Below are 208,995 nucleotides of genomic sequence, written 5' to 3'. Positions count from 1 at the left end.
GAAACGAACCGAAAGTTCGATGTTCACAAACACCGACAGCTGTCACATACCCAATTTGCTGAAGCGAGGCCATCTGGTCACGACTCAGTACCCGAATTTCTTGACGACCATAGAGCGTTGGAACCACCTGATCCCATCCCGAACTCAGCAGTGAAACGATGCATCGCCGATGGTAGTGTGGGGTTTCCCCATGTGAGAGTAGGTCATCGTCAAGATTAAATTCCGAAACCCCAATTGCGAAAGCAGTTGGGGTTTTGTTTTGCCCGCAGGAAAGTTCTTACAGCACTCATAGACGCCGTCCGGCTGTCATCATCTGCCGACAATGCTAAGGTTCTGACCTGGCTGTTTTTATTCTCCCAAGGAAGTCTTATGCCGGACGCCCAGTCCCTCAACGCTGCATTCATGGTGGTTCAGAGCAATAGCCTGGACGAACTGCGCAGCCTGGTGGTCAGCATAATGCGGCGCTATCCGTTGGCTCCCTTGGAGAACGAAATTGCCCTGGTGCAGAGCAATGGCATCGCGCAGTGGCTTAAATTGGCCTTGGCTGAAGATCCTGAGGAAAACGACCTCGGTGGTTGTGGTATCGCAGCGGCGATAGATGTTCAACTGCCCGGCAGTTTCATGTGGCAGCTCTACCGTATGGTTTTGGGCCGAGATGAAATTCCAGCCAAATCCCTGCTCGATAAAGCTCCGCTGACCTGGCGCCTCATGCGTCTGCTGCCTCAGGTCATCGACCGTCCGCATTTCGAACCATTGCAACGCTTCCTCACTCACGACACCGACTTGCGCAAGCGCTATCAGCTATCCGAGCGCCTGGCGGATCTATTCGACCAATATCAGGTGTATCGAGCCGACTGGCTTGAGGATTGGGCGGAAGGTCGGCATCAACTGCGCAATGTCAGAGGCGAAGTAAAGCCACTACCGCCCACCAGTTGCTGGCAGGCTGAACTCTGGCGCGCGCTCCTGGAGGATGTAGGTGCAAAAGGTATGGCGCAAAGCCGCGCCGGTGTACATCAGCGATTTATCGAGCGCATCGGTAGCATCGAGCACGCACCTACCGGGCTGCCTTCGCGAGTGATCGTCTTCGGGATTTCTTCGCTTCCGGCTCAAGTACTTGAAGCTTTGGCTGGCCTAGCCCGGTTCAGCCAGGTTTTGCTGTGTGTGCACAACCCATGTCGGCATCACTGGGCCGACATCGTTGCGGACAAGGATTTGCTGCGTCACCAATACAAGCGGCAATCGCGCAAGAGCGGCATGCCTGTCGTACTTGATCCCGAGACAATGCATCAACACGCCCACCCTCTATTGGCAGCATGGGGTAAGCAAGGCCGTGACTACATCAACCTGCTCGATAGCTATGACGACCCAAACAGCTATCGAGCGGCATTTCGCGATGGGCGTATCGACCTGTTCAGCGAAAATCAGCCACATAACCTGCTCAATCAACTCCAGGACGACATCCTCGAATTGCGCCCACTCGAGGAGACCCGCGAGCATTGGCCGGCCGTTGATCTGGCACACGACAATTCGATCCGTTTTCACATCGCTCACAGCGCTCAACGTGAGGTGGAGATTCTCCATGATCAGCTGTTGGCACGTTTCAGTGCCAATCCGGATCTACGCCCTCGCGACGTGATCGTGATGGTGCCGGACATCGACAGCTATGCGCCGCATATCCGCGCGGTGTTTGGTCAGCTTGATCGATATGATCCACGCTTTATTCCTTTCACATTGGCAGATCAGGGCCAACGTGGTCGTGATCCATTGCTGATTGCGGTTGAACACCTGCTCAAATTGCCGGACAGTCGTTTCCCTGTCAGTGAAATTCTCGACTTGCTCGACGTTCCCGCATTACGCGCTCGTTTCGGCATGGAGGAGCGTGACTTGCCGACGTTGCACCGCTGGATTGAAGGCGCTGGTGTGCGTTGGGGAATGAACGCCGAGCAGCGTGCCGGGCTAGGTCTGCCGGATGAACTGGAGCAGAACAGCTGGCATTTCGGCCTGCGACGAATGCTTCTTGGCTACGCTGTCGGCAGCTCGACTGACTGTGCGGGTATCGAGCCCTATGATGAAATCGGGGGACTGGATGCCGCATTGATCGGGCCGTTGGTGGCCCTGCTCGATGCTCTGGAACTCGCACATCAGGAACTCACCCGGCCGGCACAGCCCAAGGAGTGGGGGCATCGGCTGCAAGCGTTGATGCAGCTGTTCTTTAAAGCCAGTAACGAACACGACGATTACTTGCTGACCCAATTGGAAGAGCTTCGTGAAACCTGGCTGGAGACCTGCGAGGCTGTTGGCCTTGAGGATGAGTTGCCCCTGACTGTCGTTCGCGAGGCCTGGCTCGCGGGGCTGGATCAGGGCCGTTTGTCTCAACGCTTTCTTGCCGGCGCGGTGAACTTCTGCACGCTGATGCCTATGCGTGCCATTCCTTTCAAACTCGTTTGTTTGCTGGGGATGAACGACGGCGATTACCCCCGTGCACAACCGCCTCTCGATTTCGACCTGATGGGTAGCGACTATCGTCCGGGCGACCGTTCCCGGCGAGAGGATGATCGCTATCTGTTGCTCGAGGCGCTGCTTTCTGCACGTAATCAGCTCTATATCAGTTGGGTCGGTCGCAGCATTCGTGACAACAGCGAGAGACCTGCTTCGGTGCTGATCGGCCAGTTACGCGATCAACTCGCCAGTGGTTGGCGATTGATCGATGACAGTCAGGACTTGTTGAGCGCCATGACCGAAGAGCATCCACTGCAACCCTTCAGTGCCCGCTATTTCCATGAGGGAGATCAACTGTTCAGCTATGCCAGCGAGTGGCAGGTTCTGCATCAACCTCATGAGCTACGAAACGAGGCTGAGTTACTCGCCCCCTATGTACAAGAGGAACCGTTGAGCCTGGCTCTGTTGCAGGACTTTTTACGTAATCCGGTTCGGCATTTTTTCACCCAGAGACTCAAGGTCTACTTCGAAGCCGCCGATGCACCGCTAGCCGATGAAGAGCCTTTTGTACTCGACGCCCTGCAGCGATATACGCTCAGCGACAGCCTGCTGGAAGCAGCGCTCAGGCAGCCGGACAATGTCGAGCAAGCGCTCGAGGCGCAGGCGCGACGTCTGCAAAATAGCGGCCTGTTGCCAATGGCCGGATTCGGCGAGTGCCTGCAAAGGGAATTGATTGAGCCACTGCCGGACTTGCTACAACGCTATCAGCAACTATTGACGCTTTGGCCGACTCCGCTCGCCAGTGCCATCCCGATCAGTCTCGAGTTGCAGGGGTTGCGTCTTGAAGGATGGCTCTCGGGTTTGCATCAACGCGCCGACGGAGGCGTGTTGTCGGTCACGACCATTCCCAACAGCATCGGCTCGATCAAAAGCCGCAAATGGCATCGACTGATCAAACCCTGGGTCAATCATCTCGTGGCCTGCGCCAGCGGGCTCTCATTGACCACCGCATTGGTGGCCAGTGACGACACATTGCTGCTCGAGCCGATGGAACAAGACAGAGCCGTTCGGTTTCTTGGCGACCTTCTTCTCGCCTGGCTGGCTGGCATGCGTCAGCCTCTGCCGATCGCAGTGAAGACCGCTTTTGCCTGGTTATCTCAGACCGATCCGCTCAAAGCTGAAGCGGCTGCTCGCAAAGCCTACGAAGGTGACGGACAGACCAGTGAAGGCGAACGCCGCGAAAGTCCGGCGCTGTCCCGCCAATTTGCCGACTTCGCTGCATTACTCGCGGACGAAACATTTTCCGGCTGGTGCGATGCTCTTTATCGACCTCTGTTGGAAGCGCCCTGGCGCTCATTGTCCAATGAAGGGGGGCGCGCATGAGTACGAAGACACCCCTTGCGCTGGCATTCCCTCTGCGTGGCAGCCAGTTGATCGAAGCCAGCGCCGGCACCGGCAAAACCTTCACCATTTCTGCGCTCTACCTACGCCTGATTCTTGGCCATGGCGGCGAATCGAACGGGTTCGCCCGCGAACTGTTGCCGCCGCAAATTCTTGTGGTGACGTTCACCGACGCGGCAACCAAGGAGCTGCGTGAGCGGATTCGCACGCGTCTCGCCGAGGCCGCGCGATTCTTCCGCGATGAGACGCCAGCGCCTGACGGATTGATTGCCGAACTACGAGATCAATTCGATCCGCAGCAGTGGCCAGGTTGCGCCAATCGCCTGGACATCGCCGCACAGTGGATGGACGAGGCCGCGGTCTCCACCATCCACAGTTGGTGTCAGCGCATGTTGCGCGAACATGCTTTCGATAGCGGAAGTCTGTTTACCCAATCCCTCGAAACGGATCACAGCGATTTGCTCGGTGAAGTGCTGCGCGATTACTGGCGGCTGTTCTGTTACCCGATGCAGGGCGATGCGTTGAATTGGGTTCGCAGCAACTGGGGTGGACCTGCGGCGTTGCTGCCTCGGGTGCGAGGCTTGTTCGCCAGCGAGCGCGAGAGCGACGAAAGCAAGGCCCCGGCGGAGTTGATCGATGATTGTCTGCAAGAGCGGCGCGCTGCGTTGATCGAATTGAAAATGCCGTGGCGGCAGTGGGCTGATGAGTTGCTTGCGATTTGTCATCAAGGTGTTGCGAGTAAAAGCGTCGATGGTCGCAAGATGCAGGCACGCTACTTTGAGCCGTGGTTCGAAAAGCTCAAGAACTGGGCTGAAGACGAGTCCCTCGAACAACTGGACATCGGCACCGGATTCACTCGGCTGACGCCCGACGGAATGGCTGAAGCCTGGAAAGGCCAAGCCCCAACTCATCCGGGGCTGGACGCCATGCCGGGGCTCAAGTCGAGTCTCGATGCATTGCCAACCCCCGATGCTGCCGTACTGCAACACGCCGCCAAGTGGGTAGGTGCACGCTTCGAAGAAGAGAAACGCCGGCGTGCCGAGATGGGCTTCGACGACATGCTCTTGCGTCTGGATGCTGCGCTGCAGTCAGAGGGCGGCGAACGCCTTGCCACATTGATCCGCGAGCAATTCCCGGTTGCACTGATCGACGAGTTCCAGGACACCGACCCGGTGCAGTACCGGATCTTCGAAAGCATTTATCGCATCGAGGACAACAATCCGGACACCGGACTGTTTCTGATTGGCGACCCCAAACAGGCGATTTACGCGTTCCGTGGTGCAGACATCTATACCTACTTGCGTGCTCGCCAAGCCACCACCGGCCGACTGCATACCTTGGGCACCAACTTCCGTTCCAGCCATGGCATGGTGAAAGCGGTCAATCACGTGTTCGAGCGCGCCGAATCCCGTGAGCAGGGCCGCGGCGCGTTTTTGTTCCGGGAGAAGAACGGTGAAAACCCGGTACCGTTCCAGCCTGTCGAATCCCAAGGCCGTAAAGAAGAACTGCAGATTGCCGGGCAGGACGTCGCGGCGCTGAATGTCTGGCACTTGTCCACCGATCAGCCGCTGTCAGGCGCGGTCTATCGCCAGCAATTGGCGGCTGCATGTGCCAGCGAAATCACCGCGCTGCTCAATGGCGGCCAAAACGGTAGCGCTGGGTTTATTCAGCACGGCAAGGACTTCAAAGGCCTGCGACCTTCCGATATCGCAATCCTCGTTCGTGACGGAAAAGAAGCTCAGGCGGTGCGCGGTGAGCTCGCCAATCGCGGGGTCCGCAGCGTTTATCTGTCCGACAAGGATTCGGTTTTCGCAGCTCAGGAGGCACACGACTTGCTGTCCTGGCTCAAGGCTTGTGCCGAGCCGGATGTCGAGCGCTCCCTGAAAGCCGCGCTGGCCTGCATCACCCTGAATTTGCCACTGGCTGAGCTGGAGCGTCTGAACCAGGACGAACTGGTTTGGGAAACCCGCGTCATGCAGTTCCGTGGCTATCGTGAACTATGGCGCAAACAAGGTGTGCTGCCGATGCTGCGGCGCCTGCTGCATGACTTCCGCTTGCCGCAGACCTTGATCGCCCGCAGCGACGGCGAGCGGGTACTGACCAACCTTCTGCATCTGTCAGAGCTGATGCAACAAGCCGCTGCCGAACTGGACGGCGAGCAAGCGCTGATCCGTCATCTGGCGGAACTGCTGGCGTTGTCAGGTCAGGCCGGTGAAGAGCAGATTCTGCGTCTGGAAAGCGACGAGCAACTGGTCAAGGTCGTGACCATTCACAAATCCAAAGGCCTCGAATATCCACTGGTGTTCCTGCCCTTCATCTGTTCAGCAAAACCGGTGGATGGCAGCCGATTGCCGCTGCATTACCACGACGCTTCGGGCAAGGCCCAAGTGAGTCTGAAGCCCACCGCCGAACTGATTGCGCAAGCCGATGAAGAGCGTCTGGCCGAAGACTTGCGCCTGCTCTATGTCGCCCTGACCCGCGCCCAGCATGCTTGCTGGCTGGGGGTGACGGATCTCAAACGCGGCAATAACAACAGCTCGGTGCTGCACCTTTCTGCCCTTGGCTACTTGCTCGGCGGTGGCGCCTCTCTGGGTGAGTCCATCGCCCTTGATCGTTGGCTGCAAGACCTGCGACAAGATTGCCCTGCCATCAGTGTCGGTGAAATGCCGCAGCCCACCGACGAGCACTATCAGCCACCGCGTAATGACGCCATCCTCAGTGCCACTCTGCTGCCCAAGCGCAAGGCCAGCGAAAACTGGTGGATCGCGTCTTACAGTGCGCTGCGTATCAGCGACGTATTGAGTGTTGGCAGTGATGAAGCACCGGACAGTCCTCAAGCACAAAAGCTTTTCGATGACGAGCGACTCGATCCCGACGCGCCGCGAGAAATCATCACCGGTGGCGCCGACATCCATCGTTTTCCGCGTGGCCCCAATCCCGGAACGTTTCTCCATGGATTGCTTGAATGGGCGGGCGACGACGGTTTCGCTGTTACCCGTGAGGCATTGGAAGACGCGATTGCCCGGCGCTGTAATCTGCGCGGTTGGGAAGGCTGGATCATCACTCTAAGTGACTGGTTGCAGCATTTGCTCCAATTACCGCTGCCGATCGGTGACAGCCAGCCGCCGGTCATTCTGGAGCAACTGAAACAGTACCGGGTGGAGATGGAGTTCTGGTTCGCCAGCCACAAAGTCGACGTACTCAAACTCGATGAACTGGTGCGGCAATACACGCACAACGGCGTTGCTCGGGTAGCCGCAGAGCCGGTGCAGCTCAATGGCATGTTCAAAGGCTTCATCGACCTGACCTTCGAGCACGACGGCCGCTATTACGTGGCAGATTACAAATCCAACTGGCTGGGCATCGATGACCTGGCCTACACCGAGCAGGCCATGGAACAGTCGATCCTCGATAATCGCTACGACCTGCAATATGTGTTGTACCTGTTGGCGTTGCATCGCCAGCTCAAGGCACGATTGCCCGACTACGATTACGATCGGCATGTCGGTGGCGCGCTGTACCTGTTTCTGCGCGGCACCCGCGCAGCCAGTCGCGGTGCTTACTTTGTGCGACCTCCGCGCGAGTTGATCGAGCGTCTGGACCGGATGTTCCAGGGCAAACCTGAACCCAAGGCCGAGCCCTTGTGGGAACAGGGAGTCTTGTTATGAGCCGCACCCTGGACGATCTGCTGCCGACACCGCTGGCTGCCGACAGCCTGTCGACACTCGCGCCCCTGACCCGCGCCGATGATCTGCTGGTGCTGCTCACCCGTTGGGTCGAGCGTGGCTGGCTGCGTGCCCTGGACAAAGCATTCGTAGCATTCCTCCATGAGCTTGAGCCTGGTACTGATCCATTGGTGCTGCTCGCCGCCGCGCTCACCAGCCATCAACTCGGTCATGGGCATGTCTGCCTGGACCTGTTCGAAACCCTCAAGGCTCCGGATTTTGCCCTGTCGCTGCCGCCCGAAGGCGATGTGCTGGGCGGGGTGTTGCTGTTGCCCTCGCAATTGCTTGAGGCCCTCGACGGTGCGCATTGGTGCAAGGTTCTGGCGGCGAGCGCGTTGGTTGCATTGTCGGCTGACGGCAGTGATTCGGCGCAGCGACGGCCATTGGTGTTGTCCGGGAAGCGTCTGTACCTGAGACGCTACTGGGCCTATGAGCGCCGCATCGATCTCGCCTTGCGCCAGCGTCTCGCACAGCGCGAGGCGACCCCGGATGATCTGCCGCAGCGGTTGAATGAGTTGTTTGGCTCGGCGAAATCCGGCGATGTGATCGACTGGCAAAAACTCGCCTGTGCCATCGCCACGCGTGGCGCCTTCAGCATCGTCACGGGTGGCCCGGGCACCGGCAAAACCACGACGGTGGTGCGTTTGCTCGCGCTGCTTCAGGCGCCGGCGGTGGAGGCTGGCCATCCACTGCGCATTCGCCTGGCGGCGCCGACCGGCAAAGCCGCGGCGCGGTTGACCGAGTCCATCAGCCAGCAAGTGCAATCGCTGACAGTCACCGAAGACGTACGGGCGAAAATTCCCTGCGACGTGACCACCGTGCATCGTTTGCTCGGCAGTCGCCCTGGCACTCGACACTTTCGGCACCATGCCGGCAATCGCTTGCCTCTGGATGTGCTGGTGGTCGATGAAGCATCGATGATCGATCTGGAAATGATGGCGAATCTGCTCGACGCCTTGCCGCCCCACGCGCGTTTGGTATTGCTCGGTGACAAGGATCAACTGGCCTCCGTGGAGGCCGGTGCGGTACTGGGTGATCTGTGTCGCGACGCCGAGAGTGGATGGTACAACCCGAAGACCCGCCAGTGGCTGGAGTCGGTCAGCGGTGAAACCTTGCAGGGCAGCGGTTTGTGTGAAGACATCGACGACACTCATCCACTGGCGCAACAAGTGGTGATGTTGCGTCACTCACGGCGTTTCGGCGAGGGTAGCGGGATCGGCCAACTCGCGCGCCGGGTCAATCAGCAATTGCCGGATGAGGCGCGCCAGTTGCTGTCAGCGGGGCACTATGACGATGTGTATTCGTTGCCGCTCAAGGGCGAGCACGACCACAAGCTGGAGCGACTGTTGCTTGAGGGACATGGCGATGGCCCACAAGGTTATCGGCATTATCTGAGTGTGCTGCGCGATCAGCGCCCACCGCCCGGCCGGCCGCTCGAACATCCGGACTGGATCACGTGGGCCCGGGAAGTCCTGCAAGCGTTCGACACATTTCAGCTGTTGTGTGCGGTGCGCAAGGGGCCGTGGGGTGTGGAAGGTTTGAACCTGCGTATTACCGCCGCTTTGCTCAAGGCCCGACTGATCGACAATGACCAGCAATGGTACGAGGGCCGGCCGGTGCTGATGACGCGCAATGACTACGGCCTGGGTTTGATGAATGGCGATATCGGTATTGCCTTGAAGCTGCCTGAGCGCGAAGGACCCGATGCCGGCAAACCGGTGCTGCGTGTAGCTTTCCCGCGCAATGATGGCCGGGGCGGGGTGCGTTTCGTGTTGCCGAGTCGGCTCAACGATGTCGAAACCGTGTACGCCATGACGGTGCACAAATCCCAGGGCTCGGAATTTGCGCACACCGCGTTGATCCTTCCGGATGCCCTGAATCCAGTGCTGACCAAGGAGCTGATTTACACCGGCATCACCCGGGCCAAGCACTGGTTCACCCTGATCGAGCCGCGAGCTGGAGTGTTCGAAGAGGCCGTGCAACGCAAGGTTAAGCGCCTGAGCGGGTTGATGCTGGAACTGGAAGAGGGTGCTGAGCCCCGAGGGTGAAAAAATAAGCGATTGATGGCGATTATTGACTAGCCAGTCAGGAGTCACTGTCTCGCTGGTGATTCAGCGCTGTGCTATCGTTGCGGCATCATTTCGCTACGATCCAAGAGAATCCCTGCATGAAGGTGGCTGTCTGGGCGACAGAGCGCGTGTTTCGCTGCAAGCGCGCAGTGCTTGTCGGTCTGCTCTGTGCGCTGGCGGGCATGGCCGTCGCGCAGCCGCAACCGCCGCCGGGCATGGCTGAGCAACGCGCTCAAGCTGTCACCAAAGTTGTTCTGGGCATTCTCAGCTACGCGCGCTGGCCGGTGGAACCTGCGCAATTGCGCCTGTGTATCGTCGGTCCTACCGAGTACACCGACGATCTGGTCAAAGGCACGACCCAGGCCACCGGCCGACCCGTCACCGTGCGCCGCCTGCTGGCAGACAACCCGGTCATCGTCAGTGAGTGCGATGCGGTGTACATCGGCAAACTCACAGCGGATGAACGCAGCCGCCTGTTTACCTCGCTGATCGGCCATCCGGTGCTGAGCATTAGCGAGGGCGGTGATCAGTGCACGGTGGGCAGTCTGTTTTGCCTGCGGGTTGGCGACGATCAGGTGTCTTTTGAAGTCAATCTCGACTCCGTCGCCCGCAGTGGCGTACGCATTCACCCAAGCGTCCTGCAATTGTCGCGTCGCAAACCGGCGGCGCCATGAAACTGTTCGGTTCGAAAGTTCGCCCCACGCTGGGGTCGGTGATTGGTCGCGGCAACTTGATTGTGGCGCTGGTGGCCGTGACGATGGCCAGCGTCTCGCTGACCCTGCTGGGTGTTCTGGCGCTGCGGGTTTACGCCGATCACAACCTGCACCTGATTGCCCGCTCGATCAGTTACACCGTCGAAGCGGCCGTGGTGTTCAACGACAAGGCTGCCGCCACTGAGTCGCTGGCGCTGATTGCTTCTACTGAAGAAGTGGCGGACGTCCAGGTGCTGGACGCTCAAGGCCAGTTGCTCGCACGCTGGCAACGACCGGAAAACGGCTTTTTCTCCGGGTTGGAAATGCAGATCACCCGTGCCGTTCTGGAAAAGCCGATCGACCTGCCGATCCTGCATCAGGACCGTGAAATCGGGCGCGTTCTGCTGATGGGCCATGGTGGCAGCCTGATGAGCTTTCTGCTCAGTGGTCTGGCGGGGATTATCCTCTGTACCGCGATCAGCGCCTGGGTCGCGCTCTCTCTGGCTCGGCGCCAGTTGCGCGGCATCATTGGCCCGCTGCACAAACTCGCTGCCGTCGCCCATGCCGCGCGCAGCGAGCGAGCGCTGGATCGTCGCGTACCGCCGGCGCAGATCGCCGAACTCGACAATCTCGGCAACGACTTCAACGCCCTGCTCGACGAACTGGAGTCGTGGCAAACCCATCTGCAGAACGAAAACGAAACGCTCGCCCACCAGGCCAGTCACGACAGCCTGACCGGGCTGCCGAATCGCGCCTTTTTCGAGGGCCGATTGATCCGCGCCCTGCGCAACGCCAGCAAACTTCACGAGCGCGTGGCGGTGCTGTTTCTCGACAGTGATCGTTTCAAAGGCATCAACGATAACTTCGGCCACGCCGCCGGGGACGCGGTGCTGGTGGCAGTCGCTAACCGAGTGCGAGCCCAGTTGCGTGAGGAGGATCTGGTCGCGCGGCTCGGCGGTGACGAGTTCGCCGTGTTGCTGACCCCCTTGCACAAGATCGAAGACGCCGAGCGCATCGCCGACAAGATTCTCGCCAGCATGGACGTGCCCATCGCGCTGCCGGGGGACACCAGTGTCGTGACGTCGCTCAGTATCGGCATCGCCGTTTACCCCGATCATGGCGCCACGCCAGGTGCGTTGCTCGATGCCGCCGATGCGGCGATGTATCAAGCCAAGCGTTTGTCACGCGGCGCCCAATTCACGGCCGGGTCGGAGCACCCGGTCGATCCCGTTCAAACCAGGAGCTGATTCCCGTGTTCACACTGCCCATTCGAATTTTTTCCATCCTGCTGTTGATGGTCACACTGACCCTGACCGGTTGCCAGACTGCCCCGCAAAAAGGCCTGACTCCCGCGCAAATTGCCGTGCTCAAACAGCAAGGTTTTGAGTTGACCGACGAAGGCTGGGAGTTCGGCCTGTCGGGCAAAGTGCTGTTCGGCAGCGATGTCGAAAGCCTGAACAATCAAAGCACCGAGATCGTCGAGCGCATCGGCAAGGCGCTGCTCAATGTCGGCATCGAGCGAGTGCGGGTCGATGGCCACACTGATGCATCGGGCAAGGAAAGCTACAACCAGCAACTGTCCCTGCGCCGGGCCAAAAGCGTGGCCAAGGTGCTTGGCACGGTCGGCATGAAGCCAGAAAACATTCAGCTGCAAGGCCTCGGCAGCAAAGAGCCGGTGGCCTCCAACGACACGGCGGCTGGCCGCACGGAAAACCGCCGCGTCGCGATTGTGGTCAGCGCCGACTAGTCAGCAAACCGCATTTCTCGGGTCTGCCCCATCAGCAGGCCCTGATTGCGCTCGGTCACCTCCCGGATGTAATCCCACAACAGGGTGATGTGTGCGAGTCATGATTACGGCACGACATCTTTGTCTTTCAACGCAATTTCTACCACCTGCTCTGGCGATAGTCTCTGCGAGTAATTCATATCGCCAAAGTATTCGTCTGGCCAAAAAATCAAATCGGATACGCGTTCATTGGGTATGTTGATTGCCAGCATGTTCAACCAAAAATCGATGTCATGTTCGGCCCCATCGCACTCCATCACCCTTCGGGCCATTTCTATAAGCTCACACTTCGTAACCTCTGCCACGCGTCGTTCATACGGTGTTGCTAAGATCTTGCGAACCCATGTGTCATGGTCTTGGCCTCCATAAATGCCCTGAAAGTCGATGTGCTCAAGCTCGGTCATGGCCTCTCGATTGAACGCGGCCAACTGCTCCCGAGTTTGTTCGGGATGTCCGCAATCAATTTGTTCAGAAAGGTTCGTCAGCCGAGCGACCAAAGATTCATCCAGCATCGGCGGCATTAAATCAGGGCGAAGCTCCATACGTTCTCTCACAATCCATTCGTTAGTCTTTGAGTCCCGGCAAGCTCTGAGCGGTGCAGGTCAGCTCAAATTGCAGGTGAGCTGGAAGATACAACCCGGGTCGAAATTCGCCTGCCTGCTAAAACCTCAATGGCTGCGAGCTGTGCGAGGCTAAGGTTATAACCCTCATCTCCGCGTTGAGGTGAAGACCAGTTCATGATTTCAGCTAACAGAACATCACACCCATTCGGAAGGTCGATCTCAAAAGCTAAAAATTCGGTTTCTTTGTCAAAAGCTTCAACGGTGTATTTCACCGTTCGACCTCGCGAGTCTTATTTGCGTCTTTAGTTTGCTGTCCAGTCTCGGGATCAAACTCCCCGAGGTGCTTGCCGCGCTTGTTGTACATCTCAACAGCTCCATGTTGGCTATCCCACTCAAGAATACTGCCATCCCTGGTTTTCCACCGTTTACGCAGACCCCCGCCAAACGTTGCCATGTGCTCATGCACTTCTCTGGATGAGGGCTTCGATGCGCTCCAGGGTGTTACAAGTCGCGTACCAACCACTGTTACAAAAGGGCTGGAAAAGCTTGCTGGCCTCGTGACGATGCCGAAGCCTGATTCCTTGAAAGCCTGTCAGTCAGCAAACTGCATCTCCCGCGTCTGCCCCATCAGCAGACCCTGATTGCGCTCGGTCACCTCACGGATGTAATCCCACAACAGGGTGATCCGCTTCAACTTGCGCAGGTCCTCCCGGCAGTACATCCAGAACTGTCGGGTGATGTCGATTTCCTCGGGCAACACCGGCAGCAGGCGTGGATCCTGCGCGGCGAGGAAACACGGCAAAATCGCCAGTGAACGCCCCTGCTGCGCCGCGACGAACTGCGCGATCACACTGGTGCTGCGCAAATGCGCGTTGGCGCCGGGCAGCACATTCGCCAAGTAGAGCAGCTCCGAGCTGAACGCCAGGTCATCCACATAACTGATGAATTGATGCTTGCTCAAGTCGGCCGGGCGGCGGATTGGTGGGTGTTGGTCGAGGTAATCCTGGGTGGCGTAGAGCTGCAAGCGGTAATCGCAGAGTTTGCAGCAGACGTAGGGGCCATGTTCCGGCCGTTCCAGCGCAATGACGATGTCGGCCTCGCGTTTGGACAGGCTGATGAAGTGCGGCAGCGGCAGGATATCCACCGAGATTGCCGGGTAGGCGTCGACGAAATGGCTCAATTGCGGCGTGATGAAAAAACTGCCGAAGCCTTCGGTGCAACCCATGCGCACATGCCCGGATAACGCCACGCCGGAGCCGGAAACCTGTTCGCAGGCCATGTGCAACGTGCTTTCAATCGACTCGGCATAGCCGAGCAAACGCTGGCCTTCGGTGGTCAGCACGAAGCCGCTGGTCCGCGACTTCTCGAACAGCAAGGTGCCTAACGCCGCTTCCAGTGAACTGATCCGCCGCGACACCGTGGTGTAGTCGACGGCCAGTCGTTTGGCGGCTGTGCTGGCCTTGCGGGTGCGGGCGACTTCGAGGAAAAACTTGAGGTCGTCCCAGTTCAGCGAACCTAGAGAGGTGATGTTTTTTTGCATGATGGACGGGCTTATATGTGCGTTCTTATTAGAAGTTTGCACATCTATACTCCAAAAACAGTCCGACAACCAATTCGTGACACACGCCTCATTTCAAGGCGAACCTTTCGCCTTGGCTCCTACGATAAAAACAAGTTTCGGAGACCAGCATGAACGCATCGCTTACGCCCAACGAAACCACGGTCCAGAAGGTCAAGCTGCTGATCAATGGCGAGTGGGTCGAGTCGCAAACCACTGAATGGCACGACATCGTCAACCCGGCCACCCAGCAAGTGCTGGCGAAAGTCCCGTTTGCCACCGCTGCTGAAGTCGATGCTGCGGTAAGCGCTGCGCAGCACGCGTTTCAGACCTGGAAGCTGACCCCGATCGGCGCCCGCATGCGCATCATGCTCAAGCTGCAAGCGCTGATCCGCGAACACTCCAAGCGCATCGCCGTGGTGCTCAGCGCCGAGCAGGGCAAAACCATTGCCGACGCCGAGGGCGACATTTTCCGTGGCCTGGAAGTGGTCGAGCACGCCTGCTCCATTGGCACTCTGCAAATGGGCGAGTTCGCCGAAAACGTTGCCGGTGGCGTCGATACCTACACCCTGCGCCAGCCAATCGGCGTTTGCGCCGGCATCACGCCGTTCAACTTCCCGGCGATGATTCCGCTGTGGATGTTCCCGATGGCCATCGCCTGCGGCAACACCTTCGTATTGAAGCCTTCCGAACAGGATCCGCTGTCGACCATGCTGCTGGTGGAACTGGCGATCGAGGCTGGCGTCCCGGCGGGTGTGCTTAACGTGGTTCACGGTGGCAAAGACGTGGTTGATGGCCTGTGCACGCACAAGGACATCAAAGCCGTTTCGTTCGTCGGTTCGACCGCTGTTGGGACCCACGTCTACGACCTGGCCGGCAAGCACGGCAAGCGTGTGCAATCGATGATGGGCGCGAAGAACCACGCCGTGGTACTGCCAGACGCCAATCGCGAGCAAGCACTCAACGCCCTGGTCGGTGCTGGTTTCGGCGCGGCCGGGCAACGTTGCATGGCCACTTCGGTGGTGGTGCTGGTCGGGGCGGCGAAACAATGGCTGCCGGACCTGAAAGCGCTGGCACAGAAACTCAAGGTCAACGCCGGCAGCGAGCCGGGCACCGATGTCGGTCCTGTGATCTCGAAAAAGGCCAAGGCGCGGATTCTCGATCTGATCGAAAGCGGCATCAAGGAAGGCGCGAAGCTTGAACTGGACGGTCGCGACATCAAGGTGCCGGGCTACGAGCAGGGCAACTTCGTCGGCCCGACCCTGTTCTCGGGCGTGACCACCGACATGCAGATCTACACCCAGGAAATCTTCGGCCCGGTGCTGGTGGTGCTGGAAGTCGACACCCTCGATCAGGCCATCGCGCTGGTCAACGCCAACCCGTTCGGCAACGGCACAGGCCTGTTCACCCAGAGCGGTGCGGCAGCGCGTAAATTCCAGACTGAAATCGACGTTGGCCAGGTCGGGATCAACATTCCGATTCCAGTGCCGGTACCGTTCTTCAGCTTCACCGGTTCCCGTGGCTCGAAACTCGGCGACCTCGGTCCGTATGGCAAGCAAGTGGTGCAGTTCTATACGCAGACCAAAACGGTCACGGCGCGCTGGTTCGATGACGACAGCGTCAACGACGGCGTAAACACCACCATCAACCTGCGCTGAGGAACTGCCATGAAAATCGCATTTATCGGTCTGGGCAACATGGGCGCGCCGATGGCGCGCAACCTGATCAAGGCCGGCCATTCGCTCAATCTGGTTGATCTGAACAAAACCGTGCTGGCGGAATTGGAACAACTGGGCGGCACCATTCGTTCGTCGGCTCGCGAAGCTGCCGAGGACGCCGAACTGGTGATCACCATGCTCCCGGCCGCCGTGCATGTGCGCAGTGTCTGGCTCGGTGAAGACGGCGTACTCGCCGGCATCGGCAAAGGTGTGCCGGCAGTCGATTGCAGCACCATCGATCCGCAGACCGCACGCGATGTGGCTGCTGCGGCGGCGAAACAAGGCGTGGCCATGGCCGATGCGCCGGTCTCCGGCGGCACGGGCGGCGCCACCGCCGGGACACTGACCTTCATGGTCGGCGCCACCCCGGAACTGTTTGCCACCCTGCAACCGGTGCTGGCGCAAATGGGCCGCAATATCGTCCATTGCGGCGAAGTCGGCACCGGGCAAATTGCCAAGATCTGCAACAACCTGCTGCTGGCGATTTCGATGGTCGGTGTCAGTGAAGCGATGGCGCTGGGGGATGCGCTGGGGATCGACACCTCGGTGTTGGCCGGGATCATCAACAGCTCGACCGGGCGTTGCTGGAGTTCGGAAATGTACAACCCGTGGCCGGGCATCGTCGAAACGGCGCCGGCCTCGCGCGGTTATACCGGCGGCTTCGGTGCCGAGTTGATGCTCAAGGATCTGGGGCTGGCGACGGAAGCTGCACGTCAGGCGCACCAACCGGTGGTGCTCGGCGCGGTGGCGCAGCAGTTGTATCAGGCGATGAGTCAGCGTGGCGATGGCGGCAAGGATTTTTCGGCGATCATCAACAGCTATCGCAAGCCGCAGTAACTAGGGTCAGCAATACTTTTGTGGCAGCTGGGATTTTGTGGTGAGGGGATTTATCCCCGATCGGCTGCGCAGCAGTCGTAAACCCTGAGCCCGCGTTTTGACTGACACGATGAAGGGGGCCGCTTCGCGTCCCATCGGGGATAAATCCCCTCGCCACAGGTTCTCTATTCCCACAGATATCTGTGGGGTGTGCTGAACAAAATTGCAGTAGGTATTGCCGGGAAATCACGTCGGGTGATCTCCCGGCTTTTTTGCATTCAGGCAAACACGAAATACTTACGCACGGTCTCGACCACTTCCCACGTGCCTTTCATCCCCGGTTCAATCACGAAAATATCGCCGGCACGCAGGTGGATCGGCGCCATGCCATCCGGGGTGATCACGCAGTAGCCTTCCTGGAAATGGCAGTACTCCCACTTCACATATTCGACGCGCCATTTGCCCGGGGTGCAGATCCAGGTGCCCATGATCTTGCTGCCGTCTTCACTGGTGTAGGCGTTGAGGTTGACGGTGTGCGGGTCGCCCTCAAGTTTTTCCCATTTACAGGCATCGAGTACCGGTAGCGGGTGGGTGTCGCGCAGAACGGTGATAGGGGCGGTCGCGGTCATGGGGGCTCCGGGCAGTGGACTTGAGGAATGAAGTCGCACCGTATAGCGCCCGGGCTCGGGTCAGTTGTCTGTGCTCGACATCGAAGTGCCCAGAAACGCGCAAACCGCTTACAGATTTTCCAGCGGGCAAGTGACCCGGGCGTGCTCCAGGCTTGCTTCGAAGCCTTCCAGTTGCGCGTATTGGCGGATGAGCTCGGCCATACTGTTGTTGATTTCGCGCTTCTTCGCTTCGATGGCCTGTTGCGCCAGCGCCCAGGGCATAGCCTCGCCGTGATGGTTGGCGAAGATCGCCTGCAGCTCCTTGAGCCGAAACCCCATCTCTTTGGCGCATTTGATGAAAATCAGCAGTTCGACGCTTTGTTGATCGTAGAGGCGGTAGTTGCCTTGACGCCGGGGTTTGGGCAGCAAGCCGATCGACTCATAGTGACGGATGCTTTTGATGGTGGTGCCGGAGCGTTGCGCGGCTTGGCCGATGTACATAAAAGTCCTTTTTCAATGTGAAACAGCGCGGGGCATTATCGGCAGACTTACCGGCCGGCGATAGCCTGCGCCTGTTGCAACCAGGCTTGGCGTTGCTGATCGGTGGAGCCAAGCACCGGGCCGAACGTCAGCGTACGCACGGGTTTGATTCCGCAGAATGCGAGTGTTGTCTGGCGCACCTCATTCAGTCCGGGCATGCGGTAGACCCAGCGGTAATACCAGGGCGGCGTGTCCATGGTCACCAGCAAATCTGCGGTGCGGCCCTTCAGCAGTTTGTCCGGGAACGCTTTGCCTTTGCGGTATTTGAAAGCGAATCCCGGCAGCAGCACCCGATCAAAAAAACCTTTGAGCAGCGCCGGAATGCCGCCCCACCAGATCGGGTACACCAGCGTCAGATGTTCGGCCCAAAGGATGTCGGACTGTGCCGCACTCAAGTCGTTTTCCAGCGTCTGGATCTGTTGATAACCCTCGCGCAGCACCGGGTCGAAATCCATTTCGCCAAGCCGTAACTGACGTACTTCATGTCCGGCTTCTAGCGCTGATTGTGCATAGCGATCAGCGAGTGCGGCGCACAGGCTTGTCGCCGAAGGGTGGCCGAGAATCAGCAGAATGCGTTTGCCCATCGTCACTGTCCTTGCTGGAAAAAGCCAAGGATGAAGTCTGCCCCTTAGGGGAGAGTCAAGGCATGCAACAGTGCTTTGGCGTACCCCGGCAATGCGCTGAAATCTCTGGCACACAGCATCAACGTGCGACGGGCCCAAGGCTCATCAAGGGCTACGCTTTTGAAGGCGCGTGACGGCCCGCGTTCAACGGCGGCCAACGGCACAATGGCGAGCCCGGCGCTACGGCCGACCATGCGCATCACGCTGTCGAAGCCATCCGCTCGGATGCGAATCTGCATGCGTGATCCGCTATTCAGCGCCTGCTCTTCGAGATAGATCGCCAGTGCGCTGTCGGCGCTCAGTCCTACAAAGTCGTGGCGCAAGGCGTCGCTGAAACTGACTTCGGCGGCGTCGGACAATGGGTGGTCGAGCGGCAGAATCAGCACCAGTGGATCGTCGCGGAACGCTTGAGTCTGTAGGTCGCTGGTGTCGACCGCGTCAGACACAATCCCCAGATCCGCCGCACCCTGGCGCAAGGCGTGGGTGATACGTGCGCTGGGCAGCTCTTGCAGGTCTATGTCGAGATTGGGGTGGCTGCGCAAAAAGTCCGCGAGCACTTCCGGCAGGTATTCGGTGATCGCGGTGGTGTTGCACAGCAGGCGCACCTGACCTTTGACGCCTTGGGCGTAGTCCGCCAGATCCTGCTGCATGCGTTCGGTCTGCTGCAGGAGGATGCGCGCGTGGTGCGCCAGGGCCTTGCCGGCCGGTGTCGGGATGACGCCACGGCGGCCGCGCTGGAGAAAGTCGGTGCCCAGTGAGGCTTCCATCGCGCGGATTCTTGCGCTGGCGGCGGCGAGGGAGAGATGGCTGCGGGCAGCGCCGGCAGTGATGTTGCCGGTGTCGAGAATGTGCAGGTAGAGGCGCAGGTCGGTGAGGTCGAAGTGCATGGGCAGCCTCTGGTTTTGTGGTTTATGGATAGGCCCTATCGCTGGCAAGCCAGCTCCCACAGGGTTTTGTGTGGACTCAGGTTTTGCATCCAACCCATAAACCTGTGGGAGCTGGCTTGCCAGCGATGGGGCCAGTTGCCTCAATGAATTTCTTAGCCTCTTGCATTGGCAGAGGCTGCCTCAGTATATGGCAGATTTTCAACCCGACGCCTCAGGCGCACAGTAGCGCCATGAACGCACTCGCAGATTTCTACCAAAACCTCGGTCTGGGCCTGTCACTACTGGTCATCGCCACCTTCGTCATGGCCGGTCTGGTCAAAGGCGTCATCGGCCTCGGCCTGCCCACGGTCGCCATGGGGCTGCTGGGTCTGGCTATGGCACCGTCGCAGGCAGCGGCGCTGCTGATCATTCCGGCCACGCTGACCAATATCTGGCAACTGGCCTTCGGCGGTCATTTGAAAGGGCTGATCAAACGTCTCTGGCCGATGTTGCTGATGATCTTCCTCGGCACCGGCGTCGGTACGTTGTGGATCGGCATGGCGGGTGGACACTGGGTGGTGCGCGGACTGGGCGCGGCGCTGTTGCTCTACGCGTTGAGCGGATTATTCCTGCCGACGCTGCACGTTGAACCTCGCCATGAATCCTGGCTCGGTCCGGTCTGTGGCGTGATCACCGGCGTCATCACTTCAGCCACCGGCGTTTTCGTGATTCCCGCCGTGCCATACCTGCAAGCGCTGGGCTTGAACCGTGATGAACTGGTGCAGGCGCTCGGCCTGTCCTTCACCGTTTCGACGCTCGCGTTGGCCGGCGGTTTGCTCTGGCGCGGCGCGCTCGGTGGCGGCGAATTGAGCGCCTCGTTGCTGGCGCTGATTCCGGCAGTGCTCGGCATGTTGCTCGGCCAATGGCTGCGTCAGAGGATCAGCGCGGCGCTGTTCAAGCGCGTGTTCTTCATCGGCATGGGCGCGCTCGGCGCCCACCTGCTGATCAGCGGTTAGCCGACGACGCGCTGAGCATGTCGATCCGGCGGATATCAAAATCGCGCTCCAGATACTCCATGCGCTGTTCGAAGAATTGCTTCATGTGCGGCAGATTCGAGTGCACATCCAGATGCGCCTGGCTTTCCCAGATCTCGTAGAAGATGAACAGCGACGGATCTTGCTGGTCGCGCAGCATGTGGTATTCGATGCAACCGGGCTCGGCGCGGCTAGGTTCGACGTAGGCGCGGAACAGCGCCTCGAAAGCCTCGGCTTTTTCCGGGCGAGTCTTGGCGTGCAGGATGAAACCGTGGCGTTCACTCATCGATAAAACTCCTCAAGTTCAGATGGCGACCAATCCTACGGCAACAATCAGGACTCGATTCGTGCGTTTTGCTCAAATGTATTTTGCGCAACCGCCGCTTATTCCGCGCGAGACACAACGTTAATCTGCCGCCATTCAACTTTCCCATCTCTATCCAGCCCAGTGGCTGCGCCGAGGCTTTGCCATGAAAAAAGTTTTGTTGCTCAACGGCGGTAAAAAATTCGCCCACTCCGACGGTCGCTATAACACCACCCTGCACGAAGCCGCACTGAGCGTGCTGGATCGTGGCGGTGTCGACGTGAAAACCACGTTCATCGACGAGGGTTACGACGTTGCTGAAGAAGTGGCGAAATTTCTCTGGGCCGACGTGATCATTTATCAAATGCCGGGCTGGTGGATGGGTGCGCCGTGGACGGTGAAAAAGTACCTCGACGAAGTCTTCACCGAAGGCCACGGCAGCCTCTACGCCAGCGATGGCCGCACCCGTTCCGACGCGTCGCAGAAGTACGGCAGCGGCGGGCTGATTCAGGGCAAGCAATACATGCTGTCGCTGACGTGGAACGCGCCGCAGCAGGCGTTTGATGACCCGACTGATTTCTTCGAAGCCAAAGGCGTGGACGCGGTGTATTTTCCGTTTCACAAGGCCAACGAATTTTTGGGCATGACGGCTTTGCCGACGTTCCTGTGCGTTGATGTGATGAAGCGTCCGAACATTGAGAACGATGTGGCGCGGTATGAGCAGCATCTGAAAGAGGTGTTCGCTCTCAAGGCTTGAGGTGCTTTCCTCTGGCAAATGGATTTATCTGTGGTGAGGGGATTTATCCCCGATGGGTCGCACAGCGGCCCCGCTCTTGATCCTGAAAAAGAAGGGGCCTGCTGCGCAGTCCATCGGGGATAAATCCCCTCGCCACAAAGGTGTTCTCTCTCCACAATGGATTTGTGCCGACGATCAATTAAGGGACACCCGTGAAAGCCAGATCCGATGAGTTGCAGATTTTCGTCTGCGTGATCGAATGCGGTTCGATTTCCGCCGCTGCCGAACAGGTCGGGCAGACGCCGTCAGCGGTCAGCCGCACCCTGTCGCGGCTGGAAGCCAAGCTCGACACCACGCTGATCAACCGCACCACGCGGCGCATGGATCTGACCGAAGAGGGCAAGTATTTCTTCGAGCAGGCCAAGCTGATCCTCGATCAGATGGACCAACTCGAAGAGCGTCTGTCCTCCCGTCAACAAACCCCGTCCGGACGCTTGCGGATCAACGCCGCCTCGCCGTTCATGCTCCACGCCGTCGTCCCCTACATCGACGAGTTCCGCCGTCTCTACCCGGACATCCAGCTCGAACTCAACAGCAATGACCTGATCATTGACCTGCTGGAACAAAGCACCGACGTCGCCATCCGCATCGGCACCCTCGCCGATTCCACGCTGCATGCGCGTTCACTCGGTTGCAGTCCGCTGCTGATCGTCGCCAGCCCCGCGTATCTGGAAAAGCACGGCGCGCCGCTGCAAGTGGCGGATCTCAGCGAGCACACCTTGCTCGGCTTCACCCAGAACGAAGGCCTCAACCAGTGGCCGCTGCGTTACGTGCACGGTGATCGCTGGCCGATCACTCCGGCCATCAGCGCTTCCAGTGGCGAGACCGTGCGCCATCTGGCGTTGGAGGGGCAGGGCATCGCCTGCCTGTCGCACTTCATGACCATCGATGACATCCGCGCCGGACGTTTGAAGGTGCTACTGGGCGAATTCAACAGCGGTTATCGCCAGCCGATCAACGCGGTGTACTACCGTAACTCGCAACTGGCGCTGCGCATTCAGTGCTTCCTCGACTTCATCCAAAGCAAACTCGCCGCTTACGCCAGCGCTGATTTCAAGGGTTGATTCGTGACCTCTGCGCAACAGTGATTTGGGTGAGGGCGGGTTTTTCCGCAAGGGTCACAGGCCGATACTCGCCCCATCACTTATTCACGCAGGGAGTTTCTCCATGAACGTATTCGTCACCGGCGCTGCCGGTTTTATCGGCGGTTCGATCGCCACCGGTCTGGTCCGGGCCGGGCATAAAGTCACCGGTCTGGTGCGCAGCGCAGAACAAGCCGATGAGCTGAAAGCACTGGGCATCACCCCGGTGATCGGCACCCTCGACGACAAAGCATTGCTCGCCGAACACGCCCGTGCCGCCGACGCCGTGATCAATGCAGCCAGCAGCGACCATCGCGGCGCGGTCGAGGCCTTGCTCGACGCCTTGCGCGGTTCCGACAAAGTATTCCTGCACACCAGCGGTTCGAGCATCGTCGGCGATGCGTCGGGCGGCAAATCCAGCGACGTCATCTACCACGAAGACAACCTGCCGGAACCGACCGTCGACAAAGCCGCCCGTGTGGCCATCGACAACCTGATCCTCGCCGCCGCAAAGGATGGCGTGAACTCCGCTGTCATCTGTAACACCCTGATTTACGGCCACAGCCTGGGCGTCAATCGCGACAGCGTGCAGTTGCCACGTCTGCTCAAACAGGCACGCAAAAGCGGCGTGGTCCGCCACGTCGGCACTGGCCAGAACATCTGGTCCAACGTGCACATCGAAGACGTCGTCGCCCTGTACCTGCTGGCGCTGAGCAAAAACGTACCGGGTACTTTCTACTTCGTTGAAAGTGGTGAAGCGTCGTTTATCGACATGACCACCGCCATGGCCGAAGCGCTGAACCTGGGCCAGCGACAAGACTGGCCACTGAAAGACGCCGAAGCCGAATGGGGCTTTGAGATGGCCAACTACGGCCTCGGCTCCAACAGCCGCGTGCGCGGTAAACACGCCCGCGAACTGCTGGGCTGGGCACCGAAGCGTACGTCGGTGGTTGAATGGATTCGTAACGAAATGGTGTGAGTCGTACACCACGCGTGTAAACGCCACCTAACCTGTGGGAGCTGGCTTGCCAGCGATAGCGTTTGACCAGTCAGCACCTATGTTGAATGTGCCGCCGCCATCGCTGGCAAGCCAGCTCCCACAGGTTTGCGCATTCTGTCTGAACGAATGCGATCAAAACTGTGGGAGCGAGCCTGCTCGCGAAAGCGGTGCTTCAGTCGATAGAGATGTTGAATGCGAGACCGTCTTCGCGAGCAGGCTCGCTCCCACATAGGTTTCTCATTTGCCAGGAAACTTATGAAAATCCCGCCCCGCGATTTTCATTAATCGCGACACGACATATCCATCCGCGACACGCCTTACCTCTCCACGAAAATTACTTTCATGCGGTTTGAAATCTCGATCTCGAAATGATTTATGAGTTTCACAACCCATTCGAACGTGACCCTTTCGAGGAGTACCGCATGACGCCTTCCTTCGGCTATTGGCTGCTGGTGTATGCCGCCGTCGCCATCATCGCGCTGATCGTATTGATCGCCCGTTATCGGCTCAATCCGTTCATTGTCATCACGCTGATTTCCATTGGTCTGGCACTCGTGGCGGGGATGCCGCCGTCGGGCGTGGTGGGTGCGTATGAGGCTGGGGTGGGCAAGACGCTGGGGCATATTGCGCTGGTGGTGGCGCTGGGGACGATGCTTGGCAAGATGATGGCCGAGTCCGGCGGCGCCGAGCAGATGGCGCGTACATTGATCGATAAATTCGGCGAGAAAAACGCGCACTGGGCGATGGTCTGCATCGCGTTTCTGGTGGGACTGCCGCTGTTTTTCGAGGTCGGTTTCGTGTTGCTGGTGCCGATTGCTTTCACCGTGGCGCGGCGCGTCGGCGTGTCGATTCTGATGGTCGGTTTGCCGATGGTTGCCGGCCTGTCGGTGGTGCATGCGCTGGTGCCGCCACACCCGGCGGCGATGCTCGCGGTACAGGCGTATCAGGCGTCGGTCGGGCAGACGTTGCTGTATGCAATTGCCATCGGTATTCCGACGGCGATCATTGCCGGCCCGCTCTACGCCAAATTCATCGTGCCGCGCATTCAGTTGCCGGCGGATAACCCGCTGGAAAAACAATTCCTCGACCGCGAACCGCGCGACAAGCTGCCGGGTTTCGGCATCACCATGGCGACCATTCTGCTGCCGGTGGTGCTGATGCTGATCGGCGGTTGGGCCAACCTGATTTCCACGCCGGGCAGTGGCTTCAATCAGTTCCTGTTGTTTATCGGCAACTCGGTGATCGCGCTGTTGCTGGCGACGTTGTTGAGTTTCTGGACGCTGGGCATCGCTCAGGGTTTCAACCGCGAATCGATCCTCAAGTTCACCAACGAATGCCTGGCGCCGACCGCCAGTATTACTCTGCTGGTGGGTGCGGGCGGTGGCTTGAACCGGATTTTGGTGGATGCTGGCGTGACCGATCAGATCGTCGGCCTCGCCCACGAATTTCACTTGTCGCCGCTGATCATGGGCTGGTTGTTCGCCGCGTTGATGCGCGTCGCCACTGGTTCCGCGACCGTGGCCATGACCACTGCGTCCGGCGTGGTCGCGCCGGTGGCCATTGGTCTGGGTTATCCACACCCTGAGCTGTTGGTGCTGGCGACCGGCGCTGGCTCGGTTATCTTTTCCCACGTCAACGACGGCGGCTTCTGGTTGATCAAGGAATACTTCAACATGACGGTCGCGCAGACGTTCAAGACCTGGACCGTGCTGGAGACGTTGATCTCGCTGGTCGCTTTCGGTCTGACCGTCGGCCTTTCCTATCTGCTTTAACCGGAGCCTGCCGCCCATGGACATCCTCTACCAGATCCGCGCCCGCCAGGATTCCTTCAGCGCCGGCGAGGGCCGCATCGCCCGGCTGATGCTCGACGACGTCGGTTTTGCCGCCTCCGCCAGCCTCGAAGATCTGGCGCAACGCGCCGAGGTCAGCACCGCCACGCTGTCGCGGTTTGCCCGCAGCGTCGGTTGCCGTGACCTGCGCGACCTGCGCCTGCAACTGGCTCAGGCCAGCGGCGTCGGCAGCCGTTTCCTCGACCCGGCGGGCACGCCTGAACAGTCGGCGTTCTACGGGCAGATTGTTGGCGATATCGAAACCACGCTGCGTCAGCATCTCGCAGGTTTTGACGAATCACGCTTCGCCGACGCGGTGAAATTGCTCGGCCAGGCGCGGATGATTCACGCCTTCGGCATGGGCGGTTGCTCGACCTTGTGCAGCGACGAATTGCAGGTGCGTCTGGTGCGCCTCGGTTATCCGATTGCGGTGTGTCATGACGCGGTGATGATGCGCGTCACCGCTGCCAGCCTGAACGCCGAACAAGTGGTCATCGTCTGCTCGCTGACCGGCATCACCCCGGAACTGCTGGAGACCGTCGAACTGGCGCGCAACTACGGTGCGCGCATTCTCGCCATCACCCGCGCCGACTCGCCGCTGGCCGAACTGGCCGACATCGTCCTGCCGCTGCAAGGCGCGGAAACCTCGTTCATCTACAAACCGACAGCGGCGCGCTACGGCATGCTGCTCGCCATCGATGTGCTCGCCACCGAGCTGGCGCTGGCCAATCCTGAAGACAATCAAGAACGTCTGCGGCGGATCAAACTCGCCCTCGACGAATACCGTGGCGGTGACGATCACTTGCCGCTGGGAGACTGACATGCTGTACGACACGCTGATCCGCAACGCCACCGTCATCGATGGCAGCAACACGCCCGGTTACTGCGCCGACGTGGCGATTCGTGCTGGCCGCATCGAGCGCATTGGTGACTTGCACGACGCCAGCGCTGCCGAAGAAATCGACGCCGGCGGCCGCGTGCTGGCGCCGGGTTTTATCGATGTGCACACCCATGACGACACCGTGGTGATCCGCCAACCCGAGATGCTGCCCAAACTCAGCCAAGGCGTGACCACAGTGATCGTCGGCAACTGCGGGATCAGCGCCTCGCCCGTGACGCTGAAAGGCAATCCGCCGGATCCGATGAACCTGCTCGGCACCGCGGCAGCCTTCGTTTATCCACGCTTCAGCGATTACCGCGCGGCGGTAGAAGCGGCGAATACCACGTTGAACGTGGCTGCACTGATCGGTCATACGGCGCTGCGCAGCAATCACCTCGATGACTTGTTCCGTACCGCCACGCCTGAGGAAATCGCTGCGATGCGCGAGCAATTGCGCGAGAGCCTTGAGGCTGGGGCCTTGGGTTTATCCACAGGTCTGGCGTACGCCAGCGCCTTCAACGCCTCCACCGATGAAGTCATGCAGTTGACTGAAGAACTGACGGCATTCGGCGCGGTGTACACCACGCACCTGCGCAGTGAATTTGAACCGGTGCTGGAAGCGATGGACGAGGCGTTCAGCATCGGTCGTCATTCGCGCTCACCGGTGATCATTTCCCACCTCAAATGCGCCGGAGTCGGTAACTGGGGGCGCAGTCCGCAGTTGCTCGCATCGCTGGAAGAAGCCGCGAAAACCCACCCGGTCGGCTGCGATTGCTATCCCTACGCGGCAAGTTCTTCGACGCTCGATCTGAAGCAAGTCACCGACGCCCACCGCATCACCATCACCTGGTCGACGCCGCATCCGGAAGTCAGCGGCCGCGATTTGATCGACATCGCTGCCGAGTGGAACGTGCCGCTGATAGACGCGGCAAAACGCCTACAACCGGCGGGTGCGGTGTACTACGGAATGGACGAGGCCGATGTGCGAAGAATCCTCGCCCATCCGTTGTCGATGGTGGGTTCTGACGGACTGCCGGAAGACCCGTTCCCGCATCCGCGCCTGTGGGGCGCTTTCCCACGGGTGCTCGGGCATTTCAGTCGTGATGTCGGGCTGTTTCCGCTGCACACCGCTGTGCATAAGATGACCGGGTTATCGGCGGCACGATTCGGCTTGAAGGAAAGAGGCGAGATTCGCGAAGGTTATTGGGCGGACCTGGTGTTGTTCGATCCACTGACCGTGCGCGATGTGGCGGATTTCAATGACCCGCAACGAGCGGCGCAGGGCATTGATGGCGTGTGGATCAACGGCGTGTTGAGTTACCAGGAGGGGCAGTCTTCAGAACGCCACGCAGGACGGTTCCTCGCCCGTGAAGATGACCTGCGCAAAGGTTTTGTATAACCGCAGTTGCAGGTTTGCGACGTGGTCTGGATTTTTGTGCAGTGATGGCACATTGGAATTAAAGATTCCCTCGACCAAGCCGAATCGCTGACATTCAGTGGATTTGGCGTCTGTCGCCCCAGGGAGTTTCATGTACCGCGTTTGTTTGTTCGCAGCCGTCACATTACTGGCCGGTTGTGTCAGTCCACAAGCACGCCAGGCGGCGGAAGCCGAGACCTTGTTCAAGGATATCCTCGCGCGTCCATTGGTCAGTGATTCGGTTATGCGCGAAGGCGATATCCTGACGTTCCAGATCAGTCAGTCCGGCAATGCGCAAGCGGCGGCAGGCGTGGTTTTTCAGATGGAAGCCTCCTGCGCGGCCGACCGTGCCAACTTGCTGTATCTGGGCGGCGGCGGTCGGATGTATCCGGGGCTCAATGGTCACCAGTACTCGATCGGTCGAGCGATGCCGGCCAACGTGCTCGGGATGTTGAAAAACAACCCTGACTTCATCAAGGCGTGTGCCAGCACGCCGGCGTCGGATTGGCGAGTGGTCAAAGGCAGCGGCGAGGAGCAATGGGTATTGTTTGATCGCAACAGTCTCAAGAAGGACGGTTCCGAACTGAGATTCTGGGCGGCTTACGATAACCCCTTGATTGGATTCGATGCGCCCTACGACGCTCCCTATGCGCAGAAGCGCGAGCGTTACGCAGTCGATTGTGGCAAGCAGACCTACCGTGTGGTGGCGGGCTACGATCTGGATGCCGACAACACGGTCACGGATGGACAGGACGCGATCGCACTGACCTCCAATGCAATCAGCGGCAGCAACGACGACTACGAGCTGCTGTTCAAACTGGTCTGTGAAAAACCCGAATCGGCAGCGCAACTGCCCAGGTTCGTTGCCCGCGCAAAGAAAAGCGCTCCAGTGACTCTGCCAACGCTTACCCCGGCAGTGACATCAGCCATTAAACAACTGAACATGCCGGACGCCGTTAAACCGCTCAACTATGTGGAAATCACGGGCCAGTCGAATTACCAGGGCAAGACTATAGAAATGCGCGAAGTGCGCCGCTTTGAAATCGACAGCGCCTCGCAGCAACTGAGTCTGCATTTGTCGGGCGCCAATTATGAGAGCGATGCCGTGACCTTTCGCGGGCTGCTGGATCTAGCGAAATTGAGCCGTTTCAGCGTCTCGAAGGGGCCCTCGATGAAAGACACGTCCAGTGTCATCAACCTAGGCTTCAGCGGCGACTGGCAGCATATGCCGGTCAACGGACACTTGGCCTACAAAGCAACGTTCAGCAGCACTAACTCGCTGCTGGGCAAAGTCGACGAGCGCCAGGAAAACACCAACTGCACCGTTGTTCGCGAACTGTCGGCGAGCCAACTCAATTCAACCTTGAGCGGCCTGGCCAAAGAGTTGAGGTGCAGTAAAGAAGGCGATGAGTACAATCGGGTCAACACCTACTACTACTTGTCGGATTATGCTTACTTCTTCTTTGCACGCACCGACAAGAACCGTTTTTTCTACAGCGATCTGGTACTCAAGACGCTGCGTTGATCCGGCCATTTGGCCCGTCCAGACGGGCCTTTTCCATAGGCGAGAGCACTCCCATGAGCTTCGGCAAAACCACCCCGATCCTGCGGATTTTCGATGAAGCCAAAGCCGTAGAATTCTACGTCGACTTCCTCGGCTTCAAGATCGACTGGCAGCACCGTTTCGAGGCGAACTTCCCGTTGTATCTGCAGGTGTCGCGTGGCGAGTGTGTGCTGCACCTGTCCGAGCATCACGGCGATGCAACCCCCGGTTCGGCGCTACGCATTGAGACCGATGAGCTGGAGGCGTTCCAGCAGCAATTGGTGGCCAAGGACTACAAGTTCTCGCACCCACAGATTCAGGCGATGCCGTGGGGGAGTCAGGACATGACGATTGCTGATCCGTTTGGCAATCGGTTGGTGTTCACCAACGCGATCAGTGTTTGAAACAGTTTCAAGCCGCATGGAAAAGCCCGCTGCCAAACCACCAAGGTCTGCCAGCGGGCTTTTTCGTCACTCGGTCGGCACTAACTTGTCCAGTACACGATTAACTGCCAACTCCGCCAGCATCACCACTTGAGCGATGCCTTGCAGGGTTTTGCGGTGCGTGCCTTCGACCATCGCAGCGTGGTTATGCAGCATGACGGTGGCCGAGCCGAGGGTTTCACTGGCATCGACCAGCAGCGACTCGGTATCGGCTTCGGGGTCGGTCATGTACAGCTTGTTGGGTTTGTAGGGCGCGGCCATTATCTCGGCGGTTGGTGGTCCGAGGTAATGGTCGAGGGCGCGCTCGGCGGCTTCGTGGAATTTCTTTGAGTCGGGGGATTCGTACGGGGAGGCCGGGTCGGTGACCGGTGGGTTTGGCGTTACTTTGAACATTGAGTCTTTCTCCAGAAGAGCCGCAGCCATCTCGCTACTAAACGAGAGGGGTGGCAGCTGTGCGCAAGTTAGTAGACCGGCAGAAGACTCAAGATCCGGCGCATCCGAAGATGCCATGCGCACAGCTACCATCAAGTGCAAGCGAAAGCCCGACTGGATGATTCTTGTGCAACCGTAAGTCAACTAATCCGGGCTACTAAACCCGATCACTGGGAATCAGTGACCCGATTGAAGTTACGCAGCAAGCCCTGGACGCACAAGCCGGCGGATTCTGGCTTAGCCGTAGGCAGCGGCGCAAGGATTTGTAGGCTCTTGCGCGTAACACTGAGTGTCTTTAAACACCTATGGTGTAAGAGGTTTATTGCGCTACAGAGTTTGAGGATTTGCCTGTCGGATCTCGGTGCGGCGACTGACGCCATCGCTGGCAAGCCAGCTCCCACATTGACTGAGTCGTACGCAAAATTTGGCTTCACCGAAAAACCTGTGGGAGCTGGCTTGCCAGCGATGAGGCCAGAACAGTCACCCGCGATGTGTCTGCCGAAACTCCCCGGGCGGCATCCCCCGCCAGCTCCCACATTGACTGAGTCGTAAGCAAGATTTGGCTTCACCGAAAAACCTGTGGGAGCTGGCTTGCCAGCGATGGTGCCAATCCAGTCACCCGCGATGCGTCTGCCGAAACTCCCCGGGCGGCATCCCGCGCCGACTCTTGAACGTGCGATGAAACGACCGCGGTTCGGTAAAACCCAGATACTGCGCAATGTCCTGAATCGGCAACGTGCTGTTCAACAGGTAATGCTCAGCCAACTCCTGGCGCAGATCATCGAGAATCTGCTGATACGACGTCCCCGCCTGATGCAACTGGCGCTGCAATGTGCGCACCGATACCGCAAGCTGCTCGGCCACTTGCTCCTTGCGCGGCAAGCCTTCCTTGAGCAACTGCCGCAGGATGCCTTTTACCTGCTGCGCCAGCGACGCATCCTCCAGCGTCGCCATCAAACCCATCGCATGCTCTTCCAGCGTACGCAGCAATTGCGCATCGGCCTGGCGCAACGGCAGTTGCAAATACGCTAACGGCACGATCAGCGCCGAATAGGGCTGATCGAACAACACCGGGCAATCGAAGAACTGCTCATATTGCGCCAGCGTCACCTCGTCCGGGCGCGCATGCTCCAGCCACACAGCGGCCGGCGACATCTGCGTATCGGCAATCCAGCGCGCATATTGCAGCCAGGAGCCGAGTACGTTTTCCACCAGATGCCGACGAATTCGTGGGCGCTGATAACGGCAGGTCCAGACCAGATGCACATGGCCGTCCTGCATCTCGGCGCGACTCACGCCCATGTCGCCCACCAGTTTTTCGAACGGCATGATCCGGCTCATCGCATCGCCAAGAGTCGCGCAGTTCATGGTGATGTAGCCGAGCACGCTCCACGAATTGGGCAAGACGAAATTCGCCGCGTTGAGGCCGAACAACGGATCGCCCGAGTGCTCGCAGAAATAATCCAGCAACTTTTCATGGGCCTCACCCGGCAGACGCAGGGTGTTGTCGCTCAACTGCTGCGCCTGCAAGCCGGCCGCCGCCAACGCCGGCTCGATGGCCATGCCCAATTGCTCGGCATGGCGCAAATATTTGAGCAGCGGCGGAACAGACGTGAAGCCGAGCGATTGCATGATCGAATTCCCTTGATCAAAGCCTGCATGAGCGGATGAATGCCCTGAAAGGTAATTTGAAACCACGGCTAAAGTAAATGGCTGACGCTTGCGCGACGTTTGACTCAATTGGCTACACGAACTGGCCGGATGCGACCGTGACACTTTTTGGCCGCCGACTAGTATGGGGGCCTGAAATATCCATCATAAGAACCGGAAAAGGACACACGCATGCGACGCTGGAACGGCTGGGGCGATGCAACCACGGTGGTCGAACTGCCGGCCCAGGGCGCGAGCTTTCTTGCGCAACGCTTGGGCGACGGTCGAGCGCTGCCCGATGCAACGCTGGAAGCGGCGTTGGCTCGTGTCCCGGCCTCGCGGTTGCAGGCGCACACCTTGTACAGCGTCGATGCCCATGACCGGTTGCTCCACGCCCGGGGCCAGAGCCTGCCGGACTGGCTGGCGTTGCGTGAAGGTGCGCTGGGCAAGTATCCCGATGCCGTGGCGTTCCCGGAGACCGCCGAGCAGATTCGCCAATTGCTCGCGCTCGCCCATGAGCGGGACCTGTGCCTGATTCCTTATGGCGGCGGCACCTCGGTGGCCGGGCACATCAATCCGCCGGACTCCACGCGTCCCGTGGTGACTGTATCGCTGGCGCGAATGAATCGCCTGATCGACCTCGACGAACAAAGCCTGTTGGCAACCTTCGGCCCCGGAGCCAGTGGCCCGCAGGTGGAAAGTCAGTTGCGCGCCCGAGGCTACACGCTGGGGCACTTCCCGCAGTCGTGGGAGTTATCGACGCTGGGCGGTTGGGTCGCCAGCCGTTCCAGCGGCCAGCAATCGTTGCGCTATGGGCGCATCGAACAATTGTTCGCCGGCGGGACGCTGGAAACCTTCGCCGGTCCGCTGGAAATTCCAACCTTCCCGGCCTCGGCGGCAGGCCCAGATCTGCGCGAAGTGGTGCTCGGTTGTGAGGGCCGTTTCGGGATCATCTCCGAAGTCAAAGTGCGGGTCAGCGCACTGCCCGCTGACGAACGTTTCTACGGCGTATTCCTGCCGAGCTGGACCAAAGCGCTGCAAGCGATTCGCCAACTCGCTCAGGCGCGCGTACCGCTGTCGATGCTGCGCCTGTCCAACGCCGTGGAGACCGAAACGCAATTGGCGCTGGCCGGTCACCCGCAACAAATCGCCTGGCTGGAGAAATACCTGAGCCTGCGCGGGGCGGGCGAGGGCAAGTGTCTGCTGACCTTCGGCGTGACCGGCAATCGTCGGCAAAACGCGCTGTCGCTGAGCCAGGCCCGCCAGCATCTGAAAGCCTTCGGCGGTGTGTTCACCGGCACCTTGCTCGGCAAGAAGTGGGCACAGAACCGCTTCCGTTTCCCCTACCTGCGCGAGAACCTGTGGAACGCCGGTTACGTGGTCGACACGCTGGAAACCGCCACCGACTGGAGCAACGTCGACAACCTGCTCAACCTCATCGAAAACAGCCTGCGCGATGCCTTGGCCGCTGAGGGTGAGCGGGTGCATGTGTTCACGCACCTGTCCCACGTTTACGGCGAAGGATCGAGCATCTACACCACCTACGTGTTTCGCCCGGCGGCGGATTACCCGGCGACCCTGGCGCGCTGGAAAGCGCTCAAGCACGCGGCCAGCCAGACCATCGTCGACAACCACGGCACCATCAGCCACCAGCACGGCGTCGGCAAGGATCACGCCCCGTACCTGTTGCGCGAAAAAGGCGAACTGGCGATGGACACCTTGCGGGCGCTGAGCCGCCATTTCGATCCGGCCGGGCGCCTCAACCCCGGCACGCTGTTGCCGGAATGACGGTCATGCGCCCGAACTGGAACGCTGCGTGGCGCCAGCAGATTCTGCCGACACTGGCGGATGAAAGCTGGGATCTGATCGTGATTGGCGGCGGCATCAGCGGCGCCGGGATTCTGCGTGAAGCTGCACGCCGTGGCTGGCGGTGTTTGTTGCTGGAACAACGCGATTTTGCCTGGGGCACGTCCAGCCGCTCGTCAAAAATGGTCCATGGTGGTTTGCGATATATCGCCAAGGGCCAGTGGCGCCTGACCCGTGATTCGGTGCGCGAACGTCAGCGCTTGCTTGATGAAGCACCGGGGCTGGTCGAGCCGATGAGTTTCCTGATGCTGCACTATCGCGGCGGCTTTCCCGGGCCGCGTGTTTTCGGTGGTTTGTTATCGGTGTATGACGCGTTGGCCGGGCGGCGCAGCCATCAGTTTCATGACGTGCAGCAACTGCGCTATCTGGCACCGGGCGTGAAGGAAAACGACCTGCTCGGCGGCACCAGTTTTGTCGACGCGCTGACCGATGATGCGCGGCTGGTAATGCGTGTTTTGAGCGAGGCGCGGGCCGACGGCGCGGTGGTGCTCAACGGCGTGCGTGTCGAGCATCTGCTGCGTGAGAACGGGCGAGTGTGCGGCGTTCAGGTCGAGGACTGCGAGGCGGGCGCGACCCTGCAATTGCGCTGTGGCGTACTCGCTGTGGCGACAGGGGCGTGGGCTGAGCGCTTGCGACCGACCGAGGCACCACGCCAATTACGGCCGTTGCGTGGCAGCCATTTGCTGCTGCCGGGCTGGCGCTTGCCGGTGGCGCAGGCCTTCACCTTTCTGCATGAGCGCGACCGTCGCCCGGTGTTCGTTTTTCCGTGGGAAGGCGCGACGGTGGTCGGCACCACGGACCTCGATCACCGCGAGGATCTGGATCAGAGCGCGAGCATTAGCGGCGAAGAGCTCGACTATCTGCTGGCGGCCTGCACGCAACAATTTCCCGCTGCGCACGTTAGCGCTGCGGATGTGCTGTCGACGTGGTCGGGCGTGCGTCCGGTGGTGGGCAGCGCGGCAGGTGAGCATCAAGGCAAACCCTCTAGCGAAACTCGTGAACACGTACTGTGGCAGGAGCCCGGTTGCGTCACGCTGGCCGGCGGCAAGCTGACGACTTTTCGCCCGCAAGCCATCGAAGTGCTCAAGGCTTGCGCGAGCATGCTTGATCGTCCTTTCGTTGATGATGCTGCGCCAGTGTTTGCGGCTGTGCCGGCGCTGTCGATCCCGGTACTGAGCAGCCATCAATGGCGACGTCTCGCCGGACGACAGAGTCGTGACCTGCCAAGGCTGGCGCAACTGCTCGCAGACGTCGGCCACGATACGGTCGGCGCCACGGACACTCTGTGGGCCGAACTGGCTTTCGCCTGTGAGTCGGAAATGGTTCTTCACCTCGACGATCTATTGCTGCGCCGCACGCGTCTCGGTTTGCTGCTACCCCTCGGTGGCGAAGGTTATTTCGCGCCGATTCGCCGACTCTGCCAGCCGCGACTGGGCTGGAGCGACGAGCGCTGGCAAGAGGAAGTACAGCGTTATCAGGCGTTGTGGCAACGCCATCACGGTCTGCCGGATGCCACGCCTTGATGCCCCTTGAAGAGAGCTCCATGGATAACCACTCGAACAAGCGTTACCTGCTGGCCATCGACAACGGCACCCAGAGCGTGCGCGCGCTGCTCTTTGATTTACAGGGCAATCTGCTCGGCAAAGGCAAGGTCGAATTGCAGGCGTATTACTCGACGCAACCAGGTTGGGCCGAGCAGGATCCGGAATATTACTGGGCGAAACTCGGCGAGGCCTGTCAGCAGGTGTGGGCGCAAACCGGGATTGATCGGGCGCAGATTGCCGGTGTTTCCCTGACCACCCAGCGCGGCACGGTGATCAATGTCGATGCCGAGGGCAAACCGCTGCGCCCGGCCATTCTGTGGCTCGATCAACGCCAGAGTGAAGTCGAAGGCGGGATCAAGGGGCCGTGGGGCTGGCTGTTCAAACTGGTCGGCGCGCAAGCCACCGTGGATTATTTTCGGGCCCAGGCTGAGGCTAACTGGATCGCCAGACACCAGCCGGATATCTGGGCGGCGACCGACAAATTTTTGCTGCTCTCTGGGTTTCTCACTCATCGCTTGTGCGGGCAGTTTGTCGACTCGGTGGGCTGTTGCGTCGGCTACCTGCCGTTCGACTTCAAACGCCTGAAATGGGCCGCGCCGAGCGACTGGAAATGGCAGGCGTTGGCGGTGCGTCCCGAGCAATTGCCGAGCCTGCACAAACCCGGTGAAACCCTCGGCTACATCACCGCCCAAGCCAGCCGCCATACCGGGATCCCCGAAGGCCTGCCGCTGATTGCCGCCGGTGCCGACAAGGCCTGCGAAGTGGTCGGTTCCGGCGTGGTCGATGCGGGCACGGTGTGCCTGTCCTACGGCACCACGGCGACGATCACCAGCACCCGCTCGCGCTATCTGGAAATCGTCCCGTTAATCCCGCCGTATCCGTCGGCGGTGCCGGATCAGTTCAACTGCGAGGTGATGATTTATCGCGGTTACTGGATGGTCAGCTGGTTCAAGAACGAGTTCGGTTTGCGCGAAATGCAGCAGGCGAAAGCGCAGGGCATTGAGCCCGAAGAGCTCTTCGATGCGCTGGTCAACGAGGTGCCGCCGGGGTCGATGGGGCTGATGCTGCAACCCTACTGGTCGCCGGGCATTCGTGAGCCGGGCGTGGAGGCCAAAGGCGCGATGATCGGCTTCGGCGATGTGCACACCCGCGCGCATATCTACCGGGCGATTCTGGAAGGGCTGGCGTATGCCTTGCGCCAGGGCATGGAGAAGATCGAGCGGCGTTCGAAGGTCTCGATCAAGCGTCTGCGGGTGGCGGGCGGCGGCTCGCAGAGTGATGCGGCGATGCAGCTCACGGCGAATATTTTCGGGTTGCCCGCCGAGCGTCCGCATGTGTATGAAGCGTCGGGTCTGGGCGCGGCGATTTGTTGTGCGGTGGGGTTGGGGTTGCACGCGGATTTCCCCACGGCCATCGCCGCGATGACCCGGGTGGGCGCGGTATTCACGCCGCAACCCGAGGCGCAAAAAATCTACGAACAACTCTACAAGGATGTCTATCTGCGCATGTACCGCCAGCTCAAACCGCTGTACCAGAGCATCCGCAAAATCACCGGTTACCCCGCCTAGCCGACCACCACTCCTACAGGGGGCGGCGGTGTTTTGGAGATTGTGCAATTGGCGCCATTGGAGAGTTTTTCTGGTGAGATCGGACAGTGTCAGCGCCTGGGGCGGTTGTTAGGCTCATGCCTCACAGCACATCCAATAAGAACCAGAAGCATGAAGCTGACATTCCTCCTGTTGCTGCTTTTTGCAACGGCCCCGAGCGCTTGGGGCTGGTCGAACCATACGGTGGGCAGCTATCTGGCGTTGCAGGATCTGCCAGCGTTGCGCGATGCGCCACCGGTGGAAGTCGAACCGCTGGAGCAGTTTCTCACCGAGCAATATCCGGCCGTCGTCGCACTGCTGGAACAGCAGGAAAACTTCGCCCGCGAACACTTCGCGCAATACCCGCCACGCCCCGACCAGCTGAAATTGCCCGCAGTCCCCAGTGACAATCTGCGCCACGATTTCCTCACCACGTTGCGCATCAATCCGCTCATTCATCTGGCGATGGTCATCCAGCCATTGCCGGGTAAAGACCTGCCCGAGCGTGAGCACCTCAGCGCCGATCAGGTCATGGTCGAACAGACCCTCTCACCGTGGAATCGCCAACGCTTCATCGTTGTCGCCGACGGCGAAAAAGTCGCGGCGCTTGCGGTGCTCGCCAGCGCTGCCGACGAGCCGGATTACGGCCACGACATCAACCTGTTCAGCGACAACCCGGGCGCAGTCGCTGCGGTCTATGGTTTCGGCCCGCAGCCGTTCGGCGATGCGCGTTTCCAGTACAGCTCGCAGGCACCGTTCCACATGGGCTTCTTCCATGAAAGCGCGGTGGTGTATGCCGCTGCCGGATTTCTTCAGCGCAGTTGGCCGGACTGGCGCGCCTATCAATACTTGGGCCTGGCGCGACTGGCGTTTGCCAGCGACCATCCCTATTGGGGTTATCGCTTTCTCGGCTGGGGCATGCACCACGTGCAGGATCTGACCCAGCCCTATCACGCCAAGCCGCTGCCCGGCGTCGACCTCGCCAGTCTTTTACTGCTGGAAGGCAAGGCGCTGGCCGGTTTCGCCGATGACAAACAGGCGTCCATCGAACGCGTTGCCACCCGGCATATGGAAATCGAAAAGTATCAGTCGAGTTGGCTACGGCGTTTGCTGCGTGCCGGACAAGCGCATCCGATGCTCGACGCTTACACCGATTTTGCCCAGGACAAACAGTACCCGCCGTACTCCGTGGACTACTTGCGCGAGGTGGTCAGTGCCGAGTCCGTCGACGACTCCGCCGCGTTCGATGAAGCCATCGGTCAGTGGCTTGAGACTGCACCAGCCACCAGTGATTTCAGCAGCGGCAATCAGCTGCGGCGCGAAGATTTCAATCATCCGGCACTGAATCAACAGCTGTTCAAACTGCTCGGCCATTTCGGCTCGCACAGCCGGATTTATGTCAGCGCGGGATTGGTTCCATAGCCATCGCCTCAGCGTTGCGCGAACACAAAAACAATAAGAACAGGGAAGGAGAAAACTCATGATCAACACTCGATTGCGCCTGGCGGGCGCGGCGCTCCCCGGTGTCGGCCTGGCCGGTTTGCTGCAACTCTGCGCGGTCGATGGTGCGCAGGCTGCGGAGTTCAGCGTGCTGGACAAACAGGTCACCGGCTCGTTCGACACGACCTTGTCCTACGGCCGTTTGTGGCGCGTGCAGGGCCGCGACAAGACCAACGATGACGTCAACACCAACGACGGCAATCGCAACTTCGACACCGGACTGGTTTCCGAGGTGTACAAGATTACTTCGGAGCTTGAGGCCAACTATCAGAACTACGGCCTGTTCGTGCGCGGCACAGCGTTCTACGACACGCAACTGATGGACAAGCGCAACGACTACTACCGCAACAACAATCCGTCACAACCGAGCCAGAGCTATCCGCAGGACGACCGTTTCACCAGCCAGACCCGCGACATCGCCGGCAGCCGCATCGAGATGCTCGACGCCTATGTCCACGGCAGTTGGGACGTTGCGCAGATGCCGGTGACCGCGCGCGTCGGTCGGCAGGTGTTCAACTGGGGCGAGGGGATTTTCTATCGCGGCGGGATCAATACGACCAACCCGGTGGACGCGGCCAAGTACCGCTTGCCCGGCGCCGAAGTGAAGGAAGTGCTGGTGCCGGTGGAGGCGCTGAGCTTCAACGTCGGCCTCACCGATAGCCTGACCATGGAGAGTTTCTACCAGACCAACTGGAAGGAAACCCGCATCGATCCGGTCGGCACGTTCTACTCGCAAACCGACCTGTTCGCCGACGGTGGCAACACCGGGTACAACAACTTCAGCGGCACCGCGCTCGACACGCCAGTGCCGGGGTTTGGCAACGTCATCGGTCTTTACAGTGCCTTGGGCAACAACCCGTTGCTGAGCCAGGCCCTGCAAACCACCGGGCTGTACGCCAACGGCGTGACGCCGGCCTACGGCAATACGCTCAAGGTCGCGTCTATCGGCAAGGACTACAACGCGCGCAACGACGGCCAGTTCGGTTTCGCCTTTCGCTACATTGCCGAACAGCTCAACAGCACCGAGTTCGGCTTGTATATGGTCAATTACCACGCCAAGGAGCCGACCATCGCTGCTGATCTGGGGGGTTACAAGGGCATCGACATGAATGCCCTGACCAATCTGTTGGCGGGTGTCGCGGGCAGTCAGGCCGGCGCACTGGCCAACGGTCTGGCCACGGCGGATGTGATGGGCAATATCCAGGCGCATCGGCTCTATGCCGAAGACATCCGCATGTACGGTTTCAGCTTCAACACCACGCTGGGCGAAGCCTCGGTGTTTGGTGAAATTGCATATCGGCCAAACCTGCCGATCGGTGTTGCGGCGACCAACGATCTGATTGGCGATCTGGCCAATGGTGCAGCGGCGGCAGTGACCGGCAAAGCGATCAACGTCGGCGGGCAGATGGTCACTCTCGACAGCCAGATCAACAACGCCGAGCGCGTGGAAGCGTTCAACACTTCGCTGGGCACCATCTACAACTTCGGCCCGACGGCGTCGTTCGACTCGCTGTTCGGCATCTTCGAACTGGCCTCCGAGCACTTGCGTGGCAGCAGTCTGCAATACACCGCTTATGACGGCAGTCGTCGTTACTACGCCGGTACCGGTAACTATTCCTATGTGTCCGGTGGTGATCGTGACGATCAGGTCAATCGTGATTCCTACAGCTACACGGCCATGCTCAACGGTACGTGGAACGACGTGTACGCCGGGGTCAACGTCTCGCCCTACATCGTTTACAAGGACGATTTCGAGGGCAACAGCTATCAGGCCGGTAACACCATCGAAGGTCGCAAGGCCTACACGTTGGGGATCAAGGCCAACTACCAGAACAAGCTTGAGGCCGAGTTGCAGTACACCGAGTTCTACGGCGGCGGGCAGAACAACGGCATTCGCGACCGCGACAACATCGGGTTCAACCTCAAGTATTTCCTGTGAGTTTCACACTCAACGCTTGGGACAACTCATCCCCCTGTGGGAGCGGGCTTGCCCGCGATGACGGCAGCACATTCGACATCAATGGTGGCTGAACCACCGCTATCGCTGGCAAGCCAGCTCCCACAGGTTTTTGTATTTTGGAGAAGAACATGTTCCACACTTCGCGATTGGCCAAGACCACGTTGGCGCTCGTCATGAGTCTGGCGGCCAGTAGTGTTTTCGCCGCCATCACCCCGCAACAAGCCGAACAACTGAAAACCACCCTTACCCCGATGGGCGCCGAGCGGGCCGGCAACGCCGCTGGCACTATTCCCGCCTGGGCCGGCGGCATCACCCAGGCCCCGGCCGGCTACAAACCGGGTCAGCACCACCCTGATCCCTACGCGGCGGACAAACCGCTGTTCACCATCACCAAAGCCAACCTCGACCAATACAAGGCCCACCTCAGCCCAGGTCAGATCGCGTTGTTCAACAGCTACCCCGACACCTTCCAGATGCCGATCTACCCTTCGCGGCGTTCCGGTTCGGCACCCCAGTGGCTGTACGACAACACGCTGAAAAATGCCACCTCGGCCAAGTTGCTCGAAGGCGGCAGCGGTTTTTCCGATGCCTATGGCGGCGTGCCGTTCCCGGTACCCAAGGACGGCATCGAAGTGCTGTGGAATCACATCACCCGTTATCGCGGCATCTACGTCGTGCGTCGCGCTTCCGAAGCGCCCGTACAACGCAACGGCAGCTTTGCGTTGGTCACTTCGCAGCAGGAAGCCCTGTTCAATTTCTACCGTCCGGGCGGCCAGTTCGCCGACCTGAAAAACATCCTGTTCTACTACGTCGCTTTCGTGAAAAGTCCGGCACGGCTGGCCGGCGGTGCCGCGCTGGTGCACGAGATGCTCGACCAGCTCAAGGACCCGCGCCAGGCCTGGGTCTACGACGCCGGCCAACGTCGCGTGCGCCGCGCGCCGAACCTTGCGTATGACACGCCGATCGCCTCGTCCGATGGCTTGCGCACGGCGGACGACACCGACCTGTTCAACGGCTCGCCGGATCGCTACGACTGGAAGCTCAAGGGCAAACAGGAAATCTACATCCCCTACAACAACTACAAAGTCGGCAGCCCCGACGTGAAGTACGCACAACTGCTCACCCCGGGCCACCTCAACCCGCAATACACCCGCTATGAGCTACACCGGGTGTGGGTGGTCGAAGGCAACCTCAAACCCGGCGCACGACACATCTATTCCAAGCGCGTGCTGTTTCTCGATGAGGACAGCTGGGGCGCCGCACTGGTCGACCAATACGACGGGCGCGGGGAGTTGTGGCGCGTGTCGATGGCCTACCTGAAAAACTTCTACGACCTGCCAACGACGTGGAGTGCGCTGGATGTTTTCCACGATTTGCAGGCCCGCCGTTACTACGTGCAGAACCTGGATAACGAAGAAGCGGAGACGGTGGATTTCGCGCAACCCGTGCCGGAGGACGCGTATTTCATGCCGTCGGCGTTGCGCCAGCGTGGGACGCGGTGAGGAAGGACTGCCGTTCGGAAGATCGCCGGATTTTTGCACGGCAGGATGTGCTAGCCTGCAATCAATGATTTCATTGATTGCAGGAGGGCGTCATGGCCAGCATCACGATTCGAAACCTTGATGAGAAGCTGAAAGAACAACTGCGTATTACCGCAGCGCACAACGGACATTCCATGGAGGAGGAGGCTCGCCTCATTTTGGGTAGAGCCTTGGCAACTGTTGATCGCGCCGGTGGACTTGGCAGCCGGATACGCAACCGGTTCAATGCTGTCGGCGGAGTTGACCTCGACTTGCCAGAGCGTTCAGAGAAAGCCACTGCGGTGGATTTCTCTGAATGATAGTGCTCGATACCAACGTTCTTTCAGAGTTTATGCGTGTCAAGCCAGACGACCGGGTGCTTGTCTGGGTGGATGCGCAGCCAGCGATGGATCTGGCAGTCAGCGCGGTGACAGTGGCAGAAATACTCCACGGCATCGCGCGCCTGCCATCTGGCAAGCGCAAACAAAAACTTGAGGCTCATGCCATGGCGATGTTCGAAGAGGATTTTGCCGGACGCATTTTGCCGTTCGATGCGCACGCCGCTGTCGAATACGCAACGCTAGTCGCGGAGTGCGAGTCAAAGGGTCGCGCGGCTTCGATGGCTGATGCGCAAATTGCTGCTATCTGCCGAACGCATGGTGTTCCCATAGCCACCCGTAACGTGAAGGATTTTGAGTTCAGTGGTGTCGAGGTGATAAATCCTTGGCAGAGCTGAGTCACTTCATAGCTAACAAAATCATAAGAAAAAGGTGGTCGCATGAAGCGTAAAAAGGTTGGAACGAGCAGGTTGGACTCCTTCATGGTTGATGATTTTCCCGTTCTTGCCGGTCTAGCGGACCCGATAAAAAACGACGGTGAGTTGCAAGTGCGAATGGCCCTGATTGATGAGCTTTACTCGCATGCTGACAGTGAAGATCACGCAGCGGCGCGGTTTGCGGAATTGGTTGCTGATCGGGTGTATGAGTACGAGGCTGAAACGGTTTTGATTCCTTACTCATCCCAATCAGAAGCGCTGGCGTTTCTGATTTTGGAAAGAGGAGTCAAACAGAAGGATTTGTCTGAGATCGCAACTCAGAGTGCTGTTTCAGAGATATTGAATAACAAGCGAAAAATGACCGTTGCCCAGATAAAGGGTTTTGCCGAATTCTTTAAAGTACCGGTTGAATTCTTTATGCATGGCGTGGTTTGACGGGGCATGTAGTCAGCCATAACGCAATCGCGGGCAAGCCCGCTCCCACAGGTATGGAGTCGGACACAAACTCTGTGAACGACTGAAAAACCTGTGGGAGCGGGCTTGCCCGCGATTGGATCTACGCTATGACGCTGAGTGAAGGTCAGACGCGGAAATGGCTGACCATCTGCTGCAACTGACCACCCAAGCGCGCCAGTTCAACGCTGGACGCTGCGGTCTCATCACTCGCCGCAGCGGTCTGTTCCGACACATCGCGCACGTTGATGATGCTGCGGCTGATCTCTTCGGCCACGGCGCTTTGCTGTTCGGCAGCGGCAGCGATCTGCTGGTTCATCGACTGGATGTTCGACACCGTGCGGGTGATGTTTTCCAGGGAGGCACCGGCCTTGCGTGTAAGGGCGACGCTGCTGTCGGTCAGGGCGCGGCTGTTGCTCATCACCGCCGAGACTTGCTGGGTGCCGTTTTGCAGACCGGCGACCAAACCTTCGATTTCTTCGGTGGATTTCTGCGTGCGTTGGGCCAGGCCGCGGACTTCGTCGGCGACCACGGCGAAACCACGACCGGCTTCACCAGCACGGGCTGCTTCGATCGCGGCGTTGAGTGCCAGCAGGTTGGTCTGTTCGGCGACGGCTTTGATCACGTCCATGACGCTGCCGATCTTGTCGCTTTCCTGTTGCAGTACGCTCATGGCTTCGGTGGAACGCACCACTTCGCTGGCCAGACGTTCGATCTGGGCGATGGCTTCGTTGACCACTTTGTCGCCTTCACGGGCTTCGCCATCGGCTGCGGCTGCTGCTTGCGAAGCTTCTTCGGCGTTGCGCGCGACTTCCTGCACGGTGGCGGTCATCTCGTGCATGGCGGTGGCGACCTGATCGGTCTCGACTTTCTGGCTGTTCACACCGGCGCTGGTCTGTTCGGTCACGGCCGAGAGTTCTTCGGCGGCGCTGGCGATCTGGGTGACGCCGTCGCGGATGCCGCTGATCAAGTCGCGCAGGGTTACGCCCATGCGCGCAATGCCTTGTTGCAGTACGCCAAGTTCGTCGCGGCGGGTGACGATCACGTTTTGCGAAAGGTCGCCGCTGGCGATGCGCTCGACCACGGCCAAGGTTTCTTGCAGCGGACGGGTGATCTGGCGGGTGATGATAACGGCGGCAATCACGCCAACCAGCAATGCCAGCAGGGTGCTGATCAACTGGAAGGTGCGCGCCTGAGCGCTTTCGATGTCGCGACGGTCGAGCTGGATCTGGTAAAGCTGCTCGCTGGTGGTGACGATCGCAGCGCCCTGATCAGTCATTTCCTTACGGGCCTGCACGGCGTCGGTGTTGGCGTTTTTATACGCCATCAATGCGTTGCGATAGTTGACCAGCGCGGTTTCCAGCTGACGCAGTGCGTCTTGCTGAGTACTGGAGAAATGCGTGTTCAGCTGTTTCAGACTGCCGATGGCAACGTCGAGCTGGCCGACGGCCTTCTGCTCGGTTTCGGCGTTGGTGGTGGCGGTGTAGCCGCGCACTTCGTAGCGCGCGAGGATGAACGCTTCCTTGGCGGTGGTGATCGCCTGGAACTGTTCGAAACGCTGCTCGCTCATGTCCATCTGCTGCACGCGTTTGCTGATCGACTCGATCAGGTTGTACGCGGTTTCGGCGTTGACGCTCATGGTGTCGCGGGCGCTGTTGCCAGTGCGATAGGCATTGCGCATTTTGTTCAGCGACGTCTGGTATTCAGCGATGGTCGCTGCCTGCTCCTTGAGCAGTTTGACGTTTTCCGGGCTCTTGAAGCTGTTGATCAGCTTCTGTTGTTGCGCGGCGAAGCTCTCCAGAGTGGTCTGCACATTCTGCGCGGCAGTTTCATCGCCATTGGTCAGCATGTATTGCAGGCGCACTACGCGCAGTTTGGTCAGACCGGCGTTGAGCTGGGTGATGTCGCTCATCCAGTTGCTGCGGTCAATCAGGCCGCCAAGGCTGGTCCAGCCAGTCAGGGCCAGCACGCAGGTCAGGGCCAGGACAAGGCCGAAGCCCAGGCCCAATTTCATGTTCACGCTGATGTTGCCGAACCAGCTATTCATCACAATTCCTCCAGAAACGTTGGGTTTCTTGTCGTCAGTTAGGCTGGAAGATTGTTGTTTTTTTGAGCCAGCAAGGGTGTTAGCAGGACTGTATCGGCCGCAAATACGAGAGCTGAAAGGATTTTGTCCGACAGAATTTGTAACAAGCGATCCCAAGACTTTTTTCACATGGGTTTCACTGGCTGCCCACGCGAGCGTCTGTAGTTTCGCCGCATCGAATGACAAGTGACGGCGGCTTTTTGTGGAACTGAGACTGAGTCTGTTTGGCGTCAAGCGCTCGATTGATCTGAGCGGTCTGGCGCGTTTTCGCAACACCTGGGTGGTGCTGGCGGCATCGCTGCTGGTGATTCCGTTGACCCTGTGGTTGCTGGCACCAGCGGCGGTGCCGGATCTGGCCCACGGTAATGTGGCGGGCGCGCAGGCATTGGCGACAGGCTGGGCCAAGGGCGACATGATTGTGCTGGTGCGTCACGTCGAGCGCTGCGATCACTCCAAAGCCGCGTGCCTGAGCGGCAATGACGGCATCACCGACCGCTCGCGCAGTGTCGCCGTGGCTGTCGGGGCGCAGTTTGAACAACTGGGTCTGGATAATGCCGACTTCTACAACAGCCCGGTGATGCGTACCGTGCAGACCGCCGGTTACATGTTCAACCGGGCGGCCAGCGGCGAAGACTGGTTGATCAACTGCAAGGGCCGCATGCTGCAGGACGCGCTCGCGCATAAGGTGGCGGGTCGCAACCTGATTCTGGTGACGCACAGCGAATGCATGGCGCAAATCGAGAAAGACCTCAAAGTGCCTGCCTCAGACCTCGGTTACGGCTCCTCATTGTTTGTTTCCGCTGCCAGCCCGGCGGCTCCGAAGATGCTCGGCTTTATTGAAGCCTCCGACTGGCGCACGGTGACCACCCGATGAAATCGCGTTTTTATGCAGTTAACTTCGGCATCCCGCTGGCCTGCGCCGCGCTGGTGTTCCTGATGTTCGACATGACCACCATCGACATTCAGTTCAGCAACCTGCTATTCGATCCGCTGAGCCAATCCTTCCCGCTCGACAGAGTCCACTTCTTCGAGAAGCTCACGCACAAATGGGCGCGGATCATCCCGAACTGGACCGCCGAAATTGCCTTGATCGGCGCGATGCTGTCGCTGGTCTGGCCATTGGTCAATCCACAGAAACGGCCGCGACTCGGCGCGTTTCTGGAACGCAGCAGAGTCGCGCCGGTGCTGCGCTTTGCCGCTGCTCATCGGCGGGATTTTTTCTTCGTAGTGGTCGCGTTTGCGGTCTGCACCGGGGTGATTCATTTCCTCAAGTCGCACACCAGCGTTTATTGCCCGATCGAGACCACGCTGTACGGCGGAAAAATGGCCCACATCGAGTGGTACAGCAATTTCCAGCTGTTCCATGAGGCGGGGAGTGGACGTTGCTGGCCGGGCGGACATGCCTCCGGTGGCTTCACCATGCTGGCGCTGTATTTTGTGGCGCGGCGTTATCAATGGCGTTTTTCCAGTGCCATTTTGTGGGGTTCGCTGTTGCTCGGTTTCATTTACGGCACGACGCGCGTTCTGCAGGGCTGGCACTACATGTCCCACACGTTCTGGGCCGGGATCTTTGTGTGGCTTGCGTGTTTACTGACGGCGCTGGCGTTTTATGGGCGTGCGCGGCTGGAGCGGCCGGTGTTGCAGACCAGGGAGATTGCGCCCTCGGCAGGACTTGAAATGCAGCGATAAACCTGTTCAGAGCGTTTCAGTAGCTGACGAAGTAATACGCCTGTCGCCCGACCATCAAGGTCTTCAGCACTTTGAGCGGTGCGGCGGGGATGCTGTCACCGGCCATCAGCGCCACGTTCGATGTCGATGCACTGAGGTAGTCCCGTAGCTGCGCGTCGGTATCCAGCCCCTTGAGCACCTGCTGCGTATAGAAAACGCTCGCCCCGCCAACCCGCTCATTGGCTTGAAACAATGCCACTTGATGCCCTTCGGCTTGCAGCGTCTGAATGTGTTCGGTCAGCGGCAGGAACGAGAGCTTTTTATCCGCGTGCGGCAACGCCCATTGCGCGGCGCCCAGATAGCTTGCGATCACCAAGGTCAGTACGCCCGCTGCCAACGCCTGACGATGACGGGCGATTCTTCCAACAAACCGATTGGCGTTTTCATACCCCTTCAATCGCTCGAACAGTACCCACGCATACTCCGCAGCAATCACCGCCGCCGCCGGTGTCATCGACATCAGGTACACCGTGCGCTTGCTCGATGCCAGAGTCAGCATGATGAATTGCGCAACAATCCACAGGCTGAAAAACAGCAGGTAACGGTTGGCCTTCAGCGCTTTGCGGAAATGCCATAACCCCAGATACACCAGAATGTTCCACGGCAGGAACGCTTCGGGCAGTTTGGCCAAATAGTAATAGAACGGCTCGTAGTGACCGGCTTCGACGAACGATCCGCTGAAGCGCCCGACACTGTTGGTCAGCAACACTTCTCTGACGGCTTGCACTCCACCGTGCTGATACAGCACGGCCAGCCAGATCAGCAACGGAACCAGACCGACTACGGTGAGCAATCCCGGGCGCAGCCAGGCGCCGAGCTTCAGGCGTTTGTCGATCAGGTTATCCGCCAGCAGATAAGCGAAGATCACCACCCCCGGCATCGCCAGCCCCAGCACGCCTTTACTCAGTGTGGCGATGGCGATCCCGACGACAAACAGCAGTGAACTGCCGGCCGTCGATGCGCGTTGCGCCTGGAAAAACCCCAACAGCGCCGCCGTCACGCCGAGGGCGAGCAGCGCATCCTCGCCGACCCCACGCACGTTGCTCCAGTAACTGGCCATCGTCGCCAGCAGAATTCCTGCGGTCCAGGCGAGCGCTTTCGGGCGTTCGAAGCGCCGCAACATGCCGTACAACAGCATCACGCTGAGCAGCCCGGCCACCGCCGACGCCAGCCGCACCGCCCACGGCGAAACGCCGAACACGCGCAGGGCGCTGGCGTCGAGCCACAAACTCAGCGGTGGTTTTTCCAGAAAGGGTTCGCCGAACAGACGGGGCGTCACCCAGTCATCGTCCAGATGCATCTCCATGGCGATCCCCGCAACGCGGGCTTCGGTGGAGCCTTGCAATTGATGATTGCCCAACGCGAAGAAAAACAGCAGGGCAGCAAGCAGAAACAGTGAAGTGGCGGCACGCGACATAGGTTTCAGGCAACCGGAAAGGGCAGGAGACCTGAGCATAATTCGCCTTTGCTGAACAAATTGTGAATGTCAGCCCAGGCGGCGCGACCAACGCTGATCCGGCGCTTCGAACGCCTGATTGACCAACGCCGTCAGCACATGATCCTGCCAGCGCCCGGCAATGTTCAGATATGCCTTGGCGTAACCCTCTTGTTCGAAGCCCAGTCGCTCCAGCAACCGGGCACTGCGTTCGTTGCCGGGAATGTAATTGGCCATGATCCGGTGCAGGTTCTGAGTGTCGAACATGTAGTCGATGCCAGCCTCCAGGGCTTCCTGCATCAAACCCTGACCCTGATGCGCTTCGTCGATGTGATAACCCAGATAGCACGCCTGAAACGCGCCGCGAATGATCCCGCTGAAATTGCATGCGCCGATCATCTGCTGGCCATCGGGCGTCAACAGGGCGAAATGCATCGCCAACCCGGCTTCGAAAGCGCTGGCCTGGATATCGAGGCGGCGGTGAATCTGCTCGGTGGAAAAATAGTCAGTGGTGCGGATCGGTGACCACGGCGCGAGGTGTCGACGGTTGCGTTGGTAGAAATCGCTTTCCAGTTTCGCCTGATCCGGGTCAAGAATGGCGAGCGTCAGGCGTTGGCAGGGCAGGGTCAACAGCGGCATCGGGCGCTCCGGTCAGGGGAATCAAAGGACAGAATTGCCCGCGACGGCAGAAAATACAAACCGTCTTGGTCAGACCGCTAGCCAGCACTGGCCGAAATGGCGGGTTTTGTGCTGCTCAGCGTTCATCCACAGGCTCGGCATTCGCAACGTCATGCCGTACAGGACACGCTCGTCTACCGCTTCGACGCCAATCGGCAGGCAAAAAAAAGCCCGCGGGAGAGCCGCGGGCGAACCGTAGTTTCTTGAATGAGCGAGCGGACTGTACCGGTTTGGCAAAAGCCCGGCAGTGAAGAAAAATTCATCTCGATGGACTGCCCGGGCGACGGGGCGGTCAGTGCTGATTCGATCCGTTAATGGCGAACTTCAGGGCCGGACGCGTCAGGCGATGCCTGTTGCACAACCTGGTCCCGTGCGCGACAGACCACAATCTCGGCCAACGCGCTCAGTTGCCTGATCGCCACCGCGATATGGCGTTGGGATCCGTCGCATTCATCGACAAAGTTTGCGCTGATCTGCGTGAGGGAATCGAGAAGATCACTGGCGTGCGAGAGCAGAGTGATCGTGTCGACATCGTCGCGCACGCTGAACATCTGCTTGAGCGGGATGCTACGGCGAGGTTTTCGAGCAGTTGAGCCGGTGGTGCTGGCGTGCGTTTGCTGGCCGGGCGTTTGGGTGTCGGCGGATGCCGGACCTACAAGGGAAAGTCGGGTGATCTTTTTCATGACGTAGCTCCGTGGAGTGAACAATCTCTGCGGGGGCGGTCTGTCAAACCGTCCGCTGGAGGGCAGCGAGTCAGGGAGGGTAGCGCCGCGAAAAACTGTTCACCAGTTCATCAAAGTCGACGCGTATTGCGGGAAATTTCCTAGGACGTGAAATGTAGGAAGCGATGGCTTCTCTCAGCCATTTCAGGCGTCGCCGGGTTCGTCGCTTGCGGTGCCTGTGTTCAGTGAGTGCGATTGCCCGTTACGCGAACAAAACCAAAATCCGGTTTGATAATGTTTTGCAGGAGAACTAATGTGCGCGACGTTCTATCGGCGGGCCTCGCTCTTTTAGCGACAGTCATGGCCAAGTCCTCTCTGATATAGAACACGCGTCGCCACATCCGGAAGATTTCTCTACAAGGAGTAGAAAGCATGTTGAATCGACAGCGTTCACTACGACGCCAATGCGCGCGCCTCACTGTCGCCCTTCTGCTTTCATCCGGCATGGCCGTGTGCGCGGTGCCATCGGTACAAGCCCAGACACAGGCGCCAACCCCGGCCGGGCTGATGCACGAAGCGCAACGTCTGGACAAGGAAGGCTCTCTGGCGCAGGCCACGGAAATTGCCCGAGCGGCCATGGTGGCCGGTCGCAAAAGCGGTGGTTTCGATTTCACCGAACTGGACGCGGGCGAGCTGCTGGTAGATCTGCTATACAAACAGGCTCGATACGACGAGGCCCGCAGCGCCGCAGAAGAGCAGATTGCCTACTGGGAGCAGCAAACCACCAGTAACGGCAGGCCGGTCAAGCGCGACGCCCGGAGCATTGGCATGCTGGGCCGGGCGATCAAAGCGAGCATCATGGCGGGCGAAAAAGATCAGGTCGCACGCCTGCAAGAAAAACTGTTTGCCGTCACCAGCCCTGATCCCGCTCTCTGGCGCTTGTCTGCGCTGGAGCCGCGCTTGCGATACAGCCTCGCTGACTTCTCGATGCCCCTCACGGTGGGGCAGTGGAATCTGACCAAATTCGAGCCGGCGTCCAAACGTGATTTCAACAGCATCGTTGTTTATACACAGGCGTTGCCGAACGGCCCGTTGAATGCCGAGATTGCGCTCTCCTATGACGAAGCACAACGCAAGCAGGGCGAAGCCGAGCGACAAGAACAGCAAGAAGCGTATCGTCAGCGACACAAGCCCACCGCACTCGAAGCGGCAATGCCCGATCTGTCTTTCGACGGTCTGACTTCCTTTAAACGGGCAGATGAATCTCTGTGTAAAGACCAGGCTTGCATGAATGTTCATTGGCTGGCGTTCCGCGGCGACTGGCGCATCGACATCGACATCACCTTCGGACTGCACGACGAGGCCTTGGCCACCGCGCAAATGCAGCAACTTTTTGCTGCATTGCAATGGCCTAGCGCGCCGCCGCTGTTTCGCGAACGGCCGCTTGAACAGCAGATCAGGGATATCGAAATAGCCGCGTCGCTGCCTGACGGCGTGAACAAAGCGGCGGTACTTGCGGAGCAGGCGTTGCCCGATGCGTACTTCCCGGACGAGATCGCGCGTATGCAGACCTACATTGGCCTGTCTCAATATCGACGTGGCAACCTCGACGCCGCTCGCCGTGCGCTGGATTTGGCCGTGCCGGCCTGGGAGAGCGCCCTCGTCGATGAACTCCTCTACCGCAGTGCGCTGGATTACGCCGCCGACATCGCCTATCGGCAGGGCCGAAACGACGAAGCCGTGGTGCTGAACCGCCAGTTCATCGAATGGCAGGAAAGTGATGCGACGCTGGGCTGGTCAGTACCGAAGGACGAAAATGCCTTCGTCAACCGCCGCCAAGGCACGCATCTGCCCTTGCGCGTGGGTGACTACCGGTTGCGACTGGACACGCATGGTCGGTTCTATTACGACAATCTGCAGAACGGGGCACAACTCGGCGTCACGGTGGGACTGCCTCAGTCCTCCGATCAGGAACTGGAGTTGACGCTGCGTTCCTTCCTGTCGAATACCCTTGGCCTGCAGGCCGGCAATATTCACAAGAGCGGTTTTTCACCCAGGTCCGCGACACCGGGCGACGCCAAGCCCACCGGCCACAAGTGGGAGTTCGATGTGACGGCTTTGCCTGGTGAAACCGACGCCACCAAGGTCAATCCGTTCACCGGCATCCCGGACAAAATACCGACGAAGATGGCGTTCTGGATTGTCGATCGTAAAGAGCAGCGGTCGATTTTACGGGCTCCTGTGACGGACAGTGGCCGATCCAGGACTGAAGCGGATCAGGTTGCACAGGCGTTGTCCTGGTAGAAGAGGGGAGAGTGTCATCCCGGATTCAATCCGGGCTGATTACTCTTCTACTTTCTCTTCACGCAAAACCCACCCTGCCTCTCCCGCCACCAGTTTGTACTGGATCTGGCGCATTTTTCCCGTCCGACCCGCAGCCGCGTCGGCGCTGTCGTACACCGGGAAGCGCTGCACGAGCGTGTTCTCCACCACCGCAAACGCATCCTCGCCCTGATACCCCTCGGCCGCTTTTGGATTTTCACTGATTGGTGGCAGATAGATTTCGCTCAGGGATTTTTTCCGGTTGGCGGAGTAGGCGATCAGTTCACCCGGCATACCGCGACCGGGAGAGCGTGTAGAGATATAGACCTCGGGCGAGCCATCGTTATTGAGATCGGCGACTTCGGCGCGGACGATGCTGCCGTTGAGCGCGTGGGTGATCGCCGAGTTGTCGATTTCCAGGCCTTTGGGCTCGATGCGCACTGCCGGCTTGCCATCGACCTGATCCGCTTTCACATGAAAGTCGATGCCCTGCAACGTCAGGTTTTGCTCGAACGGTGTTTTATTATCCACAGCGTCGCCGTTGGCGAGGATCAGGGAAATTTCGTAGTTGGCCAATTCATTGCGCCGGGCTGCGTTACGCATGAGATAGACCTGCACCGTGTAATCGCCATCGGCGGGCAACGAACCGATGAAGTGATTGCCCATGATCGAACCGTTGAACAGCGCGTAATCGGCGCCTTTGGCGGTGATATTGAAATAAGCGGAGCTGTTTGAGGGTTTGAAGTCCACGGTCAGGATCTGCCCGGCCTTGGCGTTGAGTTTGTACTCCGCCGTTTTAGAGCCTTTGATCGATTGCTTGAACTGCACGCTGCCATAGCCGCTTTTGTAGACGACTTGCTGGATCCGCGGCGGGACGTCGGTGGTGGCGTGGGCAGACAGTGAAAGGAAAGTTGCCAGTGCTGCGCCGAGCCAGATGTTCATGGGCTTCCTTGGATAATTGGCGATGTGCCCCGAAGGATAGATCCGCAGCCGTGCGTGCGTCCAACTGTGCGGTTGATCAGGCTTGGGCGCCGGTCTCAAGAGCAGGATGCCAGCCGAGCGGATGTTGCAGGATATCCAGATGCGACAAAGCCCGCACTGGGCGGGCTTTGTCGTTGAGAGTTGGTGGGCCGGGGGCATTTGAACCGGGCGGTAAAAGCCTTGTTTTTATTGGGTTTGGTGGAGTGCGTGTTTTCGAGGGATACATGTAGGGATACACGGAGCCTCCCGTTGGTGCATCAGTACTGGAGGCTCGCGCTGATAAATCATTTGCTTAATGGTTCCTGCGGGCAGGATGTAGGCCAACAGGGATGCATGCTTGTGATCATTTACCCGATTTAAAATCAGGGTATGAGATCGTGCCCACCACCGCGCAAATCAGTCGATGATCACTTATGTTAAAAAACTCAGGTTCAGCACTGTCTTGTTCCGCTACAAAAAACACATAAGGACGGAGTTTCGAGTCTGTCTTCTTGGCATCAATGCCTTCCAGTCTGGCGACTTCGAGTTCATTGGATACCTTTGTTCTTTTGTGTTTTGACCACTTCGACCTATCAACACGCACTCTGTATTGCTTAACCCACCTCTTTTCGTCGCACCACTCTCCAGCTGATAGCGGAATAACCAAAAAGTCGCCATCCTCTTGAGGTTTGGCCCAGGCCAGTTCGGCATAAAAGATCCGTGCACGGGAGAATAGATCTACTCCCTTGCCACCAAGTTTTTTGAAGGCTTGCAGATAGGTCTTGTCTTCGACTCCCGGCACGTCCAGAGACATAGTCCGGTCAAATGGAAACCTAATGAAAGCTCTGCAAATAGGACGGATGCTGTTCGCTGCCCGCCGACCTTTGGGTCTCACTAACCCTTCGTCGTCAGAACGTTTGGTGTCTCTTACGGTTGAGGTTTGCTCGGAGGAAGGCTTGCGCTCAGGATCGACGGCCGGTCGTTCATCTATCAGTACGAGTCTAGACGGCGAAAGGTCCGGGCTAGTTTCGAGCTCATTGCGTACGCTTCCTTTCTTACCACGTGCGACGGTTTTCTCATCACCATCGATGTTGCAACCATCTTTGTGCGGGGTGTTCTGCTGTTTTTTGAAGTGAGGTCTTTGAAGATTTGCTTGATCGTAGGAGGCCGGAAATACTGGGATTCCACAACCTCCACATTCGTAGCCGTATTTATCCACCTGGGGAAGCATCCACAGGTCTTCTCCCTCCACCATCTCCCTCGTGTATCTATCGCGTGCTGATTCCATATGGCCTCCAGTTCCTTTGTCAGGGCGGAAAGCTATCACGCTTTGCATTCATCCCAGAAGTCGAGGGGGCCCCTGAGGAATTTGAGATGGCACGGGGTCGGAAACCCGCAGGACTGTGTTAGTGGGAGGATTTCAAAGTTACTGAAATTTCAGGCATTGAAATCGAAAGAATTCTGCTGAAAAAAGGCCATCGTTACCGCTGCGGTAACGATGGCCTTTTGTGTTGATGATTATGGACACCTTGGGCCGTCAACCAAGTCAACCTGTCAACCAATGTACAAAAATCAGCCACTGCCAAGATCACGCGGGTTTTATGCCCCGTGTCGTTCAGAAATGCTCAGGGTCCCCGGCGACCTTTCATCATCTGTGCAATTGCACTGGTGAACTGTGTGTTCACCCGGTTCACCCGGTTCACCTGTTCACTAAGCTGGGCACCTGTCCGCTAACAAAGTCCTGCGGGTTTCCGACCCCGTATCTTTTAGATCTGCCCAGGGGCCCCGGCGATGTTAGGAAGCCCAATAAAGAATGTTTGAATCACTCGCTGAGCGAGCCAATATTCTACTAACTCAATCCTTCAGGCCTCCGGGATTGAGTAGCGGGTGCACTCAACGCCTACCGCCCGGTGCTGGAGATTTGCCGCTGGGGGATCTTGTCTGTCTGGGGGGGCGGGGTAATTACCTAAAAATGACGTGTAACTGGTGTTGCGGGTGTTACGAATCTCGCCAACCAATTGAATTCAAACAATAAATATAGTGTTACACCAATCTGTTAGATGTTTTTTTCGTGATGTAACAAGGTGGCGTGGTGTAACGTAGCGTAGAGACTCTTCTGCGGTATGGTAATGTGGTCTACCAATAAATGAGCGCTCACCTCTAGGTTGAAATGTGGGTAGGCACACTAGAATCAGTCTTGGCGTACGGATCGCCTCAGCGACCCTTTGACCCCTCGCTGCGTCAGCCACCGCTTGCGGTTTCCATCAGGCTTCGCTTTGGCTGATTGGGATATGTCTGAGCGGCATCATCGGCGATCGAAATCTTTGCTATGAAAGCGGCCTTCCCCGCCAATTCATCCTGTCCCACTCCGAACCCTCAGTGTGTCAAACGTACGCATTTATGGTGGTCGAGACGGGGACATAAATTTAGCCACGCACCCCGCCGGAGGTATCGAACACGCCGCATAGCTCTCACTCCACAGTCAGATTCTGTTCAGAAGGAGCCCTGAGGTGTTGAGCGTCAATTGGCAACGGCGTTAGAGTTGCCTCGTTCACAGGTGTTCCTTCTCGGTCGACCAGGTGGCGATATAGGTGACCAACGACGAAATTAAGGATTAAACAAGCTGGACGGTTGATATGCTTTCTCTGTGACGTGCTACTGTACATTGCAGCACACCTCAATCCTTGCTGTTGTCTTTCGTGGGGGCCAAATGACGACCTCAGTGAACCATCCACTTCCTAGCTTTAAAAAGCCGCCGATTAATGAAGTGGTTTTTGGATGTCAGTTTGAACAACTGAAAGACATCAAGGTGACTCATTTCGGCGATTTGTGGAATCGACTAAAACAAGATTTTCCGAAAGTTGAACACGCTCTTCCCATTGCAAATGCTGAAGGTCTCGTTCCTGAGGATCAAGAGACTGGGCTGCCGTTTGTTCGTACATGGTTTATTAATAATTCTGACAGCCGTCTTATTCAGTTTCAGCCAGACAGGTTTTATTATAATTGGCGTAAAAAAGAAGGTGAGTCGGAATATCCGAGGTTTGAAGAAGTGTTTGGTTGTTTTGAACGATACTTCAAAATACTGGGTTGTTTTGTGGCTGAGAACAATTTAGGGGTGTTCGCGCCGAAAGTTTGGGAGCTGACCTATACAAATCATATATCTGTTGACCAGTCTCATTCCCTATCCGAAATATTTAAAGATCTCCATTGGACATTAGGGCGGGATCGTTTTTTGCCTACACCAAGCAATCCGGTCTGGGCAGCTACTTTTAATATGCCACATGAAGCTGGAAGTTTAGTGGTGAAATTTGGGAATGGAAGGGTCCAGGGCGAAGAAAGGAAAGTTCAAGTTCTTGAACTTGCTGCTCGCGGATTTGTTGAGGATAGCTCAGATAGAGCAAGGGAAGATTGGTTTAGCCTCGCTCGCGAGTGGATAGTACGAGGGTTTACTGATCTTACCAGCGATGAAGCGCACCGGTTTTGGGAGCGTGAAAAATGAAAGATGCTCTGACGGCATTTGCGATTTCCGACATTAGTGACCCACCATCCCTAAATTCGCGCACGGAAAGAGAGGGTTATAGCGCGCTAGTTGGATCTTTACTTGCTAACAAGGCTGCGCGGAAAGTTAGTGCTTCAACAATCCCTGCTTTGGACGCGTTCTCCTCTCTAGATCAACTCGCTACTGCTCAATCCCTGACTGCATTTGACGAGCTGGATCGAAGGAGGTCTGATACAAGAGAACTGGAAAATAGCCTGAGCGAGTTAAGGGCCCAGAACGGTATACACAATGCAGGCCGAATCGCTGATAGGATAATAAAATTACTTGAGCTCTACAAGGAAGACTATAACGATAAGTCATTGTCTTTCTCTTCACTCAACACGTTCATAAGGTTCCTCGTAATTAATCCACGCTCCAAATTTCCTTCGATTACAGCCACTCCTGCTGGCGAGCTGTATGTTCAATGGAAATATACTGAGAACCAGAGATTAGGTATTCATTTTTTGTCTGGCAATGAGGTTAAATGGATACTTTTCAAGAAAGATCCATTGAGTGATGAGCGAATAGAACATTTTAGCGATAAGGCTGGTGTTGATTCGTTTTATGAAGTTTCTATTGCGCTAGGCATTCGAGAGTGGATTGTTGAATGACTGGGAACTTTATTCCAGATGGTGACAGCGTTGTGCGTTTATGCGGCGGATCCCATCTCGACCCTGATACCGGGTCTCCGGGCCCCGGAGCGTTCATGCTTCGAGAAGGGGAAGATTATCTGTCCGTAAATTGGCTGGAATACTTCAAAGGGTATGACCATCAGGACGCACTTCTAGAGATTCGTCGTGTCCTTGCTACTAAAAGAACTATCGGTAAAACCGCTCGTCTAGCGCTGCTGAATGTTGGGGGCGTTAAACAAACGATAGTTATGGATCCGCCGCTAACATTCACTCATGAGCCAATCATTACTGCCCTAATAAATGATTCATCCCATTCTGCGATAAATAATATTCAAGGCTGTGAACAGTTGGTTGCAGAAGCTTTAAGTCAAGCGGTTCTTGGGCTTAGCGCAGCAAGGGCTGAAACATGAGAGTAAATAAATATTAGATGGTCTTGCGTCGGAGAAGATCGCGGATGTCTAAATATTGATTATTTTTTCGTTTGAGTAATTTCGGCGGCGTCAACTTATTGATTTATTTTTGTTTTTGTTTTTGTTTTTGTTTTTGTTTTTGTTTTTGTTTTTTGTGGTTGCTTTTTAAGCACTAATGCAGGGCGGTAGGGTAGCATTGCTTGGCTTTTTACAGGCTTTAAAGCCGGGCATCGCTTTGTCAAGGTGGTGAAATGGTGTAAAATGGATTTTAGTTGGCTTATATCTAGTTAAATGCTTATGCTTTGTAAGAGATTTATATATGTTAAAAGAACAATTGGAAGCGATACAGCAAAAAGCCAAAGAGCGCACGGTAAAAACTCAAACCGTCGAGTATGATTTGGAGACCTTGGTTAAGAAAATAAAAAGAGATGTTATCAAGCTGAATCCTGATTATCAGCGCAATCATAGATGGCCAGACTCGTTTTCATCCAGGCTCATAGAAAGTTTGATATTAAATATCCCTATCCCTATTGTTTATATATCAATGGATGTTGATGTCGATGACGAAACTGAAGATGAGTTGGCGAGATATTCAGTGATTGACGGTCAGCAGCGGCTGACTGCTATCTACAATTTTTTTACTGGATCGTATGCTCTTCAATCTTTGGAGGTGCTTTCTGAGCTGAATGGATCTTATTACAAAGATCTACCCCCGTTTTTGATAAGGAGGCTAGAGGAAAGAACAATACGCTGTTTGCGCATCGACTCCACTGTCGATACTCAGGTTAAATTTGATATTTTTGAAAGGCTGAATAGTGGGTCGGTAAAATTAGAGGCTCAAGAACTAAGAAATGCTACATGTAGAGGCCCGTTTAAAGATTTAATTAAGCTGCTCGCTAAAAATCCTGTATTTGCTGAAATTGCAAATCTGGATCCCGAGTCAACTCGCATTAAGAAAATGGAAGATGAGGAACTGGTTCTTAGGTTTTTTGCCATAAGTCACAACGATGGATATTTGGAGTATAAGGGGCAGTTCAAGAAATTCTTGACGCGTAAGATGGAAGAGTTTAACAAGCTTGATGCTCTTGTGCTTAAAGAAATGAACGAAAACTTTATTACTACAATGGGGCTGGTGAAGCATCATTTTGGGAGTAAACCATTTGCTAAGTACAAAAAAGCTGAGGGGGCGGGTTTTACATTAATGTCTTCATTCAACGCTGCCGTGTTTGACGCGATAGCGTGTGCGTTCTCGAAGCCGAATATCAAAAAAATACCAAGTTATGAAGATTTTATTAATCTTTTTGCGGATCCTGTTTTTTTTGAATCAGTAGAAGGTAGTGTTAATGATGTTTCTAAGCTGAATAATAGGATAAACAAGGCCCGGGAAATTATAAAATAATGTCTACTTTTTTACAGGAGTATATTTCTAGCTTGGAAGATCGGTGGAAAGAAGTTGATGTTATCATCGATAGGGCGAAAGCTGTAAAAGAAGTAGATTTTGCTTTTTATAATGCCATTTGTCGATCCGCCAGTATTCTCATAGTTGCTCATTTGGAAGGGTTTGTGAAGGATCTGACAAAATGCATTGTGAGTGATTTGAATCGAAGCGGTGCTTTCGTCGACTTTCCAATCGCGGTAAAGAGAACCTACTGTAGTAAGTATTTAGGCTCTGCTCCTGATAAAGAGTTGAAGGCTTATTATAAAAAATTGGATGCTTTGATAGTAAAGCTTGATGAATTCGATTGTAAAATAACTCCGGAACCCTTTTTGTTTCCAAGGAATAAAAATCCCTCGGCGAACATGTTGACAACTGTTTTTGAAAATTTCGGAGTTTCGAATGTTTTTGGATACTTGCATGATTCTAAGTTTGATGACGCGTTTGCAATGTCGGCATCGGAAATAAAAGAGAGAAACTTAGAATTAAAGGAGGCTGTCGTTAGGGCGTCGGAAAATTATCCATACGTTGTTAGCTTTGAAGAGTTGGGGTTTGACAAGCGCAACCCTAAAGGACGCACACTTTGGGAGGAGTTTATTGAGCAGATCAACCAAAGGCGGCATTCTGTAGCGCATGGAGCGGATTTTGATAATGCTGATGATGTATCAGATTTGGAAGCGCGCAAAGCCAAGGTTGAGCTCTTGCAGTATGGTCTTTCAATATTAATGGCAGGTTCAATTTGCAGGTCTGATTCCTCTAGGTTGTGTGCGGTAGAGCAGGAATAGTAGTTAATTATTTTAGTGTGTTTTTTCGGCGATTTTAATAAGTTTACTTTGTTTTTTGTTCGGGTGGATGATTTTATCAGTAAGAGAATTCATGTATTAAGTGGGTGAATAACCGATATGTCTATTTCGTAGTCGGGGAAGTTTGTAGGGCTAAAAAATTCTGCATTGATAGATAAGCAAAAAAAAGGGCCCGTATGAGCCCTTTTATCTGCTATTTGCCGCTTATCTTTATGCACTGTAAGCGTATTTTTCTACGAAGAGTTGAACGCTAGTCGTGAGTTTAAGACTATGTACGACGGTTTAGTTGACTATCAATGTGCGTCATTTCCGATTTTATTGCGTTGATGGTCAGCGTTTGTATGGGACTAACTTTGCCCGTCGCTGCGTTGATGGTCTTCAGCAGCGCATTGAGATGGGCCTTCCGAGTTTTGAGCGTGTCAGACCAACTGGCGATGTTCTGTATCGGCTTGTTCATTACTTTCATCCTTGCGTTGTTCTGGATTGGCCACATCTTCTGGTTGTTGAAGGCTTGGCAGACTGTCGAGCTGCACCAGGTCGAGTGCGTTGTATTTACGTGCGCGGTCGGAAAGTTCACGCCACGTCCAGTTGCCGAAGCGTTCACCTTCTTCGGGAACCGTCAGCTTCATCAGGTTCACCTGATCCAGGCCTAGTAAGTTGTAGTTAGCCCATAGCTTTCCGCCCACCTCAAATAACGCTTTTGCGGCCTCATTCCACTTCTCCTCTAGCACCGTGTAAGAGAGCCACAGGGCGGTTCGTTCGATCTCTTTATGCTTTTCCTGTGCTTCGGTGATGTACTTATCTACCGTCACCAGCTCCTGCTCCAACGCTGCGATGATCAAGTGTTGCCGACGGTTATGTTCGGCTGCAGTTGTCAGGTTCTTTGCGGCTTTTTGTGCGTCGGCGTTGGCGGTCTTCTCGCCTTCGGTGTCACCCCAGGCGACGGCCTGCGCATATGCCGTGGCAGCGTCTGTTTCGGCCTGACGTGCCTTGGCCATGTCTTCTGCCGCTTGTTGTTGGATCTGCTGAAGGCGGGTGCTGAGGCTATGACGCTTTTCGTTGAGCTCCTGCTCATCCGCTTTCCAGTTATTCATCGCTTCGATATGACCCGCCATCAGCGAATCGCAATTCGCGAGGTCTTCACGGCGAATAATCTTCCGATTTAATAAGTCGGCATTGTGCTTGCGCGATTGAATTTTACTTTTTACCTCGCTGTACTTCTCCCGCAATTCGCGTTTGCGGTCTGGTTCAATGGCCTCTTCACTTTCCAGCGCCGTCTCAAGTGGCAGCATTTCGGTTTGCAGTCGTTCTGCCTCGCTCAGCAATTCGTCGCGACGGTCTTTCAGGTCCTGAATCTCGTTCATGTGTTTAGTCTCTGTTCACTTCATTGGGGTTGGTTGAGTGGCTGGCGAGGCCGGGATTTAGCCGGCGCTACCTCGATCAACACAGATGCCCTCAGGCAGCCCGAGCCTCGCTCTCATCCATTCCCGGAATCGTCTTCACGATGTAGCAACGTTGCGTGCCGAGGCCGGGTAACCGGATGAGGCTCGACGCCTTACCGTCCTTCCCGGGTTCCAGAACACCTCGCTGCAGCAATTCCTTGTTCACCGCGTTGATGTTCATGCCTCGAAAGATCTCCGAGCGCCATAACTCGGGGAGCACGTAGTAGGTGTTGGTGGTATGCAGGGAATCGCCCATACCGTGCTCCAGCGTCTTACGAAAACCGAGACGGTCGATGGTGCGCGGACCGTGCTCATCGATTTTTGCCGCTGCTGATTCCCAGCGTGTGAAGCGACTTTCGCCAAAGCGCTCGATGACCTGGCGCAGCCGAGCCAAGATCGCATCGCCCTCGAAGTTACCGGCGCCGCCGCGCTCGTTCATCCATGCGTTGAGACACACGCGAGCGGCTGTGGTGGCGGTCCCGTCCGGCCAGCCGGTGATGCCCATCGCGGTGGCCAGCTCGCCTGCGGCTGCCGCTAGACCGAAACGAGCGGCAGCACGGTGCGCCTGCCCACTCGCGGATGCAGGAAGCGATTTAGCGATAAAGCCTTCAAGCGTGCGGCGCAGGATGACCGCCCAGCCGTGACGCTTACCGGGTTCACATAGCGCCGTCAGGAAGGCCGTGAGCGGCGTGCCGTAATACTTCGCTACGCGAGCCTTGAGCGCGTCGGACAGTGCGGCCGCATCTTCGAAACCGTTAAGCACATCGAACATGCCAAGGCCTTTACTGGCATCGGCTGGGACTGCGAGCATGCGCACTTCCATACCCGCTTTCAGTTCCTTGTTCGCTTCGGCCATGTGCTGTGCCAATGTTTTCTCCCCGGTGGAGAGAAACAGCAGGCGCCACTCCTGTACCTGTCGGCCAGCTTGGCCTCGATCGTTGGCGCGTGCCTTGCCGGTACCGTTGCCGAGCATGTACACCGTCTCGCCGATAATGCGCGGGTCGCACATGCCGATTTCATCCAAGACCAGAAGGCCGTCGGAATGCGCGGCGGCGATGGATTCGAGCGCGTTGTCGGTCGAGCGCCACGAACGCACCAGACGCGGTCCGCCGTAGATCGAGGCGGCAACTTGCAGGTGCGTGGTCTTGCCGCCGGAGCTGTCGCCGTACAGGTGAAAGCCGCCCGACTCATGGCCGAGCATGTGCAGCAGCGGCCCTGCGAAGGCCACGCCGACGACAAATGCCAAACGATGGTTACCGACACAAAGCGCGCCAATCTGCTCCTGCCACTGCTCAAGCGTGCCCGCTTCGCTGATCGGCGGAAGTTGCGAACCGGCCTCGTAAAAGTGCAGGTGTTCGCTGTGCGCGCCGACTTGCTGCTCGGGCAGTAGAAAGGCGCTGTCATGCCAACCCAAGCGCGTGACCAACCGTGCCCTTTGGGCGCTGTCGAAACCGCCGAGATAGCTCTGCAGGTCATTGCGTGCATTGCGTCCTGAACGACTGCCTGCAAGCCGCAGGCCCATGTCTACCAGAGGGCCGAGTACGTCTTTGCCGAAGTCACCCGTCATGGTGCGCGCCGGAATGTTCCAGCGTTTCTTGGCGCCGTCGGGATCGTCAAATTCAACCAACAACCCCCAGTTCTGCCCCTTGTCGTCGCGAGTACGGGCAAGGATCTCCAGTGGCGAGCACACCGGACGCGCTTCGCCGTCGTCACCGGCATAAAACACACCTTCGGACGTCAATCGAAAGCCACCGGGCATCAGATCGTTCTTCGATTTTGTTGGGCGCTTTGGTGCGGGTTTCGTCCTCGCTTCCGGCTTGGCTTCAGTCTGCTCCGTGGATGGTTTTTCCTCGACCATGCCAGACAGCTCGCCACTGTTCTGCAGCTCGGCGAAATGGGCGGCTGTCCAATTCTTGATGAGCGCATCGGCAGCGTCATCACCGTCATCCCATTGACCACCTTTGGAGAAGGTGGCGCGGCCACTCTTCAGCGTGGGCTTTCGTTTGAACGAGTCCAGAGCGATGAACCGAACCGAGGCGGCGCCGATTTCACGCACCTTCTCGGCGACGGCTTCCATGCAAGCTTTACCGCTGTCGTCGTTGTCAGGCCACAGCAGTACGTCTCGGCCTTTCAGCGGTGTCAGGTCGGCTTTGTGCCAAGAGTTGGAACCGTTCGGCCAGCAGGTGGCCACGTGGCTCGGCAGCAGTTCGGCGGCAGCGTCGGCAGCTTTCTCGCCTTCGCATAAAACTATCGGTGCATCACTGCGCTCAGCCAGTTCATCAAGGCGTAACAGCGGACGTGGATCGGGCAGGCCCTGCCAGCGCCATTGTGTGGTTTGGCCATCGGCGCGCTCGCACCATGTAAGTGGTGCAAAGACCTTCTTAGGCTTGCCGTCCTCATTGGGCGTGAGATCGAAGCGGTAGAGCGCCATGAGCGGCTGGCCTTGTGTGTCACGGTAGATCCACACCTTGGACGGTGCGCCGTGCTGCCGATGCTTGGCAGGGCACTTGTTCATGGCCTTCGCCGGGATCGGCTGAATGGCAATCCACTCAGGGGCTTTCGTCTTGGCAGGCGCGTTCTTCGCCTGGGCGGTGCCGGGCGCAACATTCAGTAGGTCTGCGAGTTTTTTGCAGGCCTCGACGTCGGTGCCGCCGTCCAGATAGCGCACCAGATCAATCAGGTCGCCGCCCTTGTCGCCGGTAGCAAAGTCGGCCCATGTGCCCTTGCTCAGATTGATCTTGAGCGAACCGGCGCGCTTATCGCTGCGTGTCGGATTCGGAGCGGTGTATTCCTTGCCGCCGTCGACGCGCTTGCCATTGGGCAGCCAGTGCGACAAGACACGATCAATGTCTTTCAGCGCGGCAACTTTCACGTCGGCAAAGCTTGGACGTTTTGTTGTGGTGCTCGGGCGTTGGCTCATGCGTCAGCCCTCGGCAAAAACAGCGCGTCGTTGATGTCATCGATCAGCGCTTTGGCCATCTCGCCAAGGTACATGGCAGGCCAACTGAAACGCTCACCGCTGTCGCTCATGGCAGCGTCGAAGTTAAGTTGGTTGGCGTGATGCTGCAGCAGGGAAACCATCTCCAGCGCGTCTTCGACCGGTACTCCGGCATTGACCCGGAACAACTTCAAATCGGAGGCGTTCACGCGAGTGAAGGTGGCATGCCCTAAGGTGGTGGGGGTGTTCATAGCGCACCGCCTTTCTGCGCAGCAGGCGTCGAGGTGGAGTCGCCGTGCAAGGTCAGCGTCTTAATCAAACCAAGGGTGCCGCGCACGTCCCAGAGGACGGCCGCGATGACGTGATTAGCTAGGCGCGAGGAGTCGCTTTCAAAGTGCTCTTCAAGCAGCGTCAGCACCGAGTCGGCGCGAGCAATGGCGCAGGTGATGGCGTCGATGGGCACACCGGCTTCTGCGGTCGGATTCACGCAGAGCAGGTCTTCGGGCAGGGCGAAACTCAAAGCATTGTTCATTGGGCACCGCCTGCGGTTTCGAGTGCGCGGGCTTTGGCCATGTGAGCGTTGTAACGGGAGAGGCGTGTAGCGAGGCTGGAGTTGGCGTGTAAAGCGGCGAGAGCCATTGCACGGTGTGCAGCGGCGCGAATTTTGGACGGATTGAGGGCGTATTGCATTTGTGAAGGCTCCTTGTACTGAGGAACCGCCACCGTCTGCCGCCAAGCAGATTAGGGTGACGGATTGCGCAGGATTGGCGGACCGGCGTACAAGGAGACCGGCGCACCCGAGGGTGCTCCTACGCAACCCGCCATAACACGGGAATGCGGGCACAAAAAAAGCGCCTGCAATCGTAATGGGGGCGCTGTTGCGCCTTGTACTGTTTGGGCCGCCAAGCCCAATCGCTGAATTTGCAGCGACGGCCAGAGAGTAACGTCCGTTTTTCGAAAGTGCAACTGCGCTGATGGCTTGCGGTTTTCTCAGGTGCGGCATAAATTGTTCGTGCATGTAGATTGACCTCAACGCCTTCGGATCGCCCCCGGAGGCGTTTTCGTTTCAGGCATGGGCTTCCCAGCGCAGGGATAGGAGGGGCAGGAAGCCGCCGCTGAGCATCGAGCGGGCGTCTTCATAGGCTTGGGTTTGCTGGCCTTCGTCGACGACCACCGCGCCGTTTTTTTCGCAGTAGAGGGAGAGGGCGCACCAGGTGCCGTCGGCCCAACTCATCACGCTAACTACGCGGCCTCGCTTTTCCTGTCGGCTGCGGTGGCGTTCGAGGCGCTGCATGAGACGAGTAGAAAATCCGATGCGGCGCAGTACGGAGAACGGATGCATCAAGGCGTTATCAGCGATCTTGCGATTCATGCTGCCTCCTGCGTATTAGCGAACAGTGGAGGAGGTGTTTCGCCTTTGAGCCAAGCGAGGATCTTGCTGTCTTCAGCACAGCGGCGACGGTGTACAACGGCCATTTGCTCGCGGCGTTGTGCAACACACTCCTCGACATAACCGTTCAGGTCGGAGGTCAAGCGCATATCTTGATGAGCGCGCTCGCTTGTCGTCTTCTCGACGGCAAGATCCTCATCCATGACCCGTTGCCATACCGCCGGATCGTTCGCGAATCCCGCTGATTGATCGACGAGCCAGTAGGTAACCCAGTCGGTCATGCCCCGCGATTTCAACGAGGCGAGGCGGCTTTCGCTCATAGCAAAATAGCCGGAGCCGTGAACGCTCGAAAACTCTCTGCGCACCGCATTTCTGCGGATCAGTTCGGGCAGCTCCCAAGGATTGGCTTTGATTGGAAGTACGAGACCGTCAGGGCTAAAAAAAAACGCTTCCTGCTCTTCACCGTTCCAGCTCACACCCGCGATGGTGCGATGGCGCCAGTTGATTTCACCAGGTTGATAGAGTCGGAATCCGACGCTGTACGAGTCAAAGAATGGTCCCTTGAAAGGGCAGTAATTGCGCTTCATGCGGCCACCTGATCACGGGCCTCAATGCGGCTTTTGACCCAGCTCTGGACTTCAGAAAGAACCCACGCGACAGGAGCTCCGCGAGCGTTGCTATTGCTCAGTTTTACCGGTCGTGGAAAACCACTTTCAGGGCACTGCATCAGCTTGTAGAGAGTCGAGCGCTTGAGTCCCGTAGCTATCTCAAGGCGCGGCATGCGAATGAGGGTAGTGGCGGGATCAAACGGAGTGGCTAGATCTGGTACGGCGGAAGGAGAGTCGAAAGGACTAGCAAGATTTGAAAAGGTTGGAGCGGGGAATTGGGTGAGGTTCTTTGTCATTGGTATTGCTCTCGATTGGTTTGGACGAGAGCAATGGTCTAGAGATTGGGCGGCGGTGAGCAGTTCACTTCCATTTGAAATTTCAGGTTTACACCACAAAGTTGCGCTTGAGAATTGCCTCGACACTTTTACGAGACAACGCCTTTTCGGTTTCAAGGGCGATCCACTCAGGGCGCTGCGCGAGTGGCTTTGCGACTTCCTGCTCGAGCCAGGAATGTACCTTCGAGGTGATATCCCTGTGTGACATGCCGCTCGCCAAGTAATGAAGGGCCTGCTTAGTGATGGCCGCATCGCGAGTGGTCATGTCTTGAGCTCGCCCTATCCCACTGACGACGCCACCTTTCTTGCGAATGGCGTTTTTGATAGCTCTATCTGCAATCGGGGTCAGCTCATCATCGATAAGGCAGGGGAGTGAAGTAATCGGCTCCAGATGAAGCACATATTGCTCGAGCGCCTCAATGCGTTCCCGCGGGTCAATCTGAGTCTCGACGAATTTACAGTAGAAGCTCCACGGCCAGTCGGTCGGATGCTTCGATACGTATGACCAGACCTTCTGATCGGCTTCACGCATCCAATCGCTCAAGATCCCGAGCGCCTTCACGGCGCAGGCCATTATGTAGGCCGCATGAGCCTCTCGATCCGAAGCAGCGTGACAACCGCTGTATTGTCGAACCCAGTGGGCGAGGCGCGCTCTGTGGTCGGTAGAGGCGTACTGAAAAATGGTTTCCTCATGCACGGTGGCCTTGATGCACATGCTGCTGAGATCGCTGCTGATGCCGCTGCTCTGGATGCGCTGACAGCACTGATCGATCAAGTAACACACATCAGTGAGCTGTTCGCGGCACAGTGCATAAAGCGACTGGTCCGATAGGAAGCCCCTCAAGCCAGACGTGAGTGCCGACTGCGCGATGCTTTGGTTGCTAGTCATTGGTCAGAGGCTCGCGCATCGTGTGCACCTCGATCCCACGCCCTATATTTAGCGAGCGTGACCAGCGAAAGTCCTTTGCGAGCGCGGGACAAGCCGCGGCCCGCAGCAGGGCGAGGGCTCGTTTTGGCGTTACACGTTTGAGCCGAGTTACACCGGGAGTAGGGGGGGCTGAGCATTCGTGTAACGGGCGTGAAAGCCAATGAATTCAGGCGTATGGTAGCGATTGTTACATGCGTAACACCTGTAACACCGATTTTTGGGAGGATATGGAAACGCACGTTCATACCACTTCTTCAAAATGCCCGTTAACGACATATCCGGCTGCTAACTGGTCCAGGTAATCCGCGTACCACTGCATCATCGTAGTACGTTGTTTAACGTAGACCGCTTTGTTGTAAACACCTGCAACTCCATCCTTCACATGGGAAAGTTGGGCCTCGATATGGTTCTCATCAAAACCGTGCTCGTTCAATATCGTGCTGGCGATGTGTCGGAATCCGTGGCCAGTTTGTCGACCTTCATAACCGAGGCGACGTAACGCCATTAGGAAGACAGTGTTGGAGCGTGCTTTGGTTGTGTCGCTGCGGCCTGGGAAAAGTAACTGGTAGCTGCCGGTCAAAACATACAGCTCTTTCAGCAGAGTTACTGCTTGGCGCGGAAGTGGCACTAGGTGCTCTCGGCGACGTTTCATTCGCTCCGCCGGGATTGTCCATAGCGCTTTTTTTAAGTCGAATTCTGACCATCGAGCCTCCCGAATTTCGGACGGACGACATGCCAGCATGGAAAGCAGATGCAGGCCGATACGAATATCCATAGCACTTGGATACGCTCGGATTGCTCGGAGCAGCGGAGGCAGTTCTTCTTGGGATACATGGGCGTAGTTTTCCGCCGGTTTCGTCTGAAGAAATTTGTGAAGGCCTTCCAACGGATTGTGGGTTGCCCGGCCGGTTACCCTAGCAAGATCGTATATCTCTCGACACATTCCCCGTACACGGCTGGTCTGCTCAATGATCCCTTTCCGTTCCATCGAGCGAAGAAAGTCCATCCACTCCATCGGAAGGATCTCGCGATAGGAGCGCGTTCCGAAAACTGGGAAGACGTGAAGCTCTAAAGCGCCGATGGTTCGAACGGCGGTGCCGTTGGTCCAGCCTTTTCGTTTGGACGCGTACCACTCCCGAGCAAGTTTCTCAAAGGTATTACTGGCGCTTTCCAACTCCGCAGCTTTCTTGGCTCGCATCGTTGCCAAGCGGTTGCTCCCTTCAGCTGTACTAGCCCGCAGTTCGGTCGCTTTCTGTCGTGCAGCAGATCCAGTAACTGCCGGGTAACTGCCTAGCCCTATCCAGGACCACTTACCGTCAGTCTTCTTGTATCGAAGCTGCCATGACTTTTTGCCATCGGGCCGCACTCGTAGATACACGTTGTTTCCATCGTGCTCGCGGTACTCCTTGGAATCGGGTTCCAGAGTCGCTACGACCGTGTCTGCTAGAGGACGACGTTTGATTTCATTGCGCTTCATTTCCTTGTACCCATCAGTTTCAATTTACATCCGTGGTACACGGGAGGATACAGCGCATGCTGGGATAGGGGTAGATAGGGACGGATAGCCAGAAACAAGAAAGCCCGCACAGGGCGGGCTTCTTGGGGTGTTTCGTAGACTGTCTGAGACAGGTCTAGATTGCTATTTGGTGGAGCCGGGGGGATTTGAACCCCCGTCCGCCAGTACTCCGCTGTCGGTACTACATGCGTAGCCGTGTCTATTAAGTTAACCCTCAGCGACCCGACGGGCAGGGTGCTTTGGGCGAGTTGTGTAAGTTTTAGCCGCTTCGTCCACAACGTACTGCACGGCGATTCTGTTCTATATGACAATCATTTTGGGTTTACAGACATCCCCTGATGATTGCTGGACCCGAAGGTACCAGGAGCATTGTCAGCTGCAATTAAGCAGCGAGAGCAACACCGTATTGGTCGTCATTGGCAACTATAAGTAGTTGCAACAGTGGGTTTACGACTTCTGTTACCAAGTCGGCATGCACCTAAAGTTTCGCAACCGGCGTCGAATCCTAAACGGCCCCGAACTCATTGCTCTGTACATCTTGATGAGCAACAAGCCTGCGCAGTGTACGCCAAACGACGTGGGAAGGCCAACCCGAAGGTTGGCCTTGTGGTGTTTCAGTTGCGCGTCGGATTGCGAATCTGCATTTTGGTGATCAGTGCTGAAGTGACCTCTACGCAATCCTTGTCATTACCGGCCGCTTGAGCCGCTTCGGCTTTTTCCTGAGCTTCCTTGACATTGTTCATGGACGTTTCAGGAATGGACGGCTGGCTGGTGACGAAGTCCTTGATGGTTTGAAGATTCCCGGCACAAAGGTCTTTGTCTGCCGCAAACACCGGCGACGTCAGCAGGGCACCAGCGATGAACAATCCAGCAATTGCAGAATGCTTCATGGGTATCTCCTTGAACGGTTGGTCTCGGTGCTGCCGGACGATCTGGCGGCGATGCCGAGGTCGTAACAGGCCGCGTTCGTATCGGGCCTGATCAATCGACCGCGACGACACACAGGAATTCGGTTTTTTTTACAGCGGGTATGAAACGCACGAATCATCACCCCAAACCGGTCAGGCCGACTCAAAGACTAGTCGGCTCCTGGATTATTTGTTGGTGTTGCCGGTGGTTTTCTGGATTTCCAGAATGATTTGCTGGGTTTCCGCCAGACATTCGTCGATCTTGCCTTGGGCTTTCAAGGCCCGGGCTTTGCTCACACTGGCCGAGACGCGCGAATTCAGATCCGGCGACGTCTGGTACTGCGCCTTGGCGTTGTCGATTGTCTGCAAATTCGCCTCGCACAAGCTCTCTGGCTTGTCAGCGGCGAAGGAAGAAGAGGCCATTATCGAGGCCGTAACGAAAAGACCTAACAGTACAGAACGCTTCATGAGTATCTCCTTGCACCGAGGAGTCCACACTTCGCCGACCGTGACAGCAGGCCACCGAAAAGAGGACAAGCCCCGAGTGTTCGGGGCCTGTTCTGTGGACTGCCGTCTCGCGCAGGGGTTCTGTTTTTCTTCAGCAGGCCTTTGCCTGAGTCACCCGATCTACCAGATAAACCAGACCGTGATAGTCGATCCCGCCATGCTGGGTCAGGCCGATTTCGCACGTGCGGCTGGTGGAAATCCCTTCGCTGCAATGCTGCACCGCGTCCTTCAGTGTGCGCAGCGAGTGGCTGTTCAGTTCCGGCGTGGTAAAGCCCTTGTCACCGGCAAATCCGCAGCAATGAATACCCTCCGGAATCACCACGTTTTTGCTGCACTTGCGCGCCAGATCGATCAGCGCCTGGCTTTCACCCAGGTGCTGAGTGCTGCAGGTCACATGCACCGCAATCGGCGCGTCCTGTGGGGTGAAATCCAGTCGATCAAGAAGGTGCGTACGAATGAAACGCACGGGGTCGTACAGGTCCAGGCGCACATCTCCCACGTCCTGCACCAGGCGCAAGGTGCATGGGCTGGTGTCGCAGTAGATCGGATCGAGCCCGCCGCGACTGGCGTGCAGAAGCGCGCTGATCAACTCCTGACGCTTGTGCTCGGCCTGTTCTGCATAGCCTTTGGAGGCGAAGGGCTGACCGCAGCAGAGGTTGTCCTGATTGTCCGGGAAGACCACTTGGTAACCGGCCTTTTCCAGCAGGCCACGGGTTTTGTCGTACAGCGACATCTGCTCCTTGTCACCCGCCGCCGGGCCCATGACCCGCGATACGCACGCCGCCAGATAGACCACGCGCGGGCGCTCATCGGACACACTCGGGCTGAAGCGAATGGCTTTTTCCGGTTGCGGCATTGCGTTGGTCCACAGCGGCACCTGGCCTTTGGACAATCGCGTCAGCGTCGCCGAGAGCCTGGCCAGACGCGGCGCGCCCAGCAGCATCCGTGCGCCATTGGCGACATGCAGGGTGAAGCGCGCGCCTTGCAGGGTCTTGGCGAAGTTTCCTTCAATCCAGTCAGCAGTTTTCTGATGCGTTGCGTGTCGGCCACGGAGCTTTTTCACCAGGTCGCCGGTATTGATGCCTACAGGGCAGCGTTGCGCGCACAACCCGGTCGCGGCGCAGGTGTCGATGCCTTGGTATTCGTAGGCTTTTTCCAGTTCGCTGGTGTCGACGCCGGCGCGTTTTTTCGCCTGAATATCACGCCAGATCACGATGCGCTGGCGCGGGCTGAGGGTCAGGCCTTTCGACGGGCAGACCGGTTCGCAGAAACCACACTCGATGCATTTGTCGACGATCTCGTCGGCTGCCGGCAGTGGTTTCAGATGCTTGAGGTGGATCTGCGGATCTTCGCTGAGCACCACGTCCGGGTTGAGGATGCCTTTCGGGTCGAGCAGGCGTTTGAGCTGCCACATCAATTGATAGGCGTCGCTGCCCCATTCCAGCTCTACGAAGGGCGCCATGTTGCGTCCGGTACCGTGTTCAGCCTTGAGTGAACCGCCGAATTCCACTGCCACCAACTGCGCCACATCGTCCATGAACGCTTGATAGCGTGCGACTTCTTCCGCGCTGTTGAAGCCTTGGGTGAAGACAAAGTGCAGATTGCCTTCCAGCGCGTGTCCGAAAAGGATCGCTTCGTCGTAGGAGTGTTTGTCGAACAACTCGATCAAGCGGTTAACGCCGATGGCCAGTTGCTCGACCGGAAAGGTCACGTCTTCGATGATCACCGTGGTGCCGGTTTTACGCACAGCGCCGACGGCGGGGAAGGTGTCCTTGCGGATCGCCCAAAGCTTGGCGTTCTCGGCAGGGTCTTCGGTGAAGTCGACCTGCTTTTCCACCGGGAAGCCACTGAGCGACGCCATGATCTGCGCCAGTTGTTCCTGCAGCAAAGTGGAAGACGCGGCGCGGGATTCGATGAGCAACGCGCAGGCATTATTCGACAACTGTTGTACGAAAGTGGGCATGCCCGGTTTGTCTTGCACCGAACGCAAGCTGCGGCGATCCAGCAGCTCTACGGCGGACACCGGTTGGCTTTTCAGCACGGTGACCGCGTTGCAGCAGGTCTCCACATCCGGGAACACGATCAGTGCCGACGCCTTGTTCGGGTGGTCGATTACCGTGTCGTAAGTTACCGCGCTGATGAAGCCGAGCGTGCCTTCAGAGCCGACCAGCAAGTGGCTCAAGATATCCACAGGCTCGTCGAAATCCACCAGCGCGTTGAGCGACAGACCGGTGGTATTTTTCAGACGATATTTGTGGCGGATTCGCGCAGCCAGTTCGGCGTTGGCGCGGGTCTCGCGGCCCAACGTCGCCAGGCGCTCCAGCAGCTCGCCGTGACTTTCACGAAACGCGACGACATTGGCGGCGTCTTCGGTGTCGAGGCGCGTACCGTCGGCCAGCACCAGGCGAATCCCGGCCAGCGTGTGATAGGTGTTTTGCGCCGTGCCGCAGCACATGCCGCTGGCGTTGTTGGCGACGATACCGCCGATCTTGCAGGCGTTGATCGACGCCGGGTCCGGACCGATCTTGCGGCCGAACGGGGCTAGCCATGCGTTGGCCTGCGCGCCGATGACGCCCGGCTGCAGGCGGATTTGCATGCCGTGATCACGAATCTCGCGGGCGTTCCAGTTATCCCCAAGCACAATCAGCACCGAATCGCTGATCGCCTGCCCGGAAAGGCTGGTCCCGGCGGCGCGGAAGGTCACCGCGACCTGATCGCGTTGGGCCAGTTGCAGCAATGCCACCACTTCGTCCTCGGACTCGACGCGGATCACCAGTTTCGGGATCAGCCGATAAAAACTGGCGTCAGTGCCGAACGCCAGCGTCGATAACGGATCGTCAAAGCGGCGGTCGGCCGGAATCAGTTGTTGCGCATCGCGCAGGAAATTCGCCGGTAACGTCATTGGTCCTCCAGAATCAGAACCACCAGGTCTTTCGGACCGTGGGCGCCGTAGGCCAGCACTTGTTCGATGTCAGCGGTTTTCGACGGGCCGGACACCAGCAGCGCGTTGGTCGGCATGCCTTGCGCCCACTCGAATTCCTGTTGCACCTGATAGAAGTTGTCGCGGATTTCGCTGGCCTTGAGCAGGGCGAAATGCACAGGCGGCACCAGACTCATCAGCCTTGGTTCTTCACGGGTTGGCCACAGAATCAGGCTGCCGGTGGCGGCGATAGCGCCGAGGGTGCCGGTGAGGCTGGCGGGAGTGTCGTTGAACAGCTCGGCTTTCCATTCTTCCATCGGCCGGTCGTAGGATTTCAGCGTCGGCAGATCAGGATTGTTCGCCCAGTGCTGTGTGATTTTTTCACCGTGCCGCGTAGTCGGTGCGATCAACAGGCTTGGCAGCTGGCGATCACGCAGCAATTGCGCGAGCAGTGCCGGCCATTCTTTATCAGAGGTCAGATGGATTTCGGTGTGTACCGCTTCCATCAGTTTGCGCAGTTGCGGGATGCGTTGTTCGGCGCTGTAGGTGTAAGGCTGCGTTACCAGATCGACATCAAAGTCGTCGGTGATCGGCGTGGCGCCGGTCAGACTTTTCCGCAGTTTGCCGAGGATATTTTGCTTGGCGCTCATTTGCGGTCTCCCTGTTTGGCCAGATGCTCGCGGGCCATGTCATGCAACGAGCGGGCGGCGGGTTTCGGCGCGCTGTGGTTCTGCGTCCACGGGCCAATGTTGCCTGGCGTCAGGGCGCGCAGGCGCGTGGCGAAGAAGCCGAACAATCGATACAAGGTCGGCGAGCTGTTGAGCCTGGCCCAGGCGTTCCAGATAAAACGCTCCTTGCGCGAATATTTGCTGCCCTGGCCGCGCATCACTTGATGTGGGCTGTCCGGTGCTTTGACGTTCTCTTCACGTAGGCGACGCAGGATCGCCGGGATAGGAATTTTTACCGGGCACACTTCACCGCAGGCACCGCACAGCGAAGACGCGCTCGGGTGATCCGGAACCTTGGCCAGACCGACCATGTGCGGCGTGATGATTTTGCCGATCGGACCCGGATAGACCTCGCCGTAGGTGTGGCCGCCGACGCGGGTGTAGACCGGGCAATGATTCATGCACGCGCCGCAGCGAATGCAGTTGAGGGTCTGGCGCAGTTCACTGTCGGCAAAGGCCTGGCTGCGACCGTTGTCGAGCAGCACCAGATGCACTTCCTGCGGGCCGTCGAGTTCGTGTTCCTTGCGCGGGCCTGAGATCATGTTGACGTAGGTGGTGATCGGAATGCCCAGCGCCGAGCGGGTCAGCAGCGATAGTAGTGGCACCACATCGCGCAGGTTCTCGACGACTTTTTCGATGCCGGTGACGGCGATATGCACGGGCGGCACGGTGGTGGTCATGCGCCCGTTGCCTTCGTTTTCCACCAGCAGCAGGGTGCCGGTTTCGGCTACGGCGAAGTTGACGCCGGAGACGCCGATGTCCGCTTCGAAGAATTTCTGCCGCAGGACTCTGCGACCGATTTGAATGAGTTGGTCAACGTCCTTGGTGTACTCCACGCCAAGTTTGTCGTGGAACAAGGACGCGACCTGACCGGCATTCTTGTGGATCGCCGGCATAATGATGTGTGAAGGCTTCTCGTGGTCGAGCTGGACGATGTATTCCCCCATATCGGACTCCAGGCATTCAACACCTTGAGCCTCGAGGAAATGGTTCATCTCCATCTCTTCGCTGACCATTGATTTGCCCTTGATCACTTGCCGCGCCTCGTGAGCGCGGATGATCGAGAGGACGATGCCATTGGCCTCGTCCACCGTCTCCGCCCAGTGCACTGTCACACCGTTGCGGGTCAGGTTCTGTTCCAGTTGCTCGAGCAGGTCGGGCAACTTGGAGAGCGCACGCGCCCTGATCGAGTTGCCCAGGGCACGCAAATGTTCTCTTTCGTGGGCATCGCTGAAAGCCGCTGCCCGTTTGGTCATCAGTGAATCCATGGCAGTGCGGAAGTTGTTCCGTAACTGCGCATCGCCCAAGGCGTTGTGGGCCCGGGTGCGGAAATCTTCTTCTACGGCGACCGTAGGAATAATCGTCGAGGTGCTCATTTCGCACCTCCGGTTCGCTGCCAGAGGAAGCTCGCTAGATGTTGCCCGCGCAGCGCTTCCTGCTGTTTTTCCAGCGAGCCGTTGATATTCATCAAACAGCCGCAGTCGGCACTCAATACCTTGTGTGCGCCGGAATCCTTCAGCGCTTTGGTCTTGTCAGCCACCATCGCGCCGGAAATGTCTGGCATACGGACGCTGAATGTCCCACCGAAGCCACAGCATTCGCTTTCGTGGTCGTGGTTGACCCGTTCCACGTTGCTCAACTGCGCCAACAACTCGCGACCGTGCAGGTGGGTGTTCATTTCTCGGCGCGCCGAACACGAAGTGTGTAGCGCGACTTTGACCGGCGCGCCGCTGTCCTGGAACTGCACCTTGCAGACGAACAGCAGAAACTCGGCCAACTCATAGGTGCGGGCCGCGAGGGCCTGAACCTGTTTCAACGTTTCCGGCTCGTCCTTGAACAAGTCGGCGTAATGTTCGCGCAACATGCCCGCGCAGGAGCCCGACGGCACCACTACCGGATAATCCCCGGCGAACAACGCCAGTTGCGAGCGCGCCACGGTCCGTGCCTGCTCGGTGTAACCGGAGGTGTAGGCCGGTTGTCCGCAGCAGCTTTGCCCTTGCGGGTATTCGACCTTGATGCCTTCGCGCTCCAGCAAGTGGATCGCATCCATTCCGGCTTCGGGGTAGAACAGGTCGACCACGCATGTGCCGAACAGGTAGACCCGCGACGGTTTCTCGCTGGGGTATTGCCGAGGTTCGGGCAGAGGCGGTGCAACGCGGGTCGCGTTCGGCACAGCGTTGTAATAAAGCTCGCTCATCAGGCGTGTCTCCGGGTGGTCCCGGTTATCCGTCCGCTGAGGCTGCTGAATATAAAGAGCGTTGCTTTCAGCAGCCTTACAGACCGGGTGTGAATTGCTGACGCCGGAATCACGAACCGGCGTCGGTTTTTTCCATGTCGCTTGTAGGCTTCTTATTGGTTTAGTGCACCAGCATGCCGGTGAACCAGTAGGCCTGAGCCAGGGTGATCAGACCGACAATCGTTGCAAAGAATAGGCTGTGCTTGAGGGTGAAGCGGAACAGATCCGATTCCTTGCCCACCAGACCGGTCGCGGCGCAGGCCACGGCGATCGATTGTGGCGAGATCATCTTGCCGGTTACGCCGCCGCTGGTGTTCGCCGCGACCAGCAGCGTGTCGTTGACGCCGATCTGGTGCGCGGTGGTCGCTTGCAAAGAACTGAACAGCGCGTTCGACGAAGTATCGGAACCGGTGAGGAACACGCCCAGCCAGCCGAGAAACGGCGAGAAGAACGGAAACGCTGCACCAGTACCCGCCAACACCAATGCCATGGTCGAAGACATGCCGGAGTAGTTGGTGACAAAAGCGAAGGCCAGCACCATGCCGATCGACAGGATTGGCCAGCGCAGTTCGTAGAAGGTCTCTTTCAAAGTGGTAAGACCAATTTTGAAATTGATCTTCAGCACCAGCATCGAAATAAGTGCCGAGAAGAAAATCGCTGTGCCGGTCGCGGAAATCGGGTCGAGTTTGAATACGGCCGGGATCGCAGTTGGCGCAGCCACGATCGGCGCAGTCTTGATCACCAGTTGATCAAGGTGCGGGATCGCGAAGTTGAACACCCACGCATACATCGAGCCGCCAGCGGCGAACATGGCTTTGAAAGGCTTCAGTGTCCAGATCGTCACCAGCACGGTGAGAATCAGGAACGGCGACCATGCTTTGAAAATTTCCCCGAGGCTGTAAGGCGAAGCCACGGTGGTGCGCTTCTGGCCGAAACCGCCGACGCTGGCGGTAATCGCAGCGCTGGATGTAGCGCCGGCGATTTGCGCGCCTGCGGTGCGTTTCGGCTGCCAGATCTTCAGGAACAATGTCAGCGAAATCAGGCTGGCCAGCGCCGAGGTGATGTCCGGCAGTTCCGGGCCGATGAAGTTCGACGTGAAGTACTGAGTCACGGCGAAGCTCAGGCCTGCGACCAGTGCAGCGGGCCAGGTTTCGCGCACGCCGCGCAGGCCATCCATCATGAATATCAGCCAGAACGGTACGAACAGCGACAGCAGCGGTAGCTGACGACCGGTCATGGCGCCAATCTTGAATGCATCGATGCCAGTCACTTGGCCGGCCACGATGATCGGAATACCCAGCGCACCGAACGCGACTGGTGCGGTGTTGGCGATCAGGCATAGACCAGCGGCGTACAGCGGGTTGAAACCCAGTCCGACGAGGAGCGCGGCGGTAATCGCGACCGGCGCACCGAAACCGGCGGCACCTTCCAGGAATGCACCGAAGCAGAAGCCGATCAGCAGCACTTGCAGGCGTTGGTCGTCAGTGATCGACAGTACCGAACTGCGAATGACCTCGAACTGACCACTCTTGACCGTCAGTTTGTAAAGAAAAACGGCCGCGACAATGATCCACGCAATCGGCCACAGGCCGTAGGCGAAGCCATACCCGGCTGCGGCGAACGCCATGTCGACCGGCATCTGGAACGCGAAGATCGCCACGGCAATCGACAAGGCAAGCGTGATGCTGCCGGCCACATGACCTTTGAGGCGGAACACCGCCAAAGCGAGGAAGAAGAAAACGATGGGGATGACGGCCGCGAGTGCGGAGACGCCGAGACTGCCGAGCGGGCTGTAGAGCTGTTGCCAGGTTTGCATATGGGGTGGCCCCTAATTGTTGTTGGTCAGGCACTGTCAGCGTTCTTGGATAATTGGTAATACCAATTTACAATCGCTGTTGGCTAGGGTAAAAGCCTTGATGTCGGTGTGTCAATTTGTCGCCCTGAAACTTTTGTCGAATGAGCGGTGCAGAACGCATCTGATCTGGTCGGGCGATTGTTTTCTGGCAGGTGTCGACAGCGCGCCGATAGGCCAGAATAGAGAGCCCGGCGAGCGGTCGGGATCGTGGAGAAATGAGTTATGGGGTTTGATCAGATACGTCAGCGCCGTTTGTCTGACGACATTGTCGAGCGGCTCGAGGGGATGATTCTCGAAGGCACGCTGAAGTCCGGTGAGCGGCTGCCAGCGGAGCGCACGCTGGCCGAGCAATTTGGCGTATCACGTCCGTCGCTGCGTGAGGCGATTCAAAAACTGGCGGCCAAGGGTTTGCTGGTCAGTCGCCAGGGCGGCGGCAATTATGTGGTGGAAAGCCTGGGTTCGACCTTTAGCGATCCTCTTCTGCAATTGCTCGAAAGCAATCCCGAGGCGCAGCGTGACTTGCTGGAATTTCGGCACACTCTGGAGGCATCGTGCGCCTATTACGCTGCATTGCGCGCTACCGATGTTGATCGCGAGCGTCTGACAGCCGCATTCGAAGAACTGCAGGATTGCTACACGCGTCACGACGATGTCAGTCGGGCGGAGGAGGGCGCGGCGGATGCGAAGTTTCATCTGGCGATTGCCGAAGCCAGTCATAACGCCGTGTTGCTGCACACCATTCGCGGGCTGTTCGATCTGCTCAAGCGCAACGTCGTGACCAACATCGGCGGGATGTACAAACAGCGCACGGAAACCCGCGACATGCTGATCACTCAGCATCGGGAATTGTATCTGGCGATTATCGAAGGTCGTGCAGAGCAGGCAAGGGAAGTCTCCAGTCGACACATTTTGTATGTGCAGGAAGTGCTGGAAGAGGTGCGCCAGGAGGTTCAGCGGATGGCTCGGGCGGAGCGGCGCAAGGGGATGTGAGGTGGCAAATTAATTGTGGCGAGGGAGCTGGCTGTCGCTGAGGCGCGCAGCGGCTCTCGCTTGTTAATGTTCGCGAGAACCGATTGCGCCTGCTGCGCAGGCGAGCGGGAGCAAGCTCCCTCGCCACAGGTGCGGCATCAGGGCAGGGAGTTAATCTTCCTTGCCCTTGTTGCGCACGGCACGCTGCAGCTCACGACCGGCATCGCGCTCACGCTCGGTGTCACGCTTGTCGTATTCCTTCTTGCCCTTGCCCAGAGCAATCTCGCACTTGACCATGTGCTTGCTCCAATACCAGGACAGGCATACGCAGGCGTAACCCTTTTGCTGCACGGCCGCCGCAAGCTTTTCCAGCTCGCGGCGGTTGAGCAGCAATTTGCGCGTGCGCACCGGGTCGGCGATGACGTGGGTGCTTGCGGTCATCAGAGGCGTGATGTGACTGCCGAGCAGCCACGCTTCGCCATCCTTGAGCAGCACGTAACTGTCGACCAGTTGCAGCTTGCTTGCCCGCAGACTTTTTACTTCCCAGCCGGCCAGGACCAGACCAGCCTCGAACTTGTGTTCGATGAAGTAATCGTGTCGCGCCTTTTTGTTCTGCGCGATGGTCCCTGTTGGGTGTTTCTTCTGTTTAGCCATAGGGGCGGCATTATATGGAGATAAACGGCTGTCGGCTACGGTGATGCTGCGTGCTTGAGCAGGTTGAGTGAATCCCGGACAATGCGGCCTCTTTTTCTAACGCTTGGGCGTGATAAACGATGTCGACAGACAAGGTTTCTGTCCACGGCAGTTGGGCTAGCCGCTGGGTATTCATACTCGCCGCGACCGGTTCGGCCGTGGGACTGGGTAGTATCTGGAAGTTCCCCTACATGGTCGGGGTCTACGGCGGCGGCGCCTTTGTGCTGATGTTTCTGGCGTGCATCGCACTGATCGGGATCCCGGTCATGCTCGCTGAAACCCTGATCGGCCGGCGCGCTCGGCAGAGTCCGGCGAACGCCTTGAAGGTGCTGGCACTGGAAGCCGGGCACTCGGCCAAGTGGTCTTGGGGCGCGTTTGCCGGGATGATCACGGCATTGTTGATCCTGTCTTTCTATAGCGTGGTCGGCGGCTGGTCGCTGGATTACATCGTCGATATGGGGCGCGGTGATTTTCAGGGTGCCAGCGCCGATCAAGTCGGTGCCTATTTCGGTAATGTCATCGCCGACCCATGGCGTCTGACACTTTGGCACACAGTTTTCATGCTTTTGTCGGCGCTGGTGATCGCCAAAGGTGTGGTCGCCGGGCTGGAGCGCAGTTTGCGCATCATGATGCCGCTACTGTTCGTGATGGTGCTGGTGCTGCTGGGTTACAGCATGACCACCGGGCATTTCATGGAGGGCGTGCATTTCATGTTCGATTTCCACCCGGAAAAGGTCCTCGACGGCTTGTTGCCGGCCATGGGGCACGCGTTTTTCTCGCTGAGCGTAGGCGTGGGCTCGATCATGATCTACGGTGCTTACATGCCGAAGAACACGTCGCTGTCCGGCACGGTGGTTGGCGTAGCGCTGCTTGATACCTTCGTGTCGCTGGTGGCCGGCCTGGCCTTGTTCCCGATTGTATTCGCTGGCGGGCTGAACCCTAGCGAGGGGCCTGGCTTGATGTTCGTCAGTCTGCCATTTGCTTTCGGTAACGTGGCTTTTGGCCAACTGATGGGCGTTGTGTTCTTTGTTCTGGTGGCGATTGCTGCCTGGAGTTCGGCGATTTCTCTGCTGGAGCCGATGGTTGCCTATCTGGTTGAACGCACGAAAGTCAGCCGTGCCTGGGTGACTTTCTGGTTGGCATTCATTTGCTGGTTCGTCGGTCTGGGCACGGTGTTTTCCTTCAATATCTGGAAGGAAGCCAAATTTTTCGTGAACGAAGGCGGGATGTTCCATCTCTACCAATGGGGGGCAGCGGGCGGTCTGGATTTCTTCGGCGTGATCGACTTCTTCACCTCGCGAATCATGTTGCCACTCGGCGGATTGTGCTTCGTGCTGTTCGCCGGTTGGGTGATGGGGCGTGAAGCGGTACGTGACGAGTTGTCTATCCGTCACCCGGCATTGTTTGCCCTGTCCTTGTTTTTGATGCGCTACGTGGCGCCCATCGGCATTGTTGTAGTGTTTGCCGCTCAGTTCTGGAAGTAACGCTCACATGACGACACATATTCAACGATCTGCCCTGCTGCCTTATCCGGCGCAGTTCCTTTATGACCTGGTCAACGACGTGGCGCGGTACCCGGAGTTCTTGCCGTGGTGCTCGTCTGCTGAAGTGCTGGAAAGTTCGCCCGAGCATATGCGTGCCAGTGTTGGCGTGGCCAAGGGCGGGCTCAGTCAGCATTTCGTGACACGCAATACGCTGGTGCCGGGGCAGTCGATCGAGATGAACCTTGAAGAAGGGCCTTTCAATCAGTTGCACGGTGTCTGGGTGTTCAAGGCGTTGAACGAGAAGGCGTGCAAGATCAGTCTGGATCTGTCCTTCGATTACGCGGGCCCGCTGGTGCGAGCTACGCTGGGACCGTTGTTCAATCAGGCAGCGAACACGCTGGTGGATGCATTCTGCCAGCGCGCCAAGCAGATGCATGGTTGAGTCGGTGATCGGGATAGAGGTCGTGTATGCGGCCGTGGATCGTCAGGTCTTGCGCGCGGTCAGTGTTCCCGAAGGGATTACCGTACGGGAGGCGTTGCTCAAGTCTGGGATTGGCGACGAGTTCCCGGAGCTTGATCTGACGGAGTGCCCGGTGGGTATCTTTGGCAAAGTGATTGCCGATCCTCAGGTTCGTCTGATTCAAGCGGGGGATCGCATCGAAATTTATCGCCCGCTGCTCGCCGATCCCAAGGAAGTGCGGCGCTTGCGTGCCGCCAAGGCTGCGGCGGCGAAAGCTCGAGAGCAGTAATCAAGCTGAATTGCAGGCAATAAAAAACCCGGAATCTCCGGGTTTTTTATTGCGTCGCAAATTATTGCGGCGAGGTATCCAGCGGCTCTGGTGTCGGAACCGGAACGGTTTCCACACCATCGACGTCCTTCTGGATCTGATCCAGCAAGGAACCTGGCTTGACCGGTTTTTCCGGTTTTGGCTTCTCGGCGTTTTCAGCAGGAGCGGTCACGGTAGTGCCACTGTCCTTGCCGAGAATGGCTTCGTCACGGCTTACGCCCGGCATGAAGTCACCGGACAGGCTGACAAGCTGGTCGTTTGAGTTGAAAATAACGCTGATGCGTTCCTGTTGGCGTTCACCGCCACCCGGTTGCAGGCTGTACAGATAATCCCAGCGATCGGCATGGAACGTGTCGGCAAGCAGAGGGTTGCCCATGATAAACCGTACTTGCGGCCGGGTCATTCCCGGGCGTAACTGGTCTATCATGTCCTGCGTGACGACATTGCCCTGCTGGATGTCGATTTTGTAAACCCCGGGGAATGAACAACCGGCGAGTGCGAGCAGTCCCACAAAGGTGAAACTGGTTAGCAAGAGCTTGGTGTTTTGCATCGGTGGGCGACTTCCACTATCTTGGCTGGGACAACGTAAACGCCGATCATACCCGCATTAAGAGAAGCTGCGAAGCAGCATCGCGAGAAAGCTGACCATGGTTGAAAATAGCGAACTACGCAAAGCCGGCCTCAAAGTGACCCTGCCACGGGTCAAGATCCTGCAAATGCTCGACTCTACCGAGCAGCGTCACATGAGTGCCGAGGACGTCTACAAGGCGTTGATGGAAGCGGGCGAGGACGTCGGTCTGGCCACGGTTTACCGTGTTCTGACCCAGTTCGAAGCAGCTGGCCTCGTGGTCCGTCACAATTTCGACGGCGGCCACGCGGTATTCGAATTGGCCGACGGTGGCCACCACGACCATATGGTCAACGTGGACTCAGGCGAAGTCATCGAATTCTTCGACGAGGAAATCGAAAAACTTCAGAAAGCGATCGTCGAGAAGCATGGCTTCGAGATGGTTGATCACAACCTGGTGCTGTACGTCCGCAAGAAAAAGTAAGCATGTCGCGCGAATTTCAGGTTCGCGAAACGAGCGAAGGCGACCCAAGGGTCGCCTTCGTGCTTTCTGCCGTTCTTAAACTTTCGCGGTAACCACCATTTTTTTCGCGTGGGCCAGGGACTCCTTGGTCAAATCGATGCCGCCGAGCATCCGCGCTACTTCTTCTATACGGTCGTTCTTGCTCAATTTGGAGACGGCTGTGTGCGTTGCCTCTTCTCCACGCACCTTATGCACAAACAGATGCTGGTGACCCTGTGCCGCTACTTGTGGCAGGTGCGTAACCGTCAGAACCTGTCCGCGCTCGCCGAGGCGACGCAACAGTTGACCGACAATCTCCGCTGTCGGGCCACCAATGCCCACATCGACTTCGTCGAACACCAGTGTCGGGACACGGGATGTCTGCGCAGTGATGACCTGGATCGCCAGGCTGATTCGTGACAGCTCACCGCCGGATGCGACTTTCGCCAGCGCCTTCAGCGGTTGGCCGGGGTTGGCACTGACCAGCAATTCGACCTGTTCAAGTCCGTTAGGCAGGAGTTCGTCGCTGCTGTTGGCTCGCAACTCGATGGTAAATCGACCGCCAGGCATGCCCAGTCGCTGAATCTCCTGCTCCACCGCACTGGCGAGGCTCCCGGCAGCCTGATGACGCAAGTCGCTCAGCTCCCGGGCCTTTTCCTGATAGTGGCGTGCATAAGAGGCCAGTTCTTCGCCCAGGCGCTCGATGGATTCGTCATTGGCGTTGAGGGTTTCGATCTCATCCAGCAACTTCTGCTGCATTTCGCCGACTTCGTTGGGTTGAATCCGGTGCTTGCGCGCCAAGGTATAGATAGCGTCGAGACGTTCTTCCAGATATTGCAGGCGGGCCGGGTCGGCATCGAAGTTGTCGAGGAAGCGATTGAGCTCACCGACAGCTTCTTCGACCTGAATCTGTGCGCTGGTCAGCAGGCTGCTGGCTTCGCCCAGGGCGCCAACGGAGTTGTTCACACTCGACAGGCGATTGAGGCTGGCGGTCAATGCGTTCAGCACATTGCCGGAATCACTTTCGCTGCACTGTTCGACCACCTGTCGGCAGATGCCAAGCAAGGTTTCGGCATTGGTCAGATTCTTGTGTTCCTGCTCCAGTTGTTCGAGCTCGTTATCCCCAAGACCCAGATTTTCAAGCTCTTCGAGCTGGTAGCTGAGCAGTTGATGGCGGGCGCGTTGTTCATCACCGGAGTTGGAGAGGCGCTCCAGTTCCTGGCGAGTCTGGCGCCAGCGCTGTGCGGCGAGCTGAACCTGACGGGCCAGATCGGTGGCGCCGGCATATTCGTCGAGCAGGCGACGATGGGTGTCGGTTTTCAGTAGGGATTGGTGTTCGTGCTGGCTATGGATATCTATCAGCAATTCGCCGAGGGCCTTGAGATCGCCAAGCGGGCAGGGCGTGCCATTGATGTAGCCACGCGAACGGCCCTCCGAGGTGATCACCCGGCGCAGGATGCAGGGGCCGTCGATGTCCAGATCGCGTTCGGCCAGCCAGGCGCTGGCTTCGGGAATGTCACTCAGGTCGAAGGTCGCCAGAATATCGGCCTTGTCGGCGCCCGGGCGGACTACGCCGCTGTCGGCGCGATCACCGAGGGTCAGGCCCAGTGCGTCGAGCATGATCGACTTGCCAGCGCCGGTTTCCCCTGTGATCACGCTCATCCCGCGATCAAGTTCGAGATCGAGATGTTCAACGATGGCGTAGTTGTGTACGGACAGGTGCACCAGCATAAAGGCCGCTCCCAGGCTTTAGGTCTGGTTATTTATACAGTGTTTTGTTTCGGGCTGACAATGCCCTCGCTTAGCTCGATTTGCTTGAACAGAAAATCTTCTTAGTGCATCGAGGCATGAGAAAGCGGCACTTTTTTGTAGGGTTAATGCTTGAAAGCCCTTGAAGCCTGATTTTGCGGCCCCATATATCGGGGCAGAAGCGCGAGTCGAACTCGCGGACGATATTGAAAGGAGAATTCTATGGCTGACGAACAGACAGTAGATAAGCAAAACCCAGAAGCCAATCAGGCGCCCGAGGGTTCGGGTGACGACCTGGCGACCCGTGTACAAGTGCTCGAAGAGCAATTGGCCGCCGCGCAGGATCAGTCTCTGCGTGTCGCTGCCGATCTGCAGAACGTCCGTCGTCGTGCCGAGCAGGACGTCGAAAAGGCACACAAGTTTGCTCTGGAAAAATTCGCCGGCGACCTGTTGCCGATCGTCGACAGCCTGGAGCGCGGCCTCGAGCTGTCGAATCCGGACGACGAAAGCATCCGTCCGATGCGTGAAGGCATCGAGCTGACCCTGAAAATGTTCCACGACACCCTCAAGCGTTATCAGCTTGAAGCGATCGATCCGCATGGCGAACCGTTCAACGCCGTTCAGCATCAGGCAATGGCCATGCAGGAAAGCGCCGACGTGGAACCGAACAGCGTTTTGAAGGTGTTCCAGAAGGGCTACCAGCTCAACGGTCGCCTGTTGCGTCCGGCCATGGTTGTAGTCAGCAAGGCGCCGGCGCCAATTTCGCCTTCGATTGACGAGAAGGCTTGAAATTAGCCGCAAGGCCCCCATTTAGAAGTCAAGCGTTTAAGTGCTACCGCAGTCAGCCACCACTGCTGCGGCATCCAAATCCAAAGTTTCGGGAGAGTGAACATGGGCAAAATTATCGGTATCGACCTGGGGACTACCAACTCCTGCGTCTCCGTGCTGGAAAACGGCAAGGCCAAAGTTATTGAAAACGCTGAAGGCGCGCGTACTACGCCGTCGATCATCGCTTACGCCAACGATGGCGAAATTCTGGTAGGTCAGTCGGCCAAGCGTCAGGCAGTGACCAACCCGCACAACACTCTGTACGCAGTAAAGCGTCTGATCGGTCGTCGTTTCGACGAAGAAGTTGTGCAGAAAGACATCCAGATGGTCCCTTACAAGATCGTCAAGGCTGACAACAACGACGCCTGGGTTGAAGTGAACGGCCAAAAAATGGCGCCGCCACAAATCTCGGCTGAAATTCTGAAGAAAATGAAGAAGACCGCCGAAGACTACCTCGGCGAGCCAGTGACCGAAGCGGTGATCACCGTTCCGGCCTACTTTAACGACAGCCAGCGTCAGGCGACCAAAGACGCCGGCCGCATCGCCGGTCTGGACGTAAAACGTATCATCAACGAACCAACCGCAGCCGCTCTGGCTTACGGTATGGACAAGGCCAAGGGCGATCACACCGTGATCGTTTATGACCTGGGTGGCGGTACTTTCGACGTTTCCGTGATCGAGATCGCTGAAGTTGATGGCGAGCACCAGTTCGAAGTACTGGCCACCAACGGTGACACGTTCCTCGGTGGTGAAGACTTCGACATTCGTCTGATCGACTACCTCGTTGACGAATTCAAGAAAGAAAGCGGCATGAACCTCAAAGGTGACCCGCTGGCCATGCAGCGCCTGAAAGAAGCCGCTGAGAAAGCCAAGATCGAGCTGTCGTCCGCTCAGTCGACCGACGTCAACCTGCCGTACATCACTGCAGATGCGACCGGTCCTAAGCACCTGAACGTGAAGATTTCGCGTGCCAAGCTCGAAGCACTGGTTGAAGACCTGGTTCAGCGCACCATCGAACCTTGCCGCATCGCCATGAAAGACGCAGGTCTGGACGTTGGCGCGATCAACGACGTGATTCTGGTCGGTGGTCAGACTCGTATGCCGCTGGTACAGAAGCTGGTTACTGATTTCTTCGGTAAAGAAGCTCGTAAAGACGTTAACCCGGACGAAGCGGTTGCCATGGGTGCCGCGATTCAGGGCGCTGTTCTGGCTGGTGACGTGAAAGACGTTCTGTTGCTCGACGTCAGCCCGCTGACCCTGGGTATCGAAACCATGGGTGGCGTGATGACTGCGCTGATCGAGAAAAACACCACGATTCCTACCAAGAAATCGCAAGTGTTCTCGACTGCCGACGACAACCAGGGCGCCGTGACCATTCACGTCCTGCAGGGTGAGCGTAAGCAAGCCGCACAGAACAAGTCCCTGGGCAAGTTCGACCTGGCCGACATTCCACCTGCGCCACGTGGCGTGCCGCAGATCGAAGTGACCTTCGACATCGACGCCAACGGCATTCTGCACGTTGGTGCGAAAGACAAGGCTACCGGCAAGACTCAGTCGATCGTGATCAAGGCCAACTCCGGTCTGTCCGACGAAGAAATCGAGCGCATGGTGCGTGACGCCGAAGCCAACGCTGAGGAAGACCGCAAGTTCGAAGAGCTGGCCGCTGCCCGTAACCAGGGCGATGCACTGGTTCACTCGACTCGCAAGATGATTGCTGACGCGGGCGACAAAGTCACCGCCGAAGAGAAGACTGCGATCGAAGCGGCTGTGGTTGCTCTGGAAGCTGCCGTTAAAGGCGACGACAAGGCTGCCATCGAAGCGAAGGTTGAAGAGCTGTCGAAAGTCTCCGCTCCGGTTGCTCAGAAGATGTACGCCGAACAGGCTCAGCCAGCTGATGGCGCAGCCCCGCAAGGCGAATCGGCTGAGAAGGCTGACGACGTTGTCGATGCAGAGTTCGAAGAAGTAAAAGACCACAAGTAAGTTGTTGGTCGGCCGGTTGACTGTCTTCAGGCAGTGACTGGTAGGATGTCGCCGCGCGGGAGCTAGCTCCCGCGTTGGCGTATCTGGAATACGCGAATTTTTACAGCATGCGACAAGCCTCGCGTGTTGGCGGTATGGCCGGGAATGCTCCTGCTTTTCGTGCCGAAAGTACCGCAAGAAACAAAGACCAGGATCGTTGAATTGACGTGAGTTGGGTCCGGGCCTGTATTGGGGCTCAACGAGTTTGGCCATCCTCAGGAGGGGTTTGCCGAACGTCCTCAAGAGTGCAGAAAACATATGGCAAAGCGTGACTATTACGAAGTGTTGGGTGTTGAGCGTGGCTCGAGCGATGCGGACCTGAAGAAGGCCTATCGTCGTCTGGCGATGAAACATCACCCCGACCGTAATCCCGATGACAAAGCATCGGAAGAACTGTTCAAAGAGGCCAACGAGGCCTATGAAGTATTGTCCGATTCGAGCAAGCGCGCAGCGTACGACCAGTACGGTCATGCCGGCGTCGACCCGAGCATGGGTGGCGGTGGTGGCGGTTTCGGCGGTCAGAACTTCTCTGACATCTTTGGTGATGTCTTCAGTGATTTCTTTGGCGGCGGTCGCGGCGGTTCCCGTGGCGGCGCTCAGCGTGGCAGCGATTTGCGCTACACCCTGGAGCTGAATCTGGAAGAAGCGGTGCGCGGTACGACCGTGAATATCCGTGTGCCGACGCTGGTCAATTGCAAGCCGTGTGATGGTTCGGGCGCCAAGAAAGGTTCTTCGCCGTCGACCTGCCCGACTTGCGGTGGCATCGGTCAGGTGCGCATGCAGCAAGGCTTCTTCTCGGTGCAGCAAACCTGCCCGCGCTGCCATGGCCAAGGCAAGATCATTTCCGATCCGTGCGACTCCTGTCACGGTGATGGTCGCATCGAAGAGTACAAAACCCTTTCGGTCAAAGTGCCGGCTGGCGTTGATACCGGCGACCGCATTCGTCTGTCTGGCGAAGGCGAGGCGGGTACGCAAGGTGGCCCGACTGGCGACCTGTACGTGGTTATCAATGTCCGCGAGCACGACATCTTCCAGCGTGACGGCAAGCATCTGTTCTGCGAAGTGCCGATCAGCTTTGTCGATGCAGCATTGGGCGGCGAGCTGGAAATTCCGACCCTCGACGGTCGCGTCAAACTGAAAATCCCTGAAGGCACCCAGACCGGCAAGCAGTTCCGCGTCCGTGGTAAAGGCGTTGCGCCAGTGCGTGGCGGTGGTGCGGGGGATTTGATGTGCCGTGTGGCGGTCGAGACCCCGGTCAACCTGAATCGTCGTCAGCGGGAATTGCTTGAAGAATTCCGCAGCTCGCTGGCGGATGACAACAGTCATTCGCCGAAAACCACCGGTTGGTTCGACGGTGTGAAGCGCTTCTTCGGCGATCTGTAAGGAGTCGGCATGCGACGTATAGCTGTGATGGGCGCCGCTGGGCGCATGGGCAAGATTCTGGTCGAGGCCGTACAACAGCGTGCGCCGCTGACCGGTCTGACGGCTGCGATTGTGCGCCCGGGCAGTACGCTGATCGGGGTGGATGCTGGTGAGCTAGCTTCGCTGGGGCGTATCGGTGTGCCGTTGTCCGGTCATGTCGAGTCGGTGGCGGAGGAGTTCGACGTGTTGATCGACTTCACCCTGCCGGAAGTCATGCTGAAAAACCTGGCGTTCTGTCGCAAGGCCGGTAAGGCCATGGTGATCGGCACCACCGGGCTGGATTCCGCGCAGAAGAAGTTGTTGGCCGAGGCTGGCAAGGACATTCCAATCGTGTTCGCCGCCAATTTCAGTGTCGGTGTAAATCTGTCGCTGAAACTGCTCGAGATGACTGCGCGAGTGCTGGGTGATGATGCTGACATCGAGATCATCGAGGCTCATCACCGGCACAAGATTGATGCTCCTTCAGGCACGGCCTTGCGCATGGGTGAAGTGATCGCCGATGCACTGGATCGTGATTTGCAGAAGGTTGCGGTCTACGGGCGCGAAGGTCACACCGGTGCGCGCGAGCGTGAAACCATTGGTTTTGCCACCGTTCGCGGCGGTGATGTGGTCGGTGATCACACGGTGTTGTTCGCCTGCGAAGGCGAGCGTCTGGAGATCACTCATAAAGCATCGAGTCGCATGACGTTTGCCAAGGGTGCGGTACGTGCTGCACTGTGGCTGGATGGTCGCGAACCGGGTCTTTATGACATGCAGGACGTGCTCGACCTCTATTGAGTCATGGTTTCATCCAGCGCAAACGCCCTGTTTGTGCTGGATTTTCACCACCGAGCGACGCCCTGTCGCATTCTCCGGCCTTTTAGGCTCTTTAACGGTGGACCAAAAAAGCCTTTTTCTGTAAGCTACAGCTTTAGTGTGTCCACTAAAAGCGCGCAGAATAATTCAGTGAAGAAGCGGGGTGACGTGTCCATACGTCACTCCGCTTTTTTACAACCTGCGATCGCCCTTTCATGCGTTATTTACGGGAGGTCTTCTTGACTAAGCCAGCCATACTTGCCCTTGCTGATGGCAGCATTTTTCGCGGCGAAGCCATTGGAGCCGACGGTCAAACCGTTGGTGAGGTGGTGTTCAACACCGCAATGACCGGCTATCAGGAAATCCTTACCGATCCTTCCTACGCCCAACAGATCGTTACCCTGACTTACCCGCACATCGGCAACACCGGCACCAACCCGGGCGATGCCGAGTCTGACCGCGTCTGGTCCGCTGGCCTGGTTATTCGTGACCTGCCGCTGGTAGCGAGCAACTGGCGTAACACGATGTCCCTGTCCGACTACCTGAAAGCCAACAACGTTGTGGCTATCGCCGGTATCGACACCCGTCGCCTGACCCGCATCCTGCGTGAGAAAGGTGCACAGAACGGCTGCATCATGGCCGGCGACAACATCTCCGAAGAAGCTGCCATTGCCGCTGCGCAAGGCTTCCCGGGCCTGAAGGGCATGGATCTGGCGAAAGTCGTCAGCACCAAGACTCAATACGAATGGCGCTCGACTGTCTGGGACCTGAAAACCGACAGCCACGCGACCATCGACGCCTCCGAGCTGCCATATCACGTCGTCGCCTTCGACTACGGTGTCAAGGTCAACATCCTGCGCATGTTGGTCGAGCGCGGCTGCCGCGTTACCGTTGTGCCGGCGCAAACGCCTGCCGCTGACGTACTCGCACTGAAGCCGGACGGTGTGTTCCTGTCCAATGGTCCTGGTGATCCGGAGCCATGCGACTACGCGATCCAGGCGATCAAGGAAGTTCTGGAAACCGAAATCCCGGTATTCGGCATCTGCCTCGGTCACCAACTGTTGGCTCTGGCCTCTGGCGCCAAGACCCTGAAAATGGGCCACGGCCACCACGGTGCCAACCACCCGGTACAGGATCTGGACACTGGCGTTGTGATGATCACCAGCCAGAACCACGGTTTTGCGGTCGACGAAGCAACCCTGCCAGCCAACGTGCGTGCGATCCACAAGTCGCTGTTCGACGGCACCCTGCAAGGCATCGAACGCACCGACAAGAGCGCGTTCAGCTTCCAGGGCCACCCTGAAGCGAGCCCGGGCCCGAACGATGTGGCGCCACTGTTCGACCGCTTCATCAACGAGATGGCCAAGCGACGCTAAGCGTTCGCCTTGAGACTGTAGAGAGAAGCCCTTGAGGGCGGCCCCGAATCCGGCGGCCCCCTCGGGACTTCAGAAATCGATCAAGACGGCTTGCCGACTGACCTGCGGATTTGAGTGACAAACCCATGCCAAAACGTACAGACATTAAAAGCATCCTGATTCTCGGCGCTGGCCCGATCGTTATCGGCCAGGCCTGCGAATTCGACTACTCCGGCGCCCAGGCTTGCAAAGCCCTGCGCGAAGAGGGCTACCGCGTCATCCTGGTGAACTCCAACCCGGCCACCATCATGACCGACCCGGACATGGCCGACGCCACCTACATCGAGCCGATCAAATGGCAGACCGTTGCCAAGATCATCGAGAAAGAGCGTCCGGATGCGGTGCTGCCAACCATGGGCGGCCAGACCGCCCTGAACTGCGCCCTGGACCTGGAGCGCGAAGGCGTCCTGGAGAAGTTCGGCGTGGAAATGATCGGTGCCAACGCCGACACCATCGACAAGGCTGAAGACCGTTCGCGTTTCGACAAGGCCATGAAGTCGATCGGCCTTGAGTGCCCGCGCTCCGGCATCGCCCACAGCATGGAAGAAGCCAACGCCGTTCTTGAGCGCCTGGGCTTCCCGTGCATCATCCGTCCGTCCTTCACTATGGGCGGCACTGGTGGCGGTATCGCGTACAACCGTGAAGAGTTCGAAGAAATCTGCGCCCGTGGTCTGGACCTGTCGCCGACCAAAGAGCTGCTGATCGACGAATCGCTGATCGGCTGGAAAGAATATGAAATGGAAGTTGTCCGCGACAAAAAGGACAACTGCATCATCGTCTGCTCGATCGAAAACTTCGACCCGATGGGCGTGCACACCGGTGACTCGATCACTGTTGCGCCGGCTCAGACCCTGACCGACAAGGAATACCAGATCCTGCGTAACGCCTCCCTGGCGGTACTGCGCGAGATCGGCGTCGAGACCGGCGGTTCCAACGTGCAGTTCGGTATCTGCCCGGACACCGGCCGCATGGTCGTGATCGAGATGAACCCGCGTGTGTCGCGCTCCTCGGCCCTGGCTTCGAAAGCCACCGGTTTCCCGATCGCCAAAGTCGCCGCCAAACTGGCTGTGGGCTACACCCTCGACGAATTGTCGAACGACATCACCGGCGGCAAAACCCCGGCGTCTTTCGAACCGTCCATCGACTACGTCGTGACCAAGCTGCCACGCTTTGCCTTCGAAAAATTCGCCAATGCCGACGCGCGCCTGACTACTCAGATGAAGTCGGTCGGTGAAGTCATGGCCATCGGCCGTACCTTCCAGGAATCCCTGCAGAAAGCTCTGCGCGGTCTGGAAGTTGGCGTCTGTGGTCTGGACGAGAAGCTCGATCTGAGCAACCCGGAAAGCATGAGCGTGCTCAAGCGTGAACTCACCGTGCCGGGCGCCGAGCGTATCTGGTACGTGGCGGACGCTTTCCGCGCGGGCATGACGGTCGAAGAAATCTTCGCCATGAACATGATCGATCCGTGGTTCCTGGTGCAGATCGAAGATCTGATCAAGGACGAAGAGAAGGTCAAGACCCTCGGTCTGTCCTCTATCGACCGTGACCTGATGTTCAAGCTCAAGCGCAAAGGCTTCTCCGATCAGCGTCTGGCCAAGCTGCTGGGCGTGACCGAGAAAAACCTGCGCACGCACCGTCAAAAGCTGGAAGTGTTCCCGGTCTACAAGCGCGTTGACACCTGCGCCGCCGAGTTCGCCACTGACACCGCTTACCTCTACTCGACGTACGAGGAAGAGTGCGAAGCCGCGCCGTCGGGTCGCGACAAAATCATGATTCTGGGTGGCGGTCCAAACCGTATCGGCCAGGGCATCGAATTCGACTACTGCTGCGTTCACGCTGCCCTCGCCCTGCGTGAAGACGGCTACGAAACCATCATGGTCAACTGCAACCCGGAAACCGTTTCCACCGATTACGATACTTCCGACCGACTCTACTTCGAGCCGGTAACCCTGGAAGATGTGCTGGAAATCTGCCGCGTCGAGAAGCCGAAAGGCGTGATTGTCCAGTACGGCGGCCAGACTCCGCTGAAACTGGCTCGTGCTCTGGAAGCCGCTGGCGTGCCAATCATCGGCACCAGCCCTGACGCCATCGACCGCGCTGAAGACCGTGAGCGCTTCCAGCAAATGGTTGAGCGTCTGAACCTGCGTCAGCCGCCAAACGCTACCGTGCGCAGCGAAGACGAAGCTGTCCGTGCTGCCGCGAAGATCGGTTATCCGCTGGTGGTGCGCCCGTCCTACGTACTGGGCGGTCGCGCGATGGAAATCGTCTATAAGGAAGAAGAACTCAAGCGCTACCTGCGTGACGCGGTGCAAGTGTCCAACGACAGCCCTGTGCTGCTCGACCACTTCCTCAACTGCGCCATCGAGATGGACGTGGATGCGGTCAGCGACGGAAAAGAAGTTGTAATCGGCGCGATCATGCAGCACATCGAACAGGCTGGTGTTCACTCCGGTGACTCCGCTTGCTCGCTGCCGCCGTACTCGCTGCCGGCGCACATCCAGGACGAGATGCGCGAACAGGTCAAGAAAATGGCCCTGGAGCTGGGCGTTGTCGGCCTGATGAACGTGCAACTGGCGCTGCAAGGCGAAGACATCTACGTCATCGAAGTCAACCCGCGCGCTTCCCGTACTGTACCGTTCGTCTCCAAGTGCATCGGTGTTTCCCTGGCAATGATCGCTGCCCGCGTGATGGCCGGTAAAACCCTGAAAGAAATCGGCTTTACCAAAGAAATCATCCCGAACTTCTACAGCGTGAAAGAGGCGGTATTCCCATTCGCCAAATTCCCTGGCGTTGACCCGATCCTCGGCCCAGAGATGAAGTCGACCGGTGAAGTGATGGGCGTCGGCGATACTTTCGGTGAAGCATTCGCCAAGGCTCAGATGGGCGCCAGCGAAGTATTGCCGACCGGCGGTACTGCGTTCATCAGCGTGCGTGACGATGACAAGCCGCTGGTTGCAGGCGTGGCCCGTGATCTGATCAACTTGGGTTTCGAAGTGGTTGCCACTGCCGGTACAGCCAAGCTGATCGAAGCCGCTGGCCTGAAAGTGCGCCGTGTGAACAAGGTGACCGAGGGTCGTCCGCACGTGGTCGACATGATCAAGAATGACGAAGTCACCCTGATCATCAACACCACTGAAGGTCGTCAGTCGATCGCTGATTCGTACTCCATTCGTCGTAATGCCTTGCAGCACAAGATTTACTGCACCACCACCATTGCTGCGGGCGAAGCTATCTGTGAAGCGCTTAAGTTCGGTCCGGAAAAGACCGTGCGCCGCTTGCAGGATCTACACGCAGGATTGAAGGCATGAGCATAGTTAAGTACCCAATGACTGTTCAGGGCGCTCGCGCCCTGGAAGAAGAACATACCCACCTGACCAAGGTCGTGCGTCCGAAGCTCAGCCAGGACATCGGTACGGCCCGCGAGTTGGGTGACCTGAAGGAAAACGCCGAATACCATGCTGCCCGCGAACAGCAAGGCATGGTCGAGGCGCGGATTCGTGATATCGAAGGCCGGATTCAGAACCAGGTCATCATTGATGTCACGACTATTCCTCATACCGGCAAGGTGATCTTCGGTACCACCGTCGAAATCGCCAACGTCGAGACTGATGAAAGCGTCACTTACCACATCGTGGGTGAGGATGAGGCTGACTTCAAACTCGGCAAGATTTCGGTCGGCTCGCCTTTGGCCCGTGCCTTGATTGGCAAGGAAGAGGGCGATGTGGTCGCCGTGAAAACGCCGAGTGGCGTTATCGAGTATGAGATTGTCGAAGTCCGTCATATCTGAAACCGGGCGCCCGCTGCATGCGGGCGCCATGCTTTGGCAGCTGTCCCAGATGTTGTGGGTCGGCGGTCTCTGGTTGATTCATTTCGGTTTGCAGCCGGCGCTGGGCAAGATTGGCCTGGCGCCGCTGTTGATCGATGAAGTCGCCAGTGCATTTGAAGTGCTGGTGGTGGGTTTTTCCGCCGCATGCGTGATTTTTCAGGCTTTGGTGCTGGTACAGACCGAGGGCCTTGTCAGTCTATGGCGAGATTTTCGCGGGCAGGTGCTGTTGATGGCGTTGTATGCGTGTGCGATGTTTGTCGCAGTACGTGTCGGCTGGCCGGATGCGCAGCGCTGGCAGGTGTTCAGCTATCTTGTATTGGGCTTTTCCGGGCTGGTGCTGGTGTTGCAGCCGGTTCCGGGATGGAGTGGCAGGGTGCGCGAAGCACACCCTTGACCCTGGTCATCACTTGAAGCGATGAACGTTCGACAGCTGCTTGTTGACGCTGAAGTTCTTGCGGTAAACCAGTGCCATCTTGCCGATGACCTGTACCAGATCCGCTTTGCCGACCTTGCACAGTTCTGCAATGTGCGCCAGGCGCGACTCGCGGTCGAGGATGTTGAGCTTGATTTTGATCAGCTCGTGATCCGCCAAAGCGCGTTCAAGTTCGGCTAACACGCCTTCAGTCAAACCGTTGTCCGCCACCGTCAAAACCGGTTTCAGGTGGTGGCCAATGGATTTGTACTGTTTTTTCTGCTCTGGAGTGAGCGGCATAATCTGACCCTTTCGTCTGGATTCTGTAAAATGGCGGCCATTTTACCCGAGGGTTCGTGGATCCGCCCAATTAATCACGACCCTAATCATCGAGGTGCCCAATGGCGCGTTCCAAGACAAGCCTTGGTTGGCTGAAAAGACATGTCAACGATCCTTATGTGAAGCAAGCGCAGAAGGATGGCTACCGCTCGCGTGCGAGTTACAAGCTTCTGGAGATCCAGGAGAAATACAAACTGATCCGTCCGGGCATGAACGTAGTGGACCTGGGCGCAGCGCCCGGTGGCTGGTCGCAGGTGACTAGCCGTCTGATCGGCGGTCAGGGGCGTTTGATCGCTTCGGACATCCTGGAAATGGACAGCATCCCTGATGTGACATTTATCCAGGGTGACTTCACCGAGGACGCCGTGCTCGCGCAAATTCTGGAAGCCGTCGGTAATTCGCAGGTGGACCTTGTGATTTCCGATATGGCCCCCAATATGAGTGGTACGCCTGAAGTGGACATGCCGAAAGCCATGTTCCTTTGCGAGTTGGCTCTCGATCTGGCGGAGCGGATACTCAAGCCGGGTGGTAATTTTGTGATCAAGATCTTTCAGGGTGAAGGGTTCGATGTTTACCTGAAGGACGCTCGCAAGAAATTTGAAAAGATTCAGATGATCAAGCCGGATTCGTCTCGTGGAAGTTCCCGTGAGCAATACATGCTGGCATGGGGCTACCGGGGCCGTAGTGAGTAAAACCTGGTTTTTTGTGCAGGGTGATAGGTTTTTCGTATTTCGCCCCGCGTGCATAAGCGAATATTGTGTAGAAAGTGTTTCACAAAGGGTTACAGACGGCGCCTGCCAGAGTTGTAGGTAATGTAGTAAGTTAGGCTGGTGAATATCATGCGAAGCGCGCGCCAGTAGCGGAGCTTGCTTCAGAGGGTAGTTAATTGAACGATATGGCAAAGAATCTGATCCTGTGGTTGATCATCGCGGCTGTCCTTGTGACGGTGATGAACAACTTCTCCAGCCCTAACGAGCCGCAGACCCTCAACTATTCCGACTTCATCCAGCAGGTCAAGGATGGCAAGGTCGAGCGCGTCGCGGTTGATGGCTATGTGATTACCGGCAAGCGCAACGACGGCGACAGCTTCAAGACCATTCGTCCGGCAATTCAGGACAATGGCTTGATCGGTGACCTGGTCGACAACCACGTTGTGGTTGAAGGCAAGCAGCCTGAGCAGCAAAGCATCTGGACCCAACTGCTGGTGGCCAGCTTCCCGATCCTGGTGATCATCGCGGTGTTCATGTTCTTCATGCGCCAGATGCAGGGTGGTGCCGGCGGCAAGGGCGGGCCGATGAGTTTTGGCAAGAGCAAGGCGCGCCTGCTTTCCGAGGATCAGGTGAAAACTACCCTGGCTGACGTTGCAGGTTGCGACGAAGCCAAGGAAGAAGTCGGCGAGCTCGTCGAGTTCCTCCGTGATCCGGGCAAGTTCCAGCGTCTTGGCGGTCGCATTCCTCGCGGCGTGTTGATGGTCGGTCCTCCGGGTACCGGTAAAACCTTGCTGGCCAAGGCTATTGCCGGCGAGGCCAAGGTGCCTTTCTTCACTATTTCCGGTTCTGACTTTGTCGAGATGTTCGTCGGCGTCGGCGCAAGCCGTGTTCGTGACATGTTCGAGCAGGCGAAGAAGCACGCGCCATGCATCATTTTCATCGACGAAATCGACGCCGTCGGTCGCCATCGTGGCGCCGGCATGGGCGGCGGTCATGACGAGCGCGAGCAGACTCTCAACCAGTTGCTGGTAGAGATGGACGGCTTCGAAATGAACGATGGCATCATCGTGATTGCTGCAACCAACCGTCCTGACGTACTTGACCCTGCGTTGCTGCGTCCAGGTCGTTTCGACCGTCAAGTGGTGGTCGGTCTGCCGGATATCCGTGGTCGCGAACAGATTCTCAAGGTTCACATGCGTAAAGTGCCAATGGGTGACGACGTTGCTCCGGCCGTTATCGCTCGTGGTACTCCAGGTTTCTCTGGTGCTGACCTCGCTAACCTGGTTAACGAAGCCTCGCTATTTGCGGCTCGTGCCGGCAAGCGCATTGTCGAAATGAAAGAGTTCGAACTGGCCAAAGACAAGATCATGATGGGCGCTGAGCGCAAATCGATGGTCATGTCCGAGAAAGAAAAGCAGAACACCGCTTATCACGAGGCGGGCCACGCTATTGTTGGTCGCGTCGTGCCTGAGCATGATCCGGTCTACAAGGTATCGATCATTCCGCGCGGTCGTGCGCTGGGTGTGACGATGTTCCTGCCGGAAGAAGATCGCTACAGCTTGTCCAAGCGAGCACTGATCAGCCAGATCTGCTCGCTGTACGGCGGCCGTATCGCTGAAGAAATGACGCTCGGTTTCGACGGCGTGACCACCGGTGCTTCCAACGACATCATGCGTGCCAGTCAGATTGCGCGAAACATGGTGACCAAGTGGGGGCTGTCGGAAAAACTCGGTCCACTGATGTATGCCGAAGAAGAAGGCGAAGTGTTCCTGGGGCGCGGCGGTGGTGGTCAGGCTGCAAGCTTCTCCGGAGAAACAGCCAAGCTGATCGACTCCGAAGTGCGCAGCATCATTGATCAGTGCTATGGCACGGCCAAGCAGATCCTCACGGACAACCGTGACAAGCTCGATGCGATGGCTGATGCCCTGATGAAGTATGAAACGATCGATGCCGAACAGATCGACGACATCATGGCCGGCCGCACGCCTCGCGAGCCGCGTGATTGGTCGGGTGGCACCGGTACTCCGCCGCCTCCTGTTGTTCAGGATGAGCGTCCGGAAAAACCGATTGGCGGTCCGGCTGCTGACGTTTAAGGTTTGAAATGACTTCTGTACAGTCCCTGACCCGGTTGCCTTGCGGCAACCGGGTTCTTGATTTGGCCCAGACGCATGTCATGGGCATTCTCAATGTCACTCCCGATTCCTTTTCCGATGGTGGCCGATACAGCCAGCTCGATGCAGCGCTGCGCCATGCAGAAGCCATGGTCGTAGCTGGCGCGACGCTGATCGATGTGGGAGGTGAATCCACTCGTCCCGGCGCGCGAGCGGTATCTCCGCTGGAAGAGCTTGAGCGCGTGGCGCCAATCGTGGAGCTGATCAATCGTGAGCTCGACGTCATCATCTCGGTCGATACGTCGACTCCCGCCGTGATGCGAGAAACAGCGCGGCTGGGTGCAGGTTTGATCAACGATGTGCGATCGCTGCAGCGCGATGGAGCGCTGGACGCCGCAGCGGCCACAGGGTTGCCTGTGTGTCTCATGCATATGCTCGGTGAGCCCGGTGACATGCAGGACAATCCGCAATATCAGAATGTCACCCGAGAAGTAGGCGAGTTTCTCACCGAGCGCATGGCTCGATGTGCGCTGGCGGGTATCCCGGCTGAGCGGATCATTCTCGACCCTGGGTTTGGCTTCGCCAAAACACTGCAGCACAATTTAAGCTTGTTCAAGCATCTGGAAGCTCTGCACGCGTTGGGCCGGCCGTTATTGGTGGGTGTTTCGCGCAAAAGCATGATTGGCCATGCCCTGAATCGCCCGGTCGGCGAGCGGCTTTTTGGGGGCTTGGCGCTGGCAGCGCTGGCATCTGCCAAAGGCGCGCGTATATTGCGCGTCCATGATGTGGCGGAAACGGTGGATGTGGTGCGGATGATCGCGGCCGTGGAATCAGCCGAATAAGAATGGTGGAGCAATTATGAGCAAAAAATACTTTGGTACTGACGGTATTCGCGGTCGTGTGGGTGTTTATCCGATCACTCCTGACTTTATGCTCAAGCTTGGCTGGGCCGCCGGTATGGCGTTTCGCAAGATGGGTGCCTGCAAAGTGTTGGTTGGCAAGGACACGCGCATTTCCGGGTACATGTTCGAGTCGGCCCTTGAAGCCGGCCTGACCTCGGCAGGTGCCGATGTCATGCTGCTCGGTCCGATGCCGACGCCGGCTATCGCCTATCTGTCGCGAACCTTCCAGGCTGAGGCTGGTATCGTGATTAGTGCGTCGCACAATCCGCACGACGACAACGGTATCAAGTTCTTCTCTGGCAAAGGCACCAAGTTGCCGGATGAGCTGGAGCTTATGATCGAAGAGTTGCTTGATGCGCCGATGACGGTGGTTGAGTCGAGCAAGATCGGCAAAGTGTCGCGAATCAATGACGCCTCCGGTCGCTACATCGAGTTCTGCAAGAGCAGCGTGCCAACCGGGACCAACTTTAATGGTCTCAAGATCGTCATTGATTGCGCACATGGTGCGACCTATAAGGTAGCGCCGAGCGTTTTTCGTGAGTTGGGTGCAGAAGTCGTCGTGCTGTCGGCTCAGCCCAATGGCCTGAACATCAACGACAATTGCGGCTCGACCCATATGGATCAGTTGCAGGCTGCGGTGCTGGCCGAGCATGCCGATCTGGGTATCGCTTTTGATGGTGATGGTGATCGGGTGCTGATGGTGGATCACACGGGCGCGATTGTTGATGGTGACGAGTTGTTGTTCATCATTGCTCGTGACTTGCATGAGCGCGGCAAATTGCAGGGCGGTGTGGTCGGTACCCTGATGAGTAACCTCGGCCTGGAGCTGGCGCTGGCGGAGCTTTCGATTCCATTCATTCGCGCCAACGTTGGCGACCGTTATGTGATCGCCGAATTGCTTGAGCGCAACTGGCTGGTCGGTGGTGAGAACTCGGGGCACATCGTTTGCTTCAATCATACGACGACCGGCGATGCGATCATCGCTGCGCTGCAAGTGCTGATGGCACTGAAGACACGCAACGAAGGTCTGGCACAAACCCGTCAGGCGTTGCGCAAGTGCCCTCAGGTGCTGATCAATGTGCGTTTCGGTGGCGGTGAAAACCCGCTGGAGCATCCGGCTGTCAAGGAAGCCAGTGCGCGCGTCACTCAGGCAATGGCGGGCCGCGGACGGGTGCTTTTGCGCAAGTCCGGTACAGAGCCTCTGGTGCGTGTGATGGTCGAAGGTGAGGACGAAGCTCAGGTTCGCAGCTATGCCGAAGAACTGGCAAAACTGGTAAGTGAAGTTTCTGCCTGATTCGGCTTGCAAGCCATGATTGTGTTGGGTAAAATCTGCGCCCACTTTGACCGACGAGGTACAGCATGCGTCGCCCTATGGTAGCTGGTAACTGGAAGATGCACGGTACCCGCGCCAGCGTCGCTGAGCTGATCAACGGCCTTCGTCATCTGGCCTTGCCAAGCGGTGTTGATGTCGCGGTATTCCCGCCTTGCTTGTATATCAATCAAGTGATTGATGGCTTGAAAGGTAAATCGATTTCGGTCGGTGCGCAGAATTCTGCGGTGGAATCCATGCAAGGTGCATTGACTGGTGAGATAGCGCCGAGTCAGTTGGTGGATGCAGGTTGTTCCCTGGTGCTTGTCGGGCACTCCGAACGCCGTCAGATAATGGGCGAGCGAGACGGAATGCTGAATCGCAAGTTTGCAGCGGCACAGGCATGTGGCTTGATTCCGGTGTTGTGTGTAGGGGAAACCCTTGAGCAGCGTGAAGCCGGGAAAACTCTTGAGGTTGTCGGGCGTCAGCTGGGCAGCATCATCGAGGAGTTGGGAGTCGGTGCTTTTGCCAAGGCAGTCATAGCTTACGAGCCGGTCTGGGCAATTGGTACCGGACTGACTGCAACGCCGCAACAGGCTCAGGATGTGCATAAGGCCATTCGCGAGCAGTTGGCGGCAGAGAATTCTGAAGTCGCACGAGGTGTGCGGCTTCTATACGGCGGCAGCGTGAAGGCGGCCAATGCGGTCGAACTGTTCGGCATGCCGGATATCGATGGGGGGCTCATTGGTGGAGCTTCCCTGAATGCAGATGAGTTCGGTGCGATCTGTCGCGCCGCGGGAAACTGAAAAAATGCTGGAAACAGTCGTAGTCGTTTTTCATCTGCTGGGTGCATTGGGCGTAGTTGCTCTGGTTTTGCTGCAGCAGGGTAAGGGTGCGGACGCTGGCGCGTCTTTCGGAGCAGGTGCTTCAAATACTGTGTTCGGAAGCCAAGGTTCCTCTACCTTTCTTAGTAAGTTTACTGCTATACTTGCCGCCGGTTTCTTCATAACCAGCTTGGGGTTAGGTTACTTTGCTAAAGAGAAGGCTCATCAGCTAGCTCAAGCAGGATTGCCAGATCCAGCAGTGTTGGAAGTACCTAAGCAACAACAACCGGCTTCTGATGATGTCCCGGTGCTTCAAGAGCAAAAGTCGGCTACTCCAGCGACTGACGTACCTCCAGCTCAAGAGCAGAAGTAAGAAGAGTTTCAAGAGTAGTTTTGCCGAGGTGGTGGAATTGGTAGACACGCAACCTTGAGGTGGTTGTGCCCATAGGGTGTAGGGGTTCGAGTCCCCTTCTCGGTACCAATTAGTCAGGAGAGCCCGCTGTTGCGGGCTTTCTTGCAGGTGGAAGGTTACATTGACCCTGTAAGGGATCGGTCGTATACTTCCGCCCCAGCTTTGTCGCGGGGTGGAGCAGTCTGGTAGCTCGTCGGGCTCATAACCCGAAGGTCGTCGGTTCAAATCCGGCCCCCGCAACCAGTTTAAGGAGCCCCTTTTAAGGGGCTTTTTGTTAGCTGGACACTTTCAACGCCGCTGTTCGACGGCGTTTCAAGGATGGGCGTTTAGCCCATTTTTTTATTTTGCATAGCATGCACATATCATGCACTAGGGGGTTCAGGTGTCGAGCAAGCTAGAAGAGTTGCAGGCCTTGCTGGCCCCGGTGGTCGTGGCCCTAGGCTATGAATGCTGGGGTATCGAGTTCTCGGCTCAAGGTCGTCACTCGATGTTGCGCGTTTATATCGATAAAGAGGGTGGCGTGCTGGTGGACGATTGCGCCATTGTCAGCCGTCAGATCAGTGGTGTACTGGATGTTGAAGATCCAATCTCCGTTGAATACACCCTCGAAGTTTCCTCGCCTGGCATGGAGCGCCCACTGTTCACTCTTGAGCAGTTTGCAAAATTTGCCGGTGAACAAGTGAAGATCAAGCTGCGCTCGCCTTTCGAAGGTCGACGCAACTTTCAGGGCCTTCTGCGCGGTGTAGAAGAGCAGGATGTCGTGGTGCAAGTAGATGACCATGAGTTCCTGTTGCCGATCGATATGATCGACAAGGCCAACATTATTCCCAGTTTTGACTGAGACGCGGATCCCGCGGATCCAATGGCTTGCGAAAGGCGAGGCGTACGATGAGCAAAGAAGTACTGCTGGTTGTTGAGTCGGTATCCAATGAAAAGGGCGTACCGGCAAGCGTAATTTTTGAAGCGCTGGAGCTGGCTCTGGCCACTGCTACCAAAAAGCGTTTTGAAGACGAAGTTGACCTGCGTGTGGAAATTAACCGCCACACCGGTTCTTACGAAACCTTCCGTCGCTGGACGGTCGTCGAAGAGAACGATCTCGACGATCCGGCTATCGAAACCTGGCCTACCAAAGTTGCCGAAACGCATCCTGGTGCCAAGGTTGGCGACGTCGTTGAAGAAAAAATCGAATCCATCGAGTTCGGCCGCATTGCTGCGCAGACTGCCAAGCAAGTCATCGTGCAGAAAGTGCGTGAAGCCGAGCGCGCTCAAGTGGTCGACGCTTATCGCGAGCGCCTGGGGGAAATCATCTCCGGCACCGTGAAAAAAGTCACCCGCGACAACGTGATCGTCGATCTGGGTAATAACGCTGAAGCGTTGCTGGCCCGTGAAGACATCATCTCTCGCGAAACCTTCCGTGTCGGCGTGCGTCTGCGTGCGCTGCTCAAGGAAATCCGCACCGAGAACCGCGGTCCGCAGTTGATCCTGTCGCGTACCGCGCCGGAAATGCTGATCGAGCTGTTCCGCATCGAAGTGCCGGAAATTGCCGAAGGCCTGATCGAAGTAATGGCTGCGTCCCGTGATCCGGGTTCGCGCGCCAAGATCGCCGTCCGCTCCAAGGACAAACGCATCGACCCGCAGGGCGCTTGCATCGGTATGCGCGGTTCGCGCGTCCAGGCAGTGTCGGGTGAGTTGGGTGGTGAGCGTGTGGATATCGTCCTTTGGGATGACAACCCGGCTCAGTTCGTGATCAACGCCATGTCCCCGGCAGAGGTTGCGGCAATTATCGTTGACGAAGATGCCCATGCAATGGACATCGCCGTTGGCGCAGACAATCTGGCTCAGGCCATCGGTCGTGGTGGTCAGAACGTGCGTCTGGCGAGCCAGTTGACTGGCTGGACCCTGAACGTGATGACCGAATCGGACATCCAGGCTAAGCAGCAAGCAGAAACCGGCGACATCCTGCGCAACTTCATCGACGAGCTGGAAGTCGACGAAGATCTGGCACAGGTGCTGGTAGATGAAGGCTTCACCAGCCTGGAAGAGATTGCCTACGTACCGTTGGAAGAAATGCTCAACATCGACGGCTTTGACGAAGATACCGTCAACGAGCTTCGTGCTCGTGCCAAGGATCGTTTGTTGACCAAAGCCATCGCTACTGAGGAAAAGCTGGCAGACGCCCATCCGGCCGAAGACCTGCTCTCGCTTGAGGGTATGGACAAGGATTTGGCGATGGAACTGGCGGTGCGCGGCGTAATTACCCGCGAAGACCTGGCCGAGCAGTCTATTGACGATCTGCTCGACATCGACGGCATTGACGATGATCGTGCCGGCAAGTTGATCATGGCCGCCCGAGCCCACTGGTTCGAGTAATTAGGCGCGGCCTGAGGAGAGAAGTGCATGACGCAAGTCACGGTGAAACAACTGGCCGATGAGGTCAAAACACCGGTAGAGCGCCTGTTGCAGCAGATGCGTGAGGCAGGTCTGCCGCACACCGCCGCCGAAGAAAATGTGACTGACAGTGAGAAGCAATCCCTGCTGACTCACTTGAAGAGCAGCCACAAGGCGAAAGTGGAAGAACCACGCAAGATCACGCTGCAGCGTAAAACCACCAGCACCCTGCGTGTGGCTGGTAGCAAAAGCATCAGCGTAGAAGTTCGCAAAAAGAAAGTTTTCGTACAGCGTAGCCCGGAAGAAATCGAAGCCGAACGCAAGCGTGAACTGGATGAGCGTCGCGCAGTAGAAAATGCTGCCCGTCAGAAGGCTGAAGAAGAAGCCAAGCAGCGCGCCGAAGAAGAAGCGCGCCGCCAGCCTGCTGCTGCGCAAACCGCTTCCAGCGACGCCGTTGCTGCGCCGGCTGCAGCTGCCGAACCAGTACGCGAAAGCGCACCGGTCGCCGCTGCTCCAGCACCGTCTGCTGACGTTCGTAACAAGCAGAACGAACAGCGCCGTCCGGACAAACCACGTGCCGACGACAACAATCGTCGCAGTGGCGGTGGTGATGGCGAGCGTAAAAACGCCCCGCATCGCGCATCGGTCAAAGAGAAAGCGCCAGCTCCACGTGTCGCGCCACGTACTACCGACGAAGAAAGCGATGGCTTCCGTCGTGGTGGTCGCGGCAAGGCCAAGCTGAAGAAGCGTAACGCCCACGGTTTCCAGAGCCCAACCGGCCCTGTCGTGCGTGATGTGCAGATCGGCGAGACCATCACTGTTGGCGATCTCGCCAATCAGATGTCGGTCAAGGCTGCTGAAATCATCAAGTTCATGTTCAAACTGGGTACTCCAGCGACCATCAACCAGGTGCTGGATCAGGAAACTGCTCAGCTGGTAGCCGAAGAACTGGGCCACAAAGTGACCCTGGTCAGCGACACCGCTCTGGAAGATTCCCTGGCCGAGTCCCTGAAGTTTGAAGGTGAGTCGTTCTCCCGTGCTCCAGTCGTGACCGTAATGGGCCACGTTGACCACGGTAAGACCTCGCTGCTCGACTACATCCGTCGCGCCAAGGTAGCTGCTGGCGAAGCCGGTGGTATCACCCAGCACATCGGTGCTTACCACGTTGAAACCGAACGCGGCATGGTCACCTTCCTCGACACCCCGGGTCACGCCGCGTTTACCGCAATGCGTGCTCGTGGTGCCAAGGCGACCGACATCGTGATCCTTGTAGTTGCAGCGGACGACGGCGTTATGCCGCAGACCATTGAAGCTGTTCAGCACGCTGTTGCGGCTGGCGTTCCACTGGTTGTTGCAGTGAACAAGATCGACAAGCCGGGCGCTGATCTCGATCGCATCCGTAGCGAACTGTCGGTGCACGGCGTGACTTCGGAAGAGTGGGGCGGTGATACGCCGTTCGTACCGGTTTCGGCGAAAGTCGGTACTGGCGTGGACGAGCTGCTCGAAGCTGTTCTGCTGCAAGCTGAAGTTCTCGAACTGAAAGCAACCCCGTCGGCTCCTGGCCGTGGTGTTGTGGTGGAATCGCGTCTCGACAAAGGTCGTGGCCCGGTTGCAACCGTTCTGGTTCAAGACGGTACCCTGCGCCAAGGCGACATGGTCCTGGTCGGTTCGAACTATGGCCGTGTTCGCGCCATGCTCGACGAGAACGGCAAGCCGATCAAGGAAGCCGGTCCTTCCATCCCTGTCGAGATCCTCGGCCTGGACGGTACCCCGGACGCTGGCGACGAGATGAGTGTGGTTGCCGACGAGAAGAAAGCCCGTGAAGTGGCTCTGTTCCGTCAAGGCAAGTTCCGCGAAGTCAAACTGGCTCGCGCTCACGCCGGCAAGCTGGAAAACATCTTCGAAAACATGGGTCAGGCAGAGAAGAAGACGCTCAACATCGTCCTCAAATCCGACGTCCGTGGTTCGCTGGAAGCTCTGCAGGGCGCTCTGAATGGCCTGGGCAACGACGAAGTGCAAGTGCGCGTAGTCGGCGGCGGTGTCGGTGGTATCACCGAGTCCGACGCCAACCTGGCACTGGCTTCCAACGCTGTACTGTTCGGCTTCAACGTGCGTGCCGATGCTGGCGCACGGAAGATCGTCGAGCAGGAAGGTCTGGATATGCGTTACTACAACGTGATCTACGACATCATCGAAGACGTCAAGAAAGCCCTGACCGGTATGCTCGGCAGCGATGTTCGCGAGAACATCCTGGGTATCGCCGAAGTGCGTGACGTGTTCCGTTCGCCGAAGTTTGGCGCGATCGCAGGCTGCATGGTGATCGAAGGTGTTGTGCACCGTAACCGTCCGATCCGTGTATTGCGTGAAGACATCGTTATCTTCGAAGGCGAGCTGGAATCCCTGCGCCGCTTCAAGGATGACGCTTCCGAAGTACGTGCCGGCATGGAATGCGGTATCGGCGTGAAGAGCTACAACGACGTCAAAGTCGGTGACAAGATCGAAGTCTTCGAGAAGGTTCAGGTTGCTCGCAGCCTCTAACTCGCGCACTTCAGGAGCCGTGATGGTCGGCCGCACTGCAAAGTGTGGCGCCTCACCCGGACTCTAAACGCAACGCCCGGTCTGGCTTTTGTCAGGCCGGGCGTTTGCCGCTTTCAGACCTTGCGGGTTTCGCCGTGGGGCAGTAACAGGTAACAAATCATGGCAAAAGAATACAGCCGTACCCAACGTATCGGCGATCAGATGCAGCGCGAGCTGGCCCAACTGATCCGTCGTGAAGTCAAAGATCCACGCGTCGGTCTGGTCACCATTACCGCTGTGGAAGTCAGCCGTGACGTCGGTCACGCGAAGATTTTCATCACCGTGATGGGGCAGGACAACGCCGAAGACATCGCGCAAAGCATCAAGGTACTGAATGCCGCCGCAGGTTTCCTGCGTATGCAACTGGCCCGCGAAATGAAGCTGCGCAGCGTGCCGCAATTGCACTTCCATTACGACGAATCCGTCGTGCGTGGTGCGCATCTGTCGGCCCTGATCGAGCGCGCCGTGGCTGAAGACAATCAGCATCCGGTGGCCGCTGAACCTGAAGACACCAAGGAGTAATTCGGTGGCTCAGGTCAAACGTATCCGTCGTAACGTCAGTGGCATCATCCTGCTCGACAAGCCGCTGGGGTTCACCTCCAACGCCGCGCTGCAGAAGGTTCGCTGGCTGCTCAACGCCGAGAAGGCCGGTCACACCGGCAGTCTCGATCCGCTGGCCAGCGGCGTTCTGCCGCTGTGCTTCGGTGAGGCAACCAAGTTCTCGCAATATCTGCTCGATTCCGACAAGGCTTATGAAACCCTGGCGCAACTGGGCAAGACCACTACCACGGCCGATGCCGAAGGTGAGGTTTTGCAGGAACGCCCGGTGACCGTTGGTCGCTCCGATGTCGAGGCAGTCCTGCCGAAATTTCGTGGCCAAATCAGTCAGATACCGCCGATGTACTCGGCGCTCAAGCGTGATGGCCAGCCGCTGTACAAGCTGGCCCGTGCAGGTGAAGTAGTGGAGCGTGAACCGCGTTCTGTTACTATTGCGCGCTTGGAATTACTGGCCTTCGAAGGCGATACTGCGCGACTTGCGGTGGATTGCAGCAAAGGCACCTATATCCGCACCCTGGTGGAGGATATCGGTGAACAACTCGGTTGTGGTGCGTACGTCGCAGAATTGCGCCGTACCCAGGCCGGGCCTTTCACCCTGGCGCAGACCGTAACCCTCGAAGAGCTGGAAGCGGTACATGCCGAAGGCGGCAACGAAGCGGTCGACCGCTTCCTGATGCCATCGGACAGCGGCCTGCAGGATTGGCCGCTGCTGCACTTCTCGGAAGCGAGCGCGTTCTACTGGCTCAACGGCCAGCCAGTGCGTGCCCCGGATGCTCCGAAGTTCGGCATGGTACGGGTACAGGATCACAATGGTCGCTTCATCGGTATCGGTGAAGTGAGCGAAGACGGGCGCATTGCGCCACGTCGTTTGATTCGGTCGGAATGACCGAAACCAGCCTGTGTAAAAGCAGGCTGGCGAGTGTGGCTGTTAACAGGCACGGTCACGACTCATTTATAGATACAGGGATTTGTCCCTGGCCTGTTGAAGCTGTTTCCCTGAAACAGTTTCCTGATAAAAGGATTGCCTCATGGCTCTCGACGTTCAAGAAAAAGCTCAAATCGTTGCTGACTACCAGCAAGCTGTTGGTGACACTGGTTCGCCAGAAGTGCAAGTTGCACTGCTGACCCACAACATCAACAAACTGCAAGGTCACTTCAAGGCCAACGGTAAAGATCACCACTCCCGTCGTGGTCTGATCCGCATGGTAAACCAGCGCCGTAAGCTGCTGGACTACCTGAAAGGCAAGGATCTGGGTCGTTATCAGACTCTGATCGGTCGCCTGGGTCTGCGTCGCTAATCAGCGATTGCGCTATGAGGTTGGTTGTCTGTCAGACGTCAGCGGTTTTCCGCCGGCGCCTTGCAGGCTCCCAGCCTCAAGTTTTATCTGGATACACGTTTTACCCTGGACAGGCGTTGGGCCGATTCCCGACATTGCCCAAGAATTTCGCAAGAAACCAGTTCCCCCAAGAGCCACAAAGAAGGTAGGACACCGTGAACCCGGTAATCAAAAAATTCCAGTTCGGTCAGTCGACCGTTACCCTCGAGACTGGCCGTATCGCCCGTCAGGCCTCCGGCGCAGTATTGGTCACCGTTGACGACGACGTCAGCGTATTGGTGACCGTCGTTGGTGCCAAGCAAGCCGATCCTGGCAAGGGCTTCTTCCCTCTGTCCGTTCACTACCAGGAAAAGACTTACGCTGCCGGTAAGATCCCTGGCGGTTTCTTCAAGCGTGAAGGCCGTCCTTCCGAGAAAGAAACCCTGACTTCCCGACTGATCGACCGTCCGATCCGTCCGCTGTTCCCAGAAGGTTTCATGAACGAAGTGCAGGTTGTCTGCACCGTCGTTTCCACCAGCAAGAAAACCGATCCGGACATCGCTGCGATGATCGGTACCTCGGCTGCCCTGGCCATCTCGGGCATTCCGTTCGACGGCCCGATCGGCGCCGCTCGTGTTGCTTTCCACGAAAGCACTGGCTACCTGCTGAACCCGACTTACGAGCAGCAAGCTGCTTCGAGCCTGGACATGGTCGTTGCCGGTACTTCGGACGCTGTGCTGATGGTTGAATCGGAAGCCAAAGAGCTGACCGAAGACCAGATGCTGGGCGCGGTACTGTTTGCTCACGACGAATTCCAGGTGGTGATCAACGCGGTTAAAGAACTGGCTGCCGAAGCTGCCAAGCCAACCTGGACCTGGGCTCCGGCTCCAGAAGCCACCGAACTGCTGGGCGCTATCCGTGCCGAGTTCGGCGACGCGATCTCCCAGGCTTACACCATCACCGTCAAGGCCGACCGTTACGCGCGCCTGGGCGAGCTGAAGGATCAGGTGGTTGCCAAGCTGTCCGGTGAAGAAGGCCAGCCTTCGTCCAGCGAAGTCAAAGCCGCTTTCGGCGAAATCGAATACCGCACCGTTCGCGAAAACATCGTCAATGGCAAGCCACGTATCGACGGTCGCGACACCAAAACCGTACGTCCGCTGAACATCGAAGTCGGCGTTCTGCCGAAGACTCACGGTTCGGCGCTGTTCACCCGTGGTGAAACCCAGGCTCTGGTCGTTGCAACTCTGGGCACCGCCCGTGACGCACAACTGCTGGACACCCTGGAAGGCGAGAAAAAAGACCCGTTCATGCTGCACTACAACTTCCCGCCGTTCTCGGTGGGCGAGTGTGGTCGCATGGGTGGCGCTGGTCGTCGTGAGATCGGTCACGGCCGTCTGGCTCGTCGTTCGGTTTCGGCCATGCTGCCAGCCGCCGACGTATTCCCGTACACCATCCGCGTGGTTTCGGAAATTACCGAATCCAACGGTTCGAGCTCGATGGCTTCCGTTTGCGGTGCTTCCCTGGCCCTGATGGATGCTGGTGTGCCGATGAAGGCGCCGGTTGCCGGTATCGCCATGGGTCTGGTTAAAGAAGGCGAGAAGTTCGCCGTCCTGACCGACATCCTCGGTGACGAAGACCACTTGGGCGACATGGACTTCAAAGTAGCCGGTACCGCCAAAGGCGTTACTGCGCTGCAGATGGACATCAAGATCAAGGGCATCACCGAAGAAATCATGGAAATCGCTCTGGGCCAAGCCCTGGAAGCGCGCCTGAACATCCTCGGTCAGATGAACCAGATCATCGGCCAGTCGCGTACCGAACTGTCGGCCAACGCTCCGACCATGATCGCGATGAAGATCGACACCGACAAAATCCGTGACGTTATCGGTAAAGGTGGCGCGACCATCCGTGCGATCTGCGAAGAAACCAAGGCTTCGATCGACATCGAAGACGACGGTTCGATCAAGATCTTCGGCGAAACCAAGGAAGCTGCAGAAGCTGCTCGTCAGCGCGTTCTGGGTATCACCGCTGAAGCCGAGATCGGCAAGATCTACGTCGGCAAGGTTGAGCGCATCGTCGACTTCGGCGCATTCGTCAACATCCTGCCGGGCAAGGACGGTCTGGTGCACATCTCGATGCTGAGCGACGCTCGTGTAGAGAAAGTGACCGACATCCTGAAAGAAGGCCAGGAAGTGGAAGTGCTGGTACTGGACGTGGACAACCGCGGCCGTATCAAGCTGTCCATCAAAGACGTGGCAGCGGCCAAGGCTTCGGGCGTTTAATCACCCCAAAGCGTTAGCGCAATAAAAATGCCCCGCCGTGAAAACGGCGGGGCATTTTTTTGCCTGGGAAATATCGAGACATTCTGCGAAGTTGCCGGACTTCAATACCGGTGCTAGGTTTAGCCCACCGCCCGTGTAGCTCAGCCGGTAGAGCAGCGCACTCGTAACGCGAAGGTCGCAGGTTCGATTCCTGTCTCGGGCACCAACAAAATATGGTGTTTTTTGGTTTTGTACGGGCGCCTGAACTTTTCGTGACAGCAGGGTGACAGCAAGTGATAACTAAAAGCCCCACGTCGGAACAGTTTGACGGGGCTTTTCTTGTGTTGATCAGATTACGTCTGCGGACAAACGTCAATTTGATTGGGGAGGCGTCATCTCCCCGTTTTCAGTCGAATCCCCTTTATCAATCCGTACTTTCAGATGCCCTTGGCCACTTAGAACCTCGGATAAGCTGTCCTGCACCTTCATCTGCGAATTTGACATTTCCTCGCTAAAAGGGAAGTCGGTCACATTCATGCTGAGGGGTTGCTGTCCGGAAAGAACCTGTATCGCGTGATGTCTCAGTTTTTGTAGGTCGAGTTCGAGATCTGTATGGCCTTTGGGAAGGTATGAGCCATTGCGTAACAAGACCCGGTCATAACGCAGATTCAAGTCGGTAGCCATAGCGCTTAGCATCAACACCAAAAGCTCCCTCTGCTTCTCAAACCATCGTTCTGCGTTTGCTTCGGTAATCACCGTATTTAAGTGATCGAGGTAGTCTCGCCAGGTGTCGAGCACGTCCGTTTCTGTTGCTTTGCGCCGACTAGATCTTCCACCATTGAATGCCAAGTCAATCATGTTCAACGCGCGTACATGATCAGGTGCCAACCTTGAACCTCTGGTCGCCATCAGGGTGCTGAAAATCCAATTCTTCTGGTTCTGAGACTCATTTCTCCTTTCCAGATACTTCTGCAGCTGCACCGCAATGATTGGCCCAACAAGTGTGGCGAAAATCGTTCCTATTCCGAATATCCAATTGGCATCCATTGCGCTTCCAGTATGTGGTGGCGATGGCTTATAGATTAGCTTGTGAATAGGCAAAGACACCGGCGAGTCGAAAATGCAGATGGGGCCTAGGCTAGCTGCGATCACGCATCAGGAGTTGTCCCTAATCCGGAGTACGGTGGTTGTGGAGCAGTTGGCGTGCCGAGCGGTTGCGCGAATACCTAGGCCGGCGCCTAGCAGCTCTTTCACCCGTTTGTGCAGCTTTTCATCCACCGGACGGCCCTGATACTTGCCAGCCGCTTTCGCCTTCTCGATGCCCTGAGCCTGACGCTCACGGCGCTGCTCGTAATCCTTGCGCGCGATTGCCGCCATCATTTCCACCAGCATCGAATTGATCGCGCCCAGCATCCGGCCGGTGAATTCGTCGCCCTTGGTGTCCTGCATTCCTTGATAGCTGGTCGGTAGATCGAGCGCGACGATGCGCAAGCCCTTGGAGTCGATTGCAGCCTTGAGCTTCTGCCAATCCTCCACAGGAAGGCGTGAGAGGCGATCTATCGACTCCACCAGCAACACATCACCCTTGCGCGCATCTTTGAGCAGGCGCAGCAGCTCAGGCCGATCTGCCGACGCGCCGCTGGCGTTCTCCAGGTACACGCTAGCGATCACCTTGTTGTGGTCGGTGGCGAATTGCTCGAGCGATGCCCGGGCGCGGCCGGCGTCCTGTTCTTCAGTAGATGCTCGGAGGTATGCGCGGATAAACATGATGTGCTGTCCGTATCAGTTAAGGTGTTCTACTAATAATGTTGCACTTTGAGTGTTACTTATCAAGCGGGAAGGGCGAATAAACTCGAATCTGCGCGTATCAGCTCAGGCATACCAGAAAAGAGCACATTGAGATGGCGTCGGAGGAGGCATAGCATGGTCGCTACTTGCCATCATGGAGCGCGGAATGATTTCAGCGATGATAGAAGGTGAAAAGAGGCCTCCCCAGGCGAAAGGAGAGCAAACCACCTGCGCCGGCTGTGGCGGCACGCTTAGGGCCGTCATTCCGCAATTCAAGGCTGCGCATTGGCGTCATGACAGCGGCGATTGCGATCCATGGAGCGAGCCCGAAGGTGAATGGCATCTGGGATGGAAAGGCTTCTTCAGCCCTCGCTATTGTGAAGTGTTCATGAGAGACCCAGAGACAAAGGAAATCCATAGAGCCGATGTTTTGTGTCCGCGGCCAGAAGGGGCAGGGGTAGTCTTAGAGCTACAACACTCTTCTATCTCAGAAGAGGAGCGGTCAGCCAGAGAGGCGTTTTACTCCAAAGAAAATCGAATGTTTTGGCTTCTGAACATGAAAAGGACATCTGCTCTTTCATTCAATTTTGCATCGTGCCTCAACTTCAATGAGGACAATCGGGTAGAGGTCGGGGGGCGTGACTTTTACCGGATGGAGTGGTTCATGCGTGGGACGATGCTGGATAAGTGGAAGCAATCTCGAGCACACGTTTTTTTAAATCACGGCCGCTTCGTTTTCTATCTTGCGACGAGGGCTGCGTGCCGTTCATTGGTCGACGGCCAAGCCAAAGGAGAATTTGCCTTGGCGCGTCTGACCGTGCGGGAGTTTCTTAAAGCTGTAGCTGGAGAAGACCCGTCTGCGCTCACGATATCTGCGGCCGACGGCGAGACTTAATCGCTACTGATTAAATCGAGCTTGGGCGTATATCCGTTCCGTTCTGAGTGCCAGATATCCGGTACTTCTGCACTTCACCGGCGACAACCTCAGTCGCCGCCTCTTTCACTGGCTGACCGATCTGCATTGCGCACAGGCCGCTACCGTCTTCGTCACCGCCGATGCCGACGATATGTCGACCCGGCTTGACGTAGAATTTTGCCACCTCTCCAGTATCCAGGCGGGCCGCTCTTTTCCCATCAATGAGCAAGGTAGCGAAACACCCGCCCGAGGCCCAAAATCCATTATCACGGCTGACTACGAGCGTCGCGCCATCGGACGTCTCAGTCTGATAAGCGTAAATGCGATCGGCTGGTACTCGCTTTGCTGAGCCAGAATCCACGGGGGTGCTTGAGCACCCAGCGATCAACGCGATAGCGGCAGCCGCTGGCAAAATCCTGTGCATGATTCGTCCTCATTGTTTGGAGGGCTGACTTTACACCAGGTCGACTAGATCTTGTCTTCGGCGTAGATCGACGCCGAGATGATCATCCCGCCCCACCGACGATGGCCGATACAGATCGGCACCGGGTTGCCGCTGGCCGTGGTGTTCCTGGCGCTGCCGAAGGCATAGGACGGGGCGTTTTCGGGGGAGGTGCTTTGCTTGAGCCCGGTTGCCTGCGGGCTGAGCATCTGGATCACACCGCCGGCTGCCAGGGCGATACCCGGCGCCAACGTTGCGCCATTCGTGAAAGGGCTCATGACGATTAGGGCGACACCGAGGATTGTTTGCAGCAGGCCGGCTCGCTTGCTGCCGGCGATCACCGGCACGATGCGGATCTCCTTTGCTCCGCCCATCTTCAGCTCCTGTTCGCCGATGTTCTTTCGGTTGCGGAAAACCGCGAACTCCAGGCCCTTCATTTTTGCGTCAGCGAGGTACTTCGCAAACCCAGGATGGTTGACGTCGATCGCCTTCACGGCTTCCCGCGTGTCGCCGGTGGAAAGCTCGTAAATGTGTTCACGCCCGAACAGCTTGCCGGCTGAGCCGCCCAGCAGGATTCGGGTCTTGGTGCCGTAGTTGGTGGCCATTGCCATGGTTTACTCCTTGGCGCCTACGGCGCTGTTGTTGGGCGCCGAAACGCCCAGTCGGATGGCGAGCAGCGAGCGCGACATACGCGCCTGGTCGACCGTCACCTGTTCGTGACGCGGGTCATAGTTCCAGATCCGGTCGTAAATCCCCTGGTAGGCCCTTGCGCCCCAGAAGGTGCCGCGCAGAAGATCGGCCGACACTCGGGCTTCGTCCTCGGTGAAGAACGGCCCGTCGATGGTCACTTTTTGGCCGTCGCGGACGTGCTGGACGTCCCACACGACATAACCAGAGTCGGGGCCTTGTTTCAGCGAGTAGGGCGAAAAGTACGTTGTCTTGCAGGCTTTGGCGAAGCGCTCTTGGTAGTTGCTCAAGGTGCTGCTCCTTGAATGGGGACCGCGTAGTCGCGGCCGCACGCCGGTCTGCTTAGGCGGCTTCGGATTCGTCTGGGGCTGCTTTGGTGGCAGGACGTGTTGGCATCTTGGCGAGCCATCCACGAAGCGCGATCGAGCCTTCGCAACCGGATTTCCATTTCTCAAATCGACCCGTGTATCCGTTCGAATTTGCAACCATCCCACTGAGCGCGACGCCGGCGTTGGAAGCGGTAGCCAGCACATCGTCGTAGACCGCGAGCATTTGCTTGAGCTCCTCGATGTCCTCGGCGCGCGATGCGGCAATGCCAGCGCGCGATAAGCTCTCGGCAACTTCTGTAGAGAGCCCGGAAAGCATGGGGTTGGCGCGGAGCACCGCCTCTACGATGTCGGGATGGCTACCGGCGCGCGCCTCGGCGATCAACGTCCGGCGCTCTTCAGGACTCAGCCCTCGCACGATTGCCCGAAGCTCCTGGTCGGCGAGAAAGCCAACTACATCAGAGCTGGCGCGAGGTGTAACTGGTGCAAAACCCTCCGCGACAGTTTGAGCAAGTGCGAGCATATCCTTGGCCACTTTTTCCATGGCCGGCATGAGCGTTGGAGCGATGTCGTCAATCTGCTCCTTGCTCATTCGCTCGACTGCGGCGGCGTTCAGATCCTTGTTATTGCGGACTGAGAGAATTTCCTCGCCGATATCCTTGAAAGTCTCAAGGGCGAGCCCCTGCAGGTGGCGGACCGACTTGAGCAGGCCACCTGCTTGCCAGGTGCCCTTGGTGCCGTCTGGGCGCTGGATGCCAAACGTTCGGCTTTCGATATGAGCGTGGTCGTATTCGGAATAGTGCAGGTTGGCCAAGCCAACCTTGAGGACGGAGCGTTTGCCGATTTTCATTAGGTTACCTTTGAATTGTGGATCGATCAGGCGGCGTCGACGTGAAGCGGGCGGTTCTCAACAAGCGCGATCAGCAGAGCGCTTGCCTGAACGCTTCCTTGTTCGGCGGCCGAACGCAGGCGGCCCCACGCGGCATTGATTTCGGCGCGGGTCGGTTTGGCTTGTGGGCCACGGGATTTAGTGGTGCTGGCGGTGACTGACATGATCAATCCTCTGTGAGCAGTTGAAAGCCTTGCAAAGCTCACATTAGGCAGTATCTGGCCGCATATCCAGTGCTTTTAGGGTGCACCTCAGGTGATACACGGAACGGGACGGAATGGGACTGAAATAATTGGTTTTGTCGGTCGAGAAGGGGGGATTTTTGTTGCACTAACTGGTATTGATCCAAATTGATACGGGACCCAGCGGCAACTGGCGGTGAGATTTGAAGCGAGGTGGTAGCGTCGACCGATGCCGGTATTCCGGCATCGGCTTAAAATCAATGAGTTACGCCAACTTTTCCAGCAGCGCCGGGAGATATTGTAGTGCCACTGGATCCTTCTCTTGGAAGTAGGCGTGGCAACGTTTCGGAATCCAGGTTCCGTAAAAATAAAGCCGGAATTCCCCTAAAAGCTCTATTGGGTAAAGTCTCGCATCTACAATTCGCCCGTCGAGATATTGGTGCTGATAGCTCGGGAAGTTCTTTGGCTCAATCCCTTTTTCTTTCCTCAACCACCCAGAAAACATTTTCCCGCTGGAGATGTCAGGAATCATATTTTCCGGCAAAACGTAGCCGTCGGCTTCCAATGGTGCGATGAGAGCTAAGACAATTTCATTCAGCATCGAGAAATGCGTATGAGGGATTTTCGCTCTGTTCGCGATGTACCTTTGAAGGTGGACAGGAATTCGCGCGGCATTTTTGGGCGAAACACCGCCTGCCATCCATTCTGCAATCCAGGCTGTAACCTGAACTGCAAAATCTGCTGATAGCCACTGCGCTAAGTGGAGCGCAACCTGCGGGTGCACCCAGGTCCCTTGATAGTTACCGCCTTTCACTGACTGAACCAGCACGGCGATTGGCAGTTTTAGAGATCTCGACAAAGCCTCAAGAAAATCGCTATTCGTTTTGGTTGCGTGGTAATGGCTAAATTTTTTATCTGCCGCCTGACACATGGCAGTCGCGTTGATGTATCCATCCACGGCGCGTTGGTGAATTAGGTTTCCTTCCATTTCGTGCGGAATTACTGGCAAATCCATCTGGACCATTTCGATTTCCCCGTAGAGCTCAAGTGATACCCCACCACGGGCGTAGCGGGAGATCAACCCTTATACCTCCTCTGGTGGCGTGCTGCCATTAGGCTTTGGAGGCATACGTTGTCTCGCTCAATACAAACAAAAATTCCGTGCGATTAACCCATGCGCAAAGCTGCAGTGCATTGACGGTTGGTTCCTGAGTCACCTGACTTCCCATTACGGTAGGGCAGGTGTCGCGACACGTTTTGCTGTATCTGAAAACGTGTCGCGTACTTGGTGCGTCCAGTTTTGGATGCATCTTCCCCCGCTGGGCGAACATCGCCGGGCCTGCTCCGGCCTGCTATCAGGCTGTGTTAGCGGTGAGGGAACGATGGCCGCGTTACCCGGTGCCGATCTGGATCACGGCTTGAGCGCGGCGGAACCTGCGAATGAGAAATCCACACCCACCGGCGCGGCCGGCACCATCGGCTCTCCCTCGGCCTTTGCCCGGCGATTGGTGTTCATGTCGCCGCATTCCCGGGCGGCCTGCTCCAGCAGCTTCATGGCCAGCACCAGGTTGCCGCTCGCTTCGGCCTCCTCGAGCATTCTCCCCAACGCGCGTAGTCGAACAGCCCGGTTCGCGATCGGTTCCTTCACCATCTCGTTCCGGAAGCCGTCGCGCGTGTCGTTAAACAGCGTCACCCAGCGCTTGGCCAGTCCTTTGCTGCTCTTGCGTGTCGGATCGTGGGTCTCGACCTGCTGACGTGACACTACGACCCCGAAACGCTCTCTGACGGCGACGGCGACTTGGGATGGTGAGTCGAAACAGGCCAGCGCCTGGACGATGAAGGATTTGATTTCGTTGTTGAGCGCGGCCATGGGCTTGAATCTGTCTAGAGTCTGTCAAGAATTGCGCCATGCTCGCCCAGAGCGAGAAGTGGCGCAACCGTGAAAGGCGATCAGATCCGGCGGGAATGAATTGATCTATCTCAGCGTGCGCAGGAATGGTCCGGTCTTCACTCCTAGATGAAATCGGAGATCAATCGAGGACCTGCAACAGGACATCGACCATCGGTTCAAAATACTCTGCTGAATTACGCGCGCGAGATATGTGAGCTCCGGTGAGCCCGTCCGCACTTCGCAGGTCAAAGATTGGCTTTCTTGCTTCTTGAGAATATGGGACAAGGCTATGAAGATTGGGTATCCCACCCAAGTCAAACAGGCCATCGCCCCAGTGAAATACCTGCCCCAACGGTTCTAATCGGGACACGATATTCTCGCGCACTGCACCCTCAATCTGCTCTCCGAACAGGTTCCAGCCCCTTGTCATGCCAGCATCGTTATCTCGAACATTATGCTGCTGCTTGACGTATCCGAGAAAACAGGGCCTGCCCGCTGGCAATTGGAAATCTATGAAGTCGGAGTAAGAGTTGCACTGATCCCATCCGGTGCGCCATGTATTGAGCTTACTTCCCAGGTTTTCAGTTCCTCGTATCGAGAAAAGGTCGGGCGACACGGGAGTGATGAAGTAATCGCTAGCAGCCAAAACAGCGCGATTCAGCGAGCCGAGGTTGGGGCCTAGGTCAAGCAGCACCACATCTGCCTGAATGGTCTCCGCACACCAGAGGATGTATCGATAGATAGCCGATTGGACCCGAAGCGCCATAGGATCGCCACCGCGAGCCGCTGCCCATGTATCTCCAAGCCGATCCTCGTAAGAGCTCAACATCACATCACCAGGGACGAGGTAGAGGTTCTCGTATTCACCTAATGCGTGCTGCTTGATCAGGCGGGTAGGTCGGCGCTCTCTGATATCACCCATACCCACAGAAACGCGCTCAATAGCGTTCCAAATGCTGTTTCCCCTCTCAGATCTCCAGCTTCGTTCAAGCTCCTGATCGGAGAGGCAATAGGACGAAAGGTTGCACTGGCTGTCCAGATCGACGAGCAAAACTGTCTGATCAGCACGCTCAAGCAAGTGAGCGATGTGATAGATGTAGGTCGTTTTTCCGACCCCGCCTTTGTTGTTGAAAATACTGATGATTTGCACTAGCTGTCCCCGATCAAGACGCATATGAAGCCACCAAGGCTAGCATGACCTGCGGCTTGTGCTTCTAGCCCTATCAAGGTGGTTATTGCAGATTTCAATCATCCGAGCGAGATCAAACCATCTCAGTGAGACCAAAACGTCACGCGTCGCGATAATTCACTGTATGAGCGAGAACTCGTAGGGGTTATCCCTAGTTTGGGAGATGCACTCAAATCTGAGGACATCTCCCGGAGCCTATATGTCGATGATCAATTGCGACTACCTGCCTGACCCCGCAAAGACCAAATTCCCGCCCGAGTTGGCCCTGCTCATCGTGCGCAAAGCCGCATCGCTCGCCGATGCTTTCGAGCAGCAGGGACTGGATCAGCTCACCAGGGACGCTACCTCAGCCATCGCCGCCGGCGCCGATCCGCGCCAGGTGATCAGGCAGATGCGGCTGTAACTCCCACCGCTGGTGGAAGTCTTGGTGTTCTACCATTGGTGGCGTATCGAGGTTTCCGCCATTGGAGTAAACCTCCCAGCCTTTTACGACCTTCACGCGAAAGTGTCGGCAAGCCCGGCAGATAAGAGCAAAGCGGGAATTCCCACTTTCAGATCTCTAATCCAGATGTGAGCAAAAGTCCGTGCATCTCTTCACAGGGCTCTCATTGCAAGGTCGAAGCGAGGAAGCGTTCAACATCATCGATCATGCCTTTGACATCTCCTTCGTTGAATTTGTCTGCTTCTCCATGTGCTGCCGCGTTCCGAATTCCAGCCATTGCGGTGATGCGCTTCTGTTGGAGAGAGTTATAGACGCCTGCTTTCGCCAGATCAGCATTCATCCTATCGAGTTTCCCATGATCAAGGCCATGGTCAGTGCACAGGTTGCGCACAGTTGTTTCAAGCACAACCCCGGCGATCACCGCGGCTGCCGATGCATACCCTGAGGTAAGCAGCTCGCAGGCCTGCTCAAGCTCGCTTCCAAACACTTCCGCCTGAACTAGATTGCGCACTGTGTTGAGGTATCCGCCTTCATAGTCTTCTTTGGCTGCTAGGAAGACGGCCTTAATGCGTTGAAGCGTTTCAAAGTTATTCGAGTAGGAGCGCGGCTTCTCTGCTTCAAGGAAAGCTGTCAGGTGATGGGATTTTTCGCCGCACGTATTAGACAAGAGGGACTTCGCTTTTACAGCCCAGTTAAGGATTAGGTCGGCCTTGATGTGCGGATATGGTGACCCGGTCATCGCGCTTTGTTCCATTTTTTTCGTACCCTCGATCGCTTCGAGTTGCGCCTCGAGCTCAGCGAACCGTTTCTCAAAAAGCTTCGTCATTTTGAATTCCTTCTCCAAGAGGGGGCGATCCCCCGGACAGATACTAGCCTCAGCTTGCGACCTTGGCATTTACCATCGAGAAATACCCAAGAGTTCGCCAATCCCCAAATCACCAATCTCCATGTGATCAAAAGTCCGCTCCTCTCAGGGCTGCAATTATTTTTCACCCCTCCTGTTGCGTGACTGCTAACGATGATGCATTATTGGTCTATCGTGACTGCTAACGGAGGTTGTTGTGAAGAACGAGGAATCGAAAGGTCCGCTATCTGCGGCCGATCGCCAGAGGATCTACAAAGAGCGTCAGCGCGAAGCTGGTTTTAGGCAAACAACCGTATGGATTCACGGTGAAACAGAGGAGGAGGGCAGGCAGGCAGCTCGGGATGGCAAGCCACTCAAGCCGATGGGAACGAAAGACCCAATGAGCTGGGCGGCAGGATGGATCAGCGAGAAGGGTAAGCAATAACGGTTGAGGTGATGGCTCAAATTTGAGCCATCAGAGAAGAGGTGCCAGGCCGCTGCGTCAACAGCGGCCCGGCGATCACACGACGACTCTTGAAGGTGAACGTCATGCAATTTAGACAGAATACCATCCAAATTTTGGACGCGCACGGCCAGGTCATCACCACGATGGTCCTGCCGGCCAACATCAAGCTGGCCCAGTTGGCACCACTGAAGATCCTCGGCGACATAAGCGTAAGGGTTCTGCCAGGCGCCGCTCCGTTTCGCGGGATCTGCGTAGGAGGTGCGCAATGAGCCAGCAAACCGCTCGCATCGCCGACGAAGCCCTTGAACTGCTGCGCGCCACACACGAACGCATCAGCAATATGCGGGTGCTGTTCAACGCGATCACGAAGGACCTGAAACACGGCAAGTCGCACGACATCGAAGAGCTGGCCAGCCTCGGCAGCTTCCTTGGCTACGACTGGGCGAACTACGTCGACAGCGAAGTTGAACAGATGCAGAAAGCGCTGGATGCCGCGGAGGTGTCTAAATGAGCGCCGATATCAAATCGCGGGACGATCTGAGTTTCACGGTGCGAGACGTTGACGGGCGGTTGATCAACTGGCCACGGAACAATCCCGGCGTGGCGGCTGATTGGCAGAAGGGTATCAACTTCTTCGAGTGCGAAGTACGCGACCTGGCGACTCATGACGAAACTGAAGCGTTCGACGCGATCCGGTTCGCCCTGTCCGGGATGGGCGGACGTTATACCTGCCTTGAACTTGGCTTTATTGAGCGCGTAGCCCTGGCGGCGATGGTCGGGATTCGTGCGCTGCGTGATGGTGCTCAGCCATTCACCCCCGCGGAGATAGACTGAGCAACTACGAAACTTTCGTTGTATCGACGGCACTACCCTGCAACGGGGTGGTGCCTTTTGCTGTGGGAGCGACCCGAGTCAGATCGTCAACTACCGGCCTTTTCCTTTCTCGACTTGATAGATCAGATCCTTCCGTACCTCTTCCGCACATGGGCGACACATCCCGATCTGCGTCCAAGGCAGGAACTCGACAATGAGAAAAGTGAAGCCTCCAGCTCGCTTGCATTTGCCTGCTTGCTGATGGCTGCAGCGGGCCTGTTTGTAAGTCTTAGGTCCCATCTATTAACCCCTGGTGGTGGTAATTTAATAAGGGTGGGATTTTTTCCGTTTACGTACTCCTCCGGAGGCCCCGGTTTTATTGAGAGGTAGTAGGAAAAAATCCCAGTACTCGACCGATCAAGAAAACTAACGGGACGCAACCGGACAATGAAGACGTGATGACTGGGAAAAAATCCCAGTACTACGCGGAAAAATTCCCACCGAAAAACTTGAATTTCAGATGAACTTGAAGCGCGGCGGACCGGGAGATATTTCCAGGTCTTTCCCGGGGCATTCATCAATTGCGGCCCAGGTGATCGCATACAGCGCACAGCGCGCCATTCCTTGCTCCCTACCACCCTTCCGGCTTTCTCTGGTGCGAATGATCAGTCCCGCATTCATCAGCTCAGAGAGGGCTGAGGCAAGCGTTTTAGCGTCCATGGGTTTCCCCTTTGCCATCATCGAGGCAGTGCAAGAAAGGTCGCCGTTGTTGCGGCCGTTGTAGTTCCTGGCCAGCTTGATCAGCACCGTGACTGCCTTAGTCGACAGGTTGTCGAAGGCATCACTGATCAGCAGTCGATAGGGCAGGGCCAGCACTCGACCGCCGCCAAAGTCGACCTTGTATTTTGTCTTTCTGGCCATTCAGCGGCTCACAGGCAGGCGCACGGGGGTGTCCTCAAAACTGAGGAGACCCCCATGCGAACTCTGGTTTACGACGCTTCGCGCATGAGGATGTACTTGGCGACCCGGTGCGGAGGTCGACCCGGCTCGGTCGACTGATGTGTCCAGTAGGTGCGGATTTCGTGCCCCTTTTTCCTGAGGCGCCGAATGGTGCTTGGTGGCTGAACGATGTCGAGCATTTGAGCCGCTTCGACTGAGGAGATCGGGCCGTTTCTTAGCGCCTCGATCATTTTGCGGTCTTGCTCGACCGAAGAATGACGTGTCATAGTTTGCCCTTCACGTTGGTGCTATCCAGTGTGTTTTCGCCAAGGCGGTGTTCCCGCACCGCCTGGGCTATCTCTCCCGCTTCCGTGCGCCATTTATTCCCATCCATGCGACTCACCGCGAGCCCTCACTTGCGGCGCGCTCAATCCACGCTCTCAGCTCTGTCATCAAGATCAGGCGGCGCTTCCCGAGCTTGAAAGCCTTCAATTCGCCCTGAGCGATAACTTCGTAGATCCCCGAGCGCGAGTGCCCAACCAGGCGGGCCGCCTCTTCAACACTTACTGAAATTGGTGTGGCAATAGCGGCTTGCATTCTCTTCTCCTCTGGCTGCTGATTTGGTGCCAGTGGTTGCTAGTCTATATCTTCATTTTCTAAACGTGCAAGCAATTGCTAAACGTATCTGCACGCAACCGGATTGACGAGAGAATGCGAGTCGAGCAAGCTATGGGTGTAGGTCAGTTGGGCTGACCGCATCAGAGCAGATGGAATGGTATGGCCACGAAGACGAGCAAGCGCACTGGCGAGACCAGTACGACAGTGAGTGTCGGAATCCGGATTGATCCGAAAATTAAATTTGCGCTCGATATTATGGGGCGCCTACAGAAGCGCTCATTAACCGCAGTGATCGAGTGGGCAATATCACAGGCCATCACGAACCAGCAGCTCGACACCGGCGGCGAATCTCTGTCATCCGTACTGGATAAAGTGTGGTCCACGGATGAGTCTGTAAGGCTCATAAAATTGGCCCGTCATATGCCAGAAGCCCTGACTTACGACGAACTGAGAATTTGGGAAACGATTAAGGCTACCGGCTATTTCTGGCATAGGAATAAAAGCGGGGGCTACAACCCAGAGACCGGCGAGCTGACAGTGTTCTTGGTTACGGACAACTGGGAAACCATTCTGCAGCACGTCGATCGCCACAAGGGCAGTTCGACTATCGTTCCGCTAAGCGAAGCTGATCTCATACCCTTCTAGATCAGTTCGACCGCCGCCGCCTTGCTGTCAGGGGCAAGGTGGGCATAGCGAAGTGTCATCTTGAGGTCGGCGTGCCCCAGCAGATCCCGGATCGTGTTGAGTGGCACGCCCTTCATGGCCAGTTTCGACGCGAAGGTGTGGCGCAGATCGTGCCAGCGGAAACCACTTACGCCGGCTGCCTTCAGGACGCCATCCCAAGACTTTTTGACGTTATCCATGACGCCACCGGTTTTGCTGGGAAAGACCCTTTCGCCGCTTGATTGATCCTTCCAAGCCTTCACCACCGCGAGAGCCTCTTTATTCAGCGGAATGTGCCTCGTCTGGTCGGACTTCGCCCCCTCGCCGGCGACGGTCAGTGTCTTTTGCTGCAGGTCGATGTCGGGCCAGACCAAATTGAAGAGCTCACCGCGACGAAGGCCGGTGTTTATGCTGACGATGGCCATGGGTTTCAGGTGATCGGCGAACGCCCTCTCTCTCAAGTCTGGCAGCGCTTCCTTTCTCCGCTCGGCGCGCCATTTGTTTGCGCTGTCACGCTCGGCCCTGATTCGCTCTTCTCGATCATCCAGTGCCTGGCGCAAGCGCTGTTCCTCCTCCGCTGACAGGAATCGAACCCGCCCCCGAGTGTCGAGCCTCATCGGCTTGAGCTTCGTCATCGGGTGCTGCTCAAGCATCCCCCACTCGACAGCCTTGGAAATGGCTCCGCGCAGGGCGGCCAGTTTCCTATTTGCCGTGGCATCCTTCAGACCGGCCGCGAGCCACTTCACCCGCATCGCTTCCAGATCGTGCTGCGTTATCTCCGACAGAGCTTTCCCCATCAGCGCGGCGAAACTGTACTCTATAGCGTGCCGCGTCTTTTGGTGGGCCTTGTGATGGGTTTCCAGCCACGGGTAATAGCTGTTCTCCAGATATGACTGGAGCGTGTGCACAGCCCGGCGACTGCTCTTGCCGGCGATCAACGGGGCACCGTGGGCGTGCGCTTCTGCGAGCCAGCGCGCGGCCTCGGTCCGGGCCTGATCGAGAGTCATCATCCCAACGCGGCCCAGGGTGGCGGCCTTGTTTCTGCCCCAGCTCACCATGTAGCTGGCGTGACCACTGGGCAGCACCCGGATCGACAGGCCAGGCTGAGCGGTGTCGTGTATGCGAAATTGCTTTTCCTGAGGCTGAATGCCCGAGAGGGTTTTGGCGGTTATCTTGGTTTTCATACCGAAGCGTCCGTGACAGCAGGATGACAGCAAAAACGACTATACGGGTCTGTTTCGGCGGACTCAACCAGACGTTTGATCCCTGTCGATGCTGGGCCTGGCCCATATTCATTGGGCCAAAAAACGCACTCGTAACGCGAAGGTCGCAGGTTCGATTCCTGTCTCGGGCACCACTTCCCTTATTTCACTTTACGGCTCAGATCTTCGACGGTGCGTTTGAGCTGATCCATCGCCCGATCCTGATCGTTTATTTTCTGCTTCAGATTCGAAATCTCGCTGCTGTTCGAGTTGGAACTGGAACCACTGTTGCGCTTGAGGTCTTCGACCTGGCGGCTGAGCGTATCGAGCTGGCGGTCCTGTTCCTTGACCTTGTTCTTCAGATCTTCGACTTCTCTGCCACTGGAGCTTGAGCTGGAACCGCTGCTGCGCTTGAACTCTTCAATCTGACGCGACTGCTCATTAACGGTGTCGCGCATCTTCTTCAGTTCATCGACACCGATTCCGCTTCTGATCACCACCTCTTTGCCGTAGTCGTTGTGTATGGCGGTAATCTGATCGCCGTAGGAAGGGCTGCTGTTACTCAGTTCAATTGCCATTGCAGTTGCTGGCAGGGCCAGTGTGGCCAGCAGGGCGGTCAGAGCGGTGGCGGACACAACAGAAGAAATCTTCGAAAAGCTGCGCATCACTGGGTTTCCTTGTGAACAGCAAAAGTCAGTGCCGGCATGGCACATCGCTATGACTCAAAATCCGGATTTATGTTCCGCAGGTCAGCTTTTTGTGAGAGAGATGTAAAGAGCCGTGTAATTCGTCATGCAAACGTCCTATATTCGGTGCCTGCATGAGCATCGCCCAGCAGTTTTCAGATGATCCCGAATGGTTCCGAAGGCCGGTCAATCCGCGTCAGAGAGATCCTTGATGATCCAGATCCATCCTCCATTCCTATGATCAGCGAGAACGCCATGACCGAATTAACTCAAGAGCAACGTCACGAACTAGCGCTGGAAAAGTACGTTCTGGACGTACCGGAGCTGAAAGAAGAGATCAAGGACCTGAGTCCTGATGATCAGAAAGACCAGATCCAGTGGGCATTCGAGGACGAAGCCGAAGCCCAGGGCTTGCAGCCGTGGGAACTGACGCTCAAGTACACCAGCACTCCTGAGGAGTTCGAGGCTCAGCGTCTTGTACTGCACAAGGAGGCGGCCGAAGTGTTGGGCGTCGAGTGGCAAGAGTACTGCGAGATGAACAATCTCGTCGTTTGACGAGAGCTGCAAGCTTCAAGCCGCAAGCTACAAGCCGCAAGCTACAAGTCAAAGCAGAACCGTTTGGCTTGCAGCTTGTAGCTTGAAACTTGCCGCTGCTGTTTAAAGGCTCAGACGCATCGACAGATCCACCGCCTTCACATCCTTGGTCATCGCACCGATCGAGATGTAATCCACCCCGGTCTCGGCGATTGGCAGCAGAGTGCTTTCGTTGATGCCGCCGCTGGCTTCCAGTCTGGCTTTGCCGCCGTTGAGGCGAACGGCTTCGCGCATGTCGTCCAGGCTCAGCTCGTCGAGCATGATGATATCGGCGCCGGCTGCCAGCGCTTCCTTCAGCTCCTCCAGGCTTTCCACTTCGACCTCCACCGGTTTGCCCGGCGCGATCTTGTGCGCGGCAGCGATGGCCTGGGCGATGCCTCCGCTGGCGGCGATGTGGTTTTCCTTGATCAGGAACGCATCGTAGAGGCCGATGCGGTGGTTGTGGCAACCGCCGCAGGTCACCGCGTATTTCTGCGCCAGACGAAGGCCCGGCAGGGTTTTACGGGTATCGAGCAGCTTGACCTGAGTCGTCCCGACGAAGTCAGCCAGGTACTGCGCGCGCGTGGCCACGCCAGACAGCAGTTGCAGGAAATTCAGCGCGCTGCGTTCACCGGTCAGCAGTGAGCGGGCCGGCCCTTCCAGATGAAACAGCGGCTGATTCGGTTTGACCCGTTCGCCATCGACCACTTGCCAATGCACCGCGACCCGCGGATCCAGCTGACGAAACACGGCATCGACCCACGCCGTGCCGCAGATGACGGCTGCATCGCGAGTGATGATGGTGGCTTTGGCCAGACGTTCGGCAGGAATCAATTGTGCGGTGATGTCGCCGCTGCCGATGTCTTCGAGCAACGCACGGCGCACGTTGGCTTCGATTTCGGCGGTCAAATCGGCGAGACGTAGATTCGGCATAACGGGCTCCACAAACAAAGTGATTCGATTATAGGGGCATGGCACGAGCCAACCCAAGGTGAGAACTCGCGTGCTTGACTGCATCTGGTCGATTTTCTTTGAGTAAACGTGCTTCAGGCGCGGTCATTGGAGGGTGGCCGGGCATAGGGGAAACCCTGACGCCTCTGGCGTATGGGATAACTTTTACAAGATAATTCGCCGCGCATTTGACGTCATAGGTTTGACGTCTGTGATGGCCAGAATCATTGATATCTGTGCAAGCCCGCTTTCACAGGGATTTGTGTCGATCAGAAGAATCACCGTTCCAGGAGGCTTGGATGCACAACGACGGGAAAGTAGTGCCTTTGCACAAGGTCGCTACGGATCAGGCGAATCACTCGCCACTCGCCCGCCTGCCTGTGATTCTGCTTCAGGTTCGCGACAAGGCCGCTCAACAGTTACGGCACGGCTTGCAGGAGCTGTTTGATAACGCCGACGACACTTTGTTTGAAATGGCTGACCGGGCGCGCAACGACGTCGAACAGAACATCTTTTTCGAAGCCATGCGCGACCTGCGCCTCAAGCGCAAAAACATCGAGCGCGGTTTTCTCGAACAATTCTTCGAGGCCTTTGTCGGCCTCACACAATACGATCCCGTTCACAACACGCTGCCGCGTCCGTTGATGTATGAAGAATCGGCTCCACGCACCGATGACATGGAGCGCAACGTGGCGGTGGAGACCATGGTCGGCCGCGTGCTCAAGCGTGATGGCTTCGCCCTCGATCAATTGACCGCACGACTTGGCGCCTTGCTCGGCAGTACGCTTGATGATCAGCACAATCCACTCGGTCCGGCGCTGCTCTGTGAGTATTTCCTCCAGGCCGGGCGCAACCTGGGCGTCGAGATCAAGGTCAAGTTGATCCTGCTCAAACTGTTCGAGCGCTATGTGCTGGCCGACACTGAGCAACTGTATGCCGAAGCCAATCAACTGCTCAGCGCCACCGGTGTGCTGCCCGAGCTGAAACCGGCACCGGCGCGGCGCGCGATTGATCGCGCGGCCGTCGCCATCAATCGCGAAGAAAGCGATGACCCGGCGCCAGCCGACGAAGGTGTGCAGGAAGTCTTCGCCGCGTTGCAGGAGTTGTTGTTGCATGTGCGCGGCAGTGTCGCGCCAACCCTCGAAACGAGCGCCGCCGCCCAGCCGATCACCACCCGCGACCTGCTGCGCCTGCTCTCGCACTTGCAGCAATATGTGCCGGCGCTGGCGGCGCAGGACGACTTTGATCTGCGCAATCAGCTCGAACAATTGCTGACGCGGGTCAGCGTCAAAAGTGGCAAGTCACGAATCGTCGGTGGTACAGACGAAGATGTGATCAACCTGATCGCCATGGTCTTCGACTGCATCCTCGAAGATCACAATGTGCCGGACTCGCTCAAGGCACTGATCGCCCGCTTGCAGATCCCGATGCTCAAGGTCGCGGTGCTCGATAAAAGTTTCTTTAGTCGCAGCAGTCACCCGGCGCGGCGCCTGCTCAATGAAATCGCCGATGCGGCCATGGGCTGGGGCGACTGCGACGGCGAGACGCGTGACAGCCTGTATCTGCGCATCGAGCAAGTGGTGCAGCGCCTGCTCACCGATTTTGTCGATGACCCGGCGATTTTTTCCGAGCTGCTCGCCGACTTTCTCGCCTTCACCAGCGATGAGCGTCGCCGCAGCGAATTGCTCGAACAGCGGCTGCGTGATGCCGAAGAGGGGCGGGCGAAAACCGAGCTGGCGCGGCGGCGGGTCGAGCTGGCGTTGAATCAGGCGCTGTTGGGCAAAGTCCTGCCACCGTCAGTCGTGACATTTGTACAGGACGCCTGGAGCAAGGTGTTGCTGCTGACCTGCCTCAAGCATGGCGACCAGTCCGCCGAGTGGCAGGCCGATGTGCAGACCATGGAACAATTGGTCTGGAGTGTGCAGCGTCATGCCGACCCGGACGCCGGTATGCGTTTGCTGGCGCTGGTGCCGGGTTTGCTCAAGTCGCTGCGTGATGGCTTGAGCAGTTCGGCATTCGATCCATTTGCGACCAGTGAATTCTTCAGTGAACTGGAAGCGCTGCATGTGCGCGTGCTGGAGCCGTCCACCCAGGCCGACGCGTCTACGTCAACGCCAATGATCGAGGTGTCGCAGCAGATCGTATTGCAGGCAGCCGAAGAGGGCGCGATGGCGCCGGGGGCCGCACGTCTGGCGCATGACGGTGCGGGCCTGCAACAGGTCGATCAATTGCGTGTGGGCAGTTGGGTTGCGTTTCAGGAAGACGATGAAAACACCCTGCGCTGCAAATTGGCGGCGATCATCGAGGCCACCGGCAAATACGTGTTTGTCGACCGCACCGGGATGAAAGTGCGGGAGCGCAGCCGTATCGGTCTGGCCCTTGAGTTCCAGCGTGGTGCGGTGCGTGCGCTGGATGACACCTTGCTGTTCGACCGTGCGCTGGAGTCGGTGCTGGGCAATCTGCGACGACTCAATCGCGCCAAGTGATCGCGCGGCGGGGGGCGATCACGGCATACTGGGCGCCAACACAGTCGGCGTTGAAGGAATCGGTATGCAGTTGGATCCCGCTAGCGGGTGGTGTCACGGGGTGCAGGTGTGCCCATCGCCCAACTTCAATGAACGCCCTGCGGGCGAAGTTTCCCTGTTGGTGATCCACAACATCAGCCTGCCGCCTGCGCAGTTCGCAACGGGCAAGGTGCAGGAATTTTTCCAGAATCGTCTGGATGTCACCGAACATCCCTACTTTGCAGGGATTGCCGACCTACGGGTCTCGGCGCATTTTCTGATCGAACGTGACGGCAGCGTCACCCAGTTTGTCTCCTGTCTTGAACGGGCGTGGCATGCCGGCGTGTCGGTCTTCGAGGGGCGCGAAACCTGTAACGATTTTTCCGTGGGCATCGAGCTCGAAGGCACCGATGATCTGCCGTTCACCGACGCGCAGTATCAGGCGTTGACGGCGCTGACACGCCAGTTGCAAAAAGCATTTCCGGCTATCACCGGCGCGCGCATTTGCGGGCACAGCGACATTGCACCCGGGCGCAAGACCGATCCTGGCCCGGCATTCGACTGGGCGCGTTACCGCGCAGCCCTGGCACAAGAGGAAGGACAATGAGTTTTCTGGTGTTACTGCTGGCGGTCTGGATCGAGAAGTTCTCGGCCCTGCGCCATCGGGTTCAACGCGATGGCGGATGGATCCGCGAACTGCACAAACTCGAAAGCAGCGAGCGACTGGCGACACAGCCATGGCTGGTGCTGACGATTCTGGTGCTGCTACCGGTAGCCTTGCTGGGATTGTTGCTGGTGGTGCTGGAGCCGGTGGCTTATGGCTTGCTGGCCTTGCCAGTGCATTTGCTGGTGGTGATTTACAGCCTCGGGCGTGGCGATTTGCTGGGCGGTCTCGGTCCGTTTCGCGATGCCTGGCGCCGTGAGGATCTGCAAGCAGCGGCGCATGTCGCCAAACGTGATCTGAATATCTGCGCCGACAGCGGTGAGCAATTGCTCGATCGGGTGCAGGGGCATCTGTTGTGGCAGGCCTATCAGAGTTTCTTTGCGGTGATTTTCTGGTATTTCGTGCTCGGACCGGTGGCGGCGCTGGCCTATCGCTTGCTGGCGCTGGCTGAAGAGCACGGTCAAAACCCGGCGCTGGTCGAACGTGCCGCGCAGTTGCGCCATGCGTTCGACTGGTTGCCGGTGCGCCTGCTGGCGGCGAGTTTTGCATTGGTCGGCAACTTCGTTGCGGTCAGTCGCGTGATGCTCCATGAGCTGCTGAACTGGAACATCAGCGCCGCACAGCTGATCAACAAGGTCGGATTGGTCGCAGGGGAAATCCCGCCGCCGGTCGTCGGCCCGGAAGGCATCAACACTCTGGATTGCCTGTGGGAACTGCTGCTGCGCGCGGCGGTGCTGTGGTATGCCGGGTTTGCCTTGTGGACTGTTCTGATTCACTGATCTTTCAGTGAAACTCATTGTGGTGAGGGAATTTATCCCCGATGGGCTGCGCAGCAGCCCCAAAAACCATCCTCCACGATTTATCAGATACAACGCCTATTCCGTTATTGGGGCCGCTTCGCGCCCCATCGGGGATAAATCCCCTCGCCACAATGGTTTTGTGTTGTCCTTGCGTCGTTAACCTTAAGTTACAAAACCTCCCTCCGATTTGAGCTATACAGAGATGGCGCCCGATAGTGGCTATCTGCTGTCTCTGCGCGCCTGCCAATAAAAACAAGAAAAACCAAGGGAGACTTCCAGTGAAGAGCTTGCTCTATCCCGCCGTCTCGCTGATGAACCGTCTGAGCTTCGGCATGAAGTTCAGCCTGATCAGCGTGCTGTTCCTGGTGCCGATGCTGGTGACCAATTTCTACCTGGTGCGCGATTCCTATCGCGAATTCCAGGGCACCCGCGTCGAGCTGCAAAGCCTCGACCTGCTCGGGAGCAGCCTGACCCTGCGCCGGGATCTGGAGACGCTGAACAATCTGGTGCAGATCAACGTCACCCTCGGCCAGTCCGGCAAGGCCGGCAATGTCGAAGCGCAGATCAGCAGCCTTGAACAAGCCGTGCTCACACGTCTGCAAGGGTTAGTGGCAATGACCGACGATCCGGAACAGATCAAGGTGTTCGACGGCAAACGCGATGAAATGATTGCTGCGTTCAAAGCCCAGCAAGCGGAAAACTCCCTGCAAAGCAAAAGCGCGCTGATCGGCAAGCTGCTCGCCAGTGCGCAGATTTTCAGTCAGATCATCACCAGTCAGGCCGGTCTGAGCCGCGACAATCAAGGCGACATTCGTCAGCTCAGCGAACTGGTGACCCTGATTACGCCGACGGTGACGCAAACCCTCGGCGAAGGCCGGGCCATGGGCTCGTATTCGTTGGGGCAGGGCTTTCTCAACAGTTCGTCGAGCACACGTTTTGATGAGCTGCTGGTGCAGATCGAAAAACTGCAGGCCGAATACGGTCTGAAATTGCAGGACGCCCTCGGCTCCAGCAAAGCCGCGCGCGAATCCCTCAGCGCTGCGGCCGACACCAGCAAGGCCTCGCTGAAACAGGCCAGCGAACTGTTCGAAGAGCAAGTGGTGATGGCCGACACGCTCGATGCACCGTGGCAGGCGTTTTATGATCAGGTCACCGGGCTGATGGACAAGACCTACCAGCTCAACGAAGCCACCCTGAAGTTCCTCGACACTCAACTGCAGCAACGACTGGCGCAGAACCGCACGCACATGGTCTTGCAGGCTGCGGCGCTGTCGGTGGTGTTCGTGCTGATTTTCTATCTCTACGGCGGTTTCTACGCCTCGACCCGCACCACGCTCAAACGTCTTGGCGCGATGATGGACAAAGTTGCGGCAGGCGACATGACGGTCAATTTCAAAGCCAACAGCCGCGATGAATTGGGTGAGTTGGGCGAGGTGTTCAACGGCACGGTGAGGAAGATTCACGATTTGATCGAACGGGTCGGCCATACCGTCAGCGAAGTCGAGCGTCAGGCCGGGCAAGTTGAAAATGTCTCGGCGCAAAGCAATCAGGCGGTGGCCGGCCAGCGTACGCAAATCGAGCAAGTGGCCACCGCGATGAATCAGATGTCGGCGACCTCACTGGAAGTGGCGCGCAGTGCTGCTGCGGCGGTGAGCAGTGCCCACAGTGTGAATGACGAGACCATCAGCGGGCGGGGCCTGGTGGAGTCGCAGCAGGGCAGCATCGCTGCGCTGGCCAGCGAAATCGATCAGTCGGTGTTGGTGATCAACCAGCTCGCCAGCGACAGCCAGTCGATCAGCCGCGTACTGGAAGTGATCAAGAGCATCGCCGAACAGACCAATCTGCTGGCGCTCAACGCCGCGATCGAGGCGGCCCGGGCGGGTGAGCAGGGGCGCGGTTTTGCGGTGGTGGCGGATGAAGTGCGCACCCTGGCCAAGCGCACGCAGCAATCGACCGAAGAGATCGAACAGATGATCGCCAAGCTTCATGGCGGCGTCGGCGCGGCGGTGAAAGCCATGGGCGTCAGCCATCAGATGGCCAGCGGCACGGTCGGGCAATCGGAAAAGGTCCAGCAGGCACTGGAAAACATCCTCGGTGCCGTAGGCATGATCGTCGACCAGAACCAGCAGATTGCCGCCGCCGTCGAGCAGCAAACGGCGGTGGCCCATGACATCGACCAGAACATCGTCGAGATCAACCGCGCCGGTGAACGCACGGCGCAAGGCGCACACCAGACCGAAGACGCCAGTCGGGCGTTGTCGGCGCAGGTGGTGGAGCTGAAACAGCTGATCAGCGCGTTCCGGGTCTAGGCTTTACACAAATTCCTTGTAGGAATGAGCCTTTATGGTGAGGGGATTTATCCCCGATGGGGCGCGAAGCGCCCCCAATGCCTGAGTTAGAGATTTATCAAACATGTCGTCGATTTTTTGGGGCCGCTGCGCAGCCCATCGGGGATAAATCCCCTCGCCACAAAGATTCCCTCCGCAAGCGGCAGGGCGTTATCAGAAACTCTTGTAATACTTTTCCACTTTGAGTCGTAGGCCGAATCCTGTTTTTCTCCCAGCGCTGGCGTTCCGTCATCAATGAGCCAGTATTCCGGTTCATCTGATCGCGTAGAGGAGGCCACTCATGTCCGTTGCAACCTTGGGAATCCAGGGCCGCTGTGCCCATTGCGAGCAGACGCTGGTGCTCAAACCCTGGCAACTCAACGCTATCGCGATCCATGAATCGTTCACCTGCGAGCACTGTCAGCAAGCCTTGGAGCTGCGTTGTCCCAAGCAGATCAAACGCTTCAAGTCGCTCGATTCACTGGCGTTGTTGCGCTTCAGCGCTTCGATGACGGTGTGCACCGCGTTGCTGGTGGCGCTGGTGATGGAATGGCTGGGGCTGCTGAGCGTCACCGAACAGTTGAACGCCTCGCTGATCACGATTTTCGTGTACTTCGTGGTCGTTCGTTATGCGCGCCAACGTCAACACATAACGCTGATTCTCGAGGCTGCCAAGGCTCACGCCGATTGACTACCAGCCAAACACCGCGCAGCTGTTGGCGGTGCTGGTGGCGGCCAGTTGTTCGGGGCTTACGTTCAGGATTTGCGCCAGCGCCGCGCAGATCGCCGGCAGGTGCGCGGGGCTGTTGCGCTGGCCGGGGAACATGGCGGGCGCCATGTCCGGTGAGTCGGTTTCCAGCACAATCGAATCCAGCGGCAAATCCGCCAGGACCCGATGCATGCGCAACGCCTGCGGCCAGGTCGGCGCACCACCCAGGCCAAGTTTGAAACCGAGTTTGATGTACTCGCGCGCCTCTTCACGGCTGCCGGCAAACGCATGGATGATCCCGGCGCGTTTGAGCTTGAAGCGCTTGAGCGTGGCAATCACCGCCGCGTGACTGCGCCGTACATGGATCAGCGCCGGCAAATTGAAATCCGCCGCCAGTTGCAACTGCGCTTCGAACAGCGCCTGTTGCCGCTCGCGGTCGAGGGTTTCGATGAAGTAATCCAGACCGATTTCGCCCACCGCACACAACTGTCGATGACCGCGCAATCGCGTCAGCCAGTCGCCGAGGGCCTGCAAGTCTTCAGGTCGATGCTGATCGAGATAGACCGGATGCAAACCGAACGCTGCGTACAAGTCAGCGTCGCTCTGCACCAGATCCCATACCCGCTGCCAGTTACCCTCATACACACCCAACACCACCATCCGCCGCACCCCGAGGGCGCGGCTTTCGCCGAGCAACGCCGCGCGGTCGGCGTCGAAGTCGGGGAAGTCCAGGTGAGTGTGGCTGTCGATCAGCTCCACGCTTCAGTCCCGGTGAATACGTTGTTTGAAGGTGCGCGCAATGGCTTGCACGCCAGGCTGGTAATCCGATTGCTCGACGGCGGCCAGCGCCAGTTCCAGCGCCTTGTCGGCGATCAACTGGTGCTGCTGGGCCATGGCGTTGACCGGTAGCGGCAGGAAATCCAGCAACTGCGTGTCACCGAAGGTGCCAAGGCGCAGCGGCCTCGACTTGAGCGGGAAGTCATGCAATGCGTCGAACACGCCCTGCAACAGCACGTAGGAAGTGGTCACCAGCGCATCCGGTAAATGCCCCAGACGTTGCAGGAGTTCTTCCATCAATTGCTTGCCGCACTCGCGACTGAACGATTCGGCATGTTCGACCAGCACTTCGCCTTTGAAATCGCCCAGCGCTTCTTTGAAGCCAGCCGCACGTTCCTGGCTGATGCTCAATTCCGGGCGAGCGCCGAGCAGGACGATCTGCTTGAGCTGCGGATCGAGCAGGCTCTGGGTCAGGTGCAGGCTGGCCTCGCGGTCGTCGCTGATCACCGAGCAAAAATGCTCGGGTTCCATGACCCGGTCGATGGCGATGATCGGCAGGCCCTTGGCCTGCAACTGGCGGTAGCTGTCATCCCCGGCCGGCAGGCAACTGGCAACGATCAGCGCATCGCAGCGGCGCGCTTTGAACAATTGCAGCAATTGGCGCTCGCTGTCCGGCGCATCGTCTGAGCTGGCGATCAGCAGTTGATAACCACGTGCCCGCGCGCCTTGTTCGAGCAGTTTGGCGATCCGCGCGTAACTGGGGTTTTCCAGGTCCGGCAAAATGAAGCCCAGTGTGCGCGTGTGCCGACTGCGCAGCCCGGCCGCTTGTGGATTGGGCGTAAAGCCATGCAGATCAACCACCGCGCGCACGCGCTCGACGGTCGCGTTGCTGATGCGTTGCTGTTCGGCCTTGCCGTTGATGACGTAGCTGGCGGTGGTCACGGACACTCCGGCCAACCGCGCGATATCACTGAGTTTCAACCCGGGATTTCCTTGTTGTTTCGAGCATGCCGCGAGATTTTCGCCAATCCTACCCGATTAGGGCAGACGACTTATTGCCTACGCGCATCCGACAAGTTGGACTTCAAGGATGGGACATTATCGAGTAACGTGCCGATCAATCTAGATTAAACGTTTCAGCAAGCGTATTTTCTACGTTTTAGACGCCTTTGGCCGGTTCTGCCGTGAAACCGCCAAAACTGCCCCTGAAAAGGATGGCCCAGAGCGCCTAAGCTGCAAACCATTCAAAACAATACCTGGCTCTTTGAAGGGCCAAAAAGGAGATCGCATGCTCGAGCTCACTATAGAGCAGATATCCATGGGCCAATCGGCTGTGGATAAATCCGCTGCCCTGCAATTGCTGGCCAATCACCTGGTGGCCGATGGACTGGTCGCTGATGGTTACCTTGCCGGATTGCAGGCGCGCGAGGCCCAGGGCTCGACCTTTCTCGGTCAAGGTATTGCCATTCCCCACGGTACGCCCGAGACCCGCGATCAAGTATTCGCCACTGGCGTTCGCCTGATGCAGTTTCCCGAGGGCGTGGATTGGGGCGATGGCCAGATCGTTTATCTGGCGATCGGGATTGCGGCCAAATCCGATGAACACCTTCGTCTCTTGCAACTGCTGACCCGGGCCCTCGGCGAGACCGATCTCGGTCAGGCCCTGCGCCGCGCCAGTTCGCCCGAAGCACTGCTGAAACTGCTGCAAGGTGCGCCGCAGGAACTGGCGCTGGATGCGCAGATGATCGGCCTCGGTGTTTCGGCTGATGATTTCGAAGAACTGGTCTGGCGCGGCGCGCGCCTGCTGCGTCAGGCCGATTGTGTGAGCAACGGCTTTGCCGGCGTGTTGCAGCAAGTCGAAGCGCTGCCGCTGGGCGATGGTTTGTGGTGGCTGCACAGCGAGCAAACGGTGAAGCGTCCGGGCTTGGCGTTCGTCACCCCGGACAAACCGATGCGTTACCTCGGCCAGCCGCTCAGCGGCTTGTTCTGTCTGGCCAGTCTCGGCGAAGCGCATCAGGCGTTGCTCGAGCGTCTGTGCGCGTTGCTCATCGAAGGTCGCGGCCACGAATTGGGCCGCGCCACCAGCAGCCGTAAAGTCCTCGAAGTGCTCGGTGGTGAGTTGCCCGCCGACTGGCCGAGCGCACGCATTGCGCTGGCCAACGCCCATGGCTTGCACGCGCGACCAGCGAAGATTCTGGCGCAACTGGCGAAGAGCTTTGACGGCGAAATCCGCGTACGCATCGTCGACAGCCAGGACAGCGCCGTGTCGGTGAAGAGCCTGAGTAAACTGCTCAGCCTCGGCGCCCGTCGTGGTCAGGTGCTGGAGTTGATCGCCGAACCGAGCATCTCTGCCGATGCCTTGCCCGCGTTGCTCGCCGCCATCGAGGAAGGCCTCGGCGAAGAAGTCGAGCCGCTGCCGGCCGTCAGTCAGCAGCGCGAAGTGATCGCCGACATCGCCGAAGTGGTGATCGCGCCGGCGTCCGGCAGCCTGCTGCAAGCGATTCCCGCCGCCCCCGGCATTGCCATCGGCCCGGCGCACATTCAAGTGCAGCAAACCATCGAATACCCGTTGCGCGGCGAATCTGCGGCCATCGAGCGCGAGCGTCTCAAGCAAGCCTTGGCTGATGTCCGTGCGGACATCCAGGGCCTGATCGAACGCAGCAAGGCCAAAGCCATCCGCGAGATTTTCATCACCCACCAGGAAATGCTCGACGACCCGGAACTGACCGATGAAGTCGACACGCGCCTCAAACAGGGCGAAAGCGCTGAAGCGGCGTGGATGGCGGTGATCGAAGCGGCAGCGAAGCAGCAGGAATCCTTGCAGGATGCCTTGCTCGCCGAGCGTGCGGCGGACCTGCGCGACATCGGTCGCCGGGTGCTGGCGCAACTGTGTGGCGTGCAAACCCCGAGTGAACCGGAGCAGCCGTACATTCTGGTGATGGACGAAGTCGGCCCGTCCGACGTCGCACGGCTCGATCCGGCGCGGGTGGCGGGGATTCTTACCGCTCGCGGCGGGGCCACGGCACACAGTGCAATCGTCGCCCGTGCTCTCGGCATTCCGGCGCTGGTCGGGGCTGGCGCAGCGGTGCTGCTGCTGGCGCCGGGCACGCCATTGCTGCTCGACGGCCAGCGTGGTCGCCTGCACGTCGATGCTGATGCGGCAACGCTGCAACGCGCCACCGAAGAACGCGACACCCGCGAGCAGCGCCTCAAGGCTGCTGCCGAACAACGTCACCAACCGGCGCACACCACCGACGGCCACGCCGTCGAAGTGTTCGCCAACATCGGCGAAAGCGCCGGGGTGGTCAGCGCGGTGGAGCAGGGCGCCGAAGGCATTGGCCTGTTGCGTACCGAACTGATTTTCATGGCCCACCCGCAAGCGCCGGACGAAGCCACGCAGGAAGCAGAATACCGCCGCGTCCTCGATGGCCTTGCCGGGCGTCCGTTGGTGGTGCGCACGCTGGATGTCGGCGGCGATAAACCGCTGCCGTATTGGCCGATCGCCAAGGAAGAAAACCCGTTTCTCGGCGTACGCGGTATTCGCCTGACCTTGCAGCGTCCGCAGATCATGGAAGCGCAATTGCGCGCCTTGCTGCGTGCGGCCGACAACCGTCCGCTGCGGATCATGTTTCCGATGGTCGGCAGCGTCGAGGAGTGGCGTCAGGCCCGCGACATGACTGAACGTCTGCGTCTGGAAATCCCGGTCGCCGACCTGCAACTCGGCATCATGATCGAAGTGCCGTCCGCCGCTCTGTTGGCGCCGGTGCTGGCAAAAGAAGTCGATTTCTTCAGCGTTGGCACCAACGACCTGACGCAATACACCCTGGCCATCGACCGTGGTCATCCGACCCTGTCGGCGCAGGCTGATGGCTTGCATCCAGCGGTGCTGCAACTGATCGACATCACCGTGCGCGCCGCGCATGCCCATGGCAAATGGGTCGGTGTCTGCGGCGAGCTGGCGGCAGATCCACTGGCGGTGCCGGTGCTGGTCGGCCTCGGTGTCGATGAACTCAGCGTGTCGGGTCGCAGCATTGCCGAAGTGAAAGCGCGTATTCGCGAACTCAGCCTTACCCAGGCGCAAACCCTTGCTCAACAAGCCCTCAGCGTGGGCAGCGCCAACGAAGTGCGTGCATTAGTGGAGGCCCTGTAATGGCCAAGATTCTCACCCTGACCCTCAACCCGGCGCTGGACCTCACGGTCGAGCTGTCACGCCTGGAGGCCGGTCAGGTCAACCGCAGCGACGAGATGCACACCCACGCCGCCGGCAAGGGCGTGAACGTCGCGCAGGTGCTGGCCGATCTCGGGCATCAACTGACGGTCAGTGGTTTTCTCGGCGAAGACAACCTGCAAGCGTTCGAAACCCTGTTTGCCAAACGCGGCTTTGTCGACGCGTTCATCCGCGTGCCGGGCGAGACGCGCAGCAACATCAAAGTCGCCGAGCGCGACGGCCGTATCACCGACATCAACGGTCCGGGTCCGGTGGTCGATGCCGCCGCGCAGCAGGCGTTGCTTGAGCGTCTGGTGCAGATCGCGCCGGGGCATGACGCGGTGGTGGTCGCCGGCAGTTTGCCGCGCGGCGTCACGGCGCAGTGGTTGCGTGAACTGATTGAGCGACTGAATCAGCTTGGTCTGAAAGTCGCCCTCGACAGCAGCGGCGAAGCCTTGCGTGCGGCGTTGCAGGCCAGTCCGTGGCTGATCAAACCGAACACCGAAGAACTCGCCGATGCCCTCGGTTGCGAGGTGGTTTCCCACGCGGCCGAGGCGCAGGCAGCGGTGCGTTTGCATGCGCAAGGCATTGAGCATGTGGTGATTTCTCACGGTGCCGATGGGGTCAACTGGTTCAGCGTCGGTTCGGCACTGCATGCCACGCCACCGAAAGTCAGCGTCGCCAGCACAGTGGGTGCCGGTGACTCGTTGCTGGCCGGCATGCTGCACGGTTTGCTCAGCGTCGACACGCCTGAGCAAACCCTGCGTACGGCCACCGCAATCGCGGCAATGGCGGTCACGCAGATCGGTTTTGGCATCAACGACAGCGCGCAACTGGCGCAGCTCGAACAGGGCGTGCGCGTGCGCCCCCTGACAGAACAATAAGAGGGTTTGTCATGAAGTTAGCCATTGTTACGGCGTGCCCGAACGGCATGGTCACCAGTGTGCTGTGCGCGCGTTTACTGGATGCGGCGGCTCAGCGTCAGGGCTGGAGCACCAGCGTTGAAGTGGTGGACGCGGCGCACCCGGAACGTGAATTGTCGGCGGCGACCATCGAAGCGGCGGAGTGGGTGTTGCTGGTGGCCACCGGTGACGTCGACATGACGCGTTTTATTGGTAAACGCGTCTTTCAAATTGCTCCGGCGCAAGCCCTGCAAGATGTTGAAGCGGTGCTGCGACGTGGTGCCGAAGAAGCCGAGGTTTATGTCGCCAGCGAAGCCGTTCCCGCTGCCGTTGCGCAGCGTGCCCCACGCATTGTCGCGATCACCGCATGCCCCACCGGAGTCGCCCATACCTTCATGGCGGCCGAGGCGTTGCAGCAAACCGCCAAGCGTCTCGGTTATGACTTGCAGGTCGAAACCCAAGGCTCGGTCGGTGCGAAAACCCCGTTGAGCGCGACGGCAATTGCCGAGGCTGACGTGGTGCTGCTGGCGGCGGATATTGAAGTTGCCACCGAGCGTTTTGCCGGCAAGAAAATCTACCGTTGTGGCACCGGCATCGCATTGAAGCAGTCGGAAGCCACGCTGAAAAAAGCCCTCGCCGAAGGTCAGGTGGAGAGCGCCGCGAGCGACGGCAAGACCCCCGCCAAACAAGAGAAAACCGGTGTCTACAAACACCTGCTGACCGGCGTTTCGTTCATGCTGCCGATGGTGGTGGCGGGCGGTTTGATGATCGCGCTGTCGTTTGTGTTCGGCATCACCGCGTTCAAAGAGCAAGGCACGCTGGCGGCTGCATTGATGCAGATCGGCGGGGAAACCGCGTTCAAGTTGATGGTGCCGCTGCTGGCCGGTTACATCGCCTACTCGATTGCCGACCGCCCAGGTCTGGCGCCGGGGATGATTGGCGGTTTGTTGGCGAGCACGTTGGGGGCCGGGTTTATCGGCGGCATTGTGGCTGGTTTCATCGCCGGTTATGCGGCCAAGGCGATCAGTCGATACGTCGCATTGCCGCAAAGTCTTGAGGCGCTGAAGCCGATTCTGATCATTCCGCTGTTCGCCAGTCTGTTTACCGGTCTGGTGATGATTTACGTGGTCGGCAAGCCTGTGGCGGGCATGCTCGCCGCGCTCACGCAGTTCCTCGACAGCATGGGCACCACCAACGCGATTCTGCTGGGGATCGTGCTCGGCGGCATGATGTGCGTCGACCTCGGTGGGCCGATCAACAAAGCCGCGTATGCGTTCTCGGTGGGGCTGCTGGCCTCGCAGAGTTATGCACCGATGGCGGCGACGATGGCCGCAGGCATGGTGCCGCCGATTGGTCTGGGTATCGCCACGTTCATCGCCCGGCGCAAGTTTGCCCAGACTGAGCGCGAGGCCGGCAAAGCGGCGCTGGTGCTGGGGCTGTGCTTTATCTCCGAAGGCGCGATTCCGTTTGCCGCCAAAGATCCGCTGCGGGTGATTCCGGCGAGCATTGCCGGTGGTGCATTGACCGGGGCTTTGTCGATGTACTTCGGCTGCAAACTGATGGCGCCGCACGGTGGTCTGTTTGTGCTGGCGATTCCGAATGCGATCAATCACGCGCTGCTGTATCTGCTGGCGATTGTCGCGGGGAGCTTGTTGACGGCCGTCGTATATGCAACGGTCAAACGGCCTGAGGCCGTCGAGCTGGCGCTGGAACCCGCGAAGGCTTAACTGACAAAATACCCCCCCTGCAGGAGCGAGCCTGCTCGCGATAGCGTTCTGTAAGTGACATGAATGTTGGCAGATTGACCGCTATCGCGAGCAGGCTCACTCCTACATTGGATTTGTGGTGTGTCTGGTGTCATGGCGAGTTCATACAGCCGTGCTTTAGTTTTCCTTTTCTCAGGGAGAACAGCATGAGCGATTTCAATCTCGGTCGCCGTCGGGTCATGCAAGCCGTTGGCGCCGGGCTGCTGATGCCCGGGCTGGCGCCGGCGGTGATCGCCTCGGTCAAGGACCGGCCGCAACTCACCGATGGCGTACAGTCCGGCGACCTGCAAGGCGACCGGGCGATGATCTGGAGCCGCAGCGATCGTCCCGCATGGATGGTGGTCGAGTGGGACACCCGCAGTCAGTTTCGCAACCCACGTCGGGTGATCTCGGCGCTCGCCGATGCCCACAGTGATTTCACCGCTCGCGTCGAACTCACCGGGCTGCCCGCCGATCAGGCGATTTTCTATCGCGTGTATTTCAAGGACGCCCGCACGGGTGTCGCCAGCGAACCGTGGCTCGGCCATTTGCGCAGCGCCCCGACGGCGCGGCGCAATATCCGTTTCGTCTGGAGCGGCGACACCGTCGGCCAGGGCTTCGGCATCAACCCGGATATTGGTGGCATGCGCATCTACGAAGCCATGCGCCTGCGCCTGCCGGACTTCTTTATCCACAGCGGCGACACCATCTACGCCGACGGCCCGGTGCCGGCACAACTGACCACTGAGGGTGGCCGTGTGTGGCGCAACCTCACCACAGAAGCCAAGAGCAAAGTCGCCCAGACCCTCGACGACTATCGTGGCAATTATCGCTACAACCTGATGGACGAAAACATCCGCCGTTTCAACGCCGAAGTGCCGCAGATCTGGCAGTGGGACGACCATGAAGTGGTCAACAACTGGTCGCCCGGCAAGCAACTGGATGAGCGCTATCAGGAAAAAGATATCCACACCCTGGTCGGCCGCGCACGAAAAGCCTGGCTGGAATATTCGCCGATGCGTTTGCAGGCCGCCGACGGTGGCGGGCGGATTTATCGCAAGGTGAGTTATGGGCCGATGCTCGATGTGTTCGTGCTCGACATGCGCAGTTATCGCGGGGCGAACGACGACAACCTCGGCGCGGCGAAACCGTTTCTGGGGCGCGAACAACTGGACTGGCTCAAGCGCGGATTGAAGAAGTCGAAAGCCCAATGGAAAGTGATCGCCGCCGATATGCCGATTGGTCTAGGCGTGCCGGATGGCGAGGTGAGTCCGGGTGTGGCGCGTTGGGAGGCGGTGGCCAACGGTGATCCTGGCCCGGCTCAGGGACGTGAACTGGAGATCGCTGAACTGCTCGGATTCCTGCGTGCGCAGCAGGTGCGCAATTTCGTCTTTCTCACGGCAGACGTGCATTACTGCGCGGCGCATCACTATCACCCGGATCGTGCAGCGTTTCAGGATTTCGAACCGTTCTGGGAGTTTGTTGCGGGGCCGTTGAATGGCGGGAGTTTCGGGCCTAATCCGTTGGATAAAACCTTTGGGCCGGAGGTCGTGTTCGAGAAGGCGCCGCCGACACAAAACGCTTCGCCGTTTGCCGGGTTTCAGTTTTTTGGCGAGGTGAATATTGAAGGGCAGAGCGGGGAGATGAGTGTGGTGTTGCGGGATTTGAATGGGGTGGCGGTGTTTGAGCGGAAGCTGCAGCCGGTTTGATTTTTCAAGATCAAAAACCCCTCACCCCAGCCCTCTCCCAGAGGGAGAGGGGGCCGACCGCATTGTCTTGAGTCATACGCCGACCTGAAAGACCGAGTTGATTATGGATCTGACACTGCGAGTGAGCGGCGATTATGGATCTGGCACTGCGATTGAATGGCGTTGATGGATTTGGCGCTACGAGCGAATGGCGATTATGGATTCGGCACAGCGCTTTCAGGTCGGCGTAACTCTCCAGCATCCCCCAATCAGTCCCTTCTCCCTCCGGGAGAGGGTTAGGGTGAGGGGCTTTTCCGATCTGCCGCAATTCGAATGATCTGCTCCAGTACATCCCCCATCTGCTGAAGCACCTCCAGATTGCTAAACCGCACAACCTCAATGCCCTGGCGTTGAAGGAATAGCGTCCGCCGCCGGTCGTGAATCACAGCCGCCGTTTCAAAGTGCTGACCGCCGTCCAGTTCGATCGCCAACTTCAACTCAACACAATAAAAATCCAGAACATACGGCGGACAGGGAAACTGCCGGCGGAATTTCAGATTGGCGATCTGGCGCGAGCGCAGTCTTTGCCAGAGCAGGTGTTCGCAGTCGGTTTGGTGGGTGCGTAAGTGGCGGGCGAATTGAGCGAGGGTAGGGCGGTTTTGCATGCTTCACGATCCTTGTGAAGTGGCTGGAAATTTCACTGTAGCTCACACCCCTCACCCCGGCCCTCCCGAAACGTCGGACCGCCCGGGGGGAGAGGGGGCCTACGGAGTTGTTTCAGGTTGTACATCGACCTGAAAGACCGAGTCGATTATGGATTCGGCACAGCGCTCTAATATCGACGTTGGATTCAGCACAGCGTTTTCAGGTCGACGTAACTCTGTAGCATCCCCCAATCAGTCCCCTCTCCCTCGGGAGAGGGTTAGGGTGAGGGGCTCTTCGGCATTTTCAGTAAACATCGCGGCGATAACGGCCCTGCTCAATCAGGCTTTCTACCTCAGCAGCACCAAGGATCTCATTGAGCACCTGATCAACCCCGGAAGCCATCCCCTGAAGGCTGCCGCAGATGTAAATCACCGCTCCCTCGGTCAGCCATTTTTTCAATTCATCGGCAGACTCACGCAAGCGATCCTGCACATAAATCTTCTGTTCCTGATCCCGCGAAAACGCCAGATCCAGCCGCGCCAGATCTCCGTTGATCAACCACTCCTCCAGCTCCGCACGGCAAAGGAAATCGTACTCGCGATTGCGTTCGCCAAACAGCAACCACTGGCGTTGCTGACCGTTGGCAATCCGCGCCTTGAGCAGACTGCGCAACCCGGCCAGACCCGTGCCGTTACCGATCAGAATCATCGGCACTGGCTGATTCGGCAGGTGGAAACCGCTGTTGCGCCGCACCCGTAAACTGATGCTGCCGCCCACCGGCGCATGCTCGGTCAGCCAGCCGGAGCCGATGCCGAGGCTGCCGTCGGAGTGCTGTTCCTGACGCACGATCAACTCCAGCACGCCGTCGGCGGCAATCGAGGCGATCGAGTATTCGCGCATGGCCAGCGGCACCATCGCATCGACCAGCGCCTGCGCATGCAGACCGACCAGATGGGCGCGATGCTCGGGCAGTTGGCGCGAGGCGAGTGCCACTTCCAGCGGCTCGTCGAGGCCGTTTATTTTCACCAGGGTTTCGCCACGAATGCCGAGGCCGTCGAGGAAGTGTTCGATCACCCACGGGCAGTTGCGCGGCAGCACTTCCACCAGATCACCGGCCAGCCAGCTGCTGGTGCTCGGAGCGCTGAGGCCCAGCAGATAAACCGGCGAACCGCTGCTGTCCGGGTTCATCAGCTCACGGCGCAGCAGCGTCCAGTTGTCGTAGCTCGGCGCTTGCCAGGTGTCGACCGGCGCTTGCCCGGTGAGCAGGCCGAGCTGGGTTTGCCAGTGACGCAGGGCGTACGGATCGCCGCTGTCGACTTCCACCGGGGCGAACAGGGTCTTGCCACCGTGTTCGCTCAGCCACTGATGCAGGCGATGGGCGAAACCACAGAAGTGCTGATACTGACGATCACCCAGCCCGAGCACGGCGTAATTCAAGCTGTCGAGGGCGGCGGCATTGCCCAGCACCTTGCGCTCGAAACCACGGGCGCTGTCCGGTGCCTGACCGTCACCAAAAGTGCTGACCACAAACAGCGCGTTATTTGATTCGCGCAGATCCTGCTCGCTGACATTGGCCAGCGGCTGCACTTTCACCGGCAACCCGGCGGCCTGCAATTGGCCGGCGGTCTGCCACGCCAGCTGCTCGGCGAAACCGCTTTGGCTGGCGAAGCCGATCAGCCATGCCGGCGCATCACCGGCCGGTTCTTGCAGACCTTTGCGCGCATCCTTGATCTGCTTTTTCTTGCGGCGACGATCAAGGTACAGCAGCCATCCGGTGATGAAGAACAGCGGCATGCACACCGCCGCGAGGGTGATGATGATGCGCCCGACGAGGCCGAAATAGCTGCCGACGTGCAACGCATAAATGCTGGTCAGCAGTTGCGCCTTGAAGCTCTTGTCGGCATAGCGATCGACGCGTTTGACGATGCCGGTGGCCGGGTCGAGGGTGATCTGGTTCAGGGCGCGATCATGCGGTGAGCTGTCGAGCAGATAGAACACCGTCGCCGGTTGACCGGCCACCGCCGGCATGCGGATGTTGTAGGCGGCCAGACCCGGGCCGGCAGCGCTGTAGATGCTGCTCCACATCGCCGCGTAATCGGCCGTCGGTGCCGGGCCTTCTGGCGCCGGCCCGCGACCGCCGCGCACGCGCTCGTTTTGCGGCGCGTCGGATAGCAATTTTGTCAGGCCTTTGTTGTACCACTCGTACGACCACGACAACCCGGTCAGCGCCAGCAGCAGATAGACCAACAGGCACCAGGTGCCCGCCACCGAGTGCAGATCCCAGTTGAAGGTGCGGCCCTTTTTCTGCCAGTCCAGGGTCAGCCAAACGCGCCAGCTGTTCCACTGGCGCGGCCAGCGCAAATACAGACCGGAAAGGCAGAAGAACAACAGGATCAGGGTGCAGGCGCCGGTGATGTTGCGCCCGGTGTCGCCCATGGCGAGGAAGCGGTGCAGTTGCAGCATCAGGCCGAAGAAATCCTGGCCGACGGCGTCGCCCATGAACTCGCCGGTGTACGGATCGAAGTAACGCATTTCGCCACGGCGCTCGCCTTTGGGCGGGGTGAAATACACGCGTGCCGCGTTGCCGCTGTCGGTTTCGACCCAGAGCATCGAGACTTTCTTCGCCGAAGTGGCTTCGATGCGCTCCACCAGTTCAACGGGCGGCAGGACGCCAGCGACTTGTTTTTCCACCTGCAGCACTGAAGGGTTCAGCGCCCGCAGGATCTCGTCCTGAAACGAATAGGCCGCGCCGGTGATGCCCATCAAGGCCAGCACCAGGCCGGCGGTGATGCCAAAAAACCAGTGCAACTGGAACAGGGTTTTCTTCAACACGTCACTCGCCGTCCATTCGGAAATTGTCTTCACGGCGCGCATTATGCCGTGGGTTATCGAGAGCTTCTTTGATTACGCACAAAAGCCCCGTTCAACTGAGTGAACGGGGCCTCGCCTTACGGCGCATTTCCTGTAGGAGTGAGCCTGCTCGCGATAGCGGCGTGTCATCCAAGCAACTTGCTGACTGACACAACCCCATCGCGAGCAGGCTCACTCCTACAGTTTCCAATATCGCTTAGAAGTGGAAGTTGGTGCTCAACAGTGCCGTACGGCCCGCCGCCTGGTTGGCGAAATGGGTCGAGAAGGCTTTGTCGTAGTAGGTTTCGTTGGTCAGGTTCTGCACGTTGAGTTGCAGGTCGACGTTCTTGCTCAGCTTGTAGGCCGCCATCGCGTCGTAACGCACGTACGAATCGACCATGGTGGTGTTGGCCACGTTGCCGAATACGTCGTCGACGTAGAAGGCGCCGCCACCGATGGTCAGCTTCGGCGTGAGCTGGTAAGTGGTCCACAGGCTGGCGCTGTTTTTCGGCGTGTTAGGTAGCTGGTTGCCGTCGGTGGCGCGGTTCAGCGGGCCACCGTCAACCTGCTCGCTATCCATGTAGGCGTATCCGGCGAACACTTGCCACTTGTCGGTGATCTTGCCGCTGGCCGACAGCTCGACCCCTTGTACGCGGGTCTTGCCGGCGTTTTCGTACGACGTGGTGTCGGTCTGAACGCGGGCGTTTTCTTTCTCGGTGCGGAAGAGGTCAGCGGTCAGCGACAGGCGATCGTTGAGCAGATCCCACTTGGTGCCGATTTCGTAGTTCTTGGTGGTTTCCGGCTCCATGTCGCTGCTCAGCAGGTTGCCGCTGCGATCAGTCGTGTTACCCAGCGGGTTGGCTTCCATGCCTTCACTCAAGGTGTTGCCCGGCGGTGTGGCGGAGGTGGCGTAAGACGCATAAATACTGCCGTTTTCCGCTGGCTTGTAGACCACGCCGAACTGGCCGGTGACGAACTCGCTGGTGTCCTTGCCTTTCGACTGAATGCCTTTGGTCACCAAGGTAGCGCCACCTGCATCATAGGAGCGGTACTGAGTGTCGAAGTGGTCGTAACGCAGACCCATGTTCACCAGCCATTGCTCGGACAGCTCCAGGGTGTCGAACACATACAGCGCGTAGGTGTTGGCCTTGGTGTCGGTGCCGGCATAGTTACGCGAGATCGCGCCGTTCCACGGATCGTTCGGGTTCGGATTGGACAGCGAGGTGCAGTTGTAGCCGCTCGACGCGCCGATCATCGACGGGGTGCAATTGCTGCTCGACGCGACGTTGGTGGTGCGCGGTGTGGTGTCGGTGTTGACGTTGTACGAGGACTTCTGGCTTTCCTCATGGGTGTATTCGACACCGGTGGAGAAGCTGTTCTTGAAGCCGGCGACGTAGAAGTTACCGAACAGGTCAGTCTGGTTGGTGGTGGTCTCGGTGTTGCTCACCCGAGTATTCGCCCGACGCCAGAGGCTGCCATTGTTGACGTTGCCCTTGCTGTCGTCCGGCTGGGTCAGGATGTAATCCTGCATGCTGGTGCCGTGGCGCAGGGTGTTCTTGATCGTCAGCGAGTCGCTCAAATCGTGCTCGATGGCGAAGGTCGCGGTGTCGGTGCGGCCCTTGCGGAAGTCGCGATCCAGGCCGTAGAAATTGCTGTGGTCACCGCCGGCGTACGGCTTGTCCGGGTTGGACTTGGTGCGTGCTGCCGAACCGCTGGCCGGGATAGTGTAAGGGATGCCCGAATCCGGAGTGTCGTTGCTTTCCAGATGGTAGTAATCGAGGTTGACGCGGGTGTCGGTGCCCAGGCCGAACGCCAGCGACGGCGCGATGCCCCAGCGGTCGTAATCGACTTTGTCGCGACCGGCGACGTTGCTTTCGTGGCTCATCAGATTCAGACGGCCAGCGGCGGTGTCGCTGAACTGGTAGTTGCCGTCGAGGGTGTAGCGCTGGGTCTGGTCGGAACCCCAGGTGAAACCACCGTCGAACGAGTTTCCCAGGTGTGCTTTCTTGCTCACCAGGTTGATGCTGCCGCCCGCTGCGCCGCGACCACCGATGGCGGAGTTCGGGCCCTTGCTGACTTCGATGTTCTCGACGGCGAAGATCTCGCGGCTCTGCGAACCGGTGTCGCGCACGCCGTCCAGGTAAGTGTCGCCCTGAGCGTCGAAGCCACGGATGAACGGACGGTCGCCCTGCGGGTTGCCGCCTTCACCGGCACCGAAGGTGATGCCCGGCACGGTGCGCAGCGCGTCCTGCATGTTCAGGGCGCCAGTGTCTTTGAGGACTTGTTGCGGAATAACGGTGACCGCGCGCGGCGTGTCGACCAGCGGCGCGGTGTACTTGGGCGAGGAGGCTTTCTCGACCTGGTAGGACGTTGAGTCCTGCGCTTCGCCGGTGATGGCGGTAGCGTCCAGGGCGATGGCATTGCCGGAAGCTTTGCTGTCGGTCTTTTCGGCGGCGAACACCATGTGGCCGGCGGAGCCAGCGGTGATAGCCACGCCGATTGCAGAGGCGAGCAGACGTGGTGAACTGACCGGTAATTGTGCGTGTTGACGTGCCATTTTTATTCCCCTCCCCAAGGATTTGAGGCGGCGGAATATAGGGTAAACAGGTATTCGTATCAATTGCGAAACATTGTTATTCGCACTGAATTTACATTCTTTACAATTTAGCCTTACGGTTTTTGCCAGTTCATTCGTCTTGCGGGTTGTACACAGCCAATAAGAATCAATACCATTGCCGCCTCTTTGCCATCAGGTGACATTGCCATGCTGCTGCACATTCCCGCTCTGTTTGAAAAAGACGAAGTGCAGCGCATTCGCCTGGCGCTGGAGCAGGCCGATTGGGCCGATGGCAAGATCACCGCTGGCTATCAATCGGCCAAGGCCAAGCACAATCTGCAACTGCCTGAAGGTCATCCGCTGGCCAAGGAAATCGGCGCGGCGATGCTGGAGCGGCTGTGGAAAAATCCGCTGTTCATGTCTGCCGCGCTGCCGCACAAAGTGTTCCCGCCGTTAGTGAACTGCTACACGGCGGGGGGCAGTTTTGATTTCCATATCGACAATGCGGTGCGCCAACCCAAAGGCAGCATCGAGCGCGTGCGCACGGATTTGTCGGCCACGCTGTTTTTCAGTGAGCCTGAGGATTACGACGGCGGCGAACTGGAAATCCACGATACCTACGGCACGCAACGGGTGAAGCTGCCGGCCGGCGACATGGTGCTGTACCCCGGCACCAGCCTGCACAAGGTCAATGCGGTCACTCGCGGTGCGCGTTATGCGTCGTTTTTCTGGACGCAAAGCCTGGTGCGCGAAGACAGCCAGCGCGCGTTGCTGTTCGAAATGGACGGCGCGATTCAACAGCTCACCCAGGACATGCCTGATCACCCGTCGCTGATTCGCCTGACCGGTACGTATCACAATCTGCTGCGCCGCTGGGTCGAGGTATGAGTTTTCAACTGCGCCGCGAAGAAATCCTCGACGCCTCGGGGCTGGCAGCGATGCTTGAGGAAAGTCCGGCTCGCGCGGCGCAGGCGATTCTGCTGGCGGCGGGCGAGGGTGAGGTAGAAGCGCAGGCGTTGCTCGGACAGATCCTGCTCGATGGCCGAGGCATTGCGCAGGATCCACCACTGGCCCTGCGCTGGTTCGGCATCGCGGCCGGGCGCGAGCATTTGATGGCGCGCAACATGCTCGGCCGTTGTCATGAGCAGGGTTGGGGTTGTGTGGCTGATGCTTCGGTGGCGGCCTCGCATTATCGGATCGCCGCCGAGTCCGGGCTGGACTGGGCGATGTATAACCTGGCCAATCTGCTGGCGACCGGGCGCGGTGTTGCGGTGGATCAGCGTCAGGCGTTGGCGTTATATCGACGTGCGGCTGAAGCAGGTCACGCCAAATCGATGAATCTGCTCGGCCGCTACCTGGAAGAAGGTCAGTTCTGTCCACAAGATCGGGCAACCGCGCGAGACTGGTATCGGCGCTCCGCCGAGGGCGGGGATTTTCGCGGGCAGTTCAGCCATGCGGCGGTACTGGCGGACGCGGGGCATGTCGAAGAAGCACTTGGCTGGCTGCGCAAGGCGCTGGTCGGGGGTAACGTGAACTTTTTGCGGGTCGCCAGTGAATCATTGATGAATGCGCAGCACCCGCAGTTTCGTGAACTTGCAGATGCCTACCGATTGCGCTTGAGCGAGCTGGTTGCCTTGTAAGGGTTGAACTAGGTTATTGGCTTTGAATGTTGTTGTTTGTACTTGTTGAAGTTAGTGTTTTTCTCTCCGTTGTCTTGAATTCTAATATTTTAGAACTTGTTGTTCTTCCTTCTGATGCTCTAGGTTCTGTTTGTCGATGGCTATAAGCAAGTTGGATTAATTATCTCGCTGGCCTCGTCTGCAAACTAAATCAAACCATTATCCGAAGAAGACAAGGAGTCTTTCATGGAGTCGAAGATCGACAGCAAGATTGTCGAGGCTGCCGCCAAAGCGCCTCAAATATTTGTCAATGCATCGCTGGGAGAGGGTGAGGAATATAACCGGGGTACCGGTATCCAGTTGACCAAAGAGCAAATTATCAGTTTAAGGAAGTATGAAGTTCTTGGGCTTTCATTGCCCGTCCGGATTCAGGATGTCATTTCCTATCTGAACTACGGTGCCGGTGATGTCGGTGGCGTAGGCCTCAAGCCTGCGGACTTTCTGCGTACATTCACAATGACGTATGACCATGCCAGGCGCTGGTCGCCATTGCGTGAGCAAATCATGCTCACGGGTACCGACCTGAAGATTTTTGCCGGCAGCATCCTGCGCACGGGCCGGGGCATCGTCGAGATCTATGATGATCTGAAAGCCTCGAGGTATCTGGAAGAGCACGATATCACCACGCCGGAGCAGTACCTGGCGCTCAAGCGACAGATCCCCGATCTTCCTGCTCTCACTTTGTCGGCTGACGATGTTCCGGACATCAAGGGCTACCTCAACGACATGCTGGCAAAAGTCAGGCAGTGCCACCAGAAAGCCGAGCGAGTCCGCGCTGAACTCGACAGCTTTGGCATTGATATGCGCGAGAAAGTATTGCCGGAAATCCGGCTGCGTATGGAGTTTGTGCTGAAGAATACCTATCAAGCGGACATTAAATTGCTGCAGAACGACATCGATCAGCGCTCGAAAGAGATCGATGGGCTCAACAAGCAATATGATCAACTTGTGCAGGAAGCCATCAAGTCTGCCGCGACCCTGAATATCGGTGGCTTGATTCTGGGTATTTATCAGGGCGTAAAAGCTGAGTCGATCCGCAAGGAACGGAACATGCTGAAAGAAGAGCAACAGCTTGCCAATCAGAAGATGGCCAGTAAAAGCCAGACGCTGAAGTCGTTGAACAAAGTTCGCGATGACTTGCAAAACCTGACTTATGTGGCGATTGAAGCTGAAGTGGCGACTCAGAACCTGATGCTGGTATGGAATGCGCTCAGTACTTACGTCAGTGCATCCGCCAAAGAAGTTGATCAACTTCAGGAGGCCACCTCCCTGCGAAGGTTCAAAAACCAGATTGTTGGCATTATCGAACCTTGGGAACAAATCAAATCAAGTTCCGATCAGCTCCTGGGCGTGTTTGCAGCGGCTGAAAAAGAGTATGGAAGCAACTTTCAAACATTCAGGAGTAAAAAGGTCATGTTATCGATGCGCAATAATTCCAGCAGTCAGGATTTCAATGTAGTGGCCTTGCGTGTTCATGCCGCAGCGGTTCAGGAAAGCAACACCACGGCGCAAATGCTGTTTGAACAGTTCAATTATTTGCCTGGCACTGTCCGCACCATGAATGAGCTGGCGGTGGCTATCCAGAAAACGACGTTTGATATGCGTAACCAGTCCCAGGCCAATATCATCCACCTGGAACGTGCCCAGACCAAATTGAAGGGTTATCAGGCTGAACTTGCTTATCCAGAGGATGCGGATGAAGTTCGAGAGGACATGGAGGGCGAGCTCAAGTTGGTTTTCAAAAAAATCGCCGAGTGCGCCGAAGATCTGAAGAGTACCCGCAATGGCATGAACACCGCTTATGACCGGGAAACTTCGCAGGAATGGATTGCGACACTGCAACAGGACCTGGACGCTACGCGAACGCTGAAAATCAAAGCTGAAGAGAAAGTGACCGCTCTGGGAGCAGAGATGAAATCGGTGGCCGAAGGCATCGACTTGATCACTAAAGCCGGTGTGGAGAAGATCGGCAAGGAAGCGAAGTTATCCCTGGACAGTCTGAAAGCTCTGGGTATGGCACCGCCGCAGGTTGCCGTTGCACTGCTGGCGATCGACACCCTGAAAAAAATCGTCTCCGGCATCGGTGAATCGATTTCGTTCCTGAACATGTTGGCGGGCTACAACAGGCTCAAGGACAAAGCGGCAGACTTGCGCGCGCAGGTGAAGAAATACGCAAATGACATCGCCCAGACTGAGGGGAAAATTCAACTGGTCGAGGTTCTCGACCAGTTGGATGACGGGCGCTGGAGCTATGTGAACGAGTTTTCGAATCTGGTGGCCGGGTTCGAGTCCTTCAGCCGCGATTTCAGGCAGGACAAGGCAGTGCCGGTCGAGGCGCGAGCTGCTGATGCGGTTGCCCGGATCAGCGACGTGGTCAAGTACCTGAAGGCTGTTCAACAGTAAGGAGTCGGGGCGGTGGGCAATGCGCCCATCGCCTCCTGAATAGCCATGAATAGACTTGCCTATGAATTTTCCGACGCACAGCGGCTCGTGCTGGATCGCTACACGGCGTATCTAGGGTCGGTTCCACAGACCTTCAACAATATTCCCCTGGTATTTGAACGTCGCAGAGCCAGCGGTCATGTAGCTACGGTACTGGCTGGCGATTCGCGCCTGAACAGCGTGCCGTTCAATGAGCGTTGTTTGCGAGACTTCCGGGGACGCATCAACGAAGCACAACGCCGGTGCAGAGGTTATGTTGCGGATCTCACCACGTTTATCAGCGAATCCCTGGAAATAAGCAGGCGTACTTCAAGGAATGAACCCATCAATCAGGTGGATTTCAAGTTGTACAGTTTGTCCCGATCAAAAACCTGGAAGTTGTTTCCGCCAACGGATTTGCCGCATCTGATTCACGAGTTGACGCTTCGATTCTACGAACTTGGATCAGAGGCAGGACAACTCAAATATACAATCGCCGAAGTGCATGAGACTTCGTTCGGGCTGGGATCGGTTTGTTTCAGGGCAATGGATCATCGTTCCTGCCAGTGTCATAGCCTGCCGACCGTTATCCAGGAGTTGTTTCGCGACGCTCGTACTGCGCCGGCTTGGGACATCGCCTATTCTTCAGCCGATCCCGTGGTGCGCGCCGCCGAATACAAGAAGGGTGTTGCCGATTTGTTTAACGGATTAGGGGCCGTGGCCGCGCAAGTCAGCGTATTTATCGAAGAGTTACGATTACGCATAGACACTGCAATTTATGAGCTGTTACGGGCAGAGCGTGTGTGGAAGCTCGGGGAATTGAATTTCCATCTGGCTGCCGCGAAAGAGGAGGCTGACGAATCTCTCGCGATGATCAGCCATCTCGATACCTGGTTGAGCGAATAAAAAAGGCCCATGAATGCATGGGCCTTTTCATTTGACGACGCTTTACACGTAGAACGATTTCAGCGGCGGGAAGCCATTGAACTCAACGGCGCTATAGCTGGTGGTGTACGCACCGGTCGACAACCAGTACAGACGATCACCAATTGCCAGGTTCAGCGGCAGGCCGTACTTGTAGTTCTCGTACATGATGTCGGCGCTGTCGCAGGTCGGGCCGGCGATCACGACTTCTTCCATCTCGCCTTTCTTCTCGGTCCAGATCGGGAACTTGATCGCTTCGTCCATGGTTTCGATCAGGCCGGAGAACTTGCCCACATCGGTGTACACCCAACGCTCGACGGCGGTGCGGGATTTACGTGCAACCAGCACCACTTCGCTGACCAGAATGCCGGCGTTGGCGATCAACGAACGACCCGGCTCCAGAATGATTTCCGGCAGGTCATCACCGAAATCTTCTTTGAGGAAGCGGATGATCTCTTCGGCGTAGGTTTCCAGGCTGTTGGTGCGGGTGATGTAGTTGGCCGGGAAGCCGCCGCCCATGTTGATCAGCTTCAGGTGAATGCCGTCTTCTTCTTTCAAACGCTCGAAGATCACTTTGACCTTGGCGATCGCCGCGTCCCAGACGCTGATATCGCGCTGTTGCGAGCCGACGTGGAACGAGATGCCGTAAGGCACCAGGCCGAGGTCGCGGGCGAGAATCAGCAGGTCCATGGCCATGTCGGTCTGGCAGCCGAATTTGCGCGACAGTGGCCAGTCAGCGGTGGTCGAGCCTTCGGTGAGGATGCGCACATAGACTTTCGAACCCGGCGCAGCCTTGGCGATGTTGCGCAGGTCGGCTTCGGAGTCGGTGGAGAACAGACGCACGCCCTTCTCATAGAAGTAGCGGATGTCCTTGGATTTCTTGATGGTGTTGCCGTAGCTGATACGGTCCGGGCTGACGCCGCGATCCATCACCTTGTCCAGCTCATAGATAGAGGCGATGTCGAAGCTCGAACCTTTCTCTTTGAGCAGGTCGATGATCTCGACGGCCGGGTTGGCCTTGACCGCGTAGTAGACCTTGGCGAATTCGAAACCGGCGCGCAGGTCATCGTAGGCCTGAGCGATCATCGCGGTGTCGATCACCACGAACGGGGTTTCCTGTTTGTCGGCGAACGCCTTCATTTTGTCGAATGTAGCGCGCGCGAAATAGTCTTCGACCTGGATCGACATACTTGGGAACTCCTACTGGCAAACGTTAATAATCAATGGGTGCAAATGAACGCCCTCCGTATCCCCACTTTGGTTCGCCTACTTCCCAAGGCATGTCGCCGAAAGCAAAAAGGCCATGGGCTATCTGCCCTTGGCCTTGCTGTCTCGTCGTCAGTACTTGAGCCGGATGGATCGTTTCCAGCATGGACGTTCGGCGCGAACTTTAGGGCGTGAGGGGCCTGAGATCAACTAAAAATGTCGCGTTTTTGCACGCTTCTGACGTGCGTCGCGTTCATCACTCTTTGTAGCCGACCGAGATGACGGGCAGATGTTCCCTGGGAATTTTCCAGTGTTAAACATACCTGCACGTTCGCTGCTTTTGTCGGCTAAGTCGTGGGTAAAGTGTGATAGGCGCAACATCGGCGACGTTGCCCGCGAGAGGTGGGTGTGTGGGGGATTTTGCCTATTGAATAAGGTAGCCGAGACGAGCTGCCTGGTTATCAGGTGTTGAGATTCTTTTCCGCCTTGTGAATGACCTGGTAACACCCCCGATCCTGTAGGAGTGAGCCTGCTCGCGATGACTTTTTTTCAGCCGACATCTTCATTGACTGATATTGCGCTATCGCGAGCAGGCTCACTCCTACAGGGTTTTGTGTTTTTACCGATTAATCAGGCGACGACTGCCTCTGCCGGCGATACGATGCTGGTCTTCATCCCGCGCGAACGCCCCGAGCTCAGATAAGCCGCAATCGACTCCTGCGTCACCTCACCGAGGAATACCCGCTCGGCATCCATGACCGGCAGCCACGAACGGTTGAACTCGTACATGCGCGACAACAGGATGCGCAAATGCTCGTCATACGCCGCCGTGGCGTTGAACTCACGCAGGTACTGCGCGCAGGTGCCGGTCTGGCGGTGCAGGTCGCGACGACGCACGTAACCCAGCGCCTTGTTCTCGGCACAGGTGACCACCACGTAACGACGGTCATGCTCGTCCATCAACTCCAGCGCATCGGCCACCGGGGTTTCCGGGCTCACCGACGGCGCGTTATCCGCCGCGTCTTCAGCCTTGACCAACAGCAAGCGTTTCAACGTGCTGTCCTGGCCGACGAAGTTGCTGACAAAGTCGTCCGCCGGATGCGCGAGCAGGGTGTCCGGGTGATCGATCTGCAACAATTTGCCGGCACGGAAGATCGCAATCTTGTCACCGAGTTTGATCGCCTCGTCGATGTCGTGGCTGACCATGATCACGGTCTTGTTCAGCGCCCGTTGCATCTCGAAGAACTCGTTCTGGATCATCTCGCGGTTGATCGGGTCGACCGCGCCGAATGGTTCGTCCATCAGCAACAGCGGGGCATCCGCCGCCAGTGCGCGGATTACGCCGATGCGCTGTTGCTGGCCGCCGGACAATTCACGCGGATAGCGATGCAGATACTGCTTGGGCTCCAGCTTGATCATGCTCATCAGTTCGCGGGCGCGGTCGTGGCATTTCTGTTTGTCCCAGCCGAGCAGTTTTGGCACGACGACGATGTTCTCTTCGATGGTCATGTTCGGGAACAGGCCGATCTGCTGGATCACGTAGCCGATGTTGCGACGCAGGGTCACTTCGTCGAGGTCGGTGGTGTCTTCGCCGTTGATCAGGATCTTGCCCGAGGTCGGTTTGATCAGGCGGTTGATCATCTTCAGCGTGGTGCTTTTGCCGCAACCCGATGGCCCGAGGAACACACAGATTTCGCCTTCATTGACGGTCAGGCTCACCGAGTCCACGGCTTTGACATCTTTGCCGTTGCTTTGGAAGGTCTTGCTGAGGTTTTGAAGTTCGATCATTTGAGGAGTCCTTTTGGAGTCAGCGTGCGTTGCAGCCACTGCAGGAGGAGGTCGGCGAAGATCGCCAGAAGACTGACCAGCAGCGCGCCGACGATGAGCATCGACATGTCACTGCGGCTGATGGAAGCGAGGATCAACACACCGAGGCCGCCGGCGCCGATGGTCGCGGCGATGGTCATCACGCCGATGTTCATCACCACCGCGGTGCGCACACCAGCGAGGATCACCGGCACGGCAATCGGCAGCTCGACCATGCGCAGGCGCTGGCCGAAGGTCATGCCGATGCCGCGTGCGGCTTCACGGATACCCGGTTCCACGCCAGTGAGGGCGAGGTAGGTATTGCGCATGATCGGTAGCAGTGAATAAAGGAATACAGCAGTAATTGCCGGCATCGGGCCGAGGCCCTGGCCGAACTTGGAGTAGAACGGCAACAGCAAACCAAACAGGGCAATCGACGGCACGGTCAGCAGCACCGTGGCGCTGGCCTGCAACGGGCCGGCGAGGCTCGGAAAACGCGTCATCAAAATGCCCAGCGGTACGCCGACGACGATGGCCAGGGTCACGGCGATGCCGACCAGCGTGATGTGCTGCCAGGTCAGGTGCATCACCTGCTGCCAGTCGAGATGGGAAAAGGCGTTCAGGAATTCCATGACTTCTCCTCTCTTAATTCAGCGGATGTTGGCGCAGGAAGTCGGCGGCAACTTTCGACGGGCTTTCGTGATCGACGTCGACCCGCGCGTTGAGCTGGCGCATGGTTTCGTCGTCGAACAGTTCGGCCAGCGGCTTGAGTTGCTCGGCCAGTTTCGGGTGCGCATCGAGGTAGGCCTGACGCACCACCGGCGCGGCGGTGTAGTCGGGGAAGTAATGTTTGTCGTCTTCCAGCAGCTTGAGGCCGAAGGCATTCAGGCGACCGTCAGTGGTGTAGACCAGACCGGCGAACACCTGACCGTTGCGCAACGCCGTATAAACCAGGCCCGCGTCCATCTGACGGATGTTCTTGCGAGTCAGGTTCATGTCATAGAGCTTGACCATGCCGTCGAGACCGTCGGAGCGGTTGGCGAACTCGGTGTCCAGCGCCACCAAGTGATTGGTCTTGGCTTCAGCCTGCAACACGTCGTTCAACTGGCTGATGTTGTTGATCTGCGGATAGGCCTCGGCCACATTTTTCGGCAGGGCGAGGGCGTAGGTGTTGCTGAATTTCGACGGCGTCAGCCAGATCAGGCCTTTTTTCGCGTCGAGTTCCTTCACCCGGGCGTAGGACTGTGCGCTGTCGAGTTTCTCGGTGACATGGTTGTAGGCCACCAGCGACACACCGGTGTACTCCCAGAGCATGTCCAACTGGCCGCTTTCGTGGGCGCTACGGGCGAGGTTGCTGCCCAGACCACCAGTGATCTGCGCGTCGTAGCCTTTGCTGCGCAAGTATTGGGCGGTGATTTCCGCGAGCAGGGTTTGCTCGGTGAAGACCCGGGCGCCGAGGCGGATCACGGGTTTTTCAGCGGCTTGCGCCAATCCTGCGAACAGCAGGACGCAACTTAAGATCAAGCTAAGTCGTTTCATATTCATTCCTTCGCAAAAGCCTTAAGACGGGCGCAAACCGCGTTCCAGCCAGAGACGGCTGGCGAGGGTGACGACGCCATCGAGCAGCAAGGCCAGCAGCGCGGTGCACGCGGCGCCGAGCAGCAGTTGCGGCTGATTGTTCAGGGCGATGCCGGGGAAGATCAGGCTGCCGAGGCTGTTGGCACCGATCAGGAACGCCAGCGGCGCGGTCCCGACGTTGATCGCCAGCGCGACACGCACGCCACCGACAATGATCGGCACGGCGTTGGGCAGTTCGACTTGCCACAGGACCTGACGCGGGGTCATGCCGATGCCGACGGCGGCTTCTTTCAGCGAACCCTGGACGTTTTTCAGGCCTTCGTAGGTGTTGCGCACAATCGGCAGCAACGATGCGAGGAATAAAGCGAAGATCGCCGGACCACTGCCGATGCCGAGAATCCCCAGGGCAATCGCCAGTACGGCCAACGGTGGCACGGTGTTGCCGATATTGAAGATCTGCATGAAGCGTTCAGCGCGGCCGACCATGGTCGGGCGACTGAGAAAGATACCGGCGGGGATGCCCACGACCAGGGCGGCCAGCATTGAAGCGAGGACGAGAATCAGATGAGCTTGCAGGTAAAACAACAAATCGTCGCGGTAGTGTTCGATCGTGTTGATGCCGATCCAGTGGACCAGCAGGGCCAGGAGCGCGATCACCACCGCACCTCCCATCAGCCCTTTGCCATAGCGGATAGCCACAGGCGGACTCCTTTTTTTGTAGTCGGCGAACGCCGTCCCGAGTGGCATGCCATGCCTGGCTGCCGGGAAATAAACGTTCGCGAGAAGCAGCTCCCTCAGCACCGGCAAAAAGCGGTCTGAAAGCGAGCCATGAGCGCAGCCTCGTCAGGCTAACTTGCTGATTTTTCAGCCCCTGACGAAAATTCGTAACAGGGGATGGACGTCTCCGTGCTTTAAAAGGTTCCCACCTGCGGCAGCATTTGGCCACCCTTAATGTGCTCAACGGTTCGGTTATTGCATCGAGTTGGGCTATAATCGCGGCCCTTTTTTGAATCACCGCCAGGCGATTTCCCATGACCAACCAGGCCGCCGAAGTCGCGAAACGCCGCACTTTCGCCATTATTTCCCACCCCGATGCCGGTAAAACCACGATCACCGAAAAGCTCCTGTTGATGGGCAAGGCGATTGCAGTGGCCGGTACGGTGAAATCCCGAAAATCCGACCGCCATGCGACATCCGACTGGATGGAGATGGAGAAACAGCGGGGTATTTCCATTACCACGTCGGTCATGCAGTTCCCGTATCGCGACCACATGGTCAACCTGCTCGACACCCCGGGCCACGAAGACTTCTCCGAAGATACCTACCGCACCCTGACAGCGGTGGACTCGGCATTGATGGTTCTCGACGGCGGTAAAGGTGTAGAGCCACGGACCATCGCGCTGATGGACGTCTGCCGTCTGCGTGACACGCCGATCGTCAGCTTCATCAACAAACTCGACCGTGACATCCGCGACCCGATCGAACTGCTCGATGAGATCGAAGCCGTTCTGAAGATCAAGGCGGCGCCGATCACCTGGCCGATCGGTTGCTACCGCGACTTCAAAGGCGTGTACCACCTGGCCGACGACTACATCATTGTCTACACCGCCGGTCACGGTCACGAACGCACCGAAACCAAGATCATCGAGAAGCTCGATTCGGACGAGGCGCGCGCTCACCTGGGCGACGAGTACGATCGCTTCATCGAGCAGCTTGAGCTGGTGCAGGGCGCCTGCCACGAATTCAACCAGCAGGAATTCCTCGACGGTCAACTGACCCCGGTGTTCTTCGGTACTGCATTGGGCAACTTCGGTGTCGACCACGTGCTTGATGCTGTGGTGGATTGGGCACCGCGTCCACTGGCCCGTGTCGCCAACGAGCGCACCGTGGAGCCGGTGGAGGAGAAGTTCTCGGGCTTCATCTTCAAGATCCAGGCGAACATGGACCCGAAACACCGTGACCGTATCGCCTTCATGCGTATCTGCTCCGGCAAGTACGAGAAAGGCATGAAGATGCGCCACGTGCGTACCGGCAAGGACGTGCGCATCGGCGACGCCCTGACGTTCTTCTCTTCCGAGCGTGAGCAGTTGGAAGAGGCGTATGCCGGCGACATCATCGGTCTGCACAACCACGGCACCATCCAGATCGGTGACACCTTCAGCGAAGGCGAAACTTTGGGCTTTACCGGTATCCCGCACTTCGCCCCGGAGCTGTTCCGTCGTGTGCGTCTGCGTGATCCGCTGAAGTCCAAGCAGTTGCGTCAGGGCTTGCAGCAATTGGCCGAGGAGGGCGCCACTCAGGTGTTTTTCCCGGAGCGTAGCAACGACATCATTCTTGGTGCTGTGGGTGTGCTGCAGTTCGATGTGGTCGCCAGCCGTTTGAAAGAGGAATACAAGGTTGAGTGCTCTTATGAGCCGATCACTGTGTACTCGGCGCGCTGGATTGAGTGCGACGACAAGAAGAAGCTTGAGGAGTTTTCCAACAAGGCTGTGGAGAACCTGGCATTGGATGGCGGTGGGCATCTGACCTACCTTGCGCCGACGCGGGTTAATCTGGCGTTGATGGAGGAGCGTTGGCCGGATGTGAAGTTCCGTGCTACGCGTGAGCATCATTAAGCGCTGAGCTGAGTTGTTCGAAAGCCCCCTAGGTGTATGCCTTGGGGGCTTTTTTTTTGGTTTGGTTTTGGGTGTATATCCGTTTTTTTGGTGATGGCGGTTTAAGGTTTCGCCCTTACGGCGACTCACTTTTTTTACAAACGCCTAAAAAAAGTAAGCAAAAAAACGCTTGCTCCAACGTTCGGCCCGCTCGCTGGGGCTCGGGGTTCCTTCGCTCCGGGATCGATCCGGGCGCATCGCCTCCGGTTTGCTTCGCTGCACCTCCTCTCGATGTGTTTGGCTTCGCCAAACGGTCGCTGCGCTCCCACCCCCGAATCAATCCCTCCGCTCAGCCTGCCGACGTCGCCCGTGGATCAAGATCAAAAGCTGCAGCCGAGCTAACGCTCATCCTTTGAGTGGGGCGGCATGCGCCGCGTGCTTTACATAGATCAAAACTGTGGGAGCTGGCTTGCCAGCGATGGCGGCCTGCCAGCCGACCCATTTGTCGCAGGCTGCATGCGATTCAAATGTAGGAGCGAGCCTGCTGACGAAGGCGGCCTACCAGCCGCGCCATGTCTTGCAGGCTGCATGCAATCCCTGTGGGAGCCTGGCTTGCCAGCGATGGCGGCCTGCCAGCCGACCCATTTCTCTCAGGCTGCATACGATTCAATTGTAGGAGCGAGCCTGCTCGCGAAGGCGGCCTGGCAGTGACCAATTTCTGATGGCGTGCGTTCGATCCAGTTGAGTTGTCGAAGGCTGTTTTACAGAAGTCTGTAGGGTGTCTCCGTTTTTTGTGGTCTCGATGTACTTAAGTGCGACAACTGGCGAGCTGGCCGTTAGTGTCTCAGGTCCACGCAAGTCGTTTTGAGAGGTCAATGGAATGACGAGTCGACTGACTCATCTGCTGCGGATCAACGGCTATTTCGGTGTCATGGCCTGGGTGCTCGCCGCACTTTTGTTCATTAATCGGCTGAGCAGCATGGTCAAGCTGTTCATGGCGCTGTACCTGCGTCAGGAACTGGGGCTGGCGATTGAAACGGTTGGCTGGCTGTTGTCCGTTTACGGCGCGGGGCTGTTGGTCGGTTCGATGGTCGGTGGTTTGCTGAGTGACCGTTTTTCCACGGCGCGGCTGACGGCGGTTCTGTTTTTCCTGTCGGCGTGGACGCTGCTGTTGTTGGGGCTGGTCACGGAGGTAGCGTGGCTCGGTGCATTGCTGCTGTTCAGCGGTGTGCTCGACGGGGCGATTCGAACGCTGCATCAGCGTTTGATCATGGAGTATTGCGAGGTCGCGCAACGTGCCCGCGCGCAAGCGCTGAGCCGGGTTGCGCGAAACCTTGGCATGGCCGCCGCCGGCGTCGCTGGCGGGGTGCTGGCGCAGGTCGATTTTCGTTGGGTGTTCTTTGCCAGTGCGGCGCTGACGGTGCTGGCCTTGTTTTGGTTTGTCCGCACGACCTGGCGGCGACCGGTGCTGAGCGTTGAGGTAAAAGCCGAAACCGCTTCAGGTTTGCCTTACCGCGACAAACCCTTCCTCTGGCTATTGGCGGCGACGGTTGTGCTCGGCATGGCGTTCGACACGGTCTACAGCACGCTCGGCAACTATCTGCGGGATTACTATCGGCTGAGCACCGAGGCCATTGGTTGGCAGTTCGGCATCAACGCGCTGCTGGTGGTGACGCTGCAGATTCCGCTGGCCCATTGGGGCGAGCGCTGGAGTGCGCGGGCGCAACTGGTAGCTGGCGCCGTGTTGCTGGCCTGCGGGTTGGGCATGTTGCCGTTGGGTAGCGGGTTGTTTTATGTCTGCCTGTCGACGGTGATCTGGACATTGGGCGAGGCGTTGTTCATGCCGCCATTGAATGTACTGGTCATGCAGTACGCGCAGGGTGGCAAGAGCGGCCAGTACTTTGGCCTGTTCTTCATGAGTTGGAGCGCGAGCGCGCTGTTGTCGCCGGTGCTCAGTGGTCAGTTATACGCCCACGCTGGCGGGCACAGCGTTTGGCTGGCCAGTGCGTTGCTGGCGCTGATGAGCATTCCGCTGACTTGTCTGGCCACGCGCCCAGCCCTTGGAAGTGTGCTGTCGCGTACTGTTTAGTTGATCCGGTTATGGCAGTTATTCGAAACAGGTCTGTCAGGCAACGGCATTTCTGCGGGTTCATTAGCGTCCTATCTGGTGAAGCCGGCTGATCGGAACTAGATTTCATTCAGCGCCGGATCGGCATTGCTGTTTCACCTGCACAGGATGGAATCGGTCATGAAAAACAGGTTGCTACGCGTTTTACTGCTGTTGAAAGTGATGGTCATGCTGTCCCTCGGCACCGCGACGGCCTGGGCCGAGTGCGAGGATCACGATTCTCAGGCCTTCAGTGGGCAGGTCGGGCATAGCGGGTTAATGCTGGCCAAGTCCGAATCCGAACCGGGCGATCAGGGGCAGGGCGGCGCCGCCGATGACGATGACTCGACCACTGATGAACCGGACACTGATGATCCGGATGACGAAGGCGACAGCCAGACGTAGATTTCGGGCAAAAGAAAACCCCTTCTGCCTCGACTGATGCGCAATCGGAGGAGAAGGGGTTTGGTTAACTTCTGACTCATGAACGAAGAGGTCAATGTGGGAGCGTTCTTGCCCGCGATTGCGGTGTGCCAGACGACAAATCAGTTGACTGGCACTACGTCATCGCGGGCAAGCCCGCTCCCACAGTTTTTTGCATGTCCTCCCGTTCTTGTTACGCCGCGCCGTCGAGGAATTGCTCGGCGTAGTGGCACGCCACCTGCCGATTGTCGAGCGCACGCAAGGCCGGCTCTTCAGTGCTGCAACGTTCGGTCGCATACGGGCAGCGCTTGTGGAAAGCGCAGCCTGGTGGCGGGTTCAGCGGGTTGGGCAGTTCGCCGACGATCTTGATTTTCGGCTTGTTCGGGTCCGGGTGAATGGTCGGGGTCGCCGACAGCAACGCCTGGGTGTACGGGTGCAGCGGACGTTCGTAGATGGCGTTTTTCGGGCCCATTTCCACCGGGCGGCCGAGGTACATCACCATCACGTCATCGGCCACGTGTTGCACCACCGCCAGGTTGTGCGAGATGAACACGTAGGCGGTGTTGAACTCCTGCTGCAGATCCATGAACAGGTTCAGCACCTGCGCCTGAATCGACACATCCAGCGCCGAAGTCGGTTCGTCTGCCACCAGCACTTTCGGTTGCAGCATCATCGCCCGGGCCAGGGCGATGCGCTGGCGCTGACCGCCGGAGAACATGTGCGGATAACGCTGGTAGTGCTCGGGACGCAAGCCGACCTGCTTCATCATCGCCTGGACTTTCTCGCGACGTTCGGCGGCACTCAGGTTGGTGTTGATCAACAGTGGCTCGGCCAGTTGATCGCCGACTTTCTGCCGTGGGTTCAATGACGCGTACGGGCTCTGGAACACCATCTGCACGTCTTTGCGCAGTTGCTTGCGCTGGGCCTTGTCGGCGCCGGCCACTTCCTGGCCGGCGATTTTCAAGGAGCCGGACGACGGCTCTTCAATCAGGGTCAGGGCGCGGGCGAGGGTGGACTTGCCGCAGCCCGACTCGCCGACCACCGCGAGGGTCTTGCCGGCTTCCAGTTCGAACGACACGCCGTTGAGTGCGCGCACGGTCGCGTGGCCCTTGAACAGGCCACGGGAGACTTCGTAGTGACGGGTCAGGTCGCGGGCGGTAAGTACGACGGCCATTACGCCACCTCCTGGTTCAGCGGGTAGAAGCAGCGGGCAAGGCTGTTGGCTTTCGGATCAAGGGTCGGACGCTGCGCACGGCAGCTGTCCTGCACGTACGGGCAGCGCGGCGACAGCAGGCAACCCTGCGGGCGGTCGTAACGGCCCGGGACGATGCCCGGCAGCGTCGCCAGACGCTCGGCGCCCTGGCTGTGTTCCGGAATCGCCTTGAGCAGCGCTTCGCTGTACGGGTGCGCCGGGATGTCGAACAGTTGCGGCACCTGGCCGACTTCAACGGCTTGACCGGCGTACATCACGCACACGCGCTGGGCGGTTTCAGCCACGACCGCGAGGTCGTGGGTGATCAGCACCAGGCCCATGTTCTGTTCTTTCTGCAACGCCAGCAGCAGGTCCATGATCTGTGCCTGAATCGTTACGTCCAAAGCAGTGGTCGGCTCATCGGCAATCAGCAGTTTCGGCTCGCCGGCAATTGCCATGGCGATGGCGACGCGCTGGCTCATACCGCCGGAGAGTTGGTGCGGGTAGGCGTCCATACGGCTGGCGGCGCCCGGGATTTCGACTTTTTCCAGCAGTTCGATGGCGCGTTTTCGCGCTTGTTTGCTGGACATTTTCAGGTGCAGGCGCAGCACTTCTTCGATCTGGAAACCGACGGTGTAGCTCGGGTTGAGCGCGGTCATCGGGTCTTGGAACACCATCGACAAGTCTTTGCCGACGATTTGTCGACGCTGACGGTTGCTCAGTTTGAGCATGTCTTTGCCGTCAAAGCTCAGCGAGTCGGCGGTCACAATGCCGGGATGCTCGATCAGGCCCATCAGCGCCATCATGGTCACGGATTTGCCCGAGCCCGATTCGCCGACGATCGCCAGCACTTCGCCTTTGTCGACTTTCAGATCGAGTCCATCGACAACCGGCGTAGCAGTCTTGTCGCCGAAGCGAACGTTGAGATTCTTGATTTCTAGCAGTGACATGGGAATCTCCTCAGGCGGCATTCTTGAGTTTCGGGTCCAGCGCATCGCGCAGACCGTCGCCCATCAGGTTGATTGCCAGCACGCTGAGCAAAATGGTCAAACCAGGCAGGCTCACTACCCACCAGGCGCGTTCGATGTAGTCGCGAGCCGAAGCCAGCATGGTGCCCCACTCAGGGGTTGGCGGTTGTACGCCAAGGCCAAGGAAGCCCAGTGCGGCGGCATCGAGAATCGCCGAAGAGAAGCTCAGGGTTGCCTGAACGATCAGCGGCGCCATGCAGTTCGGCAGCACGGTGATGAACATCAGACGTGGCAGACCGGCACCGGCCAGGCGCGCGGCGGTCACGTAGTCGCGGTTCAGTTCGCCCATCACGGCGGCTCGGGTCAGACGCACGTAGGACGGCAAGGACACCACAGCAATTGCGATCACGGTGTTGATCAGGCCAGGGCCGAGGATGGCGACGATCGCCACAGCCAGCAGCAACGACGGCAGGGCCAGCATGATGTCCATCAGACGCATGATGGTCGGGCCAAGCACTTTCGGGAAAAAGCCTGCGAACAGACCGAGCAGAATCCCCGGAATCAACGACATGACGACCGACGACAGGCCGATCAACAGCGACAGGCGCGAACCCTGGATCAGACGCGACAGCAGATCGCGACCCAGTTCATCGGTGCCGAGCAGGAACTGCATCTGTCCGCCTTCGAGCCACGCCGGTGGCGTCAGCAGGAAGTCGCGGTATTGCTCGCTCGGGTTATGCGGCGCGACCCACGGCGCGAAGATCGCGCAGAAAATCACCAGCAACATGAACAACAGGCCGGCAACGGCGCCCTTGTTCTTCGAGAAGGCTTGCCAGAATTCTTTATACGGTGACGGGTACAGCAGGCTTTGATCCACGGCGGACGTGGCGGTGGCTACTGAGGATGTTGGAGTGCTCATGGGTATTGACCTCAGCGCTGATGACGGATGCGTGGGTTGGCAAAGCCGTAGAGGATGTCCACTACGAAGTTGACCAGAATCACCAGGCAGGCGATTAACAGGATGCCGTTCTGCACAACCGGGTAGTCCCGGGCGCCGATGGCTTCGATCAGCCATTTACCGATGCCGGGCCAGGAGAAAATGGTTTCGGTCAGCACCGCACCGGCCAGCAGGGTGCCGACTTGCAGGCCGACCACGGTCAGTACCGGAATCAGTGCGTTACGCAGACCGTGGACGAACACCACGCGCGACGGCGACAGGCCTTTGGCCTTGGCTGTGCGGATGTAGTCTTCGCGCAGCACTTCGAGCATCGACGAACGGGTCATCCGCGCGATCACCGCCAGCGGAATGGTACCCAGCACGATGGCCGGCAGGATCAGGTGATGCAGCGCATCAAGGAAAGCGCCCATGTCATCGGCCAGCAGCGTATCGATGAGCATGAAACCGGTGCGTGGCTCGATGTCGTAGAGCAGGTCGATCCGCCCGGAAACCGGGGTCCAGCCCAGGCTCACCGAGAAGAACATGATCAGGATCAGGCCCCACCAGAAGATCGGCATCGAATACCCCGCCAGGGAGATGCCCATCACCCCGTGGTCGAACAGGGATCCTCGCTTGAGTGCCGCAATCACCCCGGCCAGAAGGCCCAGAATGCCGGCGAACAGCAGGGCGGCCATGGACAGTTCCAGGGTCGCCGGGAAGAGGGAGGAGAACTCGGTCCATACGCTCTCGCGCGTGCGCAGGGATTCGCCGAGGTCGCCGTGGGCCAGTTTGCCGATGTAGTCCAGATACTGGGCATACAACGGTTTGTTCAGACCGAGGCGTTCCATTGCCTGAGCGTGCATTTCGGGGTCGACCCGACGTTCGCCCATCATCACTTCCACGGGGTCGCCGGGAATCATGCGAATCAACGCGAAAGTCAGCAAGGTGATGCCGAAAAACGTGGGGATCAACAACCCCAGTCGGCGGGCAATAAAACTAAACATCTTGTGTGGTACCTCATCAGCCGGTTAGGCGTGCCCGGCTTCCCTGGAATCAGGGAGGCCGGGAGTTTCTTATCTACTTCACCTGGGTGGTGGCGAAGTTATTAGTGGTGAGAGGGCTGATGTGATAGCCCTCTACGTTGTTGCGCATTGCGGTAAACATCCGGGTGTGGGCCATGCTGATCCACGGTTGGTCCTGATTGAACAGGACCTGGGCCTGCTCGTAGAGTTTCGCGCGCTCGGCCGGATCTACTTTAGCCCGTGCTTCGTCGAGCAGTGCCTGGAATTTCTCGTTGCACCAGCGTGCGTAGTTTTCGCCGTTCTTGGCGGCCTCGCAACTGAGCATAGGCGTCAGGAAGTTATCCGGGTCGCCGTTGTCGCCCGCCCATCCGGCAGACACCATGTCGTGCTCACCGGCCTTGGCGCGTTTGAGCATTTCGCCCCATTCCATCACGCGGATGTCGATCTTGATCCCGACTTTCGCCAGGTCAGCCTGCATCATCTGCGCGCCGAGCATCGGGTTGGGGTTGGTCGGACCGCCACCGTTGCGGGTAAACAGGGTAAACACGGTGCCTTCCGGAACCCCGGCTTCCTTGAGCAGCTTGCGGGCGGCGTCGAGGTCACGTGGCGGGTTCTTCAGGTCGTGGTTGTAGCCGAGCAGGGTCGGCGGGTACGGGTTGACCGCGACCGACGCATTGCCTTTGCCGAACAGCGCGTTGACATAGGCTTCCTTGTCGAACGCGATGTCGATGGCTTTGCGCACGCGCACGTCGCTCATGTACTTGTGCTGGGTGTTCATGGCGATGTACGAGACGGTCATCGCGTCCAGTTCATCGACTTTCAGGTTGCTGTCTTTCTTGATGCTCGGGATGTCGTCCGGTTTTGGATACAGGGCGATCTGGCACTCGTTGGCCTTGAGCTTTTGCAGGCGAACGTTGTTGTCGGTGGCGATGGCCAGGATCAACGCGTCAGCCGGCGCCTTGCCTCGGAAGTAATCCGGGTTGGCCTTGAAGCGCACCTGAGCGTCTTTTGCGTAGCGCTGGAAGATGAACGGGCCGGTGCCGATCGGCTTGTTGTTGAGGTCGCCGGTCTTGTTGGCTTTGAGCAACTGGTCGGCGTATTCGGCCGGGTAGATCGAGGAGAACGCCATCGCGATATCGGCCAGGAACGGCGCTTCGCGGCGGGTCAGGGTGAACTTGACGGTGTTGTCGTCGACTTTTTCGACGTTTTTCAGCAGTTCCTTGAAGCCCATGCTTTCAAAGTACGGGAAGCCCACGCTAGACAGTTTGTGCCATGGGTGATTCGGGTCCAGCTGACGCTGGAAGCTCCAGACCACGTCGTCGGCGTTCATGTCGCGGGTCGGCTTGAAATATTCGGTGGTGTGAAACTTGACGCCTTTGCGCAGGTGGAACGTGTAGGTCAGGCCGTCTTCACTGATGTCCCAGGATTCGGCCAGTGCCGGAATCACTTCGGTGGTGCCGGGCTTGAAGTCCGCCAGACGGTTGAAGATCGTTTCGGCCACCGCATCGGCAGTGACTGCAGTTGTGTACTGGACCATGTCGAAGCCTTCCGGACTGGCTTCGGTGCAGACCACCAAGGGTTTGGCCGAGACGCCGATGGCGGCGCTCAACAACGCGGCAGCGACGGCCGCACGTAGGGGAAGCATTTTCATCGATAACCCTCTGCAATCGGTTGAAGACAAAAACCGAACGGCCGACTCGTCACTGAGTCAGCCGTCGGTTGGCGGTTTTTACAGGATGTTGAATGGAATCGTGGTCACGAGACGGAACTCATTGATGTTGCCGTCAGCCTGGTGCTCGCTGGCGCGGTGAGTGGTGTACGTCGCGCGAATCGCAGTAGCCTTGAGCGGGCCGCTCTGCACAGCGTAAGAAGCACCGATGCCGTATTCGTAGTGAGATTCGCCGTCCATCAGGCTCAGGTCGCCACGTTTGGCGCCCGGATCGGTGTAAGCAGTGCCACGGTAGTGAGTACCGTCAATGCCCCAGCCGCGTGCCTGGTAGATGTTGAATTTCAGACCGGGTACGCCGTACTCGGCCATGTTGATGCCGTAGGCGATCTGGAAGGATTTCTCGTTCGGGCCGTTGAAGTCCGACAGCAGGGAGTTGGCCAGGTAGATGCCGTTGGTTTCGTGCAGGTAGTCGAAGTAGGTGTCGCCATTCACTTCCTGGTACGAGAAGGTCAGGCTGTGAGCCTGGTGAGCCAGACCCAGCGACAGCGAGTAAGTATCGTTGTCGATCTCGCCCATCAGCTTTTTGCCTTCGTCGACGGTCTTGTAGTAGTTCAGACCGGTGGTCAGGCTCAGCACCTGGCTGTCACCCAGTTCGTGGGTGGCACCGAAGTAGTACTGGTTCCAGAAGTCTTCGACGTTGGAGCCGTACAGGCTGGTTTTCAGACTCTTGAACGGCTGATAGTTGACGCCAGCGATGTAGACCTTGTCGGTCTCAACGCCAGTGGCCGAGTACTCGGTGCGGAATTTCGACAGGCTCTGTTCGGTACGAGGCGAGACGCGGTCGAAACCGCCCAGGTCGAACGACAGATTGTTGAACTCTTCGCTGTGCAGGGTAATACCTTCAAAGCTCGAAGGCAGCGGACGGTTGCCGATGACATCGACGATCGGCGTGCTGAAGTTCTGGCGACCGGCGGTCAGCGTGGTGTTGGAAACGCGTAGCTTCACGTTGGCCAGACCCAGTTTGCTCCACTGGTCTACGGCGTCGCCGTCGGAGTGCGCCAGGGTACGGTTGGAGCCGCCGGCGATGTCCTTGCGATCACGGTCCAGCACGATGGCGTTGTACGCCGCCACTTCAGTGCTGACGCCAACGGTGCCTTGGGTGAAGCCCGAGGTGTAGTTGACGATGGTGCCCTGAACCCAGTTGATACGACGCGGAGTTGGCGTCTTGACTACAGGCGAGGTGTTCTTGTCGCTGTTTTTCACGTAGCTGAAGCGATCATCACGACGCTTCAATTCATTGGCATACCAGTTACGTGTAGTGCCGCCCAGGCTTTGTCCATCGATAAAGCCTTTGGCCTCGCTTTGGGCGCTACTGCCGGCCAACGTGGTAGGGACGAACTCCTGACTAGCAGGTTCTGCGTACGCCGTGGCGGTGATGCTGCTGATGGCCAAGGCCAGTATCGCGGTGCTGCTCAGTTTCATGGGTGAAGCTCCTTTACTTTCTTTTTATGCCGGCTTTTTTGGGTTGGCCGGTTATTGGTTTAGAACTCATTCACACATCGCAAACGTTTGCAAAAAGCCGGATTGGCGAATTTCGGCAAAGCGCTTGCGTGAGGGGGATAGACGGTCCCCCTCAGCGTTGCGGCTAATCGGTTGGGTTAATCGATACTGACACCCGAGAACACGTTGCGACCGAAGGGGCTCACCTTGAACCCTTCAACCCGTGTGCTTAATGGCTGGTTGACCGTCGAGTGGGCGACAGGCGTAATCGGCACTTGCTGTTTAAGCAACTGCTGAGCCTGTTTGTAGAGCACGGTGCGTTGGTCGCGGTCGGTGACGACCTTGGCCTCTTTGACCAGCTTGTCGTAAGCCGGGTCGCACCACATGGAGTAGTTGTTGCCGCCAATGGCGTCGCAGCTGTACAGCGTGCCGAGCCAGTTGTCCGGGTCACCGTTGTCACCGGTCCAGCCGATCAGGCTGATGTCGTGCTCGCCGTTCTTGGTGCGCTTGATGTACTCGCCCCATTCATAGCTGACGATCTTCACCTTCAGACCGATTTTCGCCCAGTCAGCCTGGAGCATTTCGGCCATCAGTTTGGCGTTCGGGTTGTACGGACGTTGCACCGGCATTGCCCACAGGGTGATCTCGGTGCCTTCCTTGACGCCGGCAGCCTTGAGCAGCTCTTTGGCTTTTTCCGGGTTGTAGGCGGCGTCCTTGATGGTGTCGTCGTAGGACCACTGGGTCGGTGGCATGGCGTTGACGGCCAGTTGGCCGGCGCCTTGATAAACAGCGTTGAGAATCCCTTGTTTATTCACCGCCATGTCCAGCGCTTGACGCACTTCGAGCTGGTCGAACGGTTTGTGGCGCACGTTGTAGGCGATGTAGCCGAGGTTGAAGCCTGGTTTGGAGATCAGTTGCAGCTTCGGATCGGCCTTCAATGCTTCAACATCGGCCGGGCGCGGATGCAGGGTAATCTGACATTCGCCAGCCTTGAGCTTCTGCACACGCACCGAGGCGTCGGTGTTGATCGCGAAAATCAGGTTCTTCAGCTTGACCCGGCTCGGGTCCCAGTAGTGCGGGTTGCCGGTGTAGCGGATGTTCGAGTCTTTCTGATAACTCTTGAACACGTACGGCCCGGTGCCGATCGGCTTCTGGTTGATGTCGCTCGGTTTGCCTTCGGCCATCAGCTTGTCGGCGTATTCGGCGGACAGGATGGCGGCGAAGCTCATGGCGATGTTCTGGATGAACGCGGCGTCGACGCTGTTGAGCGTGAACTCCACGGTCAGCGGCCCGGTCTTCTCGACCTTGGCGATGTTCTTGTTCAGGCTCATCCCGTTGAAATACGGGAACTCGGTCGGATAAGCCTTACGGAATGGCTGCTGCGCATCAAGCATGCGGTTAAACGTAAAAAGCACGTCGTCGGCGTTGAAGTCGCGAGTCGGCTTGAAGTACGGAGTTGTATGAAATTTCACACCTTCACGTAGGTGAAAGGTGTACTTGAGACCATCCTCGGAAATATCCCACTTGGTGGCCAGCCCGGGTACGACGTTGGTCGCGCCTTTTTCGAACTCGACCAGTCGGTTGTACAGCGGCTCGGCGGCGTCGTTATCGGTGGCCGTCGTGTATTGCGCGGTATCAAAACCCGCCGGACTGCCTTCGGAGCAGAACACCAGACTGTTGCTGGCAGCGTGGCTGGCAGACGTGGCGGCCAACAGGCCGGCGCCCAGCAATGCGGAAAAAACCAAGGTATGGCGCATGACGCTCCCTCTTTTTTTAGTGTTGTTTCGATGCGCCGCGGTCCCGTCCAGGGACGTTGTGGCTGCATCGAGCTCAAACCAGTACGGACAACAAACCGTTAGCCCACGCAGTCACTGGTCAGAACCCGACGGTAGGGGCCGTGGGTCTGGCAGTAAATGCGTTGAGTCCTAAAGACTCGTAGGAAAAGGCAACACGTCCTGTATCTCCCTGGATAGGCAGGGTGGAAAAGGCTGTAGGCAAATTCCTAACTAATCGGCAGAAAAAAACAGCGGCGACGCTGAAAACGTCACCGCTGTCTCTTTTAGTTGCTGACGCTGACGCCGTAGAAGGAGTTCAAGCCGAATGGGCTGATCTTGAAGTCCTGCACGTTGGCGCGCATGGGTTGATACACCGTCGAGTGAGCGATAGGTGTCATAGGGACTGCATCTTTGAGGACGTGTTGCGCCTGTTTGTACAGTTCGGTGCGCTTGCCCTGGTCGGTGGTGCGCTTGGCTTCTTTGACGAGGCCGTCGAACTTCTTGTCGCACCACTTGGAGAAGTTGTTGCCGCTGAGCGAGTCGCAACCAAACAACACGTTCAGCCAGTTGTCCGGATCACCATTGTCGCCGCTCCAGCCAATGATCATGGCCTGGTTCTCGCCACCTTTGGAACGCTTGATGTACTCGCCCCATTCGTAGCTGGTGATCTTCACTTTCAAGCCGATCTTGGCCCAGTCGGACTGGAGCATTTCAGCCATCAGCTTGGCGTTCGGGTTGTACGGACGCTGTACCGGCATCGCCCACAGAACGATCTCGGTGCCTTCCTTGACGCCGGCTTCCTTGAGCAGCTGTTTGGCTTTCTCAGGGTCGTACTTGGCGTCTTTGATGGTGGTGTCGTAAGACCACTGGGTCGGCGGCATGGCGTTGACGGCCAGTTGGCCCGCGCCCTGGTAAACCGAGTCGATGATCTGCGGCTTGTTCACGGCCATGTCCAGCGCCTGGCGAACGCGCAGGTCAGCCAGCGGGTTCGGCTCGTTGCTGCCCTTGACCTTGTCCATCACGTTGTAGGCGATGTAGCCCAGGTTGAAGCCAGCCTGGTCAGGCATTTTCAGGGTTTTGTCTTCTTTCAGCGCTTTCAGGTCGGCTGGACGCGGGAACAGGGTGACCTGGCACTCGTTCTTTTTCAGCTTCTGGATGCGCACCGACGGGTCGGTGGTGATAGCGAAGATCAGGTTATCGATCTTCACGTCTTCAGGTTTCCAGTAGTCCTTGTTGCCGGTGTAACGGATGTTCGAGTCTTTCTGGTAGCTCTTGAACACGAACGGGCCGGTGCCGACGGGTTTCTGGTTGATGTCGGCAGCCTTGCCTTCTTTCAGCAGTTGCGCTGCGTATTCGGCGGACTGCACCGAGGCAAAGCTCATGGCCATGTTCTGGATGAACGCGGCATCCACTTCTTTCAAAGTGAACTTGACGGTGTGGTCATCGACTTTATCGATCTTGGTGATGTTGGTGTCCATCCCCATGTCGGTGAAGTACGGGAATTCGGTCGGGTACGCCTTACGGAACGGGTCATCCTTGTTAATCATGCGATTAAAGGTGAACAGCACGTCGTCGGCGTTGAACTCGCGGGTCGGCTTGAAGTACGGAGTGGTGTGGAACTTGACACCTTCACGCAGGTGGAAGGTGTAAGTCAGGCCGTCATCGGAAATGTCCCACTTGGTCGCCAGACCAGGAACGACGGCGGTGCCGCCACGCTCGAACTGGGTCAGACGGTTGAACATGGTTTCAGCTGAGGCGTCGAAGTCGGTTCCGGTGGTGTACTGGCCTGGGTCGAATCCGGCCGGGCTCCCTTCGGAGCAGAACACCAGGTTAGTCGCAGCGGATGCGAAAGGTGCGGAGGCTAACAAGCCTGCGCCGACTAAAAACGGAATGACCGCGTGTTTAAGCATGTTGGCCTCATGATTTGTTGTCATTTTTTGATTTGAGGTACGACCTCGTGAGTCGTGCCTGCGGATACTTATGCAGGCGCCATACCCAATGCAAGATCCAGAACACTCGGCGACCTCAAACGGTGGCACGAACGTACCTTAATGTCGCATCGGTATAACTTCTGACGCATTTGACCGTTTGCGGGTGGTTTTTACGGTGCAAATGGAGCCCCAAAACGGTGCATTGGTCACGTTGTGCGCGCCGCATTGGGGCTTGGTGTTACTTATTTATACCCACACCGTAGAAAGGGGTTAGACCAAACGGGCTGATGCGGAAGTCGGTGACCTCCTTGCGCAGCGGCTGGAACACCGTGGAGTTGGCAATCGGCGTAATCGGCACTTGCTGTTTAAGGATCAGTTGCGCCTGTTGATACAGTTTTACCCGCTGCGACTTGTCGGTCGAGACCTTGGCCTGTTGCACCAGCTTGTCGTAGGTCGGGTCGCACCATTTGGCGTAGTTGCTGCCTTTTACTGCCGCGCAGCTGTACAGCACACCGAGCCAGTTGTCGGGGTCACCGTTGTCACCGGTCCAGCCATAGATCATCGCGTCGTGTTCACCATTTTTCGCACGCTTGATGTACTCGCCCCATTCGTAACTGACGATGTTGGCCTTGATGCCGATTTTTTCCCAATCCTGCTGGATCATTTGCGCCGACATCCGCGCATTCGGGTTCGAGGCACGCTGCACTGTCATCGCCCAGAGGTTGATGGTTGTACCGGGTGCAACCCCTGCTTCCTTGAGTAGCGCTTTGGCTTTTACCGGGTCGTGCGGCGCGTCTTTGATGTTCGGGTCGAAGGACCATTGCGCGGGTGGCAAGGCGTTCTCGGCCAACTGGCCGGCGCTTTGATAAACGGCTTTGATGATCGCCGGTTTATCGATGGCCATGTCCAGGGCCTGACGCACCTTGAGTTGGTCCAGCGGTGGATGGGTGGTGTTGTAGGCGAGGAAACCGAGGTTGAAACCGGCCTGTTTGAGTACGCGCAGATTCGGGTCTTTTTCCATGACTTCGATGTCAGCCGGGCGTGGGTAGCCGCTGACCTGGCATTCGCCGGTCTTGAGTTTCTGCAGGCGTACGGCGGCGTCCGGGGTGATCGAGAAGATCAGGTTGTCGATTTTTACGTCTTCGGGTTTCCAGTAGGCCTTGTTCGCGGCGTAACGGATTTGTGAATCCTTTTGGTAGCGCTTGAACACGAACGGGCCGGTGCCGATCGGTTTCTGATTGAGGTCGGCGGCTTTGCCTTCCTTCAGCAGTTGCGCGGCGTATTCGGCCGATTGCACCGAGGCGAAGCTCATGGCGAGGTTTTGTACGAACGCGGCGTCGACGTTGTTGAGGTTGAAGCGCACGGTATTTTCGTCGAGTTTTTCTACCGATTTGATCGTGGTGTTGAGGCCCATGTCGGTGAAGTACGGGGACTCAGCGGGGTAGGCTTTGCGGAAGGCGTTTTCCGGGTCGAGCAGGCGCTGGAAGGTGAACAACACGTCGTCGGCGTTGAAGTCTCGGGTTGGGGTGAAGTAGTCGGTGGTGTGGAATTTTACGTTTTGGCGCAGGTGGAAGGTGTATTGGAGTCCGTCGGTTGAGACGTCCCATTTTGTTGCCAGGCCGGGTTCGATGTCGGTGCCGCCGCGTTGGAATTGGGTGAGGCGGTTGAAGACGGTTTCGGCGGAGGCGTCGAAGTCGGTACCGCTGGTGTATTGGCTCGGGTCGAAGCCGGCGGGGCTGGCTTCGGAGCAATAAACGAGTGTTGTGTCGGCGTTTGCTAGCGGGGCGGTTGTGGCCAGGGCCAAGGAGATCAAGAGTGGTTTTAGGGTGGATCTTGGCATGGAGTCCCCGGGGATTTGGAGGTGGTTGTTTTTTGAGGGTAGCGGGGATTTGTGGGGTTTCGGAAATATCGTTTTTCTTGGGGGAGTGTCTATCTCGGTATATCTGGCGGGTTGTGTGGATATCCGTTGCTGCGGTTATGGCTGCTTGGGGTTCCGCCCTTACGGCGGGTCACTTTTTCCAGACGCCGAAAAAGTAACCAAAAAGGCTTGCTCCTGCGTGCGGCCCGCTCGCTGGGGCTCGGGGTTCCTTCGCTCCGGAATTGATCCGGGCGCATCGCCTCCGGTTTGCTGCGCTGCACCTCCTCTCGATGTGTTTGGCTGCGCCAAACGGTCGCTGCGCTCCCACCCCCGGATCAATCCCGGAACGAAGCCTTCCGACGTCGCCCGTGGATCAAGATCAAGAGCAGGCGAGCTGACACTCGGCCTATTGAGTGGGGCGGCATGCGCCGCGTGCGGGGTGTACTTGTCGCCTCTGTAGGAGTTGCCGAAGGCTCGGGCCGCGATCGGACGATCTTTTGATCTGGCTTTTGCTTACCTGTGGGAGCTGGCTTGCCAGCGATGGCGGCCTGAAAGCCGACCAATCTCTTGCAGACTGCACGCGAACCAATTGTAGGAGTGAGCCTGCTCGCGAAGAGGCCCGCCCGGTCGCCCGATTATTTGAGCTGTTTAAATGTTTATCGAATTACCAGAACCTTCCCACAAGGTTTTCAGGTTGTCCGTCGGACGTGCGCTCTCTAGGCTTCGGATGTCGCAGAGGACTCTGCGATCGGGAGGTGAGATTCCCGGTTATCGAATTTGGAAACCTGCGCAAGCAACGCCATAATCGCCGCCAGTTCATGCTGTCGGCAGTTCTTTATGGCGGCTATGTACGGGCGGACTTCGGTTCGGCCGGGTTGGTTTCCTTACCGGTAATCTCACTCCGTACATAGTTGCCACCTCGTTTCTCGAGTGAGATCGGAAGCGTATGGCGTTATTCGTAAGGAAATGCTCCATGGATAAATTAATCCCTGACCCACCCCTCGAAACCCCACTCGAAGCAGCCCTGCGCGACGAAGACCTCGCCCGCAACCGCGAAGCCATCAAGCGTGCCCTCGATTTCTATCTTTGTCCCCAATCCAGAAAACCGCGCCAACCGAGCACGATGTTCATGGTCTGTCCCAACGTTGACACCGAAAGCCTGCTCGCTCACGCCTGCGAATCATTGGCCTCTGCCAGTGCTGCAGCCAGCAACTTCGCCAATGAGTTGGGCGGCACGCAGCGCAACACGGTGCTCGGTATTCAGCAGATCATCATGCTGGCCGAACTGACAGTAAACCGGGCGCTGGATCGGGTTGATCCACAAACCTGAGACCGCGTTATCGTTCATCGCTGGCAAGCCAGCTCCCACAGGTTTGTGCCGATTTTGAAATCGACGCACGACCTTGTGGGAGCTGGCTTGCCAGCGATGACGGCCGAGCAAACAACACAAATCCCAGGCACAAAAAAACCGGCGATCATGCTCTGATCGCCGGTTTTTCATTCAGCCCACATCAAATCACTGCATCAACACTTCAATCGAGCCATCAGCGGTCATGCTGACCTGGCTCGTACCCGCTTCGACTTCAGGCGTCACTGGCGCTGAATCCATGCCGGCGGCTTTCATCATCATCGGCGCGCGCAGGTACGGTTGTGGATAACCGTTGCTGTTGAGGTTCAGGTTGACGATTTTGTAGCCTTTGCCGCCCAGGGCGTCGGTGGCCAGTTGGGCGCGGGCCTTGAAGGCGGTGACGGCTTCTTTGAGCAGCGCGTCTTCGCTGGATTTGCGGGTCGGGTCGGCGATGGCGAAGTCCATGCCGCCCATTTTCAGGTCGGTCAGCAGTTCGCCGGTGAGTTTGGACAGGGCGGCGAAGTCGGCGCTTTCCAGGCGCAGTTCGGCGCGTTCGCGCCAGCCGGTGATTTTCTGGCCCTTGGTGTCGTAGATCGGGTAGCTGTTGCGGCTGCCCTGGCGCAGGGTGATGTCTTTGACTTGCTTGGCCTGGGCCAGGGCCTTGTTCATGGTGGTGCTGACGTCAGCGGCGAGTTTGGCCGGGTCGGTGTTTTGCTCTTCGGTGTAGAGGGTGACGATCATCAGGTCGCGGGCCACTTCCTGGCTGACTTCGGCGCGCAGGGAAATCTGGTTGTAGTGCAGCTCATCGGCGGCCAGGGCCGGAAGGCTGGCGATGCTGCCGACGGTCAGGGCGAGAAGGGCGGCGCTGCGGCGAAATTTGTGCATGAAGGCTCCTTGATGAGGGCGCAGGTGTTGGTTCGGACCTGCGTGAAACCATCAGACTCTAGCTGCTGCGATCCGGTTCGCCCAGTTACAACTTCTATACAGATGCGCCGGATTGGCCAGGGAGTGTTTTTGTGGCGAGGGGATTTAGCGAAACGTCGCACCGCCCCGATCGGCTGCGAAGCAGTCGCAATTCAGCGGATGCGGTCTGCCTGTGAAAAGCGGATTGCAGGTTTTGGGGCGGCTTCGCCACCCATCGGGGATAAATCCCCTCACCACATTGATCTCGAACAGTCGCGGGAGTAGACGAATTTACCGCCAGCGCCATGTGGTCGTTTGCCGCACTTTCGCCTCTGAAGGGCGCGGCTTGGTTATACTCCGTGCGATCCGCCTGGAGCGCTCATCAGGAGAGCTCATGCTCGCCCCCGTACAACTGACTTCCGCCACTCGCCAGAACCTCTGGCGGCTGACTTTCATCCGCACTTTGGTGCTGGCCGCGCAGGCCGGTTCCGTTGGTCTGGCCTATTGGCTGCAACTGTTGCCGTTGCCGTGGGTGCAACTGGCGATGACCCTCGGCTGCTCGATTCTGCTGTGCGTGTTCACTGCCGTGCGTTTGCGTACGTCGTGGCCGGTGACCGAGCTCGAATACGCCCTGCAACTGGCGTGTGATCTGGTGATCCACAGTGCGTTGCTGTATTTCTCCGGCGGTTCGACCAATCCGTTCGTTTCCTATTATCTGGTGCCGCTGACCATCGCGGCGGTGACGCTGCCGTGGCGCTACTCGGTGATTCTGTCCGGCATCGCGCTGGCGCTGTACACCGTGATGCTGACGCGTTTCTATCCACTGGAAACCCTGCCGGTCGCCCGCGAAAACCTGCAGATCTACGGCATGTGGCTGAGCTTCGCGCTGGCCGCCGCGGTGATCACGTTTTTTGCTGCGCGCATGGCCGAAGAGCTGCGCCGTCAGGAAGAATTACGCGCGATCCGCCGCGAAGAAGGCCTGCGCGATCAGCAATTGCTCGCGGTCGCCACGCAGGCCGCCGGTGCCGCGCATGAATTGGGCACGCCGTTGGCGACCATGAGTGTGCTGCTCAAGGAGATGCAGCAGGATCATCCCGATCCGATGTTGCAGGACGATCTGAAGGTGCTTCAGGATCAGGTCAAACTCTGCAAAGAAACCTTGCAGCAACTGGTGCGTGCCGCCGAGGCCAACCGGCGTTTGGCGGTCGAGATGCAGGACGTCACCCAATGGCTCGACGAAGCGCTGAACCGTTGGCACCTGATGCGTCCGGAAGCCAGTTATCGCTTCCATCGTCTCGGCCAGGGCACCGTGCCGCGCATGGCGCCGCCGCCGGATCTGACTCAGGCGCTGCTGAATCTGCTCAACAACGCCGCCGACGCCTGCCCGGAAAACCTCAAAGTGACGCTGGATTGGGACGCCGAAACCGTGACCATCAGCATTCGCGATCACGGTGCCGGCGTGCCGCTGGCCATCGCCGAGCAGATCGGCAAACCGTTTTTTACCACCAAGGGCAAAGGTTTCGGCCTGGGCCTGTTTTTGAGCAAGGCCAGCGTGACACGCGCCGGCGGCTCAGTGAAACTCTATAGTCATGAGGAAGGCGGCACGCTCACCGAGCTGCGCCTGCCTCACGGCGCCCGAGGAGACCAACATGAGTGACGAAATCCAAGTCGAAGGCGAAGAACTGCCGCATTTGCTGCTGGTCGACGACGACGCAACCTTCACCCGCGTCATGGCGCGTGCCATGGCCCGTCGCGGTTTTCGCGTCAGCACCGCCGGTTCCGCCGAGGAAGGCCTGACCATTGCTCAGGCCGATCTGCCGGACTACGCCGCGCTCGACCTGAAAATGGACGGCGACTCCGGTCTGGTGCTGCTGCCCAAGTTGCTGGAACTGGACCCGGAAATGCGCGTGGTGATCCTCACCGGTTATTCGAGCATTGCCACTGCGGTCGAAGCGATCAAGCGCGGTGCCTGCAACTACCTGTGCAAACCGGCCGATGCCGACGACGTGCTGGCCGCGCTGCTCTCCGAGCACGCCGACCTCGACAGTCTGGTGCCGGAAAACCCGATGTCGGTTGACCGCCTGCAGTGGGAGCACATCCAGCGCGTGCTCACCGAGCATGAAGGCAATATCTCCGCCACTGCCCGCGCCCTGGGCATGCACCGCCGCACCCTGCAGCGCAAACTGCAGAAGCGCCCGGTTCGTCGCTGAACCTGCGCTGAACGACTATCGCCGGCCCGCGCGATAAAACGCACCGATCTACTATGATCGGTGCGTGTCTGTTCTTTTCTATATCGAGCCTTATCCATGAATCAGAACGCTGAATATTCCGCGGTCAACGATGCTGTGCGCGGGCAGTTTTTTCGCAAGGTGTGGGCGATCATCACGCCGTACTGGCGCAGTGAAGAGAAGGGCAAGGCCTGGACGCTGCTGATTGCAGTGATCGCACTCTCGCTGGTCAGTGTGGGCATCTCGGTGTGGTTCAACACCTGGTACAAGGACTTCTACAACGCGCTGCAAAAGAAGGACGAAGCGGCGTTCTGGCATTTGATTCTGTATTTCTGCGGCATCGCCGCCGTGGCGATTGTCGGTGCGGTGTACAGGCTCTACCTGACTCAGATGCTCACGATTCGCTGGCGGGCGTGGCTCACCGAAAAGCATTTTTCCCGTTGGCTTGCCGACAAGAATTACTACCAGCTGGAGCAGGGCGGTTACACCGATAACCCGGACCAGCGGATTTCCGAGGACCTCAACAAGTTCACCGCCACCACCTTGAGCCTGGGTATTGGCTTGCTGAGCAATGTCGTCAGTCTGGTGTCTTTTTCGATCATCCTCTGGGGCGTATCGGGCAGCATCGAAGTGTTCGGAGTTACGATTCCCGGCTACATGTTCTGGTGTGTGCTGGTGTACGCCGTGGTGGGCAGTTGGCTGACGCATTTGATCGGTCGGCGCCTGATCGGCCTGAACAACAGACAACAACGTTTCGAAGCTGACCTGCGATTCTCCATGGTCCGGATCCGCGAGAACGCCGAGAGTATCGCGTTGTACAACGGCGAGCCGAACGAGAACCGCCGGTTGAGTAGCCGTTTCGGGATGGTCTGGCACAACTTCTGGGACATCATGAAAGTGTCCAAGCGCCTGACCTTCTTTACCGCCGGTTACAGCCAGGCAGCCGTTATCTTTCCATTCATCGTCGCGGCGCCGCGCTACTTCGCCGGCAAGATCGAACTCGGTGAACTGATGCAGATCAGCTCCGCATTCGGCAACGTTCAAGAGAGTTTCAGTTGGTTCATCAGCGCCTATCAGGAACTCGCCTCGTGGCGCGCCACCTGTGATCGTCTGCTGAGTTTCCGTCAGGCCATGAGCGACAACGAGGAGCGGATTCCGGCCATCGATGTGCAAAACCAGGGCAGCGAATTGAAGGTGCATAACCTCGGGCTGGATCTGGCTGACGGTCGTCATCTGCTGACCAGCGGCGACATGACTGTGGAACAGGGCGACCGGGTGATGCTCAGCGGTCGTTCCGGCAGCGGTAAGTCCACGCTGTTCCGGGCGATGGGGCATTTGTGGCCGGCGGGCCACGGCAATATTCGTTTGCCGGCGGCGCGTTATCTGTTCCTGCCGCAGAAACCCTATCTGCCGATCGGAACCTTGCGCGAAGCGCTGAGTTATCCACAACCGGGCGACACCTACCCGCAGGAACGCTACGAGCAAGTGCTGCAAACCTGTCGCTTGCCGCACCTCGTGGCGCGGCTGGATGAAGCCAATCACTGGCAGCGCATGCTGTCGCCGGGCGAACAGCAACGGCTAGCCTTCGCTCGCGCACTGCTTTACGCACCGCAATGGCTGTACATGGATGAGGCGACATCGGCGATGGATGAGGAAGACGAAGCGACGCTGTATCAGGCGCTGATCGATCAGCTGCCGGGGCTGAGCATCGTCAGCGTCGGGCATCGCAGCAGCCTCAAGCGCTTCCACCCACGGCATGTGCGGATCGACAGCGGCCATTTGGTCGAACAAACCGTGACCGCTTGACCCTGCACGGAACCTGTGGGAGCTGGCTTGCCAGCGATGGCGTCGGATCAGTCGACACCTTTATGACTGATATGGCCCCATCGCTGGCAAGCCAGCTCCCACAGCGATGGTGGTGTTTGGCGAGTGATCGTACAACCCGCTTGCGCTATGATGCCGACCAAGTCGAACTTTCGAGACAAGACGTAAACATGGAAAACCCGATCAACACCCCGCGCCTCCCGCGCAAGCGTCGCAGCCTGGCTCAGGAACTGGTGACGGTGCTGAGCGAGCAGATCCGTGACGGCCTGCTCAAGCGTGGCGACAAGCTGCCCACCGAGTCGGCGATCATGGAAGCCCATGGCGTCAGCCGCACGGTGGTGCGCGAGGCGATTTCCCGTTTGCAGGCCGCCGGCCAGGTGGAAACCCGCCACGGCATCGGCACCTTCGTGCTCGACACCCCGAGCCCGAGTGGCTTTCGCATCGACCCGGCCACCGTCGTCACCCTGCGTGATGTGTTGGCCATTCTCGAATTACGTATCAGCCTGGAAGTCGAATCCGCCGGCCTTGCCGCGCAACGCCGCAGCCCCGAGCAACTGGCGACCATGCGCGCCGCCCTCGATGCACTTAATGACAGCGTTGCCCATGCCAGCGACGCCGTGGCTTCGGACTTCGCTTTCCACCTGGAAATCGCCTTGTCCACCGGCAACCGCTATTTCACCGACATCATGACCCACCTGGGCACCAGCATCATTCCGCGCACGCGGCTGAATTCGGCACGCCTGGCCCATGATGATCAGCAGCACTACATGAATCGCCTGAGCCGCGAGCACGAAGAAATCTACGAGGCGATTGCTCGTCAGGATTCCGATGCCGCTCGTGCGGCCATGCGCCTGCATTTGACCAACAGTCGCGAAAGACTGCGCCAGGCCCATGAAGAGGCACAGGCGCAGGGGTGAATGCTGGTTAGCGTTCGAGGTGCACAGTCAGAGGGGCGGATTCCGCTGGCTGGTGCGCTACTGCCGTAACAACATAGTGCAGCTTGGCAGTGGCATCCTGTACGAGGTTTTTCTCAAAGACATCTTTGGGAATGGCGAATGTGAGAGGCTTTCCTACCTGGGCAGCGGTCACTACTTTTTGTTCTCCAAAACTGTTGCCGGTAGAAATGGATACCTGAATCTTCACGATGTCGCCGACAGTCTGGTTTGTGTAAGTGTCTACCAGAACAGTGGCATGTCCTTCCAGCTTGTGAACGTGGAGTACCCCGTTCTCGGCTTCCTTGAGTTGTGGAGCAGCCAACGCTTTTACTTGTGCAGTCATGATCAAATTCCTTTTCGCTTTCAATTTAAACCGTTGAATGAGCGCAAGTTGCGGCGTTGCGCTGTCGGAGCCAGTTCGTTAACTCCTCAGCCATTAAGGCCGGGATCGGGTATGGCTGGCACCTGTAAGAAATACCAGTCCCGACGAACGGTCGATTTCAGTTAAAAGGCACGCCCGATCAACAGGCGCGTCAGGAAATCAGGCTTCGATATGCAGTATCAGAGGCGCCGAACACGGCTCCATGCTCGATTCATCCTGAAACTTGTAGCGCAGTTCAATTTCGGTGTTCAGGTACGCCTTCAGTACCTCCTTCGGTATCTGCAATTCGATGCCCGTCAGTTTTTCCATTTCATCCTCGGCGTCATCCCAGGCGCCGGTGTCGACTTTTTCGCCTGCCCAATCGGGCTCTTCGGGGTCGTCGCCGAGAATGGCGTAGACGCTCCAGTTCGCTGCAAAGTTGCTGGAATCCGGAACCTCAACGATCAGGTCGTCGCTCAGCAGAGACAGCTTCACGGTGGCTGTTTCTGGCGAATGCGGCAGACATTGCGGCAGTGTTGGCGGGGCAAAAGTCATGAGGGGGTCGCTCTCCGTGCGAGGTGGGCCGTGATCCATTCACGGCGGTTCTGCACGGTAAGAGAATTTCCCGAAGCGAGTTTTAAACCGTCTATTTCCAGCCATTTCAAAAGCCCCCCCCGGTAGGAGCTGCCGCAGCCAGCGGCAGCTCCTACCGGAGGCGGCTGGTGTCAGTGTGGCGGCAGGATTGAGCGGTCGACCCTGACGGCGAGGGGGCAGGCGGCGGGCTTGGCATCAAAGGTTGCGTAACCCTGGGCATCCACAATTGCACGGGCAATCGACTGGCCTTTGAGCAACAGTTCCAGTGGCGCACCCTTCAGCGATTGGCCCGAGGCCAGTTCCAGTTTCAATTTGATCGTCATCGCATCTCTCCTTAATTGACGTTGCCGGTCGGGTGGTAGTCCTTGAGCAGCAGGTAAGTGCTCCAGCCCCACCAGTCGTCGACGGTGGCGCTGTCGTTGAGGTTGTTGACGTCTTTGCGGCGCAGCACTTTGCTGCCCTCGGTGCGGAACAGCGGCGAGAAGTTGTTCGTCAGGTTCAGCACCGCCGTCAGGTCCGGCAGGCGTTGCAGTGCGGCGAATGTCGAAGGGGCCGGCAGATTGCCGCTGAGGTAGGCGGCAAATACCTCGTCCGCCGAGGTCTGTACCGCTTGATTGACCTGAGTGCGATTGTCGGCGTCGCTCGCGTCGAAGTAGCGCTTGTCGCCATAGGCGCGCCACTGATCGCCATGCCCGTTGCGTACCTTGAGACCGAACTTGCTGTCCTCGTCGTGCATGAACCGCGTGATCAACGAGCCCAGATCACTCGGGGTCACCACTGCGGCGAGTTCTTTGCGCGGCACCCGCAAATGGCCGGAGGAAAACAGGTCGGTGAGGAAGTGGTCGGCAAACGCGTTCATGGCGTAAGCCCGTTCCAATTGTTGTTCATCGTGATTGGCGCGGGCGACGATTGCCGTTTGCAGCGCGGCGGTGTGCCCGGCGATGTAGGCGAGTTTTGCCCATTCGCCAAAATGGTCGGCATTGTTCGCCGCCAGTTTCAGGTAGCGTCCGAGCGGGAACAGGGCCGAGACGAAACTGCCGCCGCCGGTAATCTTGTTCCACTCTTCGGACAACGTATCTCCCAGCGCGTCGTAGGCTTGGTGCGGTTGTTTACCGTCCTTGATTGCCTGTTTAACCGCGTCGATCTCTTTTTGCATGACCGCGAGAATCTGCGTGGCTTCGGCATGCGCCGCCGGCAGTGCCGCGAGCGAGTCGAAAGCGGCGTTGAAGCGTTGCAGGCGATCCACCGGGGTGGCGCCTTCGCTGATCGGGCGATCCGGGATGCCGTAGAAATCACCGCCCAGTGCCAGCACCTGGCCGTAGGTTAGCGCCAAGCCGTTCGGCAGGTGCAGCGGCACGTTCTGGGCGAGCAGCGGTTGCGCATTCTCGACGAAGCGCAACAGCGTGTTATCGCCGATAGCCGTGTGTTCGCCGCCCTCGAAGCGTGCTTGCGGCCGGCCTTTCAAGGCATTGCCGGGGAGGGCGGTGACCGGTTCGACATCGCTGTGAGCGTCGGCGATGTGCAGCACCAGATGCGCATTGTCGGCGCTGAAGGCGATGCCGGTTGCAGTGAACAGATCATCAAAACGGGCGATCACCGGTTTGGGTTTTTCCTGTGGTTTCGGGTGCAGTCCGGACATTTCTTTCTCCTTGATATGTCGTCGGTAGATTCTTATTTAACTGTATGTATATACAGTTAAATCGAGCCTAGCCGAGAAATTTCCTACGTCAAGAAAGAATCTTGTCCGACAAAAAGTCCGCGTCAGCGATGAAATGCAGTTGACGGTTATCTTTTAAGTTGTACGATGACCTACAACTTCAGCGCTGGCTGAACCATAAAACTCAAAAAAATTGTTGCTACCCAGGGTGTTCGAAAAATGAATCCACAAGAACTGAAGTCCATCCTCTCCGCCGGCCTGCTGTCCTTCCCGGTCACCGATTTCAACGCGCAGGGCGATTTCAACCGCGCTGGCTACATCAAACGTCTGGAATGGCTGGCTCCTTATGGCGCTTCGGCTCTGTTCGCCGCCGGTGGCACCGGTGAGTTCTTCTCCCTGGCCGCCAGCGAATATTCGGAAATCATCAAGACTGCCGTCGACACTTGCGCCACCAGCGTGCCGATTCTGGCCGGTGTCGGCGGTTCGACCCGTCAGGCCATCGAGTATGCGCAGGAAGCCGAGCGTCTGGGCGCCAAAGGTCTCTTGCTGCTGCCGCACTACCTGACCGAAGCGAGTCAGGACGGCGTGGCCGCTCACGTTGAAGCGGTGTGCAAATCGGTCAACATCGGCGTGGTGGTCTACAACCGTAACGTCTGCCGCCTGACCGCTCCACTGCTGGAACGTCTGGCCGAACGCTGCCCGAATCTGATCGGCTACAAGGATGGTTTGGGCGATATCGAGTTGATGGTGTCGATCCGTCGCCGCCTCGGTGATCGCTTCAGCTACCTGGGTGGTCTGCCGACCGCCGAAGTCTACGCCGCTGCCTACAAGGCACTGGGCGTGCCGGTTTACTCCTCGGCGGTGTTCAACTTCATTCCGAAAACCGCGATGGATTTCTACCACGCCATCGCCCGTGAAGATCACGCCACCGTCGGCAAGATCATTGACGACTTCTTCCTGCCGTACCTGGACATTCGCAACCGCAAGGCCGGTTACGCCGTGAGCATCGTCAAGGCAGGCGCAAAAATCGCCGGCCATGACGCAGGCCCGGTGCGCGCGCCGCTGACCGATCTGACGGGCGAAGAGTACGAAATGCTCGCCGCGCTGATCGACAAGCAAGGTGCGCAGTAACACCCCACAAAAGCGAGGCCGCTGAGCAATCAGCGGCTTTTTGCGTGAAGGCTTTTAGATTCGAGGGCAGTCCCGTGGCAGATGCAAAACGCTTCGACAACTACATCAACGGTGAATGGGTCGCCGCTGCCGATTACTCGGCCAACATCAATCCGTCCGAACTGAGCGACACCATTGGCGATTACGCCAAGGCAGATCTGGCGCAGGTCAACGCGGCCATCGAGGCTGCCCGCGCGGCGTTCCCGGCCTGGTCGACGTCGGGCATCCAGGCCCGTCACGATTCGCTGGATAAAGTCGGCACCGAGATTCTGGCTCGTCGCGAAGAACTCGGCACCTTGCTGGCGCGGGAAGAGGGCAAGACCCTGCCCGAGGCCATCGGCGAAGTAACCCGCGCCGGCAACATCTTCAAGTTCTTCGCCGGTGAGTGCCTGCGTCTGTCCGGCGATTACGTGCCGTCGGTGCGTCCGGGCGTCAACGTTGAAGTGACCCGCGAAGCACTGGGCGTGGTTGGTCTGATCACCCCGTGGAATTTCCCGATTGCCATTCCGTCGTGGAAAATCGCCCCGGCCTTGGCCTACGGCAACTGCGTGGTACTGAAACCGGCGGATCTGGTGCCGGGCTGTGCCTGGGCCCTGGCCGAAATCATCTCCCGCGCAGGCTTCCCGGCCGGCGTGTTCAACCTGGTGATGGGCAGCGGTCGCGTGGTTGGCGAAGCGCTGGTCAACAGCCCGAAAGTCGATGGCATCAGCTTCACCGGTTCGGTCGGCGTGGGCCGGCAGATCGCGGTCAACTGCGTTTCCCGTCAGGCCAAGGTGCAGCTGGAAATGGGCGGCAAGAACCCGCAGATCATTCTCGACGACGCCGACCTCAAGCAAGCGGTCGAGCTGTCGGTGCAGAGCGCGTTCTACTCCACCGGTCAGCGTTGCACCGCGTCGAGCCGCCTTATCGTCACCGCCGGGATTCACGACAAGTTCGTTGAAGCCATGGCCGAGCGCATGAAGTCGATCAAGGTTGGCCACGCGCTTAAATCCGGCACCGATATCGGCCCGGTGGTTTCGCAAGCTCAGCTTGAACAGGACATGAAGTACATCGACATCGGCCAGTCCGAAGGTGCGCGGCTGGTCAGCGGCGGTGGTCTGGTGACGTGTGACACAGAAGGCTATTTCCTTGCGCCAACGCTGTTTGCCGACAGCGAGGCGTCGATGCGCATCAGCCGCGAAGAGATTTTCGGCCCGGTGGCCAACATCGTTCGCGTCGCTGATTACGACGCGGCACTGGCGATGGCCAACGACACCGAATTCGGTTTGTCGGCGGGTATTGCGACCACGTCGTTGAAATACGCCAACCACTTCAAGCGCCACTCTCAGGCCGGGATGGTGATGGTCAACCTGCCGACGGCCGGCGTCGATTACCACGTTCCGTTCGGTGGCCGTAAGGGCTCATCCTATGGCTCACGTGAGCAAGGCCGCTATGCGCAGGAGTTCTACACGGTCGTGAAGACCAGTTACATCGGTTCCTGATCCACGCAATACCTGTGGGAGCTGGCTTGCCAGCGATGCGGGCGATTCGGTATGTCAGTCGCACCGCGGCGATGCTATCGCTGGCAAGCCAGCTCCCACAAAAGCCAGACCCAAGAAGATTCACCCGCGCATAAAAATAATCAGTGGGAGTACATCTACATGCAATCGTCCAAGCCGACTCACGTCCGCTATTTGATCCTGCTCATGTTGTTTCTGGTGACCACGATCAACTACGCCGACCGCGCGACCATCGCCATCGCCGGTTCCAGCCTGCAAAAAGACCTCGGTATCGACGCGGTCACCCTCGGTTATATCTTCTCCGCATTCGGTTGGGCCTACGTCGCCGGGCAAATTCCCGGTGGCTGGCTGCTCGATCGCTTCGGCTCGAAAAAAGTCTATGCGCTGAGCATTTTCACCTGGTCGCTGTTCACCGTGCTGCAAGGCTTTGTCGGTGAATTCGGCATGTCCACGGCGATTGTTGCGCTGTTCATGCTGCGCTTTCTGGTGGGCTTGGCCGAAGCGCCATCGTTCCCCGGCAACGCGCGCATTGTCGCGGCGTGGTTCCCGACGGCTGAACGCGGTACCGCTTCGGCGATCTTCAACTCGGCGCAATACTTCGCCACCGTGCTGTTCGCACCGTTGATGGGCTGGATCGTTTACAGCTTTGGCTGGGAGCACGTGTTCATTGTCATGGGCCTGTTCGGCATCGTCTTCTCGGGGATCTGGCTGAAGGTTATCCACAGCCCGCGTCAACACCCCATGGCCAACGATGCGGAGGTACAGTTCATTGCCGACAACGGCGGCATGGTCGACATGGACCAGAACAAAGGCAAAAAGGCTGACGGTCCGAAGTGGGATTACATCCGTCAGTTGCTGACCAACCGCATGATGCTCGGCGTCTATCTGGGCCAGTACTGCATCAACGGCATCACTTATTTCTTCCTGACCTGGTTTCCGGTGTACCTGGTGCAAGAACGTGGCATGACCATTCTCAAGGCCGGTTTCATCGCCTCGTTGCCGGCGATCTGCGGTTTTATCGGCGGCGTACTCGGCGGGGTGATTTCCGATTACCTGCTGCGCAAGGGCCACTCGCTGACCTTCGCCCGCAAGGCTCCGATCATCGCCGGCCTGCTGGTGTCGAGCAGCATCGTTGCCTGCAACTATGTTGATGTGGAATGGATGGTGGTTGGCTTCATGGCTTTGGCCTTCTTCGGCAAAGGCGTTGGCGCACTCGGCTGGGCAGTGGTTTCCGATACCTCGCCGAAACAGATTGCCGGTCTGAGCGGTGGCCTGTTCAACACCTTCGGCAACATCGCTTCGATCACCACACCAATCGTGATTGGCTACATCATCAGCTCCACTGGTTCATTCAAATGGGCGCTGGTGTTCGTCGGGGCCAACGCACTGGTCGCAGTGTTCAGCTATTTGGTGATCGTCGGCCCGATCAAACGTGTGGTACTCAAAGAGCCGCCAACCAATGGCGGTACTGAAGCCACCGGCAAATTGTCTCAAGCGCATTCCTGAGGAGCGGCGTCATGCAGTTGATTGAACATTCCGACTCGCCGCGCTACATCCGCCTGCACGAGCGGGACAACGTAGTGATTGTGGTCAACGACCAGGGCGTGCCGGCCGGCACCGAATTCCCGGACGGTCTGGTGACCGTGGATTTTGTGCCGCAGAGCCACAAAGTCACTCTCGACGACATTGCCGAGGGCGGCCAGGTGATTCGCTACGGCCAGATCATAGGCTACGCGTTGCAGCCGATCCCGCGTGGCAGTTGGGTCAAGGAAGATCAACTGCGCATGCCGACCGCGCCGCCGCTGGACAGCCTGCCGCTGTCCACCGAGGTGCCGGTCGCGCAGGCACCGCTGGAAGGCTTCACATTCGAGGGGTATCGCAACGCCGACGGCACCGTCGGCACGCGCAATATTCTCGGGATCACCACCACGGTGCAGTGCGTCACCGGTGTGCTCGATCACGCGGTGAAACGGATCAAGGAAGAGCTGCTGCCGAAGTACCCGCACGTCGATGACGTGGTGGCGCTGACCCACAGTTACGGCTGCGGCGTGGCGATTACCGCTACCGACGCGTACATCCCGATTCGCACCGTGCGCAATCTGGCGCGCAACCCGAACCTCGGTGGCGAGGCGCTGGTGATCAGTCTGGGCTGCGAGAAATTACAGGCCGGGCAGGTGATGCATGAGGACGATGCGTCGGTCGATCTCAGTGATCCATGGCTGTATCGCTTGCAGGATTCCAGTCACGGTTTCACCGAGATGATCGAGCAGATCATGGCGCTGGCCGAAGTCCGACTGAAGAAGCTCGACCAGCGCCGCCGCGAAACCGTGCCGGCGTCCGAGCTGATCCTCGGCATGCAGTGCGGCGGCAGCGATGCGTTCTCCGGCATCACCGCCAACCCGGCGCTGGGCTATGCCTCGGACTTGTTATTGCGCGCGGGGGCGACGGTGATGTTTTCCGAAGTCACTGAAGTGCGCGACGCGATTTATCTGCTGACCTCGCGCGCCGAAAGCAAAACCGTCGCCGAAGAACTGGTACGCGAGATGGATTGGTACGACCGTTATCTGGCCAAGGGCGAAGCGGATCGCAGCGCCAACACCACGCCGGGCAACAAGAAGGGCGGGTTGTCGAACATCGTCGAGAAATCGTTGGGCTCGATCGTCAAATCCGGTAGCAGCGCGATCAACGGCGTGCTCGGCCCGGGCGAACGGTTCAAGCAGAAAGGTCTGATCTTCTGCGCGACCCCGGCCAGTGATTTTGTCTGCGGGACATTGCAACTGGCGGCCGGGATGAACCTGCATGTGTTCACCACCGGGCGTGGCACGCCGTATGGTCTGGCGATGGCGCCGGTGGTGAAGGTCTCGACGCGCACGGAATTGGCACAGCGCTGGCCGGATTTGATTGATATCGACGCCGGGCGGATTGCCACCGGCCGCGCGACCATCGAGGAATTGGGCTGGGAGTTGTTTCACTATTACTTGGATGTCGCCAGCGGCAAACAGCAGACGTGGGCGGAGAAGCACAAGCTGCATAACGACATTACGTTGTTCAATCCGGCGCCGATTACCTGAGATTTGGGGGAGAGGTCAAAAGCTACCCTCACCCCAGCCCTCTCCCGGAGGGAGAGGGGGCCGACCGAGGTGTCTGGCGCTATGCATCGACCTGAAATACCGAGTTGATTATGGACTCGACAAGCAGTTCTGGATTCAGTGGTGCGCTTTCTGACCGATGGACTTCCATGAATATCCCCCAATCAGTCCCCTCTCCCTCCGGGAGAGGGTTAGGGTGAGGGGCTTCTGCCTTTTGGATTGAGGTCATACCGCCGCAAGTGGCTTATCATTAGCCCCCTAACGACGCTCACCCAAGGCTCCCCCGGCATGCTGGCAATTTTCCTCGAAACCCTGAACATCACCGCGCCGGTGTTTGCCATGCTGTTTCTCGGTGTGCTGCTCAAGCGCATCGACTGGATCAACGACAACTTCATCCACACGGCCTCGTCGCTGGTGTTCAACGTCAGCATGCCGGCGCTGCTGTTCCTCGGCATTCTCCACGCGGACCTGCACGCCGCGCTGCAACCGGCGCTGCTGATCTACTTCGCCGTCGCCACGCTGGCGAGTTTTGCCGTGGCCTGGGGCTGGGCGATTTTCCGCTGTCCGCGTGAGGATCGCGGCATCTACACCCAAGGCGCGTTTCGCGGCAACAACGGCGTGATCGGTCTGGCACTGGCCGCGAGCATGTACGGCGATTACGGGATTTCCCTTGGCGCGATTCTCGCGGCACTGGTAATCCTGTTCTACAACACGCTGTCGACCATCGTGCTGGCGGTGTACAGCCCGGTGATCAAGTCCGATCCGTGGAGCATCTGCAAAAGTGTGTTCAGCAATCCGTTGATCATCAGCGTGATCGCGGCGGCGCCGTTTGCCTACTTCAAGATCAGTCTGCCGGGCTGGCTGGAAACGTCCGGCCAGTATCTGGCGCAAACCACCTTGCCGCTCGCGCTGATCTGCATCGGCGGGACGCTATCGCTGGCGGCGCTGCGTCAGAGCGGCAACATGGCGCTCAGTTCGAGTCTGGTGAAGATGATCGGCCTGCCGGTGCTGGCGACCCTCGGCGCCTGGCTGTGCGGGTTTCGCGGGGCGGAGTTGGGGATTCTGTTTCTGTACTTCGGCAGCCCGACGGCAGCGGCCAGTTTTGTCATGGCCCGGGCGGCGCAGGGCAATCATGAACTGGCGGCGGCAATCATTGTGATCACCACGTTGATGGCGGCGATTACCACCAATGTCGGGATCTTTCTGTTGCAGTGGGGTGGGTGGATCTGACCGAAAGATTTTCGGCGATTTTTCCGGCCTCATCGCGGGCAAGCCCGCTCCCACAGGTTTTTCGGTTGTTAATCAAATTTCATCAACACCCAGATCCCTGTGGGAGCGGGCTTGCCCGCGATGAGGCCCGTAAAGTCACTCAGGTTTCTGGTAACTGTCGATCACTTCCTGCGCCGCCCGAAACGCATCGATCGCCGCCGGCACGCCGGCATACACCGCGCAATGAAGCAACGCCTCGCGAATCTCGTCCACCGTGCAACCGTTGTTCAACGCACCGCGCACATGGCCCTTCAACTCTTGCGGGCACTTCAACGCCGTCAGTGCGGCGAGGGTGATCAAGCTGCGGGTTTTCAGCGGCAGACCTTCGCGATTCCACACACCGCCCCAGGCATGTTCATTGACGAAATCCTGCAGCGGCTGGGTGAACTCGGTGGCGTTGCCCAATGCGCGATCAACAAATGCATCGCCCATTACCTGGCGGCGGATTTCAACCCCGGACTTCTTCGATTCGGTCATGGCACATCCCTCTTGTGGTGTTGGCGGCGCCAGGCGATGACTGACGTGAACAACAGAAACGTCAACAGCGTCGGCAGCACATAAAACAGCATCAAGCGCTCAAGCTTGCCGGCCAGCGGCATGCCGGTGGTGAACGACACCACATGCAGGCCGTACGCCAGATACAAACCGAGCAGCAGCAAACCCTCGGCGCGGGTCACGCGGTAGCCCGAATAGAACACCGGCAGGCACAGCGCGGCGACGCCGAGCATCACCGGCAGGTCGAAATCCAGCGCATTGGGTGAAACCGACAAGGGCGTCGGCGCGATCAACGCGGTGAAGCCCAGCACCCCGAGCAGGTTGAACAGATTGGCACCGATCACGTTACCCACCGCGATGTCCCGTTGCCCACGCAGTGCCGCGATCAGCGACGTGGCGAGCTCCGGCAGCGAAGTGCCGACGGCGACCACGGTCAGGCCGATCACGCGTTCCGACAATCCAAGGTCTGTGGCCACGGCAACCGCCGCACCGAGCAGCAGATGTCCTGCATAGACCAGCATTGCCAGACCGACAATGATCATCAGCACACTGCCGGGCCAGGACGCTTGTGCGGCTTCAGGGTGTTGCGAATGCGGTCGTGTCGAATGCCGCGACTGGCGTAGCAGCAAACCCAGATACAGCGCCAATGCACCCAGCAGCAGGACGCCATCGAAGCGCCCGAATTCTTCGTTCCAGGCCAGTACGAACACCAACAGGCTGGCGCCGATCATCAGCGGAATGTCGAGGCGCACCAGTTGCCGCGACACCCGCAAAGGAATGATCAGCGCCGACAGGCCAAGGGTCACGAGGATATTGAAGATGCTGCTGCCGATCACACTGCCGACGGCGATGTCTGGCGTATGTGCGTGTGCCGCTTGCAGGCTCACGGCCATTTGCGGTGCGCTGCTGCCGAAGGCCACGATGGTCAAACCGATGATCAATGGCCGCACATGCAAACGCGCAGCGAGGCGCACCGCCGCACGCACCATCAGTTCGGCGCCGGCGATCAGCAAGAGCAGACCGCCGAGCAATTCGATCAGGTTGATCAGCGGTATATCGGCTAGGGCGAAAATGGTCGGCGCTCCATCAGTCGTCGAGGGCCTGCACGCGAACCCGCGCGGTGCCGCTGTTGAGCATGCCGAGTTGTTCGGCCGCTTCGCGTGAAACATCAATCAAGCGGCCACGGGTGTGCGGCCCGCGATCGTTGATGCGCACCACACAGGATTTGTCGTTTTTCAGATTGGTGACCTTCACCCGGGTGCCGAAGGGCAACTGGCGGTGGGCGGCGGTCAGGGAATGCTGGTTGAACGCTTCGCCACTGGCGGTGCGTTTACCGTGATGTCTGGCTCCGTAATAGGAGGCGACACCGCTCTGGTCGTAACCGTGCGGGTCGATGAGGTCATTGCTGGCGCAACCGGCCAGTAGAGAGAGCAGGGCGCAGCCAATGAGCAAACGCTTCATTCAAGTACTCCAAAGTGATCGTTCCCACGCTCCAGCGTGGGAATGCATCCCGTGACGCTCTGCGTCACACCGCAATGGACGCGGAGCGTCCGGGGCGGCATTCCCACGCAGAGCGTGGGAACGATCCCCGGGCGCGGGGCTAGAATCAGCCTTCGAGCTTGCTTTTCAGCAGTTCGTTCACTTGCTGCGGGTTAGCCTTGCCTTTGGACGCTTTCATCGCCTGACCGACAAAGAAGCCGAACATCTTGCCGCGCTTGGCTTCATCCGCCGCACGATATTGTTCAACTTGCTCGGCGTTGGCCGCGAGCATTTCGTCCAGCACCGCCGAGATTGCGCCGCTGTCAGTCACTTGCTTGAGACCGCGTTTCTCGATGATCTCGTCCGCGCTGCCTTCGCCGTTGGCCATCGCTTCGAACACCACTTTGGCGATCTTGCCGGAGATGGTGTTGTCCTTGATGCGCTGCAGCATGCCGCCCAACAGTTCAGCCGAAACCGGCGACTCGTCGATGTCCAGGCCTTGCTTGTTGAGCAGGCTGCCCAACTCGACCATCACCCAGTTCGCCGCCAGTTTGGCATCGCCGCCGATGGCTGCGACTTTCTCGAAGTAATCCGCTTGCTCACGGCTCGTGGCCAGCACGTTGGCGTCGTAGGCCGACAGACCGAACTGGCTCTGGAAGCGCTCGCGTTTCTGTGGTGGCAGTTCCGGCAGGGTGGCGCGCACTTCGCCAAGGAACGACTCTTCGATGACCACCGGCAGCAGGTCCGGATCGGGGAAGTAACGGTAGTCGTTGGCTTCCTCTTTCGAACGCATCGGACGGGTCTCGTCCTTGTTCGGATCGTACAGACGGGTCTGCTGGATCACTTTGCCGCCGTCTTCGATCAGCTCGATCTGACGCTGGATCTCGGAGTTGATCGCCTTCTCGATGAAGCGGAACGAGTTGACGTTCTTGATCTCGCAGCGCGTGCCGAACTCAACCTGGCCTTTCGGACGGATCGACACGTTGCAGTCGCAACGCAGCGAGCCTTCGGCCATGTTGCCGTCGCAGATGCCCAGGTAACGCACCAGCGCGTGGATCGCCTTGACGTAAGCCACGGCTTCCTTGGCGCTGCGCATGTCCGGCTCGGAAACGATTTCCAGCAGCGGCGTGCCGGCACGGTTCAAGTCGATGCCGGTGGCACCGTTGAACTCTTCGTGCAGGCTCTTGCCGGCGTCTTCTTCCAGGTGCGCGCGGGTGATGCCGACACGTTTGACTGTGCCGTCTTCCAGCGCGATGTCCAGGTGGCCCTTGCCAACAATCGGCAATTCCATCTGGCTGATCTGGTAGCCCTTCGGCAGATCCGGGTAGAAGTAGTTTTTACGGGCGAACACGTTGTGCTGACCGATCTCGGCGTCAATCGCCAGACCGAACATCACCGCCATCCGCACGGCTTCCTGGTTCAACACCGGCAGAACGCCAGGCATGCCCAGATCGATCAGGCTGGCCTGGGTGTTCGGCTCGGAGCCGAACGTGGTGGAACTACCGGAAAAGATTTTCGACCGGGTGGTGAGCTGAGTGTGAATCTCCAGCCCGATCACGACTTCCCATTGCATGTGTGTCTCCTCAGAAGCCGGTTGGGGTGCGGGTGTGCCAGTCAGTGTTCAACTGATACTGGTGGGCAACGTTCAACAGGCGACCTTCCTGGAAATACGGAGCGAGCAACTGCACGCCAACCGGCAGACCATCGACAAAACCGGCCGGCATCGACAGGCCCGGCAGGCCCGCGAGGTTGGCGGTGATGGTGTAGACGTCTTCCAGATAGGCAGCGACCGGATCGCTGTTTTTCGCGCCGAGCTTCCAGGCCGGGTTCGGCGTGGTTGGGCCGAGGATGATGTCGACTTCATTAAAGGCAGCCATGAAGTCGTTCTTCACCAGGCGACGGATCTTCTGCGCTTTCAGGTAGTAGGCGTCGTAGTAACCGGCGGACAGCGCATAGGCACCAACCATGATCCGGCGCTGTACTTCCGGGCCGAAGCCTTCGCCACGGGAGCGCTTGTACAGGTCGATGAGGTTTTCCGGGTTCTCGCAGCGATGGCCGAAACGCACGCCGTCGAAACGCGACAGGTTCGAGGAGGCTTCTGCCGGGGCGATCACGTAGTACGCAGGGATCGCGTGCTGCATGTTCGGCAGGCTGATTTCCTTGATCACGGCACCGAGCTTCTGCAGCTCTTTAATGCTGTTCTGGATCAGCTCGGCGATGCGCGGGTCGAGACCGGCGCTGAAGTATTCCTTCGGCACGCCGATGCGCAGGCCCTGCAGCGATTCGTTGAGGCTGGCGGAGTAATCCGGAACCGGCTCATCGATGCTGGTGGAGTCGTTCTGGTCGAAGCCAGCCATACCTTGCAACAAAATTGCGCAGTCTTCGGCCGTGCGTGCCAATGGACCGCCCTGATCGAGGCTGGAGGCGTAAGCGATCATGCCCCAGCGCGAAACACGACCGTAGGTCGGTTTCAGGCCAGTCAGGTTGGTGAATGCCGCTGGCTGACGAATCGAACCGCCGGTGTCGGTGGCAGTGGCCGCTGGCAACAGACGAGCGGCAACGGCCGCCGCCGAACCGCCGGACGAACCGCCCGGTACGTGTTCCAGGTTCCACGGGTTTTTCACCGCGCCGTACCAGCTCGACTCGTTGGCCGAACCCATGGCGAATTCGTCCATGTTGGTCTTGCCCAAAGTCACGGCACCGGCCGCAGCCAGCTTCGCGACCACGGTGGCGTCGTACGGGGCTTTGAAGTTGTCGAGCATCTTCGAGCCGCAGCTGGTGCGAATGCCCTGGGTGCAGAACAAGTCTTTGTGAGCGATCGGCGCGCCGAGCAGCGCGCCGCTCTCACCGTTGGCCCGGCGCACGTCGGCGGCTTTCGCCTGCTCGAGGGCCAGCTCTTCGGTGAGGCTGATGAAACTGTTGAGCTGCGGGTCGAGCTGGGTAATACGCGCCAGCAGGACTTTGGTCAGCTCTTCGGAGGAAAACTTTTTATCGGCGAGACCGCGGGCGATCTCGGCCAGAGTCATTTGATGCATTGCAGGCTCTTTCCCTTTAGTCGATGACTTTCGGAACCAGATACAGGCCGTTTTCGACCGCTGGTGCGATGGACTGATAGGCCTCGCGATGATTGCTTTCGGTCACAACGTCGGCGCGCAGGCGCTGACTGGCTTCCAGCGGGTGGGCCAAAGGCTCGATACCGTCGGTATTGACGGCCTGCATTTCGTCGACCAGCCCGAGAATGCTGTTGAGGGCGGAAGTAATGTGCGGAAGATCGGCATCATTAAGGCCAAGGCAGGCCAGATGAGCGATTTTTTCCACGTCGGAGCGTTCTAGCGCCATCGGGATTCTCCAGTGGAAAACAGAACGGACGGCGTCCGTGTGTTAGATTGTCGGAACACTACCGCACTTCTACGGTCATAAGGCCGCGATTGTGGGGCTTGGTGCACAGAAAAGCGGCCAATTTAACATATTGGCGCCTTGCCCAAAATCCCTGTCGTTGTTAGAGTTTGCCGCACTTTTTTACCCACGCGTTGCCTAGGGTCCCTTTCCCATGTTCAAGAAACTGCGTGGCATGTTTTCCAGCGATCTTTCCATTGACCTGGGCACTGCCAACACCCTTATTTACGTGCGCGAGCGCGGTATCGTCCTGAATGAGCCATCGGTTGTGGCCATTCGGACACACGGTAACCAGAAAAGTGTCGTCGCTGTCGGCACCGAGGCCAAGCGCATGCTCGGCCGTACGCCGGGCAACATTGCTGCCATTCGTCCGATGAAGGACGGCGTGATCGCCGACTTCAGCGTCTGCGAAAAGATGCTGCAATACTTTATTAACAAGGTTCACGAAAACAGCTTTCTGCAGCCTAGCCCTCGTGTGCTGATCTGCGTTCCATGCAAATCCACCCAGGTTGAGCGTCGTGCCATCCGTGAATCGGCCCTGGGTGCCGGTGCCCGTGAAGTGTTCCTGATCGAAGAGCCAATGGCGGCTGCGATCGGTGCCGGCCTGCCGGTAGAAGAAGCGCGCGGCTCGATGGTCGTGGATATCGGTGGTGGTACCACTGAAATCGCGCTGATCTCCCTGAACGGTGTGGTCTACGCCGAATCCGTACGCGTTGGCGGCGACCGTTTCGACGAAGCGATCATCACCTACGTGCGCCGTAACTACGGCAGCCTGATCGGTGAATCGACCGCCGAGCGCATCAAACAGGAAATCGGCACGGCCTACCCGGGCGGCGAAGTTCGCGAAGTCGACGTTCGCGGTCGCAACCTGGCCGAAGGCGTTCCACGCGCATTCACCCTGAACTCCAACGAAGTGCTGGAAGCTCTGCAAGAGTCTCTGGCTACCATCGTTCAGGCTGTGAAAAGCGCCCTGGAGCAATCGCCGCCGGAACTGGCTTCCGACATCGCCGAGCGTGGCCTGGTGCTGACCGGTGGTGGCGCGCTGCTGCGTGACCTCGACAAGTTGCTGGCTCAGGAAACCGGTCTGCCGGTGATCGTTGCCGAAGATCCGCTGACTTGCGTTGCTCGCGGCGGTGGCCGTGCATTGGAAATGATGGATAAGCACACCATGGATCTGCTCTCCAGCGAATAAGTGCTGGGTTGCAATACGTGGGTGAGCGCGCGCAGGCAGCACTTTGCAGTGCTGCCTGTTGGCGTTTATCTTCTGTCAGTCTTCATCCAGGCCGGTTTGATGCCGTATGAATAAACAGAACATTTGCCTGGGAGGAGCGGCTTATTAAACCGCTTTTCGCCAAGGGCCCTTCGTTGGGCGTCCGCCTGTTGGTGCTGGCCGTGTTGTCGGTTGCGCTGATGGTGGTCGATGCCCGCTTCAGTCTGCTCAAGCCTGCACGCAGCCAGATGTCGCTGGTGCTGATGGACGCCTACTGGATCACCGACTTGCCCGGTCGTTTGTGGGAAGGCGTTGCCAGTCAGTTCGGCAGTCGCACCGAGCTGGTCGCCGAAAACGAAAAACTCAAGACCGAGAACCTGCTGTTGCAGGGCCGCATGCAGAAGCTTGCCGCCCTCACCGAGCAGAACGTCCGGCTGCGCGAGTTGCTCAATTCCTCCGCGCTGGTCAACGAGAAGGTCGAAGTGGCCGAGTTGATCGGCATGGACCCCAACCCCTTCACCCATCGCATCATCATCAATAAAGGTGAGCGCGACGGTGTGGTCCTCGGTCAGCCGGTGCTCGATGCGCGTGGCCTGATGGGCCAGGTGGTCGAGTTGATGCCGTACACCTCCCGGGTGTTGCTGTTGACCGACACCACTCACAGCATTCCGGTACAGGTGAACCGTAACGGTCTGCGGGCGATTGCCAGCGGCACCGGCAACCCGGAACGCCTGGAGTTGCGTCACGTCGCGGATACTGCCGACATCAAGGAAGGCGATCTGCTGGTCAGCTCCGGTCTCGGCCAGCGCTTCCCGGCCGGTTACCCGGTGGCGACAGTCAAGGAAGTCATTCATGATTCCGGCCAGCCCTTCGCGATCGTTCGTGCCGTGCCGACCGCTGCGTTGAACCGCAGCCGTTATCTGCTGCTGGTGTTCAGCGACAATCGCACCGCCGAAGAGCGCGCCAACGCTGCCGCGCAAGCTCAGGAAAATCTTGATGCCTTTGGTGGCGGCCCGGTGATTCCGACCACCGTGCCTAAAGTTGTGACGCCACCGGCTGCCGCTACACCTGCCGCCGCAGCCACCCCGGCTGCACCTGCCGCCAGCGCCACACCGGCCAAACCCGTTGCAAGCAAGCCAGCCGCTGCTGCAAAACCACCGGCAACCACTCCGGCGGCCGCCAAGCCTCCGGCTGCCCAGCCTGCTGCACGACCTGCGGCGAAACCGCCGGTCACCGCGCCTGCTACCACTGGGAGACAAGAATAATGGTCGGGGCTACCGCATCGCGAAACGGCTGGATCGTCTGGCTGACGTTTGCCATCGGCATGCTGCTCAGCGTCTCGCCGCTGCCGCAATTCATGGAAATCCTGCGCCCGCTGTGGCTCGCCTTGCTGCTGACTTTCTGGGCGCTGTACATGCCGCAGACGGTTGGCATGGTGACGGCGTTTTGCCTGGGCCTGGCGGAAGACGTGCTGTACGGCACGCTGCTTGGGCAGAACGCACTGATCCTGACACTGATCACCTTCCTGGTCCTGTCGTTGCAACAGCGTCTGCGCATGTTTCCGATCTGGCAGCAATGTCTGGTGATCCTGGTGATCTTCGGACTCGCGCAACTGGTGCAGTTGTGGCTCAGTGCCTTGACCGGCAACCGCCAGCCGACCCTGGCACTGGTGCTGCCGGCACTGGTCAGCGCCTTGCTCTGGCCTTGGGTCAGCTTCGCTTTGCGTGGATTGCGCCGCCGCTACAAAATCAATTGATCCGGTGAAGCAGGGCACTGAACAGGGAGATGTTTTGATGAAGCCGCTTTACCTCGCCTCTGGATCGCCGCGTCGCCGTGAGTTGCTCACGCAGATCGGCGTGGCTTTTTCCGCCATCAGCGCGGACATCGATGAAACCCCACTTCCTGAAGAATCGCCATCGGCCTATGTCGAACGCCTCGCGCGCGGAAAGGCCGAGGCCGGGCGACGCACGATCGTGTCCGACCAGGCATTCTGTGTGCTGGGCGCCGACACGGCGGTGGTGCTCGAAGGCAAAATTCTTGGCAAACCGGTGGACGAAGCCGATGCATGCGCCATGCTGATGATGTTGTCCGGCAAGGAGCATGAAGTGCTGACCGCGATTGCCGTGCTCGAGGGCGAGCGCTGCGAATCACGGGTAGTGCGCAGTCTGGTGCGGTTCCGCCCGATCAGCCGTGAAGAAGCGGCAGCCTATTGGGCCAGTGGCGAACCCCGGGACAAGGCCGGTGGCTATGGCATTCAGGGACTCGGCGCGGTGTTTGTCGCGGGCCTCAATGGCAGCTATTCGGCGGTGGTCGGCTTGCCTGTTTGCGAAACCGCAGAACTGTTGGGCCATTTCGGCATACCCTGTTGGCAAAACCTGAACGCGCAATAGGCGTCGTACGAACAAGATGCGGCCATTATCGTGAACATGCCTGAACGAGATCCTGCCATGAGTGAAGAGATTCTGATCAACATCACGCCGATGGAGTCGCGCGTGGCGGTGGTCGAAAACGGTGTGCTGCAAGAAGTCCATGTCGAGCGCACGCAAAAACGCGGGATCGTCGGCAACATCTATAAAGGCAAGATTGTCCGGGTGCTGCCGGGTATGCAGGCGGCGTTTGTCGACATCGGCCTTGATCGTGCGGCGTTCATTCACGCTGCCGAAATATCTCTGCGCGAAGGCCCGGCGGTGGAAAGCATCAGCGCGCTGGTGCACGAAGGTCAGAGTCTGGTAGTGCAAGTCACCAAGGATCCGATCGGTTCCAAAGGCGCACGGCTGACCACGCAGTTGTCGATCCCGTCGCGTTATCTGGTGTACATGCCGCGCACCGCCCACGTCGGCATTTCCCTGAAAATCGAAGACGAAGCCGAGCGCGAACGCCTCAAGCAGGTCGTCAGCGATTGCGTGGCCAAAGAAGGCATCAAAGAGGCCGGCGGCTTTATTCTGCGTACCGCTGCCGAGGGCGCGGGAGCCGATGAAATCCTCATGGACATCCGCTACCTGCGGCGCCTGTGGGATCAGATCAACGAACAGATCAAGACCATTTCGGCGCCGAGCGTGATCTATGAAGACCTCGGTCTGGCCCTGCGCACATTGCGCGACCTGGTCAATCCGAAAATCGAGAAGATCCGCATCGATTCCCGGGAAACCTTCCAGAAAACCACGCAGTTCGTCGCCGAACTGATGCCGGAAATCGCCGATCGTCTGGAGCACTACCCCGGCGAGCGACCGATTTTTGATCTGTATGGTGTCGAAGACGAAATCCAGAAAGCCCTGGAACGCAAGGTGCCGCTGAAATCCGGTGGCTACCTGGTGGTCGATCCGGCAGAAGCCATGACCACCATCGACGTCAATACCGGGGCGTTCGTCGGTCATCGCAATCTTGAAGAAACCATTTTCAAGACCAATCTCGAGGCGGCAACCGCGATTGCCCGGCAGATGCGCCTGCGCAATCTGGGCGGGATCATCATCATCGACTTCATCGACATGGAAGATGAGGAGCACCAGCGCCAGGTGCTGCGTACGCTGGAGAAACAGCTGGAACGCGATCACGCCAAGACCAACATCATCGGCATCACCGAGTTGGGCCTGGTGCAGATGACTCGCAAGCGTACCCGCGAAAGCCTTGAACAAGTGCTGTGCGAGCCGTGCAGCAGTTGCCAGGGGCGCGGCAAGCTGAAAACCGCAGAAACCATCTGTTACGAGATTTTCCGCGAGATCCTTCGCGAGGCCCGGGCCTATCAGGCGGAGGGTTATCGCGTGTTGGCGAACCAGAAAGTTGTCGACCGTTTGCTGGATGAAGAGTCCGGTAACGTTGCCGAGCTTGAAGGGTTTATCGGGCGCACCATACGCTTCCAGGTGGAAACCATGTATTCCCAGGAACAATATGACGTGGTGTTGCTCTGATCCCCTGCGTCATCCTTTTTCCACCGCGGCTGGCCTCAGCTTTTCGCAGTACTCATGCCATGGGAGCCAACTGACATGGACCGTCTGACACGCATTTTGGCCGCACTCACCCGCTGGGGGCTGGGCCTGTGCGCGTTGGTTCTGGTGTTGATGGCGTTGTACGTCAGTCTGGGGCGCGAGCTGACCCCGCTGGTGGCCGAATACCGCGCCGAAATTGAAGACAAGGCCAGTGCCGCCCTCGGCATGCCGTTGCAGATCGGTGAACTGGAAGGTAACTGGAGCGGTTTTGCACCGATCCTGCTGGCCCATGACGTCATGGTCGGTGATGGCGCCAATGCCTTGCGTCTGGATCGGGTGCGTGTCGTGCCGGATCTGTGGTCCAGCCTGTTGGCTCGTGAAGTACGCATTGCCCATCTGGAACTCAATGGCCTGAAAATCAGCCTCAAGGAAGCCGAGGATGGCAGTTGGGCGCTGGAGGGGCTGCCGGTGCAGAAGGACCAGCCGCTCGATCCGGAGCAGCTGTTCAATCGCTCGCAAATGATTCAGCAACTGTCGGTGCTCGACAGTCAGGTGACTTTGCAGCCGCTGGATCACCCGGCGATGACGCTCACTTATGTCGGCCTCAATCTGAAAACCGGTGCAAGTCGTCAACGTCTCGACGCGCGTTTGACCCTGCCCGACGGCCAACCCGTTGCGCTGAATCTGCGCACGCGAATTCGCCCCAAGCAGTGGCAGGACAGCTCAGTGGAGGGCTACGCCAGCCTGCCGCAAAGTGACTGGTCAAAGTGGCTGCCGGAACGCCTGACCCAACAATGGAATTTCTCCGAGATCAAGGCCGGCGGCGAGCTGTGGGTGAACTGGTCTGACGGTGCGCTGCAAAGCGCGGCGCTGCGCCTGAATGCACCGCAACTGACCGGCGCCTACGGCGAGCGCAAGCCGATCCAGATCAACAATCTGGCGCTCAACGCCTACTACGAGAACAGCGCCAATGGCGTGAAAGTCACCCTTGATTCGCTGGCGATGAACTTTGGCGACACCCGCTGGGAGTCGCGAGTCCAGGTGCAGCAGACCCTCGCCACCGACAAGGCCGACGAACTCTGGCATTTGCAGGCGGATCGTCTCGATCTGACGCCGATTACGCCGCTGCTCAATGCATTGGGGCCGTTGCCGCAGGGGTTTGCCACAGCGGTCGAGCGTCTGAAGGTCACTGGCGGTTTGCGCAACGTGTTGCTGGACTTCCGTCCGAGCGCCACGGATGGCAGCAAATTCGGCTTCGCGGCCAACCTCGACAATGTCGGTTTCGATGCCTACCACGGCGCCCCGGCGGCACGAAATGTCAGCGGTAGCCTGACAGGCAATCTCGACGGCGGCGAGCTACGCATGGACAGCAAGGACTTCGTCCTGCACCTCGATCCGATCTTCGCCAAGCCATGGCAGTACATTCAGGCCAACGCCCGGTTGACCTGGAAACTCGATAAAGACGGCTTCACCCTGATCGCGCCGTATCTGAAAGTGCTGGGCGAGGAAGGCAAGATTGCCGGTGACTTCCTGATCCGCCTGCATTTCGACCACAGCCAGGAAGACTACATGGACCTGCGCGTCGGCCTGGTCGATGGCGACGGACGCTACACCGCCAAGTACTTGCCCCAGGTGTTGAGCCCGGCGCTGGATGAATGGTTGCGCACCGCCATCCTTCAGGGGGCCGTGGATCAGGGCTTCTTCCAATATCAGGGTTCGCTGAGCAAAAACGCCGGGGAAGCGGATCGCAGTATCAGTCTGTTCTTCAAGGTGCATGACGCCGAACTGGCCTTCCAGCCAGGCTGGCCGCACGTGAGCAAGGTCAGCGGCGATGTGTTCATCGAGGACAGCGGCGTACGGATTCTGGCCAGCAAGGGCCAATTGCTCGATACCCAGGTCAGCGATGTTTTCGTCAACATTCCCCATGTGCCGGCCGGGCAACATACGCATATGTATCTCGACGGCGGGTTTGCCGGCGGTCTCGGTGATGGCCTGAAAATTCTTCAGGATGCACCGATCGGCACGGGCGAAACCTTTGCCGGCTGGGAAGGCGCGGGTGATCTGCAAGGTAAACTGAAACTGGACATCCCGCTGGACAAGGGCGGTGACCAGCCGAAGATCGTTGTCGACTTCAAGACCGCCAATGCGCGGCTGAAACTGGCCGAGCCGAAACTGGAATTGACCCAGCTCAAAGGTGATTTCCGCTTCGACAGTGCCAAGGGCCTGAGCGGGCAGAACATCGCTGCCCGAGCATTCGACAAACCGGTCACCGCGCAAATCTTCGCTGACGGCAGCGCTAACAAACTCAAGACCCGAGTGGCGGCATCGGGCCAGGTCGAAGTGAAGAAACTCACCGACTGGCTCGGCGTGACCCAGCCGCTGCCGGTGTCCGGGACGATTCCCTACCAGTTGCAGTTGAACCTGGACGGCGCCGACAGTCAGTTGATGGTCAGTTCCAGCATGAAAGGGGTGGCTGTCGATCTGCCGGCGCCGTTCGGCATGGCGGCGGATGTCGGGCGCGACACGATATTTCGCATGACCCTGCAGGGACAGGAGCGGCGTTACTGGGTCAATTACGATCAACTGGCAAATTTCACCTTCGCGGCGCCGCCAAGCAATTTCGCCGACGGTCGTGGTGAGTTGTTCCTCGGTGCCGGTGAAGCCGTGTTGCCTGGCAACAAAGGCTTGCGCATTCGTGGTGTGTTGTCGGAACTGGACGTCGCGCCGTGGCAGGCTCTGGTCAACAAATATGCCGGACAGGACCCGGGCGGCAGTGCCAAGCAATTGTTGAGCAGTGCCGACTTCAAGGTCGGCAAACTCACCGCATTCGGCACCACGCTGGATCAGGCTTCGGTCCAGTTGAATCGCAAACCGGGGGCGTGGAATCTAGCGCTCGATAGCCAGCAGGCCAAAGGTACGGCCAGCCTGCCGGACGCGAAGAACGCGCCGATTGTGGTGAATCTGCAATCCGTGCGACTGCCGGCGCCGGATCCGACGGTGCAGGCCGACGAGAATTCGCCTGACCCGTTGGTGTCGGTCGATCCGACAAAAATCCCGGCGCTGGATATCACCATCAACCAGTTGTTCCTGGGGCAGGATCTGGTCGGTGGCTGGTCACTCAAGGTCCGGCCGACCGCCAAAGGCATTGCCCTGAACAACCTCGATATGGGCCTCAAAGGCATCCTGTTGCAGGGCAACGGCGGCTGGGAAGGCGCGCCGGGTGCGACCAATAGCTGGTTCAAAGGGCGGATTGGCGGCAAGAACCTCGCCGATGTGCTCAAGGGTTGGGGCTTTGCGCCGAGCGTGACCAGCGAAGAATTCCATATGGACGTCGATGGCCGCTGGCCGGGCTCGCCGGCATGGCTGGCGACCAAGCGCTTCTCCGGGACCCTCGATGCCTCGCTGAGCAAAGGCCAGTTTGTTGAGGTGGAAGGTGGAGCGCAGGCATTGCGGGTGTTTGGTCTGCTCAACTTCAATTCCATCGGCCGCCGGTTGCGCCTGGACTTCTCCGATCTGTTTGGCAAAGGCTTGAGCTACGACCGGGTCAAAGGTTTGCTGGTGGCCAACAACGGCGTTTACGTCACGCGCGAACCAATCCGCCTGACCGGGCCGTCGAGCAATCTGGAACTGGACGGCACACTGGACCTGGTCGGCGATCAGGTCGACGCCAAATTGCTGGTGACATTGCCGGTGACCAACAACCTGCCGATTGCTGCGCTGATTGTTGGCGCTCCGGCGGTAGGCGGCGCGTTGTTCCTGATCGACAAGCTGATCGGTGACCGTGTGGCGCGCTTCGCCAGTGTGAAATACACCGTCAAAGGCCCATGGAAAGAGCCGAAAATCACCTTCGACAAGCCTTTTTGAACAGCCAGCCCCTGAACCGATGGAGTAGCATGGCCGCATATCTCTTGCGGAGTTCGCTATGTCTTTAGCGGTGATTCAAATGGT

The 208,995-nt window shown here is 58.3% G+C and carries 185 protein-coding genes, 3 tRNA genes, 1 rRNA gene, 1 other RNA gene and 3 pseudogenes (1 of these 193 only partly in view); 105 read left to right on the top strand and 88 right to left on the bottom strand.

The window, feature by feature from the left end:
* Positions 1-99 precede the first annotated feature (99 nt).
* From rrf to yfiB, 7 genes are all read left to right on the top strand, one after another.
* Positions 100-215, top strand: a 5S ribosomal RNA gene (rrf, locus tag AC3WMT_RS07015).
* Positions 216-369: 154 nt separating this feature from the next.
* Positions 370-3,822, top strand: a complete 3,453-nt coding sequence (gene recC / locus AC3WMT_RS07010; RefSeq protein WP_103303279.1) for an exodeoxyribonuclease V subunit gamma — start codon at positions 370-372, stop codon at positions 3,820-3,822.
* Positions 3,819-7,508, top strand: a complete 3,690-nt coding sequence (gene recB, locus AC3WMT_RS07005; RefSeq protein WP_103303278.1) for an exodeoxyribonuclease V subunit beta — start codon at positions 3,819-3,821, stop codon at positions 7,506-7,508. The genes recC and recB overlap by 4 nt, the downstream gene beginning before the upstream one ends.
* Complete coding sequence (recD, locus tag AC3WMT_RS07000) at positions 7,505-9,613, top strand: exodeoxyribonuclease V subunit alpha (RefSeq protein WP_103303277.1); 2,109 nt, start codon at positions 7,505-7,507, stop codon at positions 9,611-9,613. The genes recB and recD overlap by 4 nt, the downstream gene beginning before the upstream one ends.
* A gap of 119 nt (positions 9,614-9,732) precedes the next feature.
* Entirely contained in the window at positions 9,733-10,308 is a 576-nt protein-coding gene (gene yfiR / locus AC3WMT_RS06995) for a regulatory sequestration protein YfiR (RefSeq protein ID WP_103303276.1), read from the top strand.
* Entirely contained in the window at positions 10,305-11,573 is a 1,269-nt protein-coding gene (dgcN, locus tag AC3WMT_RS06990; protein WP_103303275.1) for a diguanylate cyclase DgcN/YfiN, read from the top strand. The genes yfiR and dgcN overlap by 4 nt, the downstream gene beginning before the upstream one ends.
* A gap of 5 nt (positions 11,574-11,578) precedes the next feature.
* Positions 11,579-12,073, top strand: coding sequence for an outer membrane lipoprotein YfiB (gene yfiB, locus AC3WMT_RS06985; RefSeq protein ID WP_103303274.1), 495 nt, complete (start codon positions 11,579-11,581; stop codon positions 12,071-12,073).
* Here the strand turns inward: yfiB and AC3WMT_RS06980 are convergent.
* The 5 genes and pseudogenes from AC3WMT_RS06980 to AC3WMT_RS06960 all read right to left on the bottom strand — a co-directional run.
* Positions 12,070-12,171: pseudogene (locus AC3WMT_RS06980) on the bottom strand (LysR family transcriptional regulator); the annotation flags it as partial. The gene yfiB and the pseudogene AC3WMT_RS06980 overlap by 4 nt on opposite strands.
* Before the next feature lie 6 nt (positions 12,172-12,177).
* A complete protein-coding gene (locus tag AC3WMT_RS06975; protein WP_103303273.1) occupies positions 12,178-12,654 on the bottom strand; it encodes a bacteriocin immunity protein in 477 nt (158 codons plus the stop codon).
* A gap of 65 nt (positions 12,655-12,719) precedes the next feature.
* A complete protein-coding gene (locus AC3WMT_RS06970; protein ID WP_349306218.1) occupies positions 12,720-12,947 on the bottom strand; it encodes a DUF7683 domain-containing protein in 228 nt (75 codons plus the stop codon).
* Positions 12,944-13,117 (bottom strand): annotated as a pseudogene (locus AC3WMT_RS06965) (colicin E3/pyocin S6 family cytotoxin); the annotation flags it as partial. The pseudogene AC3WMT_RS06965 and the gene AC3WMT_RS06970, both read right to left, overlap by 4 nt.
* A 150-nt stretch (positions 13,118-13,267) precedes the next feature.
* Positions 13,268-14,215 (bottom strand): LysR family transcriptional regulator, encoded by a 948-nt coding sequence (locus AC3WMT_RS06960; protein WP_103303272.1) that lies wholly within the window; start codon positions 14,213-14,215, stop codon positions 13,268-13,270.
* A 149-nt stretch (positions 14,216-14,364) separates the two neighbouring features.
* Here AC3WMT_RS06960 and AC3WMT_RS06955 point away from each other — a divergent pair, with 149 nt between their 5' ends.
* Both AC3WMT_RS06955 and mmsB read left to right on the top strand, forming a co-directional pair.
* Positions 14,365-15,891, top strand: coding sequence for a CoA-acylating methylmalonate-semialdehyde dehydrogenase (locus AC3WMT_RS06955; protein ID WP_103303271.1), 1,527 nt, complete (start codon positions 14,365-14,367; stop codon positions 15,889-15,891).
* A 9-nt stretch (positions 15,892-15,900) separates the two neighbouring features.
* Positions 15,901-16,788 carry a 3-hydroxyisobutyrate dehydrogenase gene (gene mmsB, locus AC3WMT_RS06950; RefSeq protein WP_103303270.1) on the top strand — a complete coding sequence of 296 codons (888 nt, stop codon included), beginning with the start codon at positions 15,901-15,903 and terminating at the stop codon, positions 16,786-16,788.
* Between the two features lie 257 nt (positions 16,789-17,045).
* Here mmsB and AC3WMT_RS06945 read toward each other — a convergent pair whose 3' ends face one another.
* The 4 genes from AC3WMT_RS06945 to AC3WMT_RS06930 form a co-directional block, all read right to left on the bottom strand.
* Positions 17,046-17,396, bottom strand: coding sequence for a cupin domain-containing protein (locus tag AC3WMT_RS06945; protein WP_103303269.1), 351 nt, complete (start codon positions 17,394-17,396; stop codon positions 17,046-17,048).
* Positions 17,397-17,504: 108 nt separating this feature from the next.
* Complete coding sequence (locus AC3WMT_RS06940; RefSeq protein ID WP_103303268.1) at positions 17,505-17,876, bottom strand: MerR family transcriptional regulator; 372 nt, start codon at positions 17,874-17,876, stop codon at positions 17,505-17,507.
* 47 nt (positions 17,877-17,923) lie between these two features.
* The gene (locus AC3WMT_RS06935; RefSeq protein ID WP_103303267.1) at positions 17,924-18,499 is read right to left on the bottom strand and encodes an NAD(P)H-dependent oxidoreductase; all 576 of its coding nucleotides are present in this window, start codon (positions 18,497-18,499) and stop codon (positions 17,924-17,926) included.
* 44 nt (positions 18,500-18,543) lie between these two features.
* A complete protein-coding gene (locus tag AC3WMT_RS06930; protein WP_103303266.1) occupies positions 18,544-19,425 on the bottom strand; it encodes a LysR family transcriptional regulator in 882 nt (293 codons plus the stop codon).
* 230 nt (positions 19,426-19,655) lie between these two features.
* Here AC3WMT_RS06930 and AC3WMT_RS06925 point away from each other — a divergent pair, with 230 nt between their 5' ends.
* The gene (locus tag AC3WMT_RS06925) at positions 19,656-20,420 is read left to right on the top strand and encodes a sulfite exporter TauE/SafE family protein (protein WP_103303265.1); all 765 of its coding nucleotides are present in this window, start codon (positions 19,656-19,658) and stop codon (positions 20,418-20,420) included.
* Here AC3WMT_RS06925 and AC3WMT_RS06920 read toward each other — a convergent pair.
* On the bottom strand, positions 20,410-20,724 hold the full coding sequence (locus tag AC3WMT_RS06920) for a putative quinol monooxygenase (RefSeq protein ID WP_103303264.1): 315 nt from the start codon (positions 20,722-20,724) through the stop codon (positions 20,410-20,412). The two genes, AC3WMT_RS06925 and AC3WMT_RS06920, sit on opposite strands and share 11 nt — an antisense overlap.
* Before the next feature lie 184 nt (positions 20,725-20,908).
* On the opposite strand from AC3WMT_RS06920, the gene mdaB reads away from it, so the two are divergent.
* From mdaB to AC3WMT_RS06880, 8 genes are all read left to right on the top strand, one after another.
* Positions 20,909-21,499: an NADPH:quinone oxidoreductase MdaB gene (gene mdaB, locus AC3WMT_RS06915; protein WP_103303263.1), complete on the top strand. Its 591-nt coding sequence runs from the start codon at positions 20,909-20,911 to the stop codon at positions 21,497-21,499.
* Between the two features lie 191 nt (positions 21,500-21,690).
* A complete protein-coding gene (locus AC3WMT_RS06910) occupies positions 21,691-22,602 on the top strand; it encodes a LysR family transcriptional regulator (RefSeq protein WP_103303262.1) in 912 nt (303 codons plus the stop codon).
* A gap of 103 nt (positions 22,603-22,705) precedes the next feature.
* Positions 22,706-23,599, top strand: coding sequence for an NAD-dependent epimerase/dehydratase family protein (locus AC3WMT_RS06905; RefSeq protein ID WP_103303261.1), 894 nt, complete (start codon positions 22,706-22,708; stop codon positions 23,597-23,599).
* Positions 23,600-24,042: 443 nt separating this feature from the next.
* The gene (locus AC3WMT_RS06900) at positions 24,043-25,392 is read left to right on the top strand and encodes a GntP family permease (RefSeq protein WP_095051052.1); all 1,350 of its coding nucleotides are present in this window, start codon (positions 24,043-24,045) and stop codon (positions 25,390-25,392) included.
* 16 nt (positions 25,393-25,408) lie between these two features.
* Entirely contained in the window at positions 25,409-26,269 is an 861-nt protein-coding gene (locus tag AC3WMT_RS06895; protein WP_103303260.1) for a MurR/RpiR family transcriptional regulator, read from the top strand.
* A gap of 1 nt (position 26,270) precedes the next feature.
* A complete protein-coding gene (locus AC3WMT_RS06890; protein WP_103303259.1) occupies positions 26,271-27,728 on the top strand; it encodes an N-acyl-D-amino-acid deacylase family protein in 1,458 nt (485 codons plus the stop codon).
* A 130-nt stretch (positions 27,729-27,858) separates the two neighbouring features.
* Positions 27,859-29,271, top strand: a complete 1,413-nt coding sequence (locus AC3WMT_RS06885; protein WP_103303258.1) for a hypothetical protein — start codon at positions 27,859-27,861, stop codon at positions 29,269-29,271.
* A 53-nt stretch (positions 29,272-29,324) separates the two neighbouring features.
* Entirely contained in the window at positions 29,325-29,693 is a 369-nt protein-coding gene (locus AC3WMT_RS06880) for a glyoxalase superfamily protein (protein WP_095191407.1), read from the top strand.
* A 66-nt stretch (positions 29,694-29,759) separates the two neighbouring features.
* Here the strand turns inward: AC3WMT_RS06880 and AC3WMT_RS06875 are convergent, their stop codons facing one another.
* Positions 29,760-30,125 (bottom strand): DUF6124 family protein, encoded by a 366-nt coding sequence (locus AC3WMT_RS06875; protein WP_103303257.1) that lies wholly within the window; start codon positions 30,123-30,125, stop codon positions 29,760-29,762.
* A gap of 654 nt (positions 30,126-30,779) precedes the next feature.
* Positions 30,780-31,796, bottom strand: coding sequence for an AraC family transcriptional regulator GliR (gliR, locus tag AC3WMT_RS06870; protein WP_103303256.1), 1,017 nt, complete (start codon positions 31,794-31,796; stop codon positions 30,780-30,782).
* A gap of 210 nt (positions 31,797-32,006) precedes the next feature.
* Here gliR and AC3WMT_RS06865 point away from each other — a divergent pair, with 210 nt between their 5' ends.
* The 9 genes from AC3WMT_RS06865 (at position 32,007) to AC3WMT_RS06825 (ending at position 43,000) form a co-directional block, all read left to right on the top strand.
* The gene (locus AC3WMT_RS06865; protein ID WP_103303255.1) at positions 32,007-33,602 is read left to right on the top strand and encodes an FAD-binding oxidoreductase; all 1,596 of its coding nucleotides are present in this window, start codon (positions 32,007-32,009) and stop codon (positions 33,600-33,602) included.
* 5 nt (positions 33,603-33,607) lie between these two features.
* Positions 33,608-35,203: a glycerol-3-phosphate dehydrogenase/oxidase gene (locus AC3WMT_RS06860; RefSeq protein WP_103303254.1), complete on the top strand. Its 1,596-nt coding sequence runs from the start codon at positions 33,608-33,610 to the stop codon at positions 35,201-35,203.
* 20 nt (positions 35,204-35,223) lie between these two features.
* Entirely contained in the window at positions 35,224-36,792 is a 1,569-nt protein-coding gene (locus AC3WMT_RS06855; protein ID WP_103303253.1) for an FGGY-family carbohydrate kinase, read from the top strand.
* Positions 36,793-36,942: 150 nt separating this feature from the next.
* Complete coding sequence (locus tag AC3WMT_RS06850) at positions 36,943-38,232, top strand: phospholipase C/P1 nuclease family protein (protein ID WP_103303252.1); 1,290 nt, start codon at positions 36,943-36,945, stop codon at positions 38,230-38,232.
* Positions 38,233-38,290: 58 nt separating this feature from the next.
* Complete coding sequence (locus AC3WMT_RS06845) at positions 38,291-40,249, top strand: DUF1302 domain-containing protein (protein ID WP_103303251.1); 1,959 nt, start codon at positions 38,291-38,293, stop codon at positions 40,247-40,249.
* A 194-nt stretch (positions 40,250-40,443) separates the two neighbouring features.
* A complete protein-coding gene (locus AC3WMT_RS06840; protein ID WP_371919304.1) occupies positions 40,444-41,772 on the top strand; it encodes a DUF1329 domain-containing protein in 1,329 nt (442 codons plus the stop codon).
* A gap of 92 nt (positions 41,773-41,864) precedes the next feature.
* Complete coding sequence (locus AC3WMT_RS06835; protein WP_103303249.1) at positions 41,865-42,110, top strand: FitA-like ribbon-helix-helix domain-containing protein; 246 nt, start codon at positions 41,865-41,867, stop codon at positions 42,108-42,110.
* A complete protein-coding gene (locus tag AC3WMT_RS06830; protein ID WP_103303248.1) occupies positions 42,107-42,526 on the top strand; it encodes a type II toxin-antitoxin system VapC family toxin in 420 nt (139 codons plus the stop codon). The genes AC3WMT_RS06835 and AC3WMT_RS06830 overlap by 4 nt, the downstream gene beginning before the upstream one ends.
* 42 nt (positions 42,527-42,568) lie before the next feature.
* Complete coding sequence (locus AC3WMT_RS06825) at positions 42,569-43,000, top strand: helix-turn-helix domain-containing protein (protein ID WP_103303247.1); 432 nt, start codon at positions 42,569-42,571, stop codon at positions 42,998-43,000.
* A gap of 145 nt (positions 43,001-43,145) precedes the next feature.
* Here AC3WMT_RS06825 and AC3WMT_RS06820 read toward each other — a convergent pair whose 3' ends face one another.
* The gene (locus tag AC3WMT_RS06820) at positions 43,146-43,850 is read right to left on the bottom strand and encodes a methyl-accepting chemotaxis protein (protein WP_371919303.1); all 705 of its coding nucleotides are present in this window, start codon (positions 43,848-43,850) and stop codon (positions 43,146-43,148) included.
* A gap of 201 nt (positions 43,851-44,051) precedes the next feature.
* Positions 44,052-44,930: pseudogene (locus AC3WMT_RS06815) on the bottom strand (methyl-accepting chemotaxis protein); the annotation flags it as partial.
* Between the two features lie 376 nt (positions 44,931-45,306).
* Here AC3WMT_RS06815 and pmrG point away from each other — a divergent pair.
* The gene (gene pmrG, locus AC3WMT_RS06810; RefSeq protein ID WP_103303245.1) at positions 45,307-45,978 is read left to right on the top strand and encodes a lipopolysaccharide core heptose(II)-phosphate phosphatase PmrG; all 672 of its coding nucleotides are present in this window, start codon (positions 45,307-45,309) and stop codon (positions 45,976-45,978) included.
* Positions 45,975-46,793 carry a phosphatase PAP2 family protein gene (locus AC3WMT_RS06805; RefSeq protein WP_103303244.1) on the top strand — a complete coding sequence of 273 codons (819 nt, stop codon included), beginning with the start codon at positions 45,975-45,977 and terminating at the stop codon, positions 46,791-46,793. Before pmrG ends, AC3WMT_RS06805 begins: the two co-directional genes overlap by 4 nt.
* A gap of 16 nt (positions 46,794-46,809) precedes the next feature.
* Here AC3WMT_RS06805 and AC3WMT_RS06800 read toward each other — a convergent pair whose 3' ends face one another.
* From AC3WMT_RS06800 to AC3WMT_RS06790, 3 genes are all read right to left on the bottom strand, one after another.
* Positions 46,810-48,288, bottom strand: a complete 1,479-nt coding sequence (locus AC3WMT_RS06800; RefSeq protein ID WP_103303243.1) for an ArnT family glycosyltransferase — start codon at positions 48,286-48,288, stop codon at positions 46,810-46,812.
* Between the two features lie 30 nt (positions 48,289-48,318).
* The gene (rimJ, locus tag AC3WMT_RS06795; RefSeq protein ID WP_103303242.1) at positions 48,319-48,906 is read right to left on the bottom strand and encodes a ribosomal protein S5-alanine N-acetyltransferase; all 588 of its coding nucleotides are present in this window, start codon (positions 48,904-48,906) and stop codon (positions 48,319-48,321) included.
* A gap of 350 nt (positions 48,907-49,256) precedes the next feature.
* Complete coding sequence (locus AC3WMT_RS06790) at positions 49,257-49,628, bottom strand: DUF6124 family protein (protein ID WP_103303241.1); 372 nt, start codon at positions 49,626-49,628, stop codon at positions 49,257-49,259.
* Between the two features lie 411 nt (positions 49,629-50,039).
* Between AC3WMT_RS06790 and AC3WMT_RS06785 the strand changes: the two genes are divergently transcribed.
* Positions 50,040-51,911, top strand: a complete 1,872-nt coding sequence (locus tag AC3WMT_RS06785) for a hypothetical protein (RefSeq protein ID WP_103303240.1) — start codon at positions 50,040-50,042, stop codon at positions 51,909-51,911.
* Positions 51,912-51,950: 39 nt separating this feature from the next.
* Here AC3WMT_RS06785 and AC3WMT_RS06780 read toward each other — a convergent pair whose 3' ends face one another.
* Together AC3WMT_RS06780 and AC3WMT_RS06775 are read right to left on the bottom strand one after the other, a co-directional pair.
* Positions 51,951-52,871 carry a hypothetical protein gene (locus tag AC3WMT_RS06780; protein ID WP_103303239.1) on the bottom strand — a complete coding sequence of 307 codons (921 nt, stop codon included), beginning with the start codon at positions 52,869-52,871 and terminating at the stop codon, positions 51,951-51,953.
* A gap of 382 nt (positions 52,872-53,253) precedes the next feature.
* The gene (locus AC3WMT_RS06775) at positions 53,254-54,177 is read right to left on the bottom strand and encodes a hypothetical protein (protein WP_103303238.1); all 924 of its coding nucleotides are present in this window, start codon (positions 54,175-54,177) and stop codon (positions 53,254-53,256) included.
* Positions 54,178-55,611: 1,434 nt separating this feature from the next.
* Here AC3WMT_RS06775 and AC3WMT_RS06770 point away from each other — a divergent pair.
* From AC3WMT_RS06770 to AC3WMT_RS06750, 5 genes are all read left to right on the top strand, one after another.
* The gene (locus AC3WMT_RS06770) at positions 55,612-56,388 is read left to right on the top strand and encodes a TIGR04255 family protein (protein ID WP_158249167.1); all 777 of its coding nucleotides are present in this window, start codon (positions 55,612-55,614) and stop codon (positions 56,386-56,388) included.
* Positions 56,385-57,038 carry a hypothetical protein gene (locus tag AC3WMT_RS06765; protein WP_103303236.1) on the top strand — a complete coding sequence of 218 codons (654 nt, stop codon included), beginning with the start codon at positions 56,385-56,387 and terminating at the stop codon, positions 57,036-57,038. The genes AC3WMT_RS06770 and AC3WMT_RS06765 overlap by 4 nt, the downstream gene beginning before the upstream one ends.
* Positions 57,039-57,133: 95 nt before the next feature.
* Positions 57,134-57,469 carry a hypothetical protein gene (locus tag AC3WMT_RS06760; protein ID WP_146041224.1) on the top strand — a complete coding sequence of 112 codons (336 nt, stop codon included), beginning with the start codon at positions 57,134-57,136 and terminating at the stop codon, positions 57,467-57,469.
* 319 nt (positions 57,470-57,788) lie between these two features.
* Positions 57,789-58,868 (top strand): DUF262 domain-containing protein, encoded by a 1,080-nt coding sequence (locus AC3WMT_RS06755; protein ID WP_103303235.1) that lies wholly within the window; start codon positions 57,789-57,791, stop codon positions 58,866-58,868.
* The gene (locus AC3WMT_RS06750) at positions 58,868-59,689 is read left to right on the top strand and encodes a HEPN domain-containing protein (protein WP_103303234.1); all 822 of its coding nucleotides are present in this window, start codon (positions 58,868-58,870) and stop codon (positions 59,687-59,689) included. Before AC3WMT_RS06755 ends, AC3WMT_RS06750 begins: the two co-directional genes overlap by 1 nt.
* A 437-nt stretch (positions 59,690-60,126) precedes the next feature.
* Here AC3WMT_RS06750 and AC3WMT_RS06745 read toward each other — a convergent pair whose 3' ends face one another.
* From AC3WMT_RS06745 to AC3WMT_RS06660, 18 genes are all read right to left on the bottom strand, one after another.
* Complete coding sequence (locus tag AC3WMT_RS06745; protein WP_103303232.1) at positions 60,127-61,071, bottom strand: chromosome segregation protein SMC; 945 nt, start codon at positions 61,069-61,071, stop codon at positions 60,127-60,129.
* A 91-nt stretch (positions 61,072-61,162) separates the two neighbouring features.
* Positions 61,163-64,069 (bottom strand): DUF927 domain-containing protein, encoded by a 2,907-nt coding sequence (locus AC3WMT_RS06740; protein ID WP_103303231.1) that lies wholly within the window; start codon positions 64,067-64,069, stop codon positions 61,163-61,165.
* Entirely contained in the window at positions 64,066-64,338 is a 273-nt protein-coding gene (locus AC3WMT_RS06735; protein WP_103303230.1) for a DUF3077 domain-containing protein, read from the bottom strand. Before AC3WMT_RS06735 ends, AC3WMT_RS06740 begins: the two co-directional genes overlap by 4 nt.
* Entirely contained in the window at positions 64,335-64,619 is a 285-nt protein-coding gene (locus AC3WMT_RS06730) for a hypothetical protein (protein ID WP_073473331.1), read from the bottom strand. The genes AC3WMT_RS06735 and AC3WMT_RS06730 overlap by 4 nt, the downstream gene beginning before the upstream one ends.
* The gene (locus AC3WMT_RS06725) at positions 64,616-64,777 is read right to left on the bottom strand and encodes a hypothetical protein (protein ID WP_172791593.1); all 162 of its coding nucleotides are present in this window, start codon (positions 64,775-64,777) and stop codon (positions 64,616-64,618) included. Before AC3WMT_RS06725 ends, AC3WMT_RS06730 begins: the two co-directional genes overlap by 4 nt.
* Before the next feature lie 376 nt (positions 64,778-65,153).
* Positions 65,154-65,459, bottom strand: coding sequence for a hypothetical protein (locus tag AC3WMT_RS06720; protein ID WP_103303229.1), 306 nt, complete (start codon positions 65,457-65,459; stop codon positions 65,154-65,156).
* Positions 65,456-66,064 (bottom strand): hypothetical protein, encoded by a 609-nt coding sequence (locus AC3WMT_RS06715; protein WP_103303228.1) that lies wholly within the window; start codon positions 66,062-66,064, stop codon positions 65,456-65,458. The genes AC3WMT_RS06720 and AC3WMT_RS06715 overlap by 4 nt, the downstream gene beginning before the upstream one ends.
* Positions 66,061-66,381: a helix-turn-helix transcriptional regulator gene (locus AC3WMT_RS06710; protein ID WP_103303227.1), complete on the bottom strand. Its 321-nt coding sequence runs from the start codon at positions 66,379-66,381 to the stop codon at positions 66,061-66,063. Before AC3WMT_RS06710 ends, AC3WMT_RS06715 begins: the two co-directional genes overlap by 4 nt.
* An 88-nt stretch (positions 66,382-66,469) precedes the next feature.
* Positions 66,470-67,309, bottom strand: a complete 840-nt coding sequence (locus AC3WMT_RS06705; RefSeq protein ID WP_177431371.1) for a hypothetical protein — start codon at positions 67,307-67,309, stop codon at positions 66,470-66,472.
* 280 nt (positions 67,310-67,589) lie between these two features.
* Positions 67,590-68,825 (bottom strand): tyrosine-type recombinase/integrase, encoded by a 1,236-nt coding sequence (locus AC3WMT_RS06700; protein ID WP_103303226.1) that lies wholly within the window; start codon positions 68,823-68,825, stop codon positions 67,590-67,592.
* A gap of 167 nt (positions 68,826-68,992) precedes the next feature.
* Positions 68,993-69,381, bottom strand: a transfer-messenger RNA (tmRNA) gene (gene ssrA / locus AC3WMT_RS06695).
* Positions 69,382-69,478: 97 nt separating this feature from the next.
* On the bottom strand, positions 69,479-69,754 hold the full coding sequence (locus AC3WMT_RS06690) for a PA2433 domain-containing protein (protein ID WP_103303225.1): 276 nt from the start codon (positions 69,752-69,754) through the stop codon (positions 69,479-69,481).
* A gap of 204 nt (positions 69,755-69,958) precedes the next feature.
* Positions 69,959-70,240, bottom strand: coding sequence for a PA2433 domain-containing protein (locus AC3WMT_RS06685; RefSeq protein ID WP_103303224.1), 282 nt, complete (start codon positions 70,238-70,240; stop codon positions 69,959-69,961).
* A 130-nt stretch (positions 70,241-70,370) separates the two neighbouring features.
* The gene (locus AC3WMT_RS06680) at positions 70,371-73,181 is read right to left on the bottom strand and encodes an FAD-binding and (Fe-S)-binding domain-containing protein (protein WP_103303223.1); all 2,811 of its coding nucleotides are present in this window, start codon (positions 73,179-73,181) and stop codon (positions 70,371-70,373) included.
* The gene (locus tag AC3WMT_RS06675) at positions 73,178-73,849 is read right to left on the bottom strand and encodes a LutC/YkgG family protein (protein WP_103303222.1); all 672 of its coding nucleotides are present in this window, start codon (positions 73,847-73,849) and stop codon (positions 73,178-73,180) included. Before AC3WMT_RS06675 ends, AC3WMT_RS06680 begins: the two co-directional genes overlap by 4 nt.
* On the bottom strand, positions 73,846-75,303 hold the full coding sequence (locus AC3WMT_RS06670) for a LutB/LldF family L-lactate oxidation iron-sulfur protein (RefSeq protein WP_103303221.1): 1,458 nt from the start codon (positions 75,301-75,303) through the stop codon (positions 73,846-73,848). Before AC3WMT_RS06670 ends, AC3WMT_RS06675 begins: the two co-directional genes overlap by 4 nt.
* Positions 75,300-76,124, bottom strand: a complete 825-nt coding sequence (locus AC3WMT_RS06665) for a (Fe-S)-binding protein (protein ID WP_103303220.1) — start codon at positions 76,122-76,124, stop codon at positions 75,300-75,302. Before AC3WMT_RS06665 ends, AC3WMT_RS06670 begins: the two co-directional genes overlap by 4 nt.
* A gap of 160 nt (positions 76,125-76,284) precedes the next feature.
* On the bottom strand, positions 76,285-77,979 hold the full coding sequence (locus AC3WMT_RS06660) for a lactate permease LctP family transporter (protein WP_103303219.1): 1,695 nt from the start codon (positions 77,977-77,979) through the stop codon (positions 76,285-76,287).
* Positions 77,980-78,240: 261 nt separating this feature from the next.
* Between AC3WMT_RS06660 and AC3WMT_RS06655 the strand changes: the two genes are divergently transcribed.
* Positions 78,241-79,008: an FCD domain-containing protein gene (locus AC3WMT_RS06655; protein ID WP_103303218.1), complete on the top strand. Its 768-nt coding sequence runs from the start codon at positions 78,241-78,243 to the stop codon at positions 79,006-79,008.
* A 150-nt stretch (positions 79,009-79,158) separates the two neighbouring features.
* Here the strand turns inward: AC3WMT_RS06655 and smpB are convergent, their stop codons facing one another.
* On the bottom strand, positions 79,159-79,641 hold the full coding sequence (smpB, locus tag AC3WMT_RS06650) for an SsrA-binding protein SmpB (RefSeq protein ID WP_007915208.1): 483 nt from the start codon (positions 79,639-79,641) through the stop codon (positions 79,159-79,161).
* Positions 79,642-79,760: 119 nt separating this feature from the next.
* On the opposite strand from smpB, the gene AC3WMT_RS06645 reads away from it, so the two are divergent.
* Genes AC3WMT_RS06645 through AC3WMT_RS06635 form a run of 3 tightly spaced genes read left to right on the top strand, consistent with a single transcriptional unit; the run spans position 79,761 to position 81,913 of the window.
* On the top strand, positions 79,761-81,164 hold the full coding sequence (locus tag AC3WMT_RS06645; RefSeq protein WP_103303217.1) for a sodium-dependent transporter: 1,404 nt from the start codon (positions 79,761-79,763) through the stop codon (positions 81,162-81,164).
* Positions 81,165-81,171: 7 nt separating this feature from the next.
* Entirely contained in the window at positions 81,172-81,606 is a 435-nt protein-coding gene (locus AC3WMT_RS06640; RefSeq protein WP_003221509.1) for a type II toxin-antitoxin system RatA family toxin, read from the top strand.
* Complete coding sequence (locus tag AC3WMT_RS06635) at positions 81,599-81,913, top strand: RnfH family protein (RefSeq protein ID WP_103303216.1); 315 nt, start codon at positions 81,599-81,601, stop codon at positions 81,911-81,913. Before AC3WMT_RS06640 ends, AC3WMT_RS06635 begins: the two co-directional genes overlap by 8 nt.
* Positions 81,914-81,974: 61 nt before the next feature.
* On the opposite strand, the gene AC3WMT_RS06630 is transcribed toward AC3WMT_RS06635, so the two are convergent.
* Entirely contained in the window at positions 81,975-82,502 is a 528-nt protein-coding gene (locus tag AC3WMT_RS06630; protein ID WP_016986508.1) for an outer membrane protein assembly factor BamE, read from the bottom strand.
* Between the two features lie 97 nt (positions 82,503-82,599).
* Between AC3WMT_RS06630 and fur the strand changes: the two genes are divergently transcribed.
* Positions 82,600-83,004: a ferric iron uptake transcriptional regulator gene (gene fur / locus AC3WMT_RS06625; protein WP_103303215.1), complete on the top strand. Its 405-nt coding sequence runs from the start codon at positions 82,600-82,602 to the stop codon at positions 83,002-83,004.
* A 75-nt stretch (positions 83,005-83,079) separates the two neighbouring features.
* On the opposite strand, the gene recN is transcribed toward fur, so the two are convergent.
* Positions 83,080-84,753 (bottom strand): DNA repair protein RecN, encoded by a 1,674-nt coding sequence (recN, locus tag AC3WMT_RS06620; protein WP_103303214.1) that lies wholly within the window; start codon positions 84,751-84,753, stop codon positions 83,080-83,082.
* A gap of 240 nt (positions 84,754-84,993) precedes the next feature.
* Between recN and grpE the strand changes: the two genes are divergently transcribed.
* The 8 genes from grpE to AC3WMT_RS06580 all read left to right on the top strand — a co-directional run bounded on the left by grpE (position 84,994) and on the right by AC3WMT_RS06580 (position 95,470).
* Entirely contained in the window at positions 84,994-85,560 is a 567-nt protein-coding gene (gene grpE, locus AC3WMT_RS06615) for a nucleotide exchange factor GrpE (RefSeq protein WP_103303213.1), read from the top strand.
* A gap of 102 nt (positions 85,561-85,662) precedes the next feature.
* Entirely contained in the window at positions 85,663-87,579 is a 1,917-nt protein-coding gene (gene dnaK, locus AC3WMT_RS06610) for a molecular chaperone DnaK (RefSeq protein ID WP_103303212.1), read from the top strand.
* Between the two features lie 297 nt (positions 87,580-87,876).
* Positions 87,877-89,001: a molecular chaperone DnaJ gene (dnaJ, locus tag AC3WMT_RS06605; RefSeq protein WP_103303211.1), complete on the top strand. Its 1,125-nt coding sequence runs from the start codon at positions 87,877-87,879 to the stop codon at positions 88,999-89,001.
* 9 nt (positions 89,002-89,010) lie between these two features.
* Positions 89,011-89,817: a 4-hydroxy-tetrahydrodipicolinate reductase gene (gene dapB / locus AC3WMT_RS06600; RefSeq protein ID WP_103303210.1), complete on the top strand. Its 807-nt coding sequence runs from the start codon at positions 89,011-89,013 to the stop codon at positions 89,815-89,817.
* A gap of 257 nt (positions 89,818-90,074) precedes the next feature.
* On the top strand, positions 90,075-91,211 hold the full coding sequence (gene carA, locus AC3WMT_RS06595) for a glutamine-hydrolyzing carbamoyl-phosphate synthase small subunit (protein WP_103303209.1): 1,137 nt from the start codon (positions 90,075-90,077) through the stop codon (positions 91,209-91,211).
* Between the two features lie 125 nt (positions 91,212-91,336).
* Positions 91,337-94,558 carry a carbamoyl-phosphate synthase large subunit gene (gene carB / locus AC3WMT_RS06590; protein ID WP_103303208.1) on the top strand — a complete coding sequence of 1,074 codons (3,222 nt, stop codon included), beginning with the start codon at positions 91,337-91,339 and terminating at the stop codon, positions 94,556-94,558.
* A gap of 2 nt (positions 94,559-94,560) precedes the next feature.
* Positions 94,561-95,037 (top strand): transcription elongation factor GreA, encoded by a 477-nt coding sequence (greA, locus tag AC3WMT_RS06585; RefSeq protein WP_103303292.1) that lies wholly within the window; start codon positions 94,561-94,563, stop codon positions 95,035-95,037.
* A 28-nt stretch (positions 95,038-95,065) separates the two neighbouring features.
* Positions 95,066-95,470, top strand: a complete 405-nt coding sequence (locus AC3WMT_RS06580) for an MFS transporter (protein ID WP_103303207.1) — start codon at positions 95,066-95,068, stop codon at positions 95,468-95,470.
* 9 nt (positions 95,471-95,479) lie between these two features.
* Here AC3WMT_RS06580 and AC3WMT_RS06575 read toward each other — a convergent pair whose 3' ends face one another.
* Positions 95,480-95,788 (bottom strand): YhbY family RNA-binding protein, encoded by a 309-nt coding sequence (locus tag AC3WMT_RS06575; RefSeq protein ID WP_003221534.1) that lies wholly within the window; start codon positions 95,786-95,788, stop codon positions 95,480-95,482.
* Between the two features lie 101 nt (positions 95,789-95,889).
* On the opposite strand from AC3WMT_RS06575, the gene rlmE reads away from it, so the two are divergent.
* The 16 genes from rlmE to AC3WMT_RS06495 all read left to right on the top strand — a co-directional run bounded on the left by rlmE (position 95,890) and on the right by AC3WMT_RS06495 (position 111,421).
* Positions 95,890-96,519, top strand: coding sequence for a 23S rRNA (uridine(2552)-2'-O)-methyltransferase RlmE (rlmE, locus tag AC3WMT_RS06570; RefSeq protein WP_103303206.1), 630 nt, complete (start codon positions 95,890-95,892; stop codon positions 96,517-96,519).
* Positions 96,520-96,722: 203 nt separating this feature from the next.
* Positions 96,723-98,630 (top strand): ATP-dependent zinc metalloprotease FtsH, encoded by a 1,908-nt coding sequence (ftsH, locus tag AC3WMT_RS06565; protein WP_103303205.1) that lies wholly within the window; start codon positions 96,723-96,725, stop codon positions 98,628-98,630.
* 8 nt (positions 98,631-98,638) lie between these two features.
* Positions 98,639-99,490 carry a dihydropteroate synthase gene (gene folP, locus AC3WMT_RS06560; protein ID WP_103303204.1) on the top strand — a complete coding sequence of 284 codons (852 nt, stop codon included), beginning with the start codon at positions 98,639-98,641 and terminating at the stop codon, positions 99,488-99,490.
* A 16-nt stretch (positions 99,491-99,506) separates the two neighbouring features.
* Positions 99,507-100,844, top strand: a complete 1,338-nt coding sequence (gene glmM, locus AC3WMT_RS06555) for a phosphoglucosamine mutase (protein WP_103303203.1) — start codon at positions 99,507-99,509, stop codon at positions 100,842-100,844.
* A 65-nt stretch (positions 100,845-100,909) separates the two neighbouring features.
* The gene (gene tpiA / locus AC3WMT_RS06550; protein ID WP_103303202.1) at positions 100,910-101,665 is read left to right on the top strand and encodes a triose-phosphate isomerase; all 756 of its coding nucleotides are present in this window, start codon (positions 100,910-100,912) and stop codon (positions 101,663-101,665) included.
* Between the two features lie 4 nt (positions 101,666-101,669).
* Positions 101,670-102,056, top strand: a complete 387-nt coding sequence (gene secG, locus AC3WMT_RS06545; RefSeq protein WP_103303201.1) for a preprotein translocase subunit SecG — start codon at positions 101,670-101,672, stop codon at positions 102,054-102,056.
* Between the two features lie 22 nt (positions 102,057-102,078).
* Positions 102,079-102,164, top strand: a tRNA-Leu gene (locus AC3WMT_RS06540).
* 97 nt (positions 102,165-102,261) lie between these two features.
* A tRNA-Met gene (locus AC3WMT_RS06535) sits at positions 102,262-102,338 on the top strand.
* 139 nt (positions 102,339-102,477) lie between these two features.
* A complete protein-coding gene (rimP, locus tag AC3WMT_RS06530) occupies positions 102,478-102,936 on the top strand; it encodes a ribosome maturation factor RimP (protein ID WP_007915250.1) in 459 nt (152 codons plus the stop codon).
* A gap of 47 nt (positions 102,937-102,983) precedes the next feature.
* Positions 102,984-104,465 (top strand): transcription termination factor NusA, encoded by a 1,482-nt coding sequence (gene nusA / locus AC3WMT_RS06525; protein WP_007915252.1) that lies wholly within the window; start codon positions 102,984-102,986, stop codon positions 104,463-104,465.
* A gap of 27 nt (positions 104,466-104,492) precedes the next feature.
* Positions 104,493-107,021 carry a translation initiation factor IF-2 gene (infB, locus tag AC3WMT_RS06520; protein WP_103303200.1) on the top strand — a complete coding sequence of 843 codons (2,529 nt, stop codon included), beginning with the start codon at positions 104,493-104,495 and terminating at the stop codon, positions 107,019-107,021.
* 159 nt (positions 107,022-107,180) lie between these two features.
* Complete coding sequence (gene rbfA / locus AC3WMT_RS06515; protein ID WP_007915259.1) at positions 107,181-107,582, top strand: 30S ribosome-binding factor RbfA; 402 nt, start codon at positions 107,181-107,183, stop codon at positions 107,580-107,582.
* Between the two features lie 4 nt (positions 107,583-107,586).
* Positions 107,587-108,504, top strand: coding sequence for a tRNA pseudouridine(55) synthase TruB (truB, locus tag AC3WMT_RS06510; RefSeq protein ID WP_103303199.1), 918 nt, complete (start codon positions 107,587-107,589; stop codon positions 108,502-108,504).
* A 142-nt stretch (positions 108,505-108,646) separates the two neighbouring features.
* The gene (gene rpsO / locus AC3WMT_RS06505; RefSeq protein ID WP_003177875.1) at positions 108,647-108,916 is read left to right on the top strand and encodes a 30S ribosomal protein S15; all 270 of its coding nucleotides are present in this window, start codon (positions 108,647-108,649) and stop codon (positions 108,914-108,916) included.
* Between the two features lie 194 nt (positions 108,917-109,110).
* Positions 109,111-111,216, top strand: coding sequence for a polyribonucleotide nucleotidyltransferase (gene pnp / locus AC3WMT_RS06500; protein ID WP_016986494.1), 2,106 nt, complete (start codon positions 109,111-109,113; stop codon positions 111,214-111,216).
* 129 nt (positions 111,217-111,345) lie between these two features.
* Positions 111,346-111,421 (top strand) — tRNA-Thr (locus AC3WMT_RS06495).
* A gap of 146 nt (positions 111,422-111,567) precedes the next feature.
* Here the strand turns inward: AC3WMT_RS06495 and AC3WMT_RS06490 are convergent.
* Complete coding sequence (locus tag AC3WMT_RS06490) at positions 111,568-112,242, bottom strand: DUF6680 family protein (protein ID WP_103303198.1); 675 nt, start codon at positions 112,240-112,242, stop codon at positions 111,568-111,570.
* Positions 112,243-112,350: 108 nt separating this feature from the next.
* Positions 112,351-112,962 (bottom strand): recombinase family protein, encoded by a 612-nt coding sequence (locus AC3WMT_RS06485; protein ID WP_103303197.1) that lies wholly within the window; start codon positions 112,960-112,962, stop codon positions 112,351-112,353.
* Between the two features lie 187 nt (positions 112,963-113,149).
* Here AC3WMT_RS06485 and AC3WMT_RS06480 point away from each other — a divergent pair, with 187 nt between their 5' ends.
* Positions 113,150-113,878, top strand: coding sequence for a competence protein CoiA family protein (locus AC3WMT_RS06480; RefSeq protein WP_103303196.1), 729 nt, complete (start codon positions 113,150-113,152; stop codon positions 113,876-113,878).
* A gap of 10 nt (positions 113,879-113,888) precedes the next feature.
* Here the strand turns inward: AC3WMT_RS06480 and AC3WMT_RS06475 are convergent, their stop codons facing one another.
* The 8 genes from AC3WMT_RS06475 to AC3WMT_RS06440 all read right to left on the bottom strand — a co-directional run bounded on the left by AC3WMT_RS06475 (position 113,889) and on the right by AC3WMT_RS06440 (position 119,466).
* A complete protein-coding gene (locus tag AC3WMT_RS06475; RefSeq protein ID WP_256583505.1) occupies positions 113,889-114,083 on the bottom strand; it encodes a hypothetical protein in 195 nt (64 codons plus the stop codon).
* A 284-nt stretch (positions 114,084-114,367) separates the two neighbouring features.
* Entirely contained in the window at positions 114,368-114,952 is a 585-nt protein-coding gene (locus AC3WMT_RS06470) for a tail assembly protein (RefSeq protein ID WP_103303194.1), read from the bottom strand.
* A 3-nt stretch (positions 114,953-114,955) separates the two neighbouring features.
* Positions 114,956-115,318 (bottom strand): hypothetical protein, encoded by a 363-nt coding sequence (locus AC3WMT_RS06465; RefSeq protein ID WP_103303193.1) that lies wholly within the window; start codon positions 115,316-115,318, stop codon positions 114,956-114,958.
* 52 nt (positions 115,319-115,370) lie between these two features.
* The gene (locus AC3WMT_RS06460) at positions 115,371-116,204 is read right to left on the bottom strand and encodes a hypothetical protein (RefSeq protein ID WP_103303192.1); all 834 of its coding nucleotides are present in this window, start codon (positions 116,202-116,204) and stop codon (positions 115,371-115,373) included.
* A 26-nt stretch (positions 116,205-116,230) separates the two neighbouring features.
* Positions 116,231-116,407 carry a hypothetical protein gene (locus tag AC3WMT_RS06455; protein WP_177431370.1) on the bottom strand — a complete coding sequence of 59 codons (177 nt, stop codon included), beginning with the start codon at positions 116,405-116,407 and terminating at the stop codon, positions 116,231-116,233.
* A gap of 283 nt (positions 116,408-116,690) precedes the next feature.
* Entirely contained in the window at positions 116,691-117,506 is an 816-nt protein-coding gene (locus tag AC3WMT_RS06450) for a KilA-N domain-containing protein (RefSeq protein WP_256583502.1), read from the bottom strand.
* Positions 117,507-117,836: 330 nt separating this feature from the next.
* Positions 117,837-118,295, bottom strand: coding sequence for a DUF2280 domain-containing protein (locus AC3WMT_RS06445; protein ID WP_103303191.1), 459 nt, complete (start codon positions 118,293-118,295; stop codon positions 117,837-117,839).
* A gap of 160 nt (positions 118,296-118,455) precedes the next feature.
* On the bottom strand, positions 118,456-119,466 hold the full coding sequence (locus tag AC3WMT_RS06440; RefSeq protein WP_103303290.1) for a ParA family protein: 1,011 nt from the start codon (positions 119,464-119,466) through the stop codon (positions 118,456-118,458).
* A gap of 238 nt (positions 119,467-119,704) precedes the next feature.
* On the opposite strand from AC3WMT_RS06440, the gene AC3WMT_RS06435 reads away from it, so the two are divergent.
* On the top strand, positions 119,705-119,908 hold the full coding sequence (locus AC3WMT_RS06435; RefSeq protein WP_103303190.1) for a hypothetical protein: 204 nt from the start codon (positions 119,705-119,707) through the stop codon (positions 119,906-119,908).
* 202 nt (positions 119,909-120,110) lie between these two features.
* On the opposite strand, the gene AC3WMT_RS06430 is transcribed toward AC3WMT_RS06435, so the two are convergent.
* Positions 120,111-120,773, bottom strand: coding sequence for a DUF4145 domain-containing protein (locus AC3WMT_RS06430; protein ID WP_103303189.1), 663 nt, complete (start codon positions 120,771-120,773; stop codon positions 120,111-120,113).
* Between the two features lie 235 nt (positions 120,774-121,008).
* Here AC3WMT_RS06430 and AC3WMT_RS06425 point away from each other — a divergent pair, with 235 nt between their 5' ends.
* From AC3WMT_RS06425 to AC3WMT_RS06410, 4 genes are all read left to right on the top strand, one after another.
* Positions 121,009-121,236: a hypothetical protein gene (locus AC3WMT_RS06425; RefSeq protein WP_103303188.1), complete on the top strand. Its 228-nt coding sequence runs from the start codon at positions 121,009-121,011 to the stop codon at positions 121,234-121,236.
* A gap of 104 nt (positions 121,237-121,340) precedes the next feature.
* On the top strand, positions 121,341-121,526 hold the full coding sequence (locus tag AC3WMT_RS06420) for a hypothetical protein (RefSeq protein ID WP_103303187.1): 186 nt from the start codon (positions 121,341-121,343) through the stop codon (positions 121,524-121,526).
* The gene (locus AC3WMT_RS06415; protein WP_103303186.1) at positions 121,523-121,768 is read left to right on the top strand and encodes a hypothetical protein; all 246 of its coding nucleotides are present in this window, start codon (positions 121,523-121,525) and stop codon (positions 121,766-121,768) included. The genes AC3WMT_RS06420 and AC3WMT_RS06415 overlap by 4 nt, the downstream gene beginning before the upstream one ends.
* Positions 121,765-122,091, top strand: coding sequence for a hypothetical protein (locus AC3WMT_RS06410; protein WP_103303185.1), 327 nt, complete (start codon positions 121,765-121,767; stop codon positions 122,089-122,091). Before AC3WMT_RS06415 ends, AC3WMT_RS06410 begins: the two co-directional genes overlap by 4 nt.
* Positions 122,092-122,586: 495 nt before the next feature.
* Here the strand turns inward: AC3WMT_RS06410 and AC3WMT_RS06405 are convergent, their stop codons facing one another.
* The 3 genes from AC3WMT_RS06405 to AC3WMT_RS06395 form a co-directional block, all read right to left on the bottom strand.
* On the bottom strand, positions 122,587-122,991 hold the full coding sequence (locus AC3WMT_RS06405) for a hypothetical protein (RefSeq protein ID WP_103303184.1): 405 nt from the start codon (positions 122,989-122,991) through the stop codon (positions 122,587-122,589).
* Positions 122,992-123,059: 68 nt separating this feature from the next.
* On the bottom strand, positions 123,060-123,296 hold the full coding sequence (locus tag AC3WMT_RS06400) for a helix-turn-helix domain-containing protein (protein WP_103303183.1): 237 nt from the start codon (positions 123,294-123,296) through the stop codon (positions 123,060-123,062).
* Between the two features lie 112 nt (positions 123,297-123,408).
* The gene (locus tag AC3WMT_RS06395; RefSeq protein ID WP_103303182.1) at positions 123,409-123,606 is read right to left on the bottom strand and encodes a helix-turn-helix domain-containing protein; all 198 of its coding nucleotides are present in this window, start codon (positions 123,604-123,606) and stop codon (positions 123,409-123,411) included.
* A 180-nt stretch (positions 123,607-123,786) separates the two neighbouring features.
* Between AC3WMT_RS06395 and AC3WMT_RS06390 the strand changes: the two genes are divergently transcribed.
* Positions 123,787-124,272: a hypothetical protein gene (locus AC3WMT_RS06390; protein WP_103303181.1), complete on the top strand. Its 486-nt coding sequence runs from the start codon at positions 123,787-123,789 to the stop codon at positions 124,270-124,272.
* On the opposite strand, the gene AC3WMT_RS06385 is transcribed toward AC3WMT_RS06390, so the two are convergent.
* The gene (locus AC3WMT_RS06385) at positions 124,269-125,474 is read right to left on the bottom strand and encodes a site-specific integrase (protein WP_103303180.1); all 1,206 of its coding nucleotides are present in this window, start codon (positions 125,472-125,474) and stop codon (positions 124,269-124,271) included. The two genes, AC3WMT_RS06390 and AC3WMT_RS06385, sit on opposite strands and share 4 nt — an antisense overlap.
* Positions 125,475-125,653: 179 nt before the next feature.
* Positions 125,654-126,157 carry a hypothetical protein gene (locus AC3WMT_RS06380; protein WP_103303179.1) on the bottom strand — a complete coding sequence of 168 codons (504 nt, stop codon included), beginning with the start codon at positions 126,155-126,157 and terminating at the stop codon, positions 125,654-125,656.
* A gap of 276 nt (positions 126,158-126,433) precedes the next feature.
* Here AC3WMT_RS06380 and AC3WMT_RS06375 point away from each other — a divergent pair, with 276 nt between their 5' ends.
* Positions 126,434-126,733 carry a DUF6388 family protein gene (locus tag AC3WMT_RS06375; protein WP_103303289.1) on the top strand — a complete coding sequence of 100 codons (300 nt, stop codon included), beginning with the start codon at positions 126,434-126,436 and terminating at the stop codon, positions 126,731-126,733.
* 102 nt (positions 126,734-126,835) lie between these two features.
* On the opposite strand, the gene nadC is transcribed toward AC3WMT_RS06375, so the two are convergent.
* Positions 126,836-127,684 carry a carboxylating nicotinate-nucleotide diphosphorylase gene (nadC, locus tag AC3WMT_RS06370; RefSeq protein WP_103303178.1) on the bottom strand — a complete coding sequence of 283 codons (849 nt, stop codon included), beginning with the start codon at positions 127,682-127,684 and terminating at the stop codon, positions 126,836-126,838.
* A 317-nt stretch (positions 127,685-128,001) separates the two neighbouring features.
* Between nadC and AC3WMT_RS06365 the strand changes: the two genes are divergently transcribed.
* The 5 genes from AC3WMT_RS06365 to AC3WMT_RS06345 all read left to right on the top strand — a co-directional run bounded on the left by AC3WMT_RS06365 (position 128,002) and on the right by AC3WMT_RS06345 (position 134,688).
* Entirely contained in the window at positions 128,002-130,188 is a 2,187-nt protein-coding gene (locus AC3WMT_RS06365) for a DUF1631 domain-containing protein (RefSeq protein ID WP_103303177.1), read from the top strand.
* Positions 130,189-130,252: 64 nt separating this feature from the next.
* On the top strand, positions 130,253-130,813 hold the full coding sequence (gene ampD, locus AC3WMT_RS06360; RefSeq protein WP_103303176.1) for a 1,6-anhydro-N-acetylmuramyl-L-alanine amidase AmpD: 561 nt from the start codon (positions 130,253-130,255) through the stop codon (positions 130,811-130,813).
* A complete protein-coding gene (gene ampE, locus AC3WMT_RS06355; RefSeq protein WP_103303175.1) occupies positions 130,810-131,649 on the top strand; it encodes a regulatory signaling modulator protein AmpE in 840 nt (279 codons plus the stop codon). The genes ampD and ampE overlap by 4 nt, the downstream gene beginning before the upstream one ends.
* Positions 131,650-131,948: 299 nt before the next feature.
* Positions 131,949-133,979 (top strand): methyl-accepting chemotaxis protein, encoded by a 2,031-nt coding sequence (locus AC3WMT_RS06350; protein WP_103303174.1) that lies wholly within the window; start codon positions 131,949-131,951, stop codon positions 133,977-133,979.
* Between the two features lie 319 nt (positions 133,980-134,298).
* The gene (locus AC3WMT_RS06345; RefSeq protein ID WP_103303173.1) at positions 134,299-134,688 is read left to right on the top strand and encodes a hypothetical protein; all 390 of its coding nucleotides are present in this window, start codon (positions 134,299-134,301) and stop codon (positions 134,686-134,688) included.
* On the opposite strand, the gene AC3WMT_RS06340 is transcribed toward AC3WMT_RS06345, so the two are convergent.
* Together AC3WMT_RS06340 and cra are read right to left on the bottom strand one after the other, a co-directional pair.
* Positions 134,689-135,465: a TatD family hydrolase gene (locus AC3WMT_RS06340; RefSeq protein WP_103303172.1), complete on the bottom strand. Its 777-nt coding sequence runs from the start codon at positions 135,463-135,465 to the stop codon at positions 134,689-134,691. It abuts the gene before it with no gap.
* A gap of 3 nt (positions 135,466-135,468) precedes the next feature.
* The gene (gene cra / locus AC3WMT_RS06335; RefSeq protein ID WP_103303171.1) at positions 135,469-136,464 is read right to left on the bottom strand and encodes a catabolite repressor/activator; all 996 of its coding nucleotides are present in this window, start codon (positions 136,462-136,464) and stop codon (positions 135,469-135,471) included.
* A 307-nt stretch (positions 136,465-136,771) separates the two neighbouring features.
* On the opposite strand from cra, the gene ptsP reads away from it, so the two are divergent.
* From ptsP to AC3WMT_RS06315, 4 genes are all read left to right on the top strand, one after another.
* Positions 136,772-139,633 (top strand): phosphoenolpyruvate--protein phosphotransferase, encoded by a 2,862-nt coding sequence (gene ptsP, locus AC3WMT_RS06330; RefSeq protein ID WP_103303170.1) that lies wholly within the window; start codon positions 136,772-136,774, stop codon positions 139,631-139,633.
* On the top strand, positions 139,633-140,574 hold the full coding sequence (gene pfkB, locus AC3WMT_RS06325) for a 1-phosphofructokinase (protein ID WP_103303169.1): 942 nt from the start codon (positions 139,633-139,635) through the stop codon (positions 140,572-140,574). The genes ptsP and pfkB overlap by 1 nt, the downstream gene beginning before the upstream one ends.
* An 11-nt stretch (positions 140,575-140,585) precedes the next feature.
* Positions 140,586-142,319 carry a PTS fructose-like transporter subunit IIB gene (locus AC3WMT_RS06320; RefSeq protein ID WP_103303168.1) on the top strand — a complete coding sequence of 578 codons (1,734 nt, stop codon included), beginning with the start codon at positions 140,586-140,588 and terminating at the stop codon, positions 142,317-142,319.
* Between the two features lie 185 nt (positions 142,320-142,504).
* Complete coding sequence (locus tag AC3WMT_RS06315; RefSeq protein ID WP_103303167.1) at positions 142,505-144,046, top strand: alkaline phosphatase D family protein; 1,542 nt, start codon at positions 142,505-142,507, stop codon at positions 144,044-144,046.
* A 275-nt stretch (positions 144,047-144,321) separates the two neighbouring features.
* Here AC3WMT_RS06315 and AC3WMT_RS06310 read toward each other — a convergent pair whose 3' ends face one another.
* The 3 genes from AC3WMT_RS06310 to AC3WMT_RS06300 all read right to left on the bottom strand — a co-directional run bounded on the left by AC3WMT_RS06310 (position 144,322) and on the right by AC3WMT_RS06300 (position 150,077).
* Entirely contained in the window at positions 144,322-144,690 is a 369-nt protein-coding gene (locus AC3WMT_RS06310) for an endonuclease domain-containing protein (protein ID WP_103303166.1), read from the bottom strand.
* 283 nt (positions 144,691-144,973) lie between these two features.
* On the bottom strand, positions 144,974-147,502 hold the full coding sequence (locus AC3WMT_RS06305) for a PepSY domain-containing protein (protein ID WP_103303288.1): 2,529 nt from the start codon (positions 147,500-147,502) through the stop codon (positions 144,974-144,976).
* Positions 147,503-147,737: 235 nt separating this feature from the next.
* The gene (locus AC3WMT_RS06300; protein ID WP_103303165.1) at positions 147,738-150,077 is read right to left on the bottom strand and encodes a TonB-dependent receptor; all 2,340 of its coding nucleotides are present in this window, start codon (positions 150,075-150,077) and stop codon (positions 147,738-147,740) included.
* A gap of 207 nt (positions 150,078-150,284) precedes the next feature.
* Between AC3WMT_RS06300 and AC3WMT_RS06295 the strand changes: the two genes are divergently transcribed.
* The 4 genes from AC3WMT_RS06295 (at position 150,285) to AC3WMT_RS06280 (ending at position 155,083) form a co-directional block, all read left to right on the top strand.
* On the top strand, positions 150,285-150,965 hold the full coding sequence (locus AC3WMT_RS06295; RefSeq protein WP_103303164.1) for a Fe2+-dependent dioxygenase: 681 nt from the start codon (positions 150,285-150,287) through the stop codon (positions 150,963-150,965).
* The gene (locus AC3WMT_RS06290; RefSeq protein ID WP_103303163.1) at positions 150,962-151,717 is read left to right on the top strand and encodes a tetratricopeptide repeat protein; all 756 of its coding nucleotides are present in this window, start codon (positions 150,962-150,964) and stop codon (positions 151,715-151,717) included. Before AC3WMT_RS06295 ends, AC3WMT_RS06290 begins: the two co-directional genes overlap by 4 nt.
* Positions 151,718-151,942: 225 nt before the next feature.
* Positions 151,943-154,159: an alpha-xenorhabdolysin family binary toxin subunit A gene (locus AC3WMT_RS06285; RefSeq protein ID WP_103303162.1), complete on the top strand. Its 2,217-nt coding sequence runs from the start codon at positions 151,943-151,945 to the stop codon at positions 154,157-154,159.
* 45 nt (positions 154,160-154,204) lie between these two features.
* Positions 154,205-155,083 carry a hypothetical protein gene (locus tag AC3WMT_RS06280; RefSeq protein ID WP_103303161.1) on the top strand — a complete coding sequence of 293 codons (879 nt, stop codon included), beginning with the start codon at positions 154,205-154,207 and terminating at the stop codon, positions 155,081-155,083.
* A 42-nt stretch (positions 155,084-155,125) separates the two neighbouring features.
* Here the strand turns inward: AC3WMT_RS06280 and AC3WMT_RS06275 are convergent, their stop codons facing one another.
* The 5 genes from AC3WMT_RS06275 to AC3WMT_RS06255 form a co-directional block, all read right to left on the bottom strand.
* The gene (locus AC3WMT_RS06275) at positions 155,126-156,289 is read right to left on the bottom strand and encodes a type III PLP-dependent enzyme (protein ID WP_007915304.1); all 1,164 of its coding nucleotides are present in this window, start codon (positions 156,287-156,289) and stop codon (positions 155,126-155,128) included.
* A gap of 648 nt (positions 156,290-156,937) precedes the next feature.
* The gene (locus tag AC3WMT_RS06270) at positions 156,938-158,095 is read right to left on the bottom strand and encodes an osmoprotectant ABC transporter ATP-binding protein OsmV (RefSeq protein ID WP_064585939.1); all 1,158 of its coding nucleotides are present in this window, start codon (positions 158,093-158,095) and stop codon (positions 156,938-156,940) included.
* Positions 158,092-158,745, bottom strand: a complete 654-nt coding sequence (locus tag AC3WMT_RS06265) for an ABC transporter permease (RefSeq protein WP_103303159.1) — start codon at positions 158,743-158,745, stop codon at positions 158,092-158,094. The genes AC3WMT_RS06270 and AC3WMT_RS06265 overlap by 4 nt, the downstream gene beginning before the upstream one ends.
* A 13-nt stretch (positions 158,746-158,758) precedes the next feature.
* The gene (locus tag AC3WMT_RS06260; protein ID WP_103303158.1) at positions 158,759-159,652 is read right to left on the bottom strand and encodes a glycine betaine ABC transporter substrate-binding protein; all 894 of its coding nucleotides are present in this window, start codon (positions 159,650-159,652) and stop codon (positions 158,759-158,761) included.
* A gap of 21 nt (positions 159,653-159,673) precedes the next feature.
* On the bottom strand, positions 159,674-160,363 hold the full coding sequence (locus tag AC3WMT_RS06255) for an ABC transporter permease (protein ID WP_169432591.1): 690 nt from the start codon (positions 160,361-160,363) through the stop codon (positions 159,674-159,676).
* 359 nt (positions 160,364-160,722) lie between these two features.
* On the opposite strand from AC3WMT_RS06255, the gene AC3WMT_RS06250 reads away from it, so the two are divergent.
* The 3 genes from AC3WMT_RS06250 to AC3WMT_RS06240 all read left to right on the top strand — a co-directional run bounded on the left by AC3WMT_RS06250 (position 160,723) and on the right by AC3WMT_RS06240 (position 164,797).
* Entirely contained in the window at positions 160,723-162,306 is a 1,584-nt protein-coding gene (locus AC3WMT_RS06250) for a peptide chain release factor 3 (protein ID WP_103303157.1), read from the top strand.
* 859 nt (positions 162,307-163,165) lie between these two features.
* On the top strand, positions 163,166-164,374 hold the full coding sequence (locus tag AC3WMT_RS06245) for an MFS transporter (protein ID WP_103303156.1): 1,209 nt from the start codon (positions 163,166-163,168) through the stop codon (positions 164,372-164,374).
* A gap of 159 nt (positions 164,375-164,533) precedes the next feature.
* The gene (locus AC3WMT_RS06240) at positions 164,534-164,797 is read left to right on the top strand and encodes a hypothetical protein (RefSeq protein ID WP_103303155.1); all 264 of its coding nucleotides are present in this window, start codon (positions 164,534-164,536) and stop codon (positions 164,795-164,797) included.
* A gap of 211 nt (positions 164,798-165,008) precedes the next feature.
* Here the strand turns inward: AC3WMT_RS06240 and AC3WMT_RS06235 are convergent, their stop codons facing one another.
* The 9 genes from AC3WMT_RS06235 to AC3WMT_RS06195 form a co-directional block, all read right to left on the bottom strand.
* Positions 165,009-165,989 (bottom strand): peptide ABC transporter ATP-binding protein, encoded by a 981-nt coding sequence (locus AC3WMT_RS06235; RefSeq protein ID WP_103303154.1) that lies wholly within the window; start codon positions 165,987-165,989, stop codon positions 165,009-165,011.
* A complete protein-coding gene (locus tag AC3WMT_RS06230; RefSeq protein ID WP_103303153.1) occupies positions 165,989-166,957 on the bottom strand; it encodes an ABC transporter ATP-binding protein in 969 nt (322 codons plus the stop codon). The genes AC3WMT_RS06235 and AC3WMT_RS06230 overlap by 1 nt, the downstream gene beginning before the upstream one ends.
* Positions 166,958-166,967: 10 nt before the next feature.
* Positions 166,968-167,894 carry an ABC transporter permease subunit gene (locus AC3WMT_RS06225; protein WP_103303152.1) on the bottom strand — a complete coding sequence of 309 codons (927 nt, stop codon included), beginning with the start codon at positions 167,892-167,894 and terminating at the stop codon, positions 166,968-166,970.
* Between the two features lie 11 nt (positions 167,895-167,905).
* A complete protein-coding gene (locus AC3WMT_RS06220; RefSeq protein WP_103303151.1) occupies positions 167,906-168,916 on the bottom strand; it encodes an ABC transporter permease subunit in 1,011 nt (336 codons plus the stop codon).
* A gap of 73 nt (positions 168,917-168,989) precedes the next feature.
* On the bottom strand, positions 168,990-170,585 hold the full coding sequence (locus AC3WMT_RS06215; protein ID WP_103303150.1) for an ABC transporter substrate-binding protein: 1,596 nt from the start codon (positions 170,583-170,585) through the stop codon (positions 168,990-168,992).
* Positions 170,586-170,663: 78 nt separating this feature from the next.
* Positions 170,664-172,085, bottom strand: coding sequence for an OprD family porin (locus tag AC3WMT_RS06210; protein WP_103303149.1), 1,422 nt, complete (start codon positions 172,083-172,085; stop codon positions 170,664-170,666).
* A gap of 176 nt (positions 172,086-172,261) precedes the next feature.
* Positions 172,262-173,860 carry an ABC transporter substrate-binding protein gene (locus AC3WMT_RS06205; RefSeq protein WP_103303148.1) on the bottom strand — a complete coding sequence of 533 codons (1,599 nt, stop codon included), beginning with the start codon at positions 173,858-173,860 and terminating at the stop codon, positions 172,262-172,264.
* 302 nt (positions 173,861-174,162) lie between these two features.
* Positions 174,163-175,788, bottom strand: coding sequence for an ABC transporter substrate-binding protein (locus AC3WMT_RS06200; RefSeq protein ID WP_103303147.1), 1,626 nt, complete (start codon positions 175,786-175,788; stop codon positions 174,163-174,165).
* Positions 175,789-176,047: 259 nt separating this feature from the next.
* Complete coding sequence (locus AC3WMT_RS06195) at positions 176,048-177,649, bottom strand: ABC transporter substrate-binding protein (RefSeq protein ID WP_103303146.1); 1,602 nt, start codon at positions 177,647-177,649, stop codon at positions 176,048-176,050.
* Positions 177,650-178,640: 991 nt separating this feature from the next.
* Between AC3WMT_RS06195 and AC3WMT_RS06190 the strand changes: the two genes are divergently transcribed.
* Complete coding sequence (locus AC3WMT_RS06190; protein ID WP_103303145.1) at positions 178,641-178,997, top strand: DUF6124 family protein; 357 nt, start codon at positions 178,641-178,643, stop codon at positions 178,995-178,997.
* Positions 178,998-179,183: 186 nt separating this feature from the next.
* Here the strand turns inward: AC3WMT_RS06190 and AC3WMT_RS06185 are convergent, their stop codons facing one another.
* Positions 179,184-179,900 (bottom strand): SIMPL domain-containing protein, encoded by a 717-nt coding sequence (locus AC3WMT_RS06185; protein WP_103303144.1) that lies wholly within the window; start codon positions 179,898-179,900, stop codon positions 179,184-179,186.
* Between the two features lie 412 nt (positions 179,901-180,312).
* Between AC3WMT_RS06185 and AC3WMT_RS06180 the strand changes: the two genes are divergently transcribed.
* The 4 genes from AC3WMT_RS06180 to AC3WMT_RS06165 all read left to right on the top strand — a co-directional run bounded on the left by AC3WMT_RS06180 (position 180,313) and on the right by AC3WMT_RS06165 (position 184,887).
* Positions 180,313-181,575, top strand: a complete 1,263-nt coding sequence (locus AC3WMT_RS06180) for an ATP-binding protein (protein ID WP_103303143.1) — start codon at positions 180,313-180,315, stop codon at positions 181,573-181,575.
* Positions 181,568-182,128, top strand: a complete 561-nt coding sequence (locus AC3WMT_RS06175; protein ID WP_003221630.1) for a response regulator transcription factor — start codon at positions 181,568-181,570, stop codon at positions 182,126-182,128. Before AC3WMT_RS06180 ends, AC3WMT_RS06175 begins: the two co-directional genes overlap by 8 nt.
* A 96-nt stretch (positions 182,129-182,224) precedes the next feature.
* On the top strand, positions 182,225-183,952 hold the full coding sequence (locus tag AC3WMT_RS06170) for an ABC transporter ATP-binding protein/permease (protein ID WP_103303142.1): 1,728 nt from the start codon (positions 182,225-182,227) through the stop codon (positions 183,950-183,952).
* A gap of 188 nt (positions 183,953-184,140) precedes the next feature.
* Positions 184,141-184,887, top strand: a complete 747-nt coding sequence (locus tag AC3WMT_RS06165; protein WP_103303141.1) for a FadR/GntR family transcriptional regulator — start codon at positions 184,141-184,143, stop codon at positions 184,885-184,887.
* A 7-nt stretch (positions 184,888-184,894) separates the two neighbouring features.
* Here AC3WMT_RS06165 and AC3WMT_RS06160 read toward each other — a convergent pair whose 3' ends face one another.
* The 4 genes from AC3WMT_RS06160 to AC3WMT_RS06145 form a co-directional block, all read right to left on the bottom strand.
* A complete protein-coding gene (locus AC3WMT_RS06160; RefSeq protein ID WP_103303140.1) occupies positions 184,895-185,248 on the bottom strand; it encodes a hypothetical protein in 354 nt (117 codons plus the stop codon).
* A 198-nt stretch (positions 185,249-185,446) separates the two neighbouring features.
* Entirely contained in the window at positions 185,447-185,821 is a 375-nt protein-coding gene (locus AC3WMT_RS06155) for a hypothetical protein (protein WP_103303139.1), read from the bottom strand.
* Between the two features lie 170 nt (positions 185,822-185,991).
* A complete protein-coding gene (locus tag AC3WMT_RS06150) occupies positions 185,992-186,183 on the bottom strand; it encodes a hypothetical protein (RefSeq protein ID WP_103303138.1) in 192 nt (63 codons plus the stop codon).
* A gap of 11 nt (positions 186,184-186,194) precedes the next feature.
* On the bottom strand, positions 186,195-187,499 hold the full coding sequence (locus AC3WMT_RS06145; protein ID WP_103303137.1) for a phospholipase: 1,305 nt from the start codon (positions 187,497-187,499) through the stop codon (positions 186,195-186,197).
* A 237-nt stretch (positions 187,500-187,736) separates the two neighbouring features.
* Here AC3WMT_RS06145 and kdgD point away from each other — a divergent pair, with 237 nt between their 5' ends.
* From kdgD to AC3WMT_RS06120, 5 genes are all read left to right on the top strand, one after another.
* Entirely contained in the window at positions 187,737-188,648 is a 912-nt protein-coding gene (kdgD, locus tag AC3WMT_RS06140) for a 5-dehydro-4-deoxyglucarate dehydratase (protein ID WP_103303136.1), read from the top strand.
* Between the two features lie 74 nt (positions 188,649-188,722).
* A complete protein-coding gene (locus tag AC3WMT_RS06135; protein WP_103303135.1) occupies positions 188,723-190,168 on the top strand; it encodes an aldehyde dehydrogenase family protein in 1,446 nt (481 codons plus the stop codon).
* A gap of 51 nt (positions 190,169-190,219) precedes the next feature.
* Entirely contained in the window at positions 190,220-191,692 is a 1,473-nt protein-coding gene (locus AC3WMT_RS06130; protein ID WP_475228730.1) for an MFS transporter, read from the top strand.
* Between the two features lie 11 nt (positions 191,693-191,703).
* Complete coding sequence (garD, locus tag AC3WMT_RS06125; RefSeq protein ID WP_103303133.1) at positions 191,704-193,257, top strand: galactarate dehydratase; 1,554 nt, start codon at positions 191,704-191,706, stop codon at positions 193,255-193,257.
* A gap of 306 nt (positions 193,258-193,563) precedes the next feature.
* A complete protein-coding gene (locus AC3WMT_RS06120) occupies positions 193,564-194,505 on the top strand; it encodes an AEC family transporter (RefSeq protein ID WP_103303132.1) in 942 nt (313 codons plus the stop codon).
* 135 nt (positions 194,506-194,640) lie between these two features.
* Here the strand turns inward: AC3WMT_RS06120 and AC3WMT_RS06115 are convergent, their stop codons facing one another.
* From AC3WMT_RS06115 to gatC, 6 genes are all read right to left on the bottom strand, one after another.
* Positions 194,641-195,021, bottom strand: coding sequence for a carboxymuconolactone decarboxylase family protein (locus AC3WMT_RS06115; protein WP_085685699.1), 381 nt, complete (start codon positions 195,019-195,021; stop codon positions 194,641-194,643).
* Positions 195,018-196,079, bottom strand: a complete 1,062-nt coding sequence (locus tag AC3WMT_RS06110; RefSeq protein ID WP_103303287.1) for a calcium/sodium antiporter — start codon at positions 196,077-196,079, stop codon at positions 195,018-195,020. Before AC3WMT_RS06110 ends, AC3WMT_RS06115 begins: the two co-directional genes overlap by 4 nt.
* Before the next feature lie 46 nt (positions 196,080-196,125).
* The gene (locus AC3WMT_RS06105) at positions 196,126-196,500 is read right to left on the bottom strand and encodes a septal ring lytic transglycosylase RlpA family protein (RefSeq protein WP_103303131.1); all 375 of its coding nucleotides are present in this window, start codon (positions 196,498-196,500) and stop codon (positions 196,126-196,128) included.
* Positions 196,501-196,645: 145 nt separating this feature from the next.
* Positions 196,646-198,091: an Asp-tRNA(Asn)/Glu-tRNA(Gln) amidotransferase subunit GatB gene (gene gatB / locus AC3WMT_RS06100; protein WP_007915352.1), complete on the bottom strand. Its 1,446-nt coding sequence runs from the start codon at positions 198,089-198,091 to the stop codon at positions 196,646-196,648.
* A 10-nt stretch (positions 198,092-198,101) separates the two neighbouring features.
* Entirely contained in the window at positions 198,102-199,553 is a 1,452-nt protein-coding gene (gene gatA, locus AC3WMT_RS06095) for an Asp-tRNA(Asn)/Glu-tRNA(Gln) amidotransferase subunit GatA (RefSeq protein ID WP_492577701.1), read from the bottom strand.
* 16 nt (positions 199,554-199,569) lie between these two features.
* Complete coding sequence (gene gatC, locus AC3WMT_RS06090) at positions 199,570-199,857, bottom strand: Asp-tRNA(Asn)/Glu-tRNA(Gln) amidotransferase subunit GatC (protein WP_007915356.1); 288 nt, start codon at positions 199,855-199,857, stop codon at positions 199,570-199,572.
* Between the two features lie 211 nt (positions 199,858-200,068).
* Between gatC and mreB the strand changes: the two genes are divergently transcribed.
* From mreB to AC3WMT_RS06055, 7 genes are all read left to right on the top strand, one after another.
* Entirely contained in the window at positions 200,069-201,106 is a 1,038-nt protein-coding gene (gene mreB / locus AC3WMT_RS06085; protein WP_002555108.1) for a rod shape-determining protein MreB, read from the top strand.
* 143 nt (positions 201,107-201,249) lie between these two features.
* On the top strand, positions 201,250-202,389 hold the full coding sequence (gene mreC / locus AC3WMT_RS06080; protein WP_103303130.1) for a rod shape-determining protein MreC: 1,140 nt from the start codon (positions 201,250-201,252) through the stop codon (positions 202,387-202,389).
* Positions 202,389-202,880, top strand: a complete 492-nt coding sequence (mreD, locus tag AC3WMT_RS06075) for a rod shape-determining protein MreD (RefSeq protein WP_103303129.1) — start codon at positions 202,389-202,391, stop codon at positions 202,878-202,880. The genes mreC and mreD overlap by 1 nt, the downstream gene beginning before the upstream one ends.
* Positions 202,881-202,917: 37 nt before the next feature.
* Positions 202,918-203,514, top strand: coding sequence for a Maf family protein (locus tag AC3WMT_RS06070; protein ID WP_103303128.1), 597 nt, complete (start codon positions 202,918-202,920; stop codon positions 203,512-203,514).
* A gap of 57 nt (positions 203,515-203,571) precedes the next feature.
* Positions 203,572-205,029: a ribonuclease G gene (rng, locus tag AC3WMT_RS06065; RefSeq protein ID WP_034154470.1), complete on the top strand. Its 1,458-nt coding sequence runs from the start codon at positions 203,572-203,574 to the stop codon at positions 205,027-205,029.
* 75 nt (positions 205,030-205,104) lie between these two features.
* A complete protein-coding gene (locus AC3WMT_RS06060; RefSeq protein WP_103303127.1) occupies positions 205,105-208,911 on the top strand; it encodes a YhdP family protein in 3,807 nt (1,268 codons plus the stop codon).
* Between the two features lie 58 nt (positions 208,912-208,969).
* Positions 208,970-208,995, top strand: partial view of a carbon-nitrogen hydrolase family protein gene (locus AC3WMT_RS06055; protein ID WP_103303126.1) — the beginning only. The gene runs 835 nt beyond the window's last position; the window shows 26 of its 861 coding nt (coding positions 1-26); the start codon lies at positions 208,970-208,972; the stop codon falls past the right edge of the window.

It is taken from the genome of Pseudomonas sp. FW305-7 (genome assembly GCF_058786735.1).
The sequence above is the reverse complement of the archived record's forward strand: the minus strand, read 5'-3'. Positions and strand labels throughout refer to the sequence as shown.

Coding starts and splice junctions, on each gene's coding strand:
- AC3WMT_RS06940 (WP_103303268.1), bottom strand. CDS start 17,876: ATGTACATCGGCCAAGCCGCGCAACGCTCCGGCACCACCATCAAAAGC.
- AC3WMT_RS06845 (WP_103303251.1), top strand. CDS start 38,291: ATGATCAACACTCGATTGCGCCTGGCGGGCGCGGCGCTCCCCGGTGTC.
- AC3WMT_RS06885 (WP_103303258.1), top strand. CDS start 27,859: ATGTACCGCGTTTGTTTGTTCGCAGCCGTCACATTACTGGCCGGTTGT.
- ftsH (WP_103303205.1), top strand. CDS start 96,723: ATGGCAAAGAATCTGATCCTGTGGTTGATCATCGCGGCTGTCCTTGTG.
- AC3WMT_RS06890 (WP_103303259.1), top strand. CDS start 26,271: ATGCTGTACGACACGCTGATCCGCAACGCCACCGTCATCGATGGCAGC.
- dapB (WP_103303210.1), top strand. CDS start 89,011: ATGCGACGTATAGCTGTGATGGGCGCCGCTGGGCGCATGGGCAAGATT.
- AC3WMT_RS06280 (WP_103303161.1), top strand. CDS start 154,205: ATGAATAGACTTGCCTATGAATTTTCCGACGCACAGCGGCTCGTGCTG.
- AC3WMT_RS06175 (WP_003221630.1), top strand. CDS start 181,568: ATGAGTGACGAAATCCAAGTCGAAGGCGAAGAACTGCCGCATTTGCTG.
- nusA (WP_007915252.1), top strand. CDS start 102,984: ATGAGCAAAGAAGTACTGCTGGTTGTTGAGTCGGTATCCAATGAAAAG.
- AC3WMT_RS06865 (WP_103303255.1), top strand. CDS start 32,007: ATGCGACGCTGGAACGGCTGGGGCGATGCAACCACGGTGGTCGAACTG.
- AC3WMT_RS06765 (WP_103303236.1), top strand. CDS start 56,385: ATGAAAGATGCTCTGACGGCATTTGCGATTTCCGACATTAGTGACCCA.
- gatC (WP_007915356.1), bottom strand. CDS start 199,857: ATGGCGCTAGAACGCTCCGACGTGGAAAAAATCGCTCATCTGGCCTGC.
- AC3WMT_RS06260 (WP_103303158.1), bottom strand. CDS start 159,652: ATGAAACGACTTAGCTTGATCTTAAGTTGCGTCCTGCTGTTCGCAGGA.
- AC3WMT_RS06790 (WP_103303241.1), bottom strand. CDS start 49,628: ATGAAAAAGATCACCCGACTTTCCCTTGTAGGTCCGGCATCCGCCGAC.
- AC3WMT_RS06105 (WP_103303131.1), bottom strand. CDS start 196,500: ATGAAGCGTTTGCTCATTGGCTGCGCCCTGCTCTCTCTACTGGCCGGT.
- AC3WMT_RS06660 (WP_103303219.1), bottom strand. CDS start 77,979: ATGCAAACCTGGCAACAGCTCTACAGCCCGCTCGGCAGTCTCGGCGTC.
- AC3WMT_RS06155 (WP_103303139.1), bottom strand. CDS start 185,821: ATGACTTTTGCCCCGCCAACACTGCCGCAATGTCTGCCGCATTCGCCA.
- AC3WMT_RS06220 (WP_103303151.1), bottom strand. CDS start 168,916: ATGTTTAGTTTTATTGCCCGCCGACTGGGGTTGTTGATCCCCACGTTT.
- AC3WMT_RS06710 (WP_103303227.1), bottom strand. CDS start 66,381: ATGACAAAGAACCTCACCCAATTCCCCGCTCCAACCTTTTCAAATCTT.
- AC3WMT_RS06975 (WP_103303273.1), bottom strand. CDS start 12,654: ATGGAGCTTCGCCCTGATTTAATGCCGCCGATGCTGGATGAATCTTTG.
- gatB (WP_007915352.1), bottom strand. CDS start 198,091: ATGCAATGGGAAGTCGTGATCGGGCTGGAGATTCACACTCAGCTCACC.
- AC3WMT_RS06160 (WP_103303140.1), bottom strand. CDS start 185,248: ATGACTGCACAAGTAAAAGCGTTGGCTGCTCCACAACTCAAGGAAGCC.
- AC3WMT_RS06255 (WP_169432591.1), bottom strand. CDS start 160,363: ATGGGAGGTGCGGTGGTGATCGCGCTCCTGGCCCTGCTGGTCCACTGG.
- smpB (WP_007915208.1), bottom strand. CDS start 79,641: ATGGCTAAACAGAAGAAACACCCAACAGGGACCATCGCGCAGAACAAA.
- AC3WMT_RS06070 (WP_103303128.1), top strand. CDS start 202,918: ATGAAGCCGCTTTACCTCGCCTCTGGATCGCCGCGTCGCCGTGAGTTG.
- AC3WMT_RS06775 (WP_103303238.1), bottom strand. CDS start 54,177: ATGGAATCAGCACGCGATAGATACACGAGGGAGATGGTGGAGGGAGAA.
- AC3WMT_RS06430 (WP_103303189.1), bottom strand. CDS start 120,773: ATGACGAAGCTTTTTGAGAAACGGTTCGCTGAGCTCGAGGCGCAACTC.
- AC3WMT_RS06150 (WP_103303138.1), bottom strand. CDS start 186,183: ATGACGATCAAATTGAAACTGGAACTGGCCTCGGGCCAATCGCTGAAG.
- AC3WMT_RS06395 (WP_103303182.1), bottom strand. CDS start 123,606: ATGCAAGCCGCTATTGCCACACCAATTTCAGTAAGTGTTGAAGAGGCG.
- AC3WMT_RS06270 (WP_064585939.1), bottom strand. CDS start 158,095: ATGATCGAACTTCAAAACCTCAGCAAGACCTTCCAAAGCAACGGCAAA.
- AC3WMT_RS06180 (WP_103303143.1), top strand. CDS start 180,313: ATGCTCGCCCCCGTACAACTGACTTCCGCCACTCGCCAGAACCTCTGG.
- AC3WMT_RS06635 (WP_103303216.1), top strand. CDS start 81,599: ATGGTTGAGTCGGTGATCGGGATAGAGGTCGTGTATGCGGCCGTGGAT.
- AC3WMT_RS06780 (WP_103303239.1), bottom strand. CDS start 52,871: ATGAACATCTGGCTCGGCGCAGCACTGGCAACTTTCCTTTCACTGTCT.
- AC3WMT_RS06645 (WP_103303217.1), top strand. CDS start 79,761: ATGTCGACAGACAAGGTTTCTGTCCACGGCAGTTGGGCTAGCCGCTGG.
- AC3WMT_RS06730 (WP_073473331.1), bottom strand. CDS start 64,619: ATGAACAATGCTTTGAGTTTCGCCCTGCCCGAAGACCTGCTCTGCGTG.
- AC3WMT_RS06315 (WP_103303167.1), top strand. CDS start 142,505: ATGAGCGATTTCAATCTCGGTCGCCGTCGGGTCATGCAAGCCGTTGGC.
- AC3WMT_RS06715 (WP_103303228.1), bottom strand. CDS start 66,064: ATGAAGCGCAATTACTGCCCTTTCAAGGGACCATTCTTTGACTCGTAC.
- AC3WMT_RS06200 (WP_103303147.1), bottom strand. CDS start 175,788: ATGCTTAAACACGCGGTCATTCCGTTTTTAGTCGGCGCAGGCTTGTTA.
- AC3WMT_RS06835 (WP_103303249.1), top strand. CDS start 41,865: ATGGCCAGCATCACGATTCGAAACCTTGATGAGAAGCTGAAAGAACAA.
- AC3WMT_RS06850 (WP_103303252.1), top strand. CDS start 36,943: ATGAAGCTGACATTCCTCCTGTTGCTGCTTTTTGCAACGGCCCCGAGC.
- AC3WMT_RS06405 (WP_103303184.1), bottom strand. CDS start 122,991: ATGGCCAGAAAGACAAAATACAAGGTCGACTTTGGCGGCGGTCGAGTG.
- AC3WMT_RS06805 (WP_103303244.1), top strand. CDS start 45,975: ATGAAATCGCGTTTTTATGCAGTTAACTTCGGCATCCCGCTGGCCTGC.
- AC3WMT_RS06445 (WP_103303191.1), bottom strand. CDS start 118,295: ATGGCCGCGCTCAACAACGAAATCAAATCCTTCATCGTCCAGGCGCTG.
- AC3WMT_RS06875 (WP_103303257.1), bottom strand. CDS start 30,125: ATGTTCAAAGTAACGCCAAACCCACCGGTCACCGACCCGGCCTCCCCG.
- secG (WP_103303201.1), top strand. CDS start 101,670: ATGCTGGAAACAGTCGTAGTCGTTTTTCATCTGCTGGGTGCATTGGGC.
- AC3WMT_RS06195 (WP_103303146.1), bottom strand. CDS start 177,649: ATGCCAAGATCCACCCTAAAACCACTCTTGATCTCCTTGGCCCTGGCC.
- AC3WMT_RS06960 (WP_103303272.1), bottom strand. CDS start 14,215: ATGCAAAAAAACATCACCTCTCTAGGTTCGCTGAACTGGGACGACCTC.
- kdgD (WP_103303136.1), top strand. CDS start 187,737: ATGAATCCACAAGAACTGAAGTCCATCCTCTCCGCCGGCCTGCTGTCC.
- rlmE (WP_103303206.1), top strand. CDS start 95,890: ATGGCGCGTTCCAAGACAAGCCTTGGTTGGCTGAAAAGACATGTCAAC.
- AC3WMT_RS06580 (WP_103303207.1), top strand. CDS start 95,066: ATGCTTTGGCAGCTGTCCCAGATGTTGTGGGTCGGCGGTCTCTGGTTG.
- AC3WMT_RS06665 (WP_103303220.1), bottom strand. CDS start 76,124: ATGAGCGAGCTTTATTACAACGCTGTGCCGAACGCGACCCGCGTTGCA.
- yfiR (WP_103303276.1), top strand. CDS start 9,733: ATGAAGGTGGCTGTCTGGGCGACAGAGCGCGTGTTTCGCTGCAAGCGC.
- AC3WMT_RS06700 (WP_103303226.1), bottom strand. CDS start 68,825: ATGAAGCGCAATGAAATCAAACGTCGTCCTCTAGCAGACACGGTCGTA.
- AC3WMT_RS06235 (WP_103303154.1), bottom strand. CDS start 165,989: ATGGCCGTCGTACTTACCGCCCGCGACCTGACCCGTCACTACGAAGTC.
- AC3WMT_RS06640 (WP_003221509.1), top strand. CDS start 81,172: ATGACGACACATATTCAACGATCTGCCCTGCTGCCTTATCCGGCGCAG.
- gliR (WP_103303256.1), bottom strand. CDS start 31,796: ATGCAATCGCTCGGCTTCACGTCTGTTCCGCCGCTGCTCAAATATTTG.
- rbfA (WP_007915259.1), top strand. CDS start 107,181: ATGGCAAAAGAATACAGCCGTACCCAACGTATCGGCGATCAGATGCAG.
- grpE (WP_103303213.1), top strand. CDS start 84,994: ATGGCTGACGAACAGACAGTAGATAAGCAAAACCCAGAAGCCAATCAG.
- AC3WMT_RS06165 (WP_103303141.1), top strand. CDS start 184,141: ATGGAAAACCCGATCAACACCCCGCGCCTCCCGCGCAAGCGTCGCAGC.
- AC3WMT_RS06680 (WP_103303223.1), bottom strand. CDS start 73,181: ATGACGTTACCGGCGAATTTCCTGCGCGATGCGCAACAACTGATTCCG.
- AC3WMT_RS06295 (WP_103303164.1), top strand. CDS start 150,285: ATGCTGCTGCACATTCCCGCTCTGTTTGAAAAAGACGAAGTGCAGCGC.
- recB (WP_103303278.1), top strand. CDS start 3,819: ATGAGTACGAAGACACCCCTTGCGCTGGCATTCCCTCTGCGTGGCAGC.
- mdaB (WP_103303263.1), top strand. CDS start 20,909: ATGAAAAAAGTTTTGTTGCTCAACGGCGGTAAAAAATTCGCCCACTCC.
- dnaJ (WP_103303211.1), top strand. CDS start 87,877: ATGGCAAAGCGTGACTATTACGAAGTGTTGGGTGTTGAGCGTGGCTCG.
- AC3WMT_RS06470 (WP_103303194.1), bottom strand. CDS start 114,952: ATGGCAATGGCCACCAACTACGGCACCAAGACCCGAATCCTGCTGGGC.
- dnaK (WP_103303212.1), top strand. CDS start 85,663: ATGGGCAAAATTATCGGTATCGACCTGGGGACTACCAACTCCTGCGTC.
- AC3WMT_RS06265 (WP_103303159.1), bottom strand. CDS start 158,745: ATGGAATTCCTGAACGCCTTTTCCCATCTCGACTGGCAGCAGGTGATG.
- AC3WMT_RS06785 (WP_103303240.1), top strand. CDS start 50,040: ATGTTGAATCGACAGCGTTCACTACGACGCCAATGCGCGCGCCTCACT.
- AC3WMT_RS06655 (WP_103303218.1), top strand. CDS start 78,241: ATGGGGTTTGATCAGATACGTCAGCGCCGTTTGTCTGACGACATTGTC.
- AC3WMT_RS06575 (WP_003221534.1), bottom strand. CDS start 95,788: ATGCCGCTCACTCCAGAGCAGAAAAAACAGTACAAATCCATTGGCCAC.
- AC3WMT_RS06925 (WP_103303265.1), top strand. CDS start 19,656: ATGAACGCACTCGCAGATTTCTACCAAAACCTCGGTCTGGGCCTGTCA.
- recC (WP_103303279.1), top strand. CDS start 370: ATGCCGGACGCCCAGTCCCTCAACGCTGCATTCATGGTGGTTCAGAGC.
- AC3WMT_RS06205 (WP_103303148.1), bottom strand. CDS start 173,860: ATGCGCCATACCTTGGTTTTTTCCGCATTGCTGGGCGCCGGCCTGTTG.
- AC3WMT_RS06215 (WP_103303150.1), bottom strand. CDS start 170,585: ATGAAAATGCTTCCCCTACGTGCGGCCGTCGCTGCCGCGTTGTTGAGC.
- AC3WMT_RS06840 (WP_371919304.1), top strand. CDS start 40,444: ATGAGTCTGGCGGCCAGTAGTGTTTTCGCCGCCATCACCCCGCAACAA.
- AC3WMT_RS06755 (WP_103303235.1), top strand. CDS start 57,789: ATGTTAAAAGAACAATTGGAAGCGATACAGCAAAAAGCCAAAGAGCGC.
- AC3WMT_RS06435 (WP_103303190.1), top strand. CDS start 119,705: ATGTCGATGATCAATTGCGACTACCTGCCTGACCCCGCAAAGACCAAA.
- AC3WMT_RS06115 (WP_085685699.1), bottom strand. CDS start 195,021: ATGACCGAATCGAAGAAGTCCGGGGTTGAAATCCGCCGCCAGGTAATG.
- AC3WMT_RS06345 (WP_103303173.1), top strand. CDS start 134,299: ATGTCCGTTGCAACCTTGGGAATCCAGGGCCGCTGTGCCCATTGCGAG.
- ampD (WP_103303176.1), top strand. CDS start 130,253: ATGCAGTTGGATCCCGCTAGCGGGTGGTGTCACGGGGTGCAGGTGTGC.
- AC3WMT_RS06760 (WP_146041224.1), top strand. CDS start 57,134: ATGCTTCGAGAAGGGGAAGATTATCTGTCCGTAAATTGGCTGGAATAC.
- AC3WMT_RS06210 (WP_103303149.1), bottom strand. CDS start 172,085: ATGAAACTGAGCAGCACCGCGATACTGGCCTTGGCCATCAGCAGCATC.
- AC3WMT_RS06630 (WP_016986508.1), bottom strand. CDS start 82,502: ATGCAAAACACCAAGCTCTTGCTAACCAGTTTCACCTTTGTGGGACTG.
- AC3WMT_RS06825 (WP_103303247.1), top strand. CDS start 42,569: ATGAAGCGTAAAAAGGTTGGAACGAGCAGGTTGGACTCCTTCATGGTT.
- AC3WMT_RS06690 (WP_103303225.1), bottom strand. CDS start 69,754: ATGAAGCATTCTGCAATTGCTGGATTGTTCATCGCTGGTGCCCTGCTG.
- AC3WMT_RS06685 (WP_103303224.1), bottom strand. CDS start 70,240: ATGAAGCGTTCTGTACTGTTAGGTCTTTTCGTTACGGCCTCGATAATG.
- AC3WMT_RS06400 (WP_103303183.1), bottom strand. CDS start 123,296: ATGACACGTCATTCTTCGGTCGAGCAAGACCGCAAAATGATCGAGGCG.
- AC3WMT_RS06930 (WP_103303266.1), bottom strand. CDS start 19,425: ATGCACTTCGACCTCACCGACCTGCGCCTCTACCTGCACATTCTCGAC.
- AC3WMT_RS06320 (WP_103303168.1), top strand. CDS start 140,586: ATGAAGTTAGCCATTGTTACGGCGTGCCCGAACGGCATGGTCACCAGT.
- rimJ (WP_103303242.1), bottom strand. CDS start 48,906: ATGCCGCTGTTGACCCTGCCCTGCCAACGCCTGACGCTCGCCATTCTT.
- AC3WMT_RS06725 (WP_172791593.1), bottom strand. CDS start 64,777: ATGCAATACGCCCTCAATCCGTCCAAAATTCGCGCCGCTGCACACCGT.
- AC3WMT_RS06830 (WP_103303248.1), top strand. CDS start 42,107: ATGATAGTGCTCGATACCAACGTTCTTTCAGAGTTTATGCGTGTCAAG.
- tpiA (WP_103303202.1), top strand. CDS start 100,910: ATGCGTCGCCCTATGGTAGCTGGTAACTGGAAGATGCACGGTACCCGC.
- AC3WMT_RS06900 (WP_095051052.1), top strand. CDS start 24,043: ATGACGCCTTCCTTCGGCTATTGGCTGCTGGTGTATGCCGCCGTCGCC.
- AC3WMT_RS06060 (WP_103303127.1), top strand. CDS start 205,105: ATGGACCGTCTGACACGCATTTTGGCCGCACTCACCCGCTGGGGGCTG.
- AC3WMT_RS06485 (WP_103303197.1), bottom strand. CDS start 112,962: ATGTTTATCCGCGCATACCTCCGAGCATCTACTGAAGAACAGGACGCC.
- dgcN (WP_103303275.1), top strand. CDS start 10,305: ATGAAACTGTTCGGTTCGAAAGTTCGCCCCACGCTGGGGTCGGTGATT.
- AC3WMT_RS06935 (WP_103303267.1), bottom strand. CDS start 18,499: ATGGGCAAACGCATTCTGCTGATTCTCGGCCACCCTTCGGCGACAAGC.
- gatA (WP_492577701.1), bottom strand. CDS start 199,553: ATGCATCAAATGACTCTGGCCGAGATCGCCCGCGGTCTCGCCGATAAA.
- AC3WMT_RS06390 (WP_103303181.1), top strand. CDS start 123,787: ATGGCCACGAAGACGAGCAAGCGCACTGGCGAGACCAGTACGACAGTG.
- AC3WMT_RS06905 (WP_103303261.1), top strand. CDS start 22,706: ATGAACGTATTCGTCACCGGCGCTGCCGGTTTTATCGGCGGTTCGATC.
- folP (WP_103303204.1), top strand. CDS start 98,639: ATGACTTCTGTACAGTCCCTGACCCGGTTGCCTTGCGGCAACCGGGTT.
- AC3WMT_RS06225 (WP_103303152.1), bottom strand. CDS start 167,894: ATGAGCACTCCAACATCCTCAGTAGCCACCGCCACGTCCGCCGTGGAT.
- glmM (WP_103303203.1), top strand. CDS start 99,507: ATGAGCAAAAAATACTTTGGTACTGACGGTATTCGCGGTCGTGTGGGT.
- AC3WMT_RS06745 (WP_103303232.1), bottom strand. CDS start 61,071: ATGAACGAGATTCAGGACCTGAAAGACCGTCGCGACGAATTGCTGAGC.
- mreD (WP_103303129.1), top strand. CDS start 202,389: ATGGTCGGGGCTACCGCATCGCGAAACGGCTGGATCGTCTGGCTGACG.
- AC3WMT_RS06800 (WP_103303243.1), bottom strand. CDS start 48,288: ATGCTCAGGTCTCCTGCCCTTTCCGGTTGCCTGAAACCTATGTCGCGT.
- pfkB (WP_103303169.1), top strand. CDS start 139,633: ATGGCCAAGATTCTCACCCTGACCCTCAACCCGGCGCTGGACCTCACG.
- AC3WMT_RS06675 (WP_103303222.1), bottom strand. CDS start 73,849: ATGAGCGCCAAGCAAAATATCCTCGGCAAACTGCGGAAAAGTCTGACC.
- AC3WMT_RS06820 (WP_371919303.1), bottom strand. CDS start 43,850: ATGACCGCCACCGTGCAGGAAGTCGCGCGCAACGCCGAAGAAGCTTCG.
- AC3WMT_RS06410 (WP_103303185.1), top strand. CDS start 121,765: ATGAGCGCCGATATCAAATCGCGGGACGATCTGAGTTTCACGGTGCGA.
- recD (WP_103303277.1), top strand. CDS start 7,505: ATGAGCCGCACCCTGGACGATCTGCTGCCGACACCGCTGGCTGCCGAC.
- mreB (WP_002555108.1), top strand. CDS start 200,069: ATGTTCAAGAAACTGCGTGGCATGTTTTCCAGCGATCTTTCCATTGAC.
- AC3WMT_RS06895 (WP_103303260.1), top strand. CDS start 25,409: ATGGACATCCTCTACCAGATCCGCGCCCGCCAGGATTCCTTCAGCGCC.
- AC3WMT_RS06230 (WP_103303153.1), bottom strand. CDS start 166,957: ATGTCACTGCTAGAAATCAAGAATCTCAACGTTCGCTTCGGCGACAAG.
- AC3WMT_RS06310 (WP_103303166.1), bottom strand. CDS start 144,690: ATGCAAAACCGCCCTACCCTCGCTCAATTCGCCCGCCACTTACGCACC.
- AC3WMT_RS06420 (WP_103303187.1), top strand. CDS start 121,341: ATGCAATTTAGACAGAATACCATCCAAATTTTGGACGCGCACGGCCAG.
- mmsB (WP_103303270.1), top strand. CDS start 15,901: ATGAAAATCGCATTTATCGGTCTGGGCAACATGGGCGCGCCGATGGCG.
- fur (WP_103303215.1), top strand. CDS start 82,600: ATGGTTGAAAATAGCGAACTACGCAAAGCCGGCCTCAAAGTGACCCTG.
- rng (WP_034154470.1), top strand. CDS start 203,572: ATGAGTGAAGAGATTCTGATCAACATCACGCCGATGGAGTCGCGCGTG.
- AC3WMT_RS06735 (WP_103303230.1), bottom strand. CDS start 64,338: ATGAACACCCCCACCACCTTAGGGCATGCCACCTTCACTCGCGTGAAC.
- nadC (WP_103303178.1), bottom strand. CDS start 127,684: ATGCCGAATCTACGTCTCGCCGATTTGACCGCCGAAATCGAAGCCAAC.
- AC3WMT_RS06670 (WP_103303221.1), bottom strand. CDS start 75,303: ATGAGCACCTCGACGATTATTCCTACGGTCGCCGTAGAAGAAGATTTC.
- AC3WMT_RS06955 (WP_103303271.1), top strand. CDS start 14,365: ATGAACGCATCGCTTACGCCCAACGAAACCACGGTCCAGAAGGTCAAG.
- AC3WMT_RS06490 (WP_103303198.1), bottom strand. CDS start 112,242: ATGGATGCCAATTGGATATTCGGAATAGGAACGATTTTCGCCACACTT.
- AC3WMT_RS06375 (WP_103303289.1), top strand. CDS start 126,434: ATGACCGAATTAACTCAAGAGCAACGTCACGAACTAGCGCTGGAAAAG.
- AC3WMT_RS06415 (WP_103303186.1), top strand. CDS start 121,523: ATGAGCCAGCAAACCGCTCGCATCGCCGACGAAGCCCTTGAACTGCTG.
- AC3WMT_RS06290 (WP_103303163.1), top strand. CDS start 150,962: ATGAGTTTTCAACTGCGCCGCGAAGAAATCCTCGACGCCTCGGGGCTG.
- ampE (WP_103303175.1), top strand. CDS start 130,810: ATGAGTTTTCTGGTGTTACTGCTGGCGGTCTGGATCGAGAAGTTCTCG.
- garD (WP_103303133.1), top strand. CDS start 191,704: ATGCAGTTGATTGAACATTCCGACTCGCCGCGCTACATCCGCCTGCAC.
- AC3WMT_RS06275 (WP_007915304.1), bottom strand. CDS start 156,289: ATGTCGATCCAGGTCGAAGACTATTTCGCGCGCGCTACATTCGACAAA.
- AC3WMT_RS06120 (WP_103303132.1), top strand. CDS start 193,564: ATGCTGGCAATTTTCCTCGAAACCCTGAACATCACCGCGCCGGTGTTT.
- AC3WMT_RS06720 (WP_103303229.1), bottom strand. CDS start 65,459: ATGAATCGCAAGATCGCTGATAACGCCTTGATGCATCCGTTCTCCGTA.
- rpsO (WP_003177875.1), top strand. CDS start 108,647: ATGGCTCTCGACGTTCAAGAAAAAGCTCAAATCGTTGCTGACTACCAG.
- AC3WMT_RS06130 (WP_475228730.1), top strand. CDS start 190,220: ATGTCAGTCGCACCGCGGCGATGCTATCGCTGGCAAGCCAGCTCCCAC.
- AC3WMT_RS06460 (WP_103303192.1), bottom strand. CDS start 116,204: ATGAAAATCGGCAAACGCTCCGTCCTCAAGGTTGGCTTGGCCAACCTG.
- AC3WMT_RS06185 (WP_103303144.1), bottom strand. CDS start 179,900: ATGCACAAATTTCGCCGCAGCGCCGCCCTTCTCGCCCTGACCGTCGGC.
- AC3WMT_RS06300 (WP_103303165.1), bottom strand. CDS start 150,077: ATGGCACGTCAACACGCACAATTACCGGTCAGTTCACCACGTCTGCTC.
- AC3WMT_RS06190 (WP_103303145.1), top strand. CDS start 178,641: ATGGATAAATTAATCCCTGACCCACCCCTCGAAACCCCACTCGAAGCA.
- AC3WMT_RS06250 (WP_103303157.1), top strand. CDS start 160,723: ATGACCAACCAGGCCGCCGAAGTCGCGAAACGCCGCACTTTCGCCATT.
- AC3WMT_RS06480 (WP_103303196.1), top strand. CDS start 113,150: ATGATTTCAGCGATGATAGAAGGTGAAAAGAGGCCTCCCCAGGCGAAA.
- AC3WMT_RS06365 (WP_103303177.1), top strand. CDS start 128,002: ATGCACAACGACGGGAAAGTAGTGCCTTTGCACAAGGTCGCTACGGAT.
- AC3WMT_RS06285 (WP_103303162.1), top strand. CDS start 151,943: ATGGAGTCGAAGATCGACAGCAAGATTGTCGAGGCTGCCGCCAAAGCG.
- AC3WMT_RS06855 (WP_103303253.1), top strand. CDS start 35,224: ATGGATAACCACTCGAACAAGCGTTACCTGCTGGCCATCGACAACGGC.
- AC3WMT_RS06240 (WP_103303155.1), top strand. CDS start 164,534: ATGAAAAACAGGTTGCTACGCGTTTTACTGCTGTTGAAAGTGATGGTC.
- AC3WMT_RS06145 (WP_103303137.1), bottom strand. CDS start 187,499: ATGTCCGGACTGCACCCGAAACCACAGGAAAAACCCAAACCGGTGATC.
- AC3WMT_RS06245 (WP_103303156.1), top strand. CDS start 163,166: ATGACGAGTCGACTGACTCATCTGCTGCGGATCAACGGCTATTTCGGT.
- infB (WP_103303200.1), top strand. CDS start 104,493: ATGACGCAAGTCACGGTGAAACAACTGGCCGATGAGGTCAAAACACCG.
- AC3WMT_RS06860 (WP_103303254.1), top strand. CDS start 33,608: ATGCGCCCGAACTGGAACGCTGCGTGGCGCCAGCAGATTCTGCCGACA.
- ptsP (WP_103303170.1), top strand. CDS start 136,772: ATGCTCGAGCTCACTATAGAGCAGATATCCATGGGCCAATCGGCTGTG.
- AC3WMT_RS06945 (WP_103303269.1), bottom strand. CDS start 17,396: ATGACCGCGACCGCCCCTATCACCGTTCTGCGCGACACCCACCCGCTA.
- recN (WP_103303214.1), bottom strand. CDS start 84,753: ATGCTGGTGCACCTGTCCGTACACAACTACGCCATCGTTGAACATCTC.
- AC3WMT_RS06750 (WP_103303234.1), top strand. CDS start 58,868: ATGTCTACTTTTTTACAGGAGTATATTTCTAGCTTGGAAGATCGGTGG.
- AC3WMT_RS06880 (WP_095191407.1), top strand. CDS start 29,325: ATGAGCTTCGGCAAAACCACCCCGATCCTGCGGATTTTCGATGAAGCC.
- AC3WMT_RS06170 (WP_103303142.1), top strand. CDS start 182,225: ATGAATCAGAACGCTGAATATTCCGCGGTCAACGATGCTGTGCGCGGG.
- AC3WMT_RS06920 (WP_103303264.1), bottom strand. CDS start 20,724: ATGAGTGAACGCCACGGTTTCATCCTGCACGCCAAGACTCGCCCGGAA.
- AC3WMT_RS06455 (WP_177431370.1), bottom strand. CDS start 116,407: ATGTCAGTCACCGCCAGCACCACTAAATCCCGTGGCCCACAAGCCAAA.
- AC3WMT_RS06380 (WP_103303179.1), bottom strand. CDS start 126,157: ATGCGCAGCTTTTCGAAGATTTCTTCTGTTGTGTCCGCCACCGCTCTG.
- carB (WP_103303208.1), top strand. CDS start 91,337: ATGCCAAAACGTACAGACATTAAAAGCATCCTGATTCTCGGCGCTGGC.
- AC3WMT_RS06740 (WP_103303231.1), bottom strand. CDS start 64,069: ATGAGCCAACGCCCGAGCACCACAACAAAACGTCCAAGCTTTGCCGAC.
- AC3WMT_RS06705 (WP_177431371.1), bottom strand. CDS start 67,309: ATGACTAGCAACCAAAGCATCGCGCAGTCGGCACTCACGTCTGGCTTG.
- AC3WMT_RS06385 (WP_103303180.1), bottom strand. CDS start 125,474: ATGAAAACCAAGATAACCGCCAAAACCCTCTCGGGCATTCAGCCTCAG.